Raw genomic sequence first — 230,686 nt, forward strand, 5'->3', positions numbered from 1 at the left:
CTGTCGGGCAGGCTGTGCAACAGCCCCTCGTCACAATAGACCAGGCACAGGTATTTCATGGTCGCCTCCAGGGCATTGGCAAAGTGCGATTGGCGATAACGGTTCAGGGTTTGAGATCGAACAGGGCCTTCTGGGTTTGCATGTCGAACGGCGCCGACCAGTGCTCGTGGATTACCTGCCACTGACCACCTTGACGACGATAGCCGACGGTGGCGCGCATGAAGCCGCACTGGCTTTCGTTGTCCGCGGGGCCACAGCGGTTAAGCCAGTGGGCCAGGGCCAGGTCGCCAGCGGCATGCACGGTGAGTTCGGCGTATTCGAAAACCATGGGGCCGGGGCACATGCCCATGCACATTTCCCAGTGCGCCTGGTAGGTTGCCTTGCCCTTGAACTGCAGGGCCTGGATGGCATCGAAGGCGACGATGTCGTCGGCATAGGGAGCGATGATGTTGGGGATGTCGCGATCGCGCACGGCCTGCATCCAGCGCTCGATCAATTGGCGGATCTCGGTTTCGGCTGCGGTGCTCATCGGGGGTTCCTCCGACAGGTCATGGGTGATTGGGCACGGGGTGCAACGTGCTCTCACCTATGGTCGAACGAGGGACGGAGGAATCGACAGGTCGAGGAAATTATTCTGGGTTGGTTGTGGTTTGAAATGCATATGGGGGGATTGCGTCGGGGCGACAAGGTGCATGCCTTGGGTGATGTGGCGCCTGTGAGACCGCGCGCCGCGCGGGCGGCGCTCGGTCTCACAGGCGCTGAAAATGCTGTGGCAGGCCCTTGGCGGGCTCAACCCTGCTGGCACCCCTCACCCATGGCCCGGTACTGGATGGTGTGCACCTGGCCCTGGTGGTCTTCGTAAGTCATGGTCGCAGGTACCACTTCGCAGACGTTGGGGATGGTCGACAGGTTGATCACCCGCTTGATGTCCAGGTTCATGGAGTAGTCGTACTGCTGGGCGACGGGCTCGCTGGAGACGGGTCTGGCCTCATCGGCGAGGGCGAACGAGGACATACCGACCAATGCAAGAATCAGTAATGGTTTCATGTGAGTTTGCCTTTTGAGCATTCAAGCTGATCGATTGACTTCTATTGCCGTGCCCGGCGCGGAGAAGTTGCCATCTACGGTGAAGATGGCACGAAGTACCGATCCCGCTTCGTACTGCCAGTGGGGATGGCTAAAAGTCTACTCCCGGCCTGGAATAGTTGAACCCCGAACTCGGACATTCACCCTTGCCAGATATGCAACAATCTGCGACAAGTTCACCGCAAAACATCGGGCCAGAGCCTCTGGCCACCTTTCAGGGCAGGGCGCGCAATTTCTGAAAATTTGTACTGTTCGAAACTTTCGGCCCCGGAACGCCGGCTGCTGGACCACTTTTACCGCCAGCACGGCTCACGCATGCGTGCTGCGGGCGACGCTGAGCTATGGGTGGCGCGGGGTCCCGGCATCATCGCGGGCCTGAGCCTGAGCCCGGTGGGCGATGGCTTGTGGCTGACCGGGTTGTTCGTCGACCCGCAGCGGCGCAGCCAGGGCGTGGCCGGGCGGTTGGTCGAGGCGGCGCTGGCGCAGGCTGGCGGGCCCACTTGGCTGTTCTGCCACCCGGACCTTGCGCCCTTCTACCAGCGCCTGGGCTTCGACATGGCTCTGCAACTGCCGGAAACCCTGGCTGGCCGCCTGCAGCGCTACCAGCGCAGCAAACGCCTGGTGGCACTGCAACGGGGTCAGTCGTCGCTGGCGTCGAGCCCGGGGAACAGCACCTCGGTGTAGCCGAACCGGGAAAAGTCCTGGATGCGTGACGGGTAAAGCCGGCCGATCAAGTGGTCGCATTCATGCTGCACCACCCGCGCATGGAAGCCGTCGGCAAAACGGTTGATCGGGTTGCCCTGGGGGTCGATGCCTTCATAGCAGATGTGCTTGAAACGCGGCACCACGCCGCGCAGGCCGGGCACCGACAGGCAGCCTTCCCAACCGTCCTCGATCTCGCTGGATGTGGGCGTGATGACCGGGTTGAGCAGGATAGTCTGCGGCACCGGTTCGGCATCCGGGTAACGCTCGCTGCGCTCGAAGCCGAAGATCACCAGCTGCAGGTCGATACCGATCTGTGGCGCGGCCAGGCCCACACCGCCCACATGGCGCATGGTTTCGAACATGTCGTCGATCAGTTGCTGCAGTTCGGCGCTGCCGAGCATGTGCTCGGGCACTGGCGGGGCGATGCGCAGCAGGCGTTCGTCGCCCATCTTGAGAATGTCACGGATCATCGGGGGTTCGGCTCTGAAGATTGGTGCTCGCTCGGAACGGGGTGCTCATGGCCCAGCACGGTAATGGTTTCGCGGGGTTTGTGCTCATCGACGTCCTTTTCGCCAGGGTTCTTGCCCTCGCTCGACATGTGCTCGATCACTGCGTTCATCTCCGCGCCCAGCAGCAAAACGGCGGCGGAGATATAGAAATACAGCAATAGCACGATGATTGCACCGATACTGCCGTACATGGCGTTGTAGTCGGCAAAGGTCTTCACGTAGTAGGCAAAGCCCAGCGACGCCAAGATCCACACCACCACCGCCAGCACCGAACCCGGGGTGATGAAGCGGAACTGCTGCTTGACATCGGGCATCACGTAGTAGATCAGCGCCACCGCTACCATCATCAGGATGATGATCGCCGGCCAGCGCAGGATGGTCCACACCGTGACGATCACCTCCTGCATGCCGACCTGGGCGGCAATCCACTCCATCACCTGCGGCCCCAGCACCATCAGCGCCGCTGCCACCAGCAACATGCCGGCAATGCCCACGGTATAGATGATCGACAACGGAATGCGCTTCCACACCGGGCGGCCCTCGGGCACATCGTAGGCGGCGTTCATCGCGCTCATCATCAGGCGCACACCGGCCGATGCGGTCCACAAGGCAATCACGATACCTACTGACAGCAGCCCGCCCTTGGACTGCTGCAACTGGTCGATCACCGGGTTGACCTGCTCCAGCGCCTGGGGTGGCAGCACCAGTTCCGATTGCAGGCGCAGCCAGGAGAAGAAGTCCGGCAGGTGCAGGAAACCGATCAGGGCGATCAGGAACAGCAGGAACGGGAACAACGAGAACAGCATCTGGTAGGCCAGTGCGGAAGCGTAGGTCGACATCTCGTCGTCGAGGAATTCCTTGACGGTGCGTACCAGCACGCGGTGCAGGGGCAGGCCGCGCAGGTCGGGGAAAATCATAGCGTCTCCTTTCGCCGCTTGATTCGTGAGTACCACGGGTAAGTCTAATAGACCATGCCGCTGCTGTGCTGATCCCGGCCATACTGCAAGAATTTGCTTACGCCAGTAGCGGCCTATTCGCGGGCACGCCCGCTCCCACAGGTACCGCACAGTGCTTGAAATCTGTTCAGTACCTGTGGGAGCGGGCATGCCCGCGAAAAGGCCGGGACAGGCCACTCACATCAAGGCTTTTTCACCGCGTCCTTCACGTTGCCCTTGATCTGTTGCCCCTCGCCCTTGAGCTCCTGCGCTTCACCCTCGGCCCGCAGCCGCTCATTGTCGGTCACTTTGCCGACACCCTGCTTGACGTTGCCGATCGCTTCATTGGCCAGGCCTTTCGCTTTGTCTTTGGTACCGCTCATGGCAAAACTCCTGCAATTGGGAGCACGTGGACCGTGCCGACAGTCGGTGGACCCGACGCCTTCGCCAAGCGTTCCAACAGTTTTTCGCCTTCGAGCCGAGCGGCAAGGCGGTTGGCAAACCTTGCCCCGCTACCCGCCACCCCTCACAATGCAGGCCTTCATAGCGTCAACCCGCAGGAACCTGCATGAAACTCGACAAACCCGCCGCCATCGCCCGGCGTAACGAAGCACTGGCCCGCCCGGTGCTGACCAGCAGCAACACCCTGTTCGCCATCCTCGACCGCAAGCGCAACCTGTGGTGGTTCGAGGTGCCGGTGGCGCTGCTGCGCAAGGGCCAGCCCGACTGGGTCAACCTGCTGCTGCACACCCCGGAAAGCGACGAGCTGCAGCACCTGAAGGTGCCGACCAACTTCCTGCGCGCTCACCAGGAACAGATGGAAGTGCGCAACCCCGGCAAGCGCCGCTCGACCATCAGCCTGGCCCTCAGCGCCGACCGCGACTCGCTGCTGCGCGACACCCGACCGGGTGGCGAGCAGCTGGACTTCCGTACCTTCGTGCAGGCCTGATCAGGCCTTTTCGATGCGATCGTCATGGATGACGATGCGGCCCTGCTTGAACAACCCGCCAATGGCCTTCTTGAAGTTGCCCTTGCTGACGTTGAACAACTTGCTGATCAGCGCCGGGTCGCTCTTGTCGCACACCCCCAGCACCCCGCCTTCGGCCTCCAGGCGCGCCATGATCTGCTCCTGCAGGCTGTCGGCCAGGGCAGCACCCACCGGTTGCAGGCTCAAGGCGATCTTGCCGTCCGCGCGCACTTCCTTGATGAAGCCCTTCTCGTGCATGCCCGAGCGCAGGAACTTGAACACCTCGTTCTTGTGGATCAGGCCCCAGTGGCGGTTGTTGATGATCGCCTTGAAGCCCATCGGTGTCTCGCCGGCCACCAGAAGCTCGACCGGCTGGCCTACCTGGTAGTCCGCCGGGGTGCGGTCCAGGTAACGGTCCAGGCGTGAGGTGGCGGTGATGCGGCGGGTGCGCTTGTCGAGGTACACGTGCACCACGCAGTAGTCGCCGATCTTCAGCGGCCGCGCCTCTTCCGAGTACGGCATCAGCAGGTCCTTGGACAGGCCCCAGTCGAGGAAGATGCCGGCACCGTTGATATCCTTGACCTTGAGGCTGGCGAACTCGCCAACCTGCACCTTGGGCTTCTCGGTGGTGGCGATCAACTGGTCTTCGCTGTCCAGGTAGATGAACACGTTCAGCCAGTCATCCACTTCGGTTTCGGCGTTTTTCGGGATGTAGCGCCCGGGCAGCAGGATCTCGCCGTCGGCGCCGCCGTCCAGGTACAGGCCGAAGTCCACGTGTTTCACGATTTGCAAACTGTTGTAACGCCCAAGCAGAGCCATTTCCGATGTTCCTCAAGACAAGGCGGCTATTCTACACCTGAAGCCAGCGCGCCGCCCGACCGCTGATGCAGTGGAACCGTCAGCGTCCCTCTTGCGTCTACCGACGGGCAAGCACCCGCAAGGAGCAGCCCATGCCGCTACGCCTGTCCAAAGCCCTGCTCGTCGCCATCGGCTGCGCACTGGCCTTGGCCGCCTGCAGCCGTATCGACCTGGCCTACCGCAACCTCGACCGCCTGGTGCCGTGGTCGCTAGGCGACTACCTGGCCATGAACAGCGAGCAGAAGGCCATGCTTGACGACCGCCTGCGGGAGCACCTGGCCTGGCATTGCAAGACCCAACTGCCTGGTTACCTCGACTGGCTGGACCGGGTACGCGGCATGGTCGCCGACGACCAGGTGACCGACCAATCCCTGCAGCAGCGTACCCGCGAAGCCCGCGAGGCGATTGGCCGGGTAGCCGAGGAAATCACCCCTTCGGCCACCGAGCTGCTGCGCGGCATGAGCGATGCCCAGGTGGCGGAGATGCGCGAGGCGTTCCGCGAAGACATCAGCGAACGGCAGAAGAAGTATGTGGATACGCCGTTGGACAAGCAGATAGCCCGCCGTACCGAACGCATGGAGAAACGCCTGACGCCGTGGTTTGGCGAGCTGACCGCGGTACAGAAGCAGCGCGTGCAGGCCTGGTCCCGGGCGCTGGGCGACCAGAACCGCGAATGGATCGCCAACCGCGCGCACTGGCAGCAGCAATTGCTGCTGGCGATGAACCAGCGCAACGACGCCAGCTTCGAGCCGCGCCTGGCAACGTTGTTACAGCGCAAGGAGAGTTTGTGGACACCGGAATACCGGGCGGCGTATCAGAATACCGAGCAGCAGGCGCGCAGCTTGCTGGTGGACCTGGTGCACCAGAGTACCCCGCAGCAGCGGCGGTACCTGCAGGAACGGTTGGGCAAGGTGCGTACCGATTTCAGTGAATTGAAGTGTTTGAAAGGGTGACGGTGAAAAGCAGGCCTGGCCTCTTCGCGGGTAAACCCGCTCCCACAGGGACCTCACTGGTTTCGAATCCTGTGCCGTACCTGTGGGAGCGGGTTTACCCGCGAAGGGGCCAGGCCTGTTAAAGCACAGTCACCGCCCCTTGCGCCGATACGGAAACACATCGATCACCTTCCCGTCACGAATCGCCGCCTGCAGCCCCTTCCAGTAATCCGCGTCGTACAACTCCCCATGCAGGCGGCTGAACAAGCGCCGCTGGCCGATATCGGCAAACAGGAACGGCGGAAACTCCTCGGGGAACACGTCATGCGGCCCGATCGAGTACCACGGCTCGCCCGACATCTCGTCCTCCGGGTAACGCGGCGGCGGGATATGGCGGAAGTTCACCTCGGTCAGGAAGCTGATCTCGTCATAGTCATAGAACACCACCCGGCCATGGCGGGTTACGCCAAAGTTCTTCAGCAGCATGTCGCCAGGGAAGATATTCGCCGCCGCCAACTGCTTGATGGCCAGGCCGTAATCCTCCAGGGCCTCCAGCACCTGGCCCTCGCTGGCGTGTTCCAGGTACAGGTTCAGCGGCGTCATGCGCCGCTCGGTCCAGCAGTGGCGGATCAGCACCGTGTCACCCTCGAGCGCCACGGTCGATGGCGCCACCTCCAGCAGTTCGGCCAGGCATTCCGGCTCGAACTTGCTGCGCGGGAATCGAAAATCGGCGAACTCCTGGGTATCGGCCATGCGCCCGACGCGGTCGACGCTTTTCACCAGCCGGTACTTGTCTATCACCGTGGCACGGTCGACCGTCTTCGACGGTGAAAAACGGTCCTTGATGATCTTGAACACGGTGTTGAAGCCCGGCAGGGTGAACACGCTCATGACCATGCCGCGCACCCCGGGCGCCATGACGAAGCGGTCGTCGCTGCTGGCCAGGTGGTTGATCAGCGCCCGGTAGAACTCCGACTTGCCATGCTTGTAGAAACCGATGGAGGTATACAGCTCGGCAATGTGCTTGCCCGGCAAGATGCGTTTGAGGAAGTTGACGAACTCCGCCGGCACCGGCACATCGACCATGAAGTACGAGCGGGTGAAGGAAAAGATGATCGACACCTCGGCCTCGTCGGTGATCAGCGCATCGGCCTCGATACCGTGCCCTTCGCGGTGCAGCAGCGGGATTACCAGCGGCCATTGCTCATCGCTGTTGAACAGACGGCCGACCAGGTAGGCACCCTTGTTGCGGTAAAGCACCGGCACAAACAGCTCCAACGCCAAGGTCGGGTCCTTGCATACCCAGTCCGGCAGGCAGTCGCGCAGTTGATCCTCCAGGCGCACCAGGTCGCCCTCCAGGTCGCCGTACGGCACATCGAACGGGTAATCGCTGAACACCGCTCGCAGCAGGCCCTTGAGCCCACCGTCAGGCCGATAGGTACGGGTTTGCGCGGCGCGCTCACGGCTGCGCATGGACGGTCGGGTGGTGTGGATGAACATGCAGCCGTCGCTGATCAGGTCGTGGCTGAACAGGCTGCAGAACAGCGAGTTGTACCAGGTCTCGGACAGCTCGTCGTCCAGCCTTGGGTCGATCAGGTGGATATAGGCGTTCTTCACCAACGGCCATTGCTCCACATCCAGCAGCACGTCCTCGGCAAAGCTCTGGCGCAGCCAGCCGTTGACCTCGGCGACCTTCTCTTCATAGAGATTGATACGGGCGGCGGCGGCACGCTGGATATCCTGCCAGCGCGCCTGCTCGAAGCGCTGGCGGGCACCGAGGGTGATGCGCTGGAAGTGGTCGCGGTAGTCGTCGAAGCCGGCAAGGATCGTCCGGGCGATTTCGACAGCGGGCCAGGGCTGGGGCATGCGAAGACCTCGGTGCAGGGGTGAGATACAGAGCTTAGTCTGCCTGTCCGGAATACGGCGCCTGTACCGGCCTCTTCGCGGGTAAACCCGCTCCCACAGGTTCTGTGCAGTGCTCGGCCCTGTGGAAATCCTGTGGGAGCGGGTTTACCCGCGAAGAGGCCGGCACAGGTTTACACCGCAAGAAAGCACAAGAATCCCCAGCCCCCCTGGCGTACACTCGCGCCCCTGCCCTGCCTCCGGAGACCGTTGTGAGCCCCATCGCCCTAGCCCGCCTGCTGACCCTTGCCGCCGTCTGGGGGGCGAGCTTCCTGTTCATGCGCATCATCGCCCCCGAACTGGGCACGGTGCCGACGGCGTTCTTCCGAGTGTCCATCGCCTGCCTGGGCCTGGTTGCACTGCTCGCTGCCGCCCGCGTGCGCTGGGACTTCCAGGGCAAGCTCGGGGCCTGCCTGGTGCTGGGCATGATCAATTCCGGTATCCCCGCCACGTTCTACTCCGTGGCCGCCCAGGTGCTGCCCGCCGGCTACTCGGCAATCTTCAACGCCACCACACCGCTGATGGGTGTGCTGGTCGGCGTGCTGTTCTTCCGCGAACCGATGACCCCGGCCAAGCTCTGCGGCATCTTCCTGGGCCTGTTCGGCGTCGTCATCCTCAGCGGTGCCGGCCCGGTGGCCCTGGACCTGGCCCTGCTGCAAGGCGCCCTCGCCTGCCTGGCGGCCACCACCTGCTACGGCTTTGCCGGCTTCCTCGCCCGCCGCTGGGTCAGCGGGCTGGACAGCCGCCTGTCGGCACTGGGCAGCATGCTCGGCGCCACCCTGATGCTGAGCCCGCTGTTCGCCTGGAGCGCGCTGAGCCAGCCACCCGCCAGCTGGGGCGGCTGGCAGGTGTGGCTGTCGCTGCTGGGCCTGGGCCTGTTGTGCACAGCGTTCGCCTACATCCTGTACTTCCGCCTGCTGGAGGAGATCGGCCCGGTCAAGGCCAGTACCGTGACCTTCCTGATCCCGGTATTCGGCGTATTGTGGGGGGCATGGCTGCTGGACGAGCCGCTGTCGATGGCGCACCTGTACGGCGGTCTGCTGATTGGCGTGGCATTGTGGCTGGTGCTGCGTCCGGCCCGCAGCTGAAGCGGGGTACACGATGAACGACGCGTACAAGAAGGTCCTGTTCCGCCTGGAGCAGGACGAAAACGGCTACCCGCCCGCCTCGGTCGAGGGCCTGTGGGCCAAGGCCGTGGAAGGCGGCCATGCCGTCGACAACATTCCCTTCCATGTCTACGGCATCGCCCCGGGCGACGTGATCGGCACCCGTGAGGAAGCCGGCGAAACCTGGTTCGCCGAACTACGCCGCAGCAGCGGCAGCTCGGTGTTCCGGGTGATCGTCAAGCCCCCGGAAACCCTGGACCAGGTACGCGCGGCCTTGCACGACTTCGGCTGCAACTGCGAAACCGAGCAGGCGGTGAAGATGCTGGCGGTCGAGGTCCCGCCGCAGCGCTCGCTCGACACCTTGCTCTACTACCTGCTCACCCAGCGCGAAGCCGGCCTGCTGGACTTCGAGGAAGGCGTACTGCGCCACGCCATCCCCGAAGAGTTCCGCTAGGGCCTATGCCTCGGCCAGGCGCGCGGCGGGCTTGCGGAACACGAACAGCAGGCCCACCACGATCAGCCCCATGCCCAGCAGGCTGAGCGGCGCCAGGCGGTTACCGAAGATCAGCAGGTCCATCACCGCGGTCACTGCCGGCACCAGGTAGAACAGGCTGGTGACATTGACCAGGTTACCCTTGGCGATCAGCCGGTAAAGCAGCAGGGTCGCCAGCAGCGAGACCACCAGCCCCATCCACAGCAGCGCGCCGACGAAACCGCCAGTCCACTCCACATGCAGCGGCTGCAGCGGCGCGAACAGCGCGCACATGGCAAAGCCGGCCAGGTACTGCAGCGGCAGCGTGCCCATGGGGTTGTCGGTGATGCGCTTCTGCAGGATCGAGCCGAAGGTCATGCTGCCCAGCGCCAGCAAGGCGAACAACATCCCCGCCAGCGATACCCCGCCCAGGTTGATGCCCTGGTAGACCACCATGATCAACCCGCCAAGCCCCAACCCGAGGCCGAACAAGCGGCTCCAGGAGCGCTGGCGCTCCATCAGCACCACGGTCAGGATCGGTTGTACCCCCATCACCGTGGCCATGATGCCGGGGGTGACATGGGTATCGAGCGCCAGCAGGTAGAAGATCTGGTAAGCGCCGAGCAGCACACAGCCAGTGCCCAGGGCCCGCAGGATGGCCCCGCGACTGCGCGGCCAGCGCAGCCCCAGCAATGGGCCGATCAATAGCAGCCCGGCCAGTGCCAGCGCCGAACGCAACAGCAGGAAGGCAAACGGGCTGGCATGCGCCAGGCCGAGCTTGGAGACGATCGCCCCGCTGCTCCACAGCAGGACGAACAGGCTTGTAGTGGCCGCCGAGGCCACGGATGCTTTGCTAAAGACAGACATGTATTGCCACCTGATTCAAGGCGAATAAGCCAGACGGACGGCGTGCGCTTCAGCGTGGGAAGTCGCCGACCGTGTTCAGTAGGTTGCGTGTGCGAAGGGATGCGGCCAGAAGCCGATCAGCCCAGCACGACCACGCAAGGAGGCGGAGCTACGCCGCCTACGACGCCACTGACAGGTGGTGGTGGATAGTGACTGATCATCGCCGGCTGCTGGCAGCCACGCACGACCATGCCCACGACTGGCGCGATGGCAAAGCTTGTGGTGGATGGGCTGGCTGGCATGAACAGGTCTTCGGGAAGAATGCAGTGGGCTGGACTATAGCCCGGTGCCCCATGCCTTGCAACCAGTGCCTACGGTACTCGCGGGAACAGCTTTTGTGGGAGCGGCCTTGTGTCGCGAAAGGGCCGCAGAGCGGCCCCAGCAATATCTGCGGCGAAGCTGAGAGTGTGGGGCCGCTGCGCGCCCCAATCGCGACACAAGGCCGCTCCTACAAGAAGACCGCGCTACCTTGGATGTTGGTTAATTTCTCACCACCCCGATTCGTCTGAATGCGAAACGCAGCCCGCATTCACCCGTTTCGAGGACCACCGATGAACGTATCCGCCTGGCTCTACCGGCCAGCCCAGATCACCTGCCTGCTGCTGGTCAGCGCCTACGCCCATGCCGCCAAGCCCGGCGACGTGTTCAAGGATTGCAAGAACTGCCCCGAAATGGTCGTGCTGCCCGCCGGCAGCTACGTGATGGGGGCCCCTGACGACGAAGTCGGCCGCCAGCCCGACGAGGGCCCGCTGCACACCGTGACCTTCGCCAAGCCCTTCGCGATGAGCCGCTATCAGGTCACCGCCGACGAACTGGACGCCTATATCAAGGCCACCGGCACCGTCATCAAGAGCGGCGACGACCGCCCCGGCCGCTGGTGCGAAGCCAGCAAGCCCAGCTACAAGCAAGGTCCCCGCCAGCCGGCGGTATGCATCGACTACGACGAAGTACAGGCCTACACCCGATGGCTGGCTGAAACCACCGGCAAGCCATACCGCATGGTCAGCGAAGCCGAACGCGAATATGCCGCCCGTGGCGGCTCCAGCGGCCCGTTCCCCTTCCCCTTCGACGAACCTGGCAAGTACGAGATCAGCAAGCACGCCAACACCTATGGCCCCAAGGACGGGCATACCTTCACCGCCCCGGTGGGCAGCTACCCGCCCAATGCCTTCGGCATGTACGACATGCACGGCAACGTCTACGAATGGGTCGCCGACTGCTACCACGACAGCTACGAAGGCGCCCCCACCGACGGCAGTGCCTGGATCCAGGACCCCAAGTGCATCCGCGCGCACATGCGCGGCAACGACTGGGGCGAGCCGCCGATCTTCTCCCGCTCGGCCAACCGCAACGACCGCCTCAAGACCACCCGCGGTGACTTCCTCGGCTTTCGCGTAGCACGCGAACTGTGAAGTTGTGACGCGGTTAACGCAGCATCGGCCAAAAAAATCGCCAATAAGAATCGTTCCGGTTTTTCGCAGGTGCTGCGTCCTATAGCTGACAAAGAAAAATCCCTCTGCCAACGAGACCGCAATAGATGTCCAAGTCCCTCCCCGGCTCGCTCAACCCGCTTGCCAAAGCACTACTGATCCGTCATTCCCTTCGTCCCCAGCGCGCGTTCACACGCATCGGCCTGGGCCTGGCGATATCCGCTGCGATGGTTGCCCAGGTGCAGGCGCAGGAGTGGACACTGGATATTCCCGCGCAGTCGATGAACTCGGCGTTGCAGGCACTGGCCAGGCAGACCGATACCCAGTTGCTGTACAGCCCGGAAGATATCGGTGGCCTGCGCTCCTCCGCACTCAAAGGGCGCCACGATCTCGCTTCGTCCCTGCGCATCCTGCTGGGCGGCAGCGGGCTGCGTTATCAAATCGACGGCAACACCGTGACGGTAACAGCGGGTTCAGCCGCAAAGGACGGCCAGGTCGAGCTTTCGGCGACCAACGTCAATAGCGTGGGCCTGGGGGCCACTACCGAAGGCACGGGTTCCTACACCACCGGCGTGACCAGCACGGCCACCCGCATGAACCTGTCGATACGCGAAACACCGCAAAGCATCAGCGTCATCACCCGCCAGCAAATGGACGACCAGCACCTGGCGACCATTACTGACGTACTGAAGCAGAACCCGGGCATCACCATGTCCCAGGACGGTGGCGAGCGCTTTCACATCTATTCGCGCGGCTCGGAAATCAGTACCTACCAGCTCGATGGCGTGAACACCACGCAAGACTACCTGACGCGCAACATGCCCAACACCCTGATGGACATGGCCATGTTCGACCGCATCGAGATCGTCCGCGGTGCCACTGGCCTGATGACCGGTGCGGGCGAGCCCAACGGTGTGGTCAACATGGTACGCAAGCGCCCCACGCGAGAATTCCAGTCGTATGTGCAGGCCGGTGTGGGCTCGTGGGACTACTATCGCACCGAGGCCGACGTGTCCGGCCCGCTGATCGAAAGCGGCAAGCTGCGTGGCCGCCTGGTGGCCGCCAAACAGAGCAACCAGAGCTACATGGACTGGTACAGCCAGGACCGTGACCTGGTCTACGGCGTGCTCGAAGCAGACCTGACCGATACCACCACCGTGCGCTTCGGCATGGACTACCAGACCTACGACGCCAATGGCGCGCCAGGTGTGCCGCTGTTCTTCAGCAATGGCCAGCCCACCAACTTCTCCCGCTCGACCAGTTCCGGGCCGCGCTGGATGTATGAAGACTACACCACCAAGAACTACTCCTTCGGCCTGGATCAGGAGCTTGGCAATGGTTGGCAGTTGAAAATGGCCGGCAACTACATGGATGTCGATCGCGACTCGCTGTCGGCGTTCTATCGCACCGGTGCCGGGGTCTCTACCCTCGATCAAGCCACCGGCAACGCCAAGTCCGACCTGCTGCAAGTCGATGCCCACCAGGTTCAGCGGGGCATGAACATCACGCTGCAGGGGCCTTTCGAGCTGTTTGGCCAGACCCACGAACTGGTTACCGGCTTCGACTACATGGATTACGAGAACAACCACTTCACCGGCAGAGCTGGGGAAGCCACATTCAACTTCTACACCTGGGGCAACCGCATACCGCAACCTGGCAACTATTCGCCACTGCTGGACTACGACCTGACCATCCGCCAGACCGGTTACTTCATTGCCACCCGGCTCAACTTCACCGACGACCTGCACATGATTCTCGGTGCCCGTACAACCAACTACCGTTCGGACTCGAACCAGGTGGTATTGACCACTGGCACTGGCAACCCCACGCAACTTAAGGAGCACGGAGAGGTAACACCGTACGCCGGCCTGATCTATGACCTGACCGATGAGCAATCGGTGTACGCCAGCTACACCGATATCTTCAAGCCCCAGACCAGCCGCGACCGTACCGGCAAGGTGCTGGACCCTGTGATCGGGCAGAACTATGAAATGGGCTGGAAAGGTGAGTTCTACGATGGTCGCCTGAACGCCAACGCGGCGATCTACCTCATCAAGCGCGACAACCTTGCAGAGGAAGACACCGGTTTCAGCGTACCGGGCGTGCCTAACTCCACCGCTTACCGCGCGGTCAGCGGCGCCGAAACCAAGGGCATTGATCTTGAACTGTCCGGCGAAGTGGCTCGCGGGCTTGAGGTTCATACCGGTTACAGCCACTCCCGCACGGAAGATGCCAATGGCGCTCGGCTGACGTCTCAACTGCCGCTGGATACATTCCGCCTGTGGACTACCTACCGCCTGCCCGGCGAATGGGAGCACCTGACTGTTGGTGGTGGGGTCAACTGGAACTCCCAGCAATCCCTGGCCACCCGCTACAACACGCGCATCACCCAGGAAGACTACGCCGTGGCCAGCCTGATGGCCCGCTACAAGATCAGCGAGCACCTGGCCGCCACGCTGAACGTGGACAACCTGTTCGACAAGAAGTACTACGCAGGCCTGGCCGGCAACTATGGCCACTATGGCGCGCCGAGGAACGCGACGCTGAACCTGCGCTACGATTTCTGAGCAGCAGAACGAAAAAAGGCGACCCTGGAGGTTAATGCCAGTCAGTTAAGACTGACGCTTTGAGCTTTAGCCCGTAGGCCGCAAAATCCGATGCTTGGAAACGAGCATCGGATTTTTTATGCGCCTGTCACAAGCCCTCTCCCTCACTCACGAAATGGCATCGCGGCCACATGCCCTCGAGGGGCTGGGGGCGTTGCTCGATCCTGATCTTGTGCAACAAGCTTTTGAGACGGCAGGTGTCGCGACCATTCGCAAGCGACGCCTCCCGCTTGAGAGCCTGGTGTGGTGCATCATCGGCATGGCGCTGTTCCGCCGTATGTCGGCTTGGGATGTCGTAAACCACATGGACATCATGCTGCCGGGCAAGAGGCCTCTGGTGGCCCCCAGTGCTGTTGTACAAGGGCGGCAGCGACTGGGCAGTGAAGCTGTACGTGAAGTTTTCACGCTCACTCAGCAGCGGTGGCACGAAGAAACCAAGCACCCGCACTGGTTGGGCTTGACGCTGCTTGGTGTGGACGGTGTTGTCTGGAGTACGCCTGACACAGCTGAAAACCGTGCGTTTTACGGGGGCGCTACCAATCAGCATGGGGATGGCGGTTTTCCTCAGGTTAGGATGGTCTGCCAGATGGAGCTGACCAGCCACTTACTGATAAACAGCACTTTCGAGAGCTACCACAGTAGTGAAATGAAGCTGGCAGAGCAGCTGATCGCGACCACGCCGAACCACTCGCTGACCCTGTTCGATAAAGGTTTCTATTCGTTGGGCTTGCTGCACCACTGGCAGTCACAAGGTGAGCATCGACACTGGCTGATCCCTGTGAAAAAGGGCACTCAGTACGAGGTGGAACACACGCTAGGACGCAACGATGCCGTGGTCGTCCTGCGCACATCGCCCCAGGCCCGCAAGCAATGGCCAGGCTTGCCGCTGGAAATGCGGGCACGACTGCTGAGCAAAACAATCAAAGGAAAGGTTGTGAGTGTCTTGACCTCAATGACCGATGCGCAGCGCTTCCCTGGCGATGAGATCGTTGATCTTTACAGTCAGCGCTGGGAAATCGAGCTGGGTTATCGGGAGATCAAACAAGGACTTCTGGGGGGCGAATACACCCTGAGAAGCAAGACGCCGGAGATGATTGCGCAAGAGCTGTGGGGCGTGCTGTTGGGCTACAACCTATTGCGTTATCAGATGGTGCAGATGTCGAGACAGTGCCCAGGCGTGTACCCATGCGAGATGAGCTTTACCGCTTGTAGCTGGGCGATTCTGGGCTTGCTGCATGGCACGTCATTAAACCATCCCGGCAACTTGCCAGGTTTTTTGGCAGATCTGCAGGCGTCAGCGGCTCAGTATGTCCTACCCCATCGGCGACCCGATCGATGGTTCCCCAGAGTGGTGAAGCAGCGCCCTGCAAAATATCCGACCCGAAAATGAAAATGCCAGTCAGCTTAACTGACTGGCATTAACCCTGGAGGTCGCCTTTTTCATGCCTGCATGGTGTTCGCTTCGGTAGGCGGTCCGTTGTAGGAGCTGCCTTGTGTCGCGAAAGGGCTGCAAGGCAGCCCCGGCAATTCCTGCATCACTGCTGAGCCCCTGGGGCCGCGTTGCGGCCCTTTCGCGACACAAGGCCGCTCCTGCAAAGAGTGAGCAGGTTTACTGGCTGATCGTATCTGCCAGCAACAGCCTGGCAATCACCCCCTCAAGGACATCCACCTGCTCAAGGATGTCATAGTGCCCGGCGTCAACAGCAATGTCCTGGCAGCTACCCGAGATGCCACCCACGTGCGCGCCCTCCCCCGCCCACCAGCAACTTGCCGCTGCCTCGGTAGACGGTAGCTGGCGCAACTGACGCGAAAGCGCCTTGAGTTTCATGGCCACGACAAAGGTCTGCGCCAGATCAGCGTTGCCGATTTCGGCATAGGCCGACTGTGCAGCCTGTGCGGCCCGTGCCGTTTCGATCACGCGCTCCAGGGCATCCTGAGTACTGCCGACCGGCACGACCGGCAGCACCAGTGCATCGGCCGAAACCCCGAGAATCACCGCCAGGAAGCCACGCAGGTCGGCGCTCCAGTCACTTTCCTGCACGGCTTGCCTGGCCGAGGGCACGAAGCTGTCCACCAAGGCCAGCACCGCAACCCGCTGCCCCTGGCTTTCCAACTCTTTGGCCACCAACACCGCCAGGGTGCCGCCCAGCGACCAACCTGCCAGCTGATAAGGGCCTTCGGGTTGTTTCTGGCGAATGTACTGTGCGTAATCGATAGCCATCGTTTCCAGCGAATCATCCACCCAGGCGTGATCCAGCAGCATCCGGCATTGCAGGCCATAAACCGTGCAACGGCCTTCCAGCCGGCGCGCCAATGGCTCGTAATCGAACACCGTGCCAAACCCGGCATGCAGGCAGAACAGCGGTGTACTCGCGCTCACTCGGCTGTTCAGCAACAACAGCGGGTCCAGGCTTGCATCGTCGGGGGCATAACCCGACAACTCGGCGATGGTCGGCCGGGCAATCACATCACGCAGTTTCAGTTCGATCGGCAAATCCTCACGGGCACGGACCTTGGACAGCATCTTCAGCACGCGCAGCGAGTCACCACCCAGTTCGAAGAAGTTGTCATCAACACCGACCTGCTCGACTTGCAGCACTTCCTGCCAGATCGCTGCCAGCGCCTGCTCGATTGCATTACGCGGGGCAACCCATGCCCGGCCTGCAAACTCGGGTGCCGGCAGGCCATTGCGGTCGATCTTGCCATTGGGTGTGAGCGGCAGCGCCGGCATCAGTACAAGCTGTGCCGGCACCATGTGATCCGGCAGGTCGGCGCGCAGGGCATCACGTAATTGCTCGGCGCGGGTATCGGCATTGTCCGTTACCACGTAGCCGATCAGTTGCTTGCCCGTGCTGATGTCACGCGCCACCACCACGGCATCGCGCACGCCAGCCAGGTTGCGCAGGCGTGCCTCGATTTCTCCCGGCTCGATGCGGAACCCTCGAATCTTCAGCTGGTTGTCCAGGCGCCCGAGGAAGTCGATGACGCCATCGGCGCGGCGACGCACCCGGTCACCGGTGCGGTACAGGCGGCCACCCGGGGCAAACGGGTCGGCCACGAAGCGCTCGGCCGTGAGTGCGGCCCGCTGGTGATAGCCACGCGCCACGCCCTCTCCGCCGATGTAAAGCTCACCGGCCACACCATCGGGCAGCGGGTTGAGGTGCGGGTCCAGTACGTGCAGCGTGCGCTCGCCCACGCGGTCGCCAATCGGCGCGTACACAGCCTCACAGGTTCGTTGCACCGGCACTTTCCACAGCAAAGGCGTAACCACGGTTTCCGTCGGCCCATAGCCGTTGGTCAACCAGCGCGGACGCAGCGTGCGCTTGACGTGCTCGAACAGGGCGTCCGGTACCGCATCGCCGCCAAAGCAGTACACCCGCACTGCTGGCGCGGGCTGCTGCTGGCTATCGGCGAATTCGGCCAACTGTTGCAGGTAGGCCGGCGGGAAGCAGGCGATGTCGATACGCTGGGCATGCAAGGTCTGCCAGGTTTCTTCTGCCGTCCATAGCCGGTTGTCACGCACCACCAGGCAACCACCCGAGGACAACGTCGACAGCCAGCGCTCCTGGGCCCCGTCGAAGGCGAACGACATGAACAGCAGCTCGCGGGTCTGCAGGTCCATCTCGTACAGCCCGGCGATGGCCTGGCAGTGCATGCGAATCTGGCCGTGGCTCACCGCCACACCTTTGGGCTTGCCGGTAGAACCAGACGTGTAGATCAGATAAGCCAGGTTATCCGCGCACGCGCGCTGTTCAGGTGCAGTAGCAGGCAGATGGTCCAGCGCTTGCTGGTCGAGCTCGATGCACCGCGCTACCTGGGTAAAGCGCTGGCGCAAGCCACTGCTGGTGACCAGCAGGTGCATTGCCGAGTCCTCGACGATCCACTGCAGGCGCTCTTGTGGGTAATCGATATCCAGTGGCACATAAGCTGCGCCGGTCTTCATCACCGCCAGGAAGGCCACGATCACCTCCACCGACCGCTCCAGGGCAATACCCACGCAGCTTTCCGGGCGCACGCCCTGCGCGATCAGGTGGTGGGCAAGGCGGTTGGCGCGCGCATCCAGCTGGGCATAGGTCAACTGTTGGCCGCCGCAGACTACCGCCATGGCCTCGCCACGCTCACGGGCATGCCCGGCGATAAGCTCGGCGAGCAGCGGCTGCTCGCGCCCAGGTGCCGCAAGCTGGTTGCGCAGGTCGGCGTGCCTTGCCTGCGCCGGCGTCAGCATGCCCAGGCTGCCCAGCGTGGCCTGGGGATTGTCCAGCATGGCGCTCAGCAGGCTTTCGAAACTGCCGCGCAGGCACTCGACAGCGGCTTCGGTAAAGCGGTTGCGCAGGTACAGGAACTCTACCGAAAAGGTTTCGCCCAATTGCACGGCCAGGTCCATGGCATAGTTGGTGACGTCGCGGTTACGTACTTCGCCAAAGCGCAACGTTCCGCCGCCGCCCTCGCGCAGGCGGTCGTCAACCGGGTAGTTCTCGAACACCACAATGCTGTCGAACAGCGCCTGCCCTGGCCGCCCGGCCCAGCGTTGCACATCGGCCAGCGCTGCATGCTCGTGGTCGCGCAGTTCCAGGTTGTAGTGCTGCAGCTGGTGCAGCCAGTCGCTGACAATGTGCTGGGGTTGCGGCGCCTGCACCACCGGTAGCGTGTTGATGAACAGCCCCAGCATCTCGCCTGCACCGGCCAGGCTGCTGGGGCGCCCGGCCACTGTGGCGCCGAAGCACACGCTGGCCTGGCCGGTGTAGCGTTGCAGCAGCAACAGCCAGGTGGCCTGGACCAGGGTATTGGCCGTAACCCTCAGGCGCCGGGCCTGGTCACGCAGGTGTTGCGTGCGCTGCGCATCCCAATGCAGGTACAGCGCATGGTGCCCGACAAGCTTGCCGTCCGCCTGCGGTGCAACACTGTCGGCCAACAGCGTCGGCCCCTCCAGGGCACGCAGCTTCTCGCTCCAGAACTGCTCCAGCTTGCCCATCGGCTGCTCGGCGAGCCAACGGATGTAGTCACCGAAGCGCCCCCCCGCATGGCTGGCGGGCCGGCCGTGATAAACCTGCAACACCTCGCCCAGCAACCGTGAATTGCTCCAGCCATCCATGAGGATGTGGTGGCGCGACCAGATCAGGTGCAGGCGTTGCTCATCCACTCGAACCAGTGTCAGGCGCATCAGGGGGGCACACGCCAGGTCGAAGCCTTCGGCGGCCTCTTCGGCGGCCAGCGCCTGCAAGGCGTCGCTGGTCACCTCACGCCCACGCCAGTCGAGCACGCGCAGCGGCAGGCTGGCCTGACGCTGAACCACCTGCAAGGGCTCCGCCCACCGGGCCGATGACAGGAAGACCGTGCGCAGGATGTCGTGGCTGGCGATCACCTGGTTCCAGGCCGCGACGAAGCGGTCTACGTCCAGGCCGTGCACATCGACCGCAGTCTGGTTGATGTACAGCGCGGCGTCGCTCTCCTGCAGGGTATGGAACAGCATGCCCTGTTGCATCGGCGACAGCGGGTAGATATCGGCAATCTGAGCAGCAGGTACCGGCAGGTCGTCCAGTTGCGCCTGGTTCAGACGGGCCAAGGGGAAGTCCGATGGCGTGAGGCCTTGGGTGTCATCCTGGCAGCAATGGTTGATCAAGGCCTTGAGTTCTTCTGCATAGGCATCGGCCAGTTGCTGGATGGTCGAGGTATCGAAGACTTCACGGCTGAACGTCCAGCCCAGTGTCAGCTCGCCGCCGTACACCTGGCCATTGAGCGCCAGCAGGCTGCTCAATGGCGCATCCTCATCCTGGTTCAGCCCGGCATTCTCGCTGGCCGGTCTGAACAGGCTCGCCTGCTGGTCGAAGCTGCCATCGAACTGCCCCAGGTAGTTGAAGATGATCGCCCCCTGGGCCAGCGCCGCCAACGTCTGCCGAGCTTCACCAGCCCCCAGGTAACGCAGCACACCATAGCCAAGACCCTTGTGGGGCACCGCGCGCAGTTGCTCCTTGATGGTCTTGATCGAACTGGCCAGCTCGGGCTGAGGGCTGAGGTTGACCGGGTACATGCTGGTGAACCAACCCACCGTGCGGCTCAGGTCGATACCGTCGAACAGTTCCTCGCGGCCATGGCCTTCCAGGCGCACCAGTACCTGCGGCTGCGCGGTCCAACGGCTGACCACACGGGCCAATGCCGTCAACAACAGGTCGTTGATCTGCGTGCGATAGGCTGCCGGTGCCTGCTGCAACAGCTTGCGGGTCCAGAGCGGGTCCAGGCGAGTGCTGACCGACGTTGCATGCTTCTGCAGGTTTTCACCCTGGGGATGATCGCAAGGCAAAGCATCGCTGGCGCCTTGCAGTTGATCACGCCAGTAGTGCAGTTCATGTTGCAGTGCCTGGCTGCTGGCATAGGCCTGCAGCTGTTCGGCCCAGACCTTGAACGCGCTGGTCTTGGCCGGCAACTTCAACGGCTGGCCGAGGGCAAGCGCCTGGTAGGCCTGTTGCAGGTCTTCCAGCAGGATCCGCCATGACACGCCATCGACCACCAGATGATGAATGACCAGCAGCAGCCGCTGGCTGCCGTCTGCCAGCGTTGCCAGCACGGCGCGCAACAGCGGCCCCTGAGCCAGGTTCAGGCTGCGCTGGGCCTTATCGGCCAAGCGTTCCAGCGCCTCGGCATCAACGCATTCGCGTACCCACAGCAGCTCGGTCGATACCGGCGCGCCGATCGTGGCCTGCCAGCGCCCGGCACTCTGCCAGGCATTGAGCCGCAGCAGGTCGTGATGGGCATGCAGGTTGCCCAGCGCCATGCTCAACAGCTGCGCATCCAGTGCCTCACCGGGCTCGAGCAACACCGACTGGTTCCAGTGGTCACGTGCTACAAGTGCTTGCTCGAAGAACCAGTGCTGCACCGGAACAAGTGGCAGAGGCCCGGTGACCACGCCCTGCTCCAGCGCTTGTGCTTCGCTGCGCCGGGCAACCGAGGCCAGCCCCTGCACGGTCTGATGCTGCAGCAACTCCTTGGGCGTGAACTGGATATCCACCTGGCGCGCACGGCTGACCACCTGCAACGAGATGATCGAATCGCCGCCCAGTTCGAAGAAGTTATCGGTCAGGCCGACCTTCTCCAGCTTCAGCACATCCGCCCAGATCGCCGCGATCTGCTGCTCCAGATCACTCTGCGGCGCGATGTACTCGCCCTGCGACTGGCTGGCATCCGGCTGCGGCAGGGCCTTGCGGTCCAGCTTGCCGTTCGGCGTCACCGGCAGCTTGCCGAGCAGCAGCAGGTGCGCGGGCACCATGTAGTCCGGCAAACCGGCCTTGAGCGCCTCGCGCAGGCTGTCGCGCAATGCGCCTTCGTCTTGCGTGCTGTCGGCAGGCACCACATAGCCCACCAGCTGCTTGCCGCTTGGCCCGTCCTGGGCCAGCACCACGGCTTCCTGCACACTCGGCAGCTCCAATAGACGCGCCTCGATCTCGCCCAGCTCGATGCGCAGGCCGCGGATCTTCACCTGGTGGTCGATGCGCCCGGCGTAGTCGATCACGCCATCGGCGCGGTAGCGCGCCAGGTCGCCGGTGCGGTACAGGCGCCCGCCGTTGTCGCTGAACGGGTCCGGCACGAAGCGTTCGGCGGTCAGCGCCGGGCGTTGGTGGTAACCACGGGCCAGGCCGACTCCACCAAGGTACAGCTCGCCGGCACTGCCGCGTACCGCCGGTTGCAGGCTGCCTTCGAGGATATGGGTCTTGAGGTTGTCGATCGGCTGGCCGATCGGCACGCTGATGCTTTCGTCCGGCTGGCAGGTCCAGTGGGTCACGTCGATCGCCGCTTCGGTCGGGCCGTACAGGTTGTACAGGCCCGCCGTCGGCAGGCGTTGCAGGGCCTGGCGGGCCAGTTCGGCCGGCAACGCTTCACCGCTGCACACCACGCGCTTGAGGCTGACGCAGCTTTCGACCGCTTCGTGGGTCATGAACGCCTGCAGCATCGACGGCACGAAGTGCAGCGTGCTGATGCCGTGGTGGTTGATGGTTTCGACCAGCAACTGCGGGTCGCGGTGCGCGCCGGGCTGGGCCATGACCAGGCGCGCGCCGGTCATCAGCGGCCAGAAGAATTCCCACACCGACACGTCGAAGCTGAACGGGGTTTTCTGCAGCACGCTGTCGCTGGCGTCCAGCCCGTAGGCCTTCTGCATCCAGCACAGGCGGTTGACCAGCGCCTGATGGCTGTTGCCAGCACCTTTCGGGCGACCGGTGGAGCCGGAGGTGTAGATCACGTAGGCGAGGTTCAACGGGGCCACGTCGACATTCGGATTGGCATCGCTGTAGCCGTCGAAGTTCTCGGCATCCAGGTCCAGGCTGCGCAGGCCGGCCGGGATCGGCAGGGCTTCGTGCAGGTGCGACTGGGTCAGCAGCAAGGCGATGCCGCTGTCCTCGAACATGTAGCTCAGGCGGTCCTGGGGGTATTCCGGGTCCAGCGGCACATAAGCGCCACCGGCCTTCACGATGCCCAGCAGGCCGACGACCATCTCCAGGCTGCGCTCCATGGCGATGCCCACCAGCACATCCGGCCCCACGCCCAGCTCGCGCAGCTTGTGCGCCAGCTGGTTGCTACGGCGGTTGAGCTCGGCATAGCTCAGGGTCTGCTCGCCAAAGGCCAGCGCCGGGGCATCCGGGGTGGCGAGTACCTGGGCTTCGACCAGCTGGTGGATGCTGGCTTCGCCTGGGTAATCGGTTTGCGTGGCATTCCAGCCATGCACGATCTGCTGCCGCTCCCCGTCATCCAGCAATGGCAGCTCAGCCACTCGCTGGCCTGGGTTGCCGACGATGCCCTGTAGCAGGTTCAGCCAGTGCCGCGCCATCTGCTGTATGGTCGAGGCATCGAACAGGTCGGTTGCAAAGGTCAGCGTGGCGCTGATGCCCAGCTCATGTTCGAAGCTGTCCAGCGTGAGGTCGAACTGCGCCGCGTGCACGTTCCATTGCAGGCTCTCCACCTCCAGGCCGGGCAAGCTGCGGCGCTCGCCCTTGCCCCGGGTCTGGTGGTTGTACATCACCTGGAACAACGGGCTGTGGCTCAGGCTGCGTTCAGGCTGCAAGGCATCGACCAGCTGTTCGAATGGCAGGTCCTGATGCACCTGCGCGCCCAAGGCTCGTTGCCGCACTTGCGCCAACAGCTCGGTGAAGGTCAGCTGCGTATCGAACTCGGCACGCATCACCTGGGTATTGACGAAAAAGCCGATCAGCCGCTCGGTCTCTACGCGGTTACGGTTGGCGATGGGCACGCCCACGCGCACATCGGCCTGCCCGGAGTAGCGGTGCAACAATACCTGGAAACTCGCCAGCAGCAGCATGAAGGGTGTCGCCCCCTGGTGCTGCGCCAGCTGTTTGAGTGACTGGCTCAACGCTTCGCCCAGGTCAACGTCGATCCGCTCACCGCGGTAGCTTTGCAGCGCCGGGCGTGGCCTGTCGGTGGTCAGTTCCAGCACCGGGTGGTCGTCGCCCAGCTGCGCCATCCAGTACGCCAGCTGACGCTCACGCTCGCCGGCGTCCATCCAGGCACGCTGCCAGATCGCATAATCGGCGTACTGGATCGGCAGTTCGCCCAGCGCCACCTCCCGACCTTGGCTATAGCCCTCATAAAGCTGCACCAACTCATCGATGAGCAAGGGCATCGACCAGCCATCGGCGACGATATGGTGCAAGGTGAGCACCAGCACGTGCTCGTCCTGCGTCAGTTCCAGCAGTTTTACCCGCAGCAGCGGCCCATGGACCAGATCGAACGGCTGCTGGACCTCAAGCGCGACCTGCGCCTGCAAAACCTGCTCCTCCACGGCCCCCAAGGCCTGGCGGGCCAGCTGGAAAGGCTGGTTCGGGTGGATGACCTGCATCAGCTGGCCATCTTCCTCGGCAATGGTCGTGCGCAGGGCTTCATGACGCTGGATCAGCGTCGCGAAGCTGCGCTGCAGGGCTGCCAGGTCGAGCTGCCCCCTGAACCTGAGCGCGGTCGGAATGTTGTAGGCCGAGCCGGTGGGCTCCAGCTGCCAGAGAAACCACTGGCGTTGCTGGGCATAGGACAGCACAGGGCGTTCGACATCGTGCCTGGCCACCGGGATGGGCAGTTGCGCGAGCGTGACGCCCTTGGACGCCAGTTTTTCGAGAAACAGCTTCTGCTGCGCCAGGGGCAGACGGATAAAGCGATAAACCAGGTCTGCGTTTCTGTTGTCCGTGTGCATCTCAAACCGCCTCGAGCTCTGCCATGAAGTCCTGGAGCTCATCCAGGTCTCCGTCGTTTCGGGTACCGAGACTGCCGACCTCTTGTGCAAAGGCCTGCAGGTTCTCTGTCTGGAACAACAACGCGAGTGGCAGGTTCGTACCCAGTTCGATCTGCAGTCGTGCTACCGCCTGGGTTGCCAGCAAGGAGTGGCCCCCCAGCTCGAAGAAGTTGTCGGTAAGAGATACGTTTTCCAGGCCAAGAACTTCAGCCCATACCGCTGCGATCCGCCGCTCCAGCTCCGTTTCCGGCGCCACATGGGCCGCCCGGCGCGGGTTGCCGTCAGGCTGTGGCAAGGCCTTGCGGTCCAGCTTGCCGTTCGGTGTCAGTGGCAGGCGTTCCAACAGCAACAGGTGCGCGGGCACCATGTAGTCCGGCAGGCTGGCTTTCAGTCTGGCGCGCAGGGTGTCAAGCAACGCCGCCCGGGCTTCCTCGCTGGCAACCGACGCTGCATCGGCTGGCACCACGTAGCCCAGCAGTTGCTTGCCGCCCGGCGCATCCAGTGCCAGTACCACGGCTTCGCGGACTGCGTCCTGTTGTTGCAGGCGCGCCTCGATCTCACCGAGTTCGATACGGAAGCCGCGAATCTTCACCTGATGGTCGATACGCCCGGCATATTCGATGACCCCGTCGGCGTCATAGCGCGCCAGGTCGCCGGTGCGATACAGCCGGCCACCCTGCCCACCGAACGGGTCGGGGATGAAGCGTTCGGCGGTAAGCCCAGGGCGCGCCAGATAACCACGCGCCAGGCCCGCACCCGCCATGTACAGCTCCCCCACCACCCCTACCGGCAGCGGCGTTCCGGCCTCGCTCAACAGGTACACGGCACTGTTGGAAAGCGGCCGGCCGATATTGGCCTGGCCACCTTGGGTGCGCAGGGTGAAGGTCGAGTAGGTGGTGTCCTCCGAAGGCCCGTACAGGTCGTACACCTTGAGCACATGGCCAGTGCCGTACAGCGCGTCGACCAGCCCCTGCTTGAGGGCCTCCCCCGCCAGGTTGATGATGCGCACACCGGACGGCAGCTGGCCGGTTTCATGCAGCACCTTGATGGCCGATGGCACCGTGTTGACCAGGCGTACCTGGTCTTTGGCCGGCAGGTGCGGCAGCTCCAGGGCATTGGCCGCCAGTACCGCATAGCCACCCGAGCCCAGGGTCACGAACAGCTCCCAGACCGACAGGTCGAAACAGATCGATGTGGACGCCAACACGCCGCACAGGTCCTGCTGGCTGTACACCGACTGCGCCCAGCCGATCATTGCCACGGCATTGCGATGCTCGATCTGGACGCCCTTGGGTTTGCCAGTGGAGCCTGAGGTGTAGATGCAGTACGCCAGGTTGTCCGGCGTGCTCACGCACACCGGGTCGGCCGCTTCGTAGCCGTCGAGCAGCAATTGGTCCACCAGCAGCGTGCGCGCCTGGAAGCTGGTCGGCACACGCTCCAGCAGGTCCGACTGCGACAGCAGCAGGATCGACTGGCTGTCTTCGAGCATGTACACCAGGCGGTCCTGCGGGTAGCCAGGGTCGAGCGGCACGTAGGCGCCGCCCGCCTTGAGAATGGCCATCAGCGCGACCACCATGTCCAGGCCACGCTCCATGGCGACACCTACCAGCACCTCCGGGCCCACGCCAGCCTCGCGCAGTTTGTGGGCCAGCTGGTTGGCCCGTACATTGAGCGCGGCATACGTGAGCGTCTGCTCGCCGTGGATAAGTGCCACTGCACCTGGCGCAGCAACCACCTGCGCCTCGAACAGCTGATGGATACAGCGGTCGGCCGGGTAACTGGCCGCCGTGCGGTTCCAGTCCTGCACGATACGCTGATGCTGCGCGGTATCGAGCAGCGGCAGGTCGCCGAGTGCAGCACACGGGTCACTCACTAGGGCGTCAAGCAGCGTACCGAAGTGATGGGCCAACTGCTCGATCGCCTCGCTGCTCCAGTGCGCACGGTCATGCCGGTACTGGATAGCCAGGCTGTCGCCAAGGCTCACCAGCACGGTCAGCGGATAGTTGGTCTGCTCGCGCACCTGCACTGGGCCAAACTGCAAGCCACTCGGTGCACCCTGCCGAAGGGCCTCGGACACCGGGTAACTTTCGAACACCACCAGGCTGTCGAACAGGGCTTCACCACCAAGCCCGGCCCAGCGCTGCACATCGTACAGCGGCGTATGTTCGTATTCACGCATGGCCAGGTTGCTGGCCTGCACCTGTCCGATCCATTGCGCGACGCTCTGTTCGCCTTGCGGTGTACCAACCACCGGCAGGGTGTTGATGAACAAGCCAATCTGCGCCTCCACGCCCGCCAGCTCCGCTGGCCGGCCGGCGACCGTGGCCCCGAAGCAGACCGACGACTGCCCGGTATAGCGCTGCAACAGCAACAGCCAGGTAGCCTGTACCAAGGTGTTGACGGTGACACGCTGGGCACGGGCAAAGGCTTCAACCCGCTCGGTACGCCCTGCATCGAATGCCTGGTGATGAACGTGATGGCCATGACCATCAGGCTCACCATTGCGCACGGCCTGGGCCAGGCGCGTCGGCTCGTTGAAGCTGGCCATCTGGCCCTGCCAGAACCGCTCTGCCGCCGCCCCATCCTGGCGCTGCAACCAGGCGATGTAGTCACGGTAGCTGCCCGCCGCTGCCACCACAGGTTTACCGGCATTACGCTGCAACACCTCACCCAGCAACTGCGAGGTGCTCCAGCCATCCATCAGGATGTGATGGCAGGTGAAGATCAGGTGGTGACGTGCCTGCGCCGTACGCACCAGCACCAGGCGCAACAAGGGTGCCTCGACCAGGTCGAAGCCACGCTGCCGGTCGGCATCCGCCAGGCTGTCCAGCGCCCGCGCCAGCTCATCCTCGGTACGCCAGTCATATTCGCTGAACGGCAGTGTCACCTGCTTGCGCACGACCTGCACCGCCTGGCCCAGGTCCCCCTGCCAGATGAAGCTGCTGCGCAGGATGTCGTGGGCCTGCAAGGCAGCATCCCAGGCCTGCCGGAAGGCTTGTACATCCAGGCCATCCACATCCACGCGCATCTGGTTGATGTAGTTGCCGCTGCCTTGCTCGTAGATGCTGTGGAACAGCATGCCCTGCTGCATCGGCGACAGCGGGTAGACGTCGGCGATCTGCGCCACGGCAACCGGTAGCTGGTCGAGCTGCGCCTGGGTCAGGTCGGCCAACGGGAAGTCGGACGGGGTCAGGCCGCGATGTCCACCCTCACAGCAATGCTCGATTATTTCAGCCAAGGCCTGCTGGTAAGCCTGCGCCAGCAGCTCGATGGTTTCGCGGCAATGAATGTCCTGGCTGAAGGTCCACTCCAGGCGTAGCTCGCCGCCATATACCTGACCGTTGACGGTCAACAGGCTGGCCAACGGTGCTTCGGCATCCTGCCTGGCGCCATCGTTCTCCTTGGCGGGGGTGAACAGGCCTGCTTCGCCATCGAAGCTGCCGTCGAACTGCCCGAGGTAGTTGAAGACGATCTGGCCTTCAGGCAATGCTGCAAGGGCCTCGCGGCTCGCGGCATCACCGAGGTAGCGCAGCACGCCATAGCCCAGGCCTTTGTCAGGCACGGCGCGCAGCTGTTCCTTGATGGTCTTGATCGAACTTGCCAGGTCTGCTTGCGGGCTCAGCTTTACCGGGTACAGGCTGGTGAACCAGCCCACCGTACGCGTCAGGTCGATACCCGCGAACAGGTCTTCACGGCCATGCCCTTCCAGGCGCACCAGCACTTCGGGCTGGCCGCTCCAGCGGCCAATTGCTTGCGCCAGGGCCGTCAGCAGCAGGTCCATGATCTGCGTGCGATAAGCCACCGAGCAATCCTGCAACAGCCGTCGGGTGCTTGCCACGTCGAGGCGCGTGCTGACCGAAGCCGCATGCTTCAGTTGCCGGCTGCCTTGCGGGTTGTCGCAGGGCAGCATTTCGCTGGCCCCTTGCAACTGCCCCTGCCAGTAGCCCAGTTGCTGTTGCAATGCGGGCGCGGCGGCATAGGTTTGCAAACGCTCGGCCCAGGCTTTGTACGAAGTGGTCTTGGCCGGAAGCTGCAGTGGCTGCCCGGCAGCCAGGGTCTGGTAGGCCTGCTGCAGGTCTTCCAGCAGCACACGCCACGACACACCGTCTACCGCCAGGTGATGGATGACCAAAAGCAGTCGCTGGCTACCGTCAGGCAGCGCAGCGAGCATGGCACGCATCAACGGCCCGTGCTCGAGGTCAAGGCTGCGCTGGGCTTCAGTGGCGGCTTGCTGCAACTGCTCGACGCTGGCGAAATCGCGATGCCACAGCAACTGGGAGTAGCCCGCATCGGCAAATTCAGCCTGCCAGCCCACCCCATGGCCGAACACGCGCAAACGCAGGGCGTCGTGATGTTCGAGCAATGCCTGCAATGCCGCATCGAGCGTCGCCGGGGCCAGCGTTTCGCCGGGCGTGAGCAGCACCGACTGGTTCCAGTGATGGCGCACGACAACGGGCTGTTCGAAGAACCAGTGCTGGATCGGCGTGAGCGGCGTCACGCCCGTTACCGCACCCTGATCGATCGATACACTGCTGCCGCGGTTGGCGAGCCGGGCCAGTGCCTGCACCGTCTGGGCCTCGAACAGGTCCTTGGGCGTGAACTGGATATCCACCTGGCGCGCACGGCTGACCACCTGCAACGAGATGATCGAATCGCCGCCCAGTTCGAAGAAGTTATCGGTCAGGCCGACCTTCTCCAGCTTCAGCACATCCGCCCAGATCGCCGCGATCCGCTGTTCCAGATCGCTCCGCGGCGCAACGTACTCGCCCTGCAACTGGCTGGCATCCGCCAGCGGCAGGGCCTTGCGGTCCAGCTTGCCGTTCGGCGTCACCGGCAGCTTGCCGAGCAGCAGCAGGTGCGCCGGCACCATGTAGTCCGGCAGGCCGGCCTTCAGCGCCTTGCGCAGGTTGTCGCGCAACGCGCCTTCGTCCTGCGTGCTGTCGGCAGGCACCACATAGCCCACCAGCTGCTTGCCGCTTGGCCCGTCCTGGGCCAGCACCACGGCTTCCTGCACACTCGGCAGCTCCAATAGTCGCGCCTCGATCTCGCCCAGTTCGATGCGCAGGCCGCGGATCTTCACCTGGTGGTCGATGCGCCCGGCGTAGTCGATCACGCCATCGGCGCGGTAGCGCGCCAGGTCGCCGGTGCGGTACAGGCGCCCGCCGTTGTCGCTGAACGGGTCCGGCACGAAGCGTTCGGCGGTCAGCGCCGGGCGTTGGTGATAACCACGGGCCAGGCCTACCCCGCCGAGGTACAGCTCGCCGGCACTGCCGCGCACCGCCGGTTGCAGGCTGCCTTCGAGGATATGGGTCTTGAGGTTGTCGATCGGCTGGCCGATCGGCACGCTGATGCTTTCGTCCGGCTGGCAGGTCCAGTGGGTCACGTCGATCGCCGCTTCGGTCGGGCCGTACAGGTTGTACAGGCCTGCCGCCGGCAGGCGTTGCAGGGTTTGGCGGGCCAGTTCGGCCGGCAACGCTTCACCGCTGCACACCACGCGCTTGAGGCTGACGCAGCTCTCGACCGCTTCGTGGGTCATGAACGCCTGCAGCATCGACGGCACGAAGTGCAGCGTGCTGATGCCGTGGTGGTTGATGGTTTCGACCAGCAACTGCGGGTCGCGGTGCGCGCCGGGCTGGGCCATGACCAGGCGCGCGCCGGTCATCAGCGGCCAGAAGAATTCCCACACCGACACGTCGAAGCTGAACGGGGTTTTCTGCAGCACGCTGTCGCTGGCGTCCAGGCCGTAGGCCTTCTGCATCCACCACAGGCGGTTGACCAGCGCCTGATGGCTGTTGCCAGCACCTTTCGGGCGGCCGGTGGAGCCGGAGGTGTAGATCACGTAGGCGAGGTTCAGCGGGGCCACGTCGACATTCGGGTTGGCATCGCTGTAGCCGTCGAAGTTCTCGGTGTCCAGGTCCAGGCTGCGCAGGCCGGCCGGGATCGGCAGGGCTTCGTGCAGGTGCGACTGGGTCAGCAGCAAGGCGATGCCGCTGTCCTCGAACATGTAGCTCAGGCGGTCCTGGGGGTATTCCGGGTCCAGCGGCACATAAGCGCCACCGGCCTTCACGATGCCCAGCAGGCCGACGACCATCTCCAGGCTGCGCTCCATGGCGATGCCCACCAGCACATCCGGGCCCACGCCCTGCTCGCGCAGCTTGTGCGCCAGCTGGTTGCTACGGCGGTTGAGCTCGGCATAGCTGAGGGTCTGCTCGCCAAAGACCAGCGCCGGGGCATCCGGGGTGGCGAACACCTGGGCTTCGATCAGCTGGTGAATGCTGCGCTCGTCCGGGTACGTCGCCTGGGTTTCGTTCCAGCCTTCGACCATCTGTCGCTGTTCTGGCAGGCCCAGCATTGGCAACTCGCCAACCACCGCGTCAGCATTCTCCGTCAGCGCCTGCAGCAGGTTGGCAAAGTAACCAGCCAGGCGGCCAATGCTCTCGTCGCTCCACAGCGCACGGTCGTGGCTGTACTGCATCGACAGCGTGGTGCCCAGTTCCACCACCAGGGTCAGCGGGTAGTTGGTCTGCTCGTGCACGGCCACGTCGCCGAAGCGCAGGCCACCGGGCGCGCCCTGTTGCAGCGCCTCGGCCACCGGGTAGTTCTCGAACACCAGGATGCTGTCGAACAAGGCGTCACCGCCCTGCCCCGCCCAGCGCTGCACGTCGTACAGCGGGGTGTGCTCGAACTCGCGCACGGCCAGGTTGCCGGCCTGCACCTGGCCGATCCACTCGGCCACGGTCTGCTCGGCACGCGGGGCGCCGATCACCGGCAAGGTGTTGATGAACAGGCCGATCTGTTCCTCCACCCCCGGCAGGTCCGCCGGGCGGCCGGCGACAGTGGCGCCGAAGCACACGCTGGCCTGGCCGGTGCAGCGCTGCAACAGCAGCAGCCAGGCCGATTGCACCAGGGTGTTGACCGTGACCCGGTTGGCCCGGGCGAAGGCTTCGATGCGCGCGGTGTGCTCTGGGTCGAAGGCCAGGCGGTGGTCGCCATGGCCGCTACCGCTTGCGCCAGCACTGCCGGCGATAGCCTGGGCCAGGCGGGTTGGCTCGTCCAGGGCGGCAAGCTGGGCTTTCCAGAAGGCTTCGGCAACGGCCGCGTCCTGGCCCTGCAGCCAGGCGATGTAGTCGCGGTAGTGCGTGGCCTGGGCCTGCGGAGCCAGGCCGGCATAGCGCTGGAGCACTTCGCCCAACAGGCGCGAGGTGCTCCAGCCGTCCATCAGGATGTGGTGGTTGGTGTAGATCAGGTGGTGGCGGGTATCGCCCGTGCGTACCAGTACCAGGCGCAGCAGCGGCGCGGCAGCAAGGTCGAAACCGCGCTGGCGTTCACCCTCGGCCAGGGCCTGCAATGCCTGCTCCAGCGCCGGCTGGCCACGCCAGTCATGCTCGCTGCACGGCAATTCGACGGCCTTGCGTACCACCTGCACGGCCTGCTCCAGTTCGCCTTGCAAGACGAAACCGCTGCGCAGGATGTCGTGGGCATCGAGCGTGGCCTGCCACGCCCGCCGGAAACGCTGCACATCCAGCCCCTCCACATCCACGCGCAGCTGGTTGATGTAGTTGCCGGCCTGCTGGTCGTAAAGGGTGTGGAACAACATGCCCTGCTGCATGGGTGACAGCGGGTACACATCGGCGATCTGCCCGGCCTCCAGCGGCAGGCTGTCCAGTTGCGCCTGGGTCAGCGCGGCCAGCGGGAAGTCCGACGGCGTCACGCCCTGGTGCCGCGCATCGCAGCAGTGCTCGACCAGCTCTGCCAAGGCCTGCCCGTAGGCCTGGGCCAGCTTCTCGATGGTGGCCGGGTGATGAACGTCGGCGCTGTAGGTCCACTCCAGGAACAGCTCGCCGCCGTACACCTGGCCGGTGATGCTCAGCCAGTTGCCCAGTTGAGCACCGGCACATTGGGTACGGCCTGCGCTTTCCCCGCTCGGGGTGAACAGGGCGCCGGCCTCGGCATCGAAGCTGGCATCGAACTGGCCCAGGTAGTTGAAGGTGACACGGGCCTGGGCGGCACGCTCGAGCTGGTCACGCACTTCAGCATCGCCGAAGTAACGCAGCAGGCCGTAGCCGAGGCCTTTGTCCGGCACGCCGCGCAGTTGCTCCTTGATTGCCTTGATCGACTGGCCAAGGTCCTGGCCGGGTGTGAGGCGCACCGGGAACAGGCTGGTGAACCAGCCCACGGTGCGGCTGAGGTCGAGGTCGTCGAACAGGTCTTCGCGGCCATGGCCCTCCAGCAGTACCTGCACGTTGTCCTGTGCGCTCCACTGGCACAAGGTGCGCGCCAGCGCGGTCAGCAGCAGGTCGTTGATCTGCGTGCGGTAGGCCGCCGGGGCCTGTTTCAGCAGCTTGGCGGTGCGCTCGGCATCCAGCCGTGTGGCGGCGATACGGGCATGGGTGTTGGCCAGGCTGCCCTGCGGGTTGTCACGCGGCAGTTCGGCGTGGTCGCCGGCCAGCGCCTGCAGCCAGTAGTCGCGCTGTGCTTGCAATGCGGGGCTGCCGGCATGGCTGGCCAGGCGCTCGGCCCAGGCCTTCACCGAGGTGGTCTTGGCGGGCGGGCTCACGGCCTGGCCGTTCAGCAATTGCCGGTAGGCCGCTTGCAGGTCTTCCAGCAACACCCGCCACGACACACCGTCGACCACCAGGTGATGGACCACCAGCAGCAGGCGCTGCTGCCCATCGGCGAAGTCGAACAGTTCGGCACGCAGCAGTGGCCCGTGCTGCAGGTTCAGGCTGGCCTGCACCTGGTTGCCGGCGGCGTCCAGTTCACTCAGTACTGCCAGGTTGCGCTGGCGCAGCAGTGGTGCATTGTCCAGCGGCTGGAAACCCGCCTGCCACTGGCTTTCGCCACGGCTGAAGCGCAGGCGCAGGGCATCGTGCTGCTCGACCACGGCGCGCAGGGCTGCCTCCAGGTGTTGCACCTGCACCGGGCCGGCCGGCTTGAGCAGCACCGACTGGTTCCAATGCGCCGGCTGCGCGACCTCCATCTCGAAGAAACGCGCCTGGGCCGGCAGCAATGCCACCTCGCCGCTGGTGGCAGTGTCCACGGCTGCGGCCGCAACCGCTTGCTTGGCCTCGATGCGCTTGGCTACCTGGGCCAGCTGGGCGATGGTTTGTTGTTCGAACAGCTGCTTGGGGGTGATCCGGATGCCCTGGCGTTTGGCCCGGGCGATGATCTGCAGGCTGAGGATCGAGTCGCCGCCCAGTTCGAAGAAGTTGTCGGTGCTGCCGACCTGCTCCAGCTTGAGCACATCGGCCCACACTGCGGCCAGTTTCTCCTCGATATCGCCTTGTGGCGCCACATAGCCACGGCTGACCGCGCCCGGTGCCGGCAAGGCGCGCTTGTCGAGCTTGCCATTGGCGGTCAGTGGCAGGCGCTCCAGCAGCAGTATCTGCGCCGGCACCATGTAGTCCGGCAGGCGTGCCTGCAATTGCGCCTGCAGTTGCTGCACGGTCACGCCTGCGTCGGCCACCCCGTAGGCCACCAGCTGCAAGCGCTCGGCATCGCCCTCCAATGGCAAGGCCAGTACCACGGCCTCGTTGACACCGGGCAGGCCGGCCAGCACCCGGCCGACTTCACCTGGCTCCACGCGATAGCCGCGGATCTTCACCTGGTCGTCGGCACGGCCGATGAACTCGACCAGGCCATCGGCAGTCAGCCGCGCGCGGTCGCCGGTGCGGTACAGGCGGGCACCACCCTCGGTCGGCACGAAGCGTTCGGCGGTCAATGCGGGCTGGCCCAGGTAGCCCTGGGCGACGCCTTGCCCGCCCAGGTAAAGCTCACCGGGCACCTGCGCCGCCAACGGGTTGAGGTAGCCATCCAGCACCTGGGCGCAGGCGTTGCCCAGCGGGCGCCCGACCGGCACCGTGCGGCAACCTGGCAGCGGCTGCCCCGGCTCGAAGGTGAGCACGCCGACAGTGGTTTCGGTCGGGCCGTAGTGGTTGATGACCCGGCAGGCCGGGCGCAGTTCGCGGATTTTTTTCAACAGGCCCCAGCTGCATGCCTCCCCCCCCAGGATCAGTGCCTCGGCGGGCAGCACATCGGCGGCGCGGGCCGCTTGCAGCAAGCCTTGCAGGTGGCTCGGCACCAGCTTGAGCACGCCGACCTGGTGCTGCGCCATGTAGCTGGCGAAGCCATCCGGGTCGAACGCCAGTTCCTGTGGCAGCAGGTGCAGCAGGCGGCCCGAAGCCAAGGCACCGAACAGCACGGTGTGGCCCAGGTCGGCCGCGGTGGTGGACACCATCGCCATGCTCGCCGCGGCCGGCAGTTGCAGGCGCTCCAGCACCGCCTGGGTGTAGCTGGCCAGCGCCCCGTGGCTGACCACCACGCCTTTCGGCTGGCCGGTCGAGCCCGAGGTGTAGATCAGATAGGCCGGTTGTTCGGCGGCGATGGCCACCTCGACCGGGCTGTCGCTGCAGGTTGCCCAGGCGGTGTGATCGCAGGCAATCAGCTGCACGCCGTCCAGGCCGGCGAAGCGCTGGTCGCCCGGCTCATGCAGCAGTATGGCGGCGCCACTGTCGGCAATCAGTTGTTGCAGGCGCTCCTGCGGTTGCTGGGTGTCCAGCGGCAGGTAGGCGGCGCCGGTCTTGAGCACCGCGAGCAAGGCGCCGACCCACTCGATGGAGCGCGGCAGGCACAGGGCGACGATGCTGCCGGCACCGACGCCGTGCTGGCGCAGGTAGTCGGCCAGGCGGTTGGACGCCGCCTCCAGCCCGGCCTGGGTCATGAATCGGTCACCGGCACGCACACCGCCGTGGGCCTGGCCTTGCGCCATTGCCTGGCGCCACAAAGCGAGGAAGTCGCCGTGCGGGTAGGCCTGCGTGGCCACCGGCAGCAGCGTCGCCACTTGCGGGCTGTCGACGATCGCCTGCTGCGGGTCACGGATCAGCGCATCCAGCACCTGGCGCAGCGAAGCGGCCATGCGTTCGATAGTGGCCTGCTCGAACAGGTCGGTGGCGTAGGTGAAATAGCCTTCGATGCCGTCGGCCTTGTCGGAGAAGTCGAACGCCAGGTCGAAGCGGGCATCGCCGCCGTCACGGGCAAAGGCTTCCACCTCCAGCGCGCCCAGGCGCTTGCGCCCTGCATCGCTGGCGGCCACGTGCTGGTTGATCTTGAACTGGAACAGCGGGTTGTGGGCCAGGTTGCGCTCGGGCAGCAAGGCATCGACCAGGTGCTCGAACGGCAGCTCCTGGTGCGACTGGGCGCCGCCGATCACGTCTTTTACCTGCTCCAGCAGTGCGGCGAAGGTGGCGCGCTCGTCCACCTGCACGCGCAGCACCTGGGTGTTGATGAAGAAGCCGATCAGGCCTTCCAGCTCCTTGCGGTTGCGCCCGGCGTTCGGGGCGCCGATGCGGATGTCGGCCTGGCCGCTGTAGCGCGACAACACCACCGCCATGGCTGCCAGTACCAGCACGAACAACGTGTGGCCACCCTTGCGCGCCTGGCTGCGCAGGGCCTCGGCCTGTTCGGCGCCGATGTCCACGCGCACCACCGCGCCACGCTGGCTGGGCGTGGCCGGGCGCTCGAAGTCCAGCGGCAGGCTCAGCACCGGCTGCTCGCTGCCCAACTGGGCCTGCCAGTAGGCCAGTTGGCGCTGCGCTTCACCGGCCTCGAGCCAGGCGCGCTGCCAGATGGCGTAGTCGGCGTACTGGATCGGCAACACCGGCAACTCGGCCTGCCGGCCTTCGGCCAGGGCGCTGTACAGCTGGATGAATTCCTGCACCAGCACATCGCTGGACCAGCCATCCGATATGATGTGGTGCATGCTCACTGCCAGCACGTGGTGATCGGCGGCCACGCGCAGCAAGGTCACCCGCAGCGGCGGGCCGCTCAGCAGGTCGAAGGGCTGCTTGAGGGCGGCGTCCACGGCCACGCTCAGCGCTGTCTCATCGGCGGCACCGTCGAGCATCAGCAATTCCAGCGCCAGCGGGCAGTGCTCGAGGATTTCCTGGTAGAACTCGCCCTCCTCCGCGGCAAAGCGCGTGCGCAGCGATTCGTGGCGTTGCACCAGCGCATCCAGCGCCTGCTGCAGCACTGCCTGGTCCAGCGCGCCCTTCAGGCGTACTGCCATCGGCACGTTGTAGGCCGGGCTGTCAGGCTCCAGCTGCCAGAGAAACAGCAGGCGCTGCTGGGCGTACGACAGCGGAATACGCGCCAGCCCCTGGCGCGCGGGCACGATGGGCAGCAGGCGGAAGCTCTGGCCGGTGGCCTGCATCTTTTCCAGGATCTGCTGGCGTTGCTCCACAGGGAGGCCAACGAAACGTTGGGCGATACGTTGTGCGGCAGTGAGTTCCATGTCAGGCCTCTGTGAATGCATTCATCATGTGTTCGATATCGCTCAGGCCATCGTCGGAGAGCGACAGGCCCTGCTCGTCCAGGGCCTGGGCGAACGCGCGTAGTTCGGGGTGGCTGAAGATCAGCCGCAGGGGTATGTCCAGCCCCAGCTCGACGTTGATCCGCGACACTGCCTGGGCCGCCAGCAAGGAGTGGCCTCCCAGTTCGAAGAAGTTGTCGCTCAGGCCGACCCGGGCAACGTTAAGCAACTGCGCCCAGATGTTCGCGAGCTGCTGCTGCCGCTCGGTCTGCGGCGCCTGGTAGTCATGCTGTGGCTGGTTCGGGTCGGGCAGCGGCAGCGCCTTGCGGTCGAGTTTGCCGCTGGGGGTCAGCGGCATGCTCGGCAGGGTCACCAGGTAGGCCGGGATCATGTAGTCCGGCAGGCTGGCCTTGAGGTACTGCTTCAGGGCCTGGCGCAGATCGCCGCGGTAGCCTTCGGCCGGCACCGCATAGGCGCACAGCTGCTTGCCACCGGGCAGGTCGATGGCCAGCACGGTGGCTTCGCGAACGTCCGGGTGCGCCCGCAGGTACTGCTCGATCTCGCCCAGCTCGATACGGAAGCCGCGCACCTTCACCTGGTGGTCGACCCGGCCGCGATAGGCCAGCTGGCCGTTTTCGTCGTAGCAACCGAGGTCGCCGGTGCGGTACAGGCGGCCACCGCCAACCGGGTCGAACGGGTCGGGGATGAAACGCTCGGCGGTGAGTGACGGCCGCTGGTGATAACCGCGCGCCAGGCAACCTGCACCGCCGATGAACAGCTCGCCGGGCACGCCCACCGGCGTCGGCGCCAGGCCATCGTCCAGAGCATGCAGGGTACGCCCCGGCAAGGCACGGCCGATCGGTACGCCGCCCAGGCTGATCTGCTCCACGGTCATCTGCGAACAATCGTAGGTGGTGGCGACCACGGTGGCTTCGGTCGGGCCGTAGGTGTTCAGCAGGCGCACCGCTGGCGGGCCATCGGCCAGCCAGGCGCGCAGGGCATCTTCCGGCACCGCCTCTCCCCCCACGTGAATCTGCTTCAGCCGGCCATAGGCCTCGGGGGCGCGGCGCTCCAGGGCCAGCAGGCGCCAGTAGGCCGCCGGCAGGTCGGCCACGGTCACGCCGTGGCGGTTGATCTCGTCCAGCAGGGTGGCGGTGTCCCACAGCCGCAGGTCGCGCAGCACCACACAGGCGCCTTGGGCCAGCGGCGGGAAGAACTGCTCGATGAAGCCATCGAAGCTGATGGTGGCGAACTGCAGCACGCGATCGCTCGGGGTGAGGCGCGAATAGTCTCCGGCCACTTGGCAGAACAGCGACAGGGCATGGTGGTCGATGGCCACGCCCTTGGGCATGCCGGTGGAGCCGGAGGTGTAGATGACATAGGCGAGGTTGTGCGGTGCCGCCAGGTTGGCCAGCGGTTCGGCGGGCCAGGCTTGCAGCCACTCGGTGCCCGGCTCCAGTACCACGCAGGGCAGTTGCTTGCCCAATTGCAGGCGCTCACGCGAGGGCGCATCGGCCAGCAGCAGGCCGATATTGCTGTCCTCGACCATGTAGGCCAGGCGTTCTTGCGGGTAGTCCGGGTCCAGCGGCACATAGGCGCCACCCGCCTTGTGAATGGCGATCAGCGCCAGGGCCATGCCCAGGCCGCGCTCGACAGCCACGCCAACCAGGCAGTCCGGCCCCACGCCCAGCGCCCGAAGGCGGTGAGCCAGCTGGTTGCTGCTGCGGTCCAGTTCGGCGTAGGTCATCTGCTGGTCGTCGAAGATCAGCGCCAGCGCATCCGGCCGCTCGTGGGCCTGTCGCGCCAGCAGCTGGTGCGCACACAAGCCGCTGCCAGCCTGGGGCGCCGGGTTCCAGCCGTGGGTCAGCTGCTGGCGTTCGCTACTGCTAAGGAAGTCCAGCTCGGCAATGCAGCATTGTGGTTCGGCGCAGATGGCTTCCAGCAGTGCTTGCCAATGCCCGGCCATGCGCTCGATACGTGCGGCATCGAACAGGTCGGTGCAATAGTTGAACGAGGCCGTCACGCCATCGGAGCGCTCCAGGGTGTTGAGCGATATGTCGTACTGCGCGCCCGGCTCCAGCAGGTCCACTTCCTTGACCTGCAGGCCGTGCAGGGCATCGCTGGACACCTGCTCGCCGAGGTCGCGCAGGTGGTTGAACAGCACCTGGAAGAACGGGTTCACACCCTGGTCACGCTCCGGATACAGCGCCTCGGCTACTTCGAGGAACGGCACATCCTTGTTGGCCTGGGCCTGCAGGGTGGTCTCCTTGATCGCCGCCAGCAGGTGCGAGAACGGCTGGCTGCCATCGACACGGATACGAGCCACGACCACGTTGATGAAGAAGCCGATCAGCCCTTCAAGCTCCAGGCGGTTGCGGTTGGTGACCGGCACACCGATGTTGAGCGTGCCCTTGCGGCTGTAGCGCGACAGCACGATGGCATAGGCCGCCAGGAACACATGGAACAATGTGGCGTTGGATGCCACCGCCAGTGCCCGCAGGCGCTCGGTGAGGGCCTGTGGCAGGCGCACGTCGAAGCGGCTGCCCTGGTAGCTTTTTACCTGCGGGCGAATGCGGTCGGCAGGCATTTCCAGCACTTCGAAGTCGTCTTCCAGGCGGGCCTTCCAGTAGTCGATCTGCGCCTGCATCTGCCCCTCGGCCAGCCACTTGCGCTGCCAGGCGGCGAAGTCGGCGTACTGCACCGGCAGCGGCTCGATGGTTTGCGCCTGGCCCGTGGCGGCGGCGTTGTAGGCGGCGGCGAACTCGCGCACCAGCAGGCTCATCGACCAGCCATCGGAGACGATATGGTGCAAGGTCAATGACAGCAGGTGCTCCTGCGCATGCACCTTGAACAGCCGTGCGCGCAGCAGCGGGCCGTGCTCCAGGTCGAACGGGACGAAGGCTTCGGCTTCCAGCTTGCGCATCTGCGCGGCGTGGTCCTGGCCGCTGAGGTCTTCGAAACCGATCGATACCGTGGCAGCCGGCAGGATGCGCTGCCAAGGCAGGCCGTCGGCCTCGACGAAAACAGTGCGCAACGATTCGTGGCGGGTTACCAAGGCATCCAGCGCAGCCTGCACGGCGCAGTGGTCGAGGTGACCCTGCATGCGCACGGCCATCGGCGTGTTGTAGGCCAGGCTTTCGGGGTTGAGCTTCCAGAACAGCCACTGGCGGTTCTGCGAGGGGGACACTGGCAGCGGTTGCTGGCGATCGAGGATTTCGATGTCCAGGCCTGCGCCCTGCTCGCCTTCGGCCACGGCCTGGGCGAAGGCCTGCAGGTCGACGGTGTCGAACAGGCTGCGCAGCGGAATATCCACGCCCAATTGCTTGCGTATCCGCGATACCGCCTGGGTGGCCAGCAGTGAATGGCCGCCAAGGGCAAAGAAGTTGTCGCCCAGGCCTACCTGCGGTACTTGCAGGACTTGCGCCCAGATCTGTGCCAATTGCGTTTGCAGCGGGGTCTGCGGCGCCTGATAGGCCACCTGGGTGGCGGCAGGTTCCGGCAGCGCCTTGACGTCGACCTTGCCGTTGACCGTGACCGGCAGGTGCTCCAGCACCATCAGGTGTGTCGGCACCATGTGTTCGGGCAGCAGGCGCTTGAGGCTGGCGCGGATCGATTCCTGCCAGGCCAGGCTATCGGCCGGCATCTGGCTGGGCACCAGCCAGGCAGCCAGTTGCAGTTGCGGCCCCTGGCCATGCACGCGCACCAGGGCATTGGCGACACCGCCCAGGGCACGCAGCTGGTTTTCGATTTCGGCCAGTTCCACGCGATAGCCACGGACCTTGACCTGGCCATCCATGCGCCCGGCGAACTGCAGGTCGCTGCCTTGGCGAACCCAGTCACCGCTGCGGTACAGGCGCTGGCCGTGGCCGCTCGGGTCGGGAACGAAGCGCTCGGCGGTGAGTGCCGGGCGGTTCAGGTAGCCGCGGGCCAGGCCGGCGCCACCGATGTATAGCTCGCCCTTGGCTTTGGCCGGCAGGGGTTGCAGGCAGCGGTCGAGCACCGCGACGCAAGTATTGGCCAGTGGCTGGCCGAGGCTGGCTTGCCCGTTCAGTTCGGCGACCAGCACACCGACGGTGGTCTCGGTCGGGCCGTAGTGGTTGAACACCTTGAGCGCCGGGGCCAGGTTGCGGACCTTGCCCAGCAGGCACGGGCTGATGGCCTCGCCGCCGAGCACCAGGCACTGTGCCGGCAGCGCCGAGCGGCCAGCCACCAACATGGCCTCCAGGTGCGACGGTACGATCTTCAGCGCGTCTACCTGGTGCTCGGCCAGGTAGGCCGCAAAGCCTTCGGCATCCAGCACCTGCTCGCGTAGCAGCAAATGCAGGGTATGGCCGCCGCACAATGCACCGAACAGCATGGTGTGGCCGAGGTCGGCTGCCGGGGTCGAGACCTGGGCCATGCTGCGGATACACTCGACCGGCAGGCGCGCGGCGATACCTTCGACGTAGTTGGCCAGGGCGCCGTGGCTGACCGCCACACCCTTGGGCTGGCCGGTGGTGCCGGAGGTGTAGATCACGTAGGCCAGGTTGGCCGGCGCCGGTTCGATACGGGCGGCGCTGCCGTTGCCAGTTTGCGCCCAGTCCAGGCGCTGCACGCCTTCGGGCAGTTCGGCTTGCCAGTTGCCGGGCGCCAGTACCAGGCGCGTGCCGCTGTCGGCAAGCATGTAGGCCAAGCGCTCGGCCGGCTGCTCGGGCTCCAGTGGCAGGTAGGCGCCACCGGCCTTGAGCACGCCGAGGATACCGGCAAGCATGCCAACACTGCGGTCGGCCAGCACGCCGACCAGTGTGTCCGGCCCTGCTCCGGCTTCCACCAGCCGGCCTGCAATGGCCTCGGCGCGGGCATCGAGTTCGGCGAAGCTGGCCTGCTCGCCCGCAGCCATCACCGCCGTGCGTTCGGGGTGGCGGCTGGCGGCGGCGGCAAAGCGCTGGTGGACCAGCAGCGTTGCGTCAGCCTTCGCAGGCGCGCCAATGGCAGGGGCCAGGCCTGGCAATGGCAACTCGCCGACTGCGCCACTTACTTCGTCGGCCAATGCCTGCACCAGGGCCAGCCACTGCTCGCCAAGGGCTTCGACGGTGGCCGTATCGAACACGTCGGTCGCATAGGTGAACGCTGCGTGCAGCTGCCCCGCTCGCTCATGGGTGTCCAGCGCGAGGTCGAAGCGGGCGCTGTGCTTTGCCAGCACGACAGGCGCCAGGCTCAGGCCGGAGCGGGTCTCGATGGCCTGTACATCCGCCACCTGCGCCTGGTGGTTGAACAACACGCGGAACAGCGGGCTCTCGCTGCTGCGCGGCAGGTCCAGGGCTTCGACCAGTTGCTCGAACGGCAGGTCCTGGTGGCTTTGCGCGCCTACGGCGGTTTCGCGCACGCGCTGGAGCAGGCCGGTGATGTCCAGCAGCGGGTCGATTTCGGTGTGCAATACCTGGGTATTGATGAAGCAGCCGATCAGCCCTTGGCTTTCGGCGCGGTTGCGGTTGGCGATGGGCACGCCGACACGGATCGCCGACTGGCCGCTGTAGCGCTGCAGTAGCAGCTTGAAGGCGGCCAGCAGGACCATGAACAGGGTGACGTTATGCTTGCGCGCCAGGCCGCGCAGCCGTTCGGCGACATCTGCTGCGATGGGGAACTCGTGACGCGCGCCGCGATAGCTGGGGCGGCCCTGGCGGCTTCGGTCCAGTGGCAATTCCAGCGGCGAATGGTCGTCGCCCAGGCGGGCCTGCCAGTAGGCCAGCTGGCGCTCCTGCTCACCGGCCTGGAGCCAACTTCGCTGCCACAGGGCGTAGTCGCGGTACTGGATCGGCAGCGGTTCCAGGCGGGCTTCGCTGCCGGCCACGGCGGCGTCGTACAGGTGCAGGAATTCGTCGATCAGCACGTTCATCGACCAGCCGTCGGCGACGATGTGGTGCACGGTGAGCAGCAGGATGTGCTCCTGTGCCGCCAGTTGCAGCAGGCGCACCCGCAGCAGCGGGCCGCTGGCCAGGTCGAAGGGGGCCAGGGCTTCGGCTTCGGCGATGGTTTCGATGGCGGCCTGACGGGCGCCCTCGTCCAGGCCGGCCAAGGCATCCTGGTGCAGCTGCAACGGGGCGGCGCTGGCCTCGACCTGCTGGCGCACGTCATCGCCGTCGGCGACGAAGCGGGTGCGCAGGGTTTCGTGGCGGGCCACAAGGGCATCGAAGGCGTGCTGCAGGGCGGCCAGGTCCAGCGGGCCAGTCAAGCGCACGGCCATGGGCAGGTTGTATGCCGCACCTTGCGGGTCGAGCTGCCAGAGGAACCACATGCGCCGCTGGGCGTACGACAGCTGGTCACGCTCGGCCACCTCCACCCCGGGCGCAATCGGCAGCACGGAAAAATCCATGCCCTCGCCCTGCAGCGCCTTGAGGAACAGGCGGCGCTTGTCGGGGCTGAGTTCGATGAAGCGGCGGGCGAGCTTGAGCGTTTGGTCGGCATTCATGTCGAGCGGTGTCCTGGCAGTCGAGCGGTAACTGTCAGACGAAGGTGTGGGGGGGTGATTTAGTGGCGCCAACCTTAGGCCCAGCACCATCCCTGTGGGAGCGGGCGTGCCCGCGAATCAGGCGACGCGGTGGCTGGCACCGGCTGCGCCGGTGTTCGCGGGTAAACCCGCTCCCACACCGACCGCGCAGGTTTCAAGGTCTCTGAGCAAGGCCATAACCGCTACAGGAATGGCGCCAGCCAGGACGGGACGCTACCCCCGTGGGAGATTGCCCAGCCCTTTTGGGCTGTGCTGTCGCGCAGAGAACAAATATCGCTCGCCTGACGCGTCCGTTGTAGGAGCAGCCTTGTGCTGCGAAGAGGCCGGTACAAGCAACAGACAGGCTTTGTCAGTACCGCGAAGCTGCCAACGCGGTGTATAGCACCGGCTCCACCGGTGTTCGCGGCGGTTCGACGCCTCGACACGCCCGCTCCCACAGAGCCCTGCTAAATCAATGATTTATGTGTTGTTCTATGAGAGCGGGCATGCCCGCGAAGAGGCCGGCATTGCCATCAATAAAATGACGTAGTCCAAATCTCTATTCCTTGTAGGACCCTTCCTAAACCCCCACCACCCCGAAAATACCCGCCAACCGCCTGCTAGGTTCCTGGCTTCCACCTGAAAAAGAGGCGAGCCATGAGCATGCGCATGAACATCTTCGGCCGATACCAAGGCCTGGACGGCGACGAAACCACCACAGGCGCCATCTGCATTGCCAGCCAAGCCAGGGGCCGTGTGCATGGCCGCGACTGGCTACTTCAAGGCGACCCGACCACACCCTGCCCGCTATGTGGACAAGCGGGCACCATCGTCGAGGGCGAAGTCCGCTGGCGACAGGATGGTATTCCCACGGCTCTGGACGGAGCACTGGTGCAATGTGGGTGCCCACAGGGCAGCAATCGCCTGGTTGCAAGTGGGTACGCACCTCCGGCTTCGCGCGGGGCACCCGCATCTGAGCCTGTTCGTGAGGCACCAGCACAGGCCCAGACGGGTAACCCGATAAGAAGTACCTATCAGCCTGAGGTGGTTCAGCCCTCGCCCACTCCTCAAGGCATGGAGCCCGGCTTCTACATCGTTCCGCGCTGCATGTCATACCAGGAAGTCCTGGCAGAGCTGGGCGCGCCGCAGGCCAACCTGCCTCGGTCAATTCTGGAGCGGCTGAACCCGACCTATCAGCAGGGGTTCAAGGCGGGCGAGATCTTTGTCATTGGCGATGGTTACAGTCGCCCGACCTGCACCCGTGAAGAGCAATATGTGATGAGTGCGGCCAAACAGGCGCGAGAGGACTTGGCAGATCTCACGCCGGAAGAAGCTGACTTCATGATGCGTCACTTGCCTGAAATAGCAGGTTTGTTGAGCAGTACCAGCTTGGCAATGGGAGTGAGCGGCGCCATGATGGCTCAGGCGCTAGATGATCTTAGCGCGACGTTGCGCAAGATCGAAGAGCTGCATCAGCATCAGTTTTCCAAGCATGGACATCTACGTAGTCCGGAATTTTTTGCTGAACGTAGAAAGCTACTCGGACAATTGGATGCGCAACTGAAGATGGGCTTTCTTAACAAGCACATGAACCTCGGAAGCCATGACAGATTACGGGGCGACTTAGGCATTTCCTCAAAAAGCCTAGTACATCACTGGAGCAAGGCTGGAGCACCCGGGGGCATCCCTGGATATTCAACGCATCTGGACAAGTTGACACGTTTATCTAACTACCTAAAAAAAGGTGGATATGTAGGGCTGGCGATCGGTGGTGGATCGTCTTGGCTGAAAACTCAAGAGGTATGTAGATCAGGCAATTCTCAATCATGCAGAAAAATAAGATTCACTGAGGTAGGCAACTTTTCAGGAGGACTAGCAGTAGGTGCCGCTGCGGGAGTAGCTGGAAAAGCGATAGCAGGCTTTGCCTGCGTGAGCCTTGGGCCCATAAGTGGAGCAGCATGTGCCATTGCAGTCGTAGGCGCTAGTTCGTACGCCGGGAGCGTAGCTGGCATGAGCATGGGCGAGTACATAGGGGAAGAGCTCTATGAATTAACCGAACATGAATGAATTTCTGGAGTCTCTCTGGGGTTTGGGATTTCTGGCCATGCCTTTCGCACTCTCTTTAGCAGGACTGTCAATGACAGCGCAACTCGCTTACCTGCCTAACTACCGGAATATCCAACACGCTTTGAGTAGAAGTGAATGTTTGAAACGAGCTACGCACTGGTGGGGAAAACGTAGTTTTTATTCAAGGGTATCAGTCGTAGCCACACTGAGCGGAATCGCGCTAGACCCCGAATTCTTCTTAAAAAGAGGACTTCTCGATCAAAATGATGCCTCTAGTTTTCCAACCAACTTAAAAACCAAAATGCGTATTGCATTCTGTTTATTGCTAGCAGCATTTGCCTGGGCAGTGTTAGCCGCCGTACTGATCAAACTGAAGCGCATGCAATTCTGGAGTTAACTCGACCGAAGCATAGCCCATGGGAGAGGCCGAGTGCTGCAAGGGAACATACAGCAGCGATAGACAGCTGTATGTTCCCTTGCAGCACCAAGGCTCTGTGTAAAAAGTCTTGAGACGAAGGTAAGGCAAAGCAAGCACAGCCGAGGAACGGACTGGTGCAGTCATAGGGGCATTGCCACAACAAAACATGTAGTCCAAATCCCTATTCCTTGTAGGCCCCTTCCTAAATCCCTTCCACCCCGAAAATACCCGCCAACAGCCTGCTAGGGAAACTCCGAACAAGTTGCTCATCAGTCGGAAATGGGCGGCTTAGGGATGCCGAAAAGCCCGCTTTTCAGTCGCTGATTATTGGATAACCAAGGCAAAGCCTTGGTTATCCGGACTCACGGGCGCACCTCTCCCGCAGCAGGCAATAATTGCCGGCGCACCATCCACAGATTCGACAGGGCAAACAGCGTGGTCAGTTGCGCCGTGTTCTTGGCCAAGCCGCGAAAACGAGTCTTTACATAGCCGAACTGGCGTTTGATCACCCGGAACGGGTGCTCCACCTTCGCACGCACTTGCGCCTTGGCCTTTTCGATCTTGCGCTTGGCTTGGTAGAGCACGCTGCGTTTGCTCAAGTGTTTGTAGGTGCTGCGGCGGGCAGCGACCTGCCATATCACCTGCCGTCCCTCGTGTTCTGGCCGCTTTTCCACGCCTGTGTAACCCGCATCCGCACACACGACATTCTCTTCGCCATGCAATAGCTGAGCGACCTCCGTCACGTCAGCTACGTTCGCGGCGGTGCCATGAACGTGATGCACCAGACCCGATTCAGCATCCGCGCCGATGTGGGCCTTCATGCCGAAATAGTACTGGTTGCCCTTCTTCGTTTGATGCATTTCAGGATCGCGCTTGCCTTCCTTGTTCTTGGTCGAACTGGGCGCGTGGATGATGGTCGCGTCGACAATGGTGCCCTGGCGCAACGACAGGCCCTTGTCTTGCAGGTAATTGTTGATGGTTTCCAGAATGCCGGCTGCCAACTGATGCTTCTCCAGCAGGTGCCGGAAGTTCATGATCGTCGTGTCTTCGGGGATCGGAGCGCTGAGCGTCAGACGAGCGAACTGGCGCATCGAAGTGATCTCGTACAGCGCCTCTTCCATGGCGGGATCGCTCAAAGAGAACCAATTCTGCAGCAGGTGAATGCGCAGCATGGTTTCCAGAGGATAAGGCTTGCGGCCACCGCCAGCCTTTGGGTAGTGAGGCTCGATCAACGCCACCAGTCCACTCCACGGTACCACCTGTTCCATCTCGGCCAGGAAACGCTCGCGACGGGTTTGCTTGCGCTTGCCGGCGTACTCGAAATCGGAAAAGCTCATCTGACTCATGGGATGGCGGACTTGTAGAAGGCAGTTGGACGGAGGGCTATTTCAGCACAGGTCAGATGGCCTGTGCTGACTTGATCGGAGAATCCCTAGGTTCCTGGCTTCCACCTTAAAAAGAGGCGAGCCATGAGCATGCGCATGAACTTCTTCGGCCGATACCAAGGCCTGGACGGTGACGAAACCACCACAGGCGCCATCTGCATTGCCAGCCAAGCCAGGGGCCGTGTGCATGGCCGCAACTGGCTGCTTCAAGGCGAGCCGACTACACCCTGCCCGCTATGTGGACAAGCGGGCACCATCGTCGAGGGCATTGCAGGCATGGGCGGCGGCGAAGAATTAGGTGAAGTAATCTTCGAGGCCTTTCAAGATGATTGATCATCTGGACATAAAATTAAGGCTATTTATAGTAGCCTCCCCTTTCTGCCTCGGCTTGACCGCACTTGCAATGGACTTTCACATTGCAATTTCTCAGCAATATAAACAAATGGTCACAGCACTTCACCGAAGCCCATGTCTTTCATACGCCATAACCCTTTGGGGAGAGAAAGGCATACGTTCAAGAATGCTGGTGATTTTCATGGTAGCAGGCGCCATCACTTTCCCAATTTCAAGTATTCGCAGAGGCCTACTTGACAAAGAAGATTATGAGCAATTCCCCAAGCCATTGAAAACCAAAATAGTTATCGCATCATGGTTAAGCACAACCGGATTCACTTGGCTAGTCATAAACTATTTCATTATTTAGCCACAACAGAGACAACGCAACACACCATCTGAGAGTTCGCCAAACAGTAGGTAGTCAATGTCTGCGAAGGTGATGCTTGCGGGCTGCAAAATTCACAAATAACTTGGGCAAATGTTATGTGGTTATTTGCTTGATGGATGCCTATGGCCGCGCTCTTTGGATTCTTGTCAGGTTACGCACCATTCACGAAATAACTCGATCAGCCAAACCTTGCCTGCTGGAACCTGACCCAGATGAACCCATTCCCACAGGAGTTGTGCACACCCTGAGGCATGCACAATCCCTGTAGGAGCGGCTTTAGCCGCGAAAGGGCCAGCCCAGCCAATACAAGGATCAGCGCAGCAAACCCAACTCGGCATCATCCAGCAGCGCCTTGGCCATGGCTGCGAAGTAATGCGAAGCCCAGAGCATCTGCTGATCGCCATCCATCAAACCGGTCAGTGACAAGTCGCGTGCATAGCCCATCAGTTCCGAGGCTTGCTCCCGGGCGCTGCGGCAGGGGATGCCCTCAGCGATACGGAACAGCGGATGGGTTTGGCCTTCGCCTTGGTAGAAGTAGGTAACGCCGGGGGTGGTTTTGGTATCGTCGGTCATGGGTTCTCCTGAATGTAACGACAAACCCTGAAATGCTTACTACAGGTTTCCACACCCGATCGCTGAACCGTCAGCGACGGGCAAAGCCTAGAGTGCGGGATTTGCAGGAACAATCAGACGCATGTCGACAGAGGTTGTAGGATATTTCGCAGGGGTGGAGTTGCCAGTCCCGAGGCGTAGGAAGAGTCTGGGATTTTTGAAGGCTGCAGGAGGCATGTCTGGGGAATGCATCTGGGCTGACAGGTGTTCGCCACAACCCTTTCGGTGCCTATGAGATCGAGCGCCGCCCGCGCGGCGCTTCGCGGGACAAGCCCGCTCCCACATTTGTTGCAACGTGCCGAACCTGTCAGGCCATGGTTGCCAGCCTTGGTGGGTTGACTGGATTTCTGAGTTGGCATTGCTGCCGCATCACCTGTCTCAAGCCATGCACCCAGGCTGACAACGCCTCTCCCACAGGCATGGCCACGTTGCAACAAATGTGGGAGCGGGCTTGTCCCGCGAAGCGCCGCGCGGGCGGCGCTCGATCTCACAGACACCACACCTCTCAAGGCAGGCACATGGCAGCCCTCACTCCCTAATCAGCGCAAAAACTCGGAATGCCCCTGCGCCATCGCCACCACCACCTTGCGCTTGCCGGTAAACGGCGACCGCGCATGCGCCGCGAGCATGTTATCCAGCATCAGCACATCGTTCTCCAGCCAAGGAAAGCTGATGGTGCATTCATCCAGCACCCCGCGCACTTCATCGAGCAGCGAATCTTCGATGGTCGTACCGTCGCCGTAGTACACGTTACGCGGCAAGTCCTCTTCCTCGACGATGTCCATCAACGACTCGCGCACTTCTGGCTGCAGGTTCGACACATGGAACAGGTGCGCCTGGTTGAACCACACATCCTCCCCGGTCACCGGGTGGCGCGCCACCACCTGGCAGCGCTGGCGGGTGCGCAATTCGCCGTCATCCTTCCAGATGCACTCGATGGCATGCGCCCGGCAATAGGCCTCGACCTGGCGCGGGTCTTCAGTGTTGAACACCTGCGACCATTCCACATCAAGGCCGTTGCCGTAGTTGCGCACGTACATCAGCCCCTTCTCCACCAGCCGCTCACGAATGCGCGCCGGCATGCGTCGGTACACCTCGCGGCTGTCGGCAATCGGCGTCTCGCCACCGGTCTCGGCGGGGATCACGCTGTAGAACCAGATCTTCATCGGCCATTCCAGGGTATAGGCCTGCTCGTTGTGCAGGGGGATACTCTGGTGCGCCGGGTACTCGGTGGAGGTGTACACGCCCTTGGTCACGTTGCTGCGCGGGGTGGAGCCAAACTCGTAGTTGAGCAGCGGGTGACCGAAAGAAGCAGCGAACTGGCGGAAAGCTTCGGCACCACCCACCTCGAAGCCGCGAAACAGGATGCCGCCAGCCTGCAGCAGGTGCCGGTCCACCAGCGGCTGCAACTCGGCAAAGGCTTCCAGCAGGTCGATGCCCGGCTCCGGCGCGCGCACCAGCAGTGGCAGGTTGCCGCGTGCAGCGTCCAGGGGTTCGATCGCAAAGCTCAGCAGTTCACTCATGTCCGGTCACCTCAGGCCAGGGCCGCATAGGCGGCGAAATCGGGATGTGCGCCATGTCGGCGCCTGACTGAATGAACGAGCGGGCGATGGGGAAATTCAGCTGGGCCGCACTCACAGGTAAAGCCGGCGCGCGCCGGTTCGTCTGAACGATGTGCACCCTTCTATCGCCCAGGAACCGTACATGACTCGCCAGCTACTGCTCCTCGCCCTGCTTGCCGTGGCCCCTGCCGCCTGGTCGGCGCAGCAATGCGCCGTGGAAATCCATGGCACCGACCAGATGACCTTCGACAAGGCCGCCATCATCGTGCCCAAGGCCTGCGCCGTGTTCACCGTCACGCTCACCCACCCTGGCGACATGCCGAAGAACGTGATGGGCCACAACTGGGTGCTGAGTACCCAGGCCGACATGCAAGGCGTGCTCGACGACGGCCAGAAAGCCGGCGAGGCCCTGGACTACCTGAAGCCCGGCGACACCCGGGTGCTCGCCCACACCCGCCTGATCGGCGGCGGTGAAACAGACAGCGTCAGCCTCGACACCCGATCGCTGAAGGCAGGTACCGCGTACAGCTTCTACTGCTCGTTCCCGTTCCACAGCACCTTGATGAAAGGCTCCCTGACCCTCGGCAGCTGACCCGCCCCCACCTCACCAGCGAGATCATGCTTCATGAAAACCTCCTCCCCCGGGGCCATCCGCGAATTGCTGGGCCTACTGAAACCCTACCGCCCGGCGGTAATCGTCTCGGTGCTGCTGGGCATGCTCGGCGGCCTGGCCGTGACCGCCCTGCTGGCCACCGTCAACCAGGGCCTGCATGCCGCTGGCGGCATGAGCCAGGGCGTGATCCTGGCCTTCGCCGGCCTGTGCGTGCTGGCCCTGGTCAGCAGCGTGGCGGCCGACAGCGGCACCAACTACGTTGGGCAGAAAGTCATCGCCAGGCTGCGCAAGGACCTCGGCGCCAAGGTGCTGTCGGCGCCGATCGAGCAGATCGAGCGCTACCGCACCCATCGCCTGATCCCGGTGCTGACCCGGGACGTCGACACCATCAGCGACTTTGCCTTCGCCTTCGCCCCGCTGGCCATCTCGCTCACCACCGTGACTGGCTGCATGGCCTACCTGGCCTGGCTGTCGTGGCCGATATTCCTCATCACCCTGGCAGCCATCGGCATCGGCAGTGGCATTCAGTACGTGGCCAGGCAAAAAGGGGTGGCCGGCTTCAACGCCGCCCGCGATGCCGAAGACAACCTGCAGAAGCACTACTCGGCCATCGCCGAGGGCGCCAAGGAGCTGCGCATCGACCGCCGCCGCCGCCATGCCATGCTGACCCGCAACATCCAGGGCACCGCCGACTTCATCGCCAACACCCATATCCGCGCCATCAACATCTTCGTCGCGGCCAAGAGCCTGGGGTCGATGCTGTTCTTCGTGGTCATCGGCCTGACCCTGGCCCTGCAATCGCTATGGCCGAGCAACGACCCGGCGGTGATGAGCGGCTTCGTGCTGGTGCTGCTGTACATGAAAGGCCCGCTGGAAACCTTGATCGGCAACCTGCCTATCCTCGGCCGCGCCCAGGTGGCGTTCCGGCGCATTGCCGACCTGTCCGAGCGCTTCTCCTCGCCCGAGCCGCACCTGCTGCTGGAGCCGCCGGTCAAGCGCGCCGCCCCGGCCAGCGCGCATCTGGAACTGCACAACGTCGAGTACGCCTACCCGCCGGTGGACGGCAACGAGCCGTTCCGCGTCGGGCCGGTGAACCTGAGCATCGAACCGGGCGAGATCCTGTTCATCGTCGGTGAGAACGGCTGCGGCAAGACTTCGCTGATCAAGCTGCTGCTGGGCCTGTACACCCCGCAACGCGGCGAAGTGCGCCTGAACGGCAAGGCCGTCGGCCCGGAGGGGCTGGATGACTATCGCCAGCTGTTCACCACGGTGTTCGCCGACTACTACCTGTTCGACGACCTGCCCGAGCATGAACACAGCCTGCCCAGCGATGCCACGCGCTACCTGGAGCGGCTGGAGATCGCCCACAAGGTGAGCGTGCGCGATGGTGCCTTTACCACCACCGACCTGTCGACCGGCCAGCGCAAGCGCCTGGCACTGGTCAATGCCTGGCTGGACGGGCGGCCGGTGCTGGTGTTCGACGAATGGGCGGCGGACCAGGACCCGACCTTCCGCCGGGTGTTCTACACCGAGCTGCTGCCGGACCTGAAGCGTTTGGGCAAGACCATCATCGTGATTTCGCATGATGACCGGTATTTCGATACGGCGGACAAGGTGGTGCACCTTAGCCGGGGGAAAGTGGTGGAGGCGTTGGAGCCGGCTTGAGGCAGCAAAGGGGGCTGCGCGCCCCTCATCAACCACAATCTATAATCGCTCTATAGTCTGTCTATAATTCCCTATAAACACCGAACCAGAGTGGTTTCCTGAGAGGACGCCGGCGGGCGCTTTGCGCCCCTATCGCGACACAAGGCCGCTCCCACAGGTTCTGCGCAATTCCAGGGAGTGGCGCGGTAGCTGTAGGAGCGGCCTTGTGTCGCGATGGGCTGCAAGGCAGCCCCAACAGGCAGAAATCAGAACAGCCAGTGATACAACAGGTACACCACCACCGCCGCCAGCACCGGCCGCAGCACGCGGTAGGCCTTGGGGTTGGCGCGCTTGAACTGCTTGACCTGGCTACTGATCCGGTTGCTGAAGCGCTTGCTCCAGGCGTAGGCCTGGTTGATCCCGCCAACGCGCTCGTCATCAGTGTTCTGCGGCGCGGTGGCACGGCCGAGGAAGGCGCTGACCTTGCGGTTGATGCGAGTCATCAGCGGGCTGCTCAGCGGGCGTTCGATGTCGCAGAACAGGATAACCCGGGTAACGTCGGTCTCGTTCTTTACCCAGTGCACGTAGGTTTCATCGAACATCACGTCCTCGCCGTCACGCCAGGCATATTCCTCGCCATCGACGTAGATGCGGCAAGCATCGGAGTTGGGGGTGGACAGGCCCAGGTGGTAGCGCAGGGAGCCGGCGAACGGGTCGCGGTGCGGGTTCAGGTGGCTGCCGCCGGGCAGCAGGGCGAACATCGCACCCTTGACGTTTGGGATGCTGCTGACCAGCTCGACGGTGCGCGGGCACAGGGTTTCGGCAGAAGGCAACGGTTTGTCGTACCACTTCAGGTAAAAGCGCTTCCAGCCTTTCTTGAAGAACGAACCGAAGCCGGCGTCGTTATCCTTCTCGGCGGCGCGGATGTAACCCTCGTCGAACAGGCGCATGGCCTCTTCGCGGATTTCCTGCCAGTTGTCCTTCAGCACGTCCAGCTCGGGGAAGCGCTGACGGTCCAGGTAGGGTTTGGACGGTACGCCGGAAAACAGGTACATCAGGCTGTTATAAGGGGCGAACAGCGCCGAATGGTTGACGAACTGGCGCAACACCGGCAAGCGAGCCTTGCCGCGCAGGTGCACGAACAGCACGCTGCCAAAAAACACCAGCAAGACACCCGCCTTGGCTGCAAAGGAAAAGGTCATGCTTTCACTCCTTGAGGAAGAAACAGGGCCATTCGCCCTGCTCTCCGATAAATCATCCTGCCATCATAAACTGATCCCGCCGGGGTAAAAACAGCCTGGGCGGCAACTCAATCATGAAGATTTTGCAATAAACCAAGCCGCCAAACGTTGCGCCGGATCAGCGGCAAGGCCATTACTGCTGGTTTTCCTGCTCGCTGAACATGTCGCTGAACAGCATGCTCGACAGGTAGCGCTCGCCGGAGTCCGGCAGAATCACGACGATGGTCTTACCCTGCATTTCCGGCTTTTCGGCCAGGCGCACGGCCGCTGCCATCGCCGCACCACAGGAAATGCCACAGAGGATGCCCTCTTCCTGCATCAGGCGGATGGCCATGGCCTTGGACTCTTCGTCGGTCACCGTTTCCACCTGGTCGACGATCGACAGGTCGAGGTTCTTCGGCACGAAGCCGGCGCCGATGCCCTGGATCTTGTGCGGGCTGGGCTTGAGCTCTTCGCCGGCCAGGGTCTGGCTGATAAGCGGCGAGGCCACTGGCTCCACTGCCACCGACAGGATCGCCTTGCCCTGCGTATGCTTGATGTAGCGCGAAACACCGGTGATGGTGCCGCCGGTGCCGACCCCTGCCACCAGCACGTCGACCGCGCCGTCGGTGTCGTTCCAGATTTCCGGGCCGGTGGTTTTTTCGTGGATCGCCGGGTTGGCCGGGTTTTCGAACTGGCCCGGCAGGAAGTACTGGGCCGGGTCGGAGGCGACGATTTCGTTGGCCTTCTCGATGGCGCCCTTCATGCCCTTGGCCGGGTCGGTCAGCACCAGCTCGGCGCCCAGAGCCTTCAGCACCTTGCGGCGCTCCAGGCTCATGGACGCGGGCATGGTCAGCATCAGTTTGTAGCCACGGGCTGCGGCGACGAAGGCCAGGCCGATGCCGGTGTTGCCCGAGGTCGGTTCGACGATGGTCATGCCCGGCTTGAGCTTGCCGCTGCTTTCGGCGTCCCAGACCATGTTCGCGCCGATGCGGCATTTGACCGAATAGCCCGGGTTACGCCCTTCGATCTTGGCCAGGATGGTCACGCCGCGCGGGGCAATGCGGTTGATCTGCACCAGCGGCGTGTTACCGATGGAATGGGCGTTGTCTGCAAAGATACGGCTCATGGCAGGGGTCCTTGGCATGAAAAAAAGCAGGGAAAGACCTCAAGGGTAAGCCCGCACCGGTGGCCCGTAAAGCCTGTTCGAACTCACGCGGACTCGTTGCGGTCAACCGCACATCCTGCGTTGGAGACACTTCGATGAGAGCCCGTTATCGCTGGCCGTTGATCGGCCTGGCCAGCCTGATCGTGCTGTTGCTGGCGCTGCACCTGGCCCTGCCCTATCTGGTGCGCGACTACCTCAATGACAAACTGGCCGACATGGGCGACTACCGTGGCCAGGTGGCCGATGTGGACCTGGCCTGGTGGCGCGGTGCATACCAGATCAACGGGCTGAAGATCGTCAAGACCACCGGCAAGGTGCCGGTACCGTTTCTCGATGCACCGCTGATCGACCTGTCGGTGAGCTGGCACGCCCTTTGGTACGACCGCGCAGTGGTTGCCGAAGTAATATTCGACCGGCCGGAACTCAACTTCGTCGATGGCGGCAACAAACAGAACTCGCAGACCGGTCAGGGCACCGACTGGCGCCAGCAACTGGAAAAACTGCTGCCGATCACCCTGAACGAGGTTCGCATCGACAACGGCGTGCTGACTTTCCGCAACTTCAACTCCAAACCACCAGTCAACCTCAAGGCCACTCAGCTCGATGCCAGTATTCGCAACCTCACCAACATTCGTGACGAAAAGGGCCGACGTGATGCCAGCTTCGATGGCACGGCGCTGATCGTAGGCGATGCCAAGGTGGAAAGTCGCGCCACCTTCGACCCGTTCAGCGATTTCGACGACTTCGAGTTCCGCCTGCGCGCCACGGGTATCGAGCTGCGCAAGCTCAATGACTTCGCCAGCGCCTACGGCAAGTTCGATTTCAATGCCGGGCACGGCGATGTGGTGATAGAGGCCGAGGCGACCAACGGGCGATTGAACGGGTACATCAAGCCACTATTGCGGGATGTGGATGTGTTCGACTGGCAGCAGGATGTGCAGGAGAAGGACAAAGGCTTCTTCCGCTCGGTCTGGGAAGCGCTGGTAGGTGCAACCGAGACGGTATTGAAGAACCAGCCGAAGAACCAGTTCGCGACCCGGGTAGAGCTCAGCGGCAGCGTGCACAAACAGGATATCAGCGCCTTCGAGGCGTTTCTGCAGATACTGCGCAACGGGTTCATCGAGGCGTTCAATGCGCGGTATGAGCGTGATGCGCCGGATTCCGACTAGGATCGAGTGACGGGGCATTCAGGGACTGAATACCTGGTCTGCGTTTCCAGTCGGCGAACCCCGCGTTATAGTCGGTGACAAATCGAAAATATGTGCTGCCTGTGCTGGCCTCTTCGCGGGTAAACCCGCTCCCACAGGTATTCCACAAACCTCAGAAAAGGTGGGGTAACTGTGGGAGCGGGTTTACCCGCGAAAGGGCCGGTGCAGGCTTCCAGCAGAGGACAGACCCATGAAGTTCGAAGGCACCCGCGACTACGTCGCCACAGACGACCTGAAACTGGCGGTAAACGCGGCCATCACCCTCGAACGCCCCTTGCTGGTAAAGGGCGAACCCGGCACCGGCAAGACCATGCTTGCCGAGCAGTTGGCGGCCTCGTTCGGTGCGCGCCTGATCACCTGGCACATCAAGTCCACCACCAAGGCCCACCAGGGCCTCTACGAGTACGACGCGGTCAGCCGCCTGCGGGACTCACAGTTGGGCGTGGACAAGGTCCACGATGTGCGCAATTACCTGAAAAAGGGCAAGTTGTGGGAGGCCTTCGAGGCCGAGGAACGGGTCATCCTGCTGATCGACGAAATCGACAAGGCTGACATCGAGTTCCCCAACGACCTGCTGCAAGAGCTCGACAAGATGGAGTTCTACGTCTACGAAATCGACGAGACCATCAAGGCCAGGCAGCGCCCGATCATCATCATCACCTCCAACAACGAAAAGGAGCTGCCGGACGCCTTCCTGCGCCGCTGCTTCTTCCACTACATCGCTTTCCCCGACCGCACCACCCTGCAGCAGATTGTCGACGTGCACTACCCGAACATCAGCCAGTCGCTGGTCAGCGAGGCGCTTGACGTGTTCTTCGACGTGCGCAAGGTACCAGGCCTGAAGAAAAAGCCGTCCACCTCCGAACTGGTCGATTGGCTCAAGCTGCTGATGGCCGACAACATCGGTGAAGCGGTGCTGCGCGAACGCGACCCGACCAAGGCCATTCCACCGCTGGCCGGCGCGCTGGTGAAGAACGAGCAGGACGTACAACTGCTCGAGCGCCTGGCCTTCATGAGCCGGCGCGGCAACCGCTGACAGGAGCCGGGCCATGCTGCTCAACCTGTTCAATGAAATGCGCGCGGCCAAGGTGCCGGTGTCGGTACGCGAACTGCTCGACCTGCACCAGGCCCTGCAAAAGCGCGTGGTGTTCGCCGACATGGACGAGTTCTACTACCTCGCCCGCGCCATCCTGGTGAAGGATGAGCGCCACTTCGACAAGTTCGACCGTGCCTTCGCCGCCTACTTCAAGGGCCTGGAGAACCTGGACCGGCACATTGAGGCGTTGATCCCCGAAGACTGGCTGCGCAAGGAGTTCGAGCGTTCGCTGACCGACGAGGAACGCGCGCAGATCCAGTCGCTGGGTGGCCTGGACAAGCTGATCGAGGAGTTCAAGAAGCGCCTCGAGGAGCAGAAGGAGCGTCACGCCGGCGGCAACAAGTGGATCGGCACCGGCGGCACCAGCCCGTTCGGCTCGGGCGGCTTCAATCCCGAGGGCATCCGCGTGGGCGAGGCCGGCAAGCGCCAGGGCAAGGCGGTGAAGGTGTGGGACCAGCGCGAATACAAGAACCTGGACGACCAGGTGGAGCTGGGCACGCGCAACATCAAGCTGGCCTTGCGCCGGCTGCGCAAGTTCGCCCGTGAAGGCGCCGCCGAAGAGCTGGACATCGACGGCACCATCGACCACACCGCGCGGGATGCCGGGCTGCTGAACATCCAGATGCGCCCCGAGCGGCGCAACACGGTGAAGCTGCTGTTGCTGTTCGACATCGGTGGCTCGATGGACGCCCACGTCAAGGTCTGCGAAGAACTGTTCTCGGCGTGCAAGACCGAGTTCAAACACCTGGAGTACTACTACTTCCACAACTTCGTGTACGAGTCGGTGTGGAAAAACAACCTGCGCCGCACCTCGGAGCGCTATTCCACCTTCGACCTGCTGCACAAGTACGGCGATGACTACAAGGTTGTGTTCGTCGGCGACGCGGCCATGGCGCCCTACGAGATTACCCAGCCGGGTGGCAGCGTGGAGCACTGGAACGAAGAAGCCGGTTATGTGTGGATGCAGCGTTTCATGGAGAAATTCAGGAAGATCATCTGGATCAACCCGTACCCGAAACAGGCCTGGGACTACACCGCATCGACCCACCTGGTGCGGGACTTGATCGAAGACAAGATGTACCCGCTGACCTTGCAGGGGTTGGAGGAAGGGATGCGTTACCTGTCCAAGTGATGTTGCCGGTACCGGCCTCTTCGCGGGTAAACCCGCTCCCACAGGTATTACGCAAGCCTTGAGGCCTGTGGGGTACCTGTGGGAGCGGGTTCACCCGCGAAGAGGCCGGCAGCCTTAGCGCCAACGGTCCAGGTATACCTGCTGCTCCCGCCACGCCTCATCCTGCACCACCGCCCTGAACCGCACCACCGCCCCCGGCATGCACTGCGCCAGTTGCGCCAGCGCCAGCGGCGTCAATGCCCCCAGCCGCGGATAACCGCCAATGGTCTGCCGGTCATTGAGCAACACGATCGGTTGCCCATCCGGCGGCACCTGCACCGCCCCCAGCGGAATCCCCTCGGAAATCATCGGCGCGCCCTGGTAGACCAGCTGCGGCCCCAGCAGGCGGATGCCCATGCGGTCGGCACGGCTGTCCAGCGTCCACTCGCGGTTGAACGCCTCGAACAGGCTGGTACCGCTGAAGTCACCGATCTGTGCGCCGATCACCAGGTCAAGCACTGGCTTTTGTGGGTACTCTGGCCGCAGCGCTTCGGGTACCTCACGCAGGGTCGGCGAAGTGCCTGAGAATGCCAGAACGTGGCCTTTGCCAAGCGCAGAACCCTGACCATCGATACCGCCAAGTTCTTCCCGCACATCGGTGGCACAACTGCCCAGCACATCCTCGCCGAGGAACCCGCCAGGCGCCGCCAGATACGCTCGTACGCCCTGCTTCGGCTGCTTCAGGGTCAACCGCTGGCCCTTGACCAACGCAAAGCTGCGCCAGGGCGCCAGCGGCTGATCATCGACACGGGCATCCAGGTCGGCACCGGCCAGGGCCAGCACACAATCCTGCTCGGCGACTAAACAGAAACCACCTAGCGCCACCTCGACCACCGGCGCCGCCAACGGGTTGCCCAGCAGCCAGTTGGCCCAGTGCATCGCCACCCAGTCCAGCGCCCCGCCCTGGGTCACGCCCAAATGGCGTACGCCAAAGCGCCCGGCATCCTGCAATTGGCACAGCGGAGTACTGGCCTCGATCTTCAACTGCTTCATGCTTGTGCCTCCACATCACCGCCCAACGCCACGAACTCGTTGCGCGAAACCGGCACGAAGCGCACCCGGTCACCGGGTTGCAACAGGCTGTAGCCCTCGCGTTCACGGTCGAACAGGCGCACCGGGGTACGCCCGATCAGGTTCCAGCCACCCGGCGATACCGCTGGATAGGCCGCCGTCTGGCGCTCGGCAATGCCGACGCTGCCGGCCCCCACGCGCTTGCGCGGGGTGCTAAGGCGCGGGCTGGCCAGGCGTTCGTCCACCAGACCCATGAAACCGAAACCGGGGGCGAAACCCAGGGCGAACACGGGGTACTCGCGCTCGCTGTGCAAGCGGACCACCTCTGCTTCACTCAAGCCACTGCGGGCCGCCAACACCGGCAGCTCCGGGCCGACGCTGGCGTCGTACCACACCGGGATCTCATGGCGGCGGCCACCGCTGCCCGTGTCTGGCTGCAAGCCTTCCAGCGCTCGGATGATCAGCGCCCTCGCCTCCCCCGGCGGCAGGTCGAACTGCACCATCAGCGTGGTGTAGGACGGCACCAGGTCCAGCAAGTGCTTGCCGAACGTCGCGTGCAAGCGCTGGCTGGCGGCAAGCATCCACGGCATGTTGCCCTCATTGATGGAGTCGAACAGGCGCACCATCAGGCTGTCGATGGCCACGACTTCAATACAGTGTTTCATCGCGACTCCAGGGCATCGAGAGCCTGGCGAATCTGCCGCACAGCCGCCACCGAACTGTCGTTGTCACCGTGTACGCACAGGGTACTGGCCGCAAGCCTCAGTGCACTGCCATCGTCCGCGACGAGCGTATCGCCGCGGGCCAGGCGCACGGCCTGCTCCACCACCAGTGCCGGGTCGTGGTGCACCGCGCCGGGCAGGCGACGCGACACCAGATGGCCGCTGGCGGTGTAGGCGCGATCGGCGAATGCTTCGAACCACAGCGGCACGCCAATCTCATCACCCAGGGCCTGGGCGGCGCGGTTGTCGGCGGTGGCCATCAGCATCAGCGGCAGTTCTGCGCCATAGGCCGCCACAGCCTCCAGTACGGTGCGCAGCTTGAGCGGGTCGGCCATCATGTCGTTGTACAGCGCACCATGGGGTTTCACGTAGGCCACGTGGCCGCCCAACACTTTGCAGATACCGTCCAGCGCACCGATCTGGTAATGCAGCAGGTCGCGGATTTCCTCCGGGCTGCAGGCCATGGAGCGGCGGCCGAAGCCGACCAGGTCCGGGTAGGCCGGGTGCGCGCCGATGGTCACCCCGTGCTCCAGCGCCAGGGCCACGGTCCGGCGCATGATGCCGGGGTCACCGGCGTGGTAACCGCAGGCGATGTTGGCGCAATCGATGTAGGGCATGACCTCGGCATCCAGGCCCATGCGCCAGCTGCCAAAGCTCTCGCCCATGTCGCAATTGAGTAGCAGGCGTTCCACTGCACGGCCTCCGTTGTCGTTGTTCATATGCCTACCTTAACGCGCCTGCAGCTGTTTGCCGCGGGTTTCCGGCAGGCTCAACGCCGCCACGATCACCACCCCGTAGGACACGGCGGAGAACACGCCGATACCCAGACCCAGCGGTACCTTCTGGCCGAGCACGCCGATCAGCAGCGGGAACAGTGCTGCGATGACCTTGCCGATGTTGTAGCAGAAGCCCTGCCCCGAACCACGGATACGCGTGGGGAACAGTTCGGTGAGGAACGCGCCCATGCCGCTGAAGATACCCGAGGCGAAGAAGCCCAGCGGGAAGCCCAGCCACAGCATCACGCCGTCGCTGACCTGCATTTGCGTGTACAGCAGCACGATGACGAACGAGCCCACGGCGAACAGGATGAAGTTTTTCTTGCGCCCCAGCAGGTCGGACAGGTACGCACTGACCACATAGCCGACATAGGAGCCGACGATCACCATGGCCAGATAGCCACCGGTACCCAGCACGCTCAGGCCGCGCTCGTTCTTGAGGAAGGTCGGCAGCCACGAGGTAATGGCGTAGTAGCCGCCCAGCGCGCCGGTGGTCAGCAGGGAAGCCCGCACGGTGGTCCAGAGCATGCCTGGGGCAAAGATTTCGTAGAACTGTGCAGGTGCCTCGGCGTTTTCCACCGCCTTGGCCTCGCGATATACCTCGGGGTCCTTGACCAGGCGGCGGACGAAGATCACGAAGATCGCCGGTACCAGGCCCAGCAGGAACAGCGCGCGCCAGGCCTGCTCTGCCGGCAGCCAGGAGAACAGCAGCGCGTAGAGGATGGCGGTGAGGCCCCAGCCAAGCGCCCAACCGGACTGCACCATGCCCACTGCCTTGCCACGGTCCTGGGCGCGGATCACCTCGCCGATCAGCACCGCGCCGGCGGTCCACTCACCGCCAAAGCCGAAGCCCATCAGGGTACGGGCGATCAGCAGTTGTTCGTAGTTCTGGGCGAAGCCGCAGAGGAAGGTGAAGAAGGCAAACCACAGCACCGTCAGTTGCAGGGTGCGCACGCGGCCAATGCGGTCGGAGAGAATGCCGGCCACCCAGCCACCCACGGCCGAGGCGATCAAGGTGCTGGTGTGGATCAACCCGGCTTCGGTGGTGGTGATGCCCCACAGCATGATCAGCGTGGGAATGACGAAGCTGAGCATCTGTGTGTCCATGCCGTCCAGGCCGTAGCCGATCTTGCAGCTCCAGAAGGTGCGGCGCTGCTGTGAGTCGATGTCGCGATACCAGGCGAAGGGCCCGGACGAAGATGGGGAGCTGACCTGCTGCTGCACGCCGGTGGGGTTCATGCTTGCCTCGGCTTGTTGGTATTGTTTTATGGGCGACAATGAGTCGCGGCCTGGCTGCCATTGTTCAGACGCCGCGCCATTTGCGTCCAACGAGAAAAACCGCCGGTCTGGAACAAGAAAAACTGATCATGAACCTTCGCTTCCTCGAAACCTTCGTCTGGGTCGCCCGGCTCAAGAGCTTCCGCCTGACCGCGGAAAAGCTGTTCACTACCCAGGCCTCGGTTTCCAGCCGCATCGCCGCGTTGGAGGCCGACCTGGGCGTGAAGCTGCTGCTGCGCGACTCACGTGGCGTCAGCCTGACCCCGGAAGGCGGCAAGGTGCTGGAATATGCCGAGCGCATGCTGGAAACCGCCAAGGCCATGAAGCAGTCGCTGGACAGCGACCGGGCCAAGGTCGGGCGCATCCGTATCGGGGTGATGGACACGGTGATCCACACCTGGATGAGCGCACTGGTGGCGGAGCTGACCGAGCGTTACCCGCAGGTGGAGATCGAACTGGTGGCCGACACTGCGCTGAACCTTCGCGAGCAATTGCAGAAGGGCTTTCTCGACGTGATCCTGCAGACCGACCTGCTGCGCGAGCAATCGATCCGCAGCCTGGACCTGGCGCGCTACCCCATGGGTTGGGTGGTGGCCTCCGGCTCGCACCAGCACCGCGACTATGCCTCGCTGGCCGAGCTTGGGCGGGAACGCATCATCACCTTCTCGAAGAACTCGCGGCCGCACCAGGAAGTGCTGAGCCTGCTGCAGGGCGCGGGGGCCGAAACGCCGCGGCTGAACTGCGTGAACTCGGTGGCGGCGATTACCCGGCTGTTGCGTGACGGTTTTGGCATTGGTGCGTTGCCGCCGGCGCTGGTGGATGCCGAGTTGAGCCGGGGTGAGCTGGTATTGCTGCAGGGGCTGCAACCGCCGCCGAGCCTGGAGCTGGTGGTGGCCTGGCAGACCGGGGTGGCGTTGGTGGATGAAGTGGTCGGGGTTTGCCGGCAGGTGCTGGAGCGGTATGCGCGGGATGTGGGTGGGCAGCGGATTGTGTTGGTCTGACAGATTTGCAGTGCTTGTGCTGGCCTCTTCGCGGGTAAACCCGCTCCCACAGAGTCACCACAGGTCTTGAGGGCTGCGCAGTACCTGTGGGAGCGGGTTCACCCGCGAAAGGGCCGGCACAGGCGCAGCAAAAATCAGCGCCAGCTCTCTTTCACCGCCCCACGCCGCCCGCCCAGGATCACCCAGCCAATTGCCAGCAACAGGCTCTCGATCACGAATGCCAGCACAAACCCTGCACCAAGCCCCCAGCCAACCGCCTCGGGCACCAGCAGGATCTGGTAGCTGTAGCCATTGAGGGTTTCTTCGCGCAACTGCGGGTCGGCCTGTACCAGTACGTGCCAGGTACGCTGCGCCCATGGCGCTTGCAGCGCCTGCCATTCGTTTTCCAGCAGTTCGTTGCGGATCATCAGGCTTTCAATGCTGTTGGCATCACTGTTGAACACTGGGTCGTCGCTGCTGCGGTAATGCCGCAGCAGCGCCTGCAGGTCGCCATTGAAGAAACGTTCGGCGGTCTGCCGGAAGCCGTCGAGCGCCTCGCGGGATTCGAACAGGTGCGCCTCGACCCGCTGGCTGTAGTCCTTCACCAGCCCCGGGACCTGGATACCGGCCAGCAGGCCGAAGGTGAACAACAGCAACCGCAGGTAACTTCTGAACATGCCGCGTCCTTAGCTCTGGCCGTGCGCCACGCACTCGCCGTGCCGCCACAGGGCCCACTGACCCGGCTCGTAACGCTGCCAGGTCTCGTTCTCGGTCAGGGCCTCGGTGGCGATCACCGTGACCACGTCGTTAGGGGTGGTTTCGGTGTGAAAATCGACGATCAGGTCGACGTCCTTCAACCGCGCCGCACCAAAAGGTGCCCGGCGGGTAATGTGCACCAGCTTGGTCGAACAGAAACAGAACAGCCAGTCGCCGTCGCTGAGCATGCAGTTGAACACGCCCTGGCCGCGGTAGCCGGCACAGGCTTCGACCAGCACCGGCAGCAGCTGTTCCACCGGCACGGGCTCGGGGAAGGCGCTGCGGATGCGGTTGAGCAGGTCGCAGAAGGCCGCCTCGCTGTCGGTATCGCCCACCGGCCGGTAGAAACTGGCCTGGCCCTTGAAGTCGCCCAGCTGGCCATTGTGCGCGAAGCACCAGTTGCGGCCCCACATCTCTCGCACGAACGGGTGGGTGTTGGACAGGCATACCTTGCCGACGTTGGCCTGGCGGATATGGCCAATGACCACTTCGCTCTTGATCGGGTAACGCTGCACCAGGTTGGCCACTTCCGACTCGCTGCTGGCAGCCGGGTCCTGGAAAAGGCGCAGGCCACGGCCTTCGTAGAAGCCGATGCCCCAGCCGTCACGGTGCGGGCCGGTACGACCGCCGCGCTGCATCAGGCCGGTGAAGCTGAAGACGATATCGGTTGGGACGTTGGCACTCATGCCCAGCAGTTCGCACATAGGCGTGTCTCCGCTTACAGACGGGGCTCGACCCGGCCGCTGCCGCGGGAGACGGCTGGGGCGACAGGGGGTGGCGCATCACGGTAACGGTCGCGGCGCTCTGCGGCCAGCGGGGCCTGGGCGCCAAGCTGGTCATCTTCGGCAGCCTGGCGCTGGGCAGCGGCCTCGACCTGCGCGCGGCGCTCGCGGGCGCGTTTCTCCAGCGGAAAGCGCAGCAGCACGAAGAGGAAATACAGGGAAAACGCGCCCATGCCGTACATGGCGAAGTCGGAAACCGCGCGCCAGGCGTTGTTGCCGACCTTGAAGGCGACATCCAGGGCGGTGATGGCAATCGCCGGGGCGAAGCTGTCCTTGACCGGGTCGACGATGGTCGGGGTCAGCAGCAGCACCGCCAGCACCACCCGCAGCGGTTCGCGCAGCCAGCGCCACATCCAGCCGGTGAGCTTGAAGCCCACCATCAGGCAGCCCAGGGCGGCAACGGCGTAAAGGCCCCAGGCGAGGGTGTAGTCGTTCTCGGTCATGGTGTTCGTGCAAGCCAGGCAAAGAGATGCCTATGATAAACACTTTTCCGGGCGCAGACAGTGTTTGCCTGTACCGGCCTCTTCGCGGGCTTGCCCGCTCCCACAGGGACCGCACAGCTTTCAACAACTGTGGTGAACCTGTGGGAGCGGGCAAGCCCGCGAAGAGGCCGGCACAGGCAACCCCAATCAAGAGATCCTCAATGCCAACCAAGCCCCAACCCCCGATTGCCCACCAGGCCCAGGCCACCGACCCGTACGCCTGGCTGCAACAGCGTGACACCCCTGAGGTGCTTGCCTACCTGCAGGCCGAAAACGCCTACCAGGAAGCCTGCCTGGCCGACCAGGCGCCGCTGCGCGAACAACTGTTCGAAGAGATCAAGGGCCGCATCCTGGAAACCGACCTGTCGCTGCCGGCGCCCTGGGGCCCCTACCTGTACTACACCCGTACCACCGCAGGCGACGAGTACCCGCGTCACTACCGCTGCCCGCGCCCGGCCGACGACTCCAACACGGTAGATGAAAGCCAGGAGCAACTGCTGCTCGACCCCAACGCCCTGGCCAATGGCGGTTTCCTGTCCCTCGGCGCGTTCAACGTCAGCCCTGACCACCGCCTGCTGGCCTACAGCCTGGACACCAGTGGCGACGAAATCTTCACCCTGTACGTGAAGGACCTGGCCAGTGGCAGCGTCACCTCCCTGCCCTTCGACGACTGCGACGGCAGCCTGACCTGGGCCAACGACAGCCAGACGCTGTTCTTCGCCGAACTGGACGAGACCCACCGCCCGTGGCGCCTGCGTCGCCACACCCTGGGCAACGACGGCGCGCAGACCGTGTTCGAGGAGCCCGATGGGCGCTTCTTCCTGCACTGCTACCGCACCAGCTCCGAACGCCAGCTGGTGCTGCTGCTCAACAGCAAGACCACCAGCGAAGCCTGGGTACTGGACGCGGAAACTCCGCAGGCACCGTTCACCTGCCTGGCGCCACGGGTCGAAGGCCATGAGTACTTCCCCGACCACGGCCAGCTCGACGGCCAGTGGCGCTGGTTCATCCGCACCAACCAGGACGGCATCAACTTCGCCCTGTACCACGCCCCGGTCGCACCAGTGCCCAGCCGTGAGCAATGGCAGGTGCTGGTAGCGCACCGCGACGCGATCATGCTCGAAGGCCTCAGCCTGAATGCCGGCGCGCTGACCCTGAGCCTGCGCGAAGGCGGCCTGCCGATCATCGAGGTACGCCCGCAGGGCCTGGCACCCTACCGCGTCGAACTGCCCGACGCGGCCTACAGCCTGTACGTGCAGGACAGTCTGGAATTCGCCAGCCCACGCCTGCGCCTGCGCTACGAAGCACTCAACCGCCCAGCCCAGGTACGCCAGCTGGAGCTGGCCAGCGGTGCCCAGGCGGTGCTCAAGCAAACCCCGGTGCTGGGGCCGTTCGATGCCGACGACTATGTCAGCGAGCGCCTGTGGGCTACCGCAGCGGACGGCACCCGGGTGCCGATCAGCCTGGTGCGCCGCCGCCAGGACCTGGGCCAGACCGTGCCGCTGTACCTTTATGGCTACGGCGCCTATGGCGAAAGCCTCGACCCGTGGTTCTCGCACGCGCGCCTGAGCCTGCTGGAGCGCGGCGTGGCCTTTGCCATCGCTCATGTGCGTGGTGGTGGCGAACTGGGCGAAGCCTGGTACCGCGCCGGCAAGCAGGAGCACAAGCACAACACCTTCAGCGACTTCATCGCCTGTGCCGAGCACCTGATCGCCGAGGGTGTCACGGCTGCCGACCGCCTGGCCATCAGTGGCGGCAGCGCTGGTGGCCTGCTGATGGGCGCTGTGCTCAACCTGCGCCCCGAGCTGTTCCGCTGTGCGATTGCCGAAGTGCCGTTCGTCGACGTGCTCAACACCATGCTCGACCCCGAGCTGCCGCTGACCGTGACCGAGTACGACGAATGGGGTAACCCTGAGGAGCCGGAGGTGTATGAGCGGATCAAGGCCTATGCACCGTACGAGAACGTGAAGGAACAGGCCTACCCGGCGATGCTGGTGGTGGCGGGCTACAACGACAGCCGCGTGCAGTACTGGGAAGCGGCCAAGTGGGTGGCGCGGCTGCGCACGCGAAAAACCGACGATAACCTGCTGCTGCTCAAGACCGAGATGGGGGCTGGGCATGGCGGGATGAGCGGGCGGTATCAGGGGCTCAAGGATGTGGCCCTTGAGTACGCGTTCGTGTTCGGCGAGCTAGGTATCGTTTGAGAAAGCTGGGGGCGCTTTGCGCCCCTTTCGCGACACAAGGCCGCTCCCACAGGTACCGTGCATGCCCTGGATCCTGCGCGATCCCTGTAGGAGCGGGTTTACCCGCGAACACGGGCGAAGCCCGTGCCATCCACCGCGGCGCCTGCTTCGCGGGTAAACCCGCTCCCACAGAAAACCGGGGCAGCCGGCTGAATTCAATCATCCTGCACCGGCTGCTTCGGCGGGTCCTGGCGCAACCCCGGCAATGGCTGGTCTTTCGGCGGCCCGGGCACGGGCATCGGCGGTAACAGTGGCGCCCCCGGCTGGCTGTCATAGGCCTTGGGCGGCGTACTCGGGGTAATCTGCGGATATGGCGTAGGCGTAGGCGTACCCGGTGCACCGGGCACCGGCGTGCTCAACCGGGGTGGCGTGCTGGCAGCTTCGGCCATGGGCAGGCCGGCCAACAACAGCACAACGAGGATCGCGCGAAACATCAGCAACCTCCTGTCGGGAACCTTCCTACAGGCTACGCCTAAATCAAAGCTTTCGCCTGTCCGCCTGCCCCGCAAGCGCGCTAGACTCAGCGCATAACCGTCATTTGCCTGATCAGAACAAAGGAAACACCATGAGCTCCACCTCTTCCGCCGCCGCCACCGCGCGCCTGGACCGCATCCTGGCCGATGCCAAGCGCGACAAGGAAATGGGCTACCGCGACAAGGCCCTGAAAATGTACCCGCACGTCTGCGGCCGCTGCGCCCGCGAGTTCTCCGGCAAGCGCCTGAGCGAGCTGACCGTGCACCACCGCGACCACAACCACGACAACAACCCGCAGGACGGCTCCAACTGGGAGCTGCTGTGCCTGTACTGCCACGACAACGAGCACTCGCGCTATACCGACCAGCAGTACTTCAGCGAAGGCTCCACCAGCACCCCGAGCATCGCCAAGGCCACCCACAACCCGTTCGCCGGGCTGGCGGGCATGCTGAAGAAAGACTGACCATCGATTCACCGCCCCGCTGCTACCGGGCAGCCCGTATAATCGCGCTTTTTTTCGCGAAGGGCCCCGGTACGTGGCAAACAAACGATACAGCTGCATTGGCCTGTTCAACCCCAAGTCGGCAGAAAACGTCGGCTCGGTGATGCGCGCCGCGGGCTGCTATGGCGTCAATTCGGTGTTCTACACCGGCAAACGCTACGAGCGTGCGCGTGACTTCGTCACCGACACCAAGCGCGTGCACTACGACATCCCACTGATCAGCATCGATGACCTGCAGCGCATCATCCCGCTGGGCTGCACGCCGGTGGCCGTGGAGTTGGTGGAAGGCGCGCGGCCATTGCCGGAATACACCCACCCGGATCGGGCCATCTACATCTTCGGGCCGGAAGACGGCAGCCTCAGTGCCGATGTGCGGGCATGGTGCGAAGAGACCATCTACATTCCGACCGAGGGCTGCATGAACCTCGCAGCGACGGTGAATGTGGTGCTGTATGACCGCATGGCCAAGGGGCTGTATACCCGTTCGGGGCCCAGGTTCAAATAGCCGACTGAACGATGGCGGCGGCCGACAGGTCACCTGCATACACTTCAGACGGAGACCTTGCCATGCTTGATATCCATTCGGCAGCGACATCGCAAGACAAGAACGTTCACGGCCTGGAGCGCGCCAGTTCGCTGGCTGGCGGCGCGTTGATGGTCAGCAAGGGGCTGCGCCACGGCGGCCTGGTCGGGTTGTTGCAGATCGCAGTTGGCGGCTTGGCACTGGCTCGGGGCTTCAGCGGGCATTGTGCGACCAAGGCCTGGTGGCAGCGGCACCGGCAGGAGTATCACCGCTTGCGTTCGGACATCGAGCGCAGTGCTGCGGAACTGGAGGCGTTGAAGGCCAGTGCCGAGGCGGCGACGCGGGGGGTGACGGTAACCGGGAAGGATCCGTTGGCCAGTTGATTTTGCACCGCCTGTGCCGGCCCTTTCGCGGGTAAACCCGCTCCCACAGGATCACCGAGGCTTCGGCCTCTTCGCCGTACTGGACTGCCCCCAAGAAGTTGGACACCAATCCAACCCTTGGGGGATCTATGGGTAAATACACAGAGCAGTTCAAGCTCACGGCTATCACCGCTTACCTAGAGGGCAGCCGGGGCTTTCGCAAGGTGGCACAACACTTTGGCATCGATTTCAGCCTGCTTCGGCGCTGGGTTGCTGGCTACCAAGTCGATGCCAGCCTCGGCCCTCGCTCGCATGGTCGCCGCTACACCGAGGAATTCAAGCGGCGGGTGCTCAAGTACATGCTTGAGCATCGCCTGTCCCTGCGCCAAACAGCGGCGCACTTTGACCTTGGACAGTCCTCACAGATAGGCATTTGGCTGCGGCAGCACTACAGTGGCAGTCCTGAAGCCACTCTCGCCAAACAAAGAAAATCAGCCGTGCCGAAGAAAATTAAGCCCATCAAGCCGACAGATACCAATGACGCAGAGAAATCTCGTGAGCAGTTGTTGAGCGAGCTCGAGTATCTGCGCATGGAGAATGATGTCCTAAAGGAGTTAAAGGCTCTGCGAGAGGAGAAGGAGCGAACACGGACGAAAAAGCCCTGATCGTCTGTAAATTCAGACATAAATATCCGCTGCCTGACCTCTTGCAGATGGTGGGGTTGGCACGCAGTACCTTTTATTACCAGATCAAGTGCCAGCAAAAGCCGGACAGGCACGCCTCGCTCAAGGAGTTGGTGCAGCGTGTCTATCACGAGGAGAAAGGGCTGTATGGCTACCGCCGCATTGCCCTTGCCATCAGGAATCAGGGGACCTTGGTCAACAAGAAGGTCATTGAACGGTTGATGGCTGAGCTTGGTTTGCAGTCCGTTGTACGCCCGAAGAAGTATCGATCCTATCGCGGCATTGTCGGCAAGGTGGCAATGAATTTGCTGGAGCGTAATTTCGTCGCGCAACGCCCCAACCAGAAGTGGGCGACCGATGTCACTGAGTTCAAAGTGGCCCAACAAAAGCTCTACCTGTCGCCCGTGATGGACTTGTACAACGGTGAGATCATCGCCTATGAAACAGCTTGCCGGCCTACTTATGGCTTGGTCGGGAACATGCTGGAAAAGGCGCTCGATGGGTTGGGTGAAAAGCCCAAGCTAGTGATCCACTCAGACCAAGGATGGCATTACCAGCAGCCCCAATACCGCCATAAGCTCGCAGCGCGCGGTGTGAAGCAGAGCATGTCTCGCAAGGGCAATTGTCTGGATAATGCAGCGATGGAAAGCTTCTTCGGCACACTGAAGTCAGAGTTCTTCTACCTGAAGCGCTTTGAAAGCGTCGAACAGCTGAAGGCGGGCCTGGAGGAGTACATCCATTACTACAACCATGACCGCATCAGGCTGAAACTCAATGGCCTGAGCCCTGTCAGCTACAGGACTCAGGCCACTGGCTAAAACTGTCCAACTTTTCGGGGGCAGTCCATACTGTGGGAGCGGGTTTACCCGCGAAGAGGCCGGCACAGGTGCAGAAACGGCTAGCGCAACGCCTTGCTCTGCAACACCTCTGAGCGCCGCCCCAGCACGTTCTCGCTGATCTGCACGAAGTCTTCGGTGCTGACGCTGGGCAGGCGCATCAACCCGCGTGCCACATCGTCCAGCGAGCGTTTGGCCTGAGTGTGGATGCGGATTTCCTTGTCCAGCGCTTGCAACAGCATCACTCCGCGCGCCACCTGCGCCGGGGTGGCATGCTCGCCCTTGAGCCGGGTGACCTTGGCGCCCTGCTTGCTCAGGCGCGCCTGCCAAGCCTCGTAACGGTCGTCACTCACCCCGCCCGAGCGGCGCAGCAACTCGCTGGCATAATAGTCGTTCAGGCTTTCCACCAGCCAGTCACTGCCATCACGCCCATGGATCTGCGCAAACAGTTGCACCACTTCGCGCAGCAACGGGCTGCTGCCATTCTCGCTGACCATCGGCCGGGCACTGTGCAGGTACAACGAGCCCTGCGCGGCGGTCGCCCCACGCCACATGCCGTCGCGAGCGCCGACCAACAGCAGCTTCGGCGGGTTGCGCGGGAAAACCGCCTGCAATTGCGGCCAGACAAAGGTCAGCATGGTCAGGTTGTCCATGCGCCGCATACCCTGCCCCACCGGTGCGGCCACGGTGACCTCGGTTTCGCCCAGGCGGGCGCGGCGGCTGCCCAGGTCGCCGGCGAGCATCCAGCCTGTGGGGCGGTCGAACAGGCGCGAAACGTTGTCGATGCGGAACTTGTCCTTGCCGATACGCGGCCAGGAGGTCTCAATGCTCTTCCAGCCCTCCGGCAGGTCGAACGCCAGCCGCGCCACCAGTTCGGTGCCATCCTGCTGGTCGAGGCGCGCAGGCGGCACCAGCTGGTCGCCCAGGAACAGCGCCCAATGCGGGGTGATGCGCGATGAATAGGCGCCGCTGCCGCGTTTCTGGTCCAGCTGCACGCGGTAGCTGAGGCTGGTCTTGCCGGCCGCCGGTTGCCACACGCCGCGCTGGCCCTGCAGTTGCCATTGGCCATCAGCCTGGAAGCCACTGTAGGCCCCAGCCTTGCCCAGGTCGAAATCCAGGCTGCGCACGGCACTGCCTTCGGCCAAGGTGAGGCGGACCTCCGCCTGGCCGCTGGCTGGCAACAGGCGCACCTGATAGTCGAGGTCGACCTTTTTCGCCCAGGCCGGCGAACTGGCCATCAGGCCAAACAGCAACAACAGCTGGCAACGCATACAGAAACTCCTTGTTTCCCCGTGGCAGCGGGCCGCGCCGGTCAGCTGGCGCGGAAGATCAGATGGTCTTCCCAGTCGTCTTCGTGCACATCGTGTTCACTGAGCATGCGCCCCGACTGGGAAATGCGCTGTTCATGGACCTGCTGGCGATCGCCGCAGACCAGGTGGTGCCAGGCCGGCAGGTCCTTGCCCTCACTGACCAGGCGGTAGCCGCAGGTACTCGGCAGCCACTTGAACTGGTCGGCCTTGCCCGGGGTGAGCTGTATGCAGTCAGGTACCTGGGCGAAGCGGTTGGGGTAATCGCTGCACTGACAGGTGTGCAGATCCAGCAGTTTGCAGGCGATGCGCGTGTAATAGACGCTGTTGTCGTCCTCGTCCTCGAGCTTTTGCAGGCAGCACAGGCCGCAACCGTCACACAGCGACTCCCACTCTTGCGGGCTGAGTTGTTCGAGGGTCTTGCGCTGCCAGAACGGCGCGTTTTCAGCGATCATGACACGGGTTTCCTGCATTCATCTTGGAGCCACGGCGCGCGGCGGCGCCAGTCTAGAGCCTGGCCTTCGGCAAAGCCAGACCGCTTGTCAGTCGCGACGCGACGCAGTAGCGTGCGCGTTTACCGCCCTTTTGCAGGAGCCGCCATGAGCGCCAACCCCCGCATTGCCGATTACGCCATCAACGAGCAGTTCATCAACCGCTGGTCGCCACGTGCCTTCACCGCCGAGCCGATCAGCGAGGAAACCTTGCTGAGCTTCCTCGAAGCTGCACGCTGGGCGCCCTCGGCGAACAACTCGCAACCTTGGCGCTTCCTCTATGCCCGCCGTGACACGCCGAACTGGGAGCGTTACCTGAACCTGCTGGTGCCGGCCAACCGCAGCTGGACGCAACAGGCATCGGCGTTGGTGCTGGTGATTTCCAAGACCACCTACGCCGCCCCGGGCGCCACGGAAGAAAAGCCGGCGCTGTGGCACACCTTCGACACCGGCTCCGCCTGGGGGCACCTGGCCCTGCAAGCCAGCATCAGCGGCTGGCATACCCATGGCATGGCCGGTTTCGACCAGGAGCTGGCGCGTCAGGAGTTGAAGGTTCCTGAAGGCTACGTGCTGCATGCCATGGTGGCAATCGGCAAGCTGGGCGATAAGGCCAGCCTGAACGAAGCGCTGCAGGCGCGTGAAGTCCCGAGCCCGCGCAAGCCACTGAGCGAGCTGGCTGCCGAGGGTGATTTCAGCTTGTAAGCCTTTATTGGCTGTACCGTCCTCTTCGCGGGTAAACCCGCTCCCACAGGATCTCCACTGCCCCATGGGGCCTGTGTTGATCCTGTGCCAGCACAGCCAACACCAGCCTCCCACAGGACCTGAGGGTAGTGGGGATCCTGTGGGAGCGGGTTTACCCGCGAAGAGGCCAGTACAGGCAACAGAAATCAATAGCCTCGGGCGAAGTCCACTTCACCTCGCAACCCCTGCCCCGCCGCATACGCCCGCACATTCTCGACAAACAACCGCACCATCGCCGCCGGCGAGGTGGGTGCCGAGCTGTGCCCGGTCAGCAGCAAGCCCCACGCCGTCCAGAACGGGTGTTGCCTGGGCAACGGCTCCTGCCGGCAGACATCGATCACCGCCCCCGCCAGGTGCCCTTCCTTCAGTGCCTCGACCAGGTCAGCGTCGACCACCGCAGCGCCGCGCCCTGCATTGATGAACAGCGCCGTGGGCTGGAAGCGCTTGAACAGTGCCGCGTCATACAGGTCGTGGGTTGCCGGGGTATCCGGCAGCAGGTTGAGTACGTAATCGACCTGACTCACCAGGCGCGGCAGGTCGGCCAGCGCCGCTACCTCGACGAACGGCGCCTGCTCGCGGGCGCTGCTGGCAACGCCATACAGCACCACGCCAAACGCCTGCAGGAACTCGGCCACCCGCTGGCCAATGTCGCCAGTGCCGACGATCAGCACCTTGCGCCCTTCCAGGGTCCGCCCCGGGCGGTCGTCCCAACGACGCTCGACCTGGCTGACCAGCCGCGACAGCACCTCGCGCTCATGGCCGAGCATGTAGGTGAGCATGTACTCGGCCATCACCTGGCCAAAGATGCCCACGGCGCGGGTCAGGCGATAGTCGCGCGGCAGGCCCTCGGCCAGCAGCGGGGTGATACCGGCCCAGGTGGACTGCATCCAGCCCGGCTTGTGGCCCTGGCGCAACAGGCTTGCCAGCAGGTCCGGCTGGCCCAGCCACACCGGGCACTGTGGCGCCTGGCGTGCCAGTTCGGCGGAGTCGCCGCTGGTCAGGACTTCCAGCTCAGGCGCGGCTGCGCGCAAGATCTCGGCGTATCGAGCATGATCATGCTCAGCAATCAGTACTCGCATGATCAGGCAGGGTCGTTACGGCGCAGCAACTCTTCGGGCAGGTGCTCGATGTAGTCGTCTTCCGGCGGCGGCATCTGCAGGTGGTAACCCTGGTTGTCGAGGTTTTCCAGCACCTTGGCGATATCCTCGCGGGCCAGCTTGCGCTCGGGGGTAAGCACCAGGTCGAAGGCGTGCACGGGGGTGCCGAAGAACGGCAGCAGGCCTTCGGGCACGCGCTCCAGGCCGTCGGCCTTGAGCACGTACAGGTACATTTCGTTCTTGCGGGGGCTCTTGTAGATAGAGCAAATGCGTTTCATCGGGTCTCTCCGGCGCCTGCGAGGCTGTCCAGCAGGGCCTGGCCCATGCGCTCACGGCGCCAGCCGCGCAGCGAATCGGGCAATTGATAGGGGCCATTGGGGTAGCCGCTCTTGAGCAGCGCTTCCAGGGCTTTTTTGCGCAGCATCAGCTCGGGGGCAATGCCCAGGCGCTCACCTTCGGCCTGGCCGATGGCACGCAGCTGCTTGAGGATACCTGCGGCCTCGATCGGCAAAGGCTCGGGCAAGGCCTGTGGCCATTGCTCGGCTGGCAGGCTGGCGGCACGCTTGATCAGCTGGATGAGGAACTCACCGTCCTGACGAATGGTGCGCGGATGCATCTCGTCGATCTTGGCCAGCGCCGACAGGTTGCTCGGCTGGCTCTTGGCCATCGGCCACAGCGAGTGCTCCTTGAGGATGCGATTGCGCGGTACGTCGCGGTTGCGCGCTTCACGCTCGCGCCAGGCACACAGCTCACGCAGCACTGCCAGTTGCTGGGGGGCCAGCTTCCAGGCCAGCTTGACGTCGCGGTACAGGCTTTCGGGCTCGACTTCGCGGCGCAATGCAGCCACCAGCTCGGCGCCGTCCTCCAGCACCCAGGCGTACTTGTCGTCACTCAGGCGCGGGCGCAACACGGTGAACAGCTCGGCCAAGTGCACGGCATCCTCGGCGGCATAGCTGACCTGGGTTTCCGAGAGCGGGCGCTGCAGCCAGTCGGAGCGGGTTTCGCCCTTGGGCAGGTCAATACCCAGCACATCCTGCACCAGGCGCGAATAACCCATGGAGAACCCCAGGTTCAGATAACCGGCCGCCAGTTGGGTGTCGAACAGCGGCTGTGGCAGCTTGCCGGTCAGGCGCAGCAGCACTTCGAGGTCTTCGCTGCAGGCGTGCAGCACCTTGACCACACCGCTGTCATCCAGCAGTTCGGCCAGGGGTTGCCAGTTGCCGATCAGCAACGGGTCGATCAGGAAGGCACGCTGGCCATCGCCGATCTGGATAAGCCCGGCTTTCGGGTAGAAGGTGTCGACCCGCATGAATTCGGTGTCGACGGCGACAAAGGGCAGCTGATGCCAGTCGCGGCAGTGTTCGGCCAGGCTCTGGTCGTCACGGATCCAGTGTATTTCGATGGCCACGAGGCTCTCCCACTAACATTGGCGCGCAGTATATACGGCGCGGGCACTGCTGGTGAAACCTGCGCCATCCCTGGAATGGATAAACGGTGCAGTCAGACTCAGCGCTTGGCCGCCAGCCACGGCCGGCAGCTGGCGAACATGTCCAGCGATTGCTGGTAGACCTCGGTACGCACCTGCAACAGGCCGAGCATCGAGTGGAACAGGTTGTCCTGCGACAGCGGCGCATCGCTGAGCTTGGCCAGGCAATCGGTGTCGACGCCGAAGTCCTCCTTGTAGCTGTCGGAGAACCAGGTCAGCAACGGCACATGCTTCTGCTGCTCGGGGGCGATGGCGTAAGGCGTGCCGTGCAGGAACAGGTTGTACTCACCCAGCGACTCGCCATGGTCGGACAGGTAGATCATCGCCGTGTCGACCTTGTCCTGCTTGCTGCGCAGGGTATCGATCAGCGAGGCCAGCACCTTGTCGGTATAGGCCAGGGTGTTGTCGTAGCCGTTGACGATTTCCTGTTCGCTGCACTGGTCCAGCGCGTTGCTCTGGCACACCGGGGCAAAGCGCTGGTCGGCGCCGGGGTAGCGCTTGAAGTATTCAGGCCCGTGGCTGCCCATCTGGTGCAGCACCAGCACGGTGTCCTTGTCGAGGTTGTCGATCAGCTCACCCAGGCCCTGCAGCAGGATCTGGTCATGGCATTCACCATCAGCGCACAACTGCGGGTCCTGGAGTTTGCTGACATCGATGAACTGCACGCGGTCGCAGGTACCCTTGCAGCCCGATTGATTGTCACGCCACTGCACCGCCAGGCCGGTCCGCTGGAGGATGTCCAGCAACCCTTCGCGGTTCTTCGCCACGCGGGCATCGTAGTCCTTGCGCTTCATGCCAGAGAACATGCACGGTACCGAAACGGCGGTTTCCGTGCCGCAGGAGTGAACATCGGAGAACGCCAGCAGGCCCTGCTCCCTGGCAAGGTTCGGTGTGGTATCGCGGTTGTAGCCGAGCACGCCGAAGTGATCTGCCCGCGCACTTTCACCCACCACCAGCACAGTCAGCGACTTGCGTTCATGCTTTTGCCAGGCAGCGTCACGCTTGGCATCTTCGCCGTAATGCTGGAAGGGCCGTGATGCGGTACCGACGCGCTCGCTGACATAACCGATGGAGGCACCCACGATATTGCTGGGGGTGAGCATCAGGCGCAGTTCGTGGTGGTTGCGAAACAGCGACGAAAGGCCCTGGTAGTTGACCAGTGCCACCGAGCCCAGGGCCACCACGCAGGCGCCGCCAACCACCAGCTTGCCGAGCAGTTCACGGTGCCAGGCGCGATAGGCGATCGGCGCCTTCCACAACAGCAGCGAAGGCACTACACCGAGGCCCAGGATATACAAGGCAAACTTCAACGAAAGCAGGTCACGCACTTCCGCCACGTTGGTTTCCGCAATATTGCGGAACATGCCCGCGTCAATGAGTACGCCGTACTGGTTCATGAAGTAAGCCACACCCGCGCCACTCATGAACAACACGATAAGTATTGGCTTCAATACATAACGGAAGGCGAACAACGTAAGGATCAGGTTGAACGCGAACAGCATCAGCACGGCAAACGCCAGGCTCAGCCAAAGCCCCGGCAAACCGGGCGGCACGACCTGTTCGAGATGCTGCCAGAGGAAGACATTGAAGCCTATCAGCAGGTAAAGGCTGGCCAGCAGCGTGACCCATTCAGTCCGCAGGGATTTGAAGTTGAGCATCAGTGTTCGCAATCAAGAGTGATTATCAGCCCGAGGGCCTGCGCGGCACCGGGGAAACTTGGCTGAACTCTAGAAAGCGTGCCATCAATATTTTGTGAAAAAGACGCCAACAAATTCGTGAGCAGGCGCCTTTTCTACATTAAAAGAAGTTCATTCAGCGCTTGTTCAGCCTCGCAGGCGTGCCTTGGCATACGGCTCGCGCTCGATGTCCAGCACTTCCACGCACAGCTGGATATCAAGCCCGGGTTGCCCGGGGATGGCGTCACGCAACACGTCGAGCAGGCTGGTGGACAGTTGCGTCTTCACCTCGGGCGAGCGCCCGCTGAGGATGGCCAGGCGCACATGGGCAAAGGCACGCTCGCCGGGCGCGGTGCCCACCCGATAGTGCTTGAAGGCTTCGGCGCGGCTTTTGATATCGGCCTCGTCGGCGAACTGGCCACTGCCGACCAGGGCATGGTTCAGGCGCAGCAGCAGGACGTCGACATTCAGCTCACTCAGGTTGTCGCTGTATTCGAGGTTCAGGTGAGGCATGGCGCAGGTTCCGGGTCACGGGGAGATGCGACAGCCTACCCCAGTCCCCTACCTGCGCAAAGACGACTATCCTCAAAGGTCAGAACCATCCGCCAACCCCCGACAGAGGTGAAGAAATGCCAGTTCCGCATGATCTGCTCGCTGACCTGCACGTTACCGCTGATGCATTCCAGGCGCTCATGGACAAGGACCAGACGCTGCACTCACTGCACAAGGAATACAACGCAAAAGACAAAGAGGTGGTCGCTGCCGAAGGCAACGGCACTAACGACGAAACCGTCAACCGCCTGCGCAAGGAGCGCTTGCTGATCAAGGACAAGATCGAACGGATCATTCATCCGCCCAAATCCTGACAGGAATTCATTGAATCCACCGGCCTCTTCGCGGGCTTGCCCGCTCCTACAAGTACAGCGCCAAACCTGAAGGCAGCGCAATACCTGTGGGAGCGGGTTCACCCGCGAAGAGGCCAGCAGCCCTCACATAGCAGCCGCAGCCTTCAATGCCCCATCCAGGTCCTCGACCAGGTCCCGGTAATCCTCGATCCCCACCGACAACCGCAGCAGGTTTTCGCTGATGCCCATCACGCCCTTCTGCTCCGGGCTCAGCGAGCAGTGCGACATGCTCCAGGAGTGGTTGATCATGCTTTCCACCCCGCCCAGCGAGTCGGCCAGCACGAAGATCTGCAGCGCCTCCACCAGGCGGTTTAGCGCAGCCCGGTCGCCCCTGACCTTCATCGCCACTACCGCCCCGCCACTGCGCATCTGCCGTTTGCACAACTCATGTTGCGGGTGGCTTTCCAGCCCCGGGTAATACACCTGATCGATCTGCGCGTGGCTTTCGAGGAAGCGTGCCACCTGCAGGGCATTGGCACACTGGCGCTCCATGCGCACATCCAGGGTCTTCAGACCGCGCAGGGCCAGGTAGCAGTCGAACGGCCCCTGCACCGCGCCAATCGCCATGCTGATGCGGCGCAGGCGCGCCAACAGCGCATCGTTGGCAGCTACCACCACGCCACCGGTGAGGTCGGAGTGGCCGCCGATGTACTTGCTGGCCGAGTGCATCACCAGGTCCACGCCCAGGGTGATCGGGCGCTGGTTCCACGGCGAGCAGAAGGTGTTGTCGATGCAAGTGAGGATGCCCCGTGCCTTGGCCAGGTCGCACACCGCCTTGATGTCGACCAGGTGCAGCAACGGGTTGGTCGGCGATTCGATCCAGATCAGCTGGGTTTCCGGCTTGATGGCGGCGGCCACCGCCTCGAGGTCGTTGAGGTCGACGTAGGTGGTGGTCAGGCCCGAGGTGCGGCTGCGGTAGTCTTCCATGATGCGGAAGGTGCCGCCGTACACGCCGTTCATCACCACCACGTGGGCATCCTTGGGCAGCAACTCCAGCACGGTGGCGGTGGCGTTCACACCCGAGGCGCAGGCGACCGCGCCAACGCCCTCTTCCAGGGCGGCGACACAGGTTTCATAGGCATGCCGGGTGGGGTTGCCGACGCGGCTGTAGGAGTATTCCGGCTTGTCGTCCAGGCTGCGCTTGGTGAACGAGCTGGCGGTGACGATCGCCGGGAAAATAGCGTTATCGGCGACGCTGAACTGCTCACCGGCGTGAATGGTACGGGTGGCGAAATTGCGCGGCTTGTCGGACATGGTCAGGCCCATTGGCAGAGTGAAAGCTGCAACTATCGCACAACCCAAATCTTCTAGCCTTGGGGTAATCTGTGAAATATTTTTCTCCACGGCCCACGCGCGATATGGACAGCTTCGACCAGCACATTCTCACCCTGCTTCAGCGCGACGCCTCGATCTCGCTCAAGGACCTGGCCGAGGCCGTCAACCTCTCCACCACGCCGTGCTGGAAGCGGGTCAGGCGCCTGGAAGAAGACGGCTACATTGTCGGCCGTGTCGCCCTGCTCGACCCGGAACGGCTGGGGCTGGGGCTGACGGTGTTCGTCCAGCTCAAGACCCAGCGCCACGACAGCGCCTGGCTGGAGCAGTTTGCCGCGACCGTGACCGGGTTCGAGGAAGTGATGGAGTTCTACCGCATGTCGGGGGACTGGGATTACATGCTGCGGGTGGTGGTGGGGGATATTGCGGCGTATGACCGGTTTTATAAAAAGCTGATCACCAGTACTGATGGGCTGTCGAACATCACTTCCAGTTTTGCCATGGAGCAGATGAAGTACACCACGGCCTACCCGGTGCATCGTTCCTGATCGGTGCTGGATTCTTCGCGGGCTTGCCCGCTCCCACAGGAGTACCACAGGTGCTGAAAACTGTGGGGTCCCTGTGGGAGCGGGCAAGCCCGCGAAGAGGCCAGCACAGGCAACCGATCAATCCGCGGCAAGCACCGCCGCAATCCGGTTCCCCGCCTTGGCTTTCTCGACCTTGATCGCCACGAACTTCGAGGTCGGGGTATAGGTCCCCTCGCCATAGCTTTCCAGCGGCACCAGCGGGTTGGTCTCCGGGTAATAGGCCGCCGCCTGCCCCTCGGGCACGTCATAAGCCACCAGGCGAAAGCCCGAGACCCGCCGCTCCACGCCATCCTCCCACAGCGACACCAGGTCCACATGCTCGCCCGGCTCGAAGCCCATCCGGCGGATGTCCACCTCGTTGACGAACACCACTTCACGCAGGCCAAACACCCCGCGATAACGGTCGTCCAGGCCATACAGGGTGGTGTTGTACTGGTCGTGCGAGCGCAGGGTCTGCAGGATCAGGTCGGGCTTGTCACCGCGCGCCAGCACCTTGGCATTCACCAGTTGCTCCGGCAGCTGGTGCGGGCTGAAGCGCGCCTTGCCTGTGGCCGTGCGCCAGGTACGGTCGGCGGCATTGTTGCCCAGGTGGAAGCCGCCCGGGTGCTGCAGGCGCTCGTTGAAATCGGCAAAGCCGGGGATCACATCGGCAATCATGCTGCGGATACGGCCATAGTCGGCAACTGCGTATTCCCAGTCGATCGGCTGCTTGCCCAGGGTCGCCTGGGCCATGCCGGCGATGATCCACGGCTCCGAGCGCAGGTGCGGCGAGCGCGGGCGCAGCTGGCCGTGGGAGATGTGTACCATGCTGAAGGTGTCCTCCACGGTCACGCCTTGCGGCCCGCTGGCCTGCATGTCGATTTCGGTACGGCCCAGGCACGGCAGGATCAACGCATCGCGGCCGGTGACCAGGTGCGAGCGGTTGAGCTTGGTGGAAATCTGCACGGTCAGCGCGCAATTGCGCATGGCCGCATGAGTGCGCGGCGTATCCGGCGTGGCTTGGGCAAAGTTGCCACCCAGGCCGATGAACACCTTGGCCCGTCCCTCTTCCATGGCCTTGATAGCCAGCACGGCGTTATGCCCGTGGGCACGCGGCACGCGGAACCGGAAGCGTTTTTCGATGGCATCGAGCAGGGCCGCCCCGGGCTTCTCGTCGATGCCCATGGTGCGGTCGCCCTGCACGTTGCTGTGACCGCGCACCGGTGACAGGCCGGCACCGGGCTTGCCGACGTTGCCGCGCAGCAGCTGCAGGTTGACGATTTCCTGAACGGTCGGCACCGAGTGGCGATGCTGGGTGACGCCCATGGCCCAGCACATGATTACCCGTTCGGCCTTGCGGTACATGCGCGCGGCCAGTTCGATCTCGGCCTGGGTCAGGCCCGATTGCTCGACGATGTGCGCCCAGGGCGTGGCATCCACGGTTTCCAGGTATGCGTCGATGCCACTGGTGTGCTCGGCGATGAAGGCATGGTCGAACACCGCCGGTTCGCCATTGGCCTGGGCTTCGCGTTCCCACTGCAGCAGGTACTTGGCAATGCCACGCATCACTGCCATGTCACCGCCCAAGGCCGGGCGGAAGTAGGCCGTATTGGTTGGTTCGGAGCCATTGCTGAGCATCTCGAACGGGTGCTGGGGGTGCTGGAAGCGCTCCAGGCCGCGCTCCTTGAGCGGGTTGAAGCAGACCACCTGGGCACCACGCTTCACCGCTTCACGCAGCGGTTCGAGCATGCGCGGGTGGTTGGTGCCGGGGTTCTGGCCGATGACGAAGATGGCATCGGCCAGTTCCAGGTCGTGGAACACCACGGTGCCCTTGCCCACGCCGAGGGTTTCCGACATGCCCACGCCGCTGGCTTCATGGCACATGTTCGAGCAGTCGGGGAAGTTGTTGGTGCCGTAGGCGCGGACGAACAGCTGGTAGAGGAACGCCGCCTCGTTGCTGGCCCGGCCCGAGGTGTAGAACTCGGCCTGGTCGGGCGATTCGAGTGCGCGCAAGTGTTGCGCAACCAGCGCAAAGGCTTCTTCCCAGCTGGTTTCGACATAGTGGTCGGTGGCCGCGTCGTAGCGCATCGGGTGGGTCAGGCGGCCCTGGTACTCCAGCCAGTAGTCGGTCTGCTCGGCCAGCGCACTGACGCTGTACCTGGCGAAGAATGCCGGGTCCACCGAGCGGCCGGTGGCTTCCCAGTTGACCGCCTTGGCGCCGTTCTCGCAGAACTTGACCATGTCGTTTTCCGGCGACTCGCCCCAGGCGCAGCCGGGGCAGTCGAAGCCGCCGTTCTGGTTGGTCTTGAGCATGGCCCGCAGGTTCTTGAAGGCATTGTCGCTGCCCAGCCAGCTCTTGGTCACGCTCTTGAGCGCCCCCCAGCCGGCGGCGGCGCCTTTGTAGTCCCTGATATGTTGGTCCTGGCTCATGCGGTGAATCCTCACGCTTCGATGCTTTTTTTCAGCCTATGGAGCGTGGGGTAGAGCCGTCCAATCGAAAGATCTTACGGGGTGATAGGCGGTTTCGATCATGGGCTGGAACCGCGCCACGGCCTTCGCGGGTGAACCCGCTCCCACAGGGCCCCCACAGGTTTCGAGCCCTGCGCTTTACCTGTGGGAGCGGGTTTACCCGCGAATTGGGCGACGCGGTCAACACTTTGAAATACGTGACCTGCAGCCATGATAGAGACCATCGATCAATCGGTCGGACAAAGCAATTTGACGGCCCTGCGCCCAAGTTATAGCTTGGATTGAGTCCCTACCCATTCGAGCGCGAACGTGGAACAGAACAGCCGGGCCCTGATCGACGGCTTCAACCGGAAAATCGACTACCTGCGGATGTCGGTCACCGACCGCTGCGACTTCCGTTGCGTGTACTGCATGGCCGAAGACATGCAGTTCCTGCCGCGCCAGCAAATCCTCAGCCTTGAGGAACTGCTCCAGGTGGCCGAGCGCTTCGTCGCCCTTGGCACCCGCAAGATCCGCCTGACCGGCGGCGAGCCGCTGGTGCGCCAGGGCATCGTCGACCTGTGCGGGCGCATCGCCGCCCTGCCCGGCCTGCGCGAGTTGTGCCTGACCAGCAACGGCTCGCAACTCGGGCGCCTGGCCCAGCCGCTGCTCGACGCAGGTGTCACGCGCCTGAACATCAGCCTCGACAGCCTGGACGCCGAGCGCTTCAAGCAACTGACCCGCACCGGCGACCTGCACCAGGTGATCGCCGGCATCGACGCCGCCCGCCAGGCCGGTTTCAAGCGCACCAAGCTCAACTGCGTAGTCCTCAAAGGCCGCAACGACCACGAACTGGTCGACCTGGTGCGCTTTGCCATCGACCGCGAACTGGACATCACCTTCATCGAAGAAATGCCCTTGGGCGTGATCAGCGAACATGAACGCGGCGAGTCGTTCTGCTCCAGTGACGAAGTACGTGCGCTGCTGGCCGAGCAGTTCACATTGGTCGAATCGACCGAGTCGTCCCAGGGCCCCGCCCGCTACTGGCGCCTGGCCGAAGCCGCCAATACTCGGGTCGGCTTCATTTCGCCACACAGCCACAACTTCTGCGCCACCTGCAACCGCGTGCGACTCACCGTCGAAGGCCGCCTGCTGCTGTGCCTGGGCAATGAACACTCGGTGGACTTGAAGCAGGTTCTGCGCGCCCACCCCGGCAACCCCGAACGCCTGGAAAAGGCCATTCGTGATTCCTTGCACCTCAAGCCCTACCGCCATCATTTCGAAGTCGGTGGCGACGTGCAGATCCTGCGTTTCATGAACATGACCGGCGGCTAGGCAGCCGTCTCTGGATTTCCATGATCGTCCACCCCACCCCCGATGTGCTGCGTGTGCTGTTCACCCTCAAGGGTTCGATCGTCAAGCGCATCGCCCTGCGTTGCCTGACGATCACCCTGCTGGCCGCGCTGATCGTGTTGGTCGAGCGGCATTTCCCGGCGTTTTTCTACCCGGTCAGCGCCACCCCGTTCACCTTGCTGGGCCTGTCACTGTCGATTTTCATGAGTTTTCGCAACAACGCCTGCTATGACCGCTGGTGGGAGGGGCGCAAGGCCTGGGGCAAGCTGATCATCGAAACCCGTTCGTTCGTGCGCGAAAGCCTGGTGATTACCGACGAAACCCTGCGTGCCGAACTGTTGCGCAGCCTGTGCGGCTTTGCCCATGCGCTGAATGCTCGGCTGCGCAGCGAGGACGAACTGGCCGCCGCCCGGCCCTGGCTGGCCCGGCCCGATGCAATCAGCCCGCACAACGTGTGCGACGCCATCCTGCGCGAAATCGGCGGGCACTGCTCGCGGCTGGCAACACAGCAGCAGATCAGTGACTGGCGCTACAGCCTGCTGGAGCAGCGGCTGGTGGGGCTGACCGAAGTGCAGGCTACCTGCGAGCGGATCAAGGGCACGCCGTTGCCGTTCCCCTACACGCTGCTGCTGCACCGCACCATCTACATCTTCTGCCTGTTGCTACCGTTTGCCCTGGCCGAGCCGCTGGGCTGGCTGGCGCCGCTGTTCACCACCATCGTGGGGTACACGTTCTTCGGGCTGGATGCGATTGGCAACGAACTGGAAGACCCGTTCGGGCGCGATGAGAACGATCTGCCGACCGATGCCATGGTGCGGACCGTGGAGCGCGATGTGCTGGCGGGGTTGGGGGAACAACAGCTACCGCCGGCGTTGTTGCCGGTGGACCATGTATTGAGCTGATTGAATGCAGTGGCCTGTGCCGGCCCTTTCGCGGGTAAACCCGCTCCTACAGGGCCCCACAGGTTTCGAACCCTGCGCGATACCTGTGGGAGCGGGTTTACCCGCGAAGAGGCCGGTACAGGAAAAAACTCAGCCCCGGCTTGCACAGGCCTCGATCGGTTTCAGGTGCTTGACGAAGTTGCACGGCCGGTGCCGCGCATCCAGCTGCTCCGCCAGGATGCCCTCCCACGCCGTACGGCAGGCCCCGGTGGAGCCCGGCAGGCAGCACACCAACGTGCGGTTGGACAGCCCGGCCAGCGCCCGGCTCTGCACGGTCGAGGTGCCGATATCGAGAATCGACAGGGCCCGGAACAGTTCGCCAAAGCCATCGATGCGCTTGTCCAGCAGGCACTCGACCGCTTCCGGCGTGCTGTCACGCCCGGTAAAACCGGTACCGCCGGTGATCAGCACCACCTGCACCTGTTCGTCGGCAATCCAGGTGGCGACCTGGGCGCGGATCTTGTAAAGGTCGTCCTTGAGCAACGCCCGCGCCACCAGGCGGTGGCCGATCTCCACCGAGCGGCTGGCCAGCAGCTCACCGGAAGTGTCGTTGTCGTAGGTACGGGTATCGCTGACTGTCAGCACGGCGATGTTGAGCGGTACGAAGACCGCATCGGGTTGGACGCGCACGGTGGGGCTCCTCGAGTGGCATTGCCGCCACGCTAGAGGCATGGCCCAGGGGCGTCCAATCGATATGGCGTACCGACTCATCAATGACATCTATCGCAGACGTGGGTTAAGGTCTGCATAACCCGATACCAGGCACCTCCATGGACATCAAGCAGCTCAAATTCCTCATCGCCCTCGACCAGACCCGCCACTTCGGCCAGGCGGCGGCGCTGTGCCATATCACCCAGCCGACGCTGTCCATGCGCCTGCGCAACCTGGAGGACGAGCTGGACCTGGTACTGGTCAAGCGCGGCCAGCGCTTCGAAGGTTTCACCGAAGCGGGCGAGCGAATCCTGGCCTGGGCCCGTACCCTGCTCGCCGCGCACGATGGCTTGCAGGCCGAAGCCGCCAGTTGCCGCGGCCAGGTGGTCGGCAGCCTGCGCCTGGGCACGGTGCCGCTGGCCAGCTTCAACCCCATGCACCTGCTGCTGCCGCTGCGTGAAAAATACCCCGAACTGCACTTCCAGATCAGCTCGCTCAGCTCGGAACAGGTGATCGACGGACTCAGCCGCAACCAGCTCGACCTGGGCATCTGCTACCTGGACCAGGTCAACACCAGCTTCTTTGAAGTGATCGAACTTGGCACCACCACCATGGGCCTGCTGCACGATACCCGGCACTTCCAGTTCACCAGCGACACCCTGCGCTGGGACGAGCTGGGCGACATTCCGCTGGGCCTGCTGAGCAAGGGCATGCACTACCGCCAGTCGCTGGACCTGAGCTTCCGCAGCCGTGGACTGGAGCCGAATGCGGTACTGGAAAGCGACTCGAGCTTCCAGCTGATCCAGGCCATCAACACCGGCATGTGCTGCGCGGTCATGCCTCTGAACTGCGGGCTGGAAGACCTGAGCGAGCACCTGCGCATCCTGCCGGTGGCCGACGCCGCCATCCACAGCCCGGTCGGCCTGCTGCTGCGCCGCAGCGAACCGCGTTCGGCAATTGCCGAGCAGTGCTTCGATGAGGCGCGGGTGCTGTTTCAGGCCAACTGAGCGCTTGTTGCCTGACGGTACTGGCGCGGGGTGAAGCCGGTCAGTTGCTTGAACTGGCGGCTGAAGGCGCTGTGGTCGGTATAGCCGCAGCACATCGCCACTTCAGTGATCGGCAGTTCCGAATGCAGCAAACGGTGGGCGTGCTCCAGGCGTGCCTTGTGGATCATCTGCCGTGGCGTGAGGTGGAACACCCGCTTGCAGTAGCGCTCCAGCTGGGCCACGGAAATGCCGGCGATACGGGTCAGCTCGCCCATGCTGATCGGCTGGTGGAAATGCCGCCGGATATGCTCGTCCACCGCTGCCAGGCGCTGGTAGGCGGGATGGCTGTCGGCGGCTGATTGCAAGTCGACCGAGATGCCGACCAGGCCAATGATCTCGCCGGCACGGTTGTACAGCGGGCGCTTGTGGGTCAGGCACCAGCCAGGCTCGCGGCTGCCGTAAAGATGCAGCTCCAGTTGGTCTTCCAGCACCAAACCCTCCTTGAGAACGCGACGGTCCTGCTCGGTGTAGCCGGGGCCCAGCTGTGCCGGGAACACTTCGGCGCTGGTCTTGCCAAGCAGCGGTTGCAGGCGCTTGAGGCCACAGCGCTGGACCAGGGTGTTGTTGGCCAGCACATAGCGGGCGGCCGGGTCCTTGATGAAGATCGCGGCGTTGGGGATGGCGTCGAGGATCGGCAGCAGCAGGGACACACCGGCGAGCAGGGCCTCGAGGTTGGTGGGGCGGTGCTGGTCGAGGGACTGGTACAGGGTTGCCAGGGAAGTGTCGGTCATCTGCTCTCTCTCGGTTTGCTGTGCCGGCCTCTTCGCGGGTAAACCCGCTCCTACAGGTACTGCGCAGCCCTCGAAGCTGCGGAGATACCTGTAGGAGCGGGTTTATCCGCGAAGAGGGCCGGCACAGCAAGTAAATGTCTACAACCCTTATGCGTTAAGGCTTACAGCCTATCCCCCACCCTTCCCTCCTACCACTGCTTTTTCGCAACTGTGCTGATTTCGTCATCCCCCCTGCAGAAAACCATCAAGAACCGCCGCCCCGATCGGTCCACTCTATGCCCCACGCAAGCCGCCCCAAGTCCTACAAGAGCGCGGCCCAAAAAGCCGCATCTCGTGACATCAGACCTGCCTATCCAATAACCAACAAAAAGGCGAACCCATGTCAGGCAAATTCAAAAAACAGTTGTCATTGCTGGACCTCACCTTCATCGGCCTAGGTGCCATCTTCGGCTCCGGCTGGCTGTTCGCCGCCAGCCACGTCTCGGCCATCGCCGGCCCGGCCGGCATCCTGTCCTGGTTCCTTGGCGGCTTCGCCGTACTGTTGCTGGGCATCGTCTATTGCGAACTGGGCGCTGCCCTGCCGCGTGCCGGGGGCGTGGTGCGCTACCCGGTGTACTCCCACGGCCCGCTGCTGGGCTACTTGATGGGCTTTATCACCCTGATCGCCTTTTCCAGCCTGATCGCCATCGAAGTGGTCGCTTCGCGTCAATACGCCGCCGCCTGGTTCCCCGGGCTGACCAAGGCCGGCTCCAGCGACCCGACCGTGCTCGGCTGGCTGGTACAGTTCGCCCTGCTGGGGCTGTTCTTCTTCCTCAACTACCGCAGCGTGAAAACCTTCGCCAAGGCCAACAACCTGGTCAGTGTGTTCAAGTTCATCGTGCCGCTGCTGGTGATCGGCGTGCTGTTCACCTTCTTCAAACCGGAAAACTTCGAGGTTCAAGGCTTTGCCCCGTTCGGTCTGTCCGGCGTTGAAATGGCGGTATCGGCCGGTGGCATCATCTTCGCCTACCTGGGCCTGACGCCGATCATTTCGGTGGCCAGCGAGGTGAAGAACCCGCAACGCACCATCCCCATCGCGCTGATCCTCTCGGTACTGCTGTCCACCGCGATCTACGCCCTGCTGCAACTGGCCTTCCTCGGCAGCGTGCCGACCGAAATGCTGAGCAACGGCTGGGCCGCAGTGACCAAGGAACTGGCCCTGCCCTACCGCGACATTGCCCTGGCTTTGGGTGTGGGCTGGCTGGCCTATCTGGTGGTGGCCGACGCGGTGATCTCGCCCAGCGGCTGCGGCAACATCTACATGAACGCCACCCCGCGCGTGGTCTATGGCTGGGCGCAGACCGGCACCTTCTTCAAGTACTTCACCCGTATCGACGCCGAGTCCGGCATCCCGCGCCCGGCGCTGTGGCTGACCTTTGGCCTGTCGGTGTTCTGGACCCTGCCGTTCCCGTCCTGGGAAGCGCTGATCAACGTGGTTTCCGCCGCCCTGGTACTGAGCTACGCCGTGGCCCCGCTCACCGTCGCCGCCCTGCGCCGCAACGCCCCTGACATGCCGCGCCCGTTCCGGGTCAAGGGCATGGGCGTGCTCGGCCCGCTGTCATTCATCATCGCCGCGCTGATCGTGTACTGGTCGGGCTGGAAGACCGTGTCGTGGCTGCTGGCCCTGCAGATCGTGATGTTCGTGCTGTACCTGCTGTGCGGCCGCTTCGTGCCGACCCAGCACCTGTCGCTGGCCCAGCAAGTGCGCTCGTCGGCGTGGCTGATCGGCTTCTACGCGGTGACCATCCTGCTGTCGTGGCTGGGCAGCTTCGGCGGCCTGGGAGTACTCGGCCACCCGTTCGACACCGTGGTCGTGGCCGCTTGTGCGCTGGGCATCTACTACTGGGGCGCGGCCACCGGCGTGCCTGCCCACCTGGTGCGCCTTGAGGGCGAGGATGAAAGCGAAGCCTCCTCCGAAAGCTACCCAGGCCAGCGCCCTGCCGCCGTCGCCTCCTGACCCACTCTCGAATGGATATGCCCATGAAACACGTTCACGTCATCGACTCGCACACCGGCGGGGAACCAACCCGCCTGGTGATGAAAGGCTTCCCGCAACTGCATGGCCGCAGCATGGCCGAGCAGCGCGATGAACTGCGAGAGCTGCACGACCAGTGGCGCCGCGCCTGCCTGCTGGAACCACGTGGCAACGATGTGCTGGTCGGTGCGCTGTACTGCCCACCGGTATCGGCCGACGCCACGTGCGGGGTGATCTTCTTCAACAACGCTGGCTACCTGAACATGTGCGGGCACGGCACCATCGGCCTGGTCGCCTCGCTGCAGCACCTGGGCCTGATCGCACCGGGCGTGCACAAGATCGATACCCCGGTCGGCCAGGTCAGCGCCACCCTGCATGAAGACGGCGCCATAACCGTCGGCAACGTGCCGTCCTACCGCTACCGCCAGCAAGTGCTGGTGGACGTGCCCGGCCATGGTCCGGCGCGCGGCGACATCGCCTGGGGTGGCAACTGGTTTTTCCTCGTCTCCGAACACGGCCAGCGCATCGAGCTGGGCAACCGCGAGGCGCTGACCGAATACACCTGGGCGATGCTCAAGGCCCTCGAAGCCCAGGGCATCACCGGTGAAAACGGTGCCCCCATCGACCACGTCGAACTGTTCGCCGACGACGCCAACGCCGACAGCCGCAACTTCGTGATGTGCCCCGGCAAGGCCTACGACCGCTCGCCCTGCGGCACGGGCACCAGCGCCAAGCTGGCCTGCCTGGCAGCCGACGGCAAGCTCGACGAAGGCCAGACCTGGGTACAGGCCAGTATCACCGGCAGCCAGTTCCAGGGCCGCTACGAGCGCGACGGCGAACGCATTCGCCCGTTCATCACCGGCCGCGCCTACATGACCGCCGACAGCACCCTGCTGATCGACGAACAGGACCCGTTCGCCTGGGGCATCTGACCCCGGCTATTTCCAAAAAAACGAATATCGCGAGGAGTGACAACAATGACCAACAACATCTTCACCGGCACCATGCCCGCCCTGATGACCCCCTGCACCGCCGAGCGCAAGCCGGACTTCGACGCCTTGGTACGCAAGGGCCGCGAACTGATCGAGGCCGGTATGAGCGCCGTGGTGTACTGCGGCTCGATGGGCGACTGGCCGCTGCTGACCGAAGCAGAGCGCCAGGAAGGCGTGGCGCGCCTGGTGGCCGCCGGCATCCCGACCATCGTCGGTACCGGCGCGGTGAACACCCGTGAAGCAGTATCTCACGCCGCCCACGCGGCCAAGGTTGGTGCCGCCGGCCTCATGGTCATCCCTCGCGTGCTCAGCCGCGGTGCCTCGCTGATTGCCCAGAAGCACCACTTCTCGGCCATCCTGGCAGCCGCACCGAAGCTGCCGGCGGTGATCTACAACAGCCCCTACTATGGCTTCGCCACCCGCGCCGACCTGTTCTTCGAACTGCGCAGCGAGTTCCCCAACCTGATCGGCTTCAAGGAGTTCGGCGGTGGCGCCGACCTGCGCTACGCCGCCGAGCACATCACCTCCAAGGATGACGACGTGACCCTGATGGTCGGCGTCGACACCCAGGTGGTACATGGTTTCGTCAACTGCAACGCCACCGGTGCCATCACCGGCATCGGCAACGCCCTGCCGCGTGAGGTGCTGCACCTGGTGAGCCTGAGCAAGCAGGCGGCCAAAGGTGATGCCAAGGCCCGCCGCCTGGCGCGTGAACTGGAGGCGGCGCTGGCGGTGCTGTCGTCGTTCGATGAAGGCTGCGACCTGGTGCTCTACTACAAGCACCTGATGGTGCTGAACGGTGACAGCGAATACAGCCTGCACTTCAACGAGACCGACGTGCTGACCGACGCCCAGCGCAACTATGCCGAGCAGCAGTACGCGCTGTTCCGCAGCTGGTACGCCAGCTGGTCGGCTGAGCAGAACCTGGCCTGATCACCTGATTCCAGGCCGAGCCGCAGCCCCTGTGGGAGCGGGTTCACCCGCGAACACCGGCGAAGCCGGTGCCAGGCACCGAGTCGCCTGCTTCGCGGGTAAACCCGCTCCTACAAAGGCCGCGCTCTCTCTTGATATTGATTCCAAAGGAGGCTCCATGACCCTCACAGGCAACCTGCTGATCGGCCAGACGCCGGTAACCGGCAGCCGCGAAGCCATCCGTGGCATCGACCCGGCCACCGGCCAGACACTGGAACCGGCCTACCTCGGCGGCACCGGCGAACACGTGGCCCAGGCCTGCGCCCTGGCCTGGGCGGCGTTCGATGCCTACCGCGAAACCTCGCTCGAGCAACGGGCACAATTCCTCGAAACCATCGCCACGCAGATCGAAGCGCTGGGTGATGCCCTGATCGATCGCGCCGTGGCCGAAAGCGGCCTGCCAAAGGCGCGCATCCAGGGCGAACGTGGCCGCACCTGCACCCAGTTGCGCACCTTCGCACGTGTGGTGCGGGCTGGCGAATGGCTGGACGTGCGGGTCGACAATGCTCTGCCTGAGCGCCAGCCCCTGCCGCGTGCCGACCTGCGCCAGCGCCAGGTGGCCCTGGGGCCAGTGGCGGTATTCGGCGCCAGCAATTTCCCATTGGCCTTCTCGGTGGCCGGTGGCGACACCGCCTCGGCCCTGGCCGCCGGTTGCCCGGTGGTGGTCAAGGCCCACGGCGCCCACCCGGGCACCAGCGAGCTGGTCGGCCAGGCAGTGGCAAAGGCCGTGAAGCAATGCGGCTTGCCGGCCGGTGTGTTTTCTCTGTTGTACGGCTCCGGTCGTGAAGTGGGCATTGCGCTGGTCAGCGACCCGCGCATCAAGGCCGTTGGCTTTACCGGCTCGCGCAGCGGTGGCATTGCGCTGTGCCAGGCGGCCCAGGCCCGCCCCGAGCCGATCCCGGTGTACGCCGAAATGAGCTCGATCAACCCGGTGTTCCTGTTCGACACCGCCCTGCAGACCCGCGCCGAGGCACTGGCACAAGGCTTCGTCGCCTCGCTGACCCAGGGTGCCGGCCAGTTCTGCACCAACCCCGGCCTGGTGATTGCCCGTCAAGGGCCGGCGTTGCAGCGTTTCATCGACGCCGCCAGCGAACACGTGCGCCAGGCTGCGGCGCAGACCATGCTTACCCCAGGCATTTTCAGTGCCTACCAGGCCGGTGTCGGCGCCCTGGCCGCAAACGCCAATGCCCAGGCCGCCGCCAGTGGCCAGGCCGGGCAAGGCCCCAACCAGTGCCAGGCGCAGCTGTTCGTGACCCAGGCCGAAGCGTTCCTCGCCGACCCGGCGTTGCAGGCCGAAGTCTTCGGCGCGGCGTCGCTGGTGGTGGCCTGCGCCAACGATGAGCAAGTGCGCCAGGTGGCCGAGCATCTGGAAGGCCAACTGACCGCCACCCTGCAACTGGACGATGCCGACATCGACAACGCCCGCATTCTGCTGCCGACCCTTGAGCGCAAGGCTGGCCGCATCCTGGTCAATGGCTGGCCGACCGGTGTAGAGGTATGCGACGCGATGGTCCACGGCGGGCCGTTCCCGGCCACCTCCGATGCCCGCACCACTTCGGTGGGCACGGCGGCGATCCTGCGCTTCCTGCGCCCGGTGTGCTACCAGGACTTCCCCGATGCCCTGCTGCCGCAGGCACTGAAACACGGCAACCCGCTGCAGCTTCGGCGCCTGCTCGACGGTAAACGGGAAGGCTGAGCATGGTCGAAACCGCTGAAACCGATATCGCCGTGGTCGGCGCCGGCATTGTCGGCGTCGCCTGTGCCCTGCAACTGGCCCGCCAAGGCCGCCGGGTAACCCTGGTCGACCGCCAGGCACCCGGTCGAGGCGCGTCCTACGGCAACGCCGGGCACCTGGCCACCGAGCAGGTATTCCCGATTGCCGACCTGTCGATTCTCAAACGCCTGCCGCGCATGTTGCTGGACCCGATGGGCCCGTTGCGCCTGGACTGGAAGTACCTGCCCAAGGCCATGCCGTGGTTCACCCGCCTGCTGCTCAACCTGCGCCCTGGCCCGTTCCAGCGCAGCGTGGCCGGCATCCGCTCGTTGAACGAAGGCAGCCTGGGTGCCTGGCAGCGGCTGCTGGGCTCGATCGGGCGCGGCGAACTGTTTCAGGAAGATGGCTCGCTGCTGGTGTTCGAGCGGCCGGAGTCGCGCCAGGCCCTGGAGGCCTTGCGCGCACGCATGCAACAGCAGGCGGTGGCGGTGGACTTCTGGTCGGCCGACACCGTGCGCGAGGCGGCGCCGCAACTGAGCCCGTCGTTGCAGGGTGGGCTGTTCTTCCCACGTACCGGGCACTTCATCGACCCCTACCGGGTGGTGTGCGAATTGTTCGAAGCGGCCAAGGCCAGTGGCGTGCGCTTTGTCCAGGCGCAGGTCGATGGCGGGCGGCTGCACAGCGGCGGGGTCAGGCTGGCCAGCGATCAGGGCACGCTCGATGCCCGCCAGGTGCTGATCAGTTGTGGTGCGCATTCCACGCGGTTGACCGCCACACTGACCGGCAAGCAGGTGCCGCTGGACACCGAGCGCGGCTACCACCTGATGTTGCCTGGCGAGCATCAGCGTTTGCCGTTTGCAGTCACATCGCTGGAGCGCAAGTTCATCATGACGCCCATGGCCGAAGGCCTGCGCCTGGCCGGCACGGTGGAGTTCGCCGGGCTGGACGCGCCGCCGAGCATGCAGCGGGCTTGGCAGTTGCACCGGTTGAGCAAAGGGTTGTTCAGGAGGGACCTGAGTGTTGAGGGAGCGACGCCCTGGATGGGCTTCCGGCCTTCATTGCCAGATTCGTTACCGGTGATCGACCGGGTATGTGATGGGCGGGTTTTGTTGGCGTTCGGGCATCAGCACCTGGGTTTGACCCAGGCGGCGGTGACAGCGGAATGGGTGGGGCGGTTGGCTGACAGGGAGAGTGGGGCTGATATGGCGGCTTACCGGTTGGACCGGTTTTAGCCTGTGCTGGCCTCTTCGCGGGTGAACCCGCTCCCACAGGGATCGCGCAGGCCTTGAGGGCAGTGGAGATCCTGTGGGAGCGGGTTTACCCGCGAATGGGCTGCAAAGCAGCCCCCTTTATGCCTCAGCGATAACGCTCGAGCCAGTGCGCATACGGTGCAGGCAAGGTCCAGGAGGCTTTTTCCACCCCCAACTCCTTGGCCGCAAAGTAAGCCCAGTGCGGGTCTGCCAGGTGCGCACGCCCTACCGATACCAGGTCCAGCTGATTGGCTTGCAGCGCTGCTTCCGCCAGTTTCGGCGTACCAAAACCCCACGCCGAGGTTACCGGCAGCTTCGCCTCACGACGCACGCGCTCGGCAATCGGCCCCATGAACGCCGGGCCCCACGGGATATTGGTGTCGGGAATGGTGAAGCCGACACTCACGCTCAGCAGGTCGAGGCCGCCAGCCTTGAAACGGCGCGCCAGTTCGATCGACTCTTCCAGCGTCTGCTCATCCCGGCCGTCGTACTCCAGCACACCAAAACGCGCGGTCAGGGGCAGGTTCTCTGGCCATACCTCACGCACCGCTGCCAAAGTTTCCAGCAGGAAGCGGCTGCGGTTGTCGAAGCTGCCACCGTAGGCGTCGGTACGCTTGTTGGAGTGCTCGGAGAAGAAACTCTGGCCCAGGTAACCATGGGCAAAGTGCAGTTCGATCCACTCGAAACCGGCATCGCGCGCACGGCGGGCGGCATCGACGAAGTCCTGTTTGACCCGGGCAATGTCGTCCAGGGTCATCTCGCGCGGCACTCGTGGCAGGTGCGCGCTGAAGGCGATGGCGGACGGGGCAATGGTTTCCCAGCCGCGGGCGTCGTCGGCGGCAATGTGGTCGTCACCTTCCCACGGGCGGTTGGCGCTGGCCTTGCGCCCGGCGTGGGCAATCTGGATACCTGGCACGGAACCGGCGGCCTTGATTGCCTGCACCACCGGCACGAAAGCCTGGGCGTGGGCATCGCTCCAGATGCCGGCGCAACCGGGGGTGATGCGCCCTTCCGGTGCCACGGCAGTGGCCTCGACCACCAGCAAGCCCGCACCGCCACGGGCCAGGCCGGCCAGGTGCACGTGGTGCCAGTCGTTGATCATGCCGTCCTCGGCCATGTATTGGCACATCGGTGGAATGGCAATGCGGTTGCGCAGGGTGACGTCCTTGAGGGTATACGGTTCGAACAAAGCGGACATGGGCAAGCTCCCGGGCTATCTGATTACGATAGTTCGATCATAATCGAACTATGGCAATTAATGATAGCCCCGTTATCATGACGACCATGCGAGCCTATCAACATCCCAATTCTGAAGACCTCACCCTGGAACGCCTGCTCTATGCCCTGAGCGACCCGGTGCGCCTGGGTATCGTGCGCCACCTGGCGGGCGTGGCCGAAGCCAGCTGCGGCGAGCTGGACGGTGGCCGGCCGAAGTCGAGCATGTCCCACCATTTTCGCGTGCTGCGTGATGCGGGGTTGGTGCATACCCGCAATGTGGGGACTACCCATATGAATTCGTTGCGTAGCGAGATGCTGGGGGAGCGGTTTCCCGGGCTGCTGGACTGCATTCTGCGGCAGCAGTGATTTTCCTGTGCCGGCCTCTTCGCGGGTAAACCCGCTCCTACAGGGTAATCACTGTCTTCAAGACCTGTGCGATCTCTGTGGGAGCGGGTTTACCCGCGAAAGGGCCAGAACAGGCAAAATCAATCTTCTTTCTTGCCCAGGGCAAACCGGCATACCTGCCCTCCCCTGAGCATGCACTCCTCATGGCTCACCTCGGCCCCACCCAAGGCCCCGATCAGCGCCAGGTCCAGCTCGCACACCACCGGGTGCGCCTTGGCCAGGTGATGGAACACGCAATTGTGCGCAACGATCTGCGGCTCGCCCCCCGAGCGGAAGAACACCTGCGCCTCGTACCCGGCATTGTTCATGTGCTCGACGATGCGTGCTTCATCCACGACTTGATGCTCCAGGTCCGCCGCCAGCTTGCGCCCCAGCTGGCGCATCAGCGCCAGCAACGCCTCCTGCCCCAGCAAGCCGGCCACTTCCGCAATCAGCAGGTTGGCCAGCAACGGGTACTGCCGCGGGAACAATTCGCGGGCCTGTTCGGTCAGCTCGTGCAACTGCTCCGGGCGGCGCCCGGTGGGCCGGGTAGCGCCACGCTTGACCAGGCCGTCGCGCTCCAGCGCTGCCAGGTGCTGGCGCACCGCCGTGCGGGTGATTGCCAGGGCCTGCGCCAGGTCGTCGATGCTCATGCCGGCCGGCTGGAGCAGCAACGCATGGAGCAGGTCCTGTTGGGTACGGCCCAGGCCTTCGAGCATCAGAATTTGTCCGGGAACTGTTTGACCAACGCCGCAGCCAGGGCGTCGGACAGGGTCAGGATATGCTCGCGCATCATCGCCCAGGTGCGCGCCTCGCCTACGTAGTCAGCGGCCGCCAACTGGTCGATCTGGGCCACGTGGTGCCCGCCGTGGGCGCTGAGCAGCGTCAGCAGGGTCGGCTCGGGCAGGTTCGGGTTGGCCTTGGCCAGAAACGCGGCGATGGCCTTGGCATTGCTGGTCAGCTCGTTGACCGCGGCTTGCTGGCCTTTTTTGTCCTTGGCCACGGTGGCGTCGCTGTAGTGCTTTATGGCGCCCCAGTGGCCGGCCAGCAGCTTCAGCAACTGATCGGCGGCGAGCTGGCCGTACAGCGGGGCAATGCTGTTGGCGATCCTGGTAGCGTCGGTGACCACTTCCTTGGCAGCGACTTCGGCCTCTTTGGCATTGCCGGCTTGATTGGCCACGGCATAGTTGCGCACCCAGAAGATGTGCTCGACCCAAAGGTCGCGCAGGGCCATGCGCGTGGTCATTGCAGCAGATTCGGCGGGTTTGGCGGCGGGGGTTTCGCTGGAGTAGGAGTAGCTTTGGCTCCATGCCGGCTGGGCGCACAGGGCGAGCAGCAGTAAGGCGGCAATCTTGATGTTCATGACGGCACCCTCCGGGAGGGGGATCGACTGACAAGATTAATTTAAGCATCAAAATATGTTTTTATTGGGGCTGAGCTGAATTTCCGATCAGTGGTTTCCTGAGCTGGCCTCTTCGCGGGTAAACCCGCTCCCACAAGGCTAGCGCCAAGCCTGTGGCCAGCGCGGTCCCTGTGGGAGCGGGTTTACCCGCGAAAGGGCCGGAACAGGCAACAAAAAAGCCACGAGGTCTCCCCCGTGGCTTCTGTCACAACAATGGCCGTTTACAGTGCCATGTCATTCTCAGGCTTGCTTTCAACCGGCTGGCTAGGTGCAACCGTAGTGCCGACGCTCTCGTCGATTACCGGTGGTTTCTCCAGCTGCAGCACTTCAGCGGTGTAGTTCCACTCTTTCTGGGTGGCTGCCGCCGAGTCGTTCAGCTTGGTGCCGTAGCTTGGCACGATCTGCTTGATCTTGGCCTGCCACTCTGGGGTAGCGACCTTCTCCTTGAACACGGTTTCCAGCACGTTTAGCATGATCGGGGCCGCAGTCGAAGCACCTGGCGATGCACCCAGCAGGCCGGCGATGGTGCGGTCTTCGGAAGCGACCACTTCGGTGCCCAGCTTCAGCACGCCGCCCTTCTCGGCATCACGCTTGATGATCTGCACGCGCTGGCCGGCCTGCCACAGGCGCCAGTCTTCCTTCTTGGCGTTCGGGAAGTAGGTACGCAGGGCTTCGAAGCGGTCGTCGTCAGACAGCATCAGCTGGCCAGCGAGGTATTCCACCAGCGGGTACTGCTCGATGCCGACCTTGGTCATCGGCCACACGTTGTGGGTGGTGGTGCTGCTCAGCAGGTCCAGGTACGAGCCGTTCTTCAGGAACTTGGTCGAGAAGGTGGCGAATGGGCCGAACAGGATCACGCGCTTGCCATCCAGCACGCGGGTGTCCAGGTGCGGAACCGACATGGGTGGCGCACCGGTGGAGGCGATGCCGTAGGCCTTGGCCATGTGCTGCATGGCCACGGTCGGGTTCTCGGTCACCAGGAACGAGCCGCCTACCGGGAAGCCTGCGTACTCCTTGGCTTCAGGAATGCCCGACTTCTGCAGCAGCTTCAGCGCGCCGCCACCAGCACCGATGAACAGGAACTTGGCGTCGGTAGCCGATTCGCTACCGTCCTTCAGGTTCTTGTACTCAACGTGCCACGAGCCGTCCTTGTTGCGGGTGATGTCCTGCACTTCGCTGGACAGCTTCAGGTCGAAGTTTTCCTGGGTTTTCAGGTGGCCGACGAACTGGCGGGTGATCTCGCCGAAGTTGACGTCGGTGCCGATTGGCGTCCAGGTCACGGCCAGCTTCTGGTTCGGGTCGCGGCCTTCCATCATCAGCGGGACCCACTTGGCGATCTGCGCGTGGTCCTCGGAGTACTGCATCGGGCGGAACAGCGGGCTGGCCTGCAGCGCGTCGTAACGCTTCTTCAGGAACTTGATGTTGTCATCGCCCCACACGAAGCTCATGTGCGGCGTGGTGTTGATGAACGAGTGCGGGTTCTTCAGCACGCCCTGGCGGACCTGCCACGACCAGAACTGGCGGGAGATCTGGAAGGCCTCGTTGATTTCGATGGCCTTGGCGATGTTGACGTTGCCGTCCTTGTCTTCCGGGGTGTAGTTCAGCTCGGCCAGCGCGGAGTGGCCGGTACCGGCGTTGTTCCAGCCGTTGGAGCTTTCTTCGGCCACGCCATCCAGGCGTTCGACCATTTCCATCGACCAGCTTGGCTCCAGCTCGTGCAGCCACACGGCCAGGGTCGAGCTCATGATGCCGCCGCCGACCAGCAGCACATCTACTTTCTTGGTTTCTGCGGCGTGCGCTTGCATGACGCTTGCAGCGACAGCCAGACCCAGCAAGGTCTTGCCAGCTTTCTTGAACATTGATCGATTCCAGTCAGGAGAACAGAGGGCGGGCCTGTGGCTGGCCCAGGTAAAGCATGTTCTGCAGCGCAGGCTTGTTGTTGATCATTGTTCAGCAGCCAGAGAACCAGAAAACGACTCGGCCTTTTGTCGAATTGACCGACAAGGCTGAATCGTTTTTCCGATTGTAACTTAAATGCCAGCACAAACAAATTGCCGGCCCGGGAGTCAAGGTGGCGGGTTGTCTCAGGCCTGTGCGCCCGTGTGGGAGCGGGCTTGCCCGCGAAAGGGCCGGCACAGGCCTGCGCAAATGCCATTCAAAAAACCGGTCACCCGATCGGAATTATTCGACTTACAGCCCCGCCCTACCGCTTTTATCCTGCGCTCCAGACCCCGCCTCAATCCGATCAGAACAGGGCCGCCCATATGTCATTCAAACGAACCATCCACGCCGTCGACACCCACGCCGGCATCCCCATGCGCGTCATCACAGGCGGTGTACCGCACATCCCCGGTGACAGCGTACACGCCAAGATGAAATGGCTCGAAACCAACGACGATCAGTTGCGCAAGCTGATGCTGCGTGAACCGCGCGGCTATCCGGCGCACTGCTGCAACATCATCGTCCCGCCAAGCCACCCCAAGGCCGACGCCGGCTACATCATCATGGAGCAGATCGAGTACCCGGTGATGTCCGGCAGCAATACCATCTCGGTGGCCACCGTGCTTTTGGAGATGGGCATGCTGCCGATGCAGGAGCCGCTCACCGAGCTGGTGCTGGAGGCCCCGGCCGGGCTGATCCGCATCAAGGCCCGATGCGAGGGCGGCAAGGTCAAGGCCGTCACCTTCCAGAACGTACCGGCGTTCGCCGCACACTTGGATACCGAAATCGACGTACCGCACCTGGGCAAGGTGCGCGTGGACGTGGGCTGGGGCGGCATGTTCTATGTGATCGCCGATGTGCGCCAGTTCAAAGGCCTGCAACTGATCCCGCAGCACGGCGCCGAAATCGCCCGGGTATCGTCGATGATCCGCCAGGCGGCTATCGAGCAACTGCCGGTGGCACACCCCGACTACCCGGGCATCGGCATTACCATCTCGCAGCTATCCGGCCCCAGCGAAGACCCCAACGCCGACTGGAAGAACGCGGTGACCATGACCTGCGGCGAGTTCTCGTGGGACGACCCGGCCACCTGGACCGGGGCGCTGGACCGCTCCCCGTGCGGTACCGGCACCTCGGCGAAGATGGCCACCCTGCACGCCAAGGGCGAGCTGCCATTGCACCAGGACTTCCGCCATCAGGGCCTGCTCGGCAACATCTACACCGGCCGCCTGATCAATGAAACCAGCATCGGCGGCAACGAGGCCGTGGTACCAACCATCACCGGCAAAAGCTGGATCTACGGCCTGAACACCTTCGTGCTCGACCACGACGACCCGTTCCCCGAAGGCTTTACCATCGGTGATATCTGGGCCTGAGCCCAGGCAGCGTTCAATGCACTGGTATCCGCGAGCCGGGCCTTCTGGCAAGACCTTCATCTGAAGAGCCCACAAACAAAAACCCCCGACCATGTACATGACCGGGGGCCTTGGATCACGCCGCAAGCGTCGCGATCAGGGTACCGCCAAGATTACTGCTGCTGAGGCAGTTTATCGATCGGGCCGCAGCCACCGATGATCTTGGAGATGGAAACCGAAGGGTGGAACAGGTAGTCGTAGGTGCAGTTTTTTGGCTGGTTGTAAACCTGACCAGTGCAACCCGACAGCAGGGCAACACCCGAAACGACAGCAACGGCTACAGTAGCCTTGAACAGCTTTTTCATACTAAGTCCTTTAAATGAATCATCTTCGGCCATCGTCTGATGGCGCCGGGATGATACAGAACCCAGGCATCGGATCCAAGCCGCAAGGTGCACTGGCTAGTTGCACCTGTGCAACAATCGAGTGGCTCTGTATGAACTGTCCTAAGACATTACGGCTTTTTTACTCGACATTGCTGTACGGCAGGCAATACTGCCGGCATTGTCCGCACGAGCTCAACTAATGCCGCTTCCAGCGTTGCGCTTCATAGCCTTCATTATTGGTGTATTCCTGATCACCTTGGCCGTCAGCATGGTAATCCCGATGCTGACACTGCTGCTGTACGACCGCAGCGATGATCTCGGCGCTTTCGTCTGGTCAAGCCTTATCGTCCTCTGCGCAGGCCTGGTCATGGTGGCCCGAGGCGCTCCCGGCGCACCGCAACTGCGCGCCAGGGACATGTACCTGCTCACAACGGCAAGCTGGGTCATCGTTTGCGCATTTGCGGCCTTGCCGATGGTGTTCATCCGGCACATCAGTTACACGGACGCGTTCTTCGAAACCATGTCAGGGATCACCACCACCGGCTCGACGGTACTGACCGGGCTGGACAATGCATCGCCCGGGTTGCTTATCTGGCGGTCTTTGCTGCACTGGCTGGGAGGCATCGGCTTTATCGGCATGGCTGTCGCGATCCTGCCCCTGCTGCGCGTAGGTGGCATGCGTCTGTTCCAGACCGAATCTTCGGATTGGTCAGACAAAGTGACACCCCGCTCGCATGTTGCGGCCAAGATGATCCTGATCATCTATGTGGGCCTGACAGTCTTGGGAACATGGGCGTTGTGGGCTGCCGGCATGACCCCGTTCGAAGCCATCAATCATTCGATGGCACTGATTTCAACCGGTGGTTTCTCTACCTCCGATGCCTCGCTGGGCCACTGGGGGCAGCCTGCGGTGCATTGGGTAGCCGTTGTCATCATGATCCTCGGCAGCCTCCCCTTCACCCTGTATGTGGCCACGCTGCGTGGCCATCGGCGCATCCTGTTCGATGACCATCAAGTCCGCGGTTTCATTGGCTTTCTCGTCTTCATCTGGCTCACGGTCGGAACCTGGCTCTGCTTGCACAGCGATCTGTCATGGTGGGATGCGTTCCGTATCGTGGCGGTCAACGTCACCTCCGTGGTGACCACCACGGGTATTGCCGTGGGCGATTACACGCTCTGGGGCAGCTTCGCCATCATGCTGTTCTTTTACCTGACGTTCGTCGGTGGCTGCTCGGGGTCTACCGCTGGAGGCCTGAAGATATTCCGTTTCCAGGTGGCCGCGGCCTTGCTTGTCAGCAGCCTGAAACAGTTGATCCATCCAAGGGCAACGATCTCGAAGAAATACAATGGGCACCCGATCGATGAAGAGATCGTGCGCTCACTGCTGACGTTTTCGTTCTTCTTCTCAGTCACCATCGCGGTCATCGCCCTTGGCCTCTCGCTGCTAGGGCTCGACTGGACAACGGCATTGAGCGGGGCCGCTACCGCCGTGTGCAACGTCGGCCCGGGGCTGGGAACGCTTATCGGTCCTGCAGGTAATTTCGCCTCGTTATCGGACGCTGCCAAATGGCTGCTGACTGTCGGCATGCTGCTTGGACGGCTCGAAATCCTGACCGTACTGGTACTCGTCTCTCCAGCTTTCTGGCGATTCTAGGCCAGAGGTTACCCGCCCATCTTCACGCTCATTCACGGTCACGTCATAGCCGTGAGTAGCGGTTGTTCGGTAGACTACTGCACGGGTGCCAGCTGCACGGTGCAGTGGGGCAGGTTAAAGAACAGCGCAGGTCGGGCCGCCATGCGGGAGTACTTGCGCCTATGCAAAAAAAGGAATTGTCTCGCGCCCAGGAATTGGCCGAGCGTGCCTTCGCCAACCTTGAACGCTTTCTGCACATTGAAGCGGTTAGCGGCATCGTTCTACTGGTTGCAGCTATTGCTGCGCTGATCTGGGCCAACTCCCCGGCTGCCGAAAGCTACGACGCCCTTTGGCACACACCGTTGACGATCGGCGTGGGTTCGCTGATCTATTCACAGTCGCTGCATTTCTGGATCAATGATGGCTTGATGACCATCTTCTTCCTTGTCGTGGGCATGGAGATCCGTCGCGAGATCCACGAGGGCGCACTGTCCAGCCTTCGGCAGGCCATGCTGCCCATGGCGGCCGCCATTGGCGGTGTAGCCGTACCCGCGCTCTTCTATTTGGGTTTTGGTCACGCTGCGGCGGAACAACAAGGCTGGGCCGTACCGACGGCTACGGATATCGCCTTTGCGGTAGGTGTCCTGGCGCTGCTCGGCAAGTCGATCCCGTCCAACGTCCGCGTGTTTCTGCTGGCCCTGGCCATCATCGATGACATCATCGCGGTGCTGATCATCGCGTTCTTCTATTCGGGCGGCCTCGATTACAGCGGTTTCGGGGTTGCGCTGATCGGCCTGCTGATGGTGATCGGGCTGCAGAAGATCGGAGTGGGTTCGGCCTACGCGTATATCATTCCCGGCTTTGTCACCTGGCTGGGCATCTTGTTGACCGGAGCCCACCCCACCCTTGCAGGCGTTGTGCTGGGCCTGATGACGCCAGTGGTCGCAATGCCGATGCGCGAGCGACCACTGGATGCAATCAGCCGATTCACCGGAGAGCTGCTGGGGCGCGCCAGGGCGCCCGAGCGCGATGCCAGCGACCTCATGGACCCGTTGAAGCGCCTGCGCCTGGCCCAGCGCGAACTGGTGCCACCAGTGGTGCGCATGCAAGGCACCCTGCACCCTTGGGTAGCCTTCGGCATCATGCCGGTGTTTGCCTTGGCCAATGCCGGGGTAAATCTTTCGGGTGTCGATTTGTCAGCCGAGGCCCCGCAGTGGGTGATGATCGCCGTCGCTGTCGCTCTGGTAGTTGGCAAACCCTTGGGCATCGTCAGCGTCAGTTGGCTGATGGTCCGCTTGGGCTGGTGCGCGCTTCCCGCCGAGGTGAGCTGGCGCAGCATCACCTTGGTCGGGCTGCTGGCCGGCATCGGTTTCACCATGTCGATCTTCATTGCCAATCTCGCCTTCGTCGATCCTGGCGCGCTGGGGGCGGCGAAACTTGGCGTGCTTTCGGCATCGGTGATTGCAGCATTGCTTGGCCTGGCCTGGGGTGCATACAGCATCCGTAAAGCATCTGCCATGACCAAAGCAAGTTCGATGACCTAGAAAACCTGACTGGTGACCCACTTCTATCACGCAAGTGGGGTTCGATACTTGCCGGGGGCGCAGTGGGCATTGCGGCGGCCTTAAACGCGCCTCTGGCCGGTATGGTGTTTGCCATCGAGTAACCAAGCCGCACGTTCGAGCAACGCCGGTGCTCTTTGCCGAAAGCTGTGCCGGACACGGCCTCGCATGTTCAATTTCTGGCCTGAATTTGCCCTAACCCAATGGCCAGAAACGACGAAGCCCCCGAAAACTTTAACGTTTTCGGGGGCTTCGCTTACTTCGCGTATGGCGGAGAGATAGGGATTTGAACCCTAGGTACTGTTGCCAGTACAACGGATTTCGAATCCGTCCCGTTCGACCACTCCGGCATCTCTCCAATGCCGCGCATCATACCAGCGTTCTTTTAAAACGCAAACCTTTTTTTAAAAAAAATCGCGTGGTATCAGGCGCTTGCGTGAACGCACCGCTTACAGCGGCACGCCCAGGCGCTTGGCAACTTCTTCGTAGGCTTCGATAACGTCGCCCAGCCCCTGACGGAAGCGGTCCTTGTCCATCTTCTTGCGGGTCTCTTTGTCCCACAGGCGGCAGCCGTCCGGGCTGAACTCGTCGCCCAGCACGATCTGGCCATGGAATACGCCGAATTCCAGCTTGAAGTCGACCAGCAGCAGGCCGGCGTCATCGAACAGCTTGCTCAGCACTTCGTTGACTTTCAACGACAGCTTTTTCATTTCGGCCAGCTGCTCGGCAGTGCCCCAGCCGAACGCGACAACGTGGGATTCGTTGATGAAGGGGTCGCCCTTCTCGTCGTTCTTCAGGAACAGCTCGAAGGTGGACGGCTCCAGCTTGATGCCCTCCTCCACGCCCAGGCGCTTGACCAGGCTGCCGGCGGCGTAGTTGCGCACCACGCACTCGACCGGGATCATGTCCAGCTTCTTCACCAGGCACTCGTTGTCGCCCAGCAGCTTGTCGAACTGGGTCGGCACACCGGCTTCTTCCAGTTTCTGCATGATGAAGGCGTTGAACTTGTTGTTCACCATGCCTTTGCGGTCGAGCTGTTCGATGCGCTTGCCGTCGAACGCCGAAGTGTCGTTACGGAACAGCAGGATCAAGCGGTCGGCGTCGTCGGTCTTGTAAACCGATTTGGCCTTGCCGCGGTAGAGTTCGTCGCGTTTTTCCATGATTGGGCTCCGCTTGCTTGAGGTGTTGGGCTAGGCGATTTCACGCCAGTCGAGCCCGTGTTCCTGATTCGCCACCTGGAGCCAGTCCGGGTCGCACCCAAGGGTGTCGACGAAGCACTGGCGAGCCAAGTGTGGCAGGTTGTTCTTGCTGCTGAGGTGGGCCAGCACCAGGTGTTGCAGGTTGCTCCAGCCCAACTCGTGCACCAGGCGCGCGGCCTGGTGATTGTTCAAATGTCCTTGCATGCCACCCACCCGCTGCTTCAGGAAGGCCGGGTAGTGACCGCGTGCCAGCAAGTCGCGGCAGTGGTTGGCCTCGATCAGCAGCGCATCCAGGCCCTGGTAACGCTCCAGCAGCAGCGCGTCGTACGAGCCCAGGTCGGTCAGCATGCCGAAGCGCCGCTGGCCGTCGCTGACCACATACTGCAGCGGCTCGTAGGCGTCGTGCTCGACCCGCGCCGCGGTCACTTCCAGACTGCCGATACGCAGGCTTTGGCCACAAGCGAGAAAACCGGCCACCTCCACCGGCTTGCGCATGCCGCGCAAGGTCCCCTGGCTGAGGTAGACCGGTACATTGTAGCGCCGTGACAGCAAGCCGACCCCATGCACGTGGTCGGCATGTTCGTGGGTGACCAGTACCGCACTGAGCTGTGCCGCCGACACGCCGAGCAGCGCCAGGCGCCGCTCGGTCTCGCGCAGGGAGAACCCGCAATCGACCAGGATGAACGTGCCACCACTGGCGATCAGCGTGCCGTTTCCCTGGCTGCCGCTTCCGAGTACCGCGAAGCGCACTTAGCCCAGGTGGTCCTGAATGGCGCTCAGCACGCGGCGGGCGACATCGGCCGGGGCCACGGTGTTGATGTTCTTCTCGACCGTGACCTGCACGCTCTCACCCACCTTGCTCAAGCGAACCTGGTAGCGCTCGGCACGGGCTTCACGCTCTTCCTTGGTCGGCTCGCTGCCGAACATGCGGCCGAAGAAGCCAGGCTGGTTCTGCTTGTCTTCAGGCTTTTCAGACAGGTTGATGTAGTACAGGCCCAGGCTGCGGTTGATGTCCTCGACACGCCACTCGCCACCTTGCTCCAGGGCACGGCCCACGCTGGACCAGGCGCGATCCAGGTCGGCGCCCAGGTACAGCACCGGGTTGCCGCTGCCGTCTTCGCTCAGGCTGACCCGGCTTGGCGCGTCGAAATCGCGCGCGGCCAGCAGCGATACCGAACCGCCCTTCTCGGCGCTGCGGTTCATGCTGGCAAGCATTTCGTCGACCAGCAGGGCATCGGCACCGGTGTTGCTGGAGGTGGACGGGAAATCGGGCTCGGCAGTGCTGCCAGCCGGGCGCTCGACGCTGACCACATACACCTCGGAGGTGTTGCGCTGCACGCCAGGCTCCATGCGCACACGCACGCGCACTTCACTGTCAGCGCTGCTGGCAGTGCTGGCCAGGCGCTGGCCGAGCGATGCCGACAGTTCGTCGAAACGCTGCCAGGTGGTGTTGAATTCGCCGGTCTGCGGACGCTCTTCGGCGATGCGGAAGCCGTTGTCCTCGAAGAACTGGCGAGCCACCGGCCATACTTCGGCCGGCGAATGCTGAGCCAGCACCCAACGGCTGCTGCCGCTGCGCTGCAGGCTGTAGTCGGTAACCTGGGCGGCGCCACCGGTCATCGGTTGCGGGCGAGGCACCTCGAATTCGCCGGTGGCGCTGTCGTCGGCGACGTTGCGTGGGATCGGCAGCAGCGGGTCAAGGCGCTTGACGTTGCTGGCGTCCGGCGGCAGCTGCATCGGCGCAGTCGGGCGCGCCTGCAGGTAATCGCTGCCGCGGTCGCGGAAATAGCCATCCTCGCCCCACAGCCAGCCACACCCACTGGTGCTGGAAATGATCAGGGCAAGGGCGGAAAGACCAGCCAGTCGCTTCATGCGGTGTACTTCCTCTTAAACCAGTACGCCGGACTGGCGCAAGGCAGTACGGACTTTTTCGTGGCAGCCTTCGCTCAGCCAGGTCAGCGGCAGGCGAATGCCTTTGTGCATCAGGCCCATTTCGACGAGTGCCCATTTCACCGGGATCGGGTTGGACTCGCAGAACAGGTCTTTGTGCAGCGGCATGAGTTTTTCGTTGATTGCGCGGGCCTTCTCGGCATTGCCCTCAAGGGCGGCCTCGCACAGGTCGGCCATTTCGCGCGGGGCGACGTTGGCGGTGACGGAGATGTTGCCTTTGCCGCCCATCAGGATCAGCTCGACGGCGGTCGGGTCGTCGCCGGACATGACGATGAAGTCTTTGTCGACGCCATCAAGGATGGCCTTGGCGCGTACGAGGTCGCCGGTGGCTTCCTTGATGCCGATGATGTTCTTGACCTTCGACAGGCGGATCACGGTATCGGCCTGCATGTCGCAGGAGGTGCGGCCGGGTACGTTGTAGAGAATCTGCGGGATGTCGACGGCTTCGGCGATGTGCTTGAAGTGCTGGTACAGGCCTTCTTGCGTCGGCTTGTTGTAGTACGGTACCACCAGCAGGCAGGCGTCGGCGCCGGCATTCTTGGCGTTCTGGGTCAGGTGCACGGCTTCGGCAGTGGAGTTGGCACCGGTGCCGGCGATGACCGGGATGCGGCGGCTGCTGCGCTTGACGCGCTCAACCACGTGCTTGATGACCAGGATGTGTTCTTCGACATCCAGCGTGGCGGACTCACCGGTGGTGCCGACAGCGACGATCGCATGGGTGCCGTTTTCCAGGTGGAAGTCTACAAGTTTGTCGAGGCTGTCCCAGTCAAGACGCCCTTGTGCATCCATGGGAGTGACCAATGCCACCATACTGCCCGCAATCATGTAACTGCTCCTGCCGGAAAAAGAGAGCGGTAATGGTACTGGGGGCATCGGCCTTGCACAAGCGAAGCAGGCGGGCGGAGCATTCCCCTCGGCGCCTTATTTCGCTACCCTTGATGCTTTGATCGGTGCAGCGCGGCCCGCCGGGCCGTCGACCTTGCTCCCCGCCAGCGTCCACGACCTCGCATGCGAGCCCCGGGCCCTGCCGACAGGAGGCTTTCGCCCGTCCTGTGCCGACCGCTCATCGCTTTAGGAATGCTGCATGTCCACCCCCACCGTCCGCGAACAATTCCTTGTCATCAGTGCCTTGGGCCCGAACCCCATGGAGCTGGCCAACGTCCTCAGCCGCGCTGCGTTCGAGAACCGCTGCGCGGTGGTCACCTCGCGCCTGAGCCGCCACGGCGAGACCAGCGCCCTGGTACTGCAGGTAGGTGGCAGCTGGGACGCCCTGGCGCGCCTCGAAGCCATGCTGCCGGGCCTGGGCAAGAAGCACGGCCTGACCCTGGACGTGGTGCGCAGCGCCGACCAGGAAGTGCGCCCGCAGGCCCTGCCCTACGTGGCCTACGTCAGCGCCGCCTACCGGCCGGACATCATCAACGAGCTGTGCCAGTTCTTCCTCGACCACCGCGTCGAGCTGGAAGCCATGACCTGCGATACCTACCTGGCACCGCAGACCGGCAGCAGCATGCTCAACGCCCAGTTCACCGTGATTCTGCCGGCCGGCACCCAGATCAGCTGGCTGCGTGACCAGTTCCTGGACTTTGCCGATGCCCTGAACCTCGATGCGCTGATCGAGCCATGGCGTCCACAGAACCCAATGTAAGGAAACCGACCATGGCCGTAGCACTCGACCAACCCGTTGCCGACTTCCAGGCCCAGGCCACCAGCGGGCAAACCGTCAGCCTGGCCGAGCTCAAGGGCCGACAGGTGGTGGTGTACTTCTACCCGAAGGACAGCACCCCGGGCTGCACCACCGAGGGCCAGGGTTTCCGTGACCAGCACGATGCCTTTGCCGCAGCCAACACCGTGGTGTTCGGCGTGTCGCGCGATGGCATCAAGTCGCACGAGAACTTCAAGGCCAAGCAAGGCTTCCCGTTCGAACTGATCAGCGACAAGGACGAAGCCCTGTGCCAGCTGTTCGATGTGATCAAGCTGAAGAAGCTGTATGGCAAGGAATACATGGGCGTTGACCGCAGCACCTTCCTGATCGACAAGGACGGAGTGCTGCGCCAGGAATGGCGCGGGGTGAAGGTGCCCGGGCATGTGGATGCAGTACTGGCTGCCGCCCAGGCCCTGAACAAGGCTTGAGATCGTTGGGGGCGCTTTGCGCCCCTTTCGCGACACAAGGCCGCTCCTACAGGAAATCGCGTATCCCTGTAGGAGCGGCCTTGTGTCGCGATGGGCTGCAAAGCAGCCCCAAAATTACAGCATCGGTGACACACTAGGCTCCTGCCGTGGCCAGGCATCCAGCACGGCCTTGATCAAGGTCGCCAGCGGGATGGCAAAGAAGATCCCCCAGAACCCCCACAACCCGCCAAACAGCAACACCGCGCAAATGATCGCCACCGGGTGCAGGCTCACCGCCTCGGAGAACAGCAGCGGCACCAGCACGTTGCCGTCCAGCGCCTGGATGATCGCGTACACCGTCATCAGGTAGATGAACTGGTCACCCCAGCCCCACTGGAACAGTGCGATCAACGTCACCGGCACGGTCACCACAACCGCGCCCACGTAAGGCACCACCACCGACAGCCCCACCAGCAGCGCCAGCAACGCGGCGTAGTTGAGCCCCAGGCTGATGAAGGCGATGTAGGTGGCAATGCCGCAGATCAGGATCTCGATGCCCTTGCCGCGGATGTAGTTTGCGATCTGCCGGTTCATCTCGCTGCCCACCCGGTTCAGCAGGCTGCGCTGACGTGGCAGGTAGCCGCTGACCCAACGGCCGATCAGTTCGCGGTCCTTGAGAAAGAAAAACACCAGGATCGGCACCAGCACCAGATAGATCATGGCGTTGACCAGAAGCGGCAGGCTCGATAGCGAGAAGGTCAGTGCCCACTGGCCGAATTTGCCGATTTCTCCGCGCACCGACTCGATGGCATGCAGCACCTGCTCGTCCGACACCAGGTGCGGATAGCGCTCGGGCAACAGCAACAGCAGCGACTGCCACTTGCCGAGCATGCCCGGCAGCTCGTTGAACAGGGTGATCAACTGGTGCCAAAGCAGTGGCACCAGCACCAGCATGAACACCGCCAGCGCGCCCATGAACAGGGCGAACACCAGCATCACCGCCAACCGGGTGGGTACCCGCAAGCGCTCCAGGGCATTGACCAGCCCCTGCATCAGAAACGCCAGCACCATGCCCGCCAGCACCGGCGCAAGCATGCCACCCAGGGTGAGTACCGCAGTAAAAGCCAGGAACAACAGGACCGCCAGCACCACCGCTTCCTCATCGGAGAAGTAGCGCTGCATCCAGTCGCGAAGCACTTTGAACATTGACGATCCTTGGAAAGACTCAGGCCTTGCGTAGCCAGTAAGTGTAGGTACCGGCCTCGGCCGTTTCCCGCAGCAGGGTATGACCGGCCAACTGGGCGAAAGTGCGGAAGTCGCGCTGGGAGCCGGCGTCGGTGGCGATTACCTTGAGCACCGCGCCGCTGGCCAGGCGGTTGAGCTCCATCTTGGCCTTCAGCAGCGGCAAAGGGCAATTCAGCCCGCTGGCGTCCAGTTCGGCGTCACAGGTCAGGGTTTCACTCATTGCGGAACTCTCCAAAGGCATTGCCAGGCTGTATCTGGATTTGGCCGGCTAGGATAGCGCCACTGGTCGCCAACGTGTGAGCCCGCTACAGTAGGTATCTTTGACCGACGCGAGCTTCATGCATGAATCTACTGCGCCCTACCCTGCTGACGCTGGCCTGCCTGTTGGCCCTTCCCGGCCATGCTGACGACCTGCCATCACTGGGTGATGCCAGTTCCGCGATCGTCTCGCCGCAACAGGAGCACCAGCTCGGCCGTGCCTGGCTGAGCCTGCTGCGCGGCCAGGTCAACCAGCTCAACGACCCGCAGCTGAAGGACTACGTCGAGACCAGCGTGTACCGCCTGGCCGAAACCAGCCAGTTGCAGGACCGCCGCCTGGAATTCATCCTCATCGATAGCCGTGAGCTCAACGCCTTTGCCGCCCCCGGCGGCATCGTCGGGGTCAACGGCGGGCTGTTCCTCAACGCCCAGACCGAAGGCGAGTACGCCTCGGTACTGGCCCACGAACTGGCGCACTTGTCGCAGCGCCACTTCGCCCGCGGCGTCGAGGCCCAGCAGCGCATGCAACTGCCGATGATGGCGGCGCTGCTGGCCGGTATCGTGCTGGCGGCCGGTGGCGGCGGTGATGCCGGTATCGGTGTGATCGCCGGCACCCAGGCGGCGGCGATCCAGGAACAGCGGCGCTTCTCGCGGCAGAACGAACAGGAAGCCGACCGGATCGGCATCCAGAACCTGGAAAAGGCCGGCTACGACCCGCGCAACATGCCGACCATGTTCGAGCGCCTGGCCCGGCAGTACCGCTACGACGCCAAGCCGCCGGAATTCCTGCTGACCCACCCGGTAACCGAGTCGCGTATCGCCGACACCCGCAACCGTGCCGAGCAGGCCCCCAAGGGCGGCGTCGAGGACAGCATGCGCTACCAGTTGATCCGTGCCCGGGTGGCGCTTACCTACGAAGGCACCCCGGGGCTGGCGGCCAAACGCTTCCGCGCCCAACTGGACGAAGACCCCAAGCTGGACGCCGCGCGTTACGGCCTGGCCCTGGCGCAGATCAAGGGCGGCCAGCTGAACGAGGCGCGCGAGCTGCTCAAGCCGCTGCTGGCCAAGGCCCCCAACGACATTACCTACAACCTGGCGCAGATCGACCTGGACATCACCAACAACCGCCTGGCGGATGCGCAGCAGCGTGCTGAACGCATGCAGGGGCTGTACCCAGGCAACTACCCGCTGAAGCAGGTGCGTGCCGATCTGCTGGTGAAACTGAACAAGCCCGCCGAGGCGGAAAAGGTGCTGAACGAACTGGTGAAGAGCCGGCCGGATGACCCGGACGTGTGGTACGACATGGCCGAAGTGCGGGGCCTTTCGGGCAATACCATTGGCTTGCACCGGGCGCGGGCCGAGTACTTCACCCTGGTGGGCGATTTCGACCAGGCCATCCAGCAGCTGGATTACGCCAAGCGCCGGTCGGGCGGGAACTTCCCGCTGGCAGCACAGATTGAACAGCGCCAGCGCGAGATCATGGAGCAGAAGCGCATGGTTCAGGAAATGATGGGGCGTTGAGAGCCCTTTCGCGGGTAAACCCGCTCCCACAGGGACCGCACCGCCCGTGAGCGCTGCGCTGTACCTGTGGGAGCGGGTTTACCCGCGAAGAAAGCGACGCGGTCTGGCGTCAAGCGTTACCGGACAACTTCAGGCGCGCTGCCTGGGTAAAGTCCAGCATCCGGTTCAACGGCTTGATCGCCTTCGGCACCAGCGCCGGGTCGACAAAGATCTCGTTCGTGCCATTACGCAGGCAATCCAGCACACGCTCCAGGGTGTTCATCGCCATCCACGGGCAGTGCGCGCAACTGCGGCATGCCGCGCCGTTACCGGCGGTGGGGGCTTCGACGAACTCCTTGTCCGGGCACAGCTGCTGCATCTTGTAGAAGATGCCGCGGTCGGTGGCGACGATGAAGGTCTTGTTCGGCAGGGTCTGGGCAGCCTTGATCAGCTGGCTGGTGGAGCCCACCGCGTCGGCCAGCTCGATCACCGCTTCAGGCGACTCGGGGTGCACCAGAATCGCCGCATCCGGGTACAGCGCCTTCATGTCGGCCAACTGGCGTGACTTGAACTCTTCGTGAACGATGCAGGCACCGTCCCACAGCAGCATGTCGGCACCGGTTTGCTTCTGGATGTAGCGCCCCAGGTGCTGGTCCGGGCCCCAGATGATGGTTTCGCCGTTGTCCATCAGGCTTTCGACGATTTCCAGCGCGCAGCTCGAGGTCACCACCCAGTCGGCACGGGCCTTCACGGCTGCAGAAGTGTTGGCGTAGACCACCACGGTGCGCTCGGGGTGCTGGTCGCAGAAGGCTGAGAACTCTTCTACCGGGCAGCCCAGGTCGAGCGAGCAGGTGGCCTCCAGGGTAGGCATCAGCACGCGTTTTTCGGGAGTGAGGATTTTCGCCGTCTCGCCCATGAAGCGCACGCCGGCAACGATTACGGTTTCGGCCGGGTGGTTCTTGCCGAAGCGGGCCATTTCCAGCGAGTCGGACACGCAGCCGCCGGTTTCTTCGGCAAGCGCCTGGATGACCGGGTCGCAGTAATAGTGGGCGACCAGCACGGCGTTCTGGGCCTTGAGCTCGGCAGCGATGGCCGCACGGTATTCGGCCTCCTGCTCGGCTGTCAGCGGGTTTGGCTGCTTGGCGTCGAGGTGGGCCTGAACCAACAGGCGTTCGGAAATCTGGGTCATGATCGCTGGACCTGCAGGCGCGTGCGCGCGTCAAATCGAGTGTATCACCCGGCCCTGACAGATCGGCTAAGGGTGCCGGACGGCACAAAGGCCGCCACGGCCCTCTGCGGGCGCGGATTATTATCGGAGGCCGAAGGCTACAGACAATCCAGCGAATTCTAAAGTGGTTTTTGTGTTGCCTGCACTGGCCCTTTCGCGGGTGAACCCGCTCCCACAGAGTCTGCCAAACTCCTGTGGGAGCGGGTTTACCCGTGAAGAGGCCGGTACAGGCTTTCGATCAGCCCTGCGGCGACAGGGCCGCCAGGTGCGAGGCCATGAGCATCGCGAACTCTTCCACGGTCATCTTCTTGCCGTTGAAGTCGACCATGCCGTCGGCATAGTGCAGGCTGCTCACCACATCATTGCCCTGCACCGTGGCCATGCCGCTCTGCAGCGCCATCATGCCGACCATTTCCCCGGCCTGGCTCGATTGCATGGCAATGGCCTGGGCGTCGGTCTGGCCATCCAGCAGTGCCTGCAAGGTTGCCAGGTCACCGATCATCGGCTTGGACAACGACAGCTTGCTCTTCACCTCGGTGATCAGTTGCTTGCTCAACTGGTCAGGCGGCAGGTCGAAGCTGGCCGGGGCGGCGAAGCCCATCGACAGGTCGAAGCGGCTTTCACCATTGGCAGTCCTGAACGACAGGTTTTCCACCGCCACCCGGGGCTTGGCAGCCAGCAGTTTCTGCAGCTCGCCCTGGAACCTGGCCTTTTCCTCATCGTCCATCTGGATTTCCGGCACCGGCTGGCCAGCGGCAGCTGCGGCCTCGAATTCCGGCAGGTGCGCCTGGTACCACGTCGACAACGCCTGTAGCGCCGGCGCGTTGACCGACGTGATGCTCACCGCCATCTGCGCCTTGCCCACCGCACGGCCATCCCAGGTGATATCCCCGACCTTGTACTCCACGCGGCCACCCACGGTATCCGGGCCCTCAAGGGTTTGCAGGGCGTTCTGCTCCAGCCCCTTGACCACCAGCACCTGCTGTTTCGGCCCCAGGGTGACCTTGGTTTCGGCCAGTGCCAGGTCGACGTTGCCAACGTAGATGGCCTCGTGCGCGGTGGCCGCCAGTTGGCCGCCGACCTTCAGCCCATTGAGCTCGAAGGTGGCAGGCGGCTGGTCATCGCGTACCAGTTTCATCACGAACCGATCGGCCTGGCGGTGGAAGCTCGAGGCCTTGCCTTTCTGGTCACCACTGACTTGCAGTTGCATGCCCGAGAAGTCGAGGCTGTTGCCATCCGCTTCGTCGAGCTTGACCGGGGCCAGCTGCACCTGGCTGACCACATTGCCGTCGTAACCCAGGCTGGTCTGTGCGCTGACCGGGGCCTGCTCGCCCGCTGCGGCGAACCACGGCGCGGTGGCGTCGTCCTTCTGCAGCGTGCTGTTGCTGACTGCCAGCACCGGCATCAGCTTCAGTGCCTTTACCCGCGACCAGGGGAACGGGCCGTGCTCGATCTGGTCGGTCACGCCAACGTCGAAATTCACCACTTCGCCTTCGCCCAGGTTGATATCGCGGGCCTTGAGCCGGTACTGGGCGGTACTGCTGAAGAAATGCTGCTCCAGCGACACCCGTTCGATGCTCATGCTGCCACCGGTGCTCACCAGGGCCTTCTTGAGTTCCGCGTTGCTGCGGACCAGGGCGTTGTCCAGCTCCGCAGGCAGCTGCTTGCCGGTGTACCAGGCGCCAGCGGTGGTTGCGACGGCGATGGCGATAGCCAGGCCGGAAAGGATGCCAACTGATTTCTTCATGAATAGAACCGATTGCTGTCCATATGGGCTTCGTAGGCGGCCAAGGGCCACACAGGACGCCAAGAGTACCACTGCCGCCCAGCCCTGGCGCTGGCCAGGCTCGAGAAATCCGGTTTTTGGGAAACGCCTGACAGACCTGCCAAGGGAGACCGGCACACGTTAATTTTTGCGAACACCAGAATTGATCATAACCGCAAAAAAACGCGCAAAAACCGAACAAAACCCCACTTTAATCGATAAATATTTCAATCCAGCAACATCTTGTCATGTTTAACTTGACACTAAGCTACTCATCGTTTTTTATTTTCACCACTTTGCGCGCTCCCCGCGCCCCCGCTGCTCCAACAATAAAGGTGAACAACATGGAGCCCACCCGCTCGCCCTTGCCGCATGCGCAGTACACCGTGCCCGCCGTTTACGCCCAGCCGCAGGAGCCATGCAAGCATGCAGCCTGACCACAGCGCTTCCGGCAACGGCCAACTCCGTAAAACCCTGCGTCTCTGGCACGTTATCATCATCGGTCTGGCCTACCTGACCCCGATGACCGTGTTCGACACCTTCGGCATCGTTTCCGGGATTACTGCCGGCCACGTACCCAGCGCCTACATCCTGGCACTGGCCGGTATCCTGTTCACCGCCGTGAGCTACGGCACCCTGGTAAGGCGCTTCCCGCAGTCGGGCTCGGCCTACACCTACACCCAGCGCGCGATCAACCCGCACGTCGGCTTCCTGGTCGGCTGGTCGTCGTTGCTGGACTACCTGCTGCTGCCAATGGTCAACGCCTTGCTGGCCAAGCTGTACCTTTCGGCCATGTTCCCGGAAGTACCGGAGTGGATGTGGGTGGCTGGCTTCGTCACCCTGATCAGCCTGATCAACATGCGCAGCGTGAACCTGGTGGCGCACTTCAACCTGCTGTTCGTGGCCGTGCAGGTGGCGATCATCGCCGTGTTCATCTACCTGTGCGTGCGCGGCCTGGACCAGGGTGAAGGGCTAGGTACCGCCTGGAGCCTGCTGCCGTTCGCCGACAACCAGACCCAGCTCAGCGCCCTGGCCGCCGGTGCGACCATCCTGTGCTTCTCGTTCCTCGGCTTCGACGCGGTGACCTGCCTGTCCGAAGAAACCCGCGACCCGGGCAAGACCATCCCTCGCGCGATCTTCCTCACCGCCCTGATTGGCGGCCTGGTGTTCATCACCGTGTCGTACTTCATCCAGGCCTACTTCCCGACCATGTCCCGTTTCCACGACCAGGAAGCGGCACTGCCGGAAATCGCCCTGTACGTCGGCGGCAAGCTGTTCCAGTCGATCTTCATCGCCTGCACCGTGATCAACACCATCGCCTCGGGCCTGGCCTCGCAGACCAGCGTGTCGCGCCTGCTGTACGTGATGGGCCGCGACAATGTGATCCCGGCCAGCCTGTTCGCCCGCCTGCACTCGCGTTACAAGACGCCAGTGCTGAATATTGCGGTGGTGGGGCTGATTTCGCTGTCGGCGATCTTCTTCGACCTGGTTACCGCCACCTCGATCATCAACTTCGGTGCACTGGTCGCGTTCAGCTTCGTCAACCTGTCGGTGATCAACCACTGCTATCTGCGTGAAGGCAGGCGCCAGGGACTTGCCAACCAGCTGACGTACCTGGTGGCCCCGACCATCGGCTTTTGCATCATCGTCTCGCTGTGGCTGGACCTGAACGCACATTCGCTGCTGTTCGGTGGCGTCTGGGCACTGCTCGGCCTGCTGTACCTGGCCTGGCTGACCAAAGCCTTCAGGGACTCCCCACCCAACTACATCGCTGAATGACCCATGCTGCCGACAACGCCCGCGCCTGATCGCGGGCGTTGCATTTGCTCGAAAAGGAAAGCCCTCATGCCGCTGCGTCGCCTCTCCATCCAGTGGAAGATCACCCTGCTCACCGGCCTGTGCCTGCTGGCCATCGTCGCCCTGCTGGTAACCACATCGCTGGCCCAGGCGCGGCGCAGCGCGGCATTGGTCAACCAGGCCAATACCGAAATGCTCGACAGCAGCGCACGCCTGCGCCTGCAGGCCCATGCCGAAACCCAGGCACTGCGCATCCAGCGCTATTTCATGGACGCCTACCAGTACGGCAATGGCTTTGCCCGCCTGGTGCAGGTGCTCAAGGCCCGTGGCGGCAACGACCTGCGCGCCGAACTGACGCGCCAGGCCCGCGCCAGCCTGGCCGGCAACCCGGATGTGATCGGCCTGTACCTGGTGTTCCAGCCCAACGCCCTGGACCCGGACAGCCAGTACCTCGGCCAGGATGCAATGGGCAGCAATGAGAGCGGGCGCTTCTCGCTGTACTGGTCACAACCCAGCCCCGGCACCCTGGAGCTTGAAGCCATGCCGGAATCGATGCTCGGAGACGCCAGCATCGGCAGCAACGGGGTAGCGAAGAACCGCTGGCTGACCTGCCCGCAGGACACCACCAGAACCTGCATGCTCGAGCCATATCTCGACGAGGTGAATGGCCGCCAGGTACTGATGACCAGCATCGCCCTGCCGCTGCTGGAGCACGGCAAGGTGGTCGGCGTGGTCGGTCTGGACATCGGCCTGGCCAACCTGCAGCAGTTGAGCGTGGACGGCCGCCGGGAGCTGTTCGACGGCCAGGGCCAGGTCAGTATCGCCAGCGCGGCCGGTTTGCTGGCCGGCAACAGCCGCGACGACAGCAAGCTCGGCGAGCCCATGGACAAGGTGGTAGCCGACGGCCTGCTGCGTGTTGCCCACCCGTTCACGCCAATCCCTGATGCCGCCCCCTGGCAGGTATTGCTGGAACTGCCGGAAAGCGTGCTGCAGGCGCCTGCCGTCGCCCTCAACCAGCGCCTGGATGCGCACAACCACAGCGCCAACCTAACCAGCCTGCTGGTTGGCCTGGGCGCTGCGGTAGTCGGTTTGCTGCTGGTGTGGCTGACTGCACGCGGGGTGACCCGGCCAATCCTGGCCGTGGCCGCGCGCCTGGAAGACATCGCCAGCGGCGAAGGCGACCTTACCCGCCGCCTGGAGTATGCCCGCCAGGACGAACTGGGCCAGCTTACCGGTTGGTTCAACCGCTTTCTCGACAAGCTGCAGCCAGTCATAGCCCAGGTCAAAGGCTCACTGCAGGAAGCCCGCGGAACCGCTGACCAGTCGGCAGCCATCGCCAGCCAGACCAGCAGCGGCATGCAGCAACAGCACCGCGAAATCGAACAGGTGGCCACCGCCGCCAATGAAATGAGCGCCACCGCCCTGGATGTCGCCCATAACGCCTCGCAGGCGGCCCAGGCCGCACGCGCTGCCGACCAAGCCAGCCGCGAGGGCCTGCAGTTGATCGACAGCACCCGAGAGGGCATCGACCGCCTGGCCGCTGGCATGAACACCGCCATGGACGAGGCGCGCGCGCTGGAAGGCCGCAGCGGGCAGATCGGATCGGTGCTGGAAGTGATCCGCACCATTGCCGAGCAAACCAACCTGCTGGCGCTCAACGCCGCCATCGAAGCCGCCCGTGCAGGCGAAGCCGGGCGTGGTTTTGCCGTGGTGGCAGATGAAGTGCGTGGTCTGGCCCAGCGTACCCAGTTGTCGGTGGAGGAAATTCGCCAGGTCATCGAAGGCTTGCAGCAAGGCACCCAGGATGTGGTGGGCGCGATGCAGCAAGGCCAGCGCCAGGCCCAGGACAGCGCCGCGCGGATGGAACAGGCGCTGCCGGCGCTACAACGTATTGGCGAGGCAGTGGCAGTGATCAGCGACATGAACCTGCAGATTGCCTCGGCGGCTGAAGAGCAGAGCGCCGTAGCCGAAGAGGTGAACCGCAATGTGGCTGGCATTCGCGATGTGACCGAATCGCTGGCAGGCCAGGCCGATGAGTCAGCGCGGATCAGCCAGGCCCTGAACCGGCTGGCCAACCAGCAGCAGGCGCTGATGGAGCAGTTCCGCGTCTAACCTGTCAGGACCAGTGCGCCTTCTTCGCGGGTGAACCCGCTCCCACAGGGTTTTGCGCCAATCTCGAAGGCGGTACCAAGTTGTGGGAGCGGGTTTACCCGCGAAGAGGCCCAGGCAGGCAACACAGCATCACCGTTTCTTCTAGAGCACATCTTATGCAAACCGCAACCAGATCCACCTTCTTCGACATCAGCAGCGAACAGGGCCTGTTACGCACCTCGATCGCCGTCACCCTGTTCATCGCCGTCATCGGCATCGCCTTCGGCCTGGCCTCCGGCTCGTTCTCCATCGTGTTCGACGGCGTTTATTCGCTGGTCGATGCCAGCATGAGCGGGCTGTCGCTTGTGGTGGTCAGGCTGATTACCGCGCACACCACCAGCGTGCAGATGTCACGCAAGTTGCGTGAGCGCTTCACCATGGGCTTCTGGCACCTGGAGCCGATGGTGCTGGCGCTCAACGGCATCCTGCTCAGCGGCGTGGCCATCTATGCGCTGATCAACGCCGTAAGCAGCCTGCTGCAAGGCGGGCGCCACCTGGAGTTCGGCATCGCCATGGTCTACGCGGTGCTGACCGTGATCGCCTGCGTGACCATCGCTGTTGTCGAGGCCCGCGCCAACCGCAAGCTGGGCTCGGACTTCGTGCGCATGGACGTCAAGGGCTGGGTGATGTCGGCCAGCATCACCGCCGCGCTGCTGATCGCCTTCTGCTTTGGATATGCGGTGCAAGGCACATCGCTGGAGTGGGTGTCGCCGTATATCGACCCGGCGGTGCTGGCGCTGGTCTGCCTGGTGATCGTGCCGTTGCCGATGTCGGTGGTGCGCCAGGCCCTTTCGGAAATTTTCCTGGTAACCCCTGGCGACCTCAAGCTGCAGGTGGATGAAGTCGCCAAGGCCTTCGTCGCACGCCATGGGTTGCAGTCGTACCGCGCCTATGTGGCCAAGGTCGGGCGCTCGCGGGAGATCGAACTGTATTTCATCGTGCCGAAGGCCATGGCCGCGAAGACCATCGATGAATGGGATGCGTGGCGCAACGAGATCGGTGATGCCGTGGGTGGTGAAGGGCCAGACCGCTGGCTGACGGTGGTGTTTACCGGGGATCCGGAGTGGGCTGAGTAAGCTGGGGGCGCTTTGCGCCCCTTTCGCCGGCAAGCCAGCTCCCACCTCGACCGCATTAGCCTCAAGTCATGCGCAAGCCCTGTGGGAGCTGCCTTGCCTGCGATGAGGCCAGTACAAGCAGCCGAAAACGAAAAAGCCCGCCACCGTTGCCGGTAGCGGGCTTTGACGTACTGCATATGGTGGGTCGTGTAGGATTCGAACCTACGACCAATTGGTTAAAAGCCAACTGCTCTACCAACTGAGCTAACGACCCGTTGGATGGCGCGTATAATACTGATTTCTAACGGGAAATCAACACCCCATCAAACTTTTTTCAAAAGTACCGCGTCGGGTCTTCGACACCAGCTGCCTTGAAGCCGTCGGCACGCAGGCGGCAGCTGTCGCATTTGCCGCAGGCACGGCCGTCATCGTCGGCCTGGTAGCAGGAAACGGTCAGGCTGTAGTCCACGCCGCGGGCCATACCGGCCTGCACGATCTGCGCCTTGCTCATGTTCTGCAGCGGCGCCTGAATGCGGAAGCCCTGCCCTTCGACGCCAGCCTTGGTCGCCAGGTTGGCCATGCGCTCGAAGGCTTCGACGAACTCGGGGCGGCAATCGGGGTAGCCGGAGTAATCCACGGCATTCACACCAATGAAGATGTCACGGGCTTCCAGCACCTCTGCCCAGCCCAGGGCCAGGGACAGGAACACGGTGTTGCGCGCTGGCACGTAGGTGACCGGGATGCCTTCACCCGGGGTTTCCGGCACGTCGATGCTGCTGTCGGTCAATGCCGAGCCACCGATGCCATCCAGGTTCAGGCCAATAACCTTGTGCTCGACCACGCCCAGGTCGCGGGCAACGCGGGCGGCGGCGTTCAGTTCGGCGCGGTGGCGCTGGCCGTAGTCGAAACTCATGGTGTAGCAGCTGTAGCCTTCGGCCTTGGCCATGGCGACCACGGTGGCCGAGTCCAGGCCGCCGGACAACAGGATTACTGCGCGTTTGTCGGTCATGTGTGCTTGCTCCTCAATCAACGTCCGGGTTCGTCGTTCCACAGCAGCTTGTGCAGCTGCAGCTGGAAGCGTACGGGCAGGTTGTCGGCGACGATCCAGTCCGCCAGCTCGCTGGCGTTCACCTGGTGGTGGCTGGGCGAGAACAACACCTCGCCGGCACGCTCGGCCAGGTTGTACTGGATCAGCTTGGAGACCGCCCAGTCATAGTCCTCACGGGAACAGATGACGAACTTGACCTGGTCGTTGCGGGTCAGCTGCTCGATGTTCTCGTAGCGGTTACGGTGCGACTCTTCGGAGCCTGGGGTCTTCAGGTCGACCACGCGGCTGACGCGGGTGTCGGTGCCGGCAATATCCAGCGCGCCGCTGGTTTCCAGCGACACCTCGTAACCGGCGTCACACAGGCGCTGCAACAGCGGCAAGGCGTTGGGCTGGGCCAATGGCTCGCCGCCGGTGACGCAAACGTAGCGCGGCTTGAAGCCGGCGACCTGCTCAAGGATCGAATCGAGGGTGCGAACGGTGCCGCCACTGAAGGCATAGGCACTGTCACAGTACTGGCAGCGCAGGGGGCAACCGGTGAGGCGCACGAATACCGTGGGCAACCCAGCCGTTCGCGTTTCACCCTGCAAAGAGTAAAAGACTTCGGTGATGCGTAATGTGTCTTGCATGCTCGCCACGGGCGTGACAGCTAAACAGGCTGCCCGCCTCCGTCAGGCACTGTCGCGGACTCGACATAGCGTTATCCGCAGCAGCGTGTTTACGAAAAAAGGGCATTGATTCTAACGAAAAAACCCGCGACAAGCGCGGGTTTCTTTCAAGCGGTACTGTTTAGAGCTTCTGCAGGTCACGCTGGGCCAGTTGCGCGGCCGAGGTGCCGGGGTACTGGGTGATGACCTGCTGCAGGATACCCTTGACCTTGTCGGTGTGGCCCATGCGGCGCTCGACGTCGGCCAGCTTGTACAGCGAATCCGGCACCTTGCTGTGCTTCGGATACTTCTGGCTGACCTGGGCGAAGGCCTGGCTGGCAGCCGGCAGGTCGCCCTTGGCCAGGTTCACTTCACCCAGCCAGTACTGGGCATTGCCGGCGTACTGGCTGTTGGGGTACTTGCGCAGGAAGGCGTTGAACGCCTGGCTGGCCTTGTTGAAGTCTTTCTGCTTGATCAGGTCGAAAGCGGCATCGTAGTAGAGCTTTTCTTTCGCCGGATCACCGGGCTCGCTACTGGCGGCCGGTTGTTGCGCAGCAGCACCTGCTGCATCGGGGGCGGCATTGGATGCACCACCACCGGAGGAATTGTCAGGGGTCGCGGCAGGCGCGGCGCCACTGTTGATGCGACGGTCCAGGTCCTGGTAACGCTCCAGGTTTTCCTGCTTCATGCGCGACACATCGTTCTGCAGCTCTTCGATGATGCCTTGCTGGCGGGAAAGCTGATCCTGCATCTGTTGCAGCTGCATGAACAGCTGGCCCTGTGCAGAGGCAGGGGCCGAAGCCCCTGACCCGGCATAGGCGCCGCTCGTGCCATAACCCGCAGGCGGATAGCTGCCTGCGTTGTCATCAACTACAGGGACCTCAGCCCAGGCCGCAAGCGGCAGGCTGAGTGCGAGGACGGTTACTACACGGCGGCCCATACGCATAAGAACTTACTTACGCAGTTCTACGCGACGGTTCTGAGCCCAGGACTGCTCGTCGTTGCCAGTGGCAACCGGACGCTCTTCACCGTAGGAGACCAGTTCCAGCTGAGCAGGGGAAACGCCCTGCAGAACCAGGTAACGCTGAACGGCCTTGGCACGACGCTCACCCAGAGCCATGTTGTACTCGCGGGTGCCGCGCTCGTCGGTGTTGCCTTCCAGGACAACGCGGTTGCCGTTGGCTTTCAGGTCCTTGGCGTGAACGTCCAGGGCGCGCATGGCTTCTGGCTTCAGGTCCGAGCTGTCGTATTCGAAGTAGAAGGTGGTGATTGCGCGCAGGGCAGCTTCTTCGCTCAGGGAGCCGTCAACAGCGCCAGTGTTGGCACCGTAGCCAGCGTTCGGATCTACAGCAGCGCCTTCGCCTGCGTTGTCACCGCCCTTCGAGGAGCAACCTACAGCTACGGCCATGGCCAGAGCCAGCGCAGCAAATTTACCAAACTTCAGCATTTCCATCGTGAAACTCCTAATGAAACCCCAGTGTGTTAAGCAAAAGTATTACGCCGCAATCAGTTCAGGTAAGGGGACCAGGACGGTTCTCTGACTTCGCCTTGAGCGGTAGGAAGTGGGAGCCTCACGCGGCCATTAAGCGACACGAGCATCAAGACTCCCCGGCCCTGCTGGCGGGTGGCGTAGATTAGCATGGTGCCGTTTGGCGCAACAGTGGGAGACTCATCAAGACTCGTTTCAGAGAGAATCTTTACACTTCCGCGTTGCAAATCCTGGGCCGCAACTTTGAAGTTGGTGAAGCCCTGCTGGCGATGGATCATCACCAGGGTCTTTTCGTCCGCCGACAGTTTCGGGTTGGCGTTGTAGTTACCCACGAAAGTTACACGCTCGGCACCACCGCCACCGACCGACTGCTTGTAGATCTGCGGCTTGCCGCCACGGTCGGAGGTGAAGTACAGGGTGTTGCCATCCTTGCCCCAGAACGGCTCGGTGTTGATGCCCGGGCCAGCGGTGACACGGCTGATCTGGCGCGAAGCCACGTTCATCACGTAGATGTCCGGGTTGCCGTCCTTCGACAGCACGAACGCCAGGCGCGTGCCATCCGGCGACCAGGCTGGCGCACCGTTCAGGCCTTCGAAGTTGGTGACCTGCTCGCGGCGACCGGTATCGATGTGCTGGACGAAGATGCGCGGACGCTTCTGCTCGAACGAGACATAGGCGATGCGCTTGCCATCCGGTGCAAAGCGTGGCGACAGGATCGGCTCGCGCGATTGCAGCAGGGTGACCGCGCGTGCACCGTCGTAGTCCGAACGCTGCAGGGTATAGCGGGTGTTGTTGGTGGAGAAGCGCTCGGCCGTCACGTACAGCATGCGGGTGGAGAAAGCACCCTTGATGCCGGTGAGCTTCTCGAACGACTGGTCGGCAATGTAGTGGGCCATGTCGCGCAGCTGGTCGACGCTGCCCGCCACGCTACCGGTCAGCACTTGCTGCTCGGTGGCGACGTTGAACAGCGCGTACTGCACCTGCAGGCGACCGCCCGACGGCACGATGCTGCCAACCATCACGTACTGCGCACCCAGCGCTTTCCAGTCACGGAAGATCACTTCGCTGGCCTGCGACGGCTGGCTGATCATGTTCTGCCGCGGAATCGGCGAGTAGTAGCCGGAGTTGCGCAGGTCGTTGCCGATGATGTCGGCCATGTCTTCCGGCAGCACGCTGCCGCCCTGCAGACCGAACGGCACTACCGCGATGGGCGTGGCCCGGTCGCTGCCGCTGGTGACCAGGATGTTCTTTTCCTCTGCCACGGCCATGCCTGCCACGCAGCACAGCATGACCAGCAGTCCTCTCAGACGTTTAATCACAACGCTAGATCCTCAGGTGTAAATGTCATCTTGAACGAACGATATTGGTTGAAATCGCTCGGCTTCATACCCTGCATCTCGGTCAGACGACCGATGTTCTTCACTGCTGCCACCGCCGAGCTGTCGTACGGGCCGTCACCACTGGACCGGGCCACGCTGACGCTGGTGATGGTACCGTCCGGCAACATGTTGATCTGCAGGACCACCGTCATGCCCTTGCGCGCGGAAGGCGGACGAGCCCAGCCCTCGGCCGCGCGCATGCGGATCAGGTCGTCGAAGTCGCCGGCCACCTGGTCACCCTGCTCGTCGGCCAGCGCCTGCTGCCGTTCGGTGGTGTCGGACAACAGCTCGGCCAGGGCCTGGGCTTTCTTGTCTTCCGCCGCCTTGCGGGCCGCTTCCTGTGCCTTTTTCTTCTGGGCATCTGCAGCGGCCTTTTTCTTGGCCTCTTCAGCTGCCTTCTTCTTCGCTTCCTCGGCTACCGCTTTCTTCTTGGCGTCCTCGGCTGCTTTCTTCTTGGCCTCTTCGGCCGCCTTTTTCTTGGCGTCCTCGGCGGCTTGTTTCTTCGCCTCTTCAGCGGCCTCTTTCTTGGCCTCTTCTTCGGCTTTTTTCTTTTCTTCCTCGGCCTTCTTCTTGGCGATGTCGGCCTGCTGCTTCTCGGCAGCCTTCTTCGCCTCTTCGGCCTTCTTGGCTTCGGCGGCTTTCTTGGCCTCGGCGGCCTTGGCGGCCTCGGCAGCTGCCTCGGCTTTCTTGGCTTCGGCGGCCTCGCGGGCCTCCTCGGCCTTTTGAGCAGCGTCGGCTTTCTTTTGTTCCGCGGCCTTCACGGCCTCCTGCTCGACCTTCTTCTGTTCCAGCTGCTCGACTTCGGTCTGGCGCGAAGCGGTTTTCTTCGCTTCCCCGGCAATCTTCTGATTGGTCTGGGTGGTCGCCTGGCTCTTGGACTTGAGCTGGTACAGGGTAGCCTGGACGATCGGCTTGGATGGCGGCAGCTCAGGCGTCATGGCAAAACTGACGAACAGCAGGGCGAACACCAGCACATGCAGGCCGATGGCCCAGATACTGGGCCAGAAGTAGCTTTCCGAGGCGGATGGCTCTCGCTGTTGCATCAGGGCGCCTCGGTAATCAGGCCAACGTTACCGACACCGGCCTTCTGCAACCCGCCCATGGCACCCATGACCGCGCCATAGTCGACAGCCTTGTCGCCACGAATGAACACCTGGGTCTGCTTGCCCTGGTCACGGCCGGCGGCAATGATCTTGGTCACCGCGTCGGTCATGGCTGGCAAGGTCATGGCCTTGTCCATCTGCTTGTCGGTATCGACTTCGCTGCCGAGGTTCCAGTAGTAGGTCTTGTCGGCCTTGATGGAGATGGTGAGGATCTGGACGTTGTTGTCCTGCGGCAAGGCTTCACTGGAAACCTTGGGCAGGTCTACCTTGACGCCCTGGTTGAGCATGGGCGCCGTCACCATGAAGATGACCAGCAGTACCAGCATCACGTCGATGTAGGGCACCACGTTCATCTCGGCGACGGGCTTGCGTTTGTGGCGAACTCGGGCCATGGGCTTCTACCTGATTACTCTTCGCTGGTGTGCACTTTGCGGTGCAGGATCGCCTGGAACTCGTCGGCGAAGGTGTAGTAACGGCCGATCAGCACTTCGCTGCGCGCCGAGAAGCGGTTATAGGCGATGACCGCCGGAATTGCCGCGAACAGGCCGATGGCGGTGGCGATCAGCGCTTCGGCGATACCCGGGGCAACCGTGGCCAGGGTGGCCTGCTGGGCACTGGCCAGGCCGCGGAAGGAGTTCATGATGCCCCATACGGTACCGAACAGGCCGATGTACGGGCTGGTAGAACCGACGGTGGCCAGGAACGGCAGGCTCTGCTCGAGTTTTTCTTCCTCGCGCGAGATGGCTACGCGCATGGCACGGGCAACGCCCTCCATGACCGCGTCCGGGTCAACGCCCGGCTGCTGGCGCAGGCGCGAGAATTCCTTGAAGCCGGCACGGAAGACCTGCTCGACACCGGAATCCGGGTCTGGGTTGCTGCCTGCCTGACGGTACAGCTTGGACAGGTCGATGCCCGACCAGAAGCGCTCCTCGAAGGCATCCAGCGCACGACGACCGGCGCGCAGCATGGTGCTGCGCTGGAAGATCATGACCCATGAGGTGACCGAGGCGGCCACCAGGGTCAGCATTACCAGCTGTACCAGCACACTGGCATTGCTGACCAGACTCCACATGGAGGTATGGTCGACGACGTTAGCTTCCACGCTTATTCTCCTGCATTCGATTGAGTACCCGAGCCGTCCGCCACAAAGGCGTCACGCAGCTCCGGGGGTATGGCTCGGGGTTTGAAAGTGTCGGCGCGCACGGCGGCCACCAGGAACTGCCCTTCGCAGAGCAGCGTTTCATCCTTTTCCCGCCAGACCTGCTGCACGAAGCGCAGGCTGGCGCGATTGAGTTCAAGTACTTGCGCGGTCACCCGCAGCTCGTCGTCCAGCCGCGCCGGCGCGTGATAGCGCGCTTCGCTGGAGTGGACCACGAACAGCAGGTTGTCTTTGGCCAACTGCGCCTGGGAAAAGCCCAGGTGCCGCAGCCGCTCGGTACGCGCGCGCTCCATGAATTTCAGGTAATTGACGTAATACACCACGCCACCGGCATCGGTATCTTCGTAATAGACTCGACAACGGTGTGCGAACGGTTCCAGGCCATTTTGCGCGCGCATACTCTAGTGCTTACTCCTCAGCTTGCCAATCCGCTGTGGCAACTGTTTTTTCTTCATTAATGTCTTATTGCCAGCGCACCCTCGGCATGCCAGCGGTAGGACCACGAAAAGCCGTTTTCGATCTGTCACTCATCGCCCGTTTCGGAAAAATCCCCACCCTCCCCCAGGCGCCCGGGCACGTTCAGGCCGAAGTGCAGGTAGGCATGTCGGGTGACCACGCGGCCGCGCGGCGTGCGCATGATGTAGCCTTGCTGGATCAGGTACGGCTCGAGCACGTCCTCGATGGTGTGGCGCTCTTCACTGATGGCTGCCGCCAGGTTGTCCACGCCGACCGGGCCACCGTCGAACTTCTCGATCATGGTCAGCAGCAGGCGGCGGTCGGAGTGGTCAAAACCGCGCTCGTCGACGTCCAGCAGGTTCAGCGCCATGTCGGCCACGGCCTTGGTGATCTGGCCCTTGCCGCGCACTTCGGCGTAGTCGCGCACGCGGCGCAGCAGGCGGTTGGCGATACGTGGCGTGCCGCGGGCGCGACGGGCGATCTCGTAGGCACCCTGGTCTTCGATGGCCAGGCCGAGGATGCCGGCGGAACGGCTGACGATGGTGGCCAGGTCCTTGTCGCTGTAGAACTCCAGACGCTGGACGATACCGAAACGGTCCCGCAGCGGGTTGGTGAGCATGCCGGCACGGGTGGTGGCACCGACCAGGGTGAACGGCGGCAGGTCAAGCTTGATCGAACGGGCCGCAGGCCCTTCGCCGATCATGATGTCGAGCTGGAAGTCCTCCATCGCCGGGTACAGCACCTCTTCGACGACCGGTGACAACCGGTGGATCTCGTCGATGAACAGCACGTCGTGCGGTTCGAGGTTGGTCAGCATGGCCGCGAGGTCGCCCGGGCGCTCGAGGATAGGCCCCGAGGTACTCTTGACCGACACGCCCATTTCCTGGGCAATGATGTTGGCCAAGGTGGTCTTGCCCAGGCCGGGCGGACCGAAGATCAGCGTATGGTCGAGCGACTCGCTGCGGCCACGGGCGGCCTGGATGAACAGCGCCATCTGCTCGCGCACCACCGGCTGGCCGATGTACTCGTCCAGCCGCAGCGGGCGGATCGCACGGTCCTGGACTTCTTCACGGTCGCGGCCACTGGCGGCGATCAGGCGGTCGGCTTCGATCACTTGGTAATCATCCCTTTCAGGCTGCGGCGGATCAGCTCCTCACTGCTCAGGCCGGCCTTGTCCTTGATCGCGGCAATCGCCTTGCTGGCTTCCTGCGGCTTGTAGCCCAGGGAAACCAGGGCGCTGACGGCATCGGCTTCGGCCGTGGATGCGCTGGCGACCGGCAGCGGCCCGTCGGAGACCAGGGTGAACATGGCCGGGGACGTTTCCCAAGCCTTGAAACGGTCCTTGAGCTCGACCAGCAGGCGTTCGGCGGTTTTCTTGCCAACACCGGGCACGCGCACCAGGGCCGAGGTGTCCTGAGCCTGCACGCAGCGCACCAGCTCGTCCACTTCCAGCCCGGACATCAGCGCCAGGGCCAGCTTCGGCCCTACCCCATTCAAACGGATGAGTTCGCGGAACAGCTCGCGCTCACGCTTTTCGGCAAAACCGTAGAGCAGGTGAGCATCCTCGCGCACCACCAGGTGGGTGTGCACGGTTACGGGTTCGCCCACCTTGGGCAGACGGTACAGCGTGGTCATGGGAACTTCCAGTTCGTAACCTACGCCGTTGACGTCGATAATCAGGTGCGGCGGCTGTTTTTCCGCCAGGGTGCCGCGCAAACGTCCAATCACGTTCCGATCCTTCCTCTCGGGGAGCCGGTCAAAGACCGCTCAACCCTATCAGCAAATGCAGCGGGTGAACGCATCACCCGAACAAAATATGTATCAGCGCATGAAGCGCCTACAGACGCAAGCGCCCACCGCGCCGCCGTGCCGTGGCCAGGCCATGCGGCACCAGGCTGGAACGGGTGTGGGCGTGGCACAGGGCGATGGCCAGGGCGTCGGAGGCGTCGATCTGCGGCTTCTGCGTCAGTTTCAGCAGGTGCATGACCATCATCATCACCTGCTCCTTGTTCGCCCCACCGGTACCGGCTACCGCCTGCTTGACCTGGGTGGCGCTGTATTCGGCGATTTCCAGGCCGGCTTCGGCGGCGGCGACGATGGCTGCGCCACGGGCCTGGCCGAGCTTGAGCGCCGAGTCGGCGTTACGGGCCATGAACACCCGCTCGATGCCCATGGTTACCGGGCCGTGCTGGGCGATGATTTCACCCACGCCACGAAAAACGATCTGCAACCGCTCGTGCAGCTCGCCGCTGCCGGTGCGGATGCAGCCCGACGCCACGTACTCGCAACCACGGGCGGTCTGGCGTACCACGCCATAGCCGGTGATGCGCGAGCCGGGGTCGATACCAAGAATCAGAGTCATAGAGCCTGTCGAAAAATTGATGCATCTCTGCAAACTGTACCGGCCCTTTCGCGGGTAAACCCGCTCCCACAGGTACTGCACCACATTCAGAGTCGGTGCAGTACCTGTGGGAGCGGGTTTACCCGCGAAAGGGCCGGTACAGGCGCTGACAAACTTGAAGAACTGGCATGGATCGCCAGGACACCTTAGCCGAGGTTTTCCATGATCTCATCGGAAATCTGGGCATTGGAGTAGACGTTCTGCACGTCATCCAGGTCTTCGAGCATGTCGATCAGCTTGAGTACTTTCTCGGCACCGTCCTGGTCGAGTTCGGCGCTGGTGGTCGGCTGCATGACGATTTCAGCGTCAGCGGCCTTGAAGCCCGCCTCTTCCAGGGCATTGCGCACGGCGTAGAAGCTGTTGAACGAGGTGAACACGTCGAACGAGCCGTCGTCGTTGGCCACCACGTCGTCGGCATCGGCTTCCATCGCCGCTTCCATCAGCGCGTCTTCTTCCACGCCCGGAGCAAAGCTGATCTGCCCCTTGCGCTCGAACAGGTAGGCCACCGAACCGTCGGTGCCCAGGTTGCCACCACACTTGGTGAAGGCATGACGCACGGCGGCGGCAGTACGGTTGCGGTTGTCGGTCATGGCCTCGACCATGATCGCCACGCCACCCGGGCCGTAACCTTCGTAACTGAGCTCTTCGACGTTGTCGCTTTCGTTGGTGCCGGCACCACGGGCCACGGCACGATCGATGATGTCGCGGCTCATGTTGGCACCCAAGGCCTTGTCCAGCGCCAAACGCAGGCGCGGGTTGGATGCCGGGTCAGCACCACCCTGCTTGGCAGCGACTGTCAGTTCGCGGATCCACTTGGTGAAAATCTTGCCTCTCTTGGCATCCTGGCGCTCTTTGCGGTGCTTGATGTTCGCCCACTTGGAATGACCAGCCATAACGACTCCGAATCCTTTGAATCACAAACAGCCCCGCCCCTGTAGGGGGCGGGACGGGAAATTGCCTGCGCCGGAACGCAAAGGCGCATCCATGTGGATGCGCCCGGGGACTGCTTACTCGACCTTGGTCTGTTCGCGCAGTCGGATGTGCAGCTCGCGCAGGGCCTTGGCGTCGACCAGGCCAGGGGCCTGGGTCATGACGCACGCGGCGCTCTGGGTTTTCGGGAAGGCGATCACTTCACGAATCGACTGGGCTCCGGTCATCAGCATGACCAGGCGGTCCAGGCCGAAGGCCAGGCCACCGTGAGGCGGTGCACCGAACTTCAGGGCGTCGAGCAGGAAGCCGAACTTCTCTTCCTGTTCTGCCGCTTCGATGCCCAGCAGGCGGAACACGGCCTGTTGCATCTCTTTACGGTGGATACGGATCGAACCGCCACCCAGCTCGGTACCGTTCAGGACCATGTCGTAGGCACGGGACAGGGCCACGGCCGGGTTGGCCTCGAGCTCGTCCGGGGTGCACTTCGGCGCGGTGAACGGGTGGTGCAGCGCGGTGAAGCTGCCGTCCTCGTTCTCTTCGAACATCGGGAAGTCGACCACCCACATCGGTGCCCACTCGCAGGTCAGCAGCTCGAAGTCGTGGCCCAGGCGGATACGCAGCGCGCCCAGGGCTTCGCTGACCACCTTGAACTTGTCGGCACCAAAGAACACGATGTCGCCATCAACGGCGCCAACGCGGTCGAGGATGGTGTTGAGGTTGGCCTCGGGGATGTTCTTGACAATCGGCGACTGCAGGCCTTCGACACCCTTGGCGCGCTCGTTGACCTTGATGTAGGCCAGGCCCTTGGCACCGTAGATACCGACGAACTTGGTGTACTCGTCGATCTTGCTGCGTGGCATGCTGGCGCCGCCAGGCAAGCGCAGGGCGGTAACGCGGCACTTCGGATCGTTGGCCGGGCCGGCGAACACCTTGAAGTCGACATCCTTGAGCTGGTCGGCAACGTCGACCAGTTCCAGCGGGATACGCAGGTCCGGTTTGTCGGAGCCGTAGCGGCGCATGGCTTCTTCGAAGGTCATGTGCGGGAATTCGCCGAATTCCAGGTCCAGCACTTCCTTGAACAGCTTGCGGATCATGCTTTCGGTCAGGCCCATGATCTCGCTTTCATCGAGGAAGCTGGTCTCGATGTCGATCTGGGTGAATTCCGGCTGGCGGTCGGCACGCAGGTCTTCGTCACGGAAGCACTTGGCGATCTGGTAGTAGCGGTCGAAGCCGGCGACCATCAGCAGCTGCTTGAACAGCTGCGGCGACTGCGGCAGGGCGAAGAAGCTGCCGGCGTGGGTACGGCTAGGCACCAGGTAGTCACGCGCGCCTTCCGGGGTGGCACGGGTCAGGATCGGCGTCTCGACGTCAAGGAAGCCGTTTTCGTCGAGGAAGCGACGGATGCTGCTGGTGATACGCGAACGCAGGCGCAGCTTGTCGGCCATTTCCGGGCGACGCAGGTCGATGAAACGGTAGCGCAGGCGGGTTTCCTCGCCGACGTCGGAGTACTCGTTCAGCGGGAACGGTGGGGTTTCCGCTTCGTTGAGCACGTTCAGCTGGTAGCCGAGGATCTCGATGGCGCCGGAAGCCATGTTGGCATTCACCGCACCTTCAGGGCGCTTGCGGACCTTGCCGGTGATCTGCACGACGTATTCGCTGCGCACGCGGTCGGCAGCGGCGAAGGTTTCGGCGCGATCCGGGTCGAACACGACCTGGGCCATGCCTTCGCGGTCACGGATGTCGAGGAAGATCACCCCGCCGTGGTCGCGGCGACGATGGACCCAGCCGCAAAGGGTGACTTCCTGGCCGTCCAGGCTCTCGTTCAGTTGGCCGCAATAATGGCTGCGCATCATGATGGTGGTTTCGCTTCTCGTGATTCGTGTATTCGGTGGAGGCCTTGGCCGCCCGGAGAGGGCTAATACTGCAAGACCCGGTCACAGCATTCAACTCAGTCGGCCTTGTCGCCGCCTGCCAGATTCTTTTTCGCCCCGGTCTTGAAGTCGGTTTCGTACCAACCGTTACCGCTCAGGCGGAAGCCTGGCACCGACAGCAGCTTCTTCAGCGCCGGCGCCTGGCAGGCCGGGCAATCGGTCAGCGGCGCGGCGCTGATCTTCTGCAGCACTTCCATGCGGTGCTCGCAGGATGCACATTGATAGTCATAAAGGGGCATGGGTGTCTCTCGTCAACCACAACGCTGGCTGCCGGGGCAGCAAAAAGCGGGATTATATATGGTTAACAAGCACTGCGCAGCCCGCCAGGCGATCAGCGCACACTTGGCGGGTCCAGCAGCCAGGCGACGCAGATCACCCGGATCAGCCCGCTGAAGTTGCGCACCCCGCCTTGTCGCAGGTGCACCTCACGGTCCACGTAGGACAGGACCGCACTGACCGAGCAGCGGTTGGCCGCGGCGATGCGCTCCAGGATACCCCAGTAGACGGCCTCCAGCCGCAGGCAGGTGGAAAAGCCGTTGAGCCGCACCGAGCGTGACACGGGCTGGGTCTGCAACATGTCGAAATCCGCCTTGAACGGGTCGAAGCACTGTTTACCCGGCCAACGCCCTTGGCCAGCCACACGTTTGCTTGCTTGCATCATGCGCCACACTTCCTCGTCACAGGTACCAGGTGGCCTATGAAGCGCTGATGGGCGAGCTTAAAGCAGCGGCAAAATCTTCCTGCACAAATTGCGCAGGGTCTGTAGGAGCGGCCTTGTGTCGCGATGGGCTGCGAAGCAGCCCCAGGGTTTGAGTGCAATTGCACAAATTGCTGGGGCTGCTTCGCAGCCCATCGCGACACAAGGCCGCTCCTACAAGGGCCGATACAGCGTTGGGTATCTACTTGCCGTCGAGCAGCACCCGCAGCATCCAGGCGGTCTTCTCGTGCACCTGCATGCGCTGGGTCAGCAGGTCGGCGGTAGGCTCGTCACTGACCTTGTCCACCACCGGGAAGATGCTGCGCGCGGTACGCACCACGGCTTCCTGGCCCTGCACCAGCTGGCGGATCATCTCGTCGGCATGCGGCACCCCTTCCTCCTCTTTGATCGAGGAATGCCGCGCATAAAATGCATAAGACCCCGGTGCCGGGAAGCCCAGGGCGCGGATGCGCTCGGCAATCGAGTCGACCGCCAGCGCCAGTTCGTTGTACTGCTCTTCGAACATCAGGTGCAGAGTGCGGAACGACGGACCGGTGACGTTCCAGTGGAAGTTATGGGTTTTCAGATACAACACGTAGGTATCCGACAACAGGCGGGACAGCCCATCGACGATGGACTTGCGATCTTCTTCACTGATACCGATATCAATTGCCATGAAGTTCCCCTTTCCATAAGGCGTGAGACCCAAGCGGGTGCCGACCACTGTAGCAACACTTGGTCTGCGCCGCATGTGACATGGCGCAACACATCGCCCCTCGGGGACAGCGGTTTGAGTAGCCTGCGGCTTTACTGTTAAATAGGCATGGTGCCACCCGTGCGGATTGCCATTTGCCGGGTGCATAGGCTGGCCTGCCGCGTGTTCGCGCTCTACACCTCATGCGCACCGTGCTGCCAGCTCTTCCTGTGATCGGCCTTATCAACTGTGAGCCAACCCCATGTTCAAGATCGTCCATCTGGTGACAGGCGTGGCAGCCTTGCTGCTATCGCTCATGCCCAGCCTGAAAACCGATGCGTTACCCTTCCTGCAACAACCCGACGCGGTCTATCTCGCCCTGCTCGGACTGCTCAACCTCGTCCTGGCCCCCGTCGTGCCACTTTACTACCGCGGCGCGCGGCAACAACTGCAGCACCTGGCCTGCGCCCTGCTGGTGGTGGCTGTGGTGCTGCAGACCCTGACACTGCTGGCCCGCCCGGAAATGGGCAACCTGGCCGCACTGGTCTGCGCAGCGCTGGCCGTGGCCGTGCACCTGGCCGTGGGCTTTGCCCGCAGCCCCCGCAAGGCACGCACCAACCAGCACGCGGCGCAGGATGGTGGCAGTCGTGATACCGGCACCGTGAAATGGTTCAACACATCCAAAGGCTTCGGCTTCATCTCCCGCGACTCGGGCGATGATATCTTCGTGCACTTTCGCGCCATTCGTGGCGAAGGCCACCGCATCCTGGTGGAAGGCCAGCGCGTGGAGTTTTCCGTGATGCACCGCGACAAGGGCCTGCAGGCCGAGGATGTGGTCGCGGTAACCCGCCGCTGATCCAACTTGCAGAAACCACCCCCTGCAGGAGCGGGCATGCCCGCTCCTGCAGGGGTTCAGGTATCAATAATGAGGCGGTGGCGCCTCTTCCCCTTCGCTGCCGTACTGGCCAACCATCTCATCGTAACGTTTGATCAGCTCGGCCATCTGCAACTGCAGCCGCTCGATCACCCGCCCCTGCTCGACAACCACATCATTCAGCGCCTGAATGGTGTCATCCTGAAACGCCTGGCGGGTTTCCAGTTCGACCACTCGTGATTCAAGCGACATGTCAGATCTCCTGGTAACCGGCGAGATGCAGCCCGCGCAGGCGCTGGCGAATGGCTTGCACCTGGTCGTCGGTGTAGGCCACCGCCGGGCACTTGCCCCACACCGGTGCCGGCCAGGCGGCGTCGTCGCGCTGGCGCACGATCACGTGCATGTGCAACTGGCTGACCACATTACCCAAGGTAGCCACGTTCATCTTGTCGGCGCTGTAGCTGGCTTTCAGCGCTTCGGCCAGGCCGGTGGTTTCCTGCCACAACTGCTGCTGCTCCGCAGCATCGAGCTCGAACAGCTCGCTGATGCCGGCGCGCTTGGGCACCAGTATGAACCATGGATAGTTGGCATCCTTGCTCAGCAGCAACTGGCACAGCGCAAACTCCCCCAGCACCAGCGAATCCTGCTGCAAACGCGAATCGAGGACGAACACGGCAAATCTCCTTCAGGCAGAACCAACCCGCTTCACGCGGAAAACAGGCCTGCAAGGATACCCTGCACGTTCCCGGTAACACAGCGCTACTTTTCGCACCAAAATGAGGCCACCGATACCCCTCGCACCACACTTGTCACCCCGCGGGTGACGCTGCATGAACAAGTTGCGGTAACACATTGACTTTCATGACAGCTTTTCAATTTTAACGATTCTTGACTGTGCTACCGCATCAGGCGCCTCCCGCCCCGTGTTTACGGCACTTTCCGACCCCCGGTAGCAGGTTTTGTGAAAATTTCATGAAGCGTTGTGAATTTTGAGCACGCTTGTTGCATTCCTTTCACGCCAAGTCGGCACGACACCTGCATCGGCGGGTGAACGCGACAAATAACAACAGCGACAGTGGTTACCAGGGAGTTTCCCAACCGGAATCGGTAGTTACAGATTCTTTACGGTGAAAGAAGCAGCGCTGGTGTTGACGGCCCTTAAACCGGGGCGTGATTTGCGACATGGAACTACCTAGAAGCGACATGGTGAAAAAGTTCCGAAAAGGATGCTTATACCCATATCGCCAAGAACAGTCAGCGTGCTATACATTTTCGCCGACATAACAAGAAAGAGCTGCCCCATATAACTAGAACACTTGGACGCAGCGGTACTCTTCCTAAAAACCAAAGGAGCAAATCACGATGCGCGTGATGAAGTGGAGCATGATCGCCCTGGCCGTTGCGGCAGGGACCTCGCAGTTGGCATTGGCCTCTTCCCAGGACGAGTCCAAAGGTTTCATCGAAGACAGCAAGCTGAACGTCAAGACCCGCATGCTGTACTTCAGCCGTGACTTCCGTAACAACCCAGCCGGCACCCAGAGCCGTCGTGAAGAAACCGGCCTGGGCTTCCTCGGCACCTTCGAGTCCGGCTTCACCCAGGGCACCGTGGGTGTGGGTGTCGATGCCATCGGCATGCTCGGCCTGAAACTGGACAGCGGCAAGGGCCGCGCCGGTACCGGCCTGTTCCCTACCGGCTCTGACGGCCGTTCGCAGGATGACTACTCCAAAGCCGGCGGCGCGGTTAAATTCCGCATCTCCGACACCGTGCTGAAAGTGGGTGACCAGTTCACCGCTCTGCCGGTCTTCGCCACCGACGACAGCCGCCTGCTGCCGGAAATTGCCCAAGGCACCCTGATCACCAGCAACGAGATCGAGGGCCTGACCCTGCACGCTGGTCATTTCACCAGCCTGACCGCCCAGGAGCAGACCAACCGCGACAGCTTCGGCCTGAAGGAAGCCAACGTGGTAGGTGGTACCTACGCCTTCACCGACAACCTCAGCACCAGCCTGTACTACTCGAAGGTTGAAGACTACTGGCGCAAATACTACGCCAACGTCAACTGGGCGCTGCCGATCTCGGACAAACAAGGCCTTGTGTTCGACTTCAACATCTATGACACCAAGAGCGAAGGCTCGGCCGAGTACCGCGCATTCGATGGCGACAAGCTGGACAACCGCGCGTTCAGCCTGTCGGGCGCCTACAACATTGGCGCTCACACCTTCACCCTGGCCTACCAGAAAGTCACCGGCGACGGCGACTACGGCTATGGCATCGACGGTGGCGGCACCATCTTCCTGGCCAACTCCGTGGCCCGTTCCGACTTCAACGCCGAAGACGAGAAGTCCTGGCAGGCTCGCTACGACCTGAACTTCGCCGAATACGGCATCCCGGGCCTGACCTTCATGACCCGTTATGTACGCGGTACCGACGCCAACGTCGCCGGCACCAGCAACGGCAAGGAATGGGAACGCGACGTCGACATCAAGTACGTGCTGCAAAGCGGCCCGGCAAAAGACCTGAGCTTCCGCGTGCGTCAAGCCACCTATCGCTCTTCCGATGGCGTCTACTACGATTCCCCATCGATCGACGAACTGCGCCTGATCGTGGAGTACCCGCTGAGCATCCTGTAAGCCTGGCTTGCAGTGCCCCGCACTTGAAAAAGCCCGGCGATCACGCCGGGCTTTTTCTTGGCTGACAAGCGTCACGCCCTGGGGCATCCTGTACGCCTTCGTTTCGCCCCCGTACAATGCGGGTCATTTCAATGTCTTAGGCAATCGACACGGCTCACCATGCGCACCAGTCAATATTTGCTCGCCACCCAGAAAGAAACCCCTGCCGACGCAGTGGTCATCAGCCATCAGCTCATGCTGCGTGCCGGCATGATCCGCAAACTGGCCTCTGGCCTGTACACCTGGCTGCCGATGGGCTTGCGGGTGATGCGCAAGGTCGAGGCCGTGGTGCGTGAGGAAATGAACGCCGCCGGCGCCCTGGAAGTGCTGATGCCCAGCATCCAGCCCGCCGAACTGTGGCAGGAATCCGGCCGCTGGGAACAGTATGGCCCCGAGCTGCTGCGCCTGAAGGATCGCCACCAGCGCGACTTCTGCGTCGGCCCGACCCACGAGGAAGTGATCACCGACCTGGCCCGCAACGAGCTGTCCAGCTATAAACAGCTGCCGCTCAACATGTACCAGATCCAGACCAAGTTCCGTGACGAGATCCGCCCGCGCTTCGGCCTGATGCGCGGTCGCGAGTTCATCATGAAGGACGCCTACTCGTTCCATGCCGACCAGGCTTCCCTGCAGGAAACCTACGACCGCATGCACCAGGCGTATAGCAACGTGTTCACCCGCCTGGGCCTGGACTTCCGCCCGGTTCAGGCCGACACCGGCTCCATCGGTGGCAGCTATTCGCACGAGTTCCACGTACTGGCCGAGTCCGGCGAAGACGACGTGATCTTCAGCGACAGCTCCGACTACGCCGCCAACATCGAGAAGGCAGAGGCCATCCCGCGTGAAACCGTGCGCCCCGCCCCTACCGAGGAGCTGCGCCTGGTCGACACGCCGAACGCCAAGACCATCGCCCAGCTGGTGGAAAACTTCGGCCTGCCGATCGAGAAAACCGTCAAGACCCTGATCGTGCGCGGCGCCGAAGAAGGCAAGCTGGTAGCACTGATCGTGCGTGGCGACCATGAGCTCAACGAAATCAAGGCGGCCAAGCTGGAACAGGTTGCCGACCCGCTGGTCATGGCCACCGACGCCGAACTGCGCGAGGCCATTGGTGCCGGCGCCGGCTCGCTCGGCCCGCTGAATCTGCCGCTGGAAATCGTCATTGACCGCTCGGTTGCCCTGATGAGCGACTTCGGCATTGGCGCCAACATCGACGACAAGCACTACTTCGGCGTGAACTGGGAGCGCGACCTGCCGGTTCCACAGGTCGCCGACCTGCGTAACGTGGTCGAAGGCGACCCGAGCCCGGACGGCCAGGGTACCCTGGTGATCAAGCGCGGCATCGAAGTGGGCCACATCTTCCAGCTCGGCACCAAGTACAGCGAGGCGCTGAAGTGCCAGGTGCTGGGCGAGAACGGCAAGCCGGTAACCCTGTCCATGGGCTGCTACGGCATCGGTGTGTCCCGCGTGGTCGCAGCTGCCATCGAGCAGAGCTACGACGAAAAGGGCATCATCTGGAACGACGCCCTGGCCCCGTTCCAGATCGCTCTGGTACCGCTGCGCTACGAAACCGAGGTGGTTCGCGAGGCGACCGACAAGCTGTATGCCGAGCTGACCGCTGCCGGCTACGAAGTGCTGCTGGACGACCGTGACAAGAAGACCAGCCCAGGCATCAAGTTTGCCGACATGGAGCTGATCGGCATCCCGCACCGCATCGTCGTCAGCGATCGCGGCCTGGCCGAAGGCAACCTGGAGTACAAGCACCGCACCGAGCAGGACGCCCAGTCGTTGCCGCTCGATGAAGTGCTGACCTTCTTGCAGGCCCGCGTTCGCCGCTGATAACCAATGCACGAGTGATCATGTTCAAGCGAAGTACCTTTCCCCTGGGGGGCGCCGCACTGTGCGGCGCCCTGCTCGTCAGCGGCTGCGCCAACCAGATGTCCCAGCGCAGCGACCACGAGGAGCGCGTCGAGCGCAAACTGCTCGAGCACACCCTGCAGATCGATGTCGGCGAGCCGAAGGTGATGGAGCTTCCGCAACGACGTGTGCGCGTGCATGAGCAGAAGCGCTTCGAAGTCACCGAATTCGAAGTCACCCGCAGCTATGACCGCTATACGCCTTACCAGCCCTGGCGGGAGATCTACGAGATCCCGCTGGGTGCGGTGGCCGTGGTGGCAGGCGTGGGTGCCAACGTGGTCAATGTCTTCGCCCTGGGCAACCTCCCGGAAAGCATCACCCACGACTGGCTCAGCTACGGCGTGGACGGGCTCAACCCGTTCATGAACGTGCCGTCCAACGGCCGTGCCCAGCAGAACCTGGCCGGGATCAGCGAAGTGCAGAAAGGCAAGCGCGAGGAATCTACCAGCGTGCCCTGGAGCGAGCGCCTGGTCGAGGTCAAGGCCGGCAAGATGCCCCACGAGCTGACCACCGACAGGAACGGCGTGCTGCGCCTGAACCTGCTCGACAGCCCGTTCTCCGAGCAGAACCTCAACCACATCGGTACCCTGCACCTGCAGGTGCTGGACGAGGACAACGCGGTACGTGGCGATGCCAGCCTGCTGGTCAGCGCCACCCTGCGCAACAAACTGCTCGAGGCCCATGAACTGATCTTCGATGACCTCGAAGATGACGATGTCGGCCAATGGGTTCACCGGGTCAAGCGCTTGTCCGAACTCGGCCTGGAAGAAGAAGCCAGTGAAATGGAACAGAGCCTGATCGAACTGACCCGCAACGATCCGGAGTTGCAGCAGGAGTTTCTGCAGTCGCTGACCAAGGCCACTGGCCGGTTGGTGGCCGACCCGGGCGCGCAGTAACACGTTGGGGCTGCCATGCAGCCCCTTCATTTCGGCGGGAACAGCTCCAACTGCTCATGCGCCCCGCGCAAGTCGCGCAACCTCACGCCTACCCCCAGCAAGCGCACCGGCTTGCCACCACGGGCAAACGCCTGCCCCAGCAATTGGCGATAACTCTCCAGGTCCCTGCCTGCGCCCGCCTGCTCCATGGTGGTCTGGCTGAAGTCATGGAACTTGACCTTGACGAAGGGTTTTTCCGGCCGGTAACTGCTGTCCATGCGGGCGATACGCTCGTTCAGGCTCTCCAGAAGTTCGGGCAGCCGTGCCAGGCAACTGGCCAGGTCCGGCAGGTCGGTGTCGTAGGTGTTTTCCACGCTGACCGACTGCCGGCGACTGTCATTGTGCACGGCACGCTCATCGACACCCCGTGCCAGCCCCCACAAACGCTCGCCAAAGCTGCCGAACTCGCGCACCAGCGCCAGACGCGACCATTCGCGCAGCTCCAGGCAGGTTTCGATACCCAACCGCGCCAGCTTGTCTGCCGTTACCTTGCCCACCCCGTGCAACCTAGCCACCGGCAGGGCGGCGACGAATGCCTCCACTTCGCCCGGGGTAATCACGAACAGGCCATTGGGCTTGCGCCAGTCACTGGCGATCTTGGCCAGGAACTTGTTTGGCGCCACACCGGCCGAGACAGTGATATGCAGGGTGCGGGCGACACGGCGGCGGATATCCTCGGCAATGCGCGTGGCGCTGCCCGAGTACCACTGGCTGTCACTTACATCCAGGTAGGCCTCGTCCAGCGACAGCGGCTCGATCAGCTCGGTGTAGTCACGGAAGATCGTGTGGATTTCCCGCGAGGCTTCACGGTAGGCCTCGAAGCGCGGCTTGACGATCAGCAGGTCCGGGCACAGCTTCAGCGCGTGCCGCGACGACATGGCCGAACGCACGCCGTAGGCGCGCGCTTCATAGTTGCAGGTGGCGATCACCCCACGGCGGTCGGTCGAGCCCCCCACCGCCATGGGCCGCCCGGCCAGGCGCGGGTCGTCACGCATTTCGATCGCGGCATAGAAGCAATCGCAGTCGACGTGGATGATCTTGCGCAAGGACATGGATGACCGTCAGCACTGTAAATTCATACAGATAGTATCGCATGCGCCCTCGGGTATGCAGCCTGTGCGCAACATTGCTCGATAATCGGCCTGAAAGCCCCGTCGCGCCTGAGCTGCGAGCCATATACAGGCGCTAAGAGTTTGAACAAGAAAGGTTCTTTCAGAAAAAAGCTTGACACCCGCGGGTAAATCCGTAGAATTCGATCTCACAGGCGCGGGATGGAGCAGCCTGGTAGCTCGTCGGGCTCATAACCCGAAGGTCGTCGGTTCAAATCCGGCTCCCGCAACCAGATTCGAGAAAAGGCCACTGTTAACACAGTGGCCTTTTTCTTTTGCGTCAAATTATGCGCTGATAGAAATTTCAAAAAAATCAACGACTAGCGCTTGACACCCTTTCTGGAAACTGTAGAATGCGCACCACTGACGCGGGATGGAGCAGCCTGGTAGCTCGTCGGGCTCATAACCCGAAGGTCGTCGGTTCAAATCCGGCTCCCGCAACCATATTCGTCAGAACAAACCCCGCCTGTGTAACAGCAGCGCGGGGTTTGTTGCTTCTCCCCTCCTGCTTTTCGCCCCCAAATTTTCCCGTCCTACAGCCAACCCGCAGGCTTGAGAGGTCGTGCCCAGGATGAACTATCTTTAACCCTGCCAGACCGCTGAAAACGCTCGAGGCCGGAGTAACATTGGATACGTTTTTCTAAGGGACTTTCACTTGGCCATACCTTTCCCTCACCTCGCGCTGCACGCCCGGGGAAATCCATGACTTCCCACAATCCCGAATCCCCGGTGCCGCTTGCCACAAAGCTGCCTGGCGCCGTACAACGTCTGCCCTTGCTGGAACGCATGAGCCGTTACCGCCAGCCCATCGGCCTGGTAGTGACCCTGGTGTTGTTCACCATGGCCTTGGTCGCCTGTCGCCACCTGTTGAGCGAGTTGGACATCTATGCCTTGCACGATGCCATGCTCAGCGTGCCGACCCAGTCTTTACTTGGCGCCTTGCTGGCAACCGTGCTCGGTTTCGTGATCCTGCTCGGTTACGAGTGGTCGGCCAGCCGCTATGCCGGCGTGAAACTGCCCGCGAGCAGCCTGGTGCTGGGCGGCTTCAGCGCCTTTGCCATAGGTAACGCCATCGGTCTGTCGATGCTTTCGGGCGGTTCGGTGCGCTATCGCCTGTATGCACGCCAAGGGGTTGGCGCAGGTGAAGTTGCACGGATGACCGTTTTTGCCAGCCTGTCACTGGGCTGCGCGCTACCGCCTCTGGCCGCCTTGGCGACCTTGAGCGACCTGCCGGCGGCCTCGGCCGCACTGGGTTTGGCGCCTGGCTTGCTGGCAGGTATCGCCACAGCCGTGCTGCTGGTGTGCAGCGTGCTGGTTTTCGGTCTATACCGCCGGCGTCTGGCTGAACAACCATTGGCCAACAACCTGCTGGTACAACTGGGCCGCCGCACGCTGCGCCTGCCCGGCGCACGCCTGGCGGCCCTGCAATTGCTGATCACCGCACTGGATGTCGCCGCTGCCGCCACCGTGCTGTATCTGCTACTGCCCGAAGCACCGCCATTCGGTGCCTTTATCCTGGTGTACCTGCTGGCCTTGGCCGCAGGTGTGCTCAGCCACGTACCGGGCGGCGTCGGGGTATTCGAAGCCATACTACTGGCGGCTTTTGCCGACCAACTTGGCGCGGCGCCGCTGGCAGCGGCACTGCTGCTGTATCGGCTGATCTACGTGGTGCTGCCGCTGCTGCTGGCCTGCGCGCTGCTACTGGCCAACGAGGCCCGGCGCCTGCTGTTCGCGCAACAGGCTATCAAGGCCGCTTCCGGGCTGGCGGCACCGATCCTTTCGATCCTGGTATTCCTGTCCGGGGTGGTGCTGCTGTTCTCCGGTGCCACGCCCGAAATCGACACCCGCCTGGAGCACATGGGTTTCCTGGTTCCGCACCGCCTGATCGATGCTTCGCATTTTGGCGCCAGCCTGATCGGCGTGCTGTGCCTGCTTCTGGCACAAGGCCTGCGCCGGCGCCTGTCCGCCGCCTGGCTACTGACCACCGTGCTGTTGTTGGTCGGTGCCCTGCTGTCGCTGCTCAAGGGCTTCGATTGGGAAGAGGCCTGCTTGCTGACCCTGACTGCCGCCCTGCTCGCCCTGTTCCGCCGTTCCTTCTACCGCCCCAGCCGCCTGCTCGAATTGCCATTCTCGCCGGTGTTTCTGGTAGCCAGCGCCTGTGTGGTCGGCGCATCGGTTTGGTTGTTGCTGTTCGCCTATCAGGATGTTCCCTACAGCCATCAGTTGTGGTGGCAGTTCACCCTCGATGCCGATGCCCCGCGTGGCCTGCGCGCCGCCATGGGCAGCGCCTTGCTGCTGGCGGCCGTGGCCCTGACTTGGCTGCTGCGTACCGCACCGCCGGTGATCCACTTGCCAGACGAAGAAGAGCTGCTGCGTGCCAACCGCATTCTGCTGGCATCCGACCAGCCAGATGGCGGCCTGGCGCTGACCGGTGACAAGGCGCTGCTGTTCCACCCTGGCAACAACGCCTTCCTCATGTACGCCCGTCGCGGTCGCAGCTTGGTGGCCCTGTACGACCCGATCGGCCCGGCCCAGGAGCGCGCCGAGATGATCTGGCAGTTCCGCGACCTGTGCGACCTGCACCATGCCCGCCCGGTGTTCTATCAGGTGCGCGCCGAGAACCTGCCGTTCTACATGGACATCGGCCTGACCGCGCTGAAGCTGGGTGAAGAAGCCCGGGTCGACTTGCGCCGTTTCGATCTCGAAGCCAAGGGCAAGGAAATGAAGGACCTACGCTACACCTGGAACCGTGGCGGCCGTGACGGCCTGAGCCTGGAAATCCACGAACCCGGTCATGCCCCGCTGGCAGAGCTGAAGGAAATTTCCGACGCCTGGCTTGGCGGCAAGAACGTGCGCGAGAAAGGCTTCTCGCTGGGGCGCTTCAGCCCTGAATACCTGCAGCATTTTCGCATTGCCCTGATCCGCTTCCAGGGCCGCCCGGTGGCTTTCGCCAACCTGCTGGAAACCCATGGCAAGGAACTGGCCAGCCTTGACCTGATGCGTGCGCACCCCGAGGCCCCGAAGCTGACCATGGAATTCATGATGATCGGCCTGATCTTGCACTACAAAAGCCATGACTACGCCCGCTTCAGCCTGGGCATGGTGCCGCTTTCCGGTCTGCAGCCGCGGCGTGGCGCGCCCTTGACCCAGCGCCTGGGCTCGATGGTGTTCCGCCGTGGCGAGCAGTTGTACAACTTCCAGGGGCTTCGACGCTTCAAGGACAAGTTCCAACCGGACTGGGAACCCCGTTACATGGCCGTGCCGGCCGGGCTCGACCCGCTGGTGGCACTGGCTGACACCGCCGCCCTGATCGCAGGCGGCCTGACTGGATTGGTGAAACGTTGATGATCCGACGCTTTTGGCTGTACCTGCTGGTTCCCCTGCTGTTGGCCGCCCTGGGAGGCGCGCTGGCGTTCTGGCTATGGACGCGCTCGGCTCCCGAGGCACGCCTGGAACAACTGAGCATCAATGACACCCACATTACCCGTGTGACCCCAGCCGTGCACCCCAAGGCCCGGGTGGCCATCGGCGTACCCCAGGACCAGGCGCTGACCGACAGGCAGCTGCTGGACCTGGCTCAGGCTGGCGAAGCGCAAGTGGTGCAGGTGATCCTGCCGCCCAATGACTGCAGCAAACAACAACAGGCCCTGGACCAGGCCTTGGGCCAGTTACCGGAGAAGCCGACCCTGGTTGCCGGTATCGGCCCTGGCGCCGCCCAGGCCTGGCGCTGGCTGGCCAGCCAGAACAACGACAAGGCGCGGGCGATTTCCGTGGGCTTCAGCCTGGAACAGCCGGGCTGCCAGACAGCGCTGCCGAAGTCGGCCGCCCACGGCCACTGGAACGTCGCCTGGAACGACAACCCGGATGACGCCAGCGCCGCCTTCGTGCGCGACCAGGCCAATGCCGAAACCAGCATCAGTGACTACGACATCCACCTGCCACAAGTGCTCAAGGCCCAACTGACCCAGGCCCTGGTCGGCCACGACGGCAATGCCCTGGCCATTCCGGTAGTCGAGGTGCCAGCCGGGCAGACCACCGACACGGTCACCCTGTTCCTTTCCGGTGATGGCGGCTGGCGAGACCTGGACCGCGACGTGGCCGGGGAAATGGCCAAGCTTGGTTACCCGGTGGTCGGCATCGACACGCTGCGCTACTACTGGCAACACAAGACCCCGGAACAAAGCGCCGCCGACCTGTCCGAGCTGATGCAGCACTACAGACAGAAGTGGGGCACCAAGCGCTTCGTGCTGACCGGCTATTCGTTCGGTGCCGACGTCCTGCCGGCGATCTACAACCGCCTGCCGGCCGAGGACCAGCAGCGTATCGACGCGGTGATGCTGCTGGCATTTGCCCGCAGCGGCAGCTTCGAGATCGAAGTCGAGGGCTGGCTGGGCAAGGAAGGCCAGGAAGCGCCAACCGGGCCGGAAATGGCCAAACTGCCGGCGTCCAAGGTGGTGTGTGTGTATGGCGTGGAAGAAACCGACGAGAGCGGTTGCACCGACAAGACTGCGGTGGGTGAACGCCTGAAGCTGCCAGGGGGGCATCACTTTGACGAAAACTACCCGGCACTGGCCAAGCGCCTGATCGGTGAGATCGAGACGCGCCAGGGCAAGTCGAGTGTGGCTGAGCAGAACTGATAAGGCTTGCGGCCCATTCGCGGGTAAACCCGCTCCCACAGGTACAGCGCAAGCTTTGAAAGCTATGCGCTCCCTGTGGGAGCGGGTACTGCCTTGAAATCTGTGTTGCCCTTCAGATCTCGACCTGGGTCCCCAGCTCGATCACCCGGTTCAGCGGCAGGTTGAAGAAGCGCAAGTTGCCGTTGGCATTCTTCAGCAGGAACGCGAACAGGTTGCCCCGCCAGCGCGACATCCCCTCCAGCCGTGAGGCGATCACGGTCTCGCGGCTGAGGAAGAAGGTGGTGCGCATCGGGCTGAAGTCCAGGTCTTCCAGGTGGCACAGCTTCAACGCCGCCGGCACGTCCGGTTCGTCCATGAAGCCGAAGTGCAGCAACACGCGGAAGAACCCATCGCCATAAGCCTCCACTTCAAAGCGCTCCTGTTCCGGCACGCGTGGCCGGTCCTCGCTGACCACCGTCAACAGCACCACCTGGCTGTGCAGCACCTGGTTATGCAGCATGTTGTGCAACAGCGCATGGGGCACCGCATCGGAGCGTGCCGTGAGGAACACCGCCGTGCCTTCGACCCGGTGCGGAGGCTGAATGCGGATACTGCTGATGAACAGCTGCAGCGGCAGCGCGCCTTCGTCGATGCGCTCCATCAGGATCTGCTTGCCGCGCTTCCAGGTGCTCATCAACAGGAACAGCACAGCGCCGGCCAGGACCGGGAAGGCCCCGCCCTGGATGATCTTCGGCACGTTGGCGGCAAAGAACAGCCCATCCACCAACAGGAAACCCATCAGGATCGGCACCGCCAGCACCGGCGGCCACTTCCATAGCAGCAGCATCACCGCCGCAACCAGGATGGTGGTCATCAGCATGGTACCAGTCACAGCCACGCCGTATGCCGCCGCCAGGGCACCGGATGACTCGAAACCGAGCACCAGCAGTACCACGCCGACCATCAGTGTCCAGTTGATCGCACCGATATAGATCTGCCCTTGTTCATCGCTGGAAGTGTGCTGGATCTGCATGCGTGGGATGTAGCCCAGCTGGATGGCCTGGCGGGTCAGGGAGAACGCCCCCGAGATTACCGCCTGCGAAGCGATCACCGTGGCCATGGTAGCCAGGCCGACCATCGGCAGCAGTGCCCAGCCCGGCGCCAGCAGGTAGAACGGGTTACGTGCTGCATCCGGCTCCTGCAGCAGCAACGCGCCTTGGCCAAAGTAGTTGAGCACCAGCGCCGGCAGCACCAGGGCAAACCAGGCCCGAGCGATCGGCTTGCGGCCAAAGTGGCCCATGTCGGCGTACAGCGCCTCGGCACCGGTCAGCGCCAGGACCACCGCGCCTAGAATGGCAACGCCCATGCCGGGGTGAACCACGAAGAAGTTGACCGCCCAGGCCGGGTTGAAAGCCTTGAGCACTTCCGGGCTCTGCGATATGCCGTACACGCCCAGCGAGCCCAGCGCCAGGAACCAGGTGACCATGATCGGGCCGAACAGCTTGCCGATCTTCTCGGTGCCGTGCTTCTGCACCAGGAACAGCGCCACCAGGATCACCAGCGAAATCGGTACAACCCAGTGATCGATACCATCAAACGCCAGGCCCATGCCTTCCACCGCCGACAGCACCGACACCGCCGGCGTGATCATGCTGTCGCCATAGAACAGCGAAGCGCCGATCAACCCGCACACCACCATCAACGTACGCAACCTCGGGTAGGCCGACGTGGCCCGCCGCGCCAGCGCGGTCAGCGCCATGGTGCCGCCCTCGCCCTGGTTGTCGGCGCGCAGGATGAACATCACGTACTTGAACGACACTACCCATAGCAGCGACCACAGGATCAGCGACAGGATCCCCAGCACGCCGTCATGGTTGACCGGCACTCCGTACCCGCCGCTGAAGACCTCCTTGAGGGTATACAACGGGCTGGTGCCGATATCGCCATAAACCACCCCGACCGCCGCCACGAGCAGGCTCAACGACCGCGTCGCACCCTGCTTCCCCTCGTGCCCGCCCTCGGCGTGACTGCTTGCCTGAACCATCGACCACTCCCGCAGACGGCCTTGCAAGGCCAGTAGAATTCCCGATGCGCCAGGTGATACTGATACTCCCGGCGCAATGGCGCGAAGCATAGCGCAGCGTTCGTCGCATTTCTGCTGGTCAAGCGACCCTGCGCTCGCTAGAATTGCGCACTTTTTGATCAGAGGCGCCAAAAGCGCCCGTCAAGATCGCCCCCGATTCCGGCCGGGCGACCTGCATTCAATACCGAGGTTAGTCATGTCCACCACGCCCGCCACCCCCAAGGTAGGTTTCGTAAGCCTGGGTTGCCCAAAAGCCCTGGTCGATTCCGAGCGCATCCTGACCCAGTTGCGCATGGAAGGCTATGAAGTCGTGCCCACCTACGAGGACGCCGACGTAGTGGTGGTCAACACCTGCGGCTTCATCGACAGCGCCAAGGCCGAGTCGTTGGAAGTGATCGGCGAAGCGATCAAGGAAAACGGCAAGGTCATCGTCACCGGCTGCATGGGTGTCGAGGAAGGCAGCATCCGCGACGTACACCCGAGCGTGCTGTCGGTCACCGGCCCGCAGCAGTACGAGCAGGTGGTCAACGCCGTGCACGAAGTGGTGCCACCACGCCAGGACCACAACCCGCTGATCGACCTGGTGCCGCCGCAGGGCGTCAAGCTGACCCCGCGCCATTATGCGTACCTGAAGATTTCCGAAGGCTGCAACCACAGCTGCAGTTTCTGCATCATCCCGTCGATGCGCGGCAAACTGGTCAGCCGCCCGGTCGGCGAAGTGCTGAGCGAGGCCGAGCGCCTGGTCAAGGCCGGGGTCAAGGAGATCCTGGTGATTTCCCAGGACACCAGCGCCTACGGCGTCGACGTCAAGTACAAGACCGACTTCTGGAACGGCCGCCCGGTCAAGACCCGCATGCTCGAGCTGTGCGAAGCCCTGAGCAGCCTGGGTGCCTGGGTACGTCTGCACTACGTGTACCCGTACCCGAACGTCGACGACGTGATCCCGCTGATGGCCGCCGGCAAGATCCTGCCGTACCTGGATATCCCGTTCCAGCACGCCAGCCCGAAAGTGCTCAAGGCCATGAAGCGCCCGGCCTTCGAAGACCGCACCCTGGCACGTATCAAGAACTGGCGCGAGCAGTGCCCGGAGCTGGTGATTCGCTCCACCTTCATCGTCGGCTTCCCGGGCGAGACCGAGGAAGACTTCCAGTACCTGCTGGACTGGTTGACCGAAGCCCAGCTGGACCGCGTGGGCTGCTTCCAGTACTCGCCGGTAGAAGGCGCCCCGGCCAACGACCTGGGCCTGGAAGAAGTGCCGGACGACGTCAAGCAGGACCGCTGGGACCGCTTCATGGCCCACCAGCAGGCCATCAGCGCCGCCCGCCTGCAACTGCGCATCGGCAAGGAAATCGACGTGCTGATCGATGAAGTGGAAGAGCAAGGTTCGGTTGGCCGCAGCTTCTTCGATGCCCCGGAAATCGACGGCAGCGTGTTCATCGATGGCGACCACGGCTTCAAGCCGGGTGACAAGGTACGTTGCCGCGTGGTGGATGCCGACGAATACGACATGTGGGCTGAACCCATCTAACGCAGCAGCAAACTGAAAAGCCCCTGCCCCGCCATTCCCCACAAGGAACTCCCGGGCCAGGGGCTTTTTCGTCAGAACGCGTGAAAAAGCATCAGGCCGCCCTCTGCATCCGGGCTGGCATCCGAGAAGCCTTTGACTGCATAGAGTTGCACTTTCCACTGCTGGTTGAGCTTGTGTGTCAGGAACAGGGTAAGTTCCTTGATCTGCGCGCCCGTCGAGACGACTTTCTGCCGCCAGTCGTAGGAGGCACCCGCCGAAGTGCCTGCAGCCACGGGCATGGCGAAGCCGAGACTGGCAAATATCGGGTCGTCGAAATCACTGTCGGGCGGGTCGCCGAACTTCTTCCAGCCCAAGGTCGCGAAACCGGTCACCGGGCCAAAGGCCTTGGCGATATCGACCTGGCCGGTGTAGTCGTATTCACCGGTGCCCAGGCACTGGTCTTCATCGGCAGTGGGGAATTTGACCTTGCCGATCAGGTCCAGCATCAGGCCACCGTCACTGCCGTCGAGCAGGGCGTAACCGGCGCTGGCAACCGTGTCTCCCAGCCCGCTTTCCACATCCCGGCAGCCACCGGGCAAGGGGTCACCATTCGGGCCCACTTCAGGGTTGGTGATGCGCAGCCAGGGCACAGTGACCTTGTAGGTCATTGGGCCGGTTTCATACTTACCGACCACGGGGACGTACCAGATTTCCGAGGTTGTACCCGTGCCATAGTCGCCACTTGAATAGTCCATGCCTATGGCGGCGCTGAAGGTATCGCCCAGGACCGACGCGCTGGCGCATGACAGCAAGCAGGCGAAAAGAGGGAGCGTGGGTCTCATCTGCACCTCGGTATCCCGGACGGGAAGGGTGATCGCACTTACCCAGCCTAGTTGCCTAATGCCCGGATCGCTCTGGATGCTCCACTTTTTCGGCTTTCTCTACTGTCTCGGGTCTTTCGACCTTTTCGACCTTCTCTACTTTCTCGACCTTCTCGACCTTCTCGACTTTCTCAGGCTTTTCGATCTTCTCGGCTTTCTCGATCTTCTCTACTTTTTCTACCTTCTCTACCTTTTCAACCTTCTCTGCTTTTTCAATTTTTTCCACCTTTTCGAGCTCGACCTTCTCTACCCGGTCAGAGCTTCCGCTATTGCTGCTCTCGGGTCGCTCCATGGTGTCGACATGTTCCGACTTTCCGGACTTGTCCACGCGTTCAGTACCGTCCCGACCACTGGAATCGTCAACACCGCCGTGCCCGCTGTGGTCATCACTGCTTTCAATGCGATCACTGGTCGCATCGCGTCCGCCATGCCCGCTATTGCTGGAACCTTCAGCGTCACGGGTGCCGTGCCCGCTGCCACGCCCCGAATGCCCTCTGTCCGGGTTGTCGGCACGGCCGTCATCGAACTCCACGCGGGTTGCCCGCAGCTCGTGCTTGCCATTGAACACCCCGCTCACCCGCACACGTTGATCGAGCGCCAATGCCGCGGGCTGCTTGCCGACGATCACGGTACCCTGCCCCAGCGTCACCTTGATGCCTGCCACCACCAGTTGTTGAGCGTGGCTGCGCTGTACCAGCCCCTCGATCACCGCCGTCTGCACACGGCCAGCAAAAGGCAGGCTCGGGTCTGGGCGGGTTTGCGCCACTTCCAGCTGGCGTCCGGTCCACTGCCCACGTACCAGCACTTCCCTCGCAGGTGCCACACGGGTTCCCAGCTTCAGCCCCTGGAGGCTGCCAGCACGGTCTACCGCACCGATGGCACTGGCCTCCCTGAGCCCCGGCGCCCGCTCGATACGGCTGGCTACCACTTCACCCTTGGCATCGCGCAGGCCACTGACCCTGACCGGCTCGCCCGGGCGCAACCCTTCAGCCACCCGCGCCCCTGCAGCAAGCCGCACGGGTTGGCCCATGACCCGCAGGGGGGCCGATGCATTGGGCAGTGCCGTCAGCGGCCCTTCGTAAACGTTGAGGATCGAGATGCGCCCTGCTTGCAGGCCGCGTTTGCCGGCAAATGCCTCAACCGCGACAACCTGGCCGATTGCCAGGTGAGCGCTACTGGCAGGCGCACCGTTTTCACTCACCGGTACGTCCTTGCCAAAGTGCACTTCCAGGCCATTGACGCAAATCGAGGCGAACCCGGTGATGGTGCCGACGATGCCCGTGCCACCGGTACCGCCCGGGCGCAGGATCGGTGCGCCGGTACCGCCTGCCCCGCCGTGATCGATGAAGGTGCCGTCCACACCGTCGGCCACCGCACCGGTCCCACCCGTGCCGCCGGGACGCTGCGGCAGCGGCGCACCGGTGCCACCCACTCCGCCGTTTTCGCTGCGTACACCGGTACCACCGACACCGCCCGTCCTGGCCCCGGTACCACCAATACCGCCGGGAAACTGCAAGCCCGCCGCCCTCGCCATACCCACTTCGTCACGGCTGACACATACCGGTGCTGCGGCCACCTCGGCAGGCGCCACCAGGTTCAGCCCGAAACCCAGGACCAGTGTGACCACACTGAGGCAGCGCGCGAGGGAAGTCATGGGTCGGGTGTCTTCGACAAATCGGGGTCGGTAGTTTCAGTGTAGAAATAAAGCCCTACCGTGATACGGTGACGTTGCTCGGCGCTGGGCACATCGGCATCTTCCAGGTCTGATGCAAGCCGGCTGAAGGCAAGCAGCATCTGCATACCGTCCTTGTCCACCGCTGCACGCAAATGGTCGACGCTGGCCGAGCTCAAGGCGTCGTAGTGCACACTGCGTTCAAAGAACGGCTGGCCGTCCCCACTCAGGTTGTGCACTGCTGCGCAGGCATGGTCATGCAGGTTGTGCCCAAAGTACGCGGCCTTTTCGTCGAAGCCCTTCTGCGGCACGAATGCCTGGGCTTCCAGGTGGACACAGTCCTGGTCGTCGAGCCGGACGATACCCAGGCGCAACCACTCATCCAGCACCACCCGCCCGCGGATGTCGGTGCTGATCTTCGCCACCAGCGCATCGAAGGAACGATCGCCGCCAACGCTCGCCAGACGCGGCAACGGCAGCGCCTGGCCAGGCTCCGAGCAGAACGGCTTGCCAGTGGTCCACATATTGACCAACTGTGCACCTAATGTAATGTTTTCCGGCAGCGCGGCGAGCGACGCCCCCCCCTCGCTACGCAAACGCCGGACATCCTTGCGATGCACGCCCGTGAGCAGGCTGATGCGGCTGTCGGTCGGCACTGTACCGTCCAGGCGAAACTCGCGATGCGCTACATCGACGAACACTTCCTTGAGCAGGTCGGCGAACATCGTGTAGGTGACCCCTTTGCGCAGCATCAGGCGCACCAGAGGACGCATGACACGCCGCAGTGCGCTTAACATCGAAGGGGGGATGGTAGGCGATTGCATTGAGCGCATTCCTTGACAGATGAACCCAGTATACGACGCGGGAAAAGATCCCACACCAACTGTGACCATATCCCTGACGAGATGAGGGATAGTCGTCGGCGCTCATTGCATTCGCGTTGAGTGGGGCTGCCGTGTATCCGAACCTGGCCTCATACAGGCCCGCCCCGTGGGCGCTGCATGAGACCGTTCAGAGCCAGTCAGCTCCTGCTGTTGTCATCACCCGGTTCGCCACCCAGATGGTCGCCACGATCATCACCAGGTTCACCACCAACGTGATTGCCGTGGTCATCGCCAGGCTCACCGCCAACATGATTGCCATGATCGTCCCCGGGCTCACCGCCAACGTGATTGCCATGATCGTCACCGGGCTCACCGCCAACGTGATTGCCGTGATCGTCCCCAGGCTCACCGCCAACGTGATTGCCATGATCGTCACCGGGCTCACCGCCAACGTGATTGCCGTGATCGTCCCCAGGCTCACCGCCAACGTGATTGCCATGATCGTCACCCGCTTCAGCGTGGTTGCCGCTGCGCCCAGAGTTCGAGGAGCCGTCATGGCCGCGCCCACTGTTGCCGGCATGGCCATCTCCATCCCCACCAGCGCCGTGGCCGCCGCCCTCACCGCCATGGCCGCCACCACCACCGCCGTGACCACCACCGCCACCACCGTGGCCACCACCGCCACCGCCACCGCCATGGCCTCCACCGCCACCACCGTGGCCACCGCCGCCACCACCATGGCCTCCACCGCCGCCACCGTGACCACCGCCGCCGCCATGGCCACCACCACCCCCACCATGGCCACCGCCGCCACCTCCGTGACCGCCTCCACCACCACCATCCTTGGCGTAGGCGCTGGAGCCATTGGAAATCGAGTCAGGGACCAGAACGATGGAAGTCGACAGCACGCCAGCAACGGCAGCCGCCAATATCGCTTTTTTGAACAGCACATGGATTTGCATATTTCGTCTCCAGGTCGTCGCCGTGAGAAACGCCAAATCAAGCCGGGAATCCTGTGTCAGGTTCTTGCTTTTCATTATGTGGGAATTTTTCCCACAGAAAATTAATAGACCGCCAAACCCCGAGATTCAAGCAGCGCACGGAGAAGCCGACCGGTGGTTGGCCTGCTATGTTTGCCTTATCGTCATGGAGGAACACCGGCATGCATTCGGTACTGACGCTGCAAACCCCGCGCTTGAGTGACTACGGCGAACTGGTACAGGTGTGGGAGGACTCTGTACGCGCCACCCACGACTTCCTGCCGGATTGCTACATCGTCTTGCTGCGCGACCAGGTGCTGCGTCGCTACCTCGATGCAGTGATGCTGATCTGCTGCAAGGACCGCCAGCGCATCTGCGGCTTCGCCGGGGTCGCCAACGGGCGCATGGACATGCTGTTCGTCGCACCGGAGTACCGTGGCAAAGGGGTTGGCAAGCGCCTGCTGCACTATGCGATCGACGAACTGAATGCCGAGCGCCTGGACGTCAATGAACAGAACCCGCAAGCCTTGGGCTTCTACCTGCATGAGGGCTTCGAGGTGATCGGCCGTTCGGAAACCGACGGCCTGGGGCAACCCTACCCGCTGCTGCACATGCGCCTGCGCAAAACGGCGTAAATGACACAGATTCCCAGCCCCTCTGCCGCGCGGGCAGGTACAATGCAGGTCTTTCCCTGCCTTTGCGAATTGCCCTCATGTCCGAACCCGTCCGCCTGTCCAAACGCCTTATCGAGCAGCTTGGCTGCTCCCGCCGCGAGGCCGAGCTGTATATCGAGGGCGGCTGGGTCACGGTCGATGGCGTGGTGGTCGAGCAACCGCAGTTCAAGGTCGAGCAGCAGCGCGTCGAACTGCTGCCGGGTGCCCGTGCCGAAACGCTGGAACCGGTAACCCTGCTGCTGAACCAGCCGGCCAGCGTGGACAGCGAGACCGCCCGCGCCAGCATGAACATGAGCAACCTCAGCGAAGCCCACCGCGAAGGCGTGCGCGCACTGCACGGGCATTTTGCCCGGCAGGCCTGCGTGGCGCCGCTGGAGCGCGGTGCCAGCGGCCTGCAGGTATTCACCCAGGACTGGCGGGTAACCCGCAAGATCGACGCCGACCTGCGCCGCCTGGAACAGGAATTCATCGTTGAAGTGCGCGGCGAGACCACGCCCCAGGCGCTGGAACGCCTGGCGCGCGGTGCCACCCGCAATGACCGCGAGCTGCCTAAAGCCAAGGCCAGCTGGCAGAACGAAACCCACCTGCGCATGGCCCTGAAAAACCCGCAGCCAGGGCAGATCGCCGAGCTGTGCGCCTACCTGCGCCTGGAGCTGGTAGGCATGCGCCGCATTCGCCTGGGTGGCGTATCGATGGGCAAGTTGCCCCTGGGCCAGTGGCGCTACCTGGCCACTACCGAACGTTTCTAAGCAATACGCCGCGCCACAGGTGCGGCACCTGAACAGGATTCTGCAACAATGAACCACAACGACGTCCTGCGCAGCCTGCGCTACATGCTCAAGGTGAATGACGCCAAGATGGCCGAAATCATCGGGCTATCCGGCCTCGACGTGCATCCCCTGGTGCTGGCCACCTACCTGAAGAAGGAAGACGAGGAAGGCTTCGTGCGCTGCCCGGAACGGGTCATGGCGCACTTTCTCGACGGCCTGGTGATCCACCGCCGCGGCAAGGATGACAGCCGCCCGCCGCAGCCGATCGAGCTGCCGGTGACCAACAACCTCATCCTCAAGAAGCTGCGGGTGGCCTTCGAGCTCAAGGAAGACGACCTGCATGCGATCCTCAAGTCGGTCAACTTCCCGGTCAGCAAGCCCGAACTCAGCGCACTGTTCCGCAAGGCCGGCCATGACAACTACCGCCCGTGCGGCGACCAGTTGCTGCGCAACTTCCTCAAGGGCCTGACCCTGCGCGTGCGCGGCTGATTGGCCATGCAGCATTCGGTTACCCCGGTCGGCATCATCCGCTCCTGTTTCAAGGAGAAGTTCGCCATCCCGCGCCAGCCGCAACTGGCGCCCGCCGCACGCGGCGTGCTCGAGCTGCTGCCGCCGTTCGACCAGGGCGATGCGGTCGAGGGGCTGGAACAGGTCAGCCATGTCTGGCTGCTGTTCCTGTTCCACCAGGCACTGGAAGACAAACCCCGCCTGAAGGTGCGGCCACCACGCCTGGGTGGCAACAAGAGCATGGGTGTGTTCGCCACCCGCGCCACCCACCGGCCCAATGGTATCGGCCAGTCGGTGGTGCGCCTGGAAGGCGTGGAGCCAGGGCGCCTGCTGCTGTCTGGTATCGACCTGCTCGACGGTACGCCGGTGCTGGATATCAAACCGTATGTGCCTTACGCCGATAGCATCGCTGGCGCCAACAACCAGATGGCCAGCCAAGCGCCTGCCGCGATCGCCGTGCAGTGGGGCGACAACGCCCTGCCCCAGGCCCGCGAACATGCACTGCGCCTGGGTGAACCGCTGGTGGAGCTGATCGAGCAATGCCTGGCGCAGGACCCACGGCCGGCCTACCAGGTGCCGCCGGCCGAGCGGGTGTATGGGGTGAAGTTCTGGGATGTGCAGGTGCGCTGGCACTACCCGCAACCGGACGTGATCCGGGTGCTGGAGGTGGTGCTGGCCTGAAGGCTGTGCGCAGGCCTTGTGGGAGCGGCCTTGTGTCGCGAAAGGGCTGCGCAGCAGCCCCGGCAATCTTGCAGGATGGCTGATATCCCGGGGCCGCTGCGCGCCCCTTTCGCGACACAAGGCCGCTCCCACAAGGAACCGTGCGCCGCACAGACATGAAAAAGGCGACCCTGAGGTCGCCTTTTTCTTTTCACCATCCCGCGATCAGCGAGCCGGGCCTTCAGCCACGCCCAGGTCGTCGGTCGGACGGGTATCGACCAGCGGCGCACCACCGGAGGCCAGCTCCGATGCCAGCTTGTCGTTGTCCATTTCCTTCACCCACTTGGCCACGACCACGGTGGCAACGGCGTTGCCAACCAGGTTGGTCAGCGCGCGGGCTTCGGACATGAAGCGGTCGATGCCGAGGATCAGCGCCAGGCCGGCAACCGGCAGGTGGCCAACGGCCGACAGGGTGGCGGCCAGGACGATGAAGCCCGAACCGGTAACACCGGCAGCACCTTTGGAAGCCACCAACAGCACCAGCAGCAAGGTGATCTGGTGAGTGATGTCCATGGTGGTGTCAGTGGCCTGGGCGATGAACACCGCAGCCATGGTCAGGTAGATCGAGGTGCCATCGAGGTTGAACGAGTAACCGGTCGGGATCACCAGGCCAACCACCGACTTCTTCGCACCCAGGCGCTCCATCTTGGCCAGCATGCGTGGCAGGGCCGACTCCGAGGACGAAGTGCCCAGCACGATCAGCAGTTCTTCACGGATGTAGCGGATCAGCTTGAGGACACTGAAGCCGTGGGCGCGGCAGATACCGCCCAGCACCACCAGCACGAACAGCAGGCAGGTGATGTAGAAGCAGGCCATCAGGTAGCCCAGTTGCACCAGCGAGCCAACGCCGTACTGGCCGATGGTGAAGGCCATTGCACCGAAGGCACCGACCGGGGCCAGTTTCATGATCATGTTGATGATGTTGAACATGACATGGGCGAAGCGGTCGATCATGTCCAACACCGGCTTGCCATAGCTGCCCAGGCGGTGCAGGGCGAAGCCGAACAGCACGGAGAACATCAGCACTTGCAGGATGTCGCCGTTGGCGAAGGCGCCGACCACGGTGTTCGGGATGACGTTAAGCAGGAAGCCGACAGTGGTCTGCTGCGCGCCGGCGGCGGCGTAGGCAGCCACGCTGCTGGCGTTCAAGGTGCTGACATCGATGTGCATGCCAGCGCCCGGCTTGACCACGTTGACAACGACGAGGCCGATGATCAGGGCGACCGTGGAGACGATTTCGAAGTACAGCAGCGCGTAGCCGCCGGTCTTGCCGACCGACTTCATGCTCTGCATGCCGGCGATGCCGCTGACCACGGTGCAGAAGATGATCGGGGCGATGACCATCTTGATCAGTTTGACGAAGCCGTCTCCCAAGGGTTTGAGGGCGACGCCCGTCTCCGGATAGTAGTGGCCGAGCAGGATACCGATGGTGATGGCGACCAACACCTGGACATACAGGGATTTGTACAGCGGCTGACGTGTCGTCATGGCTAATTTTCCTCAAGTGTGCCGGTTCACCCTTCCCAGGGCGATGGGGCACCTGAATCGCTAACCCTCCTGCACCCGGAGGGATTTGTCGTTGTGTTCGAGCTGCCTGGGCAGGCCTCTGCGAGGATCAATAGCAAGGGTGGTGCCAAAATGCCCACGAAGGGTGCAAGTGCCGTATTTGCGAGGGATAAACGCCCAACGACGGGGCGAATTGCCTGAGGAAGGCTGGCGGATTTCCGCCCGGTGGCGGGATTTGTACAGGGGCATTGGCGGGAATCCGCCCATTGTGGTTTGCCTGTGCCGGCCTCTTCGCGGGTAAACCCGCTCCCACAGGAACCGCACAGGGCTCGAGTGCAGTGCACCCCTGTGGGAGCGGGTTTACCCGCGAAGAGGCCGGCCAAGCCAGCAAATCACTCGAGGTTGAAGGTGATCCTGAACGCCGCGCCCCCCAGAGGAGAATCCCCCAGGCTCAGCTCGGCGTCATAGCTGTCGACGATATCCTTGACCACCGCCAGCCCGATCCCCTGCCCCGGGTGCTGACTGTCCAGCCGCTCCCCACGCTCCAGAATCCGCTCGCGCTGGTGCGCCGGCACCCCCGGCCCGTCGTCCTCGATGCACAAGGTCAACCGCCCAGGCGCCTGCTCCAGGCTCACGCGCACCTGGCCCAGGCTCAGGCGGTAGGCGTTCTCCAGCAGGTTGCCCAGCAGCTCCAGCAACGCGCCCTGCTCCATCGGCACCTGCGCCGCATCGGGCAGTTGCAGGGTCACGTCCACCCGCTTGTCCCGGTACACCTTGGCCAAGGTGCTGCACAGGCTTTCGAGCAACGGCCGCAGCAACACGCTGTGACGTACCAGGCCGCTCTTGCGCAGGCTGGCGCGTTGCAACTGGTAGTCGATCTGCTGGCTCATGCGCTCGATCTGGCTCTGCAGCACGCGCGCCTGCTCGCGCTCGCCGCTACGCTGCTGCAGGCTTTCGCCCACCCCTTGCAACACCGCCAGCGGCGTCTTCAGGCTGTGCGCCAGGTCATCGAGCGAATCACGGTAGCGCTGACGCTGCTCGCGCTCGCTGCGCAACAGGCGGTTCAGCGAGCCGGTCAGGCGCAGCAGCTCCCGTGGGTGTTCGCCGCTCAGGCCATCCCGCACTCCCGACTCCACATCGTCCAGCTCGCGGCTGAGCCGGCGCAACGACCGCAAGCCCCAGGTCAAACCGGCCCACAGCAGCACCAGCAGCGCCAGCAAGGCCGCGCCAAAGCCCAGGTAGAGCTTTTCGCGCAGGCCATCAAGGGTGTGCTGGTACTCGCGCACAGGTTGCAAGGCAACGATGCTGTAGGCGGCGCTCTGGCCACCCAGCAGCTTGATCTCGACGTCGTACACAAAGAACTCTTCGCCGTCGGCCTGGTGAATGCGGGCGAATTCGTTGCCGCGGCCGTCGTAGCGCGGGCGGTAGTTGATGTTTTGCGCGGCGGTTGCCCGCGACTGCCAGACCAGCTTGCCGTCGCGGTCGAAGATATAGCCGAGCAGGCCGGTGTACGGCAGGTTGTAGCGCTCGTCCGGCAGCAGCGTCGGCATCTGCAGTTGGCCGTGTTCGATACGCGCTGCGGAAATCAGCGTGGTCACATCCGAGGCCAGGCGTTGTTCGATCGACTCCTGCAGGGCCAGGCTGAAGGCCTTCTGCAAGGCCGGCAGCAACGCCAGCATGAACAGCAGCGCCAGCACCGCGGCCGCCAGCATCAGGCGCACCCGCAGCGAACGGATCATCGGCAGCGCTCGGTGAACAGGTAGCCCAGGCCACGCACGGTGTCGATCGGTTTGAAGCCGTGCTCGCCCTCGAGCTTGCGCCGCAAGCGGCCGACCAGCACTTCGATGACATTGGGGTCGCGTTCCTCGTCACCTGGGTACAGCTGCTCCATCAGGCGGTCCTTGGCCACCACCTGCTGGTGATGGCGCATGAGGTATTCGAGGATGCGGTATTCGTAGGCGGTCAGGGCCAGGGGCTGCTCGTCCAGCGTCGCCTGCTTGCGGTTGAGGTCGAGCACCAGCGGGCCGGCGGCAATGGTCGACTGGGTGAAGCCGCTGGAGCGGCGCAGCAGGGCGTTCAGGCGTGCCTCGAGCTCTTCGAACTGGAACGGCTTGACCAGGTAGTCGTCGGCACCGGCGGCCAGGCCCTCGACCTTGTCCTGCCAGTTGCCGCGGGCGGTGAGGATGAGAATGGGGAAGGTCTTGTCCTGGCTGCGCAGGCGCGTAATCAGTTCCAGCCCGCTGATGCCGGGCAGGCCCAGGTCGATGATGGCCAGGTCGAAGTGGTATTGCCCGGCCTGGTACAGCGCCTCCTCGGCATCGGCGACCGCCTCGACCACATGGCCGCCTTCGCCCAGGCGGGTGTAGAGGTGATGGCGAAGCAGGGCTTCGTCCTCGACCACCAGCAGTTTCATGTGCAGCTCCTTGATATGTATTGCCTGTACCGGCCCTTTCGCGGGTAAACCCGCTCCCACAGGTACTGCACAGGTTTGAAGAACTGCGCGATCCCTGTGGGAGCGGGTTTACCCGCGAAGAGGCCGGTACAGGATAACCCGGCTCGCCCGTCAGAACTTGTAGCTTGCAGCCAGGTAGGTCTGCGCGCTGCTGGTCAGGCGCAGGGTGCCGTCCTTCGGCCCGCCGTGCGCACCCACTTCGGTAGCAGCATTGGTACGCAGGTAACGGTAGCCCAGTTCCACAGAAGCCTTGTCGGTGATGTCCTGGATCACGCCGGCCTGCAGGCCATAGGCGTAACCGTAGTCGGTATCCCGGCTGGCCCCCGGCGAGTCCTGGGTCAGCTTGGTCACGCCCAGGCTGCCGCCGCCGAACAGCTTGGTGGTATCGCCCACCGGCAGGAACAGGTCGTAGCTGCCCAGCAGGTTTTCCTGGCGCAGCTTCAGGCCGCTGTGGTCGCCCGAGACATTGTCGTAAGTCATGTAGTAGCGGCCCTGGTCATTGATCTTGCCCACTCGCACGCCCCAGGTGTCGTCCTTGCCAATGATGCCGTCGGCGTTGAGGTGGTCGGTGTTGCGCTGCAGCAGGCCGGACTTGCGAACCTTGTCGCTGGTCTGGCCGTAGGTCAGGCTGGCGAAGTTGTCGTCAGCGGCCTGTGCGGTGGTGATGCCAGCGGCGCAGACGGCCATGGCGGCAAGCAGGGTGTTGAAGGTTTTCATGGCTGGATACTCCAGTTGAGTGCGCTGTTTCGGTCTGGAAGCTAGAGTAAGCAGGGCACCCTGAACCGCGACTGAACCCTGGCTGAACCCCGGCTGAACGAACCGTTTGAAGAACAAGGAGTAGTGACCATGCGCGCCCTGCTGGCCTTGACCCTGATGTGCAGCGCCGCCCTCGCCCAAGCGGCGGTACAAACCCGCGAGATCCCCTACCAGGACGCCGACGGCAATCGCCTGGTCGGCTACTACGCCTATGACGACGCCATCGAAGGCAAGCGCCCCGGCATTGTCGTGGTGCATGAATGGTGGGGGCTGAACGACTATGCCAAGCGCCGCGCCCGCGACTTGGCAGCACTGGGCTACAACGCCCTGGCCATCGATATGTATGGCGACGGCAAGCAAACCGAGCACCCTGCCGACGCCAAGGCATTCATGACAGCAGCGATGAAAGACCCCAAGGCCGCGGAGCGGCGCTTCGATGCCGGTCTGGAGCTGCTCAAGCTGCAGCCCAATACCAACAAGCACCAGTTGGGGGCAGTGGGTTACTGCTTTGGCGGCAAGGTGGCGCTGGATGCCGCGCGGCGAGGGGAAAAGCTCGATGGCGTGGTGAGCTTCCACGCCCCGCTGGGTACGCAGACACCGGCCAGGCCGGGCGTGGTGCGGGCCGATATCCTGGTGGAGCATGGTGCGGCGGACACGCTGGTGACCGAGCAGCAGGTGGAAGCGTTCAAGGCGGAGATGGATGCAGCCAAGGTCAACTACCAGTTCGTCAGTATTCCCGGGGCCAAGCACGGGTTCAGCAACCCGGATTCGGACCGCATGGGGCACGGCGAACATGGTGGGCCGGATATTGCCTACAACAAGGCGGCGGACGAGAGCTCCTGGGCGGATATGCAGGCGTTCTTCAAGAAGGTGTTCAAGTAAGGATTGCCGGGGCCGATGTGGGAGCGGCCTTGCGTCGCGAAAGGGGCGCGAAGCGGCCCCAGGATCTCAGCCGTTCTGCAAGATAGCCGGGGGCGCTGCGCGCCCCTTTCGCGACGCAAGGCCGCTCCCACAAGGATGCATTGCCACGCTGGCTCCCTTAGTGCCCGTACAGCTGGCACAATACCCCCATGAACACACTCCCCGCCTGCTGCGCCCCGCTCCAGCACCACTGGCCCCTGCCCCACCCCCTACCCGGCGCGGTGCTGGTCAGTTGTGCCTTCGACCCCGCCCATCTGGCACCCGACGACTTTCAGCGCGCCGGCGTCGTGCCAGGCGCCAGCCTGCAGCGCTCGGTGGCCAAGCGCCAGGCCGAGTACCTGGCCGGCCGGGTATGTGCCCGCGCCGCGCTGCAGCGCCTGGACGGCCGTGACTACGTGCCCGGCACCCACGAGGACCGCTCACCCATCTGGCCCGCCGGCATCCACGGCTCGATCACCCACGGTAAAGGCTGGGCTGCCGCCGTGGTTGCTGCCGAGGCCAGTTGCCGGGGCCTGGGCCTGGATCAGGAAGCGTTACTGGATGACCAGCGTGCCGAGCGGCTGATGGGCGAAATCCTCACCCCGCCCGAGCTCGAACGCCTCGACCGCAGCCAGCTCGGCCTTGCCGTCACCCTGACCTTCTCGCTGAAGGAAAGCCTGTTCAAGACGCTCTACCCGCTGACCCGCCAGCGCTTCTACTTCGAGCACGCCGAAGTGCTGGACTGGTCCGCCGACGGCCTGGCCCGCCTGCGCCTGCTCACCAACCTGTCGCCGCAGTGGCGGCATGGCGCCGAGCTGCAGGGCCAGTTCTGCCTGCAGGACGGCCATCTGCTCAGCCTGGTCAGCGTCTGACCTCACAGCGGTGCCTGCTGCCGTGGCCAGTTCAGGCTGAAGCAGGCGCCACCCAGCGCGGCGCTGCACCCCACTGTGGCTCGGCCCGCGTGCCAGTAGATGATCCGCCGCACGATCGACAAGCCCAGGCCATGCCCGCCCGAAGCGCGGGTACGGCTGTCGTCGAGGCGGGTGAACGGTGTGAAGATACGGTCCCAGACGCCCTCGGGGATCCCCGGGCCGTCATCCTCCACATCGATGCGGCAGCGTTGCTGCCCCAACTGGTAGCTCAGGCGCACCTCGGCCTCGGCGTGGCGCATGGCGTTGCCCACCAGGTTCTGCAGCGCCCGGTGCAGGTAGCGCGGTTCGGCTTCGACCCAGGCGCCTCCGCCATCGGCACCCTGGCACTCACCGCGCACCACCCTTACCTCGGCACGCAACGGCGCGAGTTCTTCGATCACCCGGTCGAGCAAGGCATCCAGGTCTACCCGCTCGAACTTCAGCGCCGGTGCGCCCTGCTCCAGGCGGGCGTAGGTGAGCATCTCGTCGACCAACTTGTCGAGGTCCTGGATATCGCCGTCCATGCCCGCCAGGTGCTTGGCCCGGGCCTGCTCGGTGGTGGCACTTTCGATCATCTCCAGGCCAAAGCGCAGACGTGCCACTGGCGTGCGCAGCTCGTGGGAAACTGCCCGCACCAGTTCGCGCTGCATGGTCAGCGAGCGCTGCAGGTGCTCGGCCATGCCGTTGAAGGCCGCAGCCAGACGCCCCACCGAGTCGGCGCCGCCGGCGGGCACGCGGGTGTCCAGGCTGCCTTGGGCGATGCGCGTGGCGGCAATCTCCAGGCCCGACACGCGCCGCTCCAGTTGGCGTACCAGCAGGTAGACCACCAGGCCGATCAGGCACAGACCAAGAAAGGTTATCAGGATCAGCAACTGCGGCGGATAGGGGTTGAGCTGGTACAGCGGGCCGATTTCCAGCACCCAGGGCGAACCCGCCAGCCCGGCGAACACACGGATCGAGTCGCCATCCTTGCCCAGGGCCATGACCGTATCGCCCTCCTCGACCCGGCGCCGCTGGTCATCGTCCAGGCTCACCCGCTCGATGCGCTGCAGGGCCACGCCAAAGCCGAAGCCCTTTTCTTTCTTGATCTGTGCCAGGCGCTGCTGCTGTTCAGTCACCGGGTAGCGCACCAGTTCGTCGGCCAGCAGATAGAGGGTGGCCCGCGCCAGTTGCTCGCTGATCTGTTTGATCTGCGCTACCAGCATCAAGTCTTCCTGGCCGACCTTGCGCAACACCTGGGCCGCATGCGGGCCGGTCTTCTCGACCACCACCAGGCCGCGGTACAGGCGCGCCCGCTGGCCGCCATCGAGTGTGCGCGCGGTCATGGGCTGCAGCGCCAGTGGCACGCCGAGCAGGCGCTCCCAGATCAGCAGCGAGCGCTTGCGCTCGGTATCGTTCTGCAGCGCCAGGTTGTCGGCCATCAGGCTGAAGGTGCCCTGGGCCAGGCCTTCGCGGTGCTGGGCGGCACGTACTTCGTTGACCAGGTGCAGGCTGAGTACACCGAGCAGGGCTACCAGCACCAGCACGGCCAGCATGCCGCCATAGATGCGCAGGAAGATCGAATTGTTCATGAAGCCTCGCCGACGAACAGGTAGCCCTTGCTGCGAAGGGTCTTGATCAGCCTTGGCTGGAGCGGGTCGTCGCCGATCTTTGGGCGGATCTTGGAAATGCGTATGTCGATGGAGCGGTCCTGCCCGTCGTAGCCGACCCCACGTAGCGCGGTGAAGATCTGCTCGCGCGTCAGCACCCGGCCGGCGTTGCTGGCCAGCAGCCAGAGCAGGTCGAATTCGGCGCCGGTCAGCTCTATCAGCTGTTCGCCCAGGCGCGCCTCGCGCAGGCGATTGTCGATGCGCAGCGCGCCGAAGGCCAGGTCCTGGCGCTTGCTGTCCGGTGCTTCGCTGCGGCGCAGCAGTGCCTGGATACGCGCCAGGAGGAGCCGTGGGCGTACGGGTTTGCAGACATAGTCATCGGCCCCAAGGTCCAGGCCCTGGACCTGGTCGAGTTCATCGCTGCGGGCGGTCAGCATGAGGATCGGGCCGGGGTACTGGCTGCGCACCCGACGACAGATGCTCAGACCGTCCTCGCCGGGCAGCATCAGGTCGAGAATGACCAGGTCAGGCTGGCTGTCGACGATGCGCCGCGCGGCGCGAGCGCCATCGCCCTCGACGCTGATTTCGTAGCCGTTGGCCTGCAGATACTCGGCGGTGAGCTCGGCCAGGCGCTGGTCGTCTTCGACAATGAGAATGCGGGGTGCGGGGTGGTCCATGGCTTGTGCCTATGTTTGTTGTTTTTCTATGGCCTGTGCCGGCCTATTCGCGGGTGAACCCGCTCCCACAAGGACCGCACCGCTTTCGAACCCTGTGCAGTACCTGTGGGAGCGGGTTCACCCGCGAAAGGGCCAGCACAGGCAACATAACCCTTTAACCAAAAAGCAACATCCCCTCGGAATACTACGGCTGCCATCCGGTACTGCCAACCTGCCAGCAGCCCCTCGACTGAACCGTTTTTTGTGATAGGGTTCGCGCCCGAAAAATTCTGCCCCGGGGCAGCAAGACGCAGAAAAATACTGCAAACCACTTGGCACAAGGCCTACAGCGAATACCCACCATTCACTCACAAAGTACGCACAAGTTATCCACAGGCGCTCGCCTTGCAAAGCCCCCGATACCGCATTATCTTGTATCCCGATCGCAGCGAACCACTAGATATAGGGTTTCGTGCAAAATCACACACAAAAGTCAACCCGCAAAATCAGGCGATTTTTCGGGTGAACTTCAAGTGATTCCAGCAGCCAAACCGCTCCTGCGGAGGGCGACCGAGGCAAGCCCCTCCAGGGCCTTGTTCGGGTATGGGTGTTGCAGGCCAGGCCTGACATCCATCAGCAACAGTTTTTGGGCCCGGCCCAGAACCTTTGACTTCGGCCAGGGAGCGGCGAGCCATTGCCCCTTATTCCTGAGTCTGTCCCGAAGTTGGTACGCCCGCGCGGGCGGATGCGCATGCATTGCCCATCCCCGCCAGGCCATCGAGCAAGTGGACGGAACGGTGGGCGCCCAAAAGGCGCCTGAACAATATAGAAACTGTGGAGACACCCACCCATGCAAACCGACACAACTCGCGAGAACCCGCAGGCCAAGGTGCCGCAGGCCGCCGATTCCAACCAGGATCTGGCCGCCACCGCTCCCGGCCAACTGCGCGTGATCAAGCGTAACGGCACTGTCGTCCCCTACACCGACGACAAGATCACCGTGGCCATCACCAAGGCGTTCCTCGCAGTTGAAGGCGGCACCGCCGCCGCTTCGTCGCGCATCCACGACACCGTCGCGCGCCTGACCGAGCAGGTCACCGCCACGTTCAAACGTCGCATGCCATCGGGTGGCACCATCCACATCGAAGAAATCCAGGACCAGGTCGAACTGGCCCTGATGCGCGCCGGCGAGCAGAAGGTCGCCCGTGACTACGTGATCTACCGTGAGCAGCGCGCCAAGGAGCGTGCCACCCGCGTCAACACCGAGTCCGTGGTCGAGCCGCACCCGAGCATTCGCATCACCCTGGCCGACGGCAGCCTGGCGCCGCTCGACATGGCCCGCCTGAACACCATCATCAGCGAAGCCTGCGAAGGCCTGGCCGAAGTCGATGGCGACCTGATCCAGCGCGATACCCTGAAGAACCTGTACGACGGCGTGGCCATCAAGGACGTCAACACTGCCCTGGTGATGACCGCCCGTACCCTGGTGGAGCGCGAGCCGAACTACTCGTTCGTGACCGCCCGCCTGCTGATGGACACCCTGCGTGCCGAAGGCCTGGGCTTCCTGAACGTGGCCGAGAGCGCCACCCACCACGAAATGGCCGACCTGTACGCCAAGGCCCTGCCGGCCTATGTCGAGAAAGGCGTCGAGTTCGAGCTGCTGGACCCGGCCCTGAAAGGCTACGACCTGGAGCGCCTGGGCAAGGCCATCGACCACGAGCGTGACCAGCAATTCACCTACCTGGGCCTGCAGACCCTGTACGACCGCTACTTCATCCACAAGGATGGCGTGCGCTTCGAGCTGCCACAGGTGTTCTTCATGCGTGTGGCCATGGGCCTGGCGCTGGAAGAGAAAGACAAAGAAGCCCGTGCCATCGAGTTCTACAACCTGTTGTCGTCCTTCGACTACATGGCCTCGACCCCGACCCTGTTCAACGCCGGCACCCTGCGCCCACAGCTGTCCAGCTGCTACCTGACCACCGTGCCGGACGACCTGTCGGGCATCTACCACGCGATCCACGACAACGCCATGCTGTCGAAATTCGCCGGTGGCCTGGGCAACGACTGGACCCCTGTGCGTGCACTGGGCTCCTACATCAAGGGCACCAACGGCAAATCCCAGGGCGTGGTTCCGTTCCTGAAAGTGGTCAACGACACCGCCGTTGCCGTCAACCAGGGTGGCAAGCGCAAGGGCGCCGTGTGTGCCTACCTGGAAACCTGGCACCTGGACATCGAAGAATTCATCGAGCTGCGCAAGAACACCGGTGATGACCGTCGTCGTACCCACGACATGAACACCGCCAACTGGATCCCTGACCTGTTCATGAAGCGTGTCTTCGATGACGGCAAGTGGACCCTGTTCTCGCCTTCGGAAGTACCAGACCTGCACGACCTGACCGGCAAGGCCTTCGAAGAGCGCTACGAGTACTACGAAGCCCTGACCGAGTACAACAAGATCAAGGTGTTCAAGACCATCCAGGCCAAAGACCTGTGGCGCAAGATGCTGTCGATGCTGTTCGAGACCGGCCACCCGTGGCTGACCTTCAAGGACCCGTGCAACCTGCGTTCGCCGCAGCAGCACGTGGGCGTGGTCCACAGCTCGAACCTGTGCACCGAGATCACCCTGAACACCAACAAGGACGAGATCGCGGTCTGCAACCTGGGCTCGATCAACCTGCCGAACCACATCGTCGACGGCAAGCTGGATACCGCCAAGCTGCAACGCACCGTGAACACCGCCGTGCGCATGCTCGACAACGTGATCGACATCAACTACTACTCGGTGCCGCAAGCGCGTAACTCGAACTTCAAGCACCGCCCGGTCGGCCTGGGCATCATGGGCTTCCAGGATGCGCTGTACCTGCAGCACATTCCGTACGGCTCCGATGCTGCCGTCGAGTTCGCCGACAAGTCGATGGAAGCGGTCAGCTTCTACGCCATCCAGGCGTCCTGCGACCTGGCCGACGAGCGCGGTGCGTACGAGACCTTCCAGGGTTCGCTGTGGTCCAAGGGCATCCTGCCGCTGGATTCGCAACAGATCCTGATCGAGGCCCGTGGCGCCAAGTACATCGACGTCAACCTGGAAGAGTCCCTGGACTGGGCCCCGGTGCGCGAGCGCGTCAAGAAAGGTATTCGTAACTCGAACATCATGGCCATCGCGCCGACCGCGACCATCGCCAACATCACCGGCGTGTCGCAGTCCATCGAGCCGACCTACCAGAACCTGTACGTGAAATCGAACCTGTCGGGCGAGTTCACCGTGATCAACCCGTACCTGGTCCGCGACCTGAAGGCCCGTGGCCTGTGGGACTCGGTGATGATCAACGACCTGAAGTACTACGACGGTTCGGTGCAGCAGATCGAGCGTATCCCGCAAGAGCTGAAGGACCTGTACGCCACCGCGTTCGAAGTCGAGACCAAGTGGATCGTCGATGCCGCCTCGCGTCGCCAGAAGTGGATCGACCAGGCCCAGTCGCTGAACCTGTACATCGCCGGCGCCTCGGGCAAGAAGCTGGACGTGACCTACCGCATGGCCTGGTACCGTGGTCTGAAGACCACCTACTACCTCCGTGCACTGGCCGCGACCAGCACCGAGAAGTCGACCATCAACACCGGCAAGCTCAACGCCGTTTCCAGCGGTGGCGACAGCGCCCCGGTCCAGGCAGCCGGCCCTGCGCCAGTGCCGAAGGCCTGCGCGATCGACGAGCCTGACTGCGAAGCCTGCCAGTAAGGCCAGGCCGAGGCTTCCTGCGGGAAGCCTCGATGCGTTTTCCGCATCACTGCGGACCCTGTGGGAGCGGGTTCACCCGCGATGAGGCCGGCACTCCCGCCGCCTCTCCACAGCCAGACACAACAAGCCGTGGCTGCAAAGCCGCGGCCAGCCCTTTTCGGGCACCTCAGATTTGCGTGCACCGCACCGCAACCAAGATCCACCGGCCATACTTGATAGATGGCCCTCAAGCAGGAGAATCTCACCATGCTGAGTTGGGACGAATTCGATAAAGAAGACGGCGAAGTAGCCGCCAAAGGCAACACCCCTGCGCAGGCCGCTGCTGCCGCCACCCTCGACAAGCTCGACAGCGCCGGTGGTGCCGCCGCCCTGGAAGCCCGTGCCGCCACCGCCGACGACTCCGACGCCGTCAAGCGCGCCAAGGCTGCCCTGAACGACCTCGACATCGCCGAAGGCCTGGCCGAGCTGGAAGGCTCCGGCGCCCGCGTGCGTGTTGACGAAAAGCGCATGATCAACTGCCGCGCCGACCTCAACCAGCTGGTACCGTTCAAGTACGATTGGGCCTGGCAGAAGTACCTGGACGGCTGCGCCAACCACTGGATGCCGCAAGAGGTCAACATGACCGCCGACATCGCCCTGTGGAAGAGCATGGACGGCCTGACCGAAGACGAGCGTCGCATCGTCATGCGCAACCTCGGCTTCTTCTCCACTGCCGACTCGCTGGTAGCCAACAACCTGGCCCTGGCCGTGTACCGCCTGATCACCAACCCGGAGTGCCGCCAGTACATCCTGCGCCAGGCCTTCGAAGAGGCGATCCACACCCACGCCTACCAGTACTGCATCGAGTCGCTGGGCATGGATGAAGGCGAGATCTTCAACATGTACCACGAGATCCCGTCGGTAGCGAAGAAAGCCGCCTGGGGCCTGAAGTACACCCGCGCCATCTCCGATCCGGAATTCAACACCGGCACCGTCGAAACCGACAAAGAGCTGCTGCGCAACCTGATCGCCTACTACTGCGTACTGGAAGGCATCTTCTTCTACTGCGGCTTCACCCAGATCCTGTCCATGGGCCGCCGCAACAAGATGACCGGCGTGGCCGAGCAGTTCCAGTACATCCTGCGTGACGAGTCGATGCACCTGAACTTCGGTATCGACGTGATCAACCAGATCAAGATCGAGAACCCGCACCTGTGGGACGCGGCGATGAAGGAAGAAGCGACCCAGATGATCCTGCAAGGGACCCAGCTGGAGATCGAATACGCCCGTGACACCATGCCACGCGGCGTGCTGGGCATGAACGCAGCGATGATGGAAGACTACCTCAAGTTCATCGCCAACCGTCGCCTGACCCAGATTGGTCTGAAGGAAGAGTACCCAGGGACTACCAACCCGTTCCCGTGGATGAGCGAGATCATGGACTTGAAGAAAGAGAAGAACTTCTTCGAGACCCGCGTGATCGAGTATCAGACTGGTGGGGCGTTGAGCTGGGACTAAAAAAAGGGAGCTAACGCTCCCTTTTTTATTACAAAATATTAGCCAAAACATAATGTAGGGACGCAAATGCTAGAGCTATCCACACTAGTTGAGAACTCGACTATATGGAAGGAGTGTTTCACACAAGATGAGTTCAAAGCTGATAGAGACCGTCTAAAAAACTCTTTCCTCAAATTTCGTGAAAGGGCAGCACAGCTCGCCGCTGAAATCCGAGCAGACCTTCCAGATCTAACAATCCATGATATCTCTCATCTTGACTCATTATGGGAAACTGCATCTCAAATAGTCGGTAGTGGATATTCACTCACACCGACAGAGGTCTATGTTTTAGGTGGAGCCATTCTACTTCATGACCTTGCAATGTCTATAGCCGCAACTCCAGGGGGGCTCGAAGAATTAAAAAAATCACAAAAATGGATCGACACTACCCACGCTAAATACAAGCAGAGACATGGTCGTTCGCCATCCCCTGAAGAAGTCATCTCCCCCGAAGAACTAATTTTCAAGGAAGTTATCTTCGAAATACTTAGAAAGATACATGCCGAGAGCGCTGAAAAGCTTGCACTCACATCATCCAAGTACAAAAAAGAACATCTCCACCTAATCGAAGATGCAGAACTAAGATTGGTGAATCGCCCCTGGTTTTCTAGACACTCTCCAAGCTCAGGAAATAGCGTTTCTCATACTCTACTGGAGACAGCTGCATAGCACTGCTGTGTCGGCGTTTAGGGTTATAGAACATCTCGATGTAATCGAAAATATCACTTCGGGCTTCTTCACGGGTTGTGTAGATCTTTCGTCGGATTCGCTCTCGCTTCAAAAGCTGGAAAAAGCTCTCGGCTACAGCATTGTCGTGGCAGTTTCCCCGCCGGCTCATGCTGCTGATTACATTGTTGGCCTTCAAAAAGCTTTTCCAATCCGAGCTACTGAACTGACTGCCTTGATCTGAGTGAATCATAACTTGCTGCTGAGGCTTGCGTCGCCAAACAGCCATCAACATCGCGTCGATAGCCAGGTCGCTGCACATCCTTGGCTTCATTGACCAACCAATTACTTGACGTGAGAACAGATCCAGCACTACCGCGAGGTAGAGCCACCCTTCATAGGTGCGGATGTAAGTGATATCTGTCACCCAGACCTTGTTCGGCTCACTTACCTTGAACTGCCGCGCGAGGTGGTTGGGCGAGGCCACTGTTGGTTTTCCACCATAGAACCCTGGACGCCGCCGATAGCCCGTTTGAGAACGCAGCCCCTCCGCCTGCATCAAGCGCCTGACTCGATTTCGGCCGCATTCCTCTCCCAGCTCACGCAGGTCATCGTGAATTTTGCGGTAGCCGTATACACCTCCGCTTTCCAGCCAAGCGTGTTTGATCAAGCCAAGCAGACGTTGATCTTCTTTTGCTCGGGCAGATTGAGGCTCGGCCAGCCAGGCGTAATAGCCGCTGGGGTGCACCTTGAGGGTTTGGCAAAGGCGCCGCACCGGGTAATCAGTCGAGTGCTTCTTGATGAAGGCGTACTTCAGCCGCACTCCTTGGCAAAGTACGCGGCGGCCTTTTTTAAGATGTCTCGCTCTTCCGTCACGCGCTTGAGTTCAGCGCGTAGCTTGCGCAGTTCGGCCTGCTGATCGTCGTCTTGCTGACGCTGCTCTTGGGGCTTGCTGTAGACCTTGATCCAGGCGTAAAGACTGTGCACGGACATGCCCAGGCGCTGGGCGACATCGGCGACAGGTTTGCCTTTCTCGGTCACTTGCTTGACCGCTTCGATCTTGAATTCTTCGGGGTAACGCTGACGACTCATGGCACCTCCTATTTGGGCCTCATTATGAGGCTTGGAGGTGTCTACGAAACCAGGGGCGATTCATGGCTTATGGGGGAATAATAGGCGAAATTGCTCATAGCCATTGGTGGAGCATCTCTGAAATTGAGCGCCGCTTTATTGGATCAATTGGCAGTCCACCGTGGGCTACCGCGAGTGACTGGACTGTATCTCCACTTAAAATAGCCTGTATTTTGAGAGCTGCAGATGCTGCTCATTTGGATGCTAGACGCGCACCGATTTTCACTAGAACATTCAGAAAATTAAATAAAATATCAGCTCAACACTGGGACTTTCAAGAAAAGTTACTTAAACCATATCTAAAGGAAGATGCTCTGATCTTCACTAGCGGCCAAAGCTTTCCATTTATTGAAGCAGAAAGTTGGTGGGTGTGCCTTGACAGCCTGCGCATGGTAGATAATGAACTGAGAAGCATTGATGCCCTACTGTCGGATCAAAATATTGAAAGATTTGCAGCGAGACGCATTGCAGCCATCGACAACCCAGACCGTCTAGCAAAATATATTCGAACCGACAAATGGCACCCAGTAAATGCCACCGTTCAAATCTCGGACATTCCAAGTATTGTCAAGAGTATCGGAGGAGAAGAGCTCTATGGCGCCAACCCAGCAGTACCTCTGCGAGAGCTCATACAAAACTCATGTGATGCCATCAGAGCCAGACGGAGCTATGAGCAGAGAGACGCAACCTACGGCAGTGTGATAGTTTCATTAAAAACCGTTGAAACCGAGCACTACTTGTGCATAGAAGACAACGGAACAGGGATGTCAAAGCATGTTTTGATAAATTACCTATTGGATTTTGGGAAAAGCTTCTGGACATCTTCAGCCGTCCAAGATGAATTTCCCGGACTTATATCATCAGGGTTCTCTTCCACGGGAAAATACGGCATAGGCTTCTTCTCGGCCTTCATGATATCCGATCATATAAAAATTATTACGCGGCACGCAGATAAAGCAAAATCAGAGACAATTGTAGTCGAATTTGGTAGCGGCCTTTATGGACGCCCAATTCTACGTCCAGCAACTCAAGATGAATTTATCAGAGATGGCGGAACAATAATCAGCCTTAAACTTAGGGTTCCGCCCTCTGAGCGCGGAGGGATTTTGCATGTAACAAATCAGCCAAAGCCAATGAAGCTTTCTGAACTTTGCCTTGCTCTTGCCCCAGCGATTGATGTGGATCTATACATCGAGTCTCTTGAAAAACGTGAAAAAATAATATCAGCCAATGATTGGACGCACATCCCAGAGAGCGAACTCCTCAATAGAATCAATAAAATTATAAAGTTACAACGCAATTCGGACAAAGAATATGATCTGACCTGCAGCACCAACGTCCGCCCTATCTATGGGCAACACAACGAGATACTTGGAAGGGCCTGCATAACAACCAACAGGTTTCACGGAAACTCATTACCAGGCATACTTACTGCCGGCGGACTAGACTCTAATTATCTGAGTGGCATTACTGGAATCTTGTCGGGAAAAGCATTAAGAGCCTCAAGAGACTCTTCTGACGTTGCCATACCCCCGAAAAACTTAGCCAAGTGGGCAACAGAACAAGCTAATCTAGTCCCCAATATATATTTAACTCCGCAACAACAGGCTGACTGCGCTGGTTATATATATGCCTGCGGCGGAGACCCGAAAGACCTGCCACTAGCAGAACTAAACGGCAAATGGCTAAACATCGAAGAAATAAGAAAAACACCAAAACTTGAGAAGATTTATCTGGTCTCTCCTTATGAAGTTTATGGCGCAACGAAGAACCTAGAAAATGTCAAACTAAATAATGACATAATGATAATTGACATTTCCTCTTCGTACATAATCAACAATCGCTTGCGTTTCCACTTCAATAGCGAAAACACTCTATTTGACGACAATTCATTAAACTTTGCCTCCGACGTTTTTAATGCCTTAGGAAACGCATGGGATGTTGATCCAGAACAACTGTTCGATCAATATATTGAAAGTGACGAAGAAGAAATCCCTTTAGGAACACATGATCGAGGCAGCATAGTCTGCGACGGTATAATAATAATTAACCCCTCATTCTAATTCAACCTAACCCCTGGGGCTCTATTAACAATAGCGCCCCAGAAGCTTACTCAAATCCTACTTCCATCTCTGGCTTCAGCCCCACCCGCATAAAAACCGTTTGAAATCTCGCGCTGAAAAACTTGTTATTTCGGGATGGTGCTAGTGTGGTGCTTCAGAAATACCGCTAAAAATAATTTGCCCAGCGCTCATGCAGCGCGAGCGACTGAGGCAAGGATGTCCTTGGCTTTCTTATGCCACCGAAATGGCTTCGGGTTTTGGTTGCAGGTTTCCATGTGGTGTTCGATCGACGCCTCAAGATCCTTAACGTTGACATGTGCCTGACCCTTGATCTACTTGTCGCTCAGCGTTGAGTAAAACCGCTCAACCAGATTCACGTAGCATCAGTCAATTGCTCCATCTCCATCTCTAGGTTCCGCTTTAAGCGGAGCCTTCTGAATAGTATCCCTCGTCAGCCGCCTTTGCGCTTGGAGCAACCGCGGCTGCAAGCATGCGAGTTTTGAGTTGGCGCCCTGTCCAACACAAAGTTAAAACTGACTAGAGATTTCAGAAATTATAGAAAAATCAGTTCAACCCCTATGAACTGAGTCAAGCATCAAGCGGTCCAGGGCAATGGATAACTTCACCGAATACTAAGAAAGCACGCTTATAGAGCGCCCTCAAGAGAGAGGCCATAAAAATAGATCAAAACTGCTAACGCCCACATTTATTCTCGCTGAAATTCGTGATAGCCACTCGAATAAGATATTGCAAGTCTTCAGAATATAAATTCATCATGCCCTTTTGAAAATCAGGGCTCTGCAGATATAATGCATGATATGTAAGCTGAGCAAGAAGCACACCTTCCCATTTGGTATCGTAATCAGTTAACGCACCTATTTGTTCTGCAGAGAACAAAAGAAACGCAACGTAATTTTCGTACTTTTCGTATCTGATTTTATTTTTCTCGAGCCGTTCCAATCCTTTTCTTCCGCCATAGCAGGACTGCGCGGAGAATTCAGGATTATCTATTGCGAGAGAAATATATTCTTTATAGATTATTTTTGCGGACGCGTTTTTTGATTCACGCAGCTGAATTCTTGACGACTCCTTTGATTCTTGCAATTGAACCCATGCAACACAGGCCGCAGCTATAGCAACTATTACAGTCAATAAAGCGCAAACAGCGCTGAGTTTTTCCGGAACTCTGCTCGTGGATTGTAGCTTTAACACAGCAATCACGATATAGATCAGAAAAGCAAAAAAAAGAAGTCCAACAGAACCACTCAATAATTCCAAGCAACTCAAATTCCCCTCCAGCAATTTCACGTCCATACACTTTTATAAAGTAGAATTAATAACCTAAGTCTATCTGTTTTTTGCCAGTTCTTGGCATCAGATCATCGAGCGTTACTCGACTAAACTGGCCAGATCAAACCCATTCATTTTCGACACCCACATGTCATCTGTACGATTATTGCGATGCGAATTATCGATACGTGAAGTTTACCAATAAACAATTTTCTTTATTTGTGAAGGCGTTATAAAACACCAACTGACGCAATAGCAGCATAATGATGTCACAGAAATAGTCGATAGAAAAGCCAGCCATTTAGCGTTACCAAAAATATTTGATCGCCTATCGAGTTTTTCAGAATGGTCCTACACTGTTATCAGTTGACCTTCTGCAGCCATCAACCTAAAGTCATTGCGGCGCCTAAGAAACGCCTCACGTAGCGGTCAATCCGCCCCGACAGATGCGGCTTTTTTCTGCCTGTGGTCTAATCCTGCGCGCAGAAAACGTGTTATGTCGGGAGCGGACTAATACAAGACCCGCAAGGGGAATACGTCCGGTCCGCTACGTGGGATTTCTTAGCTCCCGACACCCAGCCCTAAGAAAGCTGAAATCACGTAGAGGTATTGGAAATGCCTACCAAATCCAACAGTTCTAGGCGCTTCGCACATGCGTTTCGCCTGATCAATTCTCAGAGGATCACGGAGGCCAGCCATGACTGACCTTCAGACTCCCACCCTTTTCACCCGCCACAACCGCCCCCTCCACACCCTCTGGCTCGAATCCCAAGCCTGGTTCTGCGCCCACGAACTCGGCCGGCTGAGTGGTCACTTCTACGACGAACACTGCATGCGCAAACTCGACCCGGATCAGTACCGCTCCGTGCAGTTGCTGCGCTATGGCAAGTACCAGGAAACCACGATGGTCAGCGAATCCGGGGCCTATACCTTGTTGGCGCATCACCATGTGCCGGAAAACCGGCATCTGCGTTGGTGGCTGACGCATGAGGTGGTGGCGGTGTTGCGTGATCGGCAGGAAGACGGGGTGGAAGATGTTCCGCGACTGGGGCAGATGTGCTGGCCTGGGGGGCGGAGCGCGACGTTGTTGTATTGGCAGAGTGAGCCTTGGGTGAGGATGCGGGATATGCCGGTGGTGCTGGCTGGGGAAGTGGATCAGCTGGGGCCGGTGGAGAAGCGCAAGTTGAGTTGGCGGGAGTGTGCGCAGCGGGCGCTGCGGTTGCATGGGGTTTAAGCGCCGGGTTTGCCTGGGCGGGCCTCTTCGCGGGTGAACCCGCTCCCACAGGTACTGCGTTGGCTTCGGGTTCACGCTGTACCTGTGGGAGCGGCCGTGGCCGCGAACACCGGCGCAGCCGGTGCCATGCACCGCACCGCCTGCTTCGCGGGCTTGCCCGCTCCCACAGGTACTGCGTTGGCTTCGGGTTCACGCTGTACCTGTGGGAGCGGCTTTAGCCGCGAACACCGGCGCAGCCGGTGCCATACACCGCGTCGCCTGCTTCGCGGGCTTGCCCGCTCCCACAAATGCCGGTGACATCCACAGCTAGTTCATTTGCCTGTCTATAACACCACTGCCCTGCTACTTCCCCTCCCCAACCGGCTCCACCCGCTGCACCACGATCTGCATATGGGTCGCCATGTCAGTCAGTATCACCTCCCCTTCCTTGTACTCCGGGGTGATCATCAGCGAGCGGATAAAATGCTCGTTGCCGCCCTCGCGCTTTTGCACGTTCTCGAACGCCACGATGACCGTGTCGTTGCGCCAGTTGCTGATGTCGAAACCGCCCGCAGCAACGAACTCACTAATGTCGCGCTCGTCGTTGAAGACATTGGCAGGCAGGATCAGCAAGCGGTCCTTGAGAAACACCTCGTAGTACTGACGTGGCCCCACCGGCCAGTTCTGCGCCACCACGTGCTCGATGCGCCAGTGATGGACATTGTTCTCATAAACCACCACGCGCTCGACCTTGTGCCCGTTGCACGCAGCAAGCAATGGCAACAGCAAACCAGCGAACCCGACACGCATGCGGCGCAAATTCATCCAGAAGCCTCGTTACATCAGCGAAAACACGTTACTTGGCAGCTTTCGCCGCCTGCCGGTTGGCCCTGCGAATGTCCCGGTAGCCCACCAGGCGCACGCGCATTTCCCGGTAGCGCTGGGTATTGATGACCAGCAAGGCCAGCAGCCCGAGCAGCAAAACAGAGACGTAGCCGCCCATGTGCGGCCGGTAAGCGTAGCTGGGCAACGCAGCCAACACGGCCAGCCCGTTCAGGCCGATCAGCCCCCGCAGGCCCCAGGCGTATCCACGCACCAGCGCGATATGCGAAGCGGCGCTCACCGCGCATGCCAGCGCCAATGCCAGCACCGACAGCGACCGGTCCGGGCTGCGCAGCCAGGTGGAGAACACCAGTGAAACACTGCCGCCAATGGCGAAGCAGGACAGCAGCAACTCGGCGATGAAAACGCCGAAATAGCGGGAAAGAAATCTTTGCAGTTCCTGACCCTTTTGAAACTTCGATCCATTCATATGAGTGAGCACTGTCGTCCTTGAAAACCGTAGAGCGCGGCTAGCTTACCTTGACAATTGCGAATGAATAAACCATAAAACCCGACTTCGAAGTGCCTGCCAGCGCGATATCACTTTGGCACTTTATGTAAGTTTCGCACCTGTGCACATTAACAACTCCGCACAGGTACACGCCCTCCCCAGGGCCGATAGGAGATCGAATTCTGGTGAATGAATCGCCGTTGCTTTCAGCGCTGTTCCCGCAGGCCGGTTCTGGGGAACTGAAATGAAGCGTGTGTCCAAAGCCCTGCCGACGCTGCTGGCTGCAATCGCCCTGAATGCATGCGCGCAGGCGCCCGCCCCGTCATCGAATGCGGGGCCTGAAGTTATCCTTGCCGGGCACAAGCTTGCACTTGTGAACCACGAAGGTCGTTGCGCACTGCGCAGCTCCGATGCATCACTGCTAGAGTTGGACATGCCCTGGCCCTGCCAATTCAGCCCGGATAGGGATGGAGGCAAGCCTCGCGTGGAACAGTTCAATGGTGTACAGATCATCATTGTCAGGCATGTGCAGCCCGCCCCGTCGCTGCCCGGAGGTTGCGATAGCCAGTACCAGGCTGTTCGCCAGATGGGCAACCGCCTCGAGCCTTCCATCCTGGCACGTGGCGCCAGTTGCTCGAGCGGCCCTGTGGACCAGAAAAACTTCGTAGGGCTGTTCGAGTGGTAACCAAAATCGCTGACTACCCGTCGCTACGCCAGGTCGTCCGCAAGCGCAAAGGGTGTTACCAGCCATGAAGAAAATCCTCTTGTCCCAACAAGATCGCGGCTTCGGCCAGATCGGTGGCGCGGCTTTGCTCAAGGACCTGTCCTTGTGGCCGAGAAACCCTGAAACCGGCATGTTGCTGACGCCCATCCTGACCCTGAGCGAGCACTTCCAACCGGCCATGTTCGTTCCACCAGGCATGGCCATCACGGTTTTCCTCGCCGTCGAGCAACATCAGGATGGCAGTTTCAGCCGCCCTCTCCAACGTCGCTATACGGTCAATCAACAAATCGAACTGCTGAACGTCCTCAGTAGCGAATTTACCCGGGTCATCCTGCACGAACTCGCCAGCCAGCCGCTGGAACCCGCCAATCCCCCCTTGCTGCTGGAGCGAGCGTTCATCGATTTCGAAGAAATGACTGACGAGGAGCATGACGAGGAACATCAGGATGAGGACAGCGGGATCGGCCTGAGCAAACCCAGCGGTAGGCCCTGCTGGCTGCAGGACCCGATCTATGAACCAACGCGCTACATGTTCATGATGCAACTGATAGATGCTGACGTGGCCGAAGCCAGCCCTCAGCATGCGGGGCTGTTCGGCGAAGGTAACGGCTATCTGTTCGTGGACATGCAGGCACGCCGTGGCAAGCAAGGCGACGACGCCGGTTTCTTCTTCATTCAGTTCGCCTGAATGACCAGCCAGGATCAAGGTCCGCCCATGAACATAGCTACGGCACGAACGGCAAGATCTCGGGGGCCTGGTATGAATATCTACCATTTAGACAACGCGCCAACGCCCTGGGGAGACTGGGGCGCAGCACTGGTCCAGGGCATGATCGCCTGGGACGAAGATACCGATGTAGACAGCATCAAGCGGGCCGGGCCGTACACTCCGGCTGCGTATATCCGTTCGGGTTCGCTGGTGCTCACCCAGCCGGTCAAGGAAGCCCTGGAAAAAGGCGGCCTGAAGGGGGTCGGGCGTTACGAGCACCTGGAGAAGACCCATATCGTTCACATCGACTGGCTGCATTGGGATACCAGCAAGCCCATTACCGATTACCTCGATCTGGAAGGCGGGCCGAGCTCGATCATCGACTCCCTGCCGCATGACCCTGGGCTTGCCAAGCGCATGCCGGAGTACTGGCAGGCATTCGTGGTGGGCAAGCTCAACCTGCTCAAGGACCCGCAGTATGACCCTGCCGACCTTGGCCAGTATCTCAAGGTGCTCAAGGCCGACGAGCAAGCCGATTTCTTCAAAGGGGATGTCTATCGTGGCTACTTCCTGAGCGAACGCGCCAAGGAGTGGCTGGAACAGCAGTGCCCGGGTTGCTTTACATTCACCCTGCTCGGTTGAATCAGTCCAGCTGCCGAGCCCTCAGCGCCTGCGCCAGCATGTCAATGAAGGCGCGGACCTTGGCCGAACCGTACTTGCTCTCCCGGTGCAGTATATGGATTGGCCACGGCGCCTCTTCGTATTCGGCAAGGATCACCTGCAACTGCCCACTGGCCACCTCATCCGCGACCTGATACGACAGCAGGCGGGCAATGCCCAACCCGCCGCTGGCGGCAGCGATTGCCCCGTCATTGCTGGTCACCATCAAGCGAGGCTTCATGCGCACCAGAGTCGGCTCATCGGTCACCCCGAAACGCCAGCCGGCTCGCGGCGACAGGTTGGTGGTGCCGATCACCGCATGCTCCGCCAGGTCGGACGGGTGCTTCGGCACGCCGTGGCGCGCCAGGTACTCGGGAGAGGCGCACAGCATGCGCCGGACCCTGCCCACCCGCAGTGCTTTGAGCCCGGAGTCGGGCAAGGGGCCGATACGAACGGCCACATCCATGCCCTCTTCGACCATGTTGACGATGCGGTCGAGGAAGTAGGCGGAAACGTCAACCTCGGGGTACTGCTGCAGGTAGTGGACGATGCACGGCATGACGAACTTCTTGCCGAACAGGATGGGCGCGGTGACGGCCAGGTCGCCCTTGGGCGTGGCGTTGATGCCGGCGGCGGCTTCGTTGGCCTCGTTGATGCTGGCGAGGATATGCCGGGTGTCTTCCAGATAGCGGCCACCGGCTTCGGTCAGGCGTACGCTACGGGTGGTGCGCAGCAGCAGTTTGACCCCCAGCTGATCCTCCAGGGCGCTGACGGCACGGGTGACCGCAGCTGGGGAGATGTCCAGGCGGCGGGCAGCGGCGGCGAAGCTTTCCAGCTCGCCTACGGCGACGAACACCTTCATCAGGTGGATCTGGTCCATGCGGGCTCCTGAGCGCTATGAGATGCCGGGATTATCTTTCATCTGAGCGTTTTGTGTTGCCTGTGCCGGCCTTTTCGCGGGCGAGCCCGCGAAAGGGCCGGGACAAGCTACCTTACAGATCCAGCACCAACGCCTGCGCCCCCTCCTCCGACCGGGCCGGCACGGCACAGCAGATCAACACCGACCCCGCCTCCGGCAGCTCGGCCGGCGGGTTCGGGTAATGCACCTGGCCACTGACCAACCGGGTCTTGCAGGTACCACACGACCCACCTCGGCAACTGAACTCCGGCGACAATCCGCGAGCCTCGGCCAGCTCCAGCAGCGTCCCGCCACCGGGCGCCCAGCGCGCCTCCTTGGCCGAAGCCGCAAAGTACACCGGCACCGGCTCACTGGCCGCGGGCGGCTGTTGCAGGGTGGGCTGGTCATCGTCGGTGTGCCGCCGGAGCGTCGACGGGCCAAAGGCTTCGGCATGAATCCGCGCATCCGGCACATGCAGCCCGCGCAGCCCTTCATACAGGTCCTGGGTAAAACTGCCTGGGCCGCACAGGTAGAAATCGTAGTCGTCCAGCGCCAGCGTCGCCTTGACCTGCTCGATACCCAGCCGACCGGCAAACTCGTAATCACGCCCCGCCAGCGCATGCTCTTCCGGCTGGCTCAGGGCGCGGTACACGTGCAGCAGGCCGCCGGCCTGTTGCCGCAAACTTGCCAGCTCCTCACGGAACGGCAGGTCGGCCAGGCTGCGCGCACCATGGAACAGATGAATGCGCCGTGCCTGCCCCTTGCTCAACTGCTCGCGCAGCATGGCCAGTAACGGCGTGATACCCACACCCGCGCCGATCAGCACCAGCGGCCGCGTACTCTGCAGGTCCAGCGTGAAGCTGCCCATCGGCGAGCGCACGTTCAGCACATCGCCTGCCACGACGTGCTCATGCAGGTGCCGCGAGGCCCGACCCTGGGCTTTGACGCTGATGCGCAGGTAACCGTCGGAAGGCGCGCTGGACAGGCTGTAGGTGCGGATCAGCGCCGCCTCACCGTCGAGCTGGACTTGCACCGGAACATGCTGCCCCGGGGCAAAGGCCATCGCAATGCCAGCAGGAGGCTCAAGGTAGAACGAGCGGATATCACGGCTTTCCTGCTCCACCCGCAGCACACGCCAGGCCTGCCATTGGCGCTGCCGCTGGCGTTGCTGCAGGCGTATGTCGGCCTCGGCCCAGGTGCCGGTCATCAGGCTGGTCGGGGCGTACTCCTTGAAGGCCCAACGCAGGGAAACGGCAGCCGGGCGCCGCACCACCTGCTCGACCTCCAGCGTCCACAAGCGCTCGGCGCCTTCGAACGCCTGGATGGCGGGGCTGTCCAGCAGCAACTCGGCATGTCCGTATAGCTGCAACACGTTGCCGTTGCTGAAATCGATGAATAGCAACCCTGCTTGCGGGTTCACCAGCAGGTTGCCCAAGGTGTTGAAGTGCAGGTTGCCAGCATAGTCGGGGATGGTCAGGCGGTTGCCTTCGACCTTGATGAACCCGGGCCGCCCGCCACGGTGGGAGACATCCACCGAACGCTGGCCGTCGACATGCTCGACATAGCTGGCGACAAAGAAGGTGTCGGCTGCCTGGATCATGCTGACAGCCGAGGCATCGAGTGTCGTCGCATCGACACGCCCTTGGGCGGGTTCCGCGACACGGGTGTAGTCACGCAGCTGGATGTACTGCGGGCAGTTGCCGAACGACTGCTCCACAGTCACCTGCAGTTGCCCGTCGCCGGCCTGGTGGATCTGGCCGTTGAGGCGGTTGCGCCGGCGGGTATGCAATTCGATCCCCAGCAGGCCGACCGCCTGCCCGGCAGCCAGCCCCGGGGTGGCGGGATCGTCTGCTGGCAGTTGAGTGTCGATCGTCAGCTGGCGCGGGTCCGGCGAGCTGACGAAACCTTCCGGCCCTTCCAGCAGCGTTGCCCAGGGCCGCCCCAGTGCGTCCACGCTGGCGGCGACCATGAACGGCAACTGGTGATAGAAAATACGATGCTGGTCGGGCATGTAGTCACGAATGACCTTCTGCCCGAACGCCTCCATGCGCTCCGCGACACCGGCTTTTTCCTGCAGGGTCTTCTCCCCCGCATGCCAGGGCGAGGAGTGGTGGTCCGGGTTCTGTTGCATGGCGGCGTTCCTCGCAGTGGCGGGATATCAGGCGCTGGTCTGCAGGCCGATCACGGTGCGTGGCATGGGCACGAAGCGCGGCAGCGCCTCGATCCGCGCCAGCCAGCTGCGTACGTTGGCATAGGGCTCCAGCGACACATTGCCCTCCGGTGCGTGGGCGATGTAGGAGTAGTTGGCGATATCGGCGATGGTGGGTGTGCTACCGGCCAGGAAGGGCGTTTTGGCCAGCTCGGCGTCGATCACCTTCAGCAGGGTATGGGCGCGGGTAATCTGCGGATTCCACGCCATTCGGACACTCAGCCCACGCTGATCCGGACACCTGTTCCACGATCATTCGGACAGGCAGTCGGAGCGCAGCGACGCAGGGGTTGCATTGTTAGTCTGAGGCGCCCGGCGCCGTCAATTTCTTCACCCGCTTTCTCATCGACTCGCCCTTGAGGTTGATCCGGTAGGCGTTGTGCACCAGGCGGTCGAGGATGGCATCGGCCAGGGTTGGATCGCCGATCAGTTCGTGCCAGTTGTCCACGGGCATTTGGCTGGTCACGAGGGTCGAGCGCTGGCCGTAGCGGTCGTCCAGTAGCTCCAGCATGTCGCGGCGCTGTTCGGCGGTGAACGGGGCCAGGCCCCAGTCATCAAGGATCAGCAGGTCGGTCTTGGCATAGCCGCTCATCAGCTTGGCGAAGCGCCCGTCGCCATGGGCTAGGCCCAACTCTTCCAACAGGCGCGGCAAGCGCAGGTAACGCACGCTGTAACCCTCTCGGCAGGCCTGGTGTGCCAGGGCGCAGGCCAGCCAGGTTTTACCCACGCCGGTGGGCCCGTTGATGATCAGGTTGAGTCCGTCGCGTAACCACTGACCGCTGCTCAGCTGGAGGATCAGCGCCTTGTCGAGTCCGCGCGGGCTGCGGTAGTCGATGTCTTCGAGGCAGGCGTTGTGCTTGAGCCGGGCCTGACGCAGGCGGCTGCTGAGGCGCTTGTCGTCGCGTTCGGTCAGTTCGCGGTCGACCAGCAGGCCGAGGCGTTCCACGAAGCTCAGGCTGTCGATGTCGGGGGTTTTCAGTTGCTCGGCGAGTGCCTTGAGCATGCCGGTCAGGCGCAGGGTCTGGAGCTTGTCCAGGGTCGGATGGGGCAGCATGGTGGGATTCCTTGTGTTCAGTGGTAGTAGCCGGGGCCGCGCAGATTGGCGTGGTCGTCCGGCAGCAGGGGCAGGTTGGCTTGAGCCAACGGCAGGCTTTCCAAACCCTGGCGCAGGATCGATTCGAGGCTCTTGTAGCTGCACGCACCGAGGCTGAGGGCGCGACGGCAGGCCAACTCCAAGCGCACTTCGCCATGGGTCTTGCCCAGGCGCAGGATGCCCAGGCAGGCCCGGTAGCCTTGGGTTGGGTGGATGCGCCGTTCGAGGATGTGGCTGATCACGCCGGCCGTGTTCGGCCCGGTCTGCTCAGCCCAGCGGATCAGCCGTTGTGGCGTCCACTCGGCGTGCTCGCGATGGCTCTTGGGCATGTGCTCGGCCTGTGTGCTGTGCCGGCCCTTGTGCGGTGAGCGAAGATGGCTGGCCACCCGCTGATTGGCGTGGAAGCACTCCACCGTGCGCGCTGTCAGGCGTACTTCCAGTTGTTTCTTCACCAGTTGGTACGGCACCGAGTAGTAGTGCCCATCAACCTCGACGTGGTAGTCGATGTGCACACGCGCCTTCTTCCACTCGGCATACACGTAGGGTTGCTCCGGCAGCGGCCGCAGCACCGGACGATCCAGGGCTTCGAAGGCCGAGTGCCGGGAGCCCGGCAGCTTGCGAAACGGTCGTCGGTTGAGGCGCTCCAGCAATAAGGCGATGGCGCTGTTGAGTTCGTTCAAGGAGAAGAACTGGCGGTTCCTCAGCGCGGCGAGGATCCAGCGCTCGACCACCTGCACGCCGACCTCGGCCTTAGCCTTGTCGCGCGGCTTACGCGCCCGCGCCGGCACCACCGCCACGCCATAGTGCTCGGCCAGATCGCGGTAGCTCGGGTTGATGTCCGGCTCGTAGCGATGGCTCTTACTCACCGCGCTGCGCAGGTTGTCCGGCACCACGATCTCCGGCACGCCCCCGAGGAAGGCGAAGCAGCGGGTATGCGAGCCCAGCCAGTCCGGCAGCTGCTGCGACCAGGTGGCTTCGGCGAAGGTGTAGCTGGAGGCGCCGAGCACCGCGACGAACACCTGCGCCTGGCGGATCTCGCCGCTGTGCCGGTCGATCACCGGCACCGTCTGCCCGGCGTAGTCGACGAACAACTTCTCGCCGACGCGATGTTCCTGGCGCATCACCACGTCCAGCTTGCCCTGCCAGGCCCGGTAGTGCTCGCAGAACCAGCTGTACTGAAAACCCTGCGGCTGGCTCAGGCGATACTCCTGCCAGAGCAGCGCCAGGGTCACGCCGGGGCGACGCAGCTCGGCGTGCACCCAAGACCAATCAGGCAGTGGCCGCTGCTCACTGGGCACCGCAGGGGCCAGTGGGAACAGTTGCTGTTCCAGTTCGGAATCGGACAACGAGCAGGGCCAGGCTAGACCGCTGGCGGCAAAGCGACAGAGGTAATCACCGGCACTGCTGTGGCCTATGCCCAGACTGCGGGAGATCTTACGGACAGACAGCCCGCAATCGAACTTGAGGCGCAACACCTCACGGATTTTACGCATGGACAAACGCTCCACGACGACCTCTCTGCTTCGAAAAAGAGGTCGATGGTAGTGAATAAATCCTGCGTAGCTGCCTGCCTGGAAAGTGTCCGGATGGCCGTGGAATCGGTGTCCGGATGCTCGTGGAATGAGTGTCCGGATCAGCGTGGAATCACTGTCCGGATGTGCGTGGAATGGGTGTCCGAGTCAGCGTGGAATCCGCAGGTAATCACTTCGTCGGTGTTGAACGAGGCTCCGAACACCGTGACCAGACGCGCGGCAGCAGGGCCGAAGGCCAACGGGCCGGCAGCGACCGACAGCCAGCGCTGGACGCGGGCGGCGGCAGCGGGTTCCTCAGGGAGCCAGGTGCCGTTGTCGTACTTCTTGGCCAGGTACACCAGGATGGCATTGGAGTCAGCGATCACCGTGCCGTTGTCGTCTATGACCGGGACCTGGCCGAACGGGTTGAGGGCCAGGAAGTCCGGCTGCTTGTGCGCGCCTTTGGCCAGGTCGACGAACACCAGCTCGGTGGGCAGGTTCAGCAGCGAAAGCATCAGCTCGATGCGATGGGCGTGGCCGGACTTGGGGAAGTTGTAAAGCTTGATCGGGTTCGACATGGGCTTGGCTCCTGATCAGCACCGGGGTGGGCTGGTGGAGCACATGCTGCACCGGTTCGGCTGGCAGCAGAATCCGTGTGGCGGGGAAACCATAATTTCGCGGAGCGGAATAATGGAAGTATCCAGATCCGCGTATGCTCTGTGTAGGAGCGGTCCTATCGCGACACAAGGCCGCTCCTACAAACCGATATTGGCCGGTACTATCAAGGCAGGTGCAAGATCAGTGCAGCTTGTTGAAATACCGGAACAACCCACGCGCAGCCTCGATCACCTGCGGCACACAGGCCTGGATGTCCTCTTCGCTCATCTGGTCCAGCAGCTCGAAGTTGTCCTCGAGCCCATGCAGCGAAATGGCCTTGAGCAGTCGGTCCTGCTCCGGCGGCAGCTCGGCCCAGCCAGCGACCTGGGTGCCGCGCATATAGCCGAAGCACCATTCCTCCATCACGACCACCGTGCCTGCCTCGCCTTCACTTTCCTCGAACAGCGGCTCGAAGTGATCGACGTCGTCCCCCAACTCCTCTGCCACCTGGCTGGCATAGCGCAGCATCAATGCCGTATACGCCTCTTCATGTGCCGGCTTCTTGAATTTCGGCACCTTGCCACCAGCCACCGCGGGCAGCCACTGTTCCGGGGTGACAGTGGTCGGTGAGCTGGCCAGTGCAGTGAAAAAGCCATTGAGCTCGGCCAGGTTGAGTACCGAGTAGTCATTGCCGTAGGTGATCAACAGGTCTTCGAGGCGGTCGAGTTCTTTTTCGCTGAGTGCGGGGAGCATGGGTGAACATCCTGGGAAGCAAAAGTGTGTGCACCCTAGCACAGCAACGCCAGAAGGGCTGCCCGCGCTTACAGCTTTGCGGGCAGATTGCTTAACGTGGCAACCAGCCATGCAGCAGTTGCTGCCTGCCAGTTCCGATCAACAGCCATAGCAGAATGCGACACTTGCGCGGACACAACTGCCCCGCCATATGTACCCCCTTGCTCTGCAGATCGATCTCGGCACCGGCAAAACCGTAAGAGGCCGTGGCTGTTGGGCCACTGCCTGTGCGGGTAGCAACAATCACTGGCAAGGTCGGCGCGAGATGGCCAAGCACTTCGGACCAGCTACCGGAAACGTGGCCGGCACCAAAACCGGCGATGACCAGCCCCTCGTAGCCCAGTGCCGCTGTAGCCTTCAACAACGCCGTGTCTGCGTCCAGGCACGCTTCCAGCATTGCAACCCGGTGCCCGGTGCGATGCGGTAACGGCAGCACCTCTCGTGGGCCAGATGGCTGACGATATACCACAGCACCTTCCACAACATCGCCCAGCGCTCCGCACCCGGGCGATTCGAATGCAGCCATCGCGAGGCTTGCCGTCTTGCGAACCCTTGCAGCACAGTGGACCTGATCATTCATCAGTACCAGAACGCCGCGCCCACGGCTGCCCGGCGCCAGTGCAACCTGCGCCGCAGCCAGCAGGTTGGCCGGGCCGTCGTTGCCCGGCTGGCTGGCCGCGCGCATGGCACCGGTCATTACCAATGGCGCATCGAACGGCCAGAGCAGATCGAGGAAATACGCCGTTTCCTCGAGGCTGTCGGTACCTTGGGTCAGTATCACCGCGTGTGCTCCGCGAGCCACCTCGCCCCGGGCCCAGGCCAGCACCTCGAGCATCGCCGCAAAGCCCAGCGAGGCACTGGGGAGCAGACCCAAAGTGGCAGCTTCAAGCTGGGCCATCTCACGCAGTTGCGGCAACTCGGCCAGTTGTTCATCGCAGTCAAGCTTGGGCATCACCCCGCATTCGCTCGCACTTGCCCGCATGCTCACCGTCCCTCCAAGGCTGGCAATCGACAACTTGGGCAGGTTTGCATGCGCTTTCATACGCCACCTCCAGCAAGCAGCCCGACCAGCGGAACGATCGCCAGTGTGCTGATGGCCATCGACACTACATTGCCGATGTAACCATGCATGTAGGCCGGCAAGCGCTGACTGATGGCCACTGCCAACGGTGGCGCTACCAGCGCGCCCAGCACTGCACTGGCTACGACCACTTGCCAGTCTCCACCGTGGGTGAGCACAGCGGCAGGTACGATAGAGACGATGGGAATGTAAGTGGGGTACCAGCCTCGCGCCTGCCATTGGCGACGCCAGAACACGACTCCCACCAGTGATGCCAGCGCCTGCCCGGCAACCAGCGGTATCAGCAGCAGCGAACCGTAGACTGGCGCAGCGGGGGCCAGCATGTATGCCAGGAACACCCCCAACAGTAGCCCGAGGCTGGCCAGTTCATTACCGAAGAATGGCGCTTCGCTGAAATCGGCCAGTACACGCCGCAAGGTCCAGGCCACACCGTAGTCGGGCTGGGCCGCATCGGATTCAGGTGCGGCGGTCGGGTGGCTGGGCCGTACACATGATGGAAAGCGCCAGCACAGCATGAACGCAATCACGCTTGCCAGCGCCATGCCACCTACGTTGCCGACTACCACCGGCAACTGCAGGGGATAGCACAGGTAGTTGACCATCAACAGGCTGGCTGGTGTTACCAACAGCGCTCCCAGCAGTGCGCCGGTGATGGTCACCTGCCAACCCGCACCAAACAACAGCACCATGGCTGCTGGCAAGGATACGAAAGCAACGAAGGTTGGTTGCCAGGTGCCACTGGCCAAGGTCCATCCCCACAACGCGTGACTGAGCAACAAGCCCAGCAGCGAACTGGTGAACACCCACGGCCATAGTCCGCTGCCGTAGCAGATGGCAAATCCGTGCCAGCGATACCCATGCACATGGGCCCAATGCGCCAGGCAAGCTCCCAGTAGCAAGCCCAGGGCGGGCAACTCGTGCTTATAGAAGGCCACTTCGCTGATATCACCAACTATCCAGCGCAGGCGGCTTAGCGGCTGATCGAGCGTCGCGGCCAGTTGCATGTAGTCCGGCCATTGGCCCTGTACAAGGCTGGCTGCCAGCAGCACCAGCAGGCAGGCAAGGATCAACACCGACGAACGCTGCCGGTTGGGGAAGAGTAGCGTTTTCATGTGCAACTCCTCAGCGGGGCATAGGTGCATGAAGGCGATAGCCAAGCGTCGCATCGTAAAGGTCGGTGCGCCTGTCTCGCGGCAGGTCGTTGAGGCTGTTCCAGATCGGCGCCGAGCGGGCGCTGCTGAGGTCGACATCGGCGTAGAGAATGCCCTCCTCCTCTGCACTGGCCACCTCGCCGATGGGCCAGCCATTGGTACCGGCAATCAGTGAACAGCCCAGGAAGCGACCGCCCCGCTCGCTACCTATGCGATTGGCGGCAGCGATATAGACGTTGTTGGCGTGTGCCGCCGTCATGGTCAGGTAGGACGCCATGCAGCGCCCTGATTCATCGAACAGTGGTGGTGGCGTCCATACCCAGTTGTTCAGGCTGCAGATGATGTCGGCGCCTTGCGCAGCCATCAGCCGCGGCACTTCCGGGAACCAGATATCCCAGCAGATCAGCAGGCCGATACGGCCGATCGGTGTCTCGAACACAGGGAAGCCCAGGTCGCCAGGGGTGAACCAGAGCTTTTCCTGGTTCCACAGATGGGCCTTGCGGTAATGCCCGAGCAAGCCTTGCGGACCGAACAGAACGGCACTGTCGAAAAGTTTCAGTCCCTCGCGTTCGGCAAAACCCGCAGCCAGATATACCTGGTACTCCTTGGCGAAATCCGCCCAGGCTTTCAGGCTGCGCCCCTCCTCCAGCGTTTCGGCGTGGGCATAGGCCTCTGCACGCGTGTGGAAGGTGTAGCCGGTGTTGGCCAGCTCGGGTAGCACGATCAGGTTGGCGCCTTCACGCGCCGCGCACCGGGCCAATGCCAGGCCCTTGCTCAGGTTGCCATCACAATGCTCCAGCCCGACCTGAGGGTCGTACTGGATGACAGCGATACGTACGGGGCTGACGGGCGTGCAGTGTTCAGACATGGCGGCTTCCTTTTATGGTTGTTTTGGAAGGGCGCCAGTAAAGCGGGGTTGGGCGGGGGAGTGACAGTCGGGGAGTTCCTATGGGATCGAAGGACAAGAGAGGTGTTCCAGTAGGAAACTCCCTACAAAAACGCCCGGATGCAGCTATTTCCCAACTTGATAATGTGGGTAGTGGTTCAGGGTAAAGCCACCATTGAACGATGCCGATGTTCTGCTGCACAGGTTGATGACCACATCAAGCGCCGTGCGTAAACACGGCTCGGTCCAGCCGGCGTCAACAGAGAAGGACTCTCCAGCCAGATACAACCCTGAGCTGGCACTCAGATCACGGTTGTACTTCATCAAGCTCACTGCATCGTAATAGGTCCCAGCCCGATACAACTTTGCGCAACCAAGCGCGTTTCGATCAGTCATCCAACGCTGTATGCGAATGTTTCGGGTATCGATATAAGGCGATATGGGTTCAGCCACGTTGCTGCAGCTAAGGAGGATCCGATCGAGTTCCTTCACGCACTTGTCGCCCAGTTCTTCATCTGAGAACGCGGCCAGTTTCGTTGCATCGTCTTCCCAGGTGTAACTGAGCAGGATGCAGTCATCAGCGTAATGGTCGTTGTAGCGGTAGGCATAGACATCGTGAACGAAACTGTCAGTGACCAGGATTTGCGGAAAAGCTGGGTTGCGATCCAGGAAGCTCTTATTCAGCGGGGCATAGACCTTGCAGCTTGTCTCCCAGTGAGCATGCTTCCAGGCATCCATGATCGTCTGCGGCAATATCTGACGGCTGAAACCGTCGAGGCGGATGTTGGTTTCGATCAGCCAGGAATGGTCAAGATCACGCTGTCGAAGTCTTCGTATTGGACGTTCCCCTGCACCGGATCACTGCAATGCCAACGGTATCCGACCCGTACGCGACCATCCTCCAGCTTTTGTAGGGAACAGACCGAAGTGTCAGTCAGTAACCCATCATCTCGTTGCAGCAGGTGGTCATACAGCGAGGAACCGCCCATCCCGACGTCCAGAAACATGAGGCTTTCGTCCATCGCCGCAAGCCCGATATAGGCTGGCCCCTGAAACATCAATCCTTTACTGTCAGGGACGCTGCTGGCTTCAAGATGGGGCGCAGCGTAAGGCACACCGTCCTGGTCAACACGCCCATGCACCAACTGCAAATGACTGCTGAAACCAAAGATTGCTGTACGCAGCGGGTAAAGGCAGCAGACGTCATAAAACGCTCCCCAGCTACCATCTCCAATACCGATTGCATAGAAGATGGCCGACTCGTCGCCACTCATGCCTAGCCCGCCAAAATCACCAGGGGTTGCGGGGTCCCAAGCAGTAAGAGCGGGTAAACGCACCAGATCTCTAAACGATATTCGATGATAGCGCTTGACGATCGCCGACCACATCGACTCCCAACCATAAGTGCCATAAACCGCAGCAATACGCTCGGCGAACTGCTCCGCAAAATGGCGCCATTTATCGTAGACCTGCTGAAGCATCGCAGAAGGGGGTGGTGTCGTTCCTTCGGGATTGCGCCAGACCAACAGCTCAGGGTCTCTCTCACCCTCTAATTGCCCGTCACGAAGATATATTCCAGTGGCATTCACCCAAGGTGTCCCTGGATTTGGAAAATTGGAAATTCGTAGCTCGAACAGCTTGGCGTAATAGGCCATAAGCGAACGCCCATCTTTTGGGAGCTCACCAGTCCTGTTGAAGAACGGCATGCGCATGGCCCCCATTTCAAAAGGGGTTACAGGCTGTTTGTGATTTCCTGCGTTACTCACCAGCGTGAGGTGGCGCCCACCCACACGCCGGGACTGCTCGATCAAGGTGATATGGGTAAAGCCGCAACGAAGCAATTCCCGGGCTGTAGTCAGCCCGGTAACACCAGCACCGACAATACAGATCCGGTGATCCGGCTGAGTGGCGTATGCAACTCCGCCCTCTTGTTCGAGTAGACGGCGATAATCAAAGCAAAGATCAGGAGGGTTAGGGTAACGCGCAGCCCATGGCTTTACGGACAGGGATGGCTCGATAGCCAGATCAGCAGGATGGTTGTGTGTTGAGCCGATGGTCATGGTCTCGTGTTCTCAATGAGTTGGGAACATGAGAATGATCAATCAAGAGATGCGTGAGGAGGTTGTTAATTAGCACCAACTGGCCACCACAGGATCGGGAGGTATCTGTGGTGGCCCGGTTGATGTCAATAAAGCCGTTACACCTTACACCGCCAGCGCGCGCTCACGCAGCTCGCTGTTGAGGATGCGGTCGTTCTCGCTGTAATCGACCGGGCAGTCGATCACGTGCACGCCCGGGGTCTTGATGCAGTGCTCCAGCAGCGGCAGCAGGCCTTCGGCGCTTTCCACGCGGTGGCCGTTGGCACCGTAGGCTTCGGCGTACTTGACGAAGTCCGGGTTGCCGTAGTCCAGGCCGAAATCGGTGAAGCCCATGTTCGCCTGCTTCCAGCGGATCATGCCGTAGCCGTCGTCACGCAGGATCACCACGGTGATGTGCATGCCCAGGCGTACCGCAGTTTCCAGCTCCTGGCTGTTCATCATGAAACCGCCGTCGCCGCAAACCGAGATCACCGGGCGGTCCGGGTGCACCAGGTGCGCGGCCATGGCCGATGGCAGGCCGGCGCCCATGGTTGCCAGGGCGTTGTCCAGCAGCACGGTGTTCGGCTTGTGTGCCTTGTAGTTGCGGGCGAACCAGATCTTGTAGATACCGTTGTCCAGGGCAACGATGCCTTCGGACGGCAGCACGCGACGGATGTCGGCGACCATGCGCTGCGGGTAGACCGGGAAGCGGTTGTCGTCGGCACCTTCGGCGATCTGCGCTTCGTTGGCTTCACGGATCGCCATCAGGCGGGTGAAGTCCCAGTGTGTGGTGTCGGTCAGCGCTTCGCTGATCTGCCATACGGCGTTGGCGATATCGCCAATCACTTCAACCTGCGGGAAGTACACGGCATCGACCTCGGCGGAGCGGAAGTTGATGTGAATGACTTCGGTGCCGCCACGAACCATGAAGAACGGTGGCTTCTCGATCACGTCGTGGCCGATGTTGACGATCAGGTCGGCGGCTTCGACGGCACGGTGCACGAAGTCACCCGACGACAGTGCGGCGTTGCCCAGGAAGCGCGGGTGGCGCTCGTCGACCACACCTTTGCCCATCTGGGTGGTGATGAACGGGATACCGGTCTTGTCGATCAGCTGCTTGAGGACCTTGGCGGTCATCTTGCGGTTGGCACCGGCGCCGATCACCAGGATCGGGTTGCGGGCTTTCTGCAGTTTTTCCACGGCGGCTTCGATGGCCTTGTGCTCGGCCAGCGGGCGGCGGCTCAGGCTAGGCGGAATCGGCAGGCTTTCGGTCTGCTCGGCGGCGATGTCTTCCGGCAGCTCCAGGTGCACGGCACCCGGCTTCTCTTCTTCGGCCAGGCGGAAGGCTTCGCGCATACGGGCCGGGATGTTGTCGGCGGAGGCGAACTGGTGGGTGTACTTGGTGATGGGGGCCATCATGCCGCACACGTCGATGATCTGGAAGCGGCCCTGCTTGGACTTCTTGATCGGCTTCTGGCCGGTGATCATCATCATCGGCATGCCGCCCAGGTAGGCGTATGCACTGGCGGTGACCAGGTTGGTGGCGCCAGGGCCGAGGGTCGACAGGCTGACGCCGGTCTTGCCGGTCAGGCGACCATAGGTGGCAGCCATGAAACCTGCGGACTGCTCGTGACGGGTAAGTACCAGCTTGATCTTCGACTTGCGCAGGGATTCCAGCAGATCGAGGTTTTCTTCACCGGGAATACCGAATACATACTCGACACCTTCGTTTTCCAGGCATTGCACAACGACATCGGCGGCCTTGGCCATCTTGCTTGCTACCTCAAGTGATGGGACGGTGGAAGTCCGGAAATGCGCAGCACGGTACGCTGGCATCGCTCAGCCCGGGGCCAGGAGTGCCCCGAACCAAAGTCTTGACGTAGGGTGGATGCGGGAAAGTCACGTGAATGTGACGGGAATATTGTCGCAACCTGGGTATTTTGCGGTCGGGGTGGGAGCAGGCGTGTCGAGGCATCGAACCGCCGCGAAGCGGGCGACGTGGTGGATGGCACCGGCTATGCCGGTGTTCGCGGGTGAACCCGCTCCCACAGGGACTGCGTATGCCCGGGAATTTTTTCGCCAGAAAGACAAAACCCCTACCTGCATGCGCAGATAGGGGTTTTGCGAAATGAATCTTGACGATGACCTACTCTCACATGGGGAAACCCCACACTACCATCGGCGATGCATCGTTTCACTACTGAGTTCGGGATGGGATCAGGTGGTTCCAATGCTCTATGGTCGTCAAGAAATTCTGTTGCCAGAATGTCCAGATGGACAGCCCAGCGAATTCGGATATGCGATATTTGTGATGTTGCGAACTTTCGGTTGTTTCGTCTTCATCACCGCAATCTGCGCTAGCAAATTGCTTGGGTGTTATATGGTCAAGCCTCACGGGCAATTAGTATTGGTTAGCTCAACGCCTCACAGCGCTTACACACCCAACCTATCAACGTCGTAGTCTTCGACGGCCCTTTAGGGGATTCAAGATCCCAGTGAGATCTCATCTTGAGGCAAGTTTCCCGCTTAGATGCTTTCAGCGGTTATCTCTTCCGAACATAGCTACCCGGCAATGCCACTGGCGTGACAACCGGAACACCAGAGGTTCGTCCACTCCGGTCCTCTCGTACTAGGAGCAGCCCCTCTCAAATCTCAAACGTCCACGGCAGATAGGGACCGAACTGTCTCACGACGTTCTAAACCCAGCTCGCGTACCACTTTAAATGGCGAACAGCCATACCCTTGGGACCGGCTTCAGCCCCAGGATGTGATGAGCCGACATCGAGGTGCCAAACACCGCCGTCGATATGAACTCTTGGGCGGTATCAGCCTGTTATCCCCGGAGTACCTTTTATCCGTTGAGCGATGGCCCTTCCATACAGAACCACCGGATCACTAAGACCTACTTTCGTACCTGCTCGACGTGTTTGTCTCGCAGTCAAGCGCGCTTTTGCCTTTATACTCTACGACCGATTTCCGACCGGTCTGAGCGCACCTTCGTACTCCTCCGTTACTCTTTGGGAGGAGACCGCCCCAGTCAAACTACCCACCATACACTGTCCTCGATCCGGATAACGGACCTGAGTTAGAACCTCAAAGTTGCCAGGGTGGTATTTCAAGGATGGCTCCATGAGAACTGGCGTCCCCACTTCAAAGCCTCCCACCTATCCTACACAAGCAAATTCAAAGTCCAGTGCAAAGCTATAGTAAAGGTTCACGGGGTCTTTCCGTCTAGCCGCGGATACACTGCATCTTCACAGCGATTTCAATTTCACTGAGTCTCGGGTGGAGACAGCGCCGCCATCGTTACGCCATTCGTGCAGGTCGGAACTTACCCGACAAGGAATTTCGCTACCTTAGGACCGTTATAGTTACGGCCGCCGTTTACCGGGGCTTCGATCAAGAGCTTCGCTTGCGCTAACCCCATCAATTAACCTTCCGGCACCGGGCAGGCGTCACACCCTATACGTCCACTTTCGTGTTTGCAGAGTGCTGTGTTTTTAATAAACAGTCGCAGCGGCCTGGTATCTTCGACCGGCATGGGCTTACGGAGCAAGTCCTTCACCCTCGCCGGCGCACCTTCTCCCGAAGTTACGGTGCCATTTTGCCTAGTTCCTTCACCCGAGTTCTCTCAAGCGCCTTGGTATTCTCTACCTAACCACCTGTGTCGGTTTGGGGTACGGTTCCCAGTTATCTGAAGCTTAGGAGCTTTTCTTGGAAGCATGGTATCAACCACTTCGTCGCCTGAAGGCAACTCGTCATCAGCTCTCGGCCTTGAAATCCCGGATTTGCCTAAGATTTCAGCCTACCACCTTAAACCTGGACAACCAACGCCAGGCTGGCCTAACCTTCTCCGTCCCTCCATCGCAATAACTGGAAGTACAGGAATATTAACCTGTTTTCCATCGACTACGCTTTTCAGCCTCGCCTTAGGGACCGACTAACCCTGCGTCGATTAACGTTGCGCAGGAAACCTTGGTCTTTCGGCGTGCGAGTTTTTCACTCGCATTGTCGTTACTCATGTCAGCATTCGCACTTCTGATACCTCCAGCAAGCTTCTCAACTCACCTTCACAGGCTTACAGAACGCTCCTCTACCGCGTCATCAAAGATGACACCCGTAGCTTCGGTGCATGGTTTGAGCCCCGTTACATCTTCCGCGCAGGCCGACTCGACTAGTGAGCTATTACGCTTTCTTTAAAGGGTGGCTGCTTCTAAGCCAACCTCCTAGCTGTCTAAGCCTTCCCACATCGTTTCCCACTTAACCATGACTTTGGGACCTTAGCTGACGGTCTGGGTTGTTTCCCTTTTCACGACGGACGTTAGCACCCGCCGTGTGTCTCCCATGCTCGGCACTTCCAGGTATTCGGAGTTTGCATCGGTTTGGTAAGTCGGGATGACCCCCTAGCCGAAACAGTGCTCTACCCCCTGGAGTGATACATGAGGCGCTACCTAAATAGCTTTCGAGGAGAACCAGCTATCTCCGAGCTTGATTAGCCTTTCACTCCGATCCACAGGTCATCCGCTAACTTTTCAACGGTAGTCGGTTCGGTCCTCCAGTCAGTGTTACCTAACCTTCAACCTGCCCATGGATAGATCGCCCGGTTTCGGGTCTATACCCAGCGACTAAACGCCCTATTAAGACTCGCTTTCGCTACGCCTCCCCTATTCGGTTAAGCTCGCCACTGAATATAAGTCGCTGACCCATTATACAAAAGGTACGCAGTCACCTAACAAAGTAGGCTCCCACTGCTTGTACGCATACGGTTTCAGGTTCTATTTCACTCCCCTCTCCGGGGTTCTTTTCGCCTTTCCCTCACGGTACTGGTTCACTATCGGTCAGTCAGTAGTATTTAGCCTTGGAGGATGGTCCCCCCATATTCAGACAAAGTTTCTCGTGCTCCGTCCTACTCGATTTCATTGACAAGAGATTTTCGTGTACGGGGCTATCACCCACTATGGCCGCACTTTCCAGAGCGTTCCACTAATCTCAAATCAACTTAAGGGCTGGTCCCCGTTCGCTCGCCACTACTAAGGGAATCTCGGTTGATTTCTTTTCCTCAGGGTACTTAGATGTTTCAGTTCCCCTGGTTCGCCTCTTGCACCTATGTATTCAGTACAAGATACTCAGCTTATGCTGAGTGGGTTCCCCCATTCAGAGATCTCTGGATCACAGTCTGTTTGCCGACTCCCCAAAGCTTATCGCAGGCTACCACGTCTTTCATCGCCTCTGACTGCCAAGGCATCCACCGTATGCGCTTCTTCACTTGACCATATAACCCCAAGCAATCTGGTTATACTGTGAAGACGACATTCGCCGAAAATTCGCATGTTGCTCTTTCGAGCAGAACTCACAAATTTTACCTTAGCCTGATTAACCAGCAGTGAAACTGGTCATCAGTCTATATCTATCACATATCCGAATTTTTAAAGAACGATCTGACAAAAGTCAGAAATCAACATTCGAGCTGAATGTTCATTTCTAAGTTCTGACAAGTTACTGCGTACGGCGAAAGTGGTGGAGCCAAGCGGGATCGAACCGCTGACCTCCTGCGTGCAAGGCAGGCGCTCTCCCAGCTGAGCTATGGCCCCGTGTATTCTACGGCTGAACCATGTAATGGTAGGTCTGGGCAGATTTGAACTGCCGACCTCACCCTTATCAGGGGTGCGCTCTAACCAACTGAGCTACAGACCTATAACAGGGTCGCGTTACAGCATCGTCTTCTACAATGAATCAAGCAATTCGTGTGGGAGCTCATCAGCAGGCTGATGTCGTCGATTAAGGAGGTGATCCAGCCGCAGGTTCCCCTACGGCTACCTTGTTACGACTTCACCCCAGTCATGAATCACACCGTGGTAACCGTCCTCCCGAAGGTTAGACTAGCTACTTCTGGTGCAACCCACTCCCATGGTGTGACGGGCGGTGTGTACAAGGCCCGGGAACGTATTCACCGCGACATTCTGATTCGCGATTACTAGCGATTCCGACTTCACGCAGTCGAGTTGCAGACTGCGATCCGGACTACGATCGGTTTTGTGAGATTAGCTCCACCTCGCGGCTTGGCAACCCTCTGTACCGACCATTGTAGCACGTGTGTAGCCCAGGCCGTAAGGGCCATGATGACTTGACGTCATCCCCACCTTCCTCCGGTTTGTCACCGGCAGTCTCCTTAGAGTGCCCACCATAACGTGCTGGTAACTAAGGACAAGGGTTGCGCTCGTTACGGGACTTAACCCAACATCTCACGACACGAGCTGACGACAGCCATGCAGCACCTGTGTCAGAGTTCCCGAAGGCACCAATCCATCTCTGGAAAGTTCTCTGCATGTCAAGGCCTGGTAAGGTTCTTCGCGTTGCTTCGAATTAAACCACATGCTCCACCGCTTGTGCGGGCCCCCGTCAATTCATTTGAGTTTTAACCTTGCGGCCGTACTCCCCAGGCGGTCAACTTAATGCGTTAGCTGCGCCACTAAAATCTCAAGGATTCCAACGGCTAGTTGACATCGTTTACGGCGTGGACTACCAGGGTATCTAATCCTGTTTGCTCCCCACGCTTTCGCACCTCAGTGTCAGTATCAGTCCAGGTGGTCGCCTTCGCCACTGGTGTTCCTTCCTATATCTACGCATTTCACCGCTACACAGGAAATTCCACCACCCTCTACCGTACTCTAGCTCGCCAGTTTTGGATGCAGTTCCCAGGTTGAGCCCGGGGCTTTCACATCTAACTTAACGAACCACCTACGCGCGCTTTACGCCCAGTAATTCCGATTAACGCTTGCACCCTCTGTATTACCGCGGCTGCTGGCACAGAGTTAGCCGGTGCTTATTCTGTCGGTAACGTCAAAACAGCAAGGTATTAACTTACTGCCCTTCCTCCCAACTTAAAGTGCTTTACAATCCGAAGACCTTCTTCACACACGCGGCATGGCTGGATCAGGCTTTCGCCCATTGTCCAATATTCCCCACTGCTGCCTCCCGTAGGAGTCTGGACCGTGTCTCAGTTCCAGTGTGACTGATCATCCTCTCAGACCAGTTACGGATCGTCGCCTTGGTGAGCCATTACCTCACCAACTAGCTAATCCGACCTAGGCTCATCTGATAGCGCAAGGCCCGAAGGTCCCCTGCTTTCTCCCGTAGGACGTATGCGGTATTAGCGTTCCTTTCGAAACGTTGCCCCCCACTACCAGGCAGATTCCTAGGCATTACTCACCCGTCCGCCGCTGAATCAAGGAGCAAGCTCCCGTCATCCGCTCGACTTGCATGTGTTAGGCCTGCCGCCAGCGTTCAATCTGAGCCATGATCAAACTCTTCAGTTCAATACTGCTTGGGTTTTTAAGAAACCCTAAACTTGGCTCAGCAATCTCAAATGACTATGTGATTTCTCGCATGGCCACTTGTGATGCTGATAATCTTTGTGACTATCAGTCCGTACTCACAAGCACCCACACGAATTGCTTGATTCGATTTGTTAAAGAGCGTTTGGTTAAGAGCGCCTCGTCTCAACCGAGGCGCGCATTCTACGCTTCCCTCATTTGCTGTCAAGCGTTTATTTTGAAGTTTTTTACAACCGATTTCTTTCGAAACCCTTCAACTTCAACAACTTACCGCTTGCCTCGAAGCGTTCAACGCTGCGAGGAGGCGAATAATACGCGCTTTGAGATCAGAGTCAACACCTTGATCTGAAAAAACTTTCTGCCAGCGTTTTACCTTCGTCGGCAACTAATGAAAGCGCCGCGAATCTGTAGAGAAACACCACCCAACGGAGCGTAGCGGCCATGAGCGATGCGCAAAGCGAGAAAACCCCGGGCCTGTCGGCGAACGAGGAGCAGGAAGTCAGCCTTAACCAACCGCCCCGCGCGGCAGTGCTGCACGAGATCATTCGTTACCAGGGCGACCAGGAACTGGAACGAACACTCGCCGCACTGTGGTGGTCGGCTCTGGCCGCAGGCTTGTCCATGGGGTTGTCGCTCATGGCCATGGGGCTGTTCTACGCACGCCTGCCGGAGGGGGACAGTGCCCAGGTTATCGCCAGCATCGGCTATAGCGCAGGCTTCCTTGCAGTGATACTGGCGCGTCAGCAGTTGTTCACCGAAAACACCCTGACCGCCGTGTTGCCGGTAATGACGGCCCCCACCCTGGCCAACTTCGGGCGCCTGCTGCGCCTTTGGAGCGTGGTACTGCTTGGCAACCTCGCCGGCACCTTGCTGGTGGCCTGGGTAATGCTGGAGCTGCCGATCTTCGACAGCAAGACCGACGTGGCCTTCCTGGAGGTTGGCCGCAAGGTCATGAAAAACGATGTCAGCCAGATGTTCGCCAAAGGCATCGTATCGGGGTGGATGATCGCCACCATGGTCTGGATGATCCCGTCGATGGAACATGCCAAGATCTGGATCATCCTGATGATCACCTATCTGATGGCCCTGGGCGACTTCACCCATATAGTGGTCGGCTCGGTCGAGGTGTCCTATCTGGTCTGGGCCGGCGATGAAACCTGGAGCAGTTTCTGGCTGGAGTTCGCCCTGCCGACACTGGCGGGCAACATCATCGGCGGCAGTTTCATCTTCGGATTGATCAGCCATGCACAGGTGCGCAGCGACAGCGGCAAACCGCCCTCACGGCTACTGAACGAGGACCAGCCACCCTCCCCGCGCCGCAACAACGGCAACAAATGAACCTCAGCGTGCCGCTACAACGCGCTCGTTTGCCTGGCCGCGCTGACGCACAGGCCGTGGCTGCCACCAGTTCTGCCCGGCGTGCGGAGAGTCAAGGCTGACCCGCTCCCCCATCTGCGGGGTGCTCAGGCGCACTTGTGCCTGGTTGGCCAGCGCCAGGATGCGTTCGAACGGTTCCTGCCAACCATGGTTGGACAGGTCGAAAGTGCCGTTGTGAATCGGTAACAGCCAACGCCCGCGTAAATCCAGATGGGCCTGCAGACTCTGCTCCGGCTGCATGTGCACATCGGGCCAGGCGACGTTGTAGGCCCCGGTCTCGATCAAGGTCAGGTCGAACGGCCCGAAGCGCTCGCCAATCTGCTTGAACCCATCGAAGTAGCCGGTATCGCCACTGAAGAATACCCGCACATCCTCGTCGACGATCACCCACGACGCCCACAAGGTCCGGTTGCTGTCCAGCAGCCCACGCCCGGAAAAGTGCTGAGCCGGGGTGGCGACAAAGCGTACGCCCTCGACCTCGCTTTCCTGCCACCAGTCCAGCTGCCGCACCTTTGCCGGTGCCACGCCCCAGGTAATCAGCAAGTTGCCTACGCCCAGTGGGGCCAGGAACACACTTGTTCGCGGTGCAAGTTGGCGAATCGCCTGTTCGTCCAGATGATCGAAGTGATCGTGGGACAGTACCACCGCAGCCAATGGCGGCAATTGGTCCAATGCCAAGGGTGGCGCATGGAAACGCAGCGGGCCGGCCCACTGCACTGGCGAGGCACGCTCGGCGAATACCGGGTCGGTAATAAAGAAGCGCCCACGCAGCTTGAGCAATACCGTGGAATGGCCCAGGCGCCAAAGGCTTCGGTCGGGCGCATCGAGCACCTGCTGGCGGGTCATGGGCTGGAGACTGACCGGTGTGGCCGGCCGGGTTTGCGGCGGTTTGCGCAGGAACAGGTACTTGAGCCCGATGCGCAGCTTCTTCAATACGCCATCCTGTGGCAACGACGCCTGGTTGTGAAAACGCCCTTCCCGCTGTGGCGCCGGCTCGCCGGCGGGGTTGGCCAAAGGGACCATCAGCAACACTCCGAGCAACAGGAAAGCCTTCATGCTACCCCACAGTGATCGGATCAACCATGAATTGGCTTGTAAGGTCATTTTTCGTCGATGAAACACTGTTCAACAATATTCATGCAAGTTATGCGATAAACGGTGCTTCAGCGGAAGAACGATGATCAAGATGGATAAACGCAGCGGCAAAGGACTTTCATTCGCCAAACGCATCTACCTGCCGCGGGTCATCGGCCTGGGAATCGGCCTGTTCAGTGTCATGGCCGCCATGGCGCCGCTGTCACCGCCCACCTGGGCATGGCTGCTGGTACTGTTCAATGGCCTCTTGTGGCCACATGTGGCCTACCTGTGGGCAGCCCGTTCGGCCACGCCCTACCAGGCAGAACAGCGCAACCTGGTTCTGGACTCCTTGATGGGTGGGTTCTGGACCGCCGCCATGCATTTCAATCCATTGCCCAGTGTGACCGTGCTTTCGATGATGACCATGAACAACGTCGCCGCCGGCGGCAAACGCATGGTCGTTCGCGGGATGCTGGCCCAGTTGGGCGGCATGCTCGTCGCCATATTGTTGCTGGGCCCTGGCCTGCAACTGAACGCCACGCCCCTGCAGGTCTATGCCTGCCTGCCGATGCTGACGCTCTACCCACTGGCGCTGGGCTGGGTCTGCTACCAGCTGGCGATCAAGCTGGCCGACCACAAGCGCCGACTGAGTACACTGAGCCTCACCGACAGCCTGACCGGCCTGCTCAACCACGGTGCCTGGAAAGACCTGCTGCTGCTGAAGTTCCAGGCCTGCCAGCAGCAAAAGGGGCACGCGGTGATTGCCCTGATCGACATCGACCACTTCAAGACCATCAACGACACGTTCGGTCACGTTGTCGGCGACTGTGTGCTGCGCCAACTCGGCGCCGAGCTGCGGCACAGCCTGCGCGAAGGCGACCAGGCCGGGCGCTACGGCGGTGACGAATTCTGCGTGATCTTGCCGGATACCAGCGAAGCCGAAGCGTGCCTGGCCATGGAGCGCCTGCGCGAGCGGGTCGCCAGCTACCGCAACCCGCAGTTGCCGCACCTGCGCATCAGCCTGAGCATCGGCCTTTCGGCATTCGAGGCCGACCTGGAGTCACCCGAGCACTGGCTCGAGCAGGCGGACAAAGCGCTGTATACCGCCAAGCATGCCGGGCGCGACCAGGTCAATTTTGCCCGCAGCGACGCTGCAACGCTCAGGCTGGCCTATCCTGATTGAACCTCCTTCCTGACTAACTGGCGGGAGGCTGTCTGAAGGAGCCGCTCGCGCATGGCCAGGACCGCCAACCTTCCAACCGCCAGCCCCACCCCGCGCTTCCAGGTGCGTCGCTTGATTGCCGGCTTCAGCGCAGTTTTCGGCCTGGCTTGCCTGGTCATCGTCGGCGCCCTGTTCAATATCGCGGGTACTCTTGACCATCAGGAGCGCCAGCGCAGCGCCTCGCAGGCATCCAAGGCGCTGGAGCAACGGTTGCTCGCATCGCGCCAATTCCTGTCCAGCTACGCCGTATGGGATGCTGCCTTCGAACACCTGGCGGGGCAGGCCGACTGGAAATGGGCCTACGAAGAAAAGAACGTGGGCGAGTCGCTGTACAGCGCCAGCGGCTATGAGGGAGTGTTCGTGGTGGAGGACGCACGCACCACCTACGCCTTGTTCAGAGGCCAGCCTACCCAGGCGGCGGCCAATACCTATATCGATGCAGCGCTGCAGCCAATCATCGACCAGGCCCGGGCAGCGGCCATCCCCCGTGAACAGATCACCCGTTTCGTCCTGTTCAACGGTTGGCCGGCCGTGCTCAGTGCTGCGGCGGTGCGCCCGGACCGGGATGTCACCGAGAGCGAGGTCAGCCAGGCGCCGGTAATGCTGTTTGTCGACCAGCTCACCGAGGACAAGCTGGCGCAACTGAGCAGCGGTGCCGGCCTGAGCGGTATGCACGTGGAGAAAAATGATGTGGGCGAGCACGGCCACCTGCGCATCGACCTCGGCGATACCGGCTACCACCTGTCCTGGAGCAGCCCGCTGCCAGGGCACCAGTTGCTGCGTGCTGTGTTGCCCCCGCTGTCGGGAGCCTTGCTGATACTTGGCCTGGTCATGCTCTAGCTGTTCCGTCATGCCTTGCGCAGTTCGCGCGCGATCGACCTCACGCTCGCCCATCTTCAGCAGAGCAACCAGGCCCTGGAGGCCAGCGAACAGCGTTTTCGCGCGGTGGCTGAGTCGGCATCCGACTGGATCTGGGAAACCGATCGGCAGCAACGCCTCACCTATCTGTCACAACGTTTTGTCAACGTTACCGGTTACCCTGTGGGCGACTGGCTCGGCCACCCGCTCAATCAGTTGCTGGCCTGCGATACCACGCCGCTCTCGCCGTGGCTGGATGCCCTGGCCGCGGCCGACCCGCAACAGCTGGCCAACCTGCGCTGCACCTACCGCGACCAGAATGGCCAGAACCGCTACTGCCGCATTTCGGCCCGCGCCATCTGGTACGACGACAAGCCCGTCGGTTTTCGTGGCACCGCCAGTGACATCACCGACGAAGTCGATGCCCATGCACGCATCCAGCACCTGTCGCTGCACGACCCGCTGACCGGCCTGGCCAACCGCAACAAGCTAGCCCGCCACCTGGAACAGGCGCTGTTACGTGGGAGCGACTCGCCACCACTGACCTTGCTGCTGCTGGACCTGGACAACTTCAAGCCGATCAACGACTCTCTCGGCCATGCCGCCGGTGACGCGGTGCTGCAGGAGGTAGCGAACCGCCTGCGCGACACTACCCGCGACGGCGACCTGGTCGCGCGTTTGGGCGGCGACGAGTTCCTCCTGGTGCTCAGCGGCATGGACAACCGCAGCGAGATCGACCGTTTCTGTGCGCGCCTGATCAGCCTGCTGCAGCAACCGATCGCCTTCGATAGCCAGACCCTCCATGTTGGCGCCAGCATCGGAGTCGCCCAGACCCGTACCCAGGGCTTCGATGCCGGCGAGCTGATCCGCTGCGCCGATATCGCCCTGTACCAGGCCAAGGCCGACGGCAAGAGCACCTGGCGCTATTTCGCTGCCGAAATGAACCAGCAGATCCAGTACCGCCGCCAACTGGAGAACGACATGCGGCGAGCCCTGCGCAACCAGGAATTCGAGCTGCACTACCAGCCGCGCTACCGCCTCAGCGACCTGCGCATCGTCGCAGTCGAGGCCTTGCTGCGCTGGCAGCATCCGCAGGAAGGGTTGCTGGGGCCGGACACCTTCATCCCCTTGGCCGAACAGAGTGACATCATTGTCGCGCTGGGCCGCTGGGTGTTGCGCGAAGCCTGCCGCACTGCCCATGACTGGCCCGCCGATGTTCTGGTCTCCGTGAACCTGTCACCTGCGCAGTTCCAGCGCAGCGATGTGGTGGCGGATGTACGCGAGATCCTGCTGGAAACCGCTTTCCCCGCACAGCGCCTGGAGCTGGAAATTACCGAGAACGTGATGCTCAATGACATCGAAGGCGCACTGGGCACAATGCTGTCGCTCAAAGAGCTGGGCGTTCGCCTGAACATGGACGACTTCGGCACCGGCTACTCGTCGCTGGGCTACTTGCGCACCTACCCGTTCGACAGCATCAAGATCGACAAACGCTTCATCGGCGGGCTGAACAACACCGCTGGCAGCGACCGCGCCGTGGTCCAGGCCATCATCAACCTGGGCGAAGCGATGGGGCTGACGGTGACGGCCGAAGGAGTGGAAAGCGAGCAGCAGCTCAGGGCACTGCAGAAGGACCGTTGCCATGAAGTGCAGGGCTATTACTTGAGCCGACCGCTGGACAGTGCGGGGCTCGAGGCGTTGATGCAGCAGGCATCCCAGCGCTCGGCGCCCTACCTGTAGCGCGTGGAGGTAACTGTCTAGTGCAGGTTTGATACTTGCACACCCCCTGTGGGAGCGGGTTCACCCGCGAAGAATGCAACGCGGTATATGGCACCGGCTTCGCCGGTGTTCGCGGGTGAACCCGCTCCCACAGTGATGGTGCAGGTTTTCGGTATTCGAGCGAGGCAGTTACTCCGCTATTACAGAGCGGAGTCCCGCTGCAAGCTGCGTTCAGCCACGATTTCCGGCAGGTCGCGCCGGCGCAGGTAGGTGCGCAGCGGTTCACCCATGTTCAAACGGTCATCCACATGCTGCTCCAGCAACAGCGCCAGCCGTTCGCGGCAAAGAGCCATGCGCTGCCCTTGCTCGGGCCGCCAGACAAACTCGCTGCAGGGCGTGATGCTGGCATCGGCCACGTCCATGCCGAAAGAGTCTTCGGAAAAACGCACGATATGCACGCCGCGCTTGCCATGAAAACCGACGAAGCCCTTGAGCTGGTCGGCAGCGTTGCAGATGTCCTGTGAAGTGATGGCCATGACGTAACCTCGCAATGAAATCGGAAGATACGCACGCCAGGCGGGAAAGGGTTGCCTCTACCGGACAACTCGTGACTGGCAGCCTAACGCAAGCCATCACACAGGCGCCACGGTTTTCATCGATCAGCAACCACCGTCAACCTGTGAATGCAGCACCTCGCCCAACCATTGCATGAAGGCCTGCACCCGGCGTGGCACATGCCGCTGCCGGGCATACAACAGTGACACGGGCATGGCCGGGGCCTGCCAGCTTTCCAGTACCGAAACCAGCTCACCGCGCTGCAGGTGCTCGGCCACGCCCACCGCCGGCACCTGGATCAGCCCCAACCCGGCCAGGCAGGCCGCCGAGTAGGCCTCGGCATTGTTCACTGTGACCACGCCGGCCATGGCCTGGAAATGCAGTTCACCGTCCTGCAGAAATTCGAAACCGGCACTACGCCCCCCCAGAGTGCGCACGTAATGCACCAAGTGATGCTCGGCCAGGTCCTGCAGCGTGCGCGGCACGCCGTAGCGTGCAAGGTAGGCAGGGCTGGCACAGTTGCGCATGCTCAGTTGGCCGACCGGGCGCGCCACCACATCCAGGTCATGCAGGGCACCAATGCGCATCACGCAATCGAAGCCTTCACGCAGCAGGTCGACCTGGCGGTCGGTACAACTGAGCTCCACCTCCAGGCGCGGGAAGCGCTGCAGAAACTGCGGCAACGCCGGGATGATGACCCGGCGGGCCATCATTGTCGGCAAATCGACGCGCAGGCGCCCGGCCAGCTCGGCATCGTCGGCGCGGAACAAACCCTCGATTTCGTCCATGCCCGACAGCAGGTCCTTGCTGCGCTCGTACAGCAAGACGCCATCCTGGGTCGCCTGTACCCGGCGGGTGGTGCGGTTGAACAGCTGCGTACCCAGCAAACGCTCGAGCGCCCTGACCTGCTCCGACACAGTCGAACGGGGCAGCCCCAAGCTCTCGGCAGCCAAGGTGAAACTGCTGACCTCGCAGACCCGAACAAAGGTGCGCAACAACTCCAGCTTGTTCAATTCAGCCCTCGTCTATCCGGTTTTACCGAACAGTATTTCCATATTCGCTGGATTTAACAGCACCACACCGACCAATAACCTGTGCTCATCAGCTCACCATGAGGTTTTCACCATGACCCGCAAGATTGCCCTGATCACTGGCGCCAGCCGCGGCCTGGGCCGCAACACCGCAGAACACCTGGCCGCACGCGGCATCGATGTCATCGGCACTTACCACAGCAAGGCGGAGGAAGCCCATGCCGTCGCCGCCCGGCTGGAGCAGGCCGGGGTCAAGGCCATCATGCTGCAACTGGACGTCAGCGACAGCGCCAGCTTTGCCGGTTTCGCCGAATGCCTCGGCGCAACCCTGCAGCAACACTTCGGCCGCGAGCGCTTCGACTTTCTGGTGAACAATGCCGGGATCGGCTTGAACGTGCCATACACCGAAACCAGCGAGGCACAGTTCGACCAGTTGCTGAACATCCAGCTGAAGGGTCCGTTCTTCCTTACCCAGCGCCTGCTGCCGTTGCTGGTCGACAATGGCCGCATCGTCAACATTTCCACTGGCCTGGCGCGCTTTGCGCTACCGGGGTATGCCGCCTATGCCGCGATGAAGGGGGCGATGGAGGTGCTGACCCGCTATCAGGCCAAGGAACTGGGAGCACGTGGGATTCGTGTGAACATTCTGGCGCCGGGGGCGATCGAGACCGATTTTGGCGGCGGCGTGGTGCGGGATAACCGACAGGTTAATGAATACATTGCCGGCAACACGGCGCTGGGGCGGGTGGGCTTGCCGGATGATATCGGGGCAGCGATTGCGCTGTTGCTGGAAGATGGCAACGGCTGGATCAACGGGCAACGGCTGGAGGTTTCGGGTGGGATGTTCCTCTGAAATCGAGGATCTGGGGCTGCTTAGCAGCCCCTTTGGCCCTCACGGCCGACTCTGCTCCTCATGCACCTGCACACTGGCTGTCATCCCCGCACTCAGGGTCACCCCCTCCGGCACCTGGTCCAGGCGGATCCTCACCGGTATCCGCTGCGCCAGGCGCACCCAGTTGAAGGTCGGCTCAACCTCCGGCAGCAACTGGCTGTCGGGGTTACTGTTGCGGTCGGTGATACCACGGCTGATGCTCTCCACATGCCCTTGCATCGGCTCGCCCGCGCCCATCAGCCAGACCTTCACCGTATCCCCCACACGAATGCGTGGCAGCTTGGTTTCCTCGAAATAGGCCTGGATATAGAAGGTTGAATCGTCCACCAGGGCCATCACCGCCTCCCCGGTATTCACATAGTTGCCCTCGGCCAGGCGCAGGTTGGTGATATGCCCGCTGCGCGGCGCCCGCACTTCACTGCGCGCCAGGTTGATTTTGGCGACCTGCAATTGTGCCTCGGCCTCATGCAGCTCACCGCGGGCGATGGCCGCATTGATCTGGGCGTTTTCCCGCAATTCGGCACTGATCGCCTCCGGCCCAAGTGCGGTACGCCGGGCCGCTTCACGCTCGCGCAGGCGCAGTTGCTGGCTGCGGGTTTCGGTCACCGCGCTGGCTTGGTCGAAAGCAGCCTGGAAGCGTTCGCGGTCGATGCTCATCAGCAGGTCGCCGGCCTTGACCTGCTGATTGTCACGGGCCTTCAGCTCGCGCACCCAGCCGGACACATCGGGGGCGATCACCACCACATCGGCGCGCACACGGGCATCGCGGGTCCAGGGGGTGAGCATGTAGTACTGCCACAGCTGATAGCCGGCGAAGACGGCAAGGGCCACCACACACAAGGTGACCAGGGTACGTACGGCCGCACGCATCGAAACACTCCTTTATAAAGCTCCCAGCAGTCGCACTACCAGGAACAACACACAAACGAACAACGCCGCATCGAACAGCGCTTCATGCCAGATCCAGCGCCCCAACGGCGTGGCCTGCACCACCAGACGCAACACGCCGGTAAGCACCAGCGCCATCAACACATAAACCAGGAAAGGGCTGAACAGCACGCCGCCCAATTCCCACTCACGCAACCCCATGGGATTCCTCCTGCCAACGGCACCACTTGCCCCAGCTTTTTTGCAGTTGCAGCACCGCCCCTTCAGCCAACCGCAGCGGATCGCTGGAGGGTAGACGGCGCAAGGCGCCAATGAACTGTTCGCTTGCGGCATCAAGGCTCTGCCCACGCCCTGGCGCCGGCCCTTTGGCCAGCACTGCCTCTACCTGCTGCAGGTATTCGCGCTCGGCCCGTCCCAACGGGGCCTTGGCGAGCGCCAGGCACATGCGCAAATGCACCAGTTCGTCGCCGATATCCAGGCCGTGCAGGCCGTCGTCCCAGCGCTTGCGTTCGCTCTCGGGCAGGTCGCCGGCATGCCGCGCCAGTTGCATCAGGCGGTCGGCCATGCGCCCGCCAAACCAGCTGTCGGCCCCGCGCAGGTCGCGCCGGGTCAGGCGCACCAGGTCATTCTGGGTCGCCGCGCGCAGGCGCTGGCCCAGCCAGGCCGGGTGGCGAAACACCAACAAGCGGAAGGCCATCACCGCCGCCGACACACCCACCAGCATGGCCAAGGCACTGTTGAGCAGGGTGGCCACGCCGAACTGCATGGCGTTGAGCGGCGACACCAGCACGATGAAATGCAGGCAATAAGAAGTAGCCGTGGCCCCGGTCCGCGGGTGAGCCATGCCCAGCGCACCAAGAAACAGCGGCACCCCCATGCCCAGGCAGAGCATGGCGAAGCTGCTCCATTGCGGCAGCAGAATTTGCCCGACCAGAAACGCCGCCGGTATTGCCAGGAGGATCCCTCGTAAAAAGCTCAGGCCGATCTGCGCGCCATTCTCGCGGCTGGCGAACAGGCTGCAAACCACACAGGTCAGCACCAGGCCACCCGGTGCCGAAGGCCAGGCGGTGGCCAGCCAGAAACCACTCATCACCAGAAAGGCCAGCGCACTGCGTGAGCCGAACAGCAAGGCCAGCGACCAGTCGCGGTGCGCGGCCAGGCCCTGAGACACATCCTTGGGCGCCCTGCCCGCCTCCACATCCTCCAGCGCCTGGCTGGCAGCCATGGCGTAATCCAGCAGCAGTGCCGTGCGTGCCAGGCAAAAGTGCTCCGCCGGGCTGATCTGATCATCGTGGGCAGCATCCCAGATGCGTTGGCGCAGAAGCAAAAGGCTCGGCTGATCGGGCTTGCCCAACAGTGCGCGCACCTCCTCCAGCCAGGGCGCCAGGCGTTCGGCCTCGCCCTCATCAAGTTGCCGCCACTGGCGGCGCACCGAACGGGAAATGCGCAGCAGCACCATCAGTTTCTGGCTCAGGCCGCGAATGGCACGAGCGCGTTGGCGCCCGCGGTTGCCTTCGAACCAGGCGTGTTCGCGTTGGCTGTCGATGGCAACGATACGCCCCAGGCTTTCCAGCAGGCCTTTGCGCGCCTCGTCTTCACCGCCCAGCATGGCACTGGCGGCCTGCAGGCCGTTCTGCCAGGCCTGACGGGCCTGCCCGCCCAGTTGCTGCTCTACCCGCATGGGCCAGAGCAAGGCACTGCTGGCGGTGGCACAGAAGATACCCAGGCAGATCTCGGTACAGCGCGCCACGGCCTGGTCGAACACCTGCAACGGGTGATCGATGGCCGGCAGGGCAATGATCGCCGCCGTGTAGCCTGCCAACACGAAGGCATAGGCCCAGGCGCTGCGCAACTGGGTGGAGGCGGCAGTGCACAGGGCCAGCCACAGGGCCAGGGTGAGCAGGAACAGACCGGGGGTCTGGGCAAACAGACCGATGAACAGCACCGACATAAACGTGCCGACCAGGGTGCCGGCCAGCCGCGCCAGGCCCTTCTGCACCACCATGCCTGACAACGGCTGGGCGACGATGAAAGCGGTCATCAGGGCCCAGGACGGTTGCTCCAGGCCCCAGCGCATCGCCAGCCACAGGGCGAGGCCGCCACCGAGCAGGGTCTTGATGGCGAACTTGAGGGCGAGGCTGCTGGGAGCGAACAGGGCCTGGAAGGTGATGGGCACGAGACGGACCTTGAAGGGATGGTCTTGTAGAAAGATAGACAATGGTGGGAAGGATAAAGCGGAAACGATTAATTAGCTAGCTAATCATCTTTGTTATGGACAGCTCTCCTGTGCTGCCCTCTTCGCGGGCACGCCCGCTCCCACATGGGACCGCGCACAGTCCGAATCCTGTGAAGTCATTGTGGGAGCGGGAGTGCCCGCGAAGAGGCCGGTACAGGCAACACAAAAATTGCAGGCAAAAAAAATGGGCGACCGAAGTCGCCCTAAATGCCTTGCGTGCTCGTGTACCCGGAAGGTCAGCGCGGTTTGCGCTTGTTCGAGTCCTTCCAGATGAAAATGCCCAGACCGGCAAAGAATGCGACCATCAACCCGACCGTCACCACTCCGGCGATAACCACGTTGTCGAAGAACATGCTGGCCTCCCCATTCGTTTGCCGTTGTCCGATGGGTGCAAGTTAACCAATGTGGAGGCGGGGAAAATTGATCGGGGTCAATGGTGCCCGGGGCCGGGCACGCGAGGCGGGTGCAGGGTTGACCTGCGTCAAGTTTCAGCGCTTCTTCGGCTTGCCCTTGGGCTTCTTTTTCTTGGCACTGTTCAACGGCAGGGCCTGCTCGAACGCATTGCGCATTTCGTTCAGGCGCTTTTCCTTGAGGTCGTGGACGCGCTTGGCGCGTTCGGCATCGAAATCGATGAGGTTGTCCTGGCTCATGGGTGGGCTCGACGATCAACTGAGACTTGCATGATGAAGCCAGGCGCTGGCGCTGACCAGCCCCATGTCAGACTTCGATGTCCACCAGCAGCCCCTGGCGTACATGCTCGCCCATCAATGGCGCTACCGGCACGGTGTTGTCGGCGTTGACCTCGTCACCCGGCATTGCACTGTAGCGTTCGTCGTCGCCCTTCTGCCGACGTTGCTGCTGGCGGCGCTGCTCGTCGCGCAGCAGCAGCGCCTGCTCCTGCGGGTCACGCTGCTGCTTGAGGTCGATGGCACTTTCACCGGATGCAGGCTGGGTCGGCACCACCGGCTTGATGTCGGGTGTCGGCTTGACCGGGTCCTGTTGCGAGGTCACCGGGGCGGCACTGAGCGGAATGATCGGTGGCAGCATGGACGTTCTCCTATGCCCCCTGTATCGGCAGGCGCGGATTTACCTTGATGGCAGGCACAACACTTATTCGGCTTCGTCGTCAGGGTTATCGTCGCTAGGTGGGCTGGCCTCGCTCCAGGGCCGCTTGTACACCTGCTGCCAGACCCCGTCCATGTGCTCGCGCAGCACCTGCGGCGCGGATTTTAGCGAGGCGCTGTCCTCACGCTCACCGCCGATCGGCTCCTCACCCGCCGGGGTGATCAGCGACTGGCCGGTGATGCTGTAGCTGGCCTGCCCTTCGCGCATCTCGATGGCGATGTCGTGCGGGTCGATGCCACCGCCACAGAATGCGTGGCTGGCAACCGTCACCTCGGCGATGCCGTCCTTGTTCAGGTCGCCGACATCGCTGACGTCGTTATAGAAGTCCACATCCAGGTCCAGGCCCGGGCAGGTGGTTTCCTGTTCGATCTGCCAGCGCGCCTTGAAAGCGTCGTTTTCGGCCTTGCGCCCGTACAGCGTGGCCTTGAGTACCACCTTGTCGACTTCCTGCTCGCTTTCCGGGTCGCTGGCCTGGCCATCGCTGCGGCTCAACACCAGCAGGCCTTCACCGTCGCGGTCACGAAAGTGCACGCTCTTGATCGGCGTCTGCACGCCCAGCACCTCGAGCTGTTCGATCGGGATGGCGGGCAAGGTCTCGAAGTTTTTCTGCTCGCAGGCGGCCAGCAGCAACAGGCTGCCCACGGCCATCGAAGCGCTGATCCAGCGGTGCTTGGCAGACATGTTGATCCGGAGCCCTCGTCGGCAGCACGGTGGGGGACGATGAAGCGGCTAGACTGTTACTACCTATCGCACTTCGGCACCTTTCGATGCGCTCGGCACTTTGGTCTGACCGGCCGATCCGTTAACATAACCGGCTTTTTCATCGCGGGAGTTCAGGCAGTATGGCGCAGCAGTATCAACCGGGGCAACGCTGGATCAGCGACAGCGAAGCCGAGCTCGGCCTGGGTACCATCCTGGCGCAGGATGGCCGCCTGTTGACCGTGCTCTACCCGGCCACTGGCGACACCCGCCAGTATTCCCTGCGCAATGCGCCGCTGACCCGCGTGCGCTTCTCGCCAGGTGACCAGATCACCCACTTCGAAGGCTGGAAGTTGACCGTGCGCGAGGTCGAGGACATCGACGGGCTGATGGTCTACCACGGCCTGGACGGGCAGAACCAGCCGCGCACCCTGCCAGAAACCCAGTTGTCGAACTTCATCCAGTTCCGCCTGGCCAGCGACCGCCTGTTCGCCGGGCAGATCGACCCGCTCTCGTGGTTCAGCCTGCGCTACAACACCCTGCAGCACACCAGCAAGCAGATGCAGTCGGCGCTGTGGGGCCTGGGCGGCTGCCGTGCCCAACCCATCGCCCACCAGTTGCACATCGCCCGCGAAGTCGCCGACCGCAGCGCGCCACGCGTCTTGTTGGCCGACGAAGTAGGCCTGGGCAAAACCATCGAAGCCGGCCTGGTGATCCATCGCCAGCTGCTGTCTGGCCGCGCCAGCCGCGTACTGATCCTGGTACCGGAAAACCTCCAGCACCAGTGGCTGGTGGAAATGCGCCGCCGCTTCAACCTGCAGGTGGCCTTGTTCGACGCTGAGCGTTTCATCGAAAGCGATGCCAGCAACCCGTTCGAGGATGCCCAGCTGGCGCTGGTGGCCCTGGAGTGGCTGGTCGACGACGAAAAGGCCCAGGACGCGCTGTTCGCTGCCGGCTGGGACCTGATGGTGGTGGACGAAGCTCACCACCTGGTCTGGCACGAAGACCAGGTCAGCGCCGAATACGGCCTGGTCGAACAGCTGGCCCAGGTGATCCCGGGCGTGCTGCTGCTCACGGCCACCCCCGAGCAGCTCGGCCAGGACAGCCACTTCGCCCGCCTGCGCCTGCTCGACCCCAACCGTTTCCACGACCTGGCCGCCTTCCGCGCCGAGAGCGAGCACTATCGCCCGGTGGCTGAAGCCGTACAGGAACTGCTCGACGAAGGCCGCCTGTCGCCCAAGGCCCACGCCACCATCCAGGGCTTCCTGGGTGCCGAAGGCGAAGCCCTGCTGGCCGCGGTCAGCGACGGCGATACCCAGGCCAGCGCGCGCCTGATCCGTGAGCTGCTCGACCGCCACGGCACCGGCCGCGTGCTGTTCCGTAACACCCGCGCGGCGATCCAGGGCTTCCCTGAGCGCCAGCTGCACCCTTACCCACTGGCGACGCCCGAGCAGTACCGCGACCTGCCAGCCGGCGAACATGCCGAGCTGTACCCGGAAGTCGCCTTCCAGGCCCAGGGCGAGGTGGCCGATGACGAGCGCTGGTGGCGTTTCGACCCGCGCGTCGACTGGCTGATCGACACCCTGAAGATGCTAAAGCGTACCAAGGTGCTGGTGATCTGCGCCCATGCCGAAACCGCGATGGACCTGGAGGACGCCCTGCGCGTGCGCTCCGGCATCCCGGCCTCGGTGTTCCATGAGGGCATGAGCATCCTAGAACGTGACCGCGCCGCCGCCTACTTCGCTGACGAAGAGTTCGGCGCGCAGGTGCTGATCTGCTCCGAGATCGGCAGTGAAGGCCGCAACTTCCAGTTTGCCCACCATCTGGTGATGTTCGACCTGCCGGCGCACCCCGACCTGCTCGAACAGCGCATCGGCCGCCTCGACCGTATCGGCCAGAAGCACACCATCCAGCTGCATATCCCGTACCTGCAGGACAGCCCGCAAGAGCGCCTGTTCCAGTGGTACCACGAAGGCCTCAACGCCTTCCTCAACACCTGCCCTACCGGCAACGCCCTGCAGCACCAGTTCGGCCCGCGCCTGCTGCCACTGCTTGAAGGTGGCGAAAGCAAGGCCTGGGAAGCCCTGGTGGCCGACGCCCGCAGCGAACGCGAACGCCTGGAAGCCGAACTGCATACCGGCCGTGACCGTCTGCTGGAGCTCAACTCCGGCGGTGCCGGCGAAGGCCAGGCGCTGGTCGAGGACATTCTCGAACAGGACGACCAGTTCGCCCTGCCGATCTACATGGAAACCCTGTTCGACGCCTTCGGCATCGACAGCGAAGACCATTCCGAGAACGCCCTGATCCTCAAGCCGAGCGAAAAGATGCTCGACGCCAGCTTCCCGCTGGGTGACGACGAAGGCGTGACCATCACCTACGACCGTGGCCAGGCGCTGTCGCGCGAGGACATGCAGTTCCTCACCTGGGAACACCCGATGGTACAAGGCGGCATGGATCTGGTGCTGTCCGGCTCGATGGGCAACACCGCCGTGGCGCTGATCAAGAACAAGGCGCTCAAACCCGGGACCGTGCTGCTTGAACTGCTGTTCGTCAGCGAGGTGGTGGCACCGCGCAGCCTGCAACTGGGGCGTTACCTGCCACCGGCGGCATTGCGCTGCCTGCTCGATGCCAACGGCAACGACCTGGCGTCCCGCGTGGCCTTCGAAACCCTCAACGACCAGCTGGAAAGCGTGCCACGCGCCAGCGCCAACAAGTTCGTCCAGGCCCAGCGTGACGTGCTGGCCCAGCGCATCGGCAGCGGCGAGGCCAAGGTCATGCCGGCCCACGTCGAGCGCGTGGCCGAGGCCCAGCGCCGCCTTAAAGCGGAGGCCGACGAAGAACTGGCCCGTCTGGTCGCCCTGCAAGCGGTCAACCCGAGCGTGCGCGACAGCGAGATCGAAGCGCTGCGCAAGCAGCGCGAAGAGGGCCTGGCGATGCTGGAAAAGGCCGCCCTGCGCCTGGAAGCCATTCGCGTGCTGGTGGCTGGCTAATACAGGCCAGACACCGCCGCCTTTGTGGGAGCGGCCTTGTGTCGCGAAAGGGCCGCAACGCGGCCCCAGAATTGACGCGCTACAGTTGAAATTGCTGGGGCTGCTTTGCAGCCCTTTCGCGACACAAGGCCGCTCCCACAGGGGAGACCACCTTTCAGAACCCATTTACATATTCCAAGCTGCGATCAGGCTCATAACCAAATCGTAGGAATCAATGTGCCATTAGTCAGGAAGGCTTAAACACCTCTTCCTATACTGCCTCTGGACAGTCTGCACAGGGTTTAGCGCAGACGAGTGAAAACTCGATCATGAGGCATTCCATGGAATGGCTGGGGCTGCAACTGTTCGCCGACCTGCCGGCAACCGGGCGCATCGTCATCGATTGCCGGCATGAACCGTTCCTGGTTCTGCTTGCTTACCTCGTCGCCTGTGCGGCCTGCTTCGCCACGCTGGACATGGCCGAGCGACAATCCCACAGCGAAGACCCCACCGCCCACCGACAATGGAACATGCTTGGTGCCTGCTGCCTGGCAGGAGGTATCTGGGCCATGCATTTCATCAGCATGCTGGCCTTCCAGGCGCCAGTGGAAGTGCACTACGACGCGTCCCTGACCATCCTTTCGCTGCTCATCGCACTGGCCGTCGCCTGGCTGGCCATGCACAGCCTCGACCGCAGCCAGATGCGCGCAATCCATTACCTGCGAAGTGCAGTACTGATCGGCCTGGGCATCATCCTGATGCACTTCGTAGGCATGGCCGCCCTGGAAACCGGTGCCCGCCAGTACTACCAGACCGGCCTGCTGCTGGCCTCTGCCACCATTGCCCTGCTCACCAGCCTGACCGCGCTATACCTGGCCCGCTACTTCCGGCAGGGCAGCGGTACCTTGCACCAAGCCATGAAGTACGGCGCCAGCCTGCTGATGGCTGGTGGTATCGTTGCCACCCACTTCACCGCGATGTCGGCCATGACCCTGGTCATCCCGGCCGACACCGCCCTGCGCCTGCCCTCTGGCGACAACAGCCTGCAACTGGCGCTGGGCATCGGCTTCATCACCATGCTGATCAGTGCTGCCAGCATCAGTACCGCACTGGCCGACAAGAAGCTGCAAAGCAAGGAGCACGACCTGCGCCGGGTCAGCGTGCTGCTCAGCCAACTGGACCAGGCCCGCGCTTCGCTGCAGCAGGCCGCGCACTACGACGCCCTGACCAACCTGGTCAACCGCCGCGGTTTCAACCAGGTGTTCGCCGAACGCCTGGCCGAGCACCAGGCCACGGAAAGCCACCTGGCGGTGATGTTCCTCGACATCGACCATTTCAAGCGCATAAACGACAGCCTCGGTCACGACGCCGGCGACGAACTGCTCAAAGTGATCGCCGGACACATCAAGGCCGCCACCCGAAACCGCGACCTGGTCGCACGTCTGGGCGGCGACGAGTTCTGCGTGGTCACCAGCCTCACCAACCGCGACGAAGCCCGCCACCTGGCCCAGCGCATCATGCAGAGGATGAAAGAGCCCATAAACCTGGGCGGCCGGCGCATGGTCATGACCACCAGCATCGGCATCAGCATCTTCCCCGACGACGGCACCACCGCCGAAGAGCTGCTCAAGCATGCAGACCTTGCCCTGTACCAGTCCAAGGGTAACGGGCGCAACAGCCTGAACTTCTTCAACGACAGCCTGAAGACCCAGGCCTCGATTGCTCTGCAACTGGAAGAGGAACTGCGGGTGGCGCTGCTCGAGGAGCATGGGCTATGCGTGCACTACCAGCCGATCTTCGACCTGCGCAGCAGGCAAGTGGCCAAACTGGAGGCCCTGGTTCGCTGGCAGCACCCGCAACACGGCCTGCTCGGGCCCGATCGTTTTGTCGCCATCGCAGAGGCCAACGGGCTGATCATCGACCTCGATCTGTGGGTGCTGCGCCACGCCTGCGCCGACCTGGCCAATCTGCAGCGCCACGGTCATGGAAACCTCAAGGTCACGGTCAATTGTTCGGCCGTCACCCTCAGCCACGACGAACTGCCCAACGAAGTGGAAAAGGCGCTGTTCCACGCCGGGCTCGCACCCCGACAGCTGGAACTGGAAGTGACCGAGAACGCCTTGATGGGTGACATCCAGCGCACGGTAAACCTGCTCACGCGCATACGCGCCCTGGGCGTGGCGCTGTCGATCGATGACTTCGGCACCGGCTACTCGTCGCTGGCCTACCTCAAGCGCCTGCCGCTGGACGTGCTTAAGGTCGACCGCAGCTTCCTGCAGGATGTGCCGGGCAGCCAGAAGGATCGCGAAATTGTCCAGGCGATCATCGTCATGGCGCATACCCTGCATCTGCAGGTGGTCAGCGAGGGCGTGGAAACCGCCGAACAGCTGGCGTTTCTCCAAGCCCACGGCTGCGACTACCTGCAGGGCTACCTGCTGGCCCCCCCGGAGCCGCTGGCCGAACTACGCTCGCTACTGGAGCGGGTTCGGCACAAGGGCGGCGTGTTCAGCCCTTGCTGCGATACAGCTCAACCAGGGTCGCCGGATCCTTTTGCAGGTACCCCTGGCTTGCGTGCAGGCGCATCAATTGTGCGGCAAGGCCACTGAGCGGCGTCGCCGAGCCTTGCTCGCGGGAGAACTTGACCGCGCCATCGAGGTCCTTGAGCAGCGTGCGCACATGCCACTTGATCGGCTCGAAGCGGCTCTCGGCCATTTGCGGAGCGAGGATCTGCAACGGTCTGGAGTCGGCAAAACCGCCCGCCAGCGCTTCGGCGATCAGCGTCGCGTCGACACCGGACTGTTCAGCCAAGGCAACCACTTCGGCGATTACCAGAGCATTGCAGGCCACGATCATCTGGTTGCAGGCCTTGGTCACCTGGCCTGCGCCCACCGCGCCCATATGCGTCACGCGCTGGCCAAGAACCTGCAGTACCGGGCGCGCACGCTCCAGGTCGGCTGCCTCGCCACCGACCATGATCGCCAGGGTGCCGGCTTCGGCCCCGGGGGTGCCGCCGGACACTGGCGCGTCCAGCCAGGCCATGCCGCACAGCGCTGCCAGTTCGGCGGCCATTTCACGAGTGGCGGTTGGCTCCAGGCTGGAGAAATCGACCAGTAACTGGCCGCTGCTTCCGCCCTGGGCAATGCCTTGCTCGCCGAACACTACCTCGCGGACCACGGCCGTATCGGCCAGGCACAGCAGCACTATGTCGCTGTCGCGGCACAGTTCGGCAGGGCTGCTGGCCAGGCGCGCGCCAGCCGCGACCAGTGCAGCGCACTTGTCCGGGCTGCGGTTCCATACCGTCAGCGGGTAACCCGCTGCCAGCAGGCGCCGACACATGGGCAGGCCCATCAGGCCGATGCCGGCGAATCCAAGCGAAGGTAGTTTTGAGTTCATCAATGACTCCGGACAAATTCGATATCGATCCGGGCCGCTTTGCGGCCTTCGCGGCGCGCCCGCTCCCACAAAACCAGCGCTGGTCTGAAGAGCAACATCTGACCTGTGGGAGCGGGCATGCCCGCGAAGGGCTGCAAGGCAGCCCCCCATTACGCATCCCGTAAACTGTTACCGCCACGCCGAATTGTTACTTCCCTCTACCCGCCTTGAGCGCCTTCAAGCACCAAAACGAGGCTGCTGCGCATTTTCGCGCACCAAAAGCGATCATGCCTCTGTCGGGCGCTTTGCCTGAATCACGATGAACGGCGAAACCACCACCGCCCAGATCTCTGGATCGCGGCTTTGCAGGTCCAGGGCCTGCTCGGCGGTTACCGGACCAACAGTGCCATCACTACGCCACTTGGCGAAGATCTCGCTGCGATTCTCGGCCATCGCCTCGGCAACGGTGATCAGGTCGAGGCTCGGGTCGACCCAAATCAGGTCACCCTTGGCCCAGAAACGCTCCAGCGCTTTCCACTCGATGATTGCCGTCTCGCCAAGCAATTTGGCATAGAGGGTGCTTGTTTGATCAGTCATGGGTGGTATCCGCAAAAATCGGCCAATAAAAAAGGTCGGCATTTTTGCAGAAAAACCCGGTTTCAAATATGTAATTTGGTCGATTGATCCCGAACTTGTGGGGCGGGGTCGCAGATGCAGGCAGTTTGATGGCGCCTTTCTGTATCTTTGTGTCGATCAAGCGACAACCCAGGAAGCAGGCACTTTTCGACCGCTTTTCAAGCGCTCGAACAGCGCTCTACACTGTACCGGTACAGTTCCGGGACATGTTCCGGGGGAAGGTGGGCTTGCGCGTTGGCATGGCCACGCCGCAAATCCCGCCCGGTCTGTAGCCCTGGCCGCCAGGACTATAAGAATTACAACAGAATGAGTGGAGCACTATGATCAAGATTTCCAAGCTGTTCGCCGCAATGGTTCTGGCAGGGGTAGCCAGCCATTCGTTTGCCGCCGATACCATCAAGATCGGGATTGCAGGCCCCAAGACCGGCCCTGTGACCCAGTACGGCGACATGCAATTCATCGGCGCAAAGCAAGCCATCAAGGATATCAACGCCGCGGGCGGCGTGGATGGCAAGATGCTCGAAGCCAAGGAATACGACGACGCCTGCGACCCTAAACAGGCCGTTGCAGTCGCCAACAAAGTGGTCAACGACGGCGTCAAGTTCGTCATCGGTCACCTGTGCTCCAGCTCCACCCAGCCTGCGTCCGACATCTACGAAGACGAAGGCGTGATCATGATCACCCCGGCCGCGACCTCCCCGGAAATCACCGCACGTGGCTACAAGCTGATCTTCCGCACCATCGGTCTGGACAGCGCCCAGGGCCCGGCTGCCGGCAACTACATCGCCGACCACGTCAAGCCGAAGGTTGTCGCCGTCCTGCACGACAAGCAGCAGTACGGTGAAGGCATCGCCACCGCGGTCAAGCAGACCCTGGAAGGCAAAGGCACCAAGGTTGCCGTGTTCGAAGGCCTGAACGCCGGTGACAAGGACTTCTCCTCGATCATCCAGAAGCTCAAGCAGAACAACGTCGACTTCGTCTACTACGGCGGCTACCACCCAGAGCTGGGCCTGATCCTGCGCCAGGCTCAGGAAAAGGGCCTGAAAGCCAAGTTCATGGGCCCGGAAGGCGTGGGCAACGACTCCATCTCGCAGATCGCCCAGAACGCCTCCGAAGGCCTGCTGGTGACCCTGCCGAAGTCGTTCGACGCGGACCCTGCGAACAAGAAGATCGTCGACGCCATCAAGGCTGACGGCAAGGACCCAAGCGGCCCGTTCGTGTTCCCGGCCTACTCGGCTGTCGAGCTGATCGCCCAGGGCATCAAGGAAGCCAAGTCCGAAGATGCCGACAAGGTGGCAGCCGCCATCCACAAAGGTACCTTCAAGACCCCGACCGGTGACCTGTCGTTCGACGACAAAGGCGACCTGAAAGACTTCAAGTTCGTGGTCTACGAATGGCACTTCGGCAAGCCGAAGACCGAAGTCTCCCCTCAGTAACTGCGTGACTAATAGCTGACCGTAGAAGCCCACTGTGCGAGCAGTGGGCTTTGTTTTACGAGGTTCATGGGCCTGATCCCCGCGATCCGGGGGCGGGCTCACCTGAAAATCTTAAAACCGTCACCCGCGGTTTCCTGGCCTACCCCCGCCAGCGAAATGCAAATCAGGTTTTTAGGAGCGCTGTAATGCCTGAGATCTACCATTTCTTCCAACAACTGGTTAATGGATTGACCATCGGCAGCACCTATGCCTTGATCGCCATCGGCTACACGATGGTGTACGGCATCATTGGCATGATCAACTTCGCCCACGGCGAGGTGTACATGATCGGTTCCTACGTGGCCTTCATCGCCCTGGCGGGCCTGGCCATGATGGGTATCCATTCGCTGCCTGTCCTGATGACCGTCGCCTTTGTCGCGACGATCTTCGTCACCAGTGCCTATGGCTATAGCATCGAACGGGTTGCCTACCGCCCCCTGCGCAACAGCAACCGTCTGATCCCGCTGATTTCCGCCATCGGCATGTCGATCTTCCTGCAGAACACCGTCCTGCTGTCGCAAGACTCCAAGGACAAGTCCATCCCCAACCTGATCCCCGGAAGCTTCTCGTTCGGGCCAGGCGGCGCGGAGGAAGTACTGATCAGCTACATGCAGATCCTGGTGTTCGTGGTCACCCTGGTGGCCATGACCTGCCTCACGCTGTTCATCTCCCGTTCCCGCCTGGGCCGCGCCTGCCGCGCCTGCGCCGAGGACATCAAGATGGCCAACCTGCTGGGCATCAACACCAACAACATCATCGCCCTCACTTTCGTCATCGGTGCCGCCCTGGCGGCGGTGGCGGCCGTGCTGCTGAGCATGCAGTACGGGGTGATCAACCCCAACGCCGGTTTCCTGGTGGGCCTGAAGGCCTTCACCGCGGCGGTGCTGGGTGGCATCGGCAGCATTCCGGGCGCCATGCTCGGCGGGCTGGTGCTGGGCGTGGCCGAAGCGTTCGGTGCCGATATCTTCGGCGACCAGTACAAGGACGTTGTGGCATTCGGCTTGTTGGTTCTTGTCCTGCTATTCCGGCCGACCGGCATCCTGGGCCGCCCGGAGGTTGAAAAAGTATGAACAGAAATCTCAAACAGGCGTTCTTCAGCGCCTTGCTGGTATGGGCCGTGGCCTTCCCGGTACTGGGCCTGAAACTGAGCATCGATGGCATCAGCCTGGTAGTGCACAGCCAGGGTTCGTTCACCATCGGCATCATCGCCGTGTGTTCGGTGCTGATGTTCCTGCGCGTGCTGTTCGACAAGCAGTGGAACTCGGTAATGGGCCGCCGTTCGGATCGCAAGCTGATCCCGCCGGCGGTCAGCAACTACCTGACCCTGCCGAAAACCCAGCGCTACGTGATCATGGGCTTGATCGTCGCGGCACTGGTGTGGCCGTTCTTCGGCTCGCGCGGCGCGGTCGACATTGCCACGCTGATCCTGATCTACGTGTTGCTGGGCCTGGGCCTGAACATCGTGGTCGGTTTGGCAGGCCTGCTCGACCTCGGTTACGTCGGCTTCTACGCGGTCGGTGCCTACAGCTACGCCATGCTCTCGCACTACCTGGGCTGGAGCTTCTGGGTATGCCTGCCGATCGCCGGCCTCATGGCCGCTACCTTCGGTTTCCTGCTCGGCTTCCCGGTGCTGCGCCTGCGCGGTGACTACCTGGCGATCGTGACCCTCGGCTTCGGCGAGATCATCCGCCTGTTCCTGCGTAACCTCACCGACTGGACCGGCGGCCCCAACGGCATCAGCAACATCCCCAAGCCAGAGTTCTTCGGCCTGACCTTCGAACGCCGTGCCGCCGAAGGCATGCAGACCTTCCATGAGTTCTTCGGGCTGGAATACAACTCGATCAACAAGGTCATCTTCCTCTATCTGGTGGCCCTGCTGCTGGCCCTGCTGGCGCTGTTCGTGATCAACCGCCTGCTGCGCATGCCGATCGGCCGCGCCTGGGAAGCCCTGCGCGAAGACGAGATCGCCTGCCGTGCTCTGGGCCTGAACCCGACCGTGATCAAGCTGTCGGCATTCACCCTGGGCGCCTGCTTCGCCGGTTTCGCCGGCAGCTTCTTCGCTGCGCGCCAAGGCCTGGTGACGCCGGAGTCGTTCACCTTCATCGAGTCGGCGATCATCCTCGCCATCGTCGTGCTCGGCGGCATGGGCTCACAACTGGGCGTGATCCTCGCGGCCATCGTGATGATCCTGCTGCCCGAGCTGATGCGTGAGTTCAGCGAATACCGGATGCTGATGTTCGGTGCACTGATGGTGTTGATGATGATCTGGCGTCCGCAAGGCCTGCTGCCTATGCAACGTCCACACATGGAGCTGCGTCGATGAGCCGCGAAATTCTGCAAGTCAGCGGCCTGAGCATGCGCTTCGGCGGCTTGTTGGCGGTCAACGGCGTGGGCCTGACCGTCAAGGAAAAACAGGTGGTGGCACTGATCGGCCCGAACGGCGCCGGCAAGACCACCGTGTTCAACTGCCTGACCGGCTTCTACAAGCCCAGCGGCGGCACCATCCTGCTCGATGGCCAGCCGATCCAGGGCCTGGCCGGGCATCAGATCGCCCGCAAGGGCGTGGTGCGGACATTCCAGAACGTGCGCCTGTTCAAGGAAATGACAGCGCTGGAAAACCTGCTGATCGCCCAGCACCGCCACCTCAACACCAACTTCTTCGCCGGCCTATTCAAGACCCCAAGCTTCCGCCGCAGCGAGAAGGAGGCCATGGAGCGCGCGCAGTACTGGCTGGAGAAGGTCAACCTGACCGAGTTCGCCAACCGTACCGCCGGCACCCTCGCCTACGGGCAGCAGCGCCGCCTGGAAATCGCCCGCTGCATGATGACCCAGCCGCGCATCATCATGCTCGACGAACCGGCTGCGGGCCTGAACCCGAAGGAAACCGAAGACCTCAAGGCGCTGATCGCCTACCTGCGTGAGTCGCACAACGTCACCGTGCTGCTGATCGAGCACGACATGAAGCTGGTGATGAGCATTTCCGACCATATCGTGGTGATCAACCAGGGCACACCCCTGGCCCACGGCACACCGGAAGAGATCCGCGACAACCCTGATGTGATCAAAGCCTACCTGGGGGAAGCGTAAATGCTGAAGTTCGAGAACGTTTCCACCTTCTACGGCAAGATCCAGGCGCTGCACAGCGTCAATGTGGAGATCAACCAGGGCGAGATCGTCACCCTGATCGGCGCCAACGGCGCCGGCAAGTCAACCTTGCTGATGACCTTGTGCGGCTCGCCGCAGGCGCACAGCGGCAGCATCAAGTACCTGGGTGAAGAGCTGGTCGGCCAGCCGTCTTCGCACATCATGCGCAAGAGCATCGCGGTGGTACCGGAAGGCCGCCGCGTGTTCTCCCGCCTGACCGTCGAGGAAAATCTGGCAATGGGTGGTTTCTTCACCGACAAGGGCGATTACCAGGAGCAGCTGGACAAGGTGTTGCAGCTGTTCCCGCGCCTGAAGGAGCGTTATATCCAGCGTGGCGGCACCATGTCCGGTGGCGAGCAGCAGATGCTCGCCATTGGCCGGGCGCTGATGAGCAAGCCCAAGCTGCTGCTGCTCGACGAGCCATCGCTGGGTCTGGCGCCAATCATCATCCAGCAGATCTTCGACATCATCGAACAGCTGCGCCGTGATGGCGTGACGGTGTTCCTGGTGGAGCAGAACGCCAACCAGGCGCTAAAGATCGCTGACCGGGCGTATGTACTGGAGAACGGCCGGGTGGTGATGCAGGGTACTGGGGAAGCACTGCTGACCGACCCGAAGGTGCGCGACGCGTACCTGGGGGGTTGATGGGAAAAGGGCCTTCGGGCCCTTTTTTCTGCCTGCCGGATTTTGTATCGCCTGTACCGGCCTCTTCGCGGGCTTGCCCGCGAAGAGGCCGGTACAGGTTTAGCAAAAACTTGAGATCCCCGCCCAGCCTGAGTAACGTGGCCAGCTCTTTGGAAGATCCCGGAGCCCGCCCCATGCGCCTCACCCCCACCCTGCTGCTCACTGCCCTGCTGCCCCTGTTCGCCGGCTGCCAGCTCATGGCTGACGCCCCCAGCGACCCGAACATCGGCACTACGCGCATGCAGGGCGAGTTGCGTGCCGGCGGTGGCCAGCTGCTGTTCAAGCCGTGCAGCGAAAACCGCACTTTCGTGATCAGCGACGTCGCCGCAACCGGCATCCTGCAGGAAGCCGCCAACCTCGCCAAGGACGCCAACGACAAACTGTTCGCCGACGTCCGTGGCCACCTCACCGGCAGCAGGCAGGCCAACAACGACGGCCAGCTGGAAGTTCGCCGCCTGTACCGCCTGGAACCTTCCACCCGCGCCTGTGAAGACCCCAACTTCAAGCAGCTGACCCTGCGCGCCAACGGCCATGAGCCGGAATGGGACCTGAAGGCCAGCGGCAAAGGCATGGTGCTCAACCGCATCGGCCAGGATCCCCTGCCCCTGCCCTTTCTGGAAGAAGAAGTGCCCGGCGGCGGCCTGACCCTGACCAGCGAAGCCAACGGCCAGCACGTGGAGCTGTGGGTCGCGCCACAACGCTGTGTAGACACCGCCACCGGTGCCATCCGCCACTTGCGTGCCGAACTGCGCATCGACGGCAAGAGCCTGCTGGGCTGCGGTTACTATGGCGGTGCACGCGACAACTGATCGCCGGGCGCTTTTATCCTGCCAGTCGGGGCGGCGAACAGCTTATACTTGGCGGTTTGTGTAAAGCCGCCGGCCGCCCATGGCCGGGATACTGGACCCTGCCATGCTACGAATCACCGAACTGAAGCTGCCCCTGGACCATCCCGACGAAGCCCTGCGTGAAGCGATCGTCCAGCGCCTGGGCATCCGCGACGAGCAACTGCTCAGCTTCAACCTGTTCAAGCGCAGCTACGATGCGCGCAAGAAGAACAGCGAACTGCTGTTCATCTACACCATCGACCTGGAAGCCAGCAACGAAGCCGAGCTGCTCAGCAAGTTCGCCGACGATCGCAATATCGGCCCAGCGCCAGACGTAACCTACAAGTTCGTCGGCAAAGCCCCTGCCGATCTGCAGGAGCGCCCGATCGTGGTCGGCTTCGGCCCGTGCGGCATCTTCGCCGGCCTGTTGCTGGCACAGATGGGCTTCAAGCCGATCATCCTCGAGCGCGGCAAGGAAGTACGTCAGCGCACCAAGGACACCTGGGGCCTGTGGCGCAAGAGCGTGCTCAACCCCGAGTCCAACGTGCAGTTCGGCGAAGGCGGTGCCGGTACCTTCTCCGACGGCAAGCTGTACAGCCAGATCAAGGACCCGCAGCACCACGGCCGCAAGGTGCTGGAGGAGTTCGTCAAGGCCGGTGCGCCGGACGAGATCCTGTACATCAACAAGCCGCACATCGGTACCTTCCGCCTCACCGGCATGGTCGAGCAGATGCGTCAGGACATGATCGCCCTCGGCGCCGAAGTGCGCTTCCAGCAGAAGGTCACCGACCTGCTGATCGAGGATGGGCAACTGACCGGCGTGGTGCTGGAGAGCGGCGAACAGCTGCACTCGCGCCATGTCGTGCTGGCGCTGGGCCACAGTGCCCGCGACACCTTCCGCATGCTGCACGCCAAAGGCGTGTACATGGAAGCCAAGCCGTTCTCGGTGGGCTTCCGTATCGAGCACCCGCAAACGCTGATCGACAAGGCGCGCCTGGGCAAGTACGCCGGTCACCCGAAACTCGGTGCCGCCGACTACAAACTGGTGTACCACGCCAAGAATGGCCGCTCGGTGTACAGCTTCTGCATGTGCCCAGGCGGCACCGTGGTCGCAGCAACCAGCGAGCCAGGCCGGGTGGTTACCAACGGCATGAGCCAGTACTCGCGTAACGAGCGCAACGCCAACTCCGGCATCGTCGTCGGCATCGACCCCGAGCGCGATTACCCGGGCGGCCCGCTGGCCGGCATCGAGCTGCAGGAACGCCTGGAAGCCCACGCCTACGTGATGGGCGGCAGCAACTACCAGGCCCCGGCACAGCTGGTGGGTGACTTCGTCGCTGGCCGGCCGTCGACTGCACTGGGCAGTGTCGAGCCGTCCTACAAACCGGGCGTGACCCTGGGCGACCTGGCGCCGAGCCTGCCGGACTTCGCCATCGAAGCCATTCGCGAGGCGCTGCCAGCGTTCGACCGGCAGATCAAGGGTTACAACCTGCATGATGCAGTGCTGACCGGGATCGAGACCCGCACCTCCTCGCCGCTGCGCATTACCCGCGGTGAGGACTTCCAGAGCCTGAACCTCAAGGGGCTGTTCCCGGCGGGTGAAGGGGCCGGGTATGCGGGCGGGATCCTGTCGGCGGGTGTCGATGGGATTCGTATCGCCGAGGCGGTGGCGCGGGATATGCTCGGCCTCTGAGCCCTTTACATGCCAGGGCCTCTTCGCGGGTAAACCCGCTCCCACAGGTACTGCACAGTATTGAAGACTGTGAACTACCTGTGGGAGCGGGTTTACCCGCGAAAGGGCCACTGCAGACATCAGAAAAATCCACAACAAACATCAGACTTCCCCTCCCCACTCCTTCCCCATCTGCGTCTAGGCTTTCCCGCAGCCCAGCCGGCAATACCATATAACAAAAACGAATATGGTTTTTGTTTGAAAGCATATCGCCAAAGGCTAGGGTGTACGCCCGTTCCATTGTCAACTGCTCATGGAGAGCCTATAGCCCGTGCGTAGCCTGTTCACCCGCTTCTTCCAGCTCGAAGCCGCCAGTGGCCTGTTGCTGATCGCTGCGGCCATCCTGGCCCTGATAATCAATAACTCGCCGCTGTCCTACCTGTACAGCGGCCTGCTCGACGTTCCCGTCGCCGTTCAGGTCGGTGCGCTGCACATCGCCAAACCGCTGTTGCTTTGGATCAACGACGGCCTGATGGCCCTGTTCTTCCTGCTGATCGGCCTGGAGGTCAAGCGCGAGGTGGTCGACGGCCACCTGTCCAAGCCCTCCCAAGTGATCCTGCCAGCCACCGCCGCCGTGGGCGGCATGGTGATACCGGCACTGATCTACTGGTTCATCAACCGTGACAACCCTGCCGCCATAGCCGGCTGGGCTATCCCCACAGCCACCGACATCGCCTTCGCCCTCGGCGTACTGGCCCTGCTGGGCAAGCGCGTGCCAGTGTCGCTGAAACTGTTCCTGATGACCCTGGCAATCATCGACGACCTGGGTGCGATCATCGTCATTGCCCTGTTCTATTCGGGCACCCTGTCGAGCATGTCGCTGCTGCTGGCTGCCGCCTGCCTGGTATTGCTGGTGTCGATGAATCGGCTTGGCGTGGTCAAGCTTGGGCCGTACATGGTCGTTGGCCTGATCCTGTGGGTCTGCGTGCTCAAGAGCGGCGTGCATGCCACCCTGGCCGGCGTCGCCCTGGCCCTGTGCATCCCGCTGCGCACGCGCCATGCCGAACGCTCACCACTGCTCGCCCTGGAACACGCCCTGCATCCTTGGGTTGCCTACGCCATCCTGCCGCTGTTCGCTTTCGCCAACGCCGGTGTATCGCTGGCAGGCATGACCGTAGAAAGCTTCACCCACCCGGTGCCACTGGGCATCGCCGTGGGGCTGCTGCTGGGCAAGACCGTGGGTGTCTTCGGCCTGACCTGGGTCGCGGTCAAGCTGCGCCTGGCCGCGCTGCCTGCAGGCGCCAGTTGGGGGCAATTGCTGGGTGTGGCGATACTTTGCGGTATCGGCTTCACCATGAGCCTGTTCGTCGGCTCGCTCGCCTTTGTGCCTGGCAGCAGTGATTACGCCGGGATGGACCGCATGGGTATTCTCACCGGCTCGTTCTTCGCCGCCGTGATCGGCTATGCGGTAACCGCCATGGCCAGCCGCAAGTCCAACGTCGGCTGACCTGGCCGCAGCATGAAAAAACCCCGACTGGCGAGCGCCATGTCGGGGTCTTGTCTTGTTGGGCTACGGTCAGTGCGTGACGCGGCTGGTGCCATCGA

Annotated in this window: 185 protein-coding genes, 6 tRNA genes, 3 rRNA genes and 6 pseudogenes (2 of these 200 cut by a window edge); 83 read left to right on the plus strand and 117 right to left on the minus strand. The window is 62.4% G+C overall.

Features of this window, described 5'->3' with window-relative positions; genetic code table 11:
* From KDB76_RS21590 to KDB76_RS21600, 3 genes are all read right to left on the minus strand, one after another.
* Positions 1 to 59, minus strand: the beginning of a protein-coding gene (locus KDB76_RS21590; protein ID WP_013973721.1) for a YciI family protein. The gene continues 286 nt to the left of window position 1, outside the view; 59 of the gene's 345 nt are visible here — the first part of the coding sequence; it begins with the start codon at positions 57 to 59; its stop codon lies beyond the left edge, outside the window.
* A 44-nt stretch (positions 60 to 103) separates the two neighbouring features.
* Positions 104 to 529, minus strand: coding sequence for a nuclear transport factor 2 family protein (locus KDB76_RS21595; RefSeq protein WP_013973722.1), 426 nt, complete (start codon positions 527 to 529; stop codon positions 104 to 106).
* A 260-nt stretch (positions 530 to 789) separates the two neighbouring features.
* The gene (locus KDB76_RS21600) at positions 790 to 1,047 is read right to left on the minus strand and encodes a DUF2790 domain-containing protein (RefSeq protein ID WP_004375752.1); all 258 of its coding nucleotides are present in this window, start codon (positions 1,045 to 1,047) and stop codon (positions 790 to 792) included.
* Positions 1,048 to 1,401: 354 nt separating this feature from the next.
* Here KDB76_RS21600 and KDB76_RS21605 point away from each other — a divergent pair, with 354 nt between their 5' ends.
* Complete coding sequence (locus KDB76_RS21605; protein WP_015271317.1) at positions 1,402 to 1,770, plus strand: GNAT family N-acetyltransferase; 369 nt, start codon at positions 1,402 to 1,404, stop codon at positions 1,768 to 1,770.
* Here KDB76_RS21605 and def read toward each other — a convergent pair.
* The 3 genes from def to KDB76_RS21620 form a co-directional block, all read right to left on the minus strand.
* Entirely contained in the window at positions 1,725 to 2,261 is a 537-nt protein-coding gene (gene def / locus KDB76_RS21610) for a peptide deformylase (protein ID WP_013973724.1), read from the minus strand. The two genes, KDB76_RS21605 and def, sit on opposite strands and share 46 nt — an antisense overlap.
* Complete coding sequence (locus KDB76_RS21615; RefSeq protein WP_013973725.1) at positions 2,258 to 3,217, minus strand: YihY/virulence factor BrkB family protein; 960 nt, start codon at positions 3,215 to 3,217, stop codon at positions 2,258 to 2,260. The genes def and KDB76_RS21615 overlap by 4 nt, the downstream gene beginning before the upstream one ends.
* Positions 3,218 to 3,438: 221 nt before the next feature.
* Positions 3,439 to 3,618: a CsbD family protein gene (locus KDB76_RS21620; RefSeq protein ID WP_015271319.1), complete on the minus strand. Its 180-nt coding sequence runs from the start codon at positions 3,616 to 3,618 to the stop codon at positions 3,439 to 3,441.
* 185 nt (positions 3,619 to 3,803) lie between these two features.
* Here KDB76_RS21620 and KDB76_RS21625 point away from each other — a divergent pair, with 185 nt between their 5' ends.
* Positions 3,804 to 4,184, plus strand: a complete 381-nt coding sequence (locus KDB76_RS21625) for a hypothetical protein (protein ID WP_013973727.1) — start codon at positions 3,804 to 3,806, stop codon at positions 4,182 to 4,184.
* On the opposite strand, the gene KDB76_RS21630 is transcribed toward KDB76_RS21625, so the two are convergent.
* Complete coding sequence (locus tag KDB76_RS21630; protein WP_013973728.1) at positions 4,185 to 5,021, minus strand: S1-like domain-containing RNA-binding protein; 837 nt, start codon at positions 5,019 to 5,021, stop codon at positions 4,185 to 4,187. It lies immediately after the preceding gene.
* A 131-nt stretch (positions 5,022 to 5,152) separates the two neighbouring features.
* Between KDB76_RS21630 and KDB76_RS21635 the strand changes: the two genes are divergently transcribed.
* Positions 5,153 to 6,013: a DUF6279 family lipoprotein gene (locus KDB76_RS21635; protein WP_038410077.1), complete on the plus strand. Its 861-nt coding sequence runs from the start codon at positions 5,153 to 5,155 to the stop codon at positions 6,011 to 6,013.
* Between the two features lie 129 nt (positions 6,014 to 6,142).
* On the opposite strand, the gene aceK is transcribed toward KDB76_RS21635, so the two are convergent.
* Positions 6,143 to 7,858 carry a bifunctional isocitrate dehydrogenase kinase/phosphatase gene (gene aceK / locus KDB76_RS21640; protein ID WP_013973730.1) on the minus strand — a complete coding sequence of 572 codons (1,716 nt, stop codon included), beginning with the start codon at positions 7,856 to 7,858 and terminating at the stop codon, positions 6,143 to 6,145.
* Between the two features lie 248 nt (positions 7,859 to 8,106).
* Between aceK and KDB76_RS21645 the strand changes: the two genes are divergently transcribed.
* Together KDB76_RS21645 and KDB76_RS21650 are read left to right on the plus strand one after the other, a co-directional pair.
* Positions 8,107 to 8,982 (plus strand): DMT family transporter, encoded by an 876-nt coding sequence (locus KDB76_RS21645; RefSeq protein WP_038410078.1) that lies wholly within the window; start codon positions 8,107 to 8,109, stop codon positions 8,980 to 8,982.
* A 13-nt stretch (positions 8,983 to 8,995) separates the two neighbouring features.
* Positions 8,996 to 9,454, plus strand: a complete 459-nt coding sequence (locus KDB76_RS21650; RefSeq protein WP_038410079.1) for a DUF4265 domain-containing protein — start codon at positions 8,996 to 8,998, stop codon at positions 9,452 to 9,454.
* A 3-nt stretch (positions 9,455 to 9,457) separates the two neighbouring features.
* On the opposite strand, the gene KDB76_RS21655 is transcribed toward KDB76_RS21650, so the two are convergent.
* Entirely contained in the window at positions 9,458 to 10,339 is an 882-nt protein-coding gene (locus tag KDB76_RS21655; RefSeq protein ID WP_038410080.1) for a DMT family transporter, read from the minus strand.
* A 116-nt stretch (positions 10,340 to 10,455) separates the two neighbouring features.
* Positions 10,456 to 10,620: a hypothetical protein gene (locus KDB76_RS21660; RefSeq protein ID WP_169775226.1), complete on the minus strand. Its 165-nt coding sequence runs from the start codon at positions 10,618 to 10,620 to the stop codon at positions 10,456 to 10,458.
* Positions 10,621 to 10,929: 309 nt separating this feature from the next.
* Here KDB76_RS21660 and KDB76_RS21665 point away from each other — a divergent pair, with 309 nt between their 5' ends.
* From KDB76_RS21665 to KDB76_RS21675, 3 genes are all read left to right on the plus strand, one after another.
* Positions 10,930 to 11,790, plus strand: coding sequence for a formylglycine-generating enzyme family protein (locus KDB76_RS21665; protein WP_023661136.1), 861 nt, complete (start codon positions 10,930 to 10,932; stop codon positions 11,788 to 11,790).
* 125 nt (positions 11,791 to 11,915) lie between these two features.
* Complete coding sequence (locus tag KDB76_RS21670) at positions 11,916 to 14,375, plus strand: TonB-dependent receptor (protein ID WP_013973735.1); 2,460 nt, start codon at positions 11,916 to 11,918, stop codon at positions 14,373 to 14,375.
* A 118-nt stretch (positions 14,376 to 14,493) separates the two neighbouring features.
* A complete protein-coding gene (locus tag KDB76_RS21675; RefSeq protein ID WP_024086280.1) occupies positions 14,494 to 15,804 on the plus strand; it encodes an IS4 family transposase in 1,311 nt (436 codons plus the stop codon).
* A 219-nt stretch (positions 15,805 to 16,023) separates the two neighbouring features.
* Here the strand turns inward: KDB76_RS21675 and KDB76_RS21680 are convergent, their stop codons facing one another.
* The 3 genes from KDB76_RS21680 to KDB76_RS21690 are packed head-to-tail and all read right to left on the minus strand — an operon-like array spanning position 16,024 to position 43,394.
* Positions 16,024 to 24,600, minus strand: coding sequence for a non-ribosomal peptide synthetase (locus tag KDB76_RS21680; RefSeq protein WP_212632191.1), 8,577 nt, complete (start codon positions 24,598 to 24,600; stop codon positions 16,024 to 16,026).
* 1 nt (position 24,601) lies between these two features.
* Entirely contained in the window at positions 24,602 to 36,928 is a 12,327-nt protein-coding gene (locus KDB76_RS21685) for a non-ribosomal peptide synthase/polyketide synthase (protein ID WP_212632192.1), read from the minus strand.
* Between the two features lies 1 nt (position 36,929).
* Complete coding sequence (locus KDB76_RS21690; RefSeq protein ID WP_038410082.1) at positions 36,930 to 43,394, minus strand: non-ribosomal peptide synthetase; 6,465 nt, start codon at positions 43,392 to 43,394, stop codon at positions 36,930 to 36,932.
* Positions 43,395 to 44,069: 675 nt separating this feature from the next.
* On the opposite strand from KDB76_RS21690, the gene KDB76_RS21695 reads away from it, so the two are divergent.
* Together KDB76_RS21695 and KDB76_RS21700 are read left to right on the plus strand one after the other, a co-directional pair.
* Positions 44,070 to 45,479: a PAAR domain-containing protein gene (locus KDB76_RS21695; protein WP_047933637.1), complete on the plus strand. Its 1,410-nt coding sequence runs from the start codon at positions 44,070 to 44,072 to the stop codon at positions 45,477 to 45,479.
* Positions 45,472 to 45,876, plus strand: coding sequence for a hypothetical protein (locus tag KDB76_RS21700; RefSeq protein ID WP_212632193.1), 405 nt, complete (start codon positions 45,472 to 45,474; stop codon positions 45,874 to 45,876). Before KDB76_RS21695 ends, KDB76_RS21700 begins: the two co-directional genes overlap by 8 nt.
* 383 nt (positions 45,877 to 46,259) lie before the next feature.
* Here the strand turns inward: KDB76_RS21700 and KDB76_RS21705 are convergent, their stop codons facing one another.
* Positions 46,260 to 47,243, minus strand: a complete 984-nt coding sequence (locus KDB76_RS21705; protein WP_013973047.1) for an IS5-like element IS2000 family transposase — start codon at positions 47,241 to 47,243, stop codon at positions 46,260 to 46,262.
* A 123-nt stretch (positions 47,244 to 47,366) separates the two neighbouring features.
* Between KDB76_RS21705 and KDB76_RS21710 the strand changes: the two genes are divergently transcribed.
* Positions 47,367 to 47,615 carry a hypothetical protein gene (locus KDB76_RS21710; protein WP_212632194.1) on the plus strand — a complete coding sequence of 83 codons (249 nt, stop codon included), beginning with the start codon at positions 47,367 to 47,369 and terminating at the stop codon, positions 47,613 to 47,615.
* Positions 47,608 to 47,985 (plus strand): hypothetical protein, encoded by a 378-nt coding sequence (locus KDB76_RS21715; protein WP_013973740.1) that lies wholly within the window; start codon positions 47,608 to 47,610, stop codon positions 47,983 to 47,985. The genes KDB76_RS21710 and KDB76_RS21715 overlap by 8 nt, the downstream gene beginning before the upstream one ends.
* Before the next feature lie 333 nt (positions 47,986 to 48,318).
* On the opposite strand, the gene KDB76_RS21720 is transcribed toward KDB76_RS21715, so the two are convergent.
* Positions 48,319 to 48,579 (minus strand): DUF3077 domain-containing protein, encoded by a 261-nt coding sequence (locus KDB76_RS21720; protein ID WP_038410083.1) that lies wholly within the window; start codon positions 48,577 to 48,579, stop codon positions 48,319 to 48,321.
* A 578-nt stretch (positions 48,580 to 49,157) separates the two neighbouring features.
* Positions 49,158 to 50,141, minus strand: coding sequence for a TauD/TfdA family dioxygenase (locus KDB76_RS21725; RefSeq protein WP_038410084.1), 984 nt, complete (start codon positions 50,139 to 50,141; stop codon positions 49,158 to 49,160).
* Between the two features lie 181 nt (positions 50,142 to 50,322).
* Between KDB76_RS21725 and azu the strand changes: the two genes are divergently transcribed.
* Positions 50,323 to 50,772 (plus strand): azurin, encoded by a 450-nt coding sequence (gene azu / locus KDB76_RS21730; RefSeq protein WP_024087574.1) that lies wholly within the window; start codon positions 50,323 to 50,325, stop codon positions 50,770 to 50,772.
* A gap of 33 nt (positions 50,773 to 50,805) precedes the next feature.
* Complete coding sequence (locus KDB76_RS21735; RefSeq protein ID WP_013973744.1) at positions 50,806 to 52,458, plus strand: cyclic peptide export ABC transporter; 1,653 nt, start codon at positions 50,806 to 50,808, stop codon at positions 52,456 to 52,458.
* Positions 52,459 to 52,703: 245 nt separating this feature from the next.
* Here the strand turns inward: KDB76_RS21735 and KDB76_RS21740 are convergent, their stop codons facing one another.
* Together KDB76_RS21740 and cysK are read right to left on the minus strand one after the other, a co-directional pair.
* Positions 52,704 to 53,639, minus strand: a complete 936-nt coding sequence (locus KDB76_RS21740) for an aspartyl/asparaginyl beta-hydroxylase domain-containing protein (RefSeq protein WP_013973745.1) — start codon at positions 53,637 to 53,639, stop codon at positions 52,704 to 52,706.
* Positions 53,640 to 53,811: 172 nt separating this feature from the next.
* A complete protein-coding gene (gene cysK, locus KDB76_RS21745; RefSeq protein ID WP_013973746.1) occupies positions 53,812 to 54,786 on the minus strand; it encodes a cysteine synthase A in 975 nt (324 codons plus the stop codon).
* Between the two features lie 134 nt (positions 54,787 to 54,920).
* On the opposite strand from cysK, the gene KDB76_RS21750 reads away from it, so the two are divergent.
* The 3 genes from KDB76_RS21750 (at position 54,921) to KDB76_RS21760 (ending at position 58,261) form a co-directional block, all read left to right on the plus strand.
* Complete coding sequence (locus KDB76_RS21750; protein ID WP_013973747.1) at positions 54,921 to 55,994, plus strand: DUF748 domain-containing protein; 1,074 nt, start codon at positions 54,921 to 54,923, stop codon at positions 55,992 to 55,994.
* A 229-nt stretch (positions 55,995 to 56,223) separates the two neighbouring features.
* Positions 56,224 to 57,069 (plus strand): MoxR family ATPase, encoded by an 846-nt coding sequence (locus KDB76_RS21755; RefSeq protein ID WP_013973748.1) that lies wholly within the window; start codon positions 56,224 to 56,226, stop codon positions 57,067 to 57,069.
* A 13-nt stretch (positions 57,070 to 57,082) separates the two neighbouring features.
* Positions 57,083 to 58,261 (plus strand): VWA domain-containing protein, encoded by a 1,179-nt coding sequence (locus KDB76_RS21760; protein WP_013973749.1) that lies wholly within the window; start codon positions 57,083 to 57,085, stop codon positions 58,259 to 58,261.
* A 114-nt stretch (positions 58,262 to 58,375) separates the two neighbouring features.
* Here the strand turns inward: KDB76_RS21760 and KDB76_RS21765 are convergent, their stop codons facing one another.
* Genes KDB76_RS21765 through KDB76_RS21780 form a run of 4 tightly spaced genes read right to left on the minus strand, consistent with a single transcriptional unit; the run spans position 58,376 to position 62,048 of the window.
* Complete coding sequence (locus tag KDB76_RS21765) at positions 58,376 to 59,293, minus strand: biotin-dependent carboxyltransferase family protein (protein WP_038410085.1); 918 nt, start codon at positions 59,291 to 59,293, stop codon at positions 58,376 to 58,378.
* Positions 59,290 to 59,976 (minus strand): 5-oxoprolinase subunit PxpB, encoded by a 687-nt coding sequence (gene pxpB, locus KDB76_RS21770; RefSeq protein ID WP_038410086.1) that lies wholly within the window; start codon positions 59,974 to 59,976, stop codon positions 59,290 to 59,292. The genes KDB76_RS21765 and pxpB overlap by 4 nt, the downstream gene beginning before the upstream one ends.
* Positions 59,973 to 60,752 (minus strand): 5-oxoprolinase subunit PxpA, encoded by a 780-nt coding sequence (locus KDB76_RS21775; protein WP_013973752.1) that lies wholly within the window; start codon positions 60,750 to 60,752, stop codon positions 59,973 to 59,975. The genes pxpB and KDB76_RS21775 overlap by 4 nt, the downstream gene beginning before the upstream one ends.
* Positions 60,753 to 60,761: 9 nt before the next feature.
* Entirely contained in the window at positions 60,762 to 62,048 is a 1,287-nt protein-coding gene (locus KDB76_RS21780; RefSeq protein ID WP_013973753.1) for an MFS transporter, read from the minus strand.
* 128 nt (positions 62,049 to 62,176) lie between these two features.
* Here KDB76_RS21780 and KDB76_RS21785 point away from each other — a divergent pair, with 128 nt between their 5' ends.
* The gene (locus KDB76_RS21785) at positions 62,177 to 63,088 is read left to right on the plus strand and encodes a LysR family transcriptional regulator (protein WP_023661382.1); all 912 of its coding nucleotides are present in this window, start codon (positions 62,177 to 62,179) and stop codon (positions 63,086 to 63,088) included.
* Between the two features lie 134 nt (positions 63,089 to 63,222).
* Here the strand turns inward: KDB76_RS21785 and KDB76_RS21790 are convergent, their stop codons facing one another.
* The 3 genes from KDB76_RS21790 to KDB76_RS21800 are packed head-to-tail and all read right to left on the minus strand — an operon-like array spanning position 63,223 to position 65,048.
* Positions 63,223 to 63,744 carry a DUF2937 family protein gene (locus tag KDB76_RS21790; protein ID WP_023661383.1) on the minus strand — a complete coding sequence of 174 codons (522 nt, stop codon included), beginning with the start codon at positions 63,742 to 63,744 and terminating at the stop codon, positions 63,223 to 63,225.
* 9 nt (positions 63,745 to 63,753) lie between these two features.
* Positions 63,754 to 64,527 carry a class II glutamine amidotransferase gene (locus KDB76_RS21795; protein WP_013973756.1) on the minus strand — a complete coding sequence of 258 codons (774 nt, stop codon included), beginning with the start codon at positions 64,525 to 64,527 and terminating at the stop codon, positions 63,754 to 63,756.
* Between the two features lie 14 nt (positions 64,528 to 64,541).
* The gene (locus KDB76_RS21800) at positions 64,542 to 65,048 is read right to left on the minus strand and encodes a hypothetical protein (protein ID WP_013973757.1); all 507 of its coding nucleotides are present in this window, start codon (positions 65,046 to 65,048) and stop codon (positions 64,542 to 64,544) included.
* A 200-nt stretch (positions 65,049 to 65,248) separates the two neighbouring features.
* Here KDB76_RS21800 and KDB76_RS21805 point away from each other — a divergent pair, with 200 nt between their 5' ends.
* A complete protein-coding gene (locus KDB76_RS21805; protein ID WP_013973758.1) occupies positions 65,249 to 67,291 on the plus strand; it encodes a S9 family peptidase in 2,043 nt (680 codons plus the stop codon).
* Between the two features lie 194 nt (positions 67,292 to 67,485).
* On the opposite strand, the gene KDB76_RS21810 is transcribed toward KDB76_RS21805, so the two are convergent.
* Positions 67,486 to 67,764 carry a hypothetical protein gene (locus tag KDB76_RS21810; protein ID WP_013973759.1) on the minus strand — a complete coding sequence of 93 codons (279 nt, stop codon included), beginning with the start codon at positions 67,762 to 67,764 and terminating at the stop codon, positions 67,486 to 67,488.
* Between the two features lie 131 nt (positions 67,765 to 67,895).
* Between KDB76_RS21810 and KDB76_RS21815 the strand changes: the two genes are divergently transcribed.
* The 4 genes from KDB76_RS21815 (at position 67,896) to KDB76_RS21830 (ending at position 70,692) form a co-directional block, all read left to right on the plus strand.
* On the plus strand, positions 67,896 to 68,267 hold the full coding sequence (locus KDB76_RS21815) for a YajD family HNH nuclease (protein WP_003259546.1): 372 nt from the start codon (positions 67,896 to 67,898) through the stop codon (positions 68,265 to 68,267).
* A gap of 73 nt (positions 68,268 to 68,340) precedes the next feature.
* The gene (locus KDB76_RS21820) at positions 68,341 to 68,811 is read left to right on the plus strand and encodes an RNA methyltransferase (protein WP_038410087.1); all 471 of its coding nucleotides are present in this window, start codon (positions 68,341 to 68,343) and stop codon (positions 68,809 to 68,811) included.
* Between the two features lie 62 nt (positions 68,812 to 68,873).
* A complete protein-coding gene (locus KDB76_RS21825; RefSeq protein ID WP_013973761.1) occupies positions 68,874 to 69,212 on the plus strand; it encodes a DUF2892 domain-containing protein in 339 nt (112 codons plus the stop codon).
* Between the two features lie 128 nt (positions 69,213 to 69,340).
* Positions 69,341 to 70,692 (plus strand): IS3 family transposase gene (locus tag KDB76_RS21830; RefSeq protein WP_230396936.1). Its coding sequence is split into 2 segments (ribosomal slippage): positions 69,341 to 69,818 and positions 69,818 to 70,692, totalling 1,353 coding nucleotides; the frame shifts between segments, so codons are not numbered across the junction.
* A gap of 80 nt (positions 70,693 to 70,772) precedes the next feature.
* Here KDB76_RS21830 and KDB76_RS21835 read toward each other — a convergent pair.
* Both KDB76_RS21835 and KDB76_RS21840 read right to left on the minus strand, forming a co-directional pair.
* Positions 70,773 to 71,981 (minus strand): hypothetical protein, encoded by a 1,209-nt coding sequence (locus KDB76_RS21835; RefSeq protein ID WP_013973763.1) that lies wholly within the window; start codon positions 71,979 to 71,981, stop codon positions 70,773 to 70,775.
* Positions 71,982 to 72,022: 41 nt separating this feature from the next.
* On the minus strand, positions 72,023 to 72,472 hold the full coding sequence (locus KDB76_RS21840; RefSeq protein ID WP_015271351.1) for a YcgN family cysteine cluster protein: 450 nt from the start codon (positions 72,470 to 72,472) through the stop codon (positions 72,023 to 72,025).
* Positions 72,473 to 72,616: 144 nt separating this feature from the next.
* Between KDB76_RS21840 and KDB76_RS21845 the strand changes: the two genes are divergently transcribed.
* The gene (locus KDB76_RS21845) at positions 72,617 to 73,210 is read left to right on the plus strand and encodes a nitroreductase family protein (RefSeq protein ID WP_038410088.1); all 594 of its coding nucleotides are present in this window, start codon (positions 72,617 to 72,619) and stop codon (positions 73,208 to 73,210) included.
* A gap of 185 nt (positions 73,211 to 73,395) precedes the next feature.
* Here the strand turns inward: KDB76_RS21845 and KDB76_RS21850 are convergent, their stop codons facing one another.
* From KDB76_RS21850 to KDB76_RS21870, 5 genes are all read right to left on the minus strand, one after another.
* Entirely contained in the window at positions 73,396 to 74,328 is a 933-nt protein-coding gene (locus KDB76_RS21850) for a D-2-hydroxyacid dehydrogenase (protein WP_013973766.1), read from the minus strand.
* A gap of 2 nt (positions 74,329 to 74,330) precedes the next feature.
* Positions 74,331 to 74,624: a YcgL domain-containing protein gene (locus tag KDB76_RS21855; protein ID WP_015271354.1), complete on the minus strand. Its 294-nt coding sequence runs from the start codon at positions 74,622 to 74,624 to the stop codon at positions 74,331 to 74,333.
* A complete protein-coding gene (gene rnd / locus KDB76_RS21860) occupies positions 74,621 to 75,754 on the minus strand; it encodes a ribonuclease D (RefSeq protein WP_013973768.1) in 1,134 nt (377 codons plus the stop codon). Before rnd ends, KDB76_RS21855 begins: the two co-directional genes overlap by 4 nt.
* Before the next feature lie 98 nt (positions 75,755 to 75,852).
* Positions 75,853 to 77,490 (minus strand): phosphoethanolamine--lipid A transferase, encoded by a 1,638-nt coding sequence (locus tag KDB76_RS21865; protein ID WP_013973769.1) that lies wholly within the window; start codon positions 77,488 to 77,490, stop codon positions 75,853 to 75,855.
* Between the two features lie 165 nt (positions 77,491 to 77,655).
* Positions 77,656 to 78,021 carry a 5-carboxymethyl-2-hydroxymuconate Delta-isomerase gene (locus KDB76_RS21870; protein ID WP_013973770.1) on the minus strand — a complete coding sequence of 122 codons (366 nt, stop codon included), beginning with the start codon at positions 78,019 to 78,021 and terminating at the stop codon, positions 77,656 to 77,658.
* A 116-nt stretch (positions 78,022 to 78,137) separates the two neighbouring features.
* Here KDB76_RS21870 and KDB76_RS21875 point away from each other — a divergent pair, with 116 nt between their 5' ends.
* The gene (locus KDB76_RS21875) at positions 78,138 to 78,374 is read left to right on the plus strand and encodes a YdcH family protein (RefSeq protein ID WP_003259536.1); all 237 of its coding nucleotides are present in this window, start codon (positions 78,138 to 78,140) and stop codon (positions 78,372 to 78,374) included.
* A 123-nt stretch (positions 78,375 to 78,497) separates the two neighbouring features.
* On the opposite strand, the gene KDB76_RS21880 is transcribed toward KDB76_RS21875, so the two are convergent.
* Positions 78,498 to 79,679 carry an aminotransferase class I/II-fold pyridoxal phosphate-dependent enzyme gene (locus KDB76_RS21880; RefSeq protein WP_038410089.1) on the minus strand — a complete coding sequence of 394 codons (1,182 nt, stop codon included), beginning with the start codon at positions 79,677 to 79,679 and terminating at the stop codon, positions 78,498 to 78,500.
* Between the two features lie 92 nt (positions 79,680 to 79,771).
* Between KDB76_RS21880 and KDB76_RS21885 the strand changes: the two genes are divergently transcribed.
* On the plus strand, positions 79,772 to 80,233 hold the full coding sequence (locus tag KDB76_RS21885; protein WP_038410090.1) for an Lrp/AsnC family transcriptional regulator: 462 nt from the start codon (positions 79,772 to 79,774) through the stop codon (positions 80,231 to 80,233).
* Between the two features lie 117 nt (positions 80,234 to 80,350).
* On the opposite strand, the gene KDB76_RS21890 is transcribed toward KDB76_RS21885, so the two are convergent.
* Positions 80,351 to 82,681: an FdhF/YdeP family oxidoreductase gene (locus KDB76_RS21890; protein WP_038410091.1), complete on the minus strand. Its 2,331-nt coding sequence runs from the start codon at positions 82,679 to 82,681 to the stop codon at positions 80,351 to 80,353.
* A gap of 348 nt (positions 82,682 to 83,029) precedes the next feature.
* Between KDB76_RS21890 and moaA the strand changes: the two genes are divergently transcribed.
* Both moaA and KDB76_RS21900 read left to right on the plus strand, forming a co-directional pair.
* Positions 83,030 to 84,034 carry a GTP 3',8-cyclase MoaA gene (moaA, locus tag KDB76_RS21895; RefSeq protein WP_038410092.1) on the plus strand — a complete coding sequence of 335 codons (1,005 nt, stop codon included), beginning with the start codon at positions 83,030 to 83,032 and terminating at the stop codon, positions 84,032 to 84,034.
* Positions 84,035 to 84,054: 20 nt separating this feature from the next.
* Positions 84,055 to 84,954 carry a bestrophin family protein gene (locus KDB76_RS21900; RefSeq protein ID WP_013973775.1) on the plus strand — a complete coding sequence of 300 codons (900 nt, stop codon included), beginning with the start codon at positions 84,055 to 84,057 and terminating at the stop codon, positions 84,952 to 84,954.
* Between the two features lie 129 nt (positions 84,955 to 85,083).
* Here KDB76_RS21900 and moaB read toward each other — a convergent pair whose 3' ends face one another.
* Complete coding sequence (gene moaB / locus KDB76_RS21905) at positions 85,084 to 85,623, minus strand: molybdenum cofactor biosynthesis protein B (RefSeq protein ID WP_003259533.1); 540 nt, start codon at positions 85,621 to 85,623, stop codon at positions 85,084 to 85,086.
* 140 nt (positions 85,624 to 85,763) lie between these two features.
* On the opposite strand from moaB, the gene KDB76_RS21910 reads away from it, so the two are divergent.
* A complete protein-coding gene (locus KDB76_RS21910; protein ID WP_038410093.1) occupies positions 85,764 to 86,651 on the plus strand; it encodes a LysR family transcriptional regulator in 888 nt (295 codons plus the stop codon).
* Here the strand turns inward: KDB76_RS21910 and KDB76_RS21915 are convergent.
* Positions 86,639 to 87,421 (minus strand): AraC family transcriptional regulator, encoded by a 783-nt coding sequence (locus KDB76_RS21915; RefSeq protein WP_038410094.1) that lies wholly within the window; start codon positions 87,419 to 87,421, stop codon positions 86,639 to 86,641. The two genes, KDB76_RS21910 and KDB76_RS21915, sit on opposite strands and share 13 nt — an antisense overlap.
* A 379-nt stretch (positions 87,422 to 87,800) precedes the next feature.
* Between KDB76_RS21915 and KDB76_RS21920 the strand changes: the two genes are divergently transcribed.
* The 5 genes from KDB76_RS21920 to KDB76_RS21940 all read left to right on the plus strand — a co-directional run bounded on the left by KDB76_RS21920 (position 87,801) and on the right by KDB76_RS21940 (position 94,345).
* A complete protein-coding gene (locus tag KDB76_RS21920) occupies positions 87,801 to 89,417 on the plus strand; it encodes an APC family permease (RefSeq protein WP_038410095.1) in 1,617 nt (538 codons plus the stop codon).
* A 23-nt stretch (positions 89,418 to 89,440) separates the two neighbouring features.
* Entirely contained in the window at positions 89,441 to 90,367 is a 927-nt protein-coding gene (locus tag KDB76_RS21925; protein WP_038410096.1) for a 4-hydroxyproline epimerase, read from the plus strand.
* A 45-nt stretch (positions 90,368 to 90,412) separates the two neighbouring features.
* Positions 90,413 to 91,360 (plus strand): dihydrodipicolinate synthase family protein, encoded by a 948-nt coding sequence (locus tag KDB76_RS21930; protein ID WP_013973780.1) that lies wholly within the window; start codon positions 90,413 to 90,415, stop codon positions 91,358 to 91,360.
* A 157-nt stretch (positions 91,361 to 91,517) separates the two neighbouring features.
* Positions 91,518 to 93,095, plus strand: coding sequence for an aldehyde dehydrogenase (NADP(+)) (locus KDB76_RS21935; protein WP_024087581.1), 1,578 nt, complete (start codon positions 91,518 to 91,520; stop codon positions 93,093 to 93,095).
* A 2-nt stretch (positions 93,096 to 93,097) separates the two neighbouring features.
* Positions 93,098 to 94,345: an FAD-dependent oxidoreductase gene (locus tag KDB76_RS21940; RefSeq protein ID WP_024087582.1), complete on the plus strand. Its 1,248-nt coding sequence runs from the start codon at positions 93,098 to 93,100 to the stop codon at positions 94,343 to 94,345.
* A 124-nt stretch (positions 94,346 to 94,469) separates the two neighbouring features.
* Here KDB76_RS21940 and xenA read toward each other — a convergent pair whose 3' ends face one another.
* The gene (gene xenA / locus KDB76_RS21945; protein ID WP_038410097.1) at positions 94,470 to 95,561 is read right to left on the minus strand and encodes a xenobiotic reductase XenA; all 1,092 of its coding nucleotides are present in this window, start codon (positions 95,559 to 95,561) and stop codon (positions 94,470 to 94,472) included.
* A 50-nt stretch (positions 95,562 to 95,611) separates the two neighbouring features.
* Here xenA and KDB76_RS21950 point away from each other — a divergent pair, with 50 nt between their 5' ends.
* Positions 95,612 to 95,947, plus strand: a complete 336-nt coding sequence (locus KDB76_RS21950) for a helix-turn-helix domain-containing protein (RefSeq protein WP_003259528.1) — start codon at positions 95,612 to 95,614, stop codon at positions 95,945 to 95,947.
* A 119-nt stretch (positions 95,948 to 96,066) separates the two neighbouring features.
* Here KDB76_RS21950 and KDB76_RS21955 read toward each other — a convergent pair whose 3' ends face one another.
* The 3 genes from KDB76_RS21955 to mqo form a co-directional block, all read right to left on the minus strand.
* Positions 96,067 to 96,684, minus strand: coding sequence for a MarR family transcriptional regulator (locus KDB76_RS21955; RefSeq protein ID WP_013973785.1), 618 nt, complete (start codon positions 96,682 to 96,684; stop codon positions 96,067 to 96,069).
* Positions 96,684 to 97,328 (minus strand): hypothetical protein, encoded by a 645-nt coding sequence (locus tag KDB76_RS21960; RefSeq protein ID WP_038410098.1) that lies wholly within the window; start codon positions 97,326 to 97,328, stop codon positions 96,684 to 96,686. The genes KDB76_RS21955 and KDB76_RS21960 overlap by 1 nt, the downstream gene beginning before the upstream one ends.
* A gap of 260 nt (positions 97,329 to 97,588) precedes the next feature.
* On the minus strand, positions 97,589 to 99,226 hold the full coding sequence (gene mqo, locus KDB76_RS21965) for a malate dehydrogenase (quinone) (RefSeq protein WP_013973787.1): 1,638 nt from the start codon (positions 99,224 to 99,226) through the stop codon (positions 97,589 to 97,591).
* Between the two features lie 405 nt (positions 99,227 to 99,631).
* Here mqo and KDB76_RS21970 point away from each other — a divergent pair, with 405 nt between their 5' ends.
* A complete protein-coding gene (locus KDB76_RS21970; protein WP_013973788.1) occupies positions 99,632 to 100,684 on the plus strand; it encodes a proline racemase family protein in 1,053 nt (350 codons plus the stop codon).
* A 152-nt stretch (positions 100,685 to 100,836) separates the two neighbouring features.
* Here the strand turns inward: KDB76_RS21970 and KDB76_RS21975 are convergent, their stop codons facing one another.
* Positions 100,837 to 101,028 carry a YhfL family protein gene (locus KDB76_RS21975; RefSeq protein WP_003254720.1) on the minus strand — a complete coding sequence of 64 codons (192 nt, stop codon included), beginning with the start codon at positions 101,026 to 101,028 and terminating at the stop codon, positions 100,837 to 100,839.
* Between the two features lie 220 nt (positions 101,029 to 101,248).
* On the opposite strand from KDB76_RS21975, the gene KDB76_RS21980 reads away from it, so the two are divergent.
* The 3 genes and pseudogenes from KDB76_RS21980 to KDB76_RS21990 all read left to right on the plus strand — a co-directional run.
* Positions 101,249 to 102,703, plus strand: a complete 1,455-nt coding sequence (locus KDB76_RS21980) for a TrkH family potassium uptake protein (protein ID WP_023660685.1) — start codon at positions 101,249 to 101,251, stop codon at positions 102,701 to 102,703.
* Positions 102,704 to 102,864: 161 nt separating this feature from the next.
* Positions 102,865 to 104,226 (plus strand): Na+/H+ antiporter NhaA, encoded by a 1,362-nt coding sequence (gene nhaA, locus KDB76_RS21985; RefSeq protein ID WP_038410099.1) that lies wholly within the window; start codon positions 102,865 to 102,867, stop codon positions 104,224 to 104,226.
* 38 nt (positions 104,227 to 104,264) lie between these two features.
* Positions 104,265 to 104,345 (plus strand): annotated as a pseudogene (locus KDB76_RS21990) (hypothetical protein); the annotation flags it as partial.
* A 167-nt stretch (positions 104,346 to 104,512) separates the two neighbouring features.
* Here KDB76_RS21990 and KDB76_RS21995 read toward each other — a convergent pair.
* The 5 genes from KDB76_RS21995 to dapA form a co-directional block, all read right to left on the minus strand.
* Positions 104,513 to 104,602 (minus strand) — tRNA-Ser (locus tag KDB76_RS21995).
* Positions 104,603 to 104,693: 91 nt separating this feature from the next.
* Positions 104,694 to 105,404, minus strand: coding sequence for a phosphoribosylaminoimidazolesuccinocarboxamide synthase (purC, locus tag KDB76_RS22000; RefSeq protein ID WP_004375217.1), 711 nt, complete (start codon positions 105,402 to 105,404; stop codon positions 104,694 to 104,696).
* Between the two features lie 30 nt (positions 105,405 to 105,434).
* Positions 105,435 to 106,193 carry an MBL fold metallo-hydrolase gene (locus tag KDB76_RS22005; protein ID WP_013973791.1) on the minus strand — a complete coding sequence of 253 codons (759 nt, stop codon included), beginning with the start codon at positions 106,191 to 106,193 and terminating at the stop codon, positions 105,435 to 105,437.
* Positions 106,194 to 107,315, minus strand: a complete 1,122-nt coding sequence (gene bamC, locus KDB76_RS22010) for an outer membrane protein assembly factor BamC (protein WP_004375223.1) — start codon at positions 107,313 to 107,315, stop codon at positions 106,194 to 106,196.
* Positions 107,316 to 107,330: 15 nt separating this feature from the next.
* Complete coding sequence (gene dapA / locus KDB76_RS22015) at positions 107,331 to 108,218, minus strand: 4-hydroxy-tetrahydrodipicolinate synthase (RefSeq protein WP_023660687.1); 888 nt, start codon at positions 108,216 to 108,218, stop codon at positions 107,331 to 107,333.
* A gap of 259 nt (positions 108,219 to 108,477) precedes the next feature.
* Here dapA and KDB76_RS22020 point away from each other — a divergent pair, with 259 nt between their 5' ends.
* Together KDB76_RS22020 and KDB76_RS22025 are read left to right on the plus strand one after the other, a co-directional pair.
* Positions 108,478 to 109,038 carry a glycine cleavage system protein R gene (locus KDB76_RS22020; RefSeq protein WP_013973793.1) on the plus strand — a complete coding sequence of 187 codons (561 nt, stop codon included), beginning with the start codon at positions 108,478 to 108,480 and terminating at the stop codon, positions 109,036 to 109,038.
* 11 nt (positions 109,039 to 109,049) lie between these two features.
* The gene (locus KDB76_RS22025; protein WP_013973794.1) at positions 109,050 to 109,523 is read left to right on the plus strand and encodes a peroxiredoxin; all 474 of its coding nucleotides are present in this window, start codon (positions 109,050 to 109,052) and stop codon (positions 109,521 to 109,523) included.
* Positions 109,524 to 109,637: 114 nt separating this feature from the next.
* On the opposite strand, the gene KDB76_RS22030 is transcribed toward KDB76_RS22025, so the two are convergent.
* Both KDB76_RS22030 and KDB76_RS22035 read right to left on the minus strand, forming a co-directional pair.
* Complete coding sequence (locus tag KDB76_RS22030; RefSeq protein ID WP_015271461.1) at positions 109,638 to 110,708, minus strand: AI-2E family transporter; 1,071 nt, start codon at positions 110,706 to 110,708, stop codon at positions 109,638 to 109,640.
* Positions 110,709 to 110,727: 19 nt separating this feature from the next.
* The gene (locus tag KDB76_RS22035; protein WP_004375233.1) at positions 110,728 to 110,967 is read right to left on the minus strand and encodes a sulfurtransferase TusA family protein; all 240 of its coding nucleotides are present in this window, start codon (positions 110,965 to 110,967) and stop codon (positions 110,728 to 110,730) included.
* Between the two features lie 122 nt (positions 110,968 to 111,089).
* On the opposite strand from KDB76_RS22035, the gene KDB76_RS22040 reads away from it, so the two are divergent.
* Positions 111,090 to 112,526 carry a M48 family metalloprotease gene (locus KDB76_RS22040; protein ID WP_038410100.1) on the plus strand — a complete coding sequence of 479 codons (1,437 nt, stop codon included), beginning with the start codon at positions 111,090 to 111,092 and terminating at the stop codon, positions 112,524 to 112,526.
* A gap of 109 nt (positions 112,527 to 112,635) precedes the next feature.
* Here KDB76_RS22040 and nadA read toward each other — a convergent pair whose 3' ends face one another.
* Both nadA and KDB76_RS22050 read right to left on the minus strand, forming a co-directional pair.
* Entirely contained in the window at positions 112,636 to 113,694 is a 1,059-nt protein-coding gene (gene nadA, locus KDB76_RS22045; protein ID WP_003254747.1) for a quinolinate synthase NadA, read from the minus strand.
* A gap of 277 nt (positions 113,695 to 113,971) precedes the next feature.
* Positions 113,972 to 115,480, minus strand: coding sequence for a YdgA family protein (locus KDB76_RS22050; RefSeq protein WP_038410101.1), 1,509 nt, complete (start codon positions 115,478 to 115,480; stop codon positions 113,972 to 113,974).
* Positions 115,481 to 115,924: 444 nt separating this feature from the next.
* On the opposite strand from KDB76_RS22050, the gene KDB76_RS22055 reads away from it, so the two are divergent.
* The 3 genes from KDB76_RS22055 to KDB76_RS22065 all read left to right on the plus strand — a co-directional run bounded on the left by KDB76_RS22055 (position 115,925) and on the right by KDB76_RS22065 (position 120,522).
* Positions 115,925 to 117,277 carry an APC family permease gene (locus KDB76_RS22055; RefSeq protein WP_013973798.1) on the plus strand — a complete coding sequence of 451 codons (1,353 nt, stop codon included), beginning with the start codon at positions 115,925 to 115,927 and terminating at the stop codon, positions 117,275 to 117,277.
* Between the two features lie 66 nt (positions 117,278 to 117,343).
* Positions 117,344 to 119,407: a methyl-accepting chemotaxis protein gene (locus tag KDB76_RS22060; RefSeq protein ID WP_038410102.1), complete on the plus strand. Its 2,064-nt coding sequence runs from the start codon at positions 117,344 to 117,346 to the stop codon at positions 119,405 to 119,407.
* A 155-nt stretch (positions 119,408 to 119,562) separates the two neighbouring features.
* Entirely contained in the window at positions 119,563 to 120,522 is a 960-nt protein-coding gene (locus KDB76_RS22065) for a cation transporter (protein WP_038410103.1), read from the plus strand.
* A 177-nt stretch (positions 120,523 to 120,699) separates the two neighbouring features.
* Here KDB76_RS22065 and KDB76_RS22070 read toward each other — a convergent pair.
* From KDB76_RS22070 to KDB76_RS22155, 18 genes are all read right to left on the minus strand, one after another.
* Positions 120,700 to 120,775, minus strand: a tRNA-Lys gene (locus KDB76_RS22070).
* A 60-nt stretch (positions 120,776 to 120,835) separates the two neighbouring features.
* A complete protein-coding gene (gene queC, locus KDB76_RS22075) occupies positions 120,836 to 121,510 on the minus strand; it encodes a 7-cyano-7-deazaguanine synthase QueC (RefSeq protein WP_013973801.1) in 675 nt (224 codons plus the stop codon).
* Positions 121,511 to 121,527: 17 nt separating this feature from the next.
* Positions 121,528 to 122,175 carry a 7-carboxy-7-deazaguanine synthase QueE gene (gene queE, locus KDB76_RS22080; protein WP_015271468.1) on the minus strand — a complete coding sequence of 216 codons (648 nt, stop codon included), beginning with the start codon at positions 122,173 to 122,175 and terminating at the stop codon, positions 121,528 to 121,530.
* A 160-nt stretch (positions 122,176 to 122,335) separates the two neighbouring features.
* Positions 122,336 to 123,139 (minus strand): tol-pal system protein YbgF, encoded by an 804-nt coding sequence (ybgF, locus tag KDB76_RS22085; protein WP_038410104.1) that lies wholly within the window; start codon positions 123,137 to 123,139, stop codon positions 122,336 to 122,338.
* A gap of 6 nt (positions 123,140 to 123,145) precedes the next feature.
* Positions 123,146 to 123,646 (minus strand): peptidoglycan-associated lipoprotein Pal, encoded by a 501-nt coding sequence (gene pal, locus KDB76_RS22090; RefSeq protein ID WP_003254755.1) that lies wholly within the window; start codon positions 123,644 to 123,646, stop codon positions 123,146 to 123,148.
* A gap of 53 nt (positions 123,647 to 123,699) precedes the next feature.
* Entirely contained in the window at positions 123,700 to 124,971 is a 1,272-nt protein-coding gene (gene tolB, locus KDB76_RS22095; RefSeq protein ID WP_038408273.1) for a Tol-Pal system beta propeller repeat protein TolB, read from the minus strand.
* 26 nt (positions 124,972 to 124,997) lie between these two features.
* Positions 124,998 to 126,104, minus strand: a complete 1,107-nt coding sequence (tolA, locus tag KDB76_RS22100) for a cell envelope integrity protein TolA (RefSeq protein ID WP_013973804.1) — start codon at positions 126,102 to 126,104, stop codon at positions 124,998 to 125,000.
* Positions 126,104 to 126,556, minus strand: a complete 453-nt coding sequence (tolR, locus tag KDB76_RS22105) for a protein TolR (protein ID WP_003254760.1) — start codon at positions 126,554 to 126,556, stop codon at positions 126,104 to 126,106. The genes tolA and tolR overlap by 1 nt, the downstream gene beginning before the upstream one ends.
* A 14-nt stretch (positions 126,557 to 126,570) precedes the next feature.
* Positions 126,571 to 127,266, minus strand: coding sequence for a protein TolQ (gene tolQ / locus KDB76_RS22110; RefSeq protein ID WP_015271471.1), 696 nt, complete (start codon positions 127,264 to 127,266; stop codon positions 126,571 to 126,573).
* A gap of 2 nt (positions 127,267 to 127,268) precedes the next feature.
* The gene (ybgC, locus tag KDB76_RS22115) at positions 127,269 to 127,721 is read right to left on the minus strand and encodes a tol-pal system-associated acyl-CoA thioesterase (protein ID WP_023662944.1); all 453 of its coding nucleotides are present in this window, start codon (positions 127,719 to 127,721) and stop codon (positions 127,269 to 127,271) included.
* A gap of 125 nt (positions 127,722 to 127,846) precedes the next feature.
* Positions 127,847 to 128,893: a Holliday junction branch migration DNA helicase RuvB gene (gene ruvB, locus KDB76_RS22120; RefSeq protein ID WP_004375289.1), complete on the minus strand. Its 1,047-nt coding sequence runs from the start codon at positions 128,891 to 128,893 to the stop codon at positions 127,847 to 127,849.
* Complete coding sequence (gene ruvA / locus KDB76_RS22125; RefSeq protein WP_015271473.1) at positions 128,890 to 129,507, minus strand: Holliday junction branch migration protein RuvA; 618 nt, start codon at positions 129,505 to 129,507, stop codon at positions 128,890 to 128,892. Before ruvA ends, ruvB begins: the two co-directional genes overlap by 4 nt.
* Before the next feature lie 109 nt (positions 129,508 to 129,616).
* Positions 129,617 to 130,141 carry a crossover junction endodeoxyribonuclease RuvC gene (gene ruvC / locus KDB76_RS22130; protein ID WP_004375291.1) on the minus strand — a complete coding sequence of 175 codons (525 nt, stop codon included), beginning with the start codon at positions 130,139 to 130,141 and terminating at the stop codon, positions 129,617 to 129,619.
* A gap of 185 nt (positions 130,142 to 130,326) precedes the next feature.
* Positions 130,327 to 131,073, minus strand: coding sequence for a YebC/PmpR family DNA-binding transcriptional regulator (locus tag KDB76_RS22135; protein ID WP_013973810.1), 747 nt, complete (start codon positions 131,071 to 131,073; stop codon positions 130,327 to 130,329).
* A gap of 114 nt (positions 131,074 to 131,187) precedes the next feature.
* Positions 131,188 to 132,963, minus strand: a complete 1,776-nt coding sequence (gene aspS, locus KDB76_RS22140) for an aspartate--tRNA ligase (protein ID WP_013973811.1) — start codon at positions 132,961 to 132,963, stop codon at positions 131,188 to 131,190.
* Between the two features lie 95 nt (positions 132,964 to 133,058).
* Complete coding sequence (locus KDB76_RS22145; protein ID WP_003254776.1) at positions 133,059 to 133,280, minus strand: zinc ribbon domain-containing protein; 222 nt, start codon at positions 133,278 to 133,280, stop codon at positions 133,059 to 133,061.
* 92 nt (positions 133,281 to 133,372) lie between these two features.
* A complete protein-coding gene (locus KDB76_RS22150; RefSeq protein ID WP_038410105.1) occupies positions 133,373 to 133,702 on the minus strand; it encodes a ribbon-helix-helix domain-containing protein in 330 nt (109 codons plus the stop codon).
* A 238-nt stretch (positions 133,703 to 133,940) separates the two neighbouring features.
* A complete protein-coding gene (locus tag KDB76_RS22155) occupies positions 133,941 to 134,414 on the minus strand; it encodes a Dps family protein (RefSeq protein WP_013973814.1) in 474 nt (157 codons plus the stop codon).
* Positions 134,415 to 134,694: 280 nt separating this feature from the next.
* On the opposite strand from KDB76_RS22155, the gene KDB76_RS30100 reads away from it, so the two are divergent.
* Entirely contained in the window at positions 134,695 to 135,288 is a 594-nt protein-coding gene (locus KDB76_RS30100) for a cold shock domain-containing protein (protein ID WP_013973815.1), read from the plus strand.
* Positions 135,289 to 135,351: 63 nt separating this feature from the next.
* Here KDB76_RS30100 and KDB76_RS22165 read toward each other — a convergent pair whose 3' ends face one another.
* Both KDB76_RS22165 and KDB76_RS22170 read right to left on the minus strand, forming a co-directional pair.
* On the minus strand, positions 135,352 to 135,558 hold the full coding sequence (locus KDB76_RS22165) for a SlyX family protein (protein WP_023661808.1): 207 nt from the start codon (positions 135,556 to 135,558) through the stop codon (positions 135,352 to 135,354).
* A 1-nt stretch (position 135,559) separates the two neighbouring features.
* Entirely contained in the window at positions 135,560 to 135,979 is a 420-nt protein-coding gene (locus tag KDB76_RS22170; protein ID WP_013973817.1) for an HIT domain-containing protein, read from the minus strand.
* A gap of 689 nt (positions 135,980 to 136,668) precedes the next feature.
* Between KDB76_RS22170 and KDB76_RS22175 the strand changes: the two genes are divergently transcribed.
* The 3 genes from KDB76_RS22175 to KDB76_RS22185 all read left to right on the plus strand — a co-directional run bounded on the left by KDB76_RS22175 (position 136,669) and on the right by KDB76_RS22185 (position 140,786).
* Positions 136,669 to 137,937 (plus strand): OprD family porin, encoded by a 1,269-nt coding sequence (locus KDB76_RS22175; protein ID WP_013973818.1) that lies wholly within the window; start codon positions 136,669 to 136,671, stop codon positions 137,935 to 137,937.
* A 159-nt stretch (positions 137,938 to 138,096) separates the two neighbouring features.
* Positions 138,097 to 139,812, plus strand: a complete 1,716-nt coding sequence (locus tag KDB76_RS22180; RefSeq protein ID WP_013973819.1) for a proline--tRNA ligase — start codon at positions 138,097 to 138,099, stop codon at positions 139,810 to 139,812.
* 20 nt (positions 139,813 to 139,832) lie between these two features.
* A complete protein-coding gene (locus KDB76_RS22185) occupies positions 139,833 to 140,786 on the plus strand; it encodes a lipoprotein (protein WP_038410106.1) in 954 nt (317 codons plus the stop codon).
* A gap of 26 nt (positions 140,787 to 140,812) precedes the next feature.
* On the opposite strand, the gene dinB is transcribed toward KDB76_RS22185, so the two are convergent.
* A complete protein-coding gene (dinB, locus tag KDB76_RS22190; protein WP_162097116.1) occupies positions 140,813 to 141,871 on the minus strand; it encodes a DNA polymerase IV in 1,059 nt (352 codons plus the stop codon).
* Positions 141,872 to 142,090: 219 nt separating this feature from the next.
* Here dinB and KDB76_RS22195 point away from each other — a divergent pair.
* The 4 genes from KDB76_RS22195 (at position 142,091) to KDB76_RS22210 (ending at position 146,571) form a co-directional block, all read left to right on the plus strand.
* Positions 142,091 to 142,167 (plus strand) — tRNA-Met (locus tag KDB76_RS22195).
* Between the two features lie 134 nt (positions 142,168 to 142,301).
* Positions 142,302 to 142,378 (plus strand) — tRNA-Met (locus tag KDB76_RS22200).
* A gap of 258 nt (positions 142,379 to 142,636) precedes the next feature.
* A complete protein-coding gene (gene mprF / locus KDB76_RS22205; RefSeq protein ID WP_024087592.1) occupies positions 142,637 to 145,279 on the plus strand; it encodes a bifunctional lysylphosphatidylglycerol flippase/synthetase MprF in 2,643 nt (880 codons plus the stop codon).
* A complete protein-coding gene (locus tag KDB76_RS22210) occupies positions 145,279 to 146,571 on the plus strand; it encodes an AcvB/VirJ family lysyl-phosphatidylglycerol hydrolase (RefSeq protein ID WP_038409798.1) in 1,293 nt (430 codons plus the stop codon). The genes mprF and KDB76_RS22210 overlap by 1 nt, the downstream gene beginning before the upstream one ends.
* A 112-nt stretch (positions 146,572 to 146,683) precedes the next feature.
* On the opposite strand, the gene KDB76_RS22215 is transcribed toward KDB76_RS22210, so the two are convergent.
* A complete protein-coding gene (locus KDB76_RS22215) occupies positions 146,684 to 148,594 on the minus strand; it encodes a potassium transporter Kup (RefSeq protein WP_023661805.1) in 1,911 nt (636 codons plus the stop codon).
* 235 nt (positions 148,595 to 148,829) lie between these two features.
* Between KDB76_RS22215 and rimO the strand changes: the two genes are divergently transcribed.
* Positions 148,830 to 150,161, plus strand: coding sequence for a 30S ribosomal protein S12 methylthiotransferase RimO (rimO, locus tag KDB76_RS22220; protein WP_013973825.1), 1,332 nt, complete (start codon positions 148,830 to 148,832; stop codon positions 150,159 to 150,161).
* A 71-nt stretch (positions 150,162 to 150,232) separates the two neighbouring features.
* On the opposite strand, the gene KDB76_RS22225 is transcribed toward rimO, so the two are convergent.
* The 3 genes from KDB76_RS22225 to KDB76_RS22235 are packed head-to-tail and all read right to left on the minus strand — an operon-like array spanning position 150,233 to position 153,517.
* Entirely contained in the window at positions 150,233 to 150,982 is a 750-nt protein-coding gene (locus tag KDB76_RS22225; RefSeq protein ID WP_024087593.1) for a hypothetical protein, read from the minus strand.
* Positions 150,983 to 151,037: 55 nt separating this feature from the next.
* Complete coding sequence (locus KDB76_RS22230; protein WP_038409799.1) at positions 151,038 to 152,675, minus strand: DUF5666 domain-containing protein; 1,638 nt, start codon at positions 152,673 to 152,675, stop codon at positions 151,038 to 151,040.
* Positions 152,672 to 153,517: a DUF6502 family protein gene (locus tag KDB76_RS22235; RefSeq protein ID WP_023663572.1), complete on the minus strand. Its 846-nt coding sequence runs from the start codon at positions 153,515 to 153,517 to the stop codon at positions 152,672 to 152,674. The genes KDB76_RS22230 and KDB76_RS22235 overlap by 4 nt, the downstream gene beginning before the upstream one ends.
* A 131-nt stretch (positions 153,518 to 153,648) precedes the next feature.
* Here KDB76_RS22235 and KDB76_RS30190 point away from each other — a divergent pair, with 131 nt between their 5' ends.
* The 5 genes from KDB76_RS30190 (at position 153,649) to tsaA (ending at position 157,129) form a co-directional block, all read left to right on the plus strand.
* Positions 153,649 to 154,584, plus strand: a complete 936-nt coding sequence (locus KDB76_RS30190; RefSeq protein ID WP_200873955.1) for a hypothetical protein — start codon at positions 153,649 to 153,651, stop codon at positions 154,582 to 154,584.
* Positions 154,585 to 154,679: 95 nt separating this feature from the next.
* Complete coding sequence (locus KDB76_RS22245; protein WP_013973830.1) at positions 154,680 to 155,132, plus strand: GNAT family N-acetyltransferase; 453 nt, start codon at positions 154,680 to 154,682, stop codon at positions 155,130 to 155,132.
* 77 nt (positions 155,133 to 155,209) lie between these two features.
* Positions 155,210 to 155,920, plus strand: a complete 711-nt coding sequence (locus tag KDB76_RS22250; RefSeq protein ID WP_013973831.1) for an rRNA pseudouridine synthase — start codon at positions 155,210 to 155,212, stop codon at positions 155,918 to 155,920.
* 48 nt (positions 155,921 to 155,968) lie between these two features.
* Positions 155,969 to 156,430: a DUF1456 family protein gene (locus KDB76_RS22255; protein WP_013973832.1), complete on the plus strand. Its 462-nt coding sequence runs from the start codon at positions 155,969 to 155,971 to the stop codon at positions 156,428 to 156,430.
* Between the two features lie 6 nt (positions 156,431 to 156,436).
* Positions 156,437 to 157,129: a tRNA (N6-threonylcarbamoyladenosine(37)-N6)-methyltransferase TrmO gene (gene tsaA / locus KDB76_RS22260; RefSeq protein ID WP_013973833.1), complete on the plus strand. Its 693-nt coding sequence runs from the start codon at positions 156,437 to 156,439 to the stop codon at positions 157,127 to 157,129.
* 204 nt (positions 157,130 to 157,333) lie between these two features.
* Here tsaA and KDB76_RS22265 read toward each other — a convergent pair whose 3' ends face one another.
* From KDB76_RS22265 to KDB76_RS22280, 4 genes are all read right to left on the minus strand, one after another.
* Entirely contained in the window at positions 157,334 to 158,656 is a 1,323-nt protein-coding gene (locus tag KDB76_RS22265) for a dicarboxylate/amino acid:cation symporter (protein WP_013973834.1), read from the minus strand.
* Positions 158,657 to 159,066: 410 nt separating this feature from the next.
* Positions 159,067 to 160,413 (minus strand): ATP-binding protein, encoded by a 1,347-nt coding sequence (locus tag KDB76_RS22270; protein ID WP_013973835.1) that lies wholly within the window; start codon positions 160,411 to 160,413, stop codon positions 159,067 to 159,069.
* On the minus strand, positions 160,410 to 161,087 hold the full coding sequence (locus KDB76_RS22275; protein ID WP_004375868.1) for a response regulator: 678 nt from the start codon (positions 161,085 to 161,087) through the stop codon (positions 160,410 to 160,412). The genes KDB76_RS22270 and KDB76_RS22275 overlap by 4 nt, the downstream gene beginning before the upstream one ends.
* A gap of 150 nt (positions 161,088 to 161,237) precedes the next feature.
* Positions 161,238 to 161,843: an outer membrane beta-barrel protein gene (locus KDB76_RS22280; RefSeq protein ID WP_013973837.1), complete on the minus strand. Its 606-nt coding sequence runs from the start codon at positions 161,841 to 161,843 to the stop codon at positions 161,238 to 161,240.
* A 129-nt stretch (positions 161,844 to 161,972) separates the two neighbouring features.
* Between KDB76_RS22280 and KDB76_RS22285 the strand changes: the two genes are divergently transcribed.
* Together KDB76_RS22285 and KDB76_RS22290 are read left to right on the plus strand one after the other, a co-directional pair.
* Positions 161,973 to 162,764, plus strand: a complete 792-nt coding sequence (locus tag KDB76_RS22285) for a dienelactone hydrolase family protein (protein WP_031324533.1) — start codon at positions 161,973 to 161,975, stop codon at positions 162,762 to 162,764.
* Positions 162,765 to 162,952: 188 nt separating this feature from the next.
* Positions 162,953 to 163,654 (plus strand): 4'-phosphopantetheinyl transferase superfamily protein, encoded by a 702-nt coding sequence (locus KDB76_RS22290; RefSeq protein ID WP_038409800.1) that lies wholly within the window; start codon positions 162,953 to 162,955, stop codon positions 163,652 to 163,654.
* A gap of 2 nt (positions 163,655 to 163,656) precedes the next feature.
* Here KDB76_RS22290 and KDB76_RS22295 read toward each other — a convergent pair whose 3' ends face one another.
* Both KDB76_RS22295 and KDB76_RS22300 read right to left on the minus strand, forming a co-directional pair.
* Positions 163,657 to 165,264 (minus strand): ATP-binding protein, encoded by a 1,608-nt coding sequence (locus KDB76_RS22295; RefSeq protein ID WP_038409802.1) that lies wholly within the window; start codon positions 165,262 to 165,264, stop codon positions 163,657 to 163,659.
* On the minus strand, positions 165,261 to 165,959 hold the full coding sequence (locus KDB76_RS22300; RefSeq protein WP_013973841.1) for a response regulator transcription factor: 699 nt from the start codon (positions 165,957 to 165,959) through the stop codon (positions 165,261 to 165,263). Before KDB76_RS22300 ends, KDB76_RS22295 begins: the two co-directional genes overlap by 4 nt.
* Positions 165,960 to 166,788: 829 nt before the next feature.
* On the opposite strand from KDB76_RS22300, the gene KDB76_RS22305 reads away from it, so the two are divergent.
* The 3 genes from KDB76_RS22305 (at position 166,789) to KDB76_RS22315 (ending at position 171,873) form a co-directional block, all read left to right on the plus strand.
* Positions 166,789 to 169,668: a ribonucleoside-diphosphate reductase subunit alpha gene (locus KDB76_RS22305; protein WP_013973842.1), complete on the plus strand. Its 2,880-nt coding sequence runs from the start codon at positions 166,789 to 166,791 to the stop codon at positions 169,666 to 169,668.
* Positions 169,669 to 169,914: 246 nt separating this feature from the next.
* Positions 169,915 to 171,165, plus strand: coding sequence for a ribonucleotide-diphosphate reductase subunit beta (locus KDB76_RS22310; RefSeq protein WP_024087598.1), 1,251 nt, complete (start codon positions 169,915 to 169,917; stop codon positions 171,163 to 171,165).
* Between the two features lie 66 nt (positions 171,166 to 171,231).
* Positions 171,232 to 171,873: a hypothetical protein gene (locus KDB76_RS22315; RefSeq protein WP_212632195.1), complete on the plus strand. Its 642-nt coding sequence runs from the start codon at positions 171,232 to 171,234 to the stop codon at positions 171,871 to 171,873.
* On the opposite strand, the gene KDB76_RS22320 is transcribed toward KDB76_RS22315, so the two are convergent.
* A protein-coding gene (locus KDB76_RS22320) for an IS3 family transposase (protein WP_087535084.1) occupies positions 171,812 to 172,962 on the minus strand; the annotation gives its coding sequence in 2 pieces (ribosomal slippage) (positions 171,812 to 172,728 and positions 172,728 to 172,962; 1,152 coding nt in all). The two genes, KDB76_RS22315 and KDB76_RS22320, sit on opposite strands and share 62 nt — an antisense overlap.
* A gap of 62 nt (positions 172,963 to 173,024) precedes the next feature.
* On the opposite strand from KDB76_RS22320, the gene KDB76_RS22325 reads away from it, so the two are divergent.
* Positions 173,025 to 175,064 carry an ATP-binding protein gene (locus KDB76_RS22325; protein ID WP_080708190.1) on the plus strand — a complete coding sequence of 680 codons (2,040 nt, stop codon included), beginning with the start codon at positions 173,025 to 173,027 and terminating at the stop codon, positions 175,062 to 175,064.
* A 188-nt stretch (positions 175,065 to 175,252) separates the two neighbouring features.
* On the opposite strand, the pseudogene KDB76_RS22330 reads toward KDB76_RS22325, so the two are convergent.
* Both KDB76_RS22330 and KDB76_RS22335 read right to left on the minus strand, forming a co-directional pair.
* Positions 175,253 to 175,444, minus strand: a pseudogene (locus tag KDB76_RS22330) (IS630 family transposase); the annotation flags it as partial.
* 313 nt (positions 175,445 to 175,757) lie between these two features.
* Positions 175,758 to 176,372: a hypothetical protein gene (locus tag KDB76_RS22335; protein WP_144241785.1), complete on the minus strand. Its 615-nt coding sequence runs from the start codon at positions 176,370 to 176,372 to the stop codon at positions 175,758 to 175,760.
* A gap of 679 nt (positions 176,373 to 177,051) precedes the next feature.
* On the opposite strand from KDB76_RS22335, the gene KDB76_RS22340 reads away from it, so the two are divergent.
* Complete coding sequence (locus KDB76_RS22340; protein WP_038409919.1) at positions 177,052 to 177,588, plus strand: Bro-N domain-containing protein; 537 nt, start codon at positions 177,052 to 177,054, stop codon at positions 177,586 to 177,588.
* Between the two features lie 342 nt (positions 177,589 to 177,930).
* Here the strand turns inward: KDB76_RS22340 and KDB76_RS22345 are convergent, their stop codons facing one another.
* Positions 177,931 to 178,392, minus strand: a complete 462-nt coding sequence (locus KDB76_RS22345) for a hypothetical protein (RefSeq protein ID WP_003259732.1) — start codon at positions 178,390 to 178,392, stop codon at positions 177,931 to 177,933.
* Positions 178,393 to 178,423: 31 nt separating this feature from the next.
* Complete coding sequence (locus KDB76_RS22350; RefSeq protein WP_013973889.1) at positions 178,424 to 178,879, minus strand: hypothetical protein; 456 nt, start codon at positions 178,877 to 178,879, stop codon at positions 178,424 to 178,426.
* Positions 178,880 to 179,384: 505 nt separating this feature from the next.
* On the opposite strand from KDB76_RS22350, the gene KDB76_RS29950 reads away from it, so the two are divergent.
* From KDB76_RS29950 to KDB76_RS22365, 3 genes are all read left to right on the plus strand, one after another.
* Positions 179,385 to 179,585 (plus strand): hypothetical protein, encoded by a 201-nt coding sequence (locus KDB76_RS29950; RefSeq protein ID WP_013973890.1) that lies wholly within the window; start codon positions 179,385 to 179,387, stop codon positions 179,583 to 179,585.
* 64 nt (positions 179,586 to 179,649) lie between these two features.
* A complete protein-coding gene (locus KDB76_RS22360) occupies positions 179,650 to 180,312 on the plus strand; it encodes a hypothetical protein (RefSeq protein ID WP_023661524.1) in 663 nt (220 codons plus the stop codon).
* 72 nt (positions 180,313 to 180,384) lie between these two features.
* The gene (locus tag KDB76_RS22365; protein WP_169775184.1) at positions 180,385 to 180,975 is read left to right on the plus strand and encodes a hypothetical protein; all 591 of its coding nucleotides are present in this window, start codon (positions 180,385 to 180,387) and stop codon (positions 180,973 to 180,975) included.
* 1 nt (position 180,976) lies between these two features.
* Here the strand turns inward: KDB76_RS22365 and KDB76_RS22370 are convergent, their stop codons facing one another.
* The 17 genes and pseudogenes from KDB76_RS22370 to KDB76_RS22450 all read right to left on the minus strand — a co-directional run bounded on the left by KDB76_RS22370 (position 180,977) and on the right by KDB76_RS22450 (position 200,605).
* Positions 180,977 to 181,873, minus strand: coding sequence for a LysR family transcriptional regulator (locus tag KDB76_RS22370; RefSeq protein WP_013973893.1), 897 nt, complete (start codon positions 181,871 to 181,873; stop codon positions 180,977 to 180,979).
* 112 nt (positions 181,874 to 181,985) lie between these two features.
* Entirely contained in the window at positions 181,986 to 184,022 is a 2,037-nt protein-coding gene (locus KDB76_RS22375) for a pyridoxamine 5'-phosphate oxidase family protein (RefSeq protein WP_038409920.1), read from the minus strand.
* A 27-nt stretch (positions 184,023 to 184,049) separates the two neighbouring features.
* Positions 184,050 to 184,292, minus strand: a pseudogene (locus tag KDB76_RS22380) (glutathione binding-like protein); the annotation flags it as partial.
* Between the two features lie 106 nt (positions 184,293 to 184,398).
* The gene (gene istB, locus KDB76_RS22385) at positions 184,399 to 185,154 is read right to left on the minus strand and encodes an IS21-like element helper ATPase IstB (RefSeq protein WP_038408850.1); all 756 of its coding nucleotides are present in this window, start codon (positions 185,152 to 185,154) and stop codon (positions 184,399 to 184,401) included.
* A 17-nt stretch (positions 185,155 to 185,171) separates the two neighbouring features.
* Complete coding sequence (gene istA, locus KDB76_RS22390) at positions 185,172 to 186,686, minus strand: IS21 family transposase (RefSeq protein ID WP_038408847.1); 1,515 nt, start codon at positions 186,684 to 186,686, stop codon at positions 185,172 to 185,174.
* Positions 186,687 to 186,889: 203 nt separating this feature from the next.
* A pseudogene (locus KDB76_RS22395) lies at positions 186,890 to 187,282 on the minus strand (glutathione S-transferase); the annotation flags it as partial.
* Positions 187,283 to 187,502: 220 nt separating this feature from the next.
* A complete protein-coding gene (locus tag KDB76_RS22400; protein WP_013973896.1) occupies positions 187,503 to 188,054 on the minus strand; it encodes a UPF0149 family protein in 552 nt (183 codons plus the stop codon).
* A 91-nt stretch (positions 188,055 to 188,145) separates the two neighbouring features.
* Positions 188,146 to 189,135, minus strand: a complete 990-nt coding sequence (locus KDB76_RS22405; RefSeq protein WP_024087629.1) for an asparaginase — start codon at positions 189,133 to 189,135, stop codon at positions 188,146 to 188,148.
* Positions 189,132 to 190,286 (minus strand): hypothetical protein, encoded by a 1,155-nt coding sequence (locus tag KDB76_RS22410; protein ID WP_038410108.1) that lies wholly within the window; start codon positions 190,284 to 190,286, stop codon positions 189,132 to 189,134. Before KDB76_RS22410 ends, KDB76_RS22405 begins: the two co-directional genes overlap by 4 nt.
* 10 nt (positions 190,287 to 190,296) lie before the next feature.
* Positions 190,297 to 191,193, minus strand: a complete 897-nt coding sequence (locus KDB76_RS22415) for a nitrilase family protein (RefSeq protein WP_024087631.1) — start codon at positions 191,191 to 191,193, stop codon at positions 190,297 to 190,299.
* Between the two features lie 144 nt (positions 191,194 to 191,337).
* Positions 191,338 to 193,271: pseudogene (locus KDB76_RS22420) on the minus strand (FAD-dependent oxidoreductase).
* A 144-nt stretch (positions 193,272 to 193,415) separates the two neighbouring features.
* Positions 193,416 to 195,059, minus strand: coding sequence for an acetolactate synthase large subunit (locus tag KDB76_RS22425; RefSeq protein ID WP_024087633.1), 1,644 nt, complete (start codon positions 195,057 to 195,059; stop codon positions 193,416 to 193,418).
* A 363-nt stretch (positions 195,060 to 195,422) separates the two neighbouring features.
* Positions 195,423 to 195,538, minus strand: a 5S ribosomal RNA gene (gene rrf / locus KDB76_RS22430).
* Positions 195,539 to 195,669: 131 nt separating this feature from the next.
* Positions 195,670 to 198,561, minus strand: a 23S ribosomal RNA gene (locus tag KDB76_RS22435).
* Between the two features lie 243 nt (positions 198,562 to 198,804).
* A tRNA-Ala gene (locus KDB76_RS22440) sits at positions 198,805 to 198,880 on the minus strand.
* A 26-nt stretch (positions 198,881 to 198,906) separates the two neighbouring features.
* A tRNA-Ile gene (locus tag KDB76_RS22445) sits at positions 198,907 to 198,983 on the minus strand.
* 85 nt (positions 198,984 to 199,068) lie between these two features.
* Positions 199,069 to 200,605: ribosomal RNA gene (locus tag KDB76_RS22450) — 16S ribosomal RNA — on the minus strand.
* Together the 16S, 23S and 5S rRNA genes with 2 tRNA genes alongside form the textbook arrangement of a ribosomal RNA operon.
* Before the next feature lie 459 nt (positions 200,606 to 201,064).
* Here KDB76_RS22450 and KDB76_RS22455 point away from each other — a divergent pair.
* Positions 201,065 to 201,961, plus strand: a complete 897-nt coding sequence (locus tag KDB76_RS22455) for a formate/nitrite transporter family protein (RefSeq protein ID WP_013973902.1) — start codon at positions 201,065 to 201,067, stop codon at positions 201,959 to 201,961.
* A gap of 3 nt (positions 201,962 to 201,964) precedes the next feature.
* On the opposite strand, the gene KDB76_RS22460 is transcribed toward KDB76_RS22455, so the two are convergent.
* Positions 201,965 to 203,056, minus strand: a complete 1,092-nt coding sequence (locus KDB76_RS22460) for an MBL fold metallo-hydrolase (RefSeq protein WP_013973903.1) — start codon at positions 203,054 to 203,056, stop codon at positions 201,965 to 201,967.
* Positions 203,057 to 203,186: 130 nt separating this feature from the next.
* Between KDB76_RS22460 and KDB76_RS22465 the strand changes: the two genes are divergently transcribed.
* Both KDB76_RS22465 and KDB76_RS22470 read left to right on the plus strand, forming a co-directional pair.
* Positions 203,187 to 204,260: a diguanylate cyclase gene (locus KDB76_RS22465; protein ID WP_024087634.1), complete on the plus strand. Its 1,074-nt coding sequence runs from the start codon at positions 203,187 to 203,189 to the stop codon at positions 204,258 to 204,260.
* Between the two features lie 51 nt (positions 204,261 to 204,311).
* Positions 204,312 to 206,897: pseudogene (locus KDB76_RS22470) on the plus strand (EAL domain-containing protein).
* A 179-nt stretch (positions 206,898 to 207,076) separates the two neighbouring features.
* Here the strand turns inward: KDB76_RS22470 and KDB76_RS22475 are convergent.
* Both KDB76_RS22475 and KDB76_RS22480 read right to left on the minus strand, forming a co-directional pair.
* Positions 207,077 to 207,412 carry a DUF2025 family protein gene (locus KDB76_RS22475; RefSeq protein ID WP_024087636.1) on the minus strand — a complete coding sequence of 112 codons (336 nt, stop codon included), beginning with the start codon at positions 207,410 to 207,412 and terminating at the stop codon, positions 207,077 to 207,079.
* Positions 207,413 to 207,535: 123 nt separating this feature from the next.
* On the minus strand, positions 207,536 to 208,444 hold the full coding sequence (locus KDB76_RS22480; RefSeq protein WP_013973907.1) for a LysR family transcriptional regulator: 909 nt from the start codon (positions 208,442 to 208,444) through the stop codon (positions 207,536 to 207,538).
* Between the two features lie 112 nt (positions 208,445 to 208,556).
* Between KDB76_RS22480 and KDB76_RS22485 the strand changes: the two genes are divergently transcribed.
* Positions 208,557 to 209,315, plus strand: coding sequence for an SDR family oxidoreductase (locus KDB76_RS22485; RefSeq protein ID WP_013973908.1), 759 nt, complete (start codon positions 208,557 to 208,559; stop codon positions 209,313 to 209,315).
* Between the two features lie 39 nt (positions 209,316 to 209,354).
* On the opposite strand, the gene KDB76_RS22490 is transcribed toward KDB76_RS22485, so the two are convergent.
* From KDB76_RS22490 to KDB76_RS22515, 7 genes are all read right to left on the minus strand, one after another.
* Complete coding sequence (locus tag KDB76_RS22490; RefSeq protein ID WP_024087637.1) at positions 209,355 to 210,224, minus strand: HlyD family secretion protein; 870 nt, start codon at positions 210,222 to 210,224, stop codon at positions 209,355 to 209,357.
* A gap of 12 nt (positions 210,225 to 210,236) precedes the next feature.
* Positions 210,237 to 210,443, minus strand: a complete 207-nt coding sequence (locus KDB76_RS22495; protein WP_013973910.1) for a DUF1656 domain-containing protein — start codon at positions 210,441 to 210,443, stop codon at positions 210,237 to 210,239.
* Positions 210,430 to 212,418, minus strand: a complete 1,989-nt coding sequence (locus KDB76_RS22500) for an FUSC family protein (protein WP_024087638.1) — start codon at positions 212,416 to 212,418, stop codon at positions 210,430 to 210,432. The genes KDB76_RS22495 and KDB76_RS22500 overlap by 14 nt, the downstream gene beginning before the upstream one ends.
* Before the next feature lie 296 nt (positions 212,419 to 212,714).
* Positions 212,715 to 212,831 carry a cytochrome c oxidase subunit CcoM gene (gene ccoM / locus KDB76_RS30105; RefSeq protein ID WP_003254862.1) on the minus strand — a complete coding sequence of 39 codons (117 nt, stop codon included), beginning with the start codon at positions 212,829 to 212,831 and terminating at the stop codon, positions 212,715 to 212,717.
* A 135-nt stretch (positions 212,832 to 212,966) separates the two neighbouring features.
* Complete coding sequence (locus tag KDB76_RS22505; protein ID WP_003258944.1) at positions 212,967 to 213,128, minus strand: hypothetical protein; 162 nt, start codon at positions 213,126 to 213,128, stop codon at positions 212,967 to 212,969.
* Positions 213,129 to 213,195: 67 nt separating this feature from the next.
* Entirely contained in the window at positions 213,196 to 213,525 is a 330-nt protein-coding gene (locus tag KDB76_RS22510) for a hypothetical protein (RefSeq protein ID WP_003258942.1), read from the minus strand.
* Between the two features lie 63 nt (positions 213,526 to 213,588).
* Entirely contained in the window at positions 213,589 to 214,284 is a 696-nt protein-coding gene (locus KDB76_RS22515) for a hypothetical protein (protein WP_013973912.1), read from the minus strand.
* 161 nt (positions 214,285 to 214,445) lie between these two features.
* On the opposite strand from KDB76_RS22515, the gene rapA reads away from it, so the two are divergent.
* Both rapA and KDB76_RS22525 read left to right on the plus strand, forming a co-directional pair.
* Positions 214,446 to 217,292, plus strand: a complete 2,847-nt coding sequence (gene rapA, locus KDB76_RS22520) for an RNA polymerase-associated protein RapA (protein WP_038410109.1) — start codon at positions 214,446 to 214,448, stop codon at positions 217,290 to 217,292.
* Positions 217,293 to 217,612: 320 nt separating this feature from the next.
* Positions 217,613 to 219,877, plus strand: a complete 2,265-nt coding sequence (locus tag KDB76_RS22525; RefSeq protein WP_024087640.1) for a bifunctional diguanylate cyclase/phosphodiesterase — start codon at positions 217,613 to 217,615, stop codon at positions 219,875 to 219,877.
* On the opposite strand, the gene KDB76_RS22530 is transcribed toward KDB76_RS22525, so the two are convergent.
* The gene (locus KDB76_RS22530) at positions 219,777 to 220,664 is read right to left on the minus strand and encodes an NAD(P)-dependent oxidoreductase (RefSeq protein ID WP_013973915.1); all 888 of its coding nucleotides are present in this window, start codon (positions 220,662 to 220,664) and stop codon (positions 219,777 to 219,779) included. The two genes, KDB76_RS22525 and KDB76_RS22530, sit on opposite strands and share 101 nt — an antisense overlap.
* Before the next feature lie 264 nt (positions 220,665 to 220,928).
* Positions 220,929 to 221,240 (minus strand): DUF2288 domain-containing protein, encoded by a 312-nt coding sequence (locus tag KDB76_RS22535; RefSeq protein ID WP_023660958.1) that lies wholly within the window; start codon positions 221,238 to 221,240, stop codon positions 220,929 to 220,931.
* A gap of 359 nt (positions 221,241 to 221,599) precedes the next feature.
* On the opposite strand from KDB76_RS22535, the gene KDB76_RS22540 reads away from it, so the two are divergent.
* From KDB76_RS22540 to nhaA (KDB76_RS22575), 8 genes are all read left to right on the plus strand, one after another.
* Positions 221,600 to 222,715, plus strand: a complete 1,116-nt coding sequence (locus KDB76_RS22540) for a branched-chain amino acid ABC transporter substrate-binding protein (protein ID WP_024087643.1) — start codon at positions 221,600 to 221,602, stop codon at positions 222,713 to 222,715.
* Between the two features lie 185 nt (positions 222,716 to 222,900).
* Complete coding sequence (gene livH / locus KDB76_RS22545) at positions 222,901 to 223,824, plus strand: high-affinity branched-chain amino acid ABC transporter permease LivH (protein ID WP_013973918.1); 924 nt, start codon at positions 222,901 to 222,903, stop codon at positions 223,822 to 223,824.
* Positions 223,821 to 225,077 carry a high-affinity branched-chain amino acid ABC transporter permease LivM gene (locus KDB76_RS22550; RefSeq protein ID WP_013973919.1) on the plus strand — a complete coding sequence of 419 codons (1,257 nt, stop codon included), beginning with the start codon at positions 223,821 to 223,823 and terminating at the stop codon, positions 225,075 to 225,077. Before livH ends, KDB76_RS22550 begins: the two co-directional genes overlap by 4 nt.
* The gene (gene livG / locus KDB76_RS22555) at positions 225,074 to 225,841 is read left to right on the plus strand and encodes a high-affinity branched-chain amino acid ABC transporter ATP-binding protein LivG (protein ID WP_013973920.1); all 768 of its coding nucleotides are present in this window, start codon (positions 225,074 to 225,076) and stop codon (positions 225,839 to 225,841) included. The genes KDB76_RS22550 and livG overlap by 4 nt, the downstream gene beginning before the upstream one ends.
* Positions 225,842 to 226,543: an ATP-binding cassette domain-containing protein gene (locus KDB76_RS22560; RefSeq protein WP_013973921.1), complete on the plus strand. Its 702-nt coding sequence runs from the start codon at positions 225,842 to 225,844 to the stop codon at positions 226,541 to 226,543.
* Between the two features lie 173 nt (positions 226,544 to 226,716).
* Positions 226,717 to 227,391, plus strand: coding sequence for a membrane protein (locus KDB76_RS22565; RefSeq protein WP_023660956.1), 675 nt, complete (start codon positions 226,717 to 226,719; stop codon positions 227,389 to 227,391).
* Between the two features lie 103 nt (positions 227,392 to 227,494).
* On the plus strand, positions 227,495 to 229,102 hold the full coding sequence (locus tag KDB76_RS22570) for an NAD(P)/FAD-dependent oxidoreductase (protein ID WP_015271531.1): 1,608 nt from the start codon (positions 227,495 to 227,497) through the stop codon (positions 229,100 to 229,102).
* Positions 229,103 to 229,412: 310 nt separating this feature from the next.
* Entirely contained in the window at positions 229,413 to 230,588 is a 1,176-nt protein-coding gene (gene nhaA / locus KDB76_RS22575; protein ID WP_024087644.1) for a Na+/H+ antiporter NhaA, read from the plus strand.
* Between the two features lie 69 nt (positions 230,589 to 230,657).
* Here nhaA (KDB76_RS22575) and KDB76_RS22580 read toward each other — a convergent pair whose 3' ends face one another.
* On the minus strand, positions 230,658 to 230,686 hold the 3' end of the coding sequence (locus KDB76_RS22580) for a glycine zipper 2TM domain-containing protein (protein WP_013973925.1). It continues 436 nt past the right edge of the window; 29 of the gene's 465 nt are visible here — the last part of the coding sequence; the start codon falls outside the window, past its right edge; its stop codon occupies positions 230,658 to 230,660.

The sequence above is a fragment of the Pseudomonas sp. JS425 genome (genome assembly GCF_018223845.1).
In the GTDB taxonomy this organism is placed as follows: Bacteria; Pseudomonadota; Gammaproteobacteria; order Pseudomonadales; family Pseudomonadaceae; genus Aquipseudomonas; species Aquipseudomonas asiatica.

Excerpts from the sequence above, each read along its gene's own strand:
- KDB76_RS21595 (WP_013973722.1), bottom strand. The coding sequence starts at position 529 with ATGAGCACCGCAGCCGAAACCGAGATCCGCCAATTGATCGAGCGCTGG.
- KDB76_RS21600 (WP_004375752.1), bottom strand. The coding sequence starts at position 1,047 with ATGAAACCATTACTGATTCTTGCATTGGTCGGTATGTCCTCGTTCGCC.
- KDB76_RS21605 (WP_015271317.1), top strand. The coding sequence starts at position 1,402 with ATGCGTGCTGCGGGCGACGCTGAGCTATGGGTGGCGCGGGGTCCCGGC.
- def (WP_013973724.1), bottom strand. The coding sequence starts at position 2,261 with ATGATCCGTGACATTCTCAAGATGGGCGACGAACGCCTGCTGCGCATC.
- KDB76_RS21615 (WP_013973725.1), bottom strand. The coding sequence starts at position 3,217 with ATGATTTTCCCCGACCTGCGCGGCCTGCCCCTGCACCGCGTGCTGGTA.
- KDB76_RS21620 (WP_015271319.1), bottom strand. The coding sequence starts at position 3,618 with ATGAGCGGTACCAAAGACAAAGCGAAAGGCCTGGCCAATGAAGCGATC.
- KDB76_RS21625 (WP_013973727.1), top strand. The coding sequence starts at position 3,804 with ATGAAACTCGACAAACCCGCCGCCATCGCCCGGCGTAACGAAGCACTG.
- KDB76_RS21630 (WP_013973728.1), bottom strand. The coding sequence starts at position 5,021 with ATGGCTCTGCTTGGGCGTTACAACAGTTTGCAAATCGTGAAACACGTG.
- KDB76_RS21635 (WP_038410077.1), top strand. The coding sequence starts at position 5,153 with ATGCCGCTACGCCTGTCCAAAGCCCTGCTCGTCGCCATCGGCTGCGCA.
- aceK (WP_013973730.1), bottom strand. The coding sequence starts at position 7,858 with ATGCCCCAGCCCTGGCCCGCTGTCGAAATCGCCCGGACGATCCTTGCC.
- KDB76_RS21650 (WP_038410079.1), top strand. The coding sequence starts at position 8,996 with ATGAACGACGCGTACAAGAAGGTCCTGTTCCGCCTGGAGCAGGACGAA.
- KDB76_RS21655 (WP_038410080.1), bottom strand. The coding sequence starts at position 10,339 with ATGTCTGTCTTTAGCAAAGCATCCGTGGCCTCGGCGGCCACTACAAGC.
- KDB76_RS21660 (WP_169775226.1), bottom strand. The coding sequence starts at position 10,620 with ATGCCAGCCAGCCCATCCACCACAAGCTTTGCCATCGCGCCAGTCGTG.
- KDB76_RS21665 (WP_023661136.1), top strand. The coding sequence starts at position 10,930 with ATGAACGTATCCGCCTGGCTCTACCGGCCAGCCCAGATCACCTGCCTG.
- KDB76_RS21670 (WP_013973735.1), top strand. The coding sequence starts at position 11,916 with ATGTCCAAGTCCCTCCCCGGCTCGCTCAACCCGCTTGCCAAAGCACTA.
- KDB76_RS21675 (WP_024086280.1), top strand. The coding sequence starts at position 14,494 with ATGCGCCTGTCACAAGCCCTCTCCCTCACTCACGAAATGGCATCGCGG.
- KDB76_RS21680 (WP_212632191.1), bottom strand. The coding sequence starts at position 24,600 with ATGCACACGGACAACAGAAACGCAGACCTGGTTTATCGCTTTATCCGT.
- KDB76_RS21685 (WP_212632192.1), bottom strand. The coding sequence starts at position 36,928 with ATGGAACTCACTGCCGCACAACGTATCGCCCAACGTTTCGTTGGCCTC.
- KDB76_RS21690 (WP_038410082.1), bottom strand. The coding sequence starts at position 43,394 with ATGAATGCCGACCAAACGCTCAAGCTCGCCCGCCGCTTCATCGAACTC.
- KDB76_RS21695 (WP_047933637.1), top strand. The coding sequence starts at position 44,070 with ATGAGCATGCGCATGAACATCTTCGGCCGATACCAAGGCCTGGACGGC.
- KDB76_RS21700 (WP_212632193.1), top strand. The coding sequence starts at position 45,472 with ATGAATGAATTTCTGGAGTCTCTCTGGGGTTTGGGATTTCTGGCCATG.
- KDB76_RS21705 (WP_013973047.1), bottom strand. The coding sequence starts at position 47,243 with ATGAGTCAGATGAGCTTTTCCGATTTCGAGTACGCCGGCAAGCGCAAG.
- KDB76_RS21710 (WP_212632194.1), top strand. The coding sequence starts at position 47,367 with ATGAGCATGCGCATGAACTTCTTCGGCCGATACCAAGGCCTGGACGGT.
- KDB76_RS21715 (WP_013973740.1), top strand. The coding sequence starts at position 47,608 with ATGATTGATCATCTGGACATAAAATTAAGGCTATTTATAGTAGCCTCC.
- KDB76_RS21720 (WP_038410083.1), bottom strand. The coding sequence starts at position 48,579 with ATGACCGACGATACCAAAACCACCCCCGGCGTTACCTACTTCTACCAA.
- KDB76_RS21725 (WP_038410084.1), bottom strand. The coding sequence starts at position 50,141 with ATGAGTGAACTGCTGAGCTTTGCGATCGAACCCCTGGACGCTGCACGC.
- azu (WP_024087574.1), top strand. The coding sequence starts at position 50,323 with ATGACTCGCCAGCTACTGCTCCTCGCCCTGCTTGCCGTGGCCCCTGCC.
- KDB76_RS21735 (WP_013973744.1), top strand. The coding sequence starts at position 50,806 with ATGAAAACCTCCTCCCCCGGGGCCATCCGCGAATTGCTGGGCCTACTG.
- KDB76_RS21740 (WP_013973745.1), bottom strand. The coding sequence starts at position 53,639 with ATGACCTTTTCCTTTGCAGCCAAGGCGGGTGTCTTGCTGGTGTTTTTT.
- cysK (WP_013973746.1), bottom strand. The coding sequence starts at position 54,786 with ATGAGCCGTATCTTTGCAGACAACGCCCATTCCATCGGTAACACGCCG.
- KDB76_RS21750 (WP_013973747.1), top strand. The coding sequence starts at position 54,921 with ATGAGAGCCCGTTATCGCTGGCCGTTGATCGGCCTGGCCAGCCTGATC.
- KDB76_RS21755 (WP_013973748.1), top strand. The coding sequence starts at position 56,224 with ATGAAGTTCGAAGGCACCCGCGACTACGTCGCCACAGACGACCTGAAA.
- KDB76_RS21760 (WP_013973749.1), top strand. The coding sequence starts at position 57,083 with ATGCTGCTCAACCTGTTCAATGAAATGCGCGCGGCCAAGGTGCCGGTG.
- KDB76_RS21765 (WP_038410085.1), bottom strand. The coding sequence starts at position 59,293 with ATGAAGCAGTTGAAGATCGAGGCCAGTACTCCGCTGTGCCAATTGCAG.
- pxpB (WP_038410086.1), bottom strand. The coding sequence starts at position 59,976 with ATGAAACACTGTATTGAAGTCGTGGCCATCGACAGCCTGATGGTGCGC.
- KDB76_RS21775 (WP_013973752.1), bottom strand. The coding sequence starts at position 60,752 with ATGAACAACGACAACGGAGGCCGTGCAGTGGAACGCCTGCTACTCAAT.
- KDB76_RS21780 (WP_013973753.1), bottom strand. The coding sequence starts at position 62,048 with ATGAACCCCACCGGCGTGCAGCAGCAGGTCAGCTCCCCATCTTCGTCC.
- KDB76_RS21785 (WP_023661382.1), top strand. The coding sequence starts at position 62,177 with ATGAACCTTCGCTTCCTCGAAACCTTCGTCTGGGTCGCCCGGCTCAAG.
- KDB76_RS21790 (WP_023661383.1), bottom strand. The coding sequence starts at position 63,744 with ATGTTCAGAAGTTACCTGCGGTTGCTGTTGTTCACCTTCGGCCTGCTG.
- KDB76_RS21795 (WP_013973756.1), bottom strand. The coding sequence starts at position 64,527 with ATGTGCGAACTGCTGGGCATGAGTGCCAACGTCCCAACCGATATCGTC.
- KDB76_RS21800 (WP_013973757.1), bottom strand. The coding sequence starts at position 65,048 with ATGACCGAGAACGACTACACCCTCGCCTGGGGCCTTTACGCCGTTGCC.
- KDB76_RS21805 (WP_013973758.1), top strand. The coding sequence starts at position 65,249 with ATGCCAACCAAGCCCCAACCCCCGATTGCCCACCAGGCCCAGGCCACC.
- KDB76_RS21810 (WP_013973759.1), bottom strand. The coding sequence starts at position 67,764 with ATGTTTCGCGCGATCCTCGTTGTGCTGTTGTTGGCCGGCCTGCCCATG.
- KDB76_RS21815 (WP_003259546.1), top strand. The coding sequence starts at position 67,896 with ATGAGCTCCACCTCTTCCGCCGCCGCCACCGCGCGCCTGGACCGCATC.
- KDB76_RS21825 (WP_013973761.1), top strand. The coding sequence starts at position 68,874 with ATGCTTGATATCCATTCGGCAGCGACATCGCAAGACAAGAACGTTCAC.
- KDB76_RS21835 (WP_013973763.1), bottom strand. The coding sequence starts at position 71,981 with ATGCGTTGCCAGCTGTTGTTGCTGTTTGGCCTGATGGCCAGTTCGCCG.
- KDB76_RS21840 (WP_015271351.1), bottom strand. The coding sequence starts at position 72,472 with ATGATCGCTGAAAACGCGCCGTTCTGGCAGCGCAAGACCCTCGAACAA.
- KDB76_RS21845 (WP_038410088.1), top strand. The coding sequence starts at position 72,617 with ATGAGCGCCAACCCCCGCATTGCCGATTACGCCATCAACGAGCAGTTC.
- KDB76_RS21850 (WP_013973766.1), bottom strand. The coding sequence starts at position 74,328 with ATGCGAGTACTGATTGCTGAGCATGATCATGCTCGATACGCCGAGATC.
- KDB76_RS21855 (WP_015271354.1), bottom strand. The coding sequence starts at position 74,624 with ATGAAACGCATTTGCTCTATCTACAAGAGCCCCCGCAAGAACGAAATG.
- KDB76_RS21865 (WP_013973769.1), bottom strand. The coding sequence starts at position 77,490 with ATGCTCAACTTCAAATCCCTGCGGACTGAATGGGTCACGCTGCTGGCC.
- KDB76_RS21870 (WP_013973770.1), bottom strand. The coding sequence starts at position 78,021 with ATGCCTCACCTGAACCTCGAATACAGCGACAACCTGAGTGAGCTGAAT.
- KDB76_RS21875 (WP_003259536.1), top strand. The coding sequence starts at position 78,138 with ATGCCAGTTCCGCATGATCTGCTCGCTGACCTGCACGTTACCGCTGAT.
- KDB76_RS21880 (WP_038410089.1), bottom strand. The coding sequence starts at position 79,679 with ATGGGCCTGACCATGTCCGACAAGCCGCGCAATTTCGCCACCCGTACC.
- KDB76_RS21885 (WP_038410090.1), top strand. The coding sequence starts at position 79,772 with ATGGACAGCTTCGACCAGCACATTCTCACCCTGCTTCAGCGCGACGCC.
- KDB76_RS21890 (WP_038410091.1), bottom strand. The coding sequence starts at position 82,681 with ATGAGCCAGGACCAACATATCAGGGACTACAAAGGCGCCGCCGCCGGC.
- KDB76_RS21900 (WP_013973775.1), top strand. The coding sequence starts at position 84,055 with ATGATCGTCCACCCCACCCCCGATGTGCTGCGTGTGCTGTTCACCCTC.
- KDB76_RS21910 (WP_038410093.1), top strand. The coding sequence starts at position 85,764 with ATGGACATCAAGCAGCTCAAATTCCTCATCGCCCTCGACCAGACCCGC.
- KDB76_RS21915 (WP_038410094.1), bottom strand. The coding sequence starts at position 87,421 with ATGACCGACACTTCCCTGGCAACCCTGTACCAGTCCCTCGACCAGCAC.
- KDB76_RS21920 (WP_038410095.1), top strand. The coding sequence starts at position 87,801 with ATGTCAGGCAAATTCAAAAAACAGTTGTCATTGCTGGACCTCACCTTC.
- KDB76_RS21925 (WP_038410096.1), top strand. The coding sequence starts at position 89,441 with ATGAAACACGTTCACGTCATCGACTCGCACACCGGCGGGGAACCAACC.
- KDB76_RS21930 (WP_013973780.1), top strand. The coding sequence starts at position 90,413 with ATGACCAACAACATCTTCACCGGCACCATGCCCGCCCTGATGACCCCC.
- KDB76_RS21935 (WP_024087581.1), top strand. The coding sequence starts at position 91,518 with ATGACCCTCACAGGCAACCTGCTGATCGGCCAGACGCCGGTAACCGGC.
- KDB76_RS21940 (WP_024087582.1), top strand. The coding sequence starts at position 93,098 with ATGGTCGAAACCGCTGAAACCGATATCGCCGTGGTCGGCGCCGGCATT.
- xenA (WP_038410097.1), bottom strand. The coding sequence starts at position 95,561 with ATGTCCGCTTTGTTCGAACCGTATACCCTCAAGGACGTCACCCTGCGC.
- KDB76_RS21950 (WP_003259528.1), top strand. The coding sequence starts at position 95,612 with ATGGCAATTAATGATAGCCCCGTTATCATGACGACCATGCGAGCCTAT.
- KDB76_RS21955 (WP_013973785.1), bottom strand. The coding sequence starts at position 96,684 with ATGCTCGAAGGCCTGGGCCGTACCCAACAGGACCTGCTCCATGCGTTG.
- KDB76_RS21960 (WP_038410098.1), bottom strand. The coding sequence starts at position 97,328 with ATGAACATCAAGATTGCCGCCTTACTGCTGCTCGCCCTGTGCGCCCAG.
- mqo (WP_013973787.1), bottom strand. The coding sequence starts at position 99,226 with ATGTTCAAGAAAGCTGGCAAGACCTTGCTGGGTCTGGCTGTCGCTGCA.
- KDB76_RS21970 (WP_013973788.1), top strand. The coding sequence starts at position 99,632 with ATGTCATTCAAACGAACCATCCACGCCGTCGACACCCACGCCGGCATC.
- KDB76_RS21975 (WP_003254720.1), bottom strand. The coding sequence starts at position 101,028 with ATGAAAAAGCTGTTCAAGGCTACTGTAGCCGTTGCTGTCGTTTCGGGT.
- KDB76_RS21980 (WP_023660685.1), top strand. The coding sequence starts at position 101,249 with ATGCCGCTTCCAGCGTTGCGCTTCATAGCCTTCATTATTGGTGTATTC.
- nhaA (WP_038410099.1), top strand. The coding sequence starts at position 102,865 with ATGCAAAAAAAGGAATTGTCTCGCGCCCAGGAATTGGCCGAGCGTGCC.
- purC (WP_004375217.1), bottom strand. The coding sequence starts at position 105,404 with ATGGAAAAACGCGACGAACTCTACCGCGGCAAGGCCAAATCGGTTTAC.
- bamC (WP_004375223.1), bottom strand. The coding sequence starts at position 107,315 with ATGAAGCGACTGGCTGGTCTTTCCGCCCTTGCCCTGATCATTTCCAGC.
- dapA (WP_023660687.1), bottom strand. The coding sequence starts at position 108,218 with ATGATTGCGGGCAGTATGGTGGCATTGGTCACTCCCATGGATGCACAA.
- KDB76_RS22020 (WP_013973793.1), top strand. The coding sequence starts at position 108,478 with ATGTCCACCCCCACCGTCCGCGAACAATTCCTTGTCATCAGTGCCTTG.
- KDB76_RS22025 (WP_013973794.1), top strand. The coding sequence starts at position 109,050 with ATGGCCGTAGCACTCGACCAACCCGTTGCCGACTTCCAGGCCCAGGCC.
- KDB76_RS22030 (WP_015271461.1), bottom strand. The coding sequence starts at position 110,708 with ATGTTCAAAGTGCTTCGCGACTGGATGCAGCGCTACTTCTCCGATGAG.
- KDB76_RS22035 (WP_004375233.1), bottom strand. The coding sequence starts at position 110,967 with ATGAGTGAAACCCTGACCTGTGACGCCGAACTGGACGCCAGCGGGCTG.
- KDB76_RS22040 (WP_038410100.1), top strand. The coding sequence starts at position 111,090 with ATGAATCTACTGCGCCCTACCCTGCTGACGCTGGCCTGCCTGTTGGCC.
- nadA (WP_003254747.1), bottom strand. The coding sequence starts at position 113,694 with ATGACCCAGATTTCCGAACGCCTGTTGGTTCAGGCCCACCTCGACGCC.
- KDB76_RS22050 (WP_038410101.1), bottom strand. The coding sequence starts at position 115,480 with ATGAAGAAATCAGTTGGCATCCTTTCCGGCCTGGCTATCGCCATCGCC.
- KDB76_RS22055 (WP_013973798.1), top strand. The coding sequence starts at position 115,925 with ATGCAGCCTGACCACAGCGCTTCCGGCAACGGCCAACTCCGTAAAACC.
- KDB76_RS22060 (WP_038410102.1), top strand. The coding sequence starts at position 117,344 with ATGCCGCTGCGTCGCCTCTCCATCCAGTGGAAGATCACCCTGCTCACC.
- KDB76_RS22065 (WP_038410103.1), top strand. The coding sequence starts at position 119,563 with ATGCAAACCGCAACCAGATCCACCTTCTTCGACATCAGCAGCGAACAG.
- queC (WP_013973801.1), bottom strand. The coding sequence starts at position 121,510 with ATGACCGACAAACGCGCAGTAATCCTGTTGTCCGGCGGCCTGGACTCG.
- queE (WP_015271468.1), bottom strand. The coding sequence starts at position 122,175 with ATGCAAGACACATTACGCATCACCGAAGTCTTTTACTCTTTGCAGGGT.
- ybgF (WP_038410104.1), bottom strand. The coding sequence starts at position 123,139 with ATGCGTATGGGCCGCCGTGTAGTAACCGTCCTCGCACTCAGCCTGCCG.
- pal (WP_003254755.1), bottom strand. The coding sequence starts at position 123,646 with ATGGAAATGCTGAAGTTTGGTAAATTTGCTGCGCTGGCTCTGGCCATG.
- tolB (WP_038408273.1), bottom strand. The coding sequence starts at position 124,971 with ATGCTGTGCTGCGTGGCAGGCATGGCCGTGGCAGAGGAAAAGAACATC.
- tolA (WP_013973804.1), bottom strand. The coding sequence starts at position 126,104 with ATGCAACAGCGAGAGCCATCCGCCTCGGAAAGCTACTTCTGGCCCAGT.
- tolR (WP_003254760.1), bottom strand. The coding sequence starts at position 126,556 with ATGGCCCGAGTTCGCCACAAACGCAAGCCCGTCGCCGAGATGAACGTG.
- ybgC (WP_023662944.1), bottom strand. The coding sequence starts at position 127,721 with ATGCGCGCGCAAAATGGCCTGGAACCGTTCGCACACCGTTGTCGAGTC.
- ruvC (WP_004375291.1), bottom strand. The coding sequence starts at position 130,141 with ATGACTCTGATTCTTGGTATCGACCCCGGCTCGCGCATCACCGGCTAT.
- KDB76_RS22135 (WP_013973810.1), bottom strand. The coding sequence starts at position 131,073 with ATGGCTGGTCATTCCAAGTGGGCGAACATCAAGCACCGCAAAGAGCGC.
- aspS (WP_013973811.1), bottom strand. The coding sequence starts at position 132,963 with ATGATGCGCAGCCATTATTGCGGCCAACTGAACGAGAGCCTGGACGGC.
- KDB76_RS22145 (WP_003254776.1), bottom strand. The coding sequence starts at position 133,280 with ATGCCCCTTTATGACTATCAATGTGCATCCTGCGAGCACCGCATGGAA.
- KDB76_RS22150 (WP_038410105.1), bottom strand. The coding sequence starts at position 133,702 with ATGATGCAAGCAAGCAAACGTGTGGCTGGCCAAGGGCGTTGGCCGGGT.
- KDB76_RS22155 (WP_013973814.1), bottom strand. The coding sequence starts at position 134,414 with ATGGCAATTGATATCGGTATCAGTGAAGAAGATCGCAAGTCCATCGTC.
- KDB76_RS30100 (WP_013973815.1), top strand. The coding sequence starts at position 134,695 with ATGTTCAAGATCGTCCATCTGGTGACAGGCGTGGCAGCCTTGCTGCTA.
- KDB76_RS22165 (WP_023661808.1), bottom strand. The coding sequence starts at position 135,558 with ATGTCGCTTGAATCACGAGTGGTCGAACTGGAAACCCGCCAGGCGTTT.
- KDB76_RS22175 (WP_013973818.1), top strand. The coding sequence starts at position 136,669 with ATGCGCGTGATGAAGTGGAGCATGATCGCCCTGGCCGTTGCGGCAGGG.
- KDB76_RS22180 (WP_013973819.1), top strand. The coding sequence starts at position 138,097 with ATGCGCACCAGTCAATATTTGCTCGCCACCCAGAAAGAAACCCCTGCC.
- KDB76_RS22185 (WP_038410106.1), top strand. The coding sequence starts at position 139,833 with ATGTTCAAGCGAAGTACCTTTCCCCTGGGGGGCGCCGCACTGTGCGGC.
- mprF (WP_024087592.1), top strand. The coding sequence starts at position 142,637 with ATGACTTCCCACAATCCCGAATCCCCGGTGCCGCTTGCCACAAAGCTG.
- KDB76_RS22210 (WP_038409798.1), top strand. The coding sequence starts at position 145,279 with ATGATCCGACGCTTTTGGCTGTACCTGCTGGTTCCCCTGCTGTTGGCC.
- KDB76_RS22215 (WP_023661805.1), bottom strand. The coding sequence starts at position 148,594 with ATGGTTCAGGCAAGCAGTCACGCCGAGGGCGGGCACGAGGGGAAGCAG.
- rimO (WP_013973825.1), top strand. The coding sequence starts at position 148,830 with ATGTCCACCACGCCCGCCACCCCCAAGGTAGGTTTCGTAAGCCTGGGT.
- KDB76_RS22225 (WP_024087593.1), bottom strand. The coding sequence starts at position 150,982 with ATGAGACCCACGCTCCCTCTTTTCGCCTGCTTGCTGTCATGCGCCAGC.
- KDB76_RS22230 (WP_038409799.1), bottom strand. The coding sequence starts at position 152,675 with ATGACTTCCCTCGCGCGCTGCCTCAGTGTGGTCACACTGGTCCTGGGT.
- KDB76_RS22235 (WP_023663572.1), bottom strand. The coding sequence starts at position 153,517 with ATGCAATCGCCTACCATCCCCCCTTCGATGTTAAGCGCACTGCGGCGT.
- KDB76_RS22245 (WP_013973830.1), top strand. The coding sequence starts at position 154,680 with ATGCATTCGGTACTGACGCTGCAAACCCCGCGCTTGAGTGACTACGGC.
- KDB76_RS22250 (WP_013973831.1), top strand. The coding sequence starts at position 155,210 with ATGTCCGAACCCGTCCGCCTGTCCAAACGCCTTATCGAGCAGCTTGGC.
- KDB76_RS22255 (WP_013973832.1), top strand. The coding sequence starts at position 155,969 with ATGAACCACAACGACGTCCTGCGCAGCCTGCGCTACATGCTCAAGGTG.
- tsaA (WP_013973833.1), top strand. The coding sequence starts at position 156,437 with ATGCAGCATTCGGTTACCCCGGTCGGCATCATCCGCTCCTGTTTCAAG.
- KDB76_RS22265 (WP_013973834.1), bottom strand. The coding sequence starts at position 158,656 with ATGACGACACGTCAGCCGCTGTACAAATCCCTGTATGTCCAGGTGTTG.
- KDB76_RS22270 (WP_013973835.1), bottom strand. The coding sequence starts at position 160,413 with ATGATCCGTTCGCTGCGGGTGCGCCTGATGCTGGCGGCCGCGGTGCTG.
- KDB76_RS22275 (WP_004375868.1), bottom strand. The coding sequence starts at position 161,087 with ATGAAACTGCTGGTGGTCGAGGACGAAGCCCTGCTTCGCCATCACCTC.
- KDB76_RS22280 (WP_013973837.1), bottom strand. The coding sequence starts at position 161,843 with ATGAAAACCTTCAACACCCTGCTTGCCGCCATGGCCGTCTGCGCCGCT.
- KDB76_RS22285 (WP_031324533.1), top strand. The coding sequence starts at position 161,973 with ATGCGCGCCCTGCTGGCCTTGACCCTGATGTGCAGCGCCGCCCTCGCC.
- KDB76_RS22290 (WP_038409800.1), top strand. The coding sequence starts at position 162,953 with ATGAACACACTCCCCGCCTGCTGCGCCCCGCTCCAGCACCACTGGCCC.
- KDB76_RS22295 (WP_038409802.1), bottom strand. The coding sequence starts at position 165,264 with ATGAACAATTCGATCTTCCTGCGCATCTATGGCGGCATGCTGGCCGTG.
- KDB76_RS22300 (WP_013973841.1), bottom strand. The coding sequence starts at position 165,959 with ATGGACCACCCCGCACCCCGCATTCTCATTGTCGAAGACGACCAGCGC.
- KDB76_RS22305 (WP_013973842.1), top strand. The coding sequence starts at position 166,789 with ATGCAAACCGACACAACTCGCGAGAACCCGCAGGCCAAGGTGCCGCAG.
- KDB76_RS22310 (WP_024087598.1), top strand. The coding sequence starts at position 169,915 with ATGCTGAGTTGGGACGAATTCGATAAAGAAGACGGCGAAGTAGCCGCC.
- KDB76_RS22315 (WP_212632195.1), top strand. The coding sequence starts at position 171,232 with ATGCTAGAGCTATCCACACTAGTTGAGAACTCGACTATATGGAAGGAG.
- KDB76_RS22325 (WP_080708190.1), top strand. The coding sequence starts at position 173,025 with ATGGCTTATGGGGGAATAATAGGCGAAATTGCTCATAGCCATTGGTGG.
- KDB76_RS22340 (WP_038409919.1), top strand. The coding sequence starts at position 177,052 with ATGACTGACCTTCAGACTCCCACCCTTTTCACCCGCCACAACCGCCCC.
- KDB76_RS22345 (WP_003259732.1), bottom strand. The coding sequence starts at position 178,392 with ATGAATTTGCGCCGCATGCGTGTCGGGTTCGCTGGTTTGCTGTTGCCA.
- KDB76_RS22350 (WP_013973889.1), bottom strand. The coding sequence starts at position 178,879 with ATGAATGGATCGAAGTTTCAAAAGGGTCAGGAACTGCAAAGATTTCTT.
- KDB76_RS22360 (WP_023661524.1), top strand. The coding sequence starts at position 179,650 with ATGAAGAAAATCCTCTTGTCCCAACAAGATCGCGGCTTCGGCCAGATC.
- KDB76_RS22365 (WP_169775184.1), top strand. The coding sequence starts at position 180,385 with ATGAATATCTACCATTTAGACAACGCGCCAACGCCCTGGGGAGACTGG.
- KDB76_RS22370 (WP_013973893.1), bottom strand. The coding sequence starts at position 181,873 with ATGGACCAGATCCACCTGATGAAGGTGTTCGTCGCCGTAGGCGAGCTG.
- KDB76_RS22375 (WP_038409920.1), bottom strand. The coding sequence starts at position 184,022 with ATGCAACAGAACCCGGACCACCACTCCTCGCCCTGGCATGCGGGGGAG.
- istB (WP_038408850.1), bottom strand. The coding sequence starts at position 185,154 with ATGCTGCCCCATCCGACCCTGGACAAGCTCCAGACCCTGCGCCTGACC.
- istA (WP_038408847.1), bottom strand. The coding sequence starts at position 186,686 with ATGCGTAAAATCCGTGAGGTGTTGCGCCTCAAGTTCGATTGCGGGCTG.
- KDB76_RS22400 (WP_013973896.1), bottom strand. The coding sequence starts at position 188,054 with ATGCTCCCCGCACTCAGCGAAAAAGAACTCGACCGCCTCGAAGACCTG.
- KDB76_RS22405 (WP_024087629.1), bottom strand. The coding sequence starts at position 189,135 with ATGAAAGCGCATGCAAACCTGCCCAAGTTGTCGATTGCCAGCCTTGGA.
- KDB76_RS22410 (WP_038410108.1), bottom strand. The coding sequence starts at position 190,286 with ATGAAAACGCTACTCTTCCCCAACCGGCAGCGTTCGTCGGTGTTGATC.
- KDB76_RS22415 (WP_024087631.1), bottom strand. The coding sequence starts at position 191,193 with ATGTCTGAACACTGCACGCCCGTCAGCCCCGTACGTATCGCTGTCATC.
- KDB76_RS22425 (WP_024087633.1), bottom strand. The coding sequence starts at position 195,059 with ATGGCCAAGGCCGCCGATGTCGTTGTGCAATGCCTGGAAAACGAAGGT.
- KDB76_RS22455 (WP_013973902.1), top strand. The coding sequence starts at position 201,065 with ATGAGCGATGCGCAAAGCGAGAAAACCCCGGGCCTGTCGGCGAACGAG.
- KDB76_RS22460 (WP_013973903.1), bottom strand. The coding sequence starts at position 203,056 with ATGAAGGCTTTCCTGTTGCTCGGAGTGTTGCTGATGGTCCCTTTGGCC.
- KDB76_RS22465 (WP_024087634.1), top strand. The coding sequence starts at position 203,187 with ATGGATAAACGCAGCGGCAAAGGACTTTCATTCGCCAAACGCATCTAC.
- KDB76_RS22475 (WP_024087636.1), bottom strand. The coding sequence starts at position 207,412 with ATGGCCATCACTTCACAGGACATCTGCAACGCTGCCGACCAGCTCAAG.
- KDB76_RS22485 (WP_013973908.1), top strand. The coding sequence starts at position 208,557 with ATGACCCGCAAGATTGCCCTGATCACTGGCGCCAGCCGCGGCCTGGGC.
- KDB76_RS22490 (WP_024087637.1), bottom strand. The coding sequence starts at position 210,224 with ATGCGTGCGGCCGTACGTACCCTGGTCACCTTGTGTGTGGTGGCCCTT.
- KDB76_RS22495 (WP_013973910.1), bottom strand. The coding sequence starts at position 210,443 with ATGGGGTTGCGTGAGTGGGAATTGGGCGGCGTGCTGTTCAGCCCTTTC.
- ccoM (WP_003254862.1), bottom strand. The coding sequence starts at position 212,831 with ATGTTCTTCGACAACGTGGTTATCGCCGGAGTGGTGACGGTCGGGTTG.
- KDB76_RS22505 (WP_003258944.1), bottom strand. The coding sequence starts at position 213,128 with ATGAGCCAGGACAACCTCATCGATTTCGATGCCGAACGCGCCAAGCGC.
- KDB76_RS22510 (WP_003258942.1), bottom strand. The coding sequence starts at position 213,525 with ATGCTGCCACCGATCATTCCGCTCAGTGCCGCCCCGGTGACCTCGCAA.
- KDB76_RS22515 (WP_013973912.1), bottom strand. The coding sequence starts at position 214,284 with ATGTCTGCCAAGCACCGCTGGATCAGCGCTTCGATGGCCGTGGGCAGC.
- rapA (WP_038410109.1), top strand. The coding sequence starts at position 214,446 with ATGGCGCAGCAGTATCAACCGGGGCAACGCTGGATCAGCGACAGCGAA.
- KDB76_RS22525 (WP_024087640.1), top strand. The coding sequence starts at position 217,613 with ATGGAATGGCTGGGGCTGCAACTGTTCGCCGACCTGCCGGCAACCGGG.
- KDB76_RS22530 (WP_013973915.1), bottom strand. The coding sequence starts at position 220,664 with ATGAACTCAAAACTACCTTCGCTTGGATTCGCCGGCATCGGCCTGATG.
- KDB76_RS22535 (WP_023660958.1), bottom strand. The coding sequence starts at position 221,240 with ATGACTGATCAAACAAGCACCCTCTATGCCAAATTGCTTGGCGAGACG.
- KDB76_RS22540 (WP_024087643.1), top strand. The coding sequence starts at position 221,600 with ATGATCAAGATTTCCAAGCTGTTCGCCGCAATGGTTCTGGCAGGGGTA.
- livH (WP_013973918.1), top strand. The coding sequence starts at position 222,901 with ATGCCTGAGATCTACCATTTCTTCCAACAACTGGTTAATGGATTGACC.
- KDB76_RS22550 (WP_013973919.1), top strand. The coding sequence starts at position 223,821 with ATGAACAGAAATCTCAAACAGGCGTTCTTCAGCGCCTTGCTGGTATGG.
- livG (WP_013973920.1), top strand. The coding sequence starts at position 225,074 with ATGAGCCGCGAAATTCTGCAAGTCAGCGGCCTGAGCATGCGCTTCGGC.
- KDB76_RS22560 (WP_013973921.1), top strand. The coding sequence starts at position 225,842 with ATGCTGAAGTTCGAGAACGTTTCCACCTTCTACGGCAAGATCCAGGCG.
- KDB76_RS22565 (WP_023660956.1), top strand. The coding sequence starts at position 226,717 with ATGCGCCTCACCCCCACCCTGCTGCTCACTGCCCTGCTGCCCCTGTTC.
- KDB76_RS22570 (WP_015271531.1), top strand. The coding sequence starts at position 227,495 with ATGCTACGAATCACCGAACTGAAGCTGCCCCTGGACCATCCCGACGAA.